The organism is Asticcacaulis machinosus (assembly GCF_028550435.1).
In the GTDB taxonomy this organism is placed as follows: Bacteria; Pseudomonadota; Alphaproteobacteria; order Caulobacterales; family Caulobacteraceae; genus Asticcacaulis; species Asticcacaulis machinosus.
On record NZ_JAQQKV010000001.1, the window covers coordinates 1,092,472 to 1,323,157 of the forward strand.

The window sequence follows — 230,686 nt, forward strand, 5'->3', positions numbered from 1 at the left end:
AAGCCGTTGCCGCGCGCCACGCTAAAACTTTTCTCCGACAGATGATCCTCTGATTACGATCTTCAAACCATGTGCTGATTCCAGGATTACCACCGCGGAACCGTCCTAAGCTGGAAACGCTATGAATTCTCATAGCCCACTGGAAAGGACAGAATGATGAACACCCATACCGATATGGCCGATACCTTCGAAGATCCCCTGACCGACCTTGGCCGGGCCAGCCACGAGACCCGCGGCAGCCAGCCCGGGCGCCCGGATGATGTGGGGGGCGGCCAGCAGCCCATCGAGGGCCTGGTAACAGACTGAGACCATGGGCGGCGAAGAGATACGCCGCCCATTCTGTGTTCTCCTTCACGTAAGGCGCCGCCATGTACGCCCTCGCTCCGGATGTCAGCTTCTGCCTTGACGGCGAACAGGTGATCTTCCTTGATCTGCGCCGCGACCGCTATATCGGCACCTCGCCGGACATGGGTCATAGTTTTTACCGCTACCTCAAGGGTGATAACCCCGATGATAACGTGTCGAGGCTCGTCTCGAACGGTTTGCTCGTAGAGGCCGCCCGCCCTGAGCGACCGGGCCCGGTGTTTTATGAGGCCCCTGACATCAGTTTGAGTGACCAGGGATTAAAAAATCGTCGCCTATCACCCGCCGATGTCGGCCAGATCGGCTTATCGCTCGTCGTCCAAAGTCAGACGTCCTGGCGTCTGCGCCATGCCTCGCTGCATCAGGCGATCAGCTACCTGCAACAGAAAAAACGATCCCGTCAAGGCGGATTGTCTGCCACCGGGGGCGAGCGACTGATCAGGCTAGTTCGGGCCTACAACCTTACCCGCCGCCTGCGCGCGACGCAGGATCGCTGCCTTTGGTGGTCGTTCGCCCTCGCCGACCTGCTGCTCACGCACCGCCTGGACTGCCACCTTATTCTCGCGGTTCAGACCAAACCGTTTGCGGCCCATGCCTGGGTCCAACACCGCCACCTCGTCCTCAATGACAGCCTCGACAATGTGAAGCCCTATACACCGATTCTGGTGATCTGAGATGCCGGTCCGCTTCATGCTCATTCAACCGAATACCCAAGACTTTGCCGCGCGAACCCTGGCTCTGGCCGATACCGACATAGTGCCCTGGCAGCACCGCTCGCTTGGCACCGCGACAGTGCTGACGGCCCCCGACACGCCGGTCATTGCCCTGCCCGATGGGCATGGGGCCATCATTGGACGCCTGTTCAGCCCGCCACCGTCCGCCACCGAAATCCAAAGCCCACCACCGACACTGATCTCATCCCTTCGACGTGACGGCGTTGTCGCCTTGGCGACAGCGGCCTGGGGCAGCTATATCGCCATCCTTAGCCAGGGCGACAGGCTCGACGTCGCACGGGATCCGTCAGGCGCATTGCCTTGCCTTTATGGCGGAGGGCCAGACGGATTGGTCGTCGCCAGCGACGTTCGCGATCTGTTGAGGTTTGCGGGCATCGCCCCTTCCATTGACTATGATTATTTGGCAACCCAGCTATACCATCAGGATCTGCGCTCAGAACATACCGGCCTCTGCGGCATCAAGGAATTGCTGCCGGGGGTTTGCCTTCAATCCAGAGGCATGTCGCGTACCCACATGCCCTTCTGGAGCCCCTATCCGTTTATGGTGAGAGGGCATACTACCACCTTTCTGGATCAGGCAGAGCGGTTAAAAGTCGCCATCCAGTCATCCGTTGGAGCGCTCGCTTCAGGTTATGACAAGTTCCTGCTCAGCCTGTCCGGCGGCCTTGATTCCTCGGTGATCGCCGCCGCCCTACATGACCAAGGCCTCAAGCCACGCGCGGTGACCTTTGCCACACGTGATAGTGAGGGCGATGAACGGCCCTATGCCCGCGAAGTCGCCCATCACCTCAGCCTGGAACTTGATGAGATCATTTATGACTATAAGGCCGTCGATATCCGGCAGTCAGTCTCAAAACATCTGCCACGCCCTATCGGCTACGCCTTCAGTCAGCCCAACAGCAGCCACAAACGCCAGCTCGCCGCCGTGCACGGGATTAAGGCCCTGATCGGCGGCATCGGCGGTGACAATGTGTTCGGCTATTCACCCTCCGCGACACCGCTCGTCGACCGCTTCAGGTGCCAGGGCCTGACACCTGGGTTGTGGCATACGCTGGAGGACATTTGCCAGTTAACCCGGGCAAGTTATGGTGACGTCATTGCCGCAGCCGTGAGGCGCCATTTCCGTACCGATCAGGGGTATCAATGGCCCGTCAGTGACCGCTTTCTCGCGCCAAACTTCAGGCCTGTGCCACCGAAGCAATGGCATCCGTGGCTGGAAGCACCAGAGGGCACTCTACCCGGAAAGGCCGTTCATGTCGGCTTGATCGTGCGCGCCCAGCTGCTGCTTGACGGCTTTGAGCACCAGACCCTCGACCAATTGAACCCTCTGCTCGCCCAGCCGGTTATGGAGGTCAGCCTCGCTATTCCATCCTGGTTCGGGTGCGCGGGTGGACTCAATCGCGCCCCGGTCAGAGCCGCCTTTGCTGGCGCCCTACCGGACGCCATTATCAAGCGCCGCTCGAAAGGCGGCCCCCGTAGCCTTGCCAATGAGGTTCTCATGGCTGGGCGTCGGGAGGCTTCTGATATCCTGTCCCGCGGATATCTGGCCGGAAACGGCGTGATTGATGGCGGTTTGGTGCGCGCAATCCTCGAAGGTCGACAGCCCATAGCCGCAGCCGATCAGTTGCGGTGTCTCAGTTTGCTGGAAGCCGAGGCCTGGGCAGCGCACTGGAGCTAGACAAGCCCTTTCTTTCTAAATCAATGACTTAGCCGCTTAAGACCATCTCATATGCGTTCACGACACGCCAATGAGAGCCGCTCCCTCACGCCGACGATGCCATTGGAGGATCGCGCGTACAGCCTCAAACGACGTCTTACTCATGACTATTGGCGGAAATAGAGTTGACACCTTGCCCTCCTAGACCATACCATATTGTATGGTATTTTTAACTATAGAAACGATCAACATTTCCTATGCCGTGGCGTCAGCCTGGATGATCTTCATGTGCCTTCTGCACATTCTGAAGGGCGGCGCTGTTTATGTACGACCGTTGTTTGTCCAAACGGAATTACGCCTGCCAGTAAGGGTGGGACTTTACTTTTGCTGGCATCTTGTGAGCCTGATGTTGGGATTTATGGCGGCTTTATTCGCTCTGGCCGCCTACGCGGACGGCAATTTGGGGCTACTGATTAGCCTTTTTGCCTTCGCGTGCGGCGGGCTGAACCTGCTGCTTGCTTTACGGTTTGGGTTATTTCCTTGGCGACTACCGCAGTGGGTATTGTTCTTTGTCGCAGCGGCACTTGGTTTTACTGGCCATGCCATTTAGGAGTGAGACAACTTCAGCCCTCAATATTTGGTGGCTGTCCGCGGGTGTGTTTACCCGGGGCTGGTGTCATTGTGAGTTTGTGCGTCCCGTACGGCTCGGACAGATCTGAGAATTCCTAGGCGACCGTTTTTTGCCTGGGCAGCTATGGCGCTCCTGTCCATTGCCGTCCTATATCAGCGCTTTAAATATATCCCGGACCCAAGTTTAGCGGAAGTGGACACAACGGCAATGATGTATGGTGCAGTGGTTTCAAGCTCGAAGATAAGCTTGTCTTTTACCCGCTCCCGCTCGTTTCCGCGTTGGTCTTCCTGTCATAATCTGCTGCGTTTACCCCACGAAAGGTGACGTCCATTTTGAAACGACTGAGTAAAGAAGATTGGATCACTTTTGCTCGTGCCCTAATCGTGCGCGAAGGCCAGATTACGCTTGAAACGCTTTGCAGGGATGCCAAGCGCACGCGGGGTTCATTTTATCATCACTTTGAAGACGTTAAGGCCTTGCGGCAGGCATTGCTTGAGACGTGGCGCACTGAGGCTACGGATGCCATTATCACGCAGGTCGACAAAACGGCAGGATCAAGGGCCCTGGCCCTGAGGGCTTTGGCGCAAACGGTCGATCATCGGTTCGAACGGGCTTTGCGTGCGGCCAGTCTGAAGGAGGCCGAGATCGCGCAAGCCGTTGAGGACATCGACCGCTTGCGCGAAGCCTATATTGCCGAACTTATAGATGATGAATTTCAAATAGGTAGCAATGAAGCTGGCGTTTCGGCACGGTTGATCTATAGCGTTTTTTTAAGCGGGCAAATGCGTGCGCCAGACGACATGCGCCTCTTCACACGGGGCGCCTATGACTGGTTACTGAAATCGCTCGCTTCCGAAAAAAACCATTGAGACCAATAGTTTCGATCCTGATGGGCTTGTTTTTCAATGATCATCCAGTTGCTGCCCCATACATTGGGCGAGTGCAGACCGGCATAGCGCCGGTCTACACCAACTTTCTTTTTTGTTAAGCGGCGCGAACCGTGGCCAGGAAGGTTTGCAATTCGGTCCGAAGGTTCGCCGCTTGCTGCGCCAATTCCCCGGAAGCCGAAAGGACCTGGGTCGCACCAGATCCCGTCTCGTCAGCCGCCCGGGCGACGCCGACTATGTTGGAGGTGACTTCGGTCGTACCGCTTGAGGCCTGATAGACCGAGGAAACGATTTCGTGGGTGGCAGCACTTTGCTGATCGACCGCCGCAGCAATAATGCTTGCCGTTTCATCGATTTCGGAAATCGACGTCGTTATGTCGCTGATGGCCTTGACGGCCCTGGCTGTGGTGGACTGAATGGCCGCAATCTGATGCGTAATCTCCTCGGTCGCCTTACCCGTCTGAGAGGCCAGTTGCTTAACTTCGGAAGCTACGACGGCGAAACCCTTGCCCGCCTCACCCGCTCGTGCCGATTCGATGGTGGCATTGAGCGCCAACAGATTGGTCTGACTCGCAATACCGGAAATCATTGACACTATATCATTAATGCGCGTCGCGGCTTCGCTCAGTTCTGCCACGATGACCGCTGTCGACTCAGCTTCGCTTACAGCCGCCTTGGATTTGGCGGCCGAGCGCTCCACCTGACGGCTGATCTCAGCCACTGAGGCTCCTAATTCTTCGGCTGATGACGCTACGGATGACACATTGGTGCTGGCTTCTTCCGCCGCGGCCGATACAGTCTGGGCCTGGGCCGAGGTTTCCTGAGCCGTGGCCGTAAGCTGGCTCGCGGTGGCCTGCATTTCGGTGGCGGCAGATGAGACCAGTTCGACGATGCCGCCGACATTGCGCTCAAACTGATCGGCCAGATCGAGCATGCCTTGGCGACGCTCAAGGACCTGACGCGCCTCGCCCTCGGTCTGTTCGACAGCCAAGCGGGCTATACGATCCGCATTGGCCTCAAAAGCCCGTGACATATCGCCCAGTTCATCCTTGCGCTGCGTACCGGGCACGGTGATATTGGCGACGCCGCGCGAGATGTCCTGCATCGCTCTGGTTAGGTCAGCCAAAGGTTTGACGAGCACACCGTTTAATATCATCAGAGAGATTGCCGAAATGGCCACGATGATTATCCCGCCGACGACAGTTACCAGGCGTATAAAGTTTCGGTCATTCTGAGCGACCTCTGTGCGGGCAACCAGTAGGCTTGACTCCGCCTCTGCCATCTGAGTGATTTTTGCCCGCAGGCCATCCATGGAGGCTTTGCCGGCACCGGAGGCTTCAAGCGCGCGTGCCTGTTCATACGTGGCGGGATCGCTCATCAAGGCCAGTTCCTTAGCCGCCACATCATTTTCCCAAGTCTTCACCAGCGCTTCAACTTCGTTCAGGCGTTCCTGTTGGGCGGCGTTGTCGGCGGTGAGTTCACGGACGGCAGCTATGGCGGTGAGGACATCTTTTTCACCGGCAAGTTTAGGCTCAAGGAAGGCTGTGTCCGCAGATACTAGGTAGCCGCGGACACCGGTTTCCTGATTGACCATGGCCTCCTGAATATCAGCAAGCCTGCCCATGACCTCGTAGGTATGTGTTGTCATCGCGGCCGACTTTTCAAGCTTCCCCTGTACGACCCAGACCGTCACACTGACGGCCAAACTTGTGATGATAATGGCGGCCAAGACCAGCCCGATTTTTTTGAGGACTTTCAGGTCCGTCAGGAAAGTAGTCATCGTGTTTACGCCCCGCAAACTTTTATGGAATCGATTGTAACCTATGCTGAAAGTGGGCGTGATAAGTTAAAACCCTATTACCATCGTGGTTTTTAACCCTTCGGGGAATCACCTGTTCTGGGGCATAGAAAGCAACGAACGAATATACTACTGCGCCTGATGAAAAGAGGGCATTGCCGGGCGCGGTAACGCCTCACCTTGGACGCACTGTTGTAGTTTATTTTATTAGTTTCCCCGATTTTTTCGGGAAAACCTGTTGTTCAGTGGACGACCGATCCGGCTCGGCCGAAGGCCTGATCATTCTCGCTTTCAACTGCTGCCAATGCGCAATCTGCGGATCGCCCTCGACCGTCGGCGCCTCCAGACCCCTTAGCCAAAAATCAAACCAGGCCAGGCTGCGCCGGTATATAGCCAGACGATGGGATGGCTGCCATTTGAAATGAAATTCATTCGGAAAAACATATAGATCTACCGGTTTTTTCAACTCATTCAATGATGCATAGCTCTCCAACGCCCCCAAATACTCCCGATCTGAAATCTGCATAAGCAGAGGGGTATCTATGCGGCGAGCATTGCGCGCCAGCGATAGTCGGCGCCAATAGGTCTGATCCTCGGCGGTCAGCTCGGGGTAGCCCATGTCATTGAGCCATTGCTTGACCCGCGCCTGGTTCAACGCATTGACGGTCACTGCCTCTTCACAGCAGGTGCTGATGGCCGCGACCGAGAACAAACCTGAATTTATCAAAGCATATCTGGCTGTTGATGCGCCATCGCTCAGGCCAGTGATGCCGATCCGCGTCGGGTCGACTATACCCTGATCAATTAGGTCCCGGATAACCTTTGCCAGGGCGTCATCGATACTCTCGCGGTCCCGCCACTGCGCTTTGTCGAGAGCGTTCAATTCAGTAAGATTGCGTGCGCCTTTGAACCTGGCATAGCTGCCCGGCTTGTTAAAGCTGAGGACGGCATAGCCCTGCTCGGCAAACGCATGAACCGGATATTCGTCGCCCGTCCCACCCCTCAAGAAGCCTCGTGAGTCATACTGCACGACAATCAAAGGCAGCGGCCCTCGCCCAACATCGCCCGGCGGCAGGACAAGATCAGCAAAGGCCTCAAGGCCAAACCGGTTTTGCCAGTGAAGCCGCCGGACCGTCCCAAACCGCGTTTTTCGGAATTCGGGATTGGGGTCAAACAGCTGCCTCACTGCGCCGTCGTTAACATCGACAGATACAATCTCGCGCGGCTGGGTTGCGGCCTCATGGGCACAGATTAGGGCCGACACGGCGGCCACACACCCCATTAAAGCATCTTCGGTGCGCAGTATTCGCTCGATATGGCCGGTACATGGCCGCCAGCGATAGAGCGAAGTCTGGCTTTGCGCCGGCCCTTCGTAGCGGAGAAAGTATAACGCCGCACCGTCCGGGCTCCATATCAACCGTCTGGCATTGTGGCATATTTCTGACTGACACCTGACCTCAGTCCCATCGCCAAACTGAACGGTCAGGTGCGTGGGTGAAAACAGATGACCGGACGACGCCTGACGGCTCACAGCCACGGCCCCACCCTCATGTCGGCTCACAAGTATGGCCCCTTCAGGTATTCTGACCATAATCTCACCTGAGGGCACCGGTTCAACTTTTCCAGCCGCCTCCCGCCCCACTTCCACCCGAAAAGACCTAGCCTCGACGGGTAAATTGGGTTGAGGTGTCGGCCCCACAAGGGGCCAAGCCCGCTCATCGAACCGGTAGCCGGCCTCGCCCTCGGCTTTGATCCGCGCGCGCTGAACTGTCAGATCTGGCCGCCCCTGATACACAAGAGCTCGCCCGTCAGCCGCCCATGTAAACGCCTCGATGTCGAACGCCGATTGCGTCACCATTTCGGAAGCCCCGCCGTCAACCCGAGCCCGCCAGACCTGGACCGGCCCGTCATCCTGACGGAGATAGGCGATCCATTTTCCGTCTGGTGACCATTGGGGCGTGATAAGGTCCGGAAAGCCGGTTTCCTGAGCGGCCAAGCCAAAGACATCGTCCCGCCGACGGATCAGGGTACCGCCCATATCAACTACGACCGTGTCTCCGGTATGGAGATCAAGCACAATCATGCCCAGACAATAGCCCTGTATCGCCGCATCGACTCGCCGGATCTGGAAGGCGACCTTGCGGCGGTCAGGTGACAGCGACAAAACATCCAGATCAGGACTATGGCTCCAGTTCGGCCCTATATCTCGCAGCCTGACCAGCATCTGAGGCGAGACCGTATTAGCCACGGAAAGCTCAGGCCCGCGCTCGGGCATAAGATCGGCGCACCGATTGGCCTCGGCCGTGGCCCCGCTCATAGCGAGCAGCACCCCGGCCAATGGTGCAACAAGCGCCATCTTACCAGCGCTTAGTCAGGGACAGCCTGACCGCCCGACCGATAATCGAGCTGTTGGTGCTGTCGAAATGTATCGGAAAATAGGTCGGGCTAAGCGTTTTGGGGGGATCGCGGTCAAACAAATTGGTAACTGACAGAGACACCCTAACCCCGTCCAAGTCGCCATAGCCCGGCACCTCATAAGTTACCGTGCTATCCAATGTTGCCCAATGGTCGATCTTCACCGCCGGGCTTACGCCCGTATCAAGCTGTTCAGACACATAATTGAGCAACCCTGTCACATTGAGTCGCCGTCCTTGCCAGGTGAGCCCCGTCCTCACCTTGTAGTCGGGTGTGTTGAAGATCGTGCCAGACAATATGATATTCGGGGCGGTCGGAATGCTTTTTTGCTCAAGACGCACAAACGTCCCGTTGAAAAAGGCCTGCAAGTCGCCGCCGTTGACGCTGAAACGCTGGCGGTACGACAGGTCAAGGCCGCGTACCGTCTGAGCCGTGGCGTTGATATAGCGGTTTTCAAGCGCGGCGATCACGTTAGCCGGGTCAAACGGCGCGCCGGAATAGTTGTAGATTTGATCGGCCTGAGCCACTAAGTCGGCCATTAACACTTCGCTCGGACTATTGACGACAAAGGGCGCATAGATCGGATCGCTCAGACCTGCGGAGTAGTTGGTCAGTGGCTGCACGACCCGGTCTTCGTAATCAATATTAAAATAGGTTAGCGACCATTTTGAACCGGAGATGAAGTCCGGCATGACGTCGGCGCCCAGCGTCCACGATTTAGATGTTTCGGGCTTGAGCCCAGGATTACCACCCCAGGTCATCAGCGCCGTACCCGGCCCCGTCCCGCCTATGGCGGCAGCGGACCAGACATAGAGAAGGGAATCTGAGTACATCTGATTGAAGGAAGGCGCTTTGAACGATTCACCCCAGGTGCCGCGAAGGGTCAGTTGGGGTACCGGCACATATCGTAGACCGACCTTGGGTTTGGTGGCCTGCCCAAAAACATCATAGTCTTCAGTGCGGGCCGATACACTCAACTCAAGCGCGTTCAGGCCGACCCGCCTATCCGAGGGCTCGATTAACGGGACTATGAGCTCCGCAAAACCATAGGACAAGCTGCGCGACACGCTCATGCGGTTGGCGGCCCCGGACAATCCGCGACGGAATCCTTCGTCACGATAGCCCGCCCCTATCGCCAGTTTCACCGCCCCCGCCGGTGTGCTGAGCAAGGTGCCATTGGCACTGGCCTCGATATATTGCAGATCGTTCCTGTATAGTGACCGAGACAGAGATGTGGGGGTCCGTGTCCACGAACTGTTACGGCTGGCCGAACTCACCGCCGTCACCCGCGCTTCCCAATCCGACCAGAGAACAACGTCGAGGGTCAGCGCACCATTATAGGCCGGCGTATAGGTATCATACCGGTAAAGGGCACTGGTGGGGGTGATCTTGGAGACATTGCGTACGTCGCGTGCGCTATAAAGCCCATCGAAAGATACGCTGATGCGATCCGTGAGTTGATGGCCAAGACTAACAAACAGGCTTGACCGCTCCTGCGGCTGGATCAGGTAGTTTTCGCCGGGAACTTGCGATGTGAACTGTCGGTCTGCGGTTGTTATCTCATCCTGACGGGCATATTCGATATTGATCAGGCCATACCCCCGCGCACCCGACCGTCCGGCCAAAAAGCTGTACCCCTGCTCTGAGCCGCCGCCTTGGGTGGTGGTGCCTAAGGTCGCCTGCAGTTCGACACCATCGAAATTGCGCCGGGTAATGATATTGGCGACACCGGCAACCGCGTCCGCGCCATATAGCGCCGAACCTCCATCAGTCATCACCTCAATCCGCTGAACCGCCGACAGCGGTATGCCCGATATGTCCGCCGCCTGAAAATAGCTGTCGGCATTGAGGCGGTGGCCATTGAGCAGCACCAGGGTGGCATCGCTGCCGACGCCTCTCAGATTGAAACTCGAGGCATTGGTGACGTTGCCATTGCCGATCCCCCCACCCGTGGCCGCAATCACGCCAGGATTGATCCCGCCCGAGAAGTTTTCGGGCAGGGCGCGGACAATATCACCGATCTGGGAATAGCCAGAAGCCTCGATGTCAGTTCGGGAGACGCTGCGCACCGGAGCCGCCGGTATAGCATTGCGCACATAGGTTCCGGTAACAATAACCTCAGTAAGAGGATCAGCCGCACCCGAAGCCTGCGCGACGGCCGAGGAGGCAATCCCAAGTGTAATCGAGGTCGGTGTCCGCTCAACAACCTCCAGACGGGTGCGGGCAATCAACCGATTCAATGCCTCGTCTGCCGAAAAGGCCCCTTGAAGTCCCTGAACCTCGACCTCGGCGACGGCTGCGTAGGGGTAAAAGATTTGCAAATTTGCCTGGGCCGCATACTGGTTTAAGGCCTGAGCCAGGTTGGACTTGGGGATGTCAAAGGTCTGAAGCTCTGACTGCGCCCACGCCGGGGCCGTTAGGTAAAGACTAAAACCCGCGATGAGCGCGAGCACAGACGCCCGCCGGCGCCACATCTGTCGATGAATGGTGGTCATAAATATCCCCTTGCCTATGTGTCACTTGTGTGACGTGCGAGAGGTAAGGCGAACGGCCGGGGAAAAACCCTCGAAACTATTTTTGGAAATTGGGAAAGAACGCATTTGGGATTGAACCGGATCAATTCTTACATCGATTTACCAACCGGGCGGCCACCTTTAGTCTGGAGCCGGCCTCAATTAGCTGGTGTCCCTTTTACCAGCCGGAGGGTTCCGTCAGGGTCCCGCTGGTGCCGGATGCCATGGGTGAGTTCTAACGAGCGGAAAAGCTGAGACGGGTCCGCGGCCTGAAACCGGCCACCTATCCGGAGCGTACCAAGCTCTGGAGCCGTGATGAGGATAGGCTTATCCAGATAGCGGTTATATTCTTTGACAACCTGATCGAGGGTTGCGCCTTCAAAAACCAGTTCCCCCTTTTGCCAGCCATCAATGACCGCGGCGTCATGATCGCTGAGGGCGTGCGGTTGCAGTCCTCCGGGAACCAGGTCAACGCCCTGCCCGCCTGAAAGCTTGACCCGGCCCTCACCATTCGTAGCCATCTCGCCTCGCCCCCGAACCATTTGAATCGACACGACCTCCCCCTCATCCATGCGCGCATTTAAAGTCCCCTCCGTCACAGTGACCCGGCTTTCAGAGACCAATAGACGTGCGGACGGGCTTCCTCTTGGTACGACCACAGAAATTTCACCCCGCTTTAGGGTCAGATGAGGTTCGCCGCCCGATACCTGCCAACTTACGCTTGTCCGGGTATTGAGATGCAGACTGGTGCCACCCTGCAGCCTGATTAACCGGCGCTCGCCGGCCGCAGTCTCGGCAGTCGCCGTGTTCGATCTCAACCATCCGTAACCACCAGCCACAGCCAAGGCCGCAACGCCCCCGCCGCCTGCGGCGACCATCACTTGACGCCGATTGAGGCTAATCGCCTGCCCCTCTGAGGGCGTATGTTTCAATCGCGCCCACGACTGACTAAGGGCATGGATCCGGGCAAAGGCCGCCGCATGACGCGGATCGGCTTGACGCCACGCTTCAAACGCCTCGCGTGTGGCGGCACCCGACTCCAGACGGGCATGCCAGTCTGCGGCGACCTCAAGTAATTCATCCACATTGGGTTTCTCAGTGGGCATGTTCGCAACAATCCCGGGCGATGCGGACCCTAGGTCCCGCCTCTCTCTTACAGCAACGGTAGGGTCAGGTCTATTTGGCCCCCAAAAAGGGGCGCCGCTTTTTCTTTGGACGCGACCCGGGATCGTCCAATTGCTGACGAACCCTTGCCAAATGAAGGTTAGCCCGGGTCAAATGCCCTTCCACGGTCTTGAGACTGATCCCGAGTTGGCGGGCGATCTGCTGAGGGCTCTTATCCTCCAACCGCCGCAGCCTTACCACCTCACGGCACTTGTGGGGTAGACTGTTGAGGGCGTCCAAAGTAATGGCATACTCCTCCTTGCCCGCGAGGATGGTTAAAGCATCCGGCGACATGTCCCTCAGGGCTGCGTCATTTGCCTTAGACCAGGCAATGAACGGCACAATCCTGGCCCGCCGCAAACGATCGACACTCAGACTGACCAATACCGTCATCATGTAAGCACGTGCGCTGACGATAGATCGCCACTTCTCGCCGGATAAAATCTGAGCGTAGGCGTCGTGAACCAGTTCCTGAGCCGCCTCGGCATCCCGGGTCATCCGCCGGGCGACGGCTACAAACTGGCGCTCGTAAGGATAAAGACTGTTTGCAAACCATTGGTCCACTGGCCGCACCCAAAGGGCCTGGCCTAGCCCGCCGTCCGAATTCAAAGGCTCAGAGAAATACCCATCGGGAACATCCAGAAGTTCCGCCAGCCGCGCAAGGATCGAGTCATCAAGATGGGTTTTGCCATTTTCCCAATCTTCAATGACGCTCAACGGCTGCTCGAACATGCTAGCCAGCCATTCCTCCGACATCTGTAGTTCGAGGCGGCGTGCCCGCAATTTCATGCCGACATGAATGTCAAGGGATTGGGGTTCGGTGAGCATCGGTGTTCCCTTGGGGCTTCCAAGAGCGGTACGTCCCCGCCTGAAGAAGCCTCCTTCGATCCTGGAGATCGGGGAGTTCGAAAACCGCACATAGCACAGTCCCTATGGCCTTTAGCCGGGGCCTATTGCATACGCCATAGGCTCCCCGACCATGAGTCAAGGAGGCTTGCACCGGAATGACCGGCGCCGATCAGCTATGTGTGGGGTTTCGACGCCCCGGGGCCGCACGTACGGCCTTGTCAAAATCATACCGGTAACGGATGGTTTTTTCCAGTGAGCAGAATTAGTTTTTCTACGCCCCAGTGCGCAAGTGACTAATTGGAGGTGTAGTTCGAGGGCAATTAGCCTAGTTGCGGGTAACACTGGTAGCCGGGTCCGCAATCTTTGGCGATGGCTGCCAAATCTAGCAAACAGGTTACCCGTCACCGTTTTGTCCGGCATCACCCAGAAGCGATCCCGGCGCGTCAAGATCGATGGATGATAGTCCGACAAGTCGCTCAAGACTGGCTTCAAGGTTGGACAGCGCCTCGTGCCCAAGCTTATCGACCCACCGGGCGCGCAAATCGTCCATATTCACAAAGATGGCAAATTGAACGAGTCCCCTTGCCAGACGGGAAAGCACATGAAATATACATGGTATGTATATATTTCATAAAGGAATGGCACATGGGTATAGTGAATATAGACGACGAGCTACATGAAGAGGTGCGCAAGGCTGGTAGGATTATGTGCCGGTCAATTAATGCACAGGCGGAATTTTGGATGAAAATCGGCATGATAGCGGAATCGAACCCGAGCTTGTCATTTAATCAAATAATGCGGCAACAGTTTGCAGAAGCTGGCCTCGATGCAAAAAACTATATGGGGACTCTATGATTAAGTCAGAAGATGAGCTGAAAAAAATGGCTCATGCTGGTCGTCTTCTGGCCTCAGTATTCCATATGCTGGACAAAGTTCAATTGATGGGCATGTCCACGATGGCTGTAAATGATCTTGTAGATCGGTTTATCACGGAGGACCTTAAATCGCGACCAGCTAGCAAAGGGCAATATGGGTACGCTTTTGCTCTCAACAGCTCGGTCAATGAGGTCATTTGTCATGGAGTTCCATCGGAAAGTAAGATCCTCAGGGACGGTGATATAGTCAATCTGGACATCACACTTGAGAATGATGGCTTTATATCGGATTCAAGCAAAACCTATCTGATCGGCAATGTATCGGTCGCCGCCAGACGACTTGTGCGCGTAACGTATGACGCTATGTGGAAAGGTATACGACAGGTTCGGCCAGGTGCGTATCTAGGAGATATTGGTCACGCTATAGAAAAACATGCCAAGGCACATGGCTACGCAGTAGTTCGTGATTTTTGTGGACACGGAATCGGCCGCGAGATGCATGAAGCCCCTCAGATCATGCATTTTGGACAAAAGGCTCGCGGTGAAACGCTCATAGAAGGGATGACGTTTACGATTGAACCGATGTTAAACCAAGGTACGGCGAAAGGCGTTACGCTCGATGACGAATGGACCGTCGTCACAAAAGACGGAAAGCTCTCAGCGCAGTGGGAACATACAATCGCCGTGACAAAGCACGGCTTTGATGTCCTTACGCTACGGGATGATGAGAAAGTGAAGGGTTAATTTGCGCTGAGAACTAACCTGGGATTTGCACCGAGAATGGAGCCAAGAGCGCGAACATCTCTTGAGGGCTATAATTTGCCCTTGCGCGCATTCCGGTCATTCTGGTAGCGGCAGGAGTCCATGCCCGAAGGGCGGAGTTGTATAGGCTACCCTGAACCGCGTCGGAGGTGCGGTAGCCGATTTGTGACAAATTCGCGCTCATGTCTATGTGGCAACTCGCTGCGGTCCGAAATCGATTGATCACGGCATATGGAATTCGAAGGATCGATGTCCCCCAAATTTATGACTGACTGTGAATCAGTTAAGTGCGTAATGTCACTTCAGACGCATTGACATCGGCCTGTGCGTTTCTCACGGCTCCCTCCCACCCCAGAAACGCCATGCGGACGACGCCCTCAAGGTCCTCGCGGCTGGCACCGTCACGGGCCAGTATCGACATACCCGCCACTATGGTTTGAATAAAGCGTGCCAGGGGCCTAGCGTCGGTCTTCAACGGCAAGTCGCCGTCTGCGATGCCTTTCTCCAAGCGGTCTTTCAAACGATTGTAGGCGACTGACCTCTCTTCCCGCACCCTCTCGCCCAGTTCTGGGTAGCCTTCGCTGCCCACCGCCGACAGGGTCACCATACAACCGCGGGGCATATCCGAAAGTTCTCCAGTAAGTGCACTGGCCAGCAGTGTCAGATACGCTTCAACAGCCTCCCTAGCTGTGGGCGCCGCGCGAAACGCTCCCCAGGCAAAGGCATCATTGCTGTCCACATAATAACGCAACGCTTCGGCATAGAGCGCTTCTTTCGATCCGAAGGCGGCGTAGAGACTGGGTGAACCTATCCCCATATCCTCGGTAAGATCAGAAATAGAGGTTGCCGCAAAACCCTTACACCAGAACAGCCGCATAGCTTTCGAGAGAGCCGCCTCGCGGTCGAACGCGCGGGGGCGTCCACGCACGCGAGGTGAGGCGGCCTTATCGTTCGGCTGATCGTTGGGGGGCGGAGTTTCGGCTTTTTGCATCGATTAATACATAACACTGAGACGGTTCATTCTCAATGCAGCACTATTTTTGTATCGATCGGCATATAAATTGTTGACTGCCGCCCACACGCACCCCAATTAATTATGTGTCGTTCGATATAGAAAGGTATGAAAATGAGTGAACTGATTGGTAAACGCGCCTTGGTAACCGGCGCCTCACGTGGCATAGGGGCCGCAATCGCCCTGGCATTGGCCGAAAAAGGGGCAGACGTCGCCCTCACCTATGCGGGCTCGGCCGATCGCGCCGCCGAAGTCGTTAAGGCGATTGAGGCAAAAGGCCGAAAGGCCGTAGCTATTCAGGCCGATAGCCGCGACCCGGCGGCCGTCAAACGCTCTATTGAGGCCACCGTACGCGCGCTGGGCGGTCTCGATATTCTGGTAAACAATGCCGCTGTTGTGCACTACAATCTGATTGCCGATATATCGGTTGAGGAAATCGACTCGATGTTCGAAACCAATGTCCGCGGCCCGATACTTGCGGCCCAGGCGGCCATCCCTCACCTGCCCGAAGGCGGCCGCATCATCTCGATTGGCTCGGCCGGAGCCGATCGGATCGTCGGAGAACCGGGCTCTGTCTACTATATGACCAAATCTGCGCTGCAATCCTTCAACCGCGGCCTTGCTCGCGAACTTGGCCCCCGTGGCATCACTGTGAATCTTGTCCAACCAGGATCTACCAATACTGATATGAACCCCGACAATGGAGAGTTCGCAGACTGGCAACGCTCCCTGATACCGCTGGGGCGCTTCGGTGAGCCGGCAGATGTGGCCGCAGCCGTCGCCTTTCTGGCAAGTCCTGCCGCTAAGCAAATCACAGGAGCCATACTCAACGTTGATGGTGGTGCGCTCACTTAATCGCTGCCCTTTTGAACAGGCAGGGAGGCTATAAGTGGCCTTCCTGCCCATTCCGCGCCCTACTAAGCCCATTTCGGAAAAAAACTGAGATAATAGTCGTTCTGTAATATCCGCCCGAGAGCAGAGGTGGCTGAACTTACTGTGCCCGGACGGGGTTGTTATCAACTACGGTCTGATAGGCGATCAGATCAAGGAACGCTTCGGCTTCCACAACCTGACCATCATCCATTTTGAATATCCAGACAAATTGATTGGTGTACGTTGCACCTGAAGTCGTCATTGCCGATCCGTCAAAGCGGATGATGACCCGATCATCGACCGCCCAGATGTGATGCACCTTAGGCTTGAGCGGGCCAGCTAGCCTTTGCACCAATGGCACAGAGGCGCGGGCCATAAAATCGTCGATGCCATGATAAGTGCCCGCCACCGGCCCTGAACCCGGTATGGTCCATTTGACATCGGGTGCCAGAATTTTGAACACGTTCCCACCCTCGGTTGCCCATGTCTCAAAGGCATCGCGCACGACTTTTTCGTTACGCTGTTCCATTGGGCTGCCTCCAGCCTGGGCAGACATCGGTGCGCCAGCCACCACAAAAGCCATAACCGCCAACCGGAAAATTGTAATCGTCAGTTTCATGTAATCATTCCTTTTTGTGAGGCGGGATTGTCAATTTTCGCGGTAAAACACCATGCCGCCATGTTCGAGCGTGTTGGTGTCCACAAATATACCATCAGCCGTGAAGCCGGTATCGTCCCAGTAGTTGATGCGATTGCCGCTGACTTCATAGCGGCCCTGATAGGCGCTTTTGCGGGCTCCGCGCGCCTCGTCGTAACGGCCATTAGGCAGGAGTTCCTGGCGGATGCGTCCATCGCCTGTGACCCACATGCCGATATAAGGGTGCGGCTGCATCTTATCCTCTTTCTGTTTCGTGTCGTTTGGGGTAGGCGGCTGTGGCGGCAGAGTCATGCTAACGGCACCGGTGACCATCAGAAGCCCCATAATAAGGCCTGCGATTTTGATGAATTTACTCATGATAATTCTCATCCCCGTACGCTCAGGATTTACCGTCGACCGTCGACCGTCGTGCCGCCGAACATGAGTTGCTGAGCCATGGGCCGCAATATAAAACGGGCGGGGAATATGGGTGCAGGCGCACTGGCCGCATTCAGGCGTTCAATCTGCTCATCGGTTAAGACAATGCCTAAAGCGCCGAAATTGTCCTCGGCCTGACTAAGTGTGCGCGCGCCAATAACCGGAGAGATGACAGCGGGATTGAGAAGGGTCCAAGCAAGGGATACCTGAGACCGCGAAGCTCCGATCTCCGCGGCGACCTCCCCCACCACATCGGCGATATCGAGAGCGCGCCCGTTCAGATGGCCGATCGAGGCGATGACGCCTTTGCGGTCTGAAGATACCTCCGACGCATTGTCGTCCGTCAGGTCTGAGCGGCTGTATTTTCCGGTCAGTATCCCGCCGCCCAGAGGCGACCACGGCAAAACGCCAAGGCCCATCGCCTGCGCCATCGGCATCAGTTCATGCTCGACCGTGCGCTCAACGAGGCTGTACTCAATCTGAAGCGCCACAAAAGGCGACCAGCCGCGCAAGTCCGCCAGGGTCTGCATCTGCGCGATCCGCCACGCCGGTGTATTGCAAATCCCTACATAGAGAACCTTTCCGGCCCGAATGAGATCATCAAGCCCGCGCATCACCTCGTCGGGTGTAGTCGTGAAATCCCATGCGTGGACATACAAAAGGTCAATGCGATCAGTCTCAAGCTGGCGCAGACTCGCCTCGACCGAGCGGACTAGGTTAAGGCGGTGATTGCCGCCGGAATTTGGATTACCTGGATCACGCGCCATAGTGAACTTGGTGGCTAGGACAATGCGCTCACGCTTGTCCCGGATAAGACCGCCAAGAATACGCTCCGACGTACCATTGGTGTAGTTTACTGCGGTATCTATAATATTGCCGCCGCGCTCGACATAAGCATCAAATATACGCCTGGCTTCATTTTCGTCGGCACCCCACCCCCAGTCAGAACCGAAGGTCATGGTGCCAAGCGTCAATGGGGATACGCGCAGACCCGATCGTCCGAGCAAGCGATAGTGATCAAGGGCAGTGGATGACATTTATGGGTAACTCCAGCCAAATGTTTGTCAGGCCTTCAATTGATCCCAGACGCAGCATCAGCGGTAGACGATTTGTCCGAATAGCTTGCACGATTGTCCGAAAGCGACAGCATTATCCTTTCTGATGGTCTACAGGCATGGCATAGGACCGCATGGATAAGCTTACCACCCTGACAGACCTCTTAAGCCGCCATATCCCGCAGGACGGCATACATGCCTGCCCTTTGCCGGGGGTGAAGCTTATCCGGTCATCCGCTCCGACTATGCCTATGCCTGTGGTCTACGAGCCCACACTTTGCCTGATTGCCCAGGGGCGCAAACAGGCTGTATTGGGGACGACAGCCTTTGTTTACGATCCTGCCAATTACCTGGTGGCCTCAGTCGATCTGCCGGTTATGGGGTCAGTCATTGAAGCTACGACAGAGCGGCCTTATCTGTGCGTGCAAATAGACCTAAACATGGCGGTCTTAAGTGATTTGGTGATCCAGAACCCTGCAATACCCACCGCCCAGAATGTTTCCGGCGGGTTGGTGCTAAACCGGACAACGCCCGAATTGCTGGATGCCATGGTAAGGCTGATCGGACTATTGGACTCGCATCAGGATATCGCCGTGCTGGCCCCTTTGGCTATACGTGAAATCCTTTATCGCCTGCTGACCGGTGGCAGCGGGAGCCTCATCCGTAAGATGGCTCAGGCTGATAGCCGAATGAACCAGATTGCCCGTGCGATTGTGTGGATACGAACTCGCTTCCGGGAAAGTTGCCCGATCGATCAGGCGGCTGATATCGCAGGCATGAGCCGTTCCACCTTTCATGCCCATTTCAAGTCGGTCACACTGATGAGCCCGCTTGAGTTCCGCACGCTTTTACGGGTGCAGGAAGCACAGAGACTCATGGTCAGCGATGCTAAGGATGCCGCCAGCGCGGGTTTTATCGTAGGCTACGCAAGTCCCTCTCACTTCAGCCGCGACTATGCCCGCATTTTTGGTATGCCCCCCGCCACCCATGCTGATCAATTGCGTAGTGTTTTGACATCTTAGAACCGTATTCAGCTGCGCGCCCCACAGCGGACATTCGCGATTAACGGCAAAATCCCTTTACCGGACATTCGGCAGCCCCCGAAATACGACTAGCGGACATATTGCTCTGGCGAGAAAATCCGATTCTAAGTAGTCCTGTAGCAACAGCGAAATCGCGGATCCTGAACAGGTTGCGCCCCTCCAGCCAGGTCACCTGGCTATCCATTTACCTAGACAGCATTGTGGCGACATTTACCAACAATGATGGCATTGTGTAGATGGGCTACGATTAATCCCGATCCACCCATCAAAGTTCTTCAACTCTTCCCTCAATTTCCATGTGATAAGCCCTCGGCCCTTAATATGTGAAGGATATAGGGTGGCAACACCCTCATTCGTTCCCATCTTTGACATAATGGGCAAATACTCATCAGAAAATTTTCGAAGGAACAAAGTATAATCTAAGTTATTTTTATCTTTAATAGGCAATCTATTGATTATAAATAATTTATCCTCTATAAACATTTCATCAAGGGAAAAATCCGCCATAAACTCATCATCAGCAGTTCTATGTAAATGAATCATTATTCTATGCACAAGCCTAGACGGTAAAATATCCATCGCCAGTTTAATTATGTAATGTACGTCCGATTTAACGAACTGCTTGCCGGTTTTTCTGAAGCCATATAGCTCCAGGACATCCTTGAGATCATTTAATGTCATATGCGTTCACTTCGATGGAGGTGTGTAATAATCTACCCGACCTGTCCAGCGATGGCCTGTTTGAGCCTCTAATTGACGGACGTAAGCGTTAATTTGGCGTCTTCCTGCGCGAATACCGGATGGTGTGTAGGGCTTTAGTTCGCGGACTATATTATTAACCCAATCTATTGCGTCCGGCCGCATACCATTCCTTAGTGGGCGATTGAAGCTATAACTTGAGCCTAGCGCGGCTTCATAGTTTTGAGGTGCCCCTAGATTGCTAGACACCTTGCGCCTTCAAAATGCGTTGTCTGTCTTCGAAGTCAATGGGTGACAACATGCCATTGTTGGTGTGCTTTCGCTTGGGGTTGTAGAACATCTCGATATATTCGAAGACGTCCTGCCTTGCCGCTTCACGGGTGGCGTAGGTTTTGCGCCTGATCCATTCGCGTTTCAGAAGTTGGAAAAAGCTCTCGGCCACGGCGTTGTCATGACAGTTGCCACGGCGGCTCATGCTGGCTTCCAGATTGTGCTGACGCAGGAAAGTCTGCCACTCGCGGCTGGTATATTGCGAACCTTGATCGGAATGGATGGTGACCGAGAATGTGCCGCCACTTACAGCGTTTAGAATACCAGTATGGCCCCGTTTGGGCACCATAGTTTGCACCTGGCCCTCCATAAACTTGATGCTGCTTTGCACACGCAGCCTGGGGGTCGCCAAAGCATGCGGAATTTGCGGGAGCTCCCCCAGCAACGGTGCACCAGCCCTTGGTTCCAAAAGGTGCATCTGCCCACGGAGTGACGGTTTGTGCGCGCCCCTCATTCGGCGAAAATATTGCGGCAAGCAATAGAACAATTGCAGCTAGTTTTATCGCTATCGTGAATTTTGAAATCGCACCAAAAACATTCATGAATACCCCCCCGATTTGTCACACCTGTTCGTCCGTCGTGATTGTAATCACGGCGTTGAAAGTGGAGAATAGAAATTTAGCGTTAAGCAGCCCTGAGATAACAGTTGCATCAAGCGGTAATTTTATGCAACCCTATGAAGAAAATTTTCTCAAAAATACAGTTAATGCGCGAGTTTACCATGACGCAATTTACGGAATGGCGGCGCGGCCTTTTCCGGATGGTGAGCGAAAGAAATCCTCGTCATCTCCAATTGCTAAGGCCTAGAATGTATTTGGGCGGCCTTGTTTCACTGGCTATTCATTTAATCATTTTTCTTTTCATTTTTGCGTCAAGGCCTGACAATCTTTCCGGCATCGCCTCAAATTCATTCACAGGAAGCGGTAATGACACTGCTACCTTCCAATCAGTCAGGTTAGTGAGCGCCCCGCTTAACTCCGAGGAAAAACCAGCTCAGTCCGAGAACAGTCCCCTTGAAACTGAAGCCGAAAAATTGCCTAGAGAGCAAGACACGGCTGACACTGCTAAGCCTTTTGAAGAGATACCGTCACCAGAGCCCCTTGCTACTAATGCATCACCTTTGCAGGCAGCGGCTGACGTGTCTAAGCCTTCTGACGCGGCCGCAAATGGCTCGCCGGATGGGACACAAAATATCCTTTCTCAAATCGCTAGATGTTTGCCGCCCGGTAGCAGACCCACGCTTGTCGGTGCCCAGTTGCACCTTGAACTGGACGAAATAGGTGCCCTGTTAGCGGTCCCGAAGGTGAGTATGGATTTGGCTACAAGCTCAAAAGCGGATGTGAAGTCTGCAAATCAAATCATTCAGGCGGCCTTGCAGTGCGGTCCATACGTCACTGCACAGAACGAAGAGCGCTCATTCGTGTTTAGTCCAAATTTTTCAGGCATTCCGTAACCGCCGCTTGGCAAACTAGCGCCCAGAGCGGTCATTCGCAAATTCCGAAAAATTCAATTGACGGTCATTCACGAGCTTGGACGACTATAAAGAAGGCAGGCGAGAGCAGAACTTAAAATCCGATCAATCTTAAAAGTGACGCACAAGTTATCGTTACAGTTTCCTCCCAAAACGAACACTACAACTCGATAAGCCCTTTCCCTCACTCCCTCATTATTTTCATGGAAAAAAATGAGGGAAATTCATACCCGTGTCATGATCGGGCCTTAGACTGAGCCTTTTAAGGCGGCAGTCAACAGTAAGGTCACGATATGCACATGCTCCGGTCAGGTCTGGTGTCTCTTGTTCTGGCGATGCTGGCCGCGCTTACGGTGTCAGGGCCTGCGATGGCCGCTAAGCCGCTGAGGGTCATATTGATACCGGCGGACGGTGGCACTGAGGACGGCACGCGCGCCGACTATAGGCCTTTGTTCAATGCCATAAGCCGCCAGACCGGCCTGACCTTCGACATCCGGGTGGGGCAGTCTTACGGCGCGGTGGTTGAGGCCATGTGCAATGGTTCCGCCGACATCGCCTTTGTCGGTGCTGTCACCTTTGTGCAGGCCCATCAGCGTAAGTGCGCTGAACTGCTGGCGGTCGCGGTCGAAAAGGGTCAGTCATCCTATTATGCCGGACTATTTACCCGCAGCACCTCCCCCATCAAGACGGTCGCCCAGATCAAGGGCAAACGCGTGGCGTTTGGTGACATCAATTCGGCCTCGGCCTTTGTGTTTCCGGTCAGCATGATTATGGATGCGGGCCTTGACCCGGTCAAAGATCTGTCGGCACTACGCCTGACCGGCAGCCATGCCTCAAGTCTGGCAGCCCTCACCCAAAATCAGGTCGATGTCGCCGCCCTGTCGTTCGACAGCTTCGATAAGGCCATCCGTCAGGGTGCGGTCGATCCTAAAAGCATCCGCGTCATCGCCAAAAGCATCGCCATCCCCTATCCGCCGATTGTGATGAATACCCGTCTGCCCGCGTCACTTAAAGTCAATCTCAAATCAGCGTTTGAAACGGTCCACACCGCCCCCGGTGTGACGCCTGACATGATCCGCGGCTATGGTGGCGCCAAAGTTGACCGATATGACACCAAATTCTCCGCCGCCAAATTCAGCGTCGCGGCTCGCACCATGGCGCGAATCGACGACCGGCTTAAGGGCGAAATCCTGAAAAAGGCCTCAGCGCGGTGATCCGGTTCGAAGCGGTCAGCCAGACCCACAGTTGCGGCACTCAGGCCCTGAAAAACATCTCCCTGACCATTCCTGCGGGTCAGGTCTGTGTCCTGCTGGGGCCATCGGGGGCTGGCAAGTCCAGCCTGCTGCGCTGTGTCAACGGGCTAAACCAGCCGACAGCGGGCAAGGTGTTTGTGGGTGACATAGAGATCACCCCCCGCAATTTGAAAACCATCCGCCCGAACATCGGCATGATCCATCAGGCGTTCAACCTGACCACGCGCGCTACCGTCGCGGCCAATGTCATTGCAGGCGCCCTGCCCGCTGTGCCGACCCTGCCTGCCCTGTTTAATCTGTTTCCGCGAGAGCATCAGGCCAAGGTCTGCGAATTGCTGGATAGGGTGGGTTTAAGCGAAGCCCACCTGACGCGCCGGGTCAGCGAACTGTCCGGCGGCCAGCAGCAACGGGTAGGTATTGCCCGCGCCTTTATGCTCGATCCCGCCATTATTCTGGCCGATGAGCCGGTCGCCAGCCTCGATCCGGCAGTGAGCGAAGACATTCTGGCTTTACTGGTGCGCGAAGCCCGCGCCCGTGGGGCAACCGTCCTGTGCAGCCTGCATCAGCTTGATCTGGCCCGCCAGTTTGCCGACCGCATTGTGGCGCTGAAAAGTGGTGAACTGGTCTTTGATGGCCCGCCCGCCGACCTGACACCGGATGCCTGCGCCCGCATTTACCAGACGCCGGGGATACCCGCCTTGCAGCCTGAGCCCGCCTGACCATGAAACCGCTGATACCCCCGCCCGTCGCCGCCGAGACGTGGCGATACCCCAAACCTTACGGCCTTAAAACCTTAATCCTGTCGCTAATGGCGATGTTTGTCCTGTGGCAGACAGCGGTGCGGGTCGAACTGCCCAAGGCCGTGGCCCTGACCGCCGAAGCGGTCGGATCTGTATTCGGGTCAGGTGCCGAAAGTCAGGTCGCCAAGGGTTTTGCGACCGTGGCCGGACAGTTGTTTCCGCTGGAGATGTCCGAGCGGGTTGAGGTCAGCCGGATCGAAAACTTCGACCGCGAAAATCTGCCTGCGTTCTCATATATCGAGCATGAAACCACTGAGGTTGAAACCCTGAACCCCGACACGCTTGAGGTCGAAGCCGCGACCGAAACCACTGAGATTCTGGTCAAGCCCTACGGCTATCTGATGACGGTCGGGGTCAAAATGCTGGAGACCCTTGAGATCGCCCTGTGGGGGACGATCCTTGCGGTCATTCTGGGCCTGCCGCTGGCACTGCTGGGCGCGTCTAACCTAGCGCCGAACCGCTGGGTTCAGGGGTTAAGCCGCAGTGTGGTCAGCCTTTTGCGCGCTGTGCCGGAACTGATCAGCGCCCTGTTTCTGGTGCTGGCCTATGGTTTTGGGCCGATGGCGGGGATACTGGCGCTGGCGCTTCATGCCGCCGGATTTTTTGGTAAGTTCTATGCCGACGATATCGAAGCGGCTGATCCGAAGCCGCAGGAAGCCCTGCGCGCTATTGGGGCGGGCTGCCTTAAGGTTTTCCGCCATGCGATCTTGCCGATGGTCTGGCCGAACTACATCGCCTCGACCCTCTATATCCTCGACCGCAATGTGCGCATGGCGACCGTCATTGGTCTGGTTGGCGCGGGCGGCATCGGGCAGGAACTCAAGGGCCGTTATGACATGTATGACTACGGCCATGTCGGCACAATACTGGTGGCGATTTTTGTGCTGGTGCTGATCCTAGAGCAGATATCGGTGCGGTTGCGGAAACATTATCTTTAAAAATATCCGGGCCTTAGGGATAAGGCCCGGATATTTCGGCTTACATCTCCGAAGTGCGGAACTCGGCATCGGTTACGACACCTGAACCCACAACGCCTGCATCCGTGACTACGCGGTACTCCGTGTGCCAGTCTTTGGCGGTGACCGTGCTCCTGACATAGCCGCGTTTCTGACCGTTGAGATAGGTGACGTGCGGATTGGCATCGCGCACAGCCATCATGTCACCCGCCCACGGACAATGGGACGCAATCGACGTGCCGGCAAACTCATAGCCGATCTTGCGCGACTTCGGATCGGTCGGGGTTTCATGCAGGGTCATCGCCCCGGAGATATGCCAGTCGCCAGATAGCACCACCGGTGTGCCGTCAGCCTTAGCCAATGCCTTGGCGATCTTCTCACGTTGCAGCGGATAGCCATCCCACTGATCAAGGTTACGCACGTCGTCGTCCGGCCCTTCATTATACCGGAACGGCGAGAACCAGGTTTGGGACGCCAGAACATTAAATGCCGCGTCCGATGCCGATAGTTCTTTCAACAACCACTGTTCCTGAGCCGCGCCGGTCAGGGTGCGTTTCGGATCATCGAGCGCCGCGCAGGGCGCTTTACGATTATCGCCACAGGCCTGATCTGAGCGGAACTGACGGGTATCAAGTAGATGCACCTGCGCCGGGCCGAAACGATATTTTCCATAGAGCTGAATCTTAGATTTAAGCTGCTCGATTACCGGTGGCTTTTCGATAGGCATATGTTCCCAATAAGCCTGAAACGCCGCCAGCTTACGCACCTGAAACTCTAAGGGCGTCTGGGCTTCGGGGTCTTGAGGGATATCACTGGCCCAGTTGTTATCAACTTCATGGTCGTCCATCGCCACGATCCACGGGGCGGCAGCATGGGCGGCCTGTAAATCCTTATCGCTCTTATAAAGCGCATAGCGATTGCGGTAGTCCCACAGAGTGACGATCTCAGCGGAATTGTGCAGGCGCACCGTCTCAAACGCCTGTCGTTGACCGTTGCCCAAATCACGCATCCGTACCCCCAGGGTGCCGATCCCGCCTTCGTAAATATAGTCACCAACATGGATCACGCAGTCGGGCAGCCATTTGGCCATATCACCATAGGCCGTGAAATAGCCGCTCTCATAGCTCTGGCAACTGGCCAGAGCCAGCTTGGCGGACGGATCATTGCGGCTGGAGGTGCGGGTGCGGCCAATCGGGCTTTCGTCCTGTCCGTAATTGAACTGATACCAGTATTCGCGGCCCGGCGCCAATCCGTCGACGCGCACATGCACCGAATGACCTTCGCGCCCGGAGGTGGTAAATACCCCTTCGCGTACCGTCGTTTTCATCTGGTCGTCCGCGCACAGACGCCAGCGCACATTGACCGGTTCAGGCGTCATGCCGCCACCCTTAAGCGGATCGGGTGCCAGCCGCGTCCACAGGATCATGCCGTCATCGCGCGGACTGCCCGATGCAACGCCCAGCGTAAAATGATAGGCCCCAGAGGCCGCGCGCGCCATCGCCGGTATCCACAGGCTTGCGGCCGATCCGGCCAGAAACAATCGTCTGGAAAACATGAAGCACCTTTTGAATGATAATAAAAAAGGCCATGCCTGAGACGCTGAATACGCTTCAAACATGGCCTTCTGAGATGAGGCTTTTTAGGGCGCGGATCACGCGACCGGACGACGCTTATGACCGTATAACCGGCCCGCCCGGCCTTTGTGACCCTGCGCCTTTAGATTGGGACACACACAAAGTTAGGATTAAGATTTAGAACTTGGTGGCAAAGGTGGCGTAGAAGCTGCGCGGCTTGCCTTCAAACGGATAGCCGTAGAAATAGCGGTCATCCGTATTGGAATATTCGCCGCGGTTGAAGGCTGCGCCGTAGAAATTGTTCCCGTAGCCATAGCGTTCGGCGTAATATTCGTCGAACAGGTTGACGACGCGGAACTGGAAGCGGTGCTGCATGTTTTCACCGGCCAGATAGGTGACCGACGCATTGACAACCGTGTAGTTGCCAAAGTTCTTGCTGTATCTTGGCACGCCGGTGTCCTGTCCCTTGCCGCCGACCGCAGGCTTGGTCGTCCCCGGCAGAGCCGGACCGCCACGGGCCCATTCCGCGCCCTGGAAGCGTGGCAGCATCTGGAACTTCAGGCGGCCATCTTTTGAACTCCAGTCAATCGCACCGGTCGCAAACCATGACGGGGTTTCACCGATTTGCAGGCCTTTGCGTGAGCCGGCGGTTTCTGACGCATCCGTGCTGGTGTAAGCCAGACCGAAGTGCCACTGATCACCGACATAAAGATCAGCCTCAGCCGTCAGGCCCTTGATCTTGGTGATGGCCGATGAGTTGAAATAGGTGTTTACCGTCAGGCCCGAAGTGGTCGAAATCCGGTTGGTGATTTCAGTATCAAACCCGCCGATTTCACCGCTGACCGTGAACGCGCCAAAGGTATTGCGATAGCCGATACCGGCGTTAAAGGTTGTCGTTTCTTCCGGCAGCAGGTCAGGATTGCCGAGCGTGAAGACAGGGCTGGTCGCCTGCGGCGGACGCGGGTTGTTGATGTAAAGCTCATTGGTCTGCGGCAGGGAATAAGAGGTGCCACCATTGGCGCGGATATAGGCGTTGCCGATCGGCTGACGAACGCCAAACTTATAGATGGTCTTAGAGTCAAAGGCGTCTGAGAAGTCGGTACGCACCGCCAGCGAGATATTAGTCGACGGGCTGAACGGCAGCTTGGGGTGGAAATCAAAGAACACGCCGGTCGTGGCCGAGTCATTGTCCGGGGTGGCGAAGGCTTCGGACGAGTCATCTTTGTAAGAGACGTACTGAACGCCGCTGACCAGTTCCAGATACTTATGCGCCTGCCACAGGGCACGCACGGTCAGGCCGGTTTCCTTGTAGCCCGACTTATACTGGTTGGTGGTGCCAAAGCCGTGAGCAAAGGCCGGCTCGACAGCCCCCGTCCAGGCCCCGCGCGGGATAGTGACGGTCGGGTTGTTCGGGTCGATACAGCCCGCCGCGATACGGCAGACTTCCGGATAAAGTTCGGCGTTCCACAGCTTGGGATTAGAGTAATAGGCGGAGGCTTCAACCGAGAAGTTGTCGCTAAATCGCTTTTTAAACGACGCATCAAAGATCGGATAGCGCAGGGTATTGGGCGAATAGGATTCACCCGACGGGAACGGATCCTGGAACCAGCTTTCGACATAGATAACATTGCCGCGCAGTTCAGTATTGTCGTCGATTTGCCAGAGATATTTCGCGCCGATATTGTTGCGGTTGTAGGGATAATCCTGAATACCACCGGACAGCGCCACGTTATCCGTAAACTTGGTCGGGTCGAAAATTCGCGGTGAGTCGGTCGCCAGCATGGTGCCATACACCATCAGGCTGTGCTTACCTGCCTTATCGAGCGGGAAAGAATAGTTGCCCCAGATTTCGCGCGTCTCGAACGAGCCGTAGGAGATGCCGAACTCGCCTTTACGGGTGCCGTCCGGCTTTTTGGTGATGATATTGACGACACCGATGCCGCCGTTTGAACCGTAATAAAGGCTATTGCCGCCACGGTAAACTTCGATGGTCTCGATCATGTGCGGGTCCATCGCGGTGGCACCCCAAATGTTCTCCAGCGCCGGGCCGCGGTCATAGGTCGGCACGCCATCAAGCGCCACCAGCGTATCGCGATCCCCGCCGCCATCAAGGCGAATGGTGAATTCACCTTCGTCAGGCGAATAGCCGATGTTGACGCCCTTCACCAGAAACTGCATGGCTTCGGCCAGGTTAATCGCGCCCGAATCTTCGATCTGCTGGGCGGTGACGATCTGAACCTCCGTTCCGTAGGCTTCGGATTGTTGCGCGGCCAGGGTCTGACGCGCCATTTTCTTGGCCTCAACCGTGACGGTCTGAACCGGCTCAGCGGCATCGGCGGCCACGTCGTCAGCCGCATGGGCCAAAGTGCTCAGGCTGCAACCGAGAGCCAGCAGGCCCATCAGCGAACCATAAGGTGCTTTCAAAAACATGATATATCCCCAAAATGTGGAACCGGTTACGCCACCGGCAGCAGCTCCCCCGGTAATTGCGCAAACACACTCAGCGCCCAGGGTTCGATGTGAAATTTACCAACGGCTCATGACACTAAAAAAAGCGAATGATGACAGTTGGATGAATTTTACTCATTTTTACCATTATTATAAACTGAGCTTTATTTACTTCACTATTGGCCCAACAGTTCGGCAAAGCGAAAACCGTCTGCGGAATTGATCAGCAGACTGTTGGCCCCAAAGGCGTCAGCGCCCGCCACATCGGTCAGCGGATTATCGCCCAGCATGACCGCCTGCGACGGCGAAACCCCCAAGGCCGCGCAGGCGCGCGCGAACAGATGAGGTGACGGTTTACCGATGATATCGACACTCACACCACAGCCTTCGACGCAGGCCATAATGGCAGCCATCAACGCGCCGGTTTCCGGCACGATCCGTCCGTCCGCGCCCGGATGGGTTTTATCCGGATTCGCCACAATCAAACGTGCCCCGGTCTTGAGGCGGTTCACAATCCTCTCAAGACGATCGTAGGAAAACCCGGTGTCGCGCATCAGGACAATCACGTCCGCCGTGTCGTCATTGAGGATCAGACCCAGGCTGCGGGCATGGTTTTTCATGACCTCATTGCCGATGACCATGACGGTATCGGCAGTCTGAATACCCTGTGTGACATTTAAGGCTTCGGCGCCGGCCAGAAAAATACGGGCCGGATCGAAATCAACACCTTCGCGCGCCATTACCCTGGCAAAAACCTGCGGCAGATGGGTTGAATTGTTGGAGACAACCGCCGCCCGGTCGCCCCACACTTTAAGAAAGCGCACAGCGTCCGGCAGCAGCCGCTCCCCCAGCGCCAGACAGCCATCCCAGTCAAGCAATACCGCCTTTGACGCGGCCAGAAGGTCTTGCGCCGCATCCAGCCGCCGCGTTTGTGAAGTCATCAGATAATTCAACTTAGTCACCGAAAATATGAACCAAACTCAGTTTGATTGTGGTCAGAGATATAGATATGTTCAGCTAAAGCCCGCGTCGCATGATCAGGTGTCACAGAATCATGCCTTGAAAGCTTTGGGGGGTGATCTGCGATAGGGCGGCGGCCCGAATGGAAACCGATATGAACGACACGCCTCAAAACCAGACCCCAAATCAGCCGTCTGAAAATGCCCCGGTTGAAAACGCTCTGGTGCGGATCAACATCGCCTATCCGACCCTGGCCAAGGGGGCCCAGCGCATTGCCGACTATGTTCTGGCTCAGCCCGACCGCATTGTGCGTATGTCGGTCACGGAACTGTCCGAAGCCACGGGCGCGTCCGAAGGCAGCGTCATCAATTTTTGCCGCAAGCTGGGCCTGAGCGGGTTTCAGCATTTGAAACTCAGTCTGGCACAGGAAACCGTACAGCCGGTTCAGTTCATTCACGAAGACCTGAACCGCGACGACGATTTGCCCTCCGTATGCCGCAAGATTTTTCATTCGGGCATTCAGGCGTTGCGCGATACCTTGTCGGTCATAGATCCGAAGTCTCTGGCCAGTGCCGTTGAGATTTTTCGCAGCGCCAAGCGCATTGAAATCTATGGCATTGGCTCCTCGGCCCCCATTGCTGAAGACGCCCACTACCGGATGCTGCGTATCGGCCTTGAGGCCAAGGTCGTGATCGATAGCCATATTCAGGCCATCAGCGCGTCGCGCACTACGCCCGATGTGGCGGTTCTGACGATTTCCCATTCCGGCGCTACCCATGAGACGGTCGCGTCAACCAAACTGGCCAAGACCAATGGTGCGAAAACCGTAGTGATTACCAATTTTGCCCGCTCGCCCATTCAGGCCCATGCCGATGTGGTGTTGTTCACGATGGCGCGGGAGACGTTGTTCCGAACCGAGGCGATGACCAGCCGGATCGCCCAGTTGTGCGTGGTCGATGCCCTGATCGCCGCCCTGGCATTAGCGGATTATGATCAGGCCACCGACACCTTGAAGCGGACGTTCGATACCCTGTCGATCAAGCGGTTTTAAATTCAACTATTCCGCCCATAAGCGGATCGCTGACCGAGGCCTTTCCGGTTTCAAGCCGTCCGGCAAAGCGGCGCTCGAAACCTTGAGCGGTTATGGACAGATCGTACCAGTGACCGCTTTGGGTGGCATCGAAACTACGTTTTACGGTCTGACCGGGTTTCAGGGTAATATCAGCCGCCGCCCCACCATAGGCCGAGCCATCCAGCCGAAGCGTCAGAGGTGCCGTATGGCGGTTACGCAGCGACAGGCTGACCTGCCCGGTTTTGGGATCGCCTTTGAAGATCACTTCGGGTTCACTGACCGACATTTGCCCTTTGAGGGTGCGGTTGAAACCATTTGGCCCCAGTATCCAGAAATCATAGCTTTTGCCGCGCGCGGTAGTGGGCCAGACATCTTTGAGCGACTTTCCGGCTTCTACCGTATAGCGGCGCGGAATGGCCTCCAGGTCCAGCCGGTCATAAACCTGAAAGACCGCACCCTTATGGCCGGAATTGACAAACTCCATGCCGACCTGCGCGTCGCGGACCAAGGCGCGCACCTCAAGGTCATAGGGCAGAGGCCGTGACGGACGCGAACCCTCTTCCTGCACTAAGGCCTGCATCGCAACCGGCGGCTCGATGCGCTTACGGTGGATCTGGGCCAGCACGGCCTTTTGTGAGCCGGACGCATCCGGCAGTTTGGGGAAGGCCGGTTCATTAGGCGTGGCAAAATCAAAGGCTGAGGTCAGGTCGCCGCAGACGCTGCGGTGCCAGGGGCTGATGGCCGGAATAGTGACGTCAAAGCGCTTTTCCAGAAACTGCCCGACCGAGGTATGGTCGAACACTTCCGAGGTCACCCAGCCGCCGCGGCTCCACGGTGAGACGACATACATCGGCACACGCGGCCCCAGACCCCACGGTCTTACCGGCCCGCTGATGGTATCGTCCTTGACGCGGTACTTGTTGTCTTTGTCATTGAAATAAAAGCCCTTGAGGTCAAGGGTCGACTTGCCCGCCATGTCACCGGCGGCTGTATAGGATGGCGGCGCGGGCGGTGGCATATGGTCAAACAGGCCATCGTTTTCATCGAAGGTCTGGAAGAACACCGTCCGGCTCCAGACCTCCGGATTGGCGGTCAGGGCCTCAAGAATACCGGCGGTAAATTCCGCCCCCTGTAGTGGGGTCGAGGCCGACGGATGCTCAGACCAGTCCTTGGGCGGCAGTATCCACGACACTTCGGGCAGGGTGCCATCCTTTACATCCTGCGCAAATCGCTCCAGCGACCAGTTCGACATGCCCTTTTCATAAAGCCCTGAGCCCGGCTTGGCGTTTCGGAAACTTTCAAACGCCAGGCCGCCGTGCATGGCCCCGGTCCAGTTGTCATTCGGGTCTTGGTAAATACGCCATGACACGCCCGCGCCTTCGAGCACATCCGGGATGGTCGGCCAGGTGAAGGCCGAACCCTGATAGGTGTAACCCGGCGTCGGCAGCGCGCCCTTGATCCAGCAGCGCAGGTTATTGGGCTCAGAGTCGGCATCCGTACCGTTGATGCCCTTGGCGCGCAATTGCGGATCGTGGTTGGCGCCGGACCAGAAGACGATACGGTTCGGATCGGTGCCGGTGGTGATCGAGCAGTGATAGGCGTCGCAAATGGTAAATGCTTCGGCCAGAGCGAACTGGAACGGGATGTCGTCGCGTTTATAATAGCCCATCGAATAGGGATTTTTATACTTGGGCCAGTAACCGAACTTGCCCTGATTCCAGGCGGCCTGAGAATCGCTGAACGAATGGGGTGTGCCCGGTACGGCAATGGCGTTGGTGGTTTTGGTGTCGAGGTGATAGGGCGGGATTTCGCGCGCGCCGTCCGACTGCTTCCAAACCGGCCCGTTCGTCATCGGCACCGGATGACGATCACCAAAGCCGCGCACGCCTTTCAGAGTTCCGAAATAATGATCGAATGAACGGTTTTCCTGCATCAGGATGACGACGTGTTTGACGTCCTTAATGGTGCCCGTCACCCGGCTGGCGGGAATCGACAATGCGCTGGCGATGGCCTGCGGAAACACTCCACCCGAAGCGCTTACGGCAGCGCCGGCCCCCAGCATCCGTAAAAATCCGCGCCGATCGGCACCTGACATGATACTGCTCCCTGACTAAACTGAGTTCAGGGCGTCGTACCTCAGCTACATGACACAATAATGAAATAAACTCATTATTGTTAATTATTATAATAAATTTCACTCACCATATGTTGGTAGGTTAGGTTGTAACAATGTAACAACATTGATTGAGCCGAAATCGCGAGATTGTAGACTTCATTCCTTCCGGCTTAGCTGAAAAACCCACCAGTGGGTTCATGGATCGCGTAAACTAGGGGTGAGTTGGCAATGAAATGGGCCAAGCATGTATGATTCACCGACCCGCTTTGGCCGTAATCGTTCAATCCAAATGAGTCCGCAATGGGCCACTCGGCACACTTGCGCCCAAAGCAGCCATCTCGGTTTCCAACATGCGCACTTCCCGGTAGCAGACATTGGCAGAGCGAGCCATTTCACCTCCAATATAAAGGTTGCTTGGTTAGGAGATGGCAACGTTAGCATTGGCGGTTGGAAATTAAGGTTCGTGAACACTACACAGGCAATAAACCATAGTATTAATGTGCTAGCGAGAGATTGTTGCGGCTGCTCGCGTTCATGCTGGCGTCGAGCAGTAATGTAACTGGCCAGCTCGCGCCCGATATTTGCACGCGAGATAAGGATTGGCAAACCCTGCAACCGGACTTTACTCAGATGTAGAACGCAACGGCCCCCATTAGTTGAGCCTAGTGCACGGGCATTGCAATCTTCGAGCGAATTGAGATACTTGACGTGCGACGCTAAGTTGCCGGAGGCTTTTTCGGATGTTCGTGAGATGGGCGGAGACAGCTCGGCATAGATTGCCAGTGTGAATAACGCTAGAGTAGCAAGGTGAGAATAAGTTGGCGAAGCGAGTCGCCGACCAGCATTAACAAACAGGTCAGCCTTGGACGACACGACATCGGATACTGCGTCATCACATCCTCGACTCTACTACGCGTTTGGGCGGGAGCAGCACGCGTTCGCCAAGACCTTCGCGAAGTGCATGAACAATCTTCATCAGGAGATCGCCAGCGAAGTCATCGGTCAGGATAACCTACAGAACTATCAACACGGAGGCTCCTCCTTCCACCCCGCCTCGCCGAACCTGCCGCGATCAGAGCTGAAAGAGTCCTCCGCGATCATGGAAACGAAGTTCGAGGACATCATTGGGCAGAACCTCGCACTCCTGCCGCAGGCGCTGCAGCATCTCCACGACGCCATGACGCGCAACTTCTATGAAATGCTATTTTCGGGGGTGACCGCGTCCTGTGATCGCGTGGGAAACACGGTGTCCGCCCTTGACTACGCCAACAACGCCGAAGCCATGCTCGATGCCTTGCGGAAAGTGGAGTTCAGTGTGGATCGTAACGGCAAAGTCACCCTGCCGGAGATCCTTGTCGGACCCGGCAGCGCCGAACCCATGAGGCGTGACCTCGACAATCAACCCCAATCGTTCCGAGACGAATGGGACGCCGTCATAAAGGAAAAGAGCGGGTCCGCGCTGGCGCGCGAAGTTGAACGCCGACAACGCTTCAAAGGTCTGCAACAATGAGTCGGCGCGTTGTGCTCGCGATCGGCTGCGACCGTTATGCTCATTTGACGCCGCTAAACGGCGCAGAAGTCGATGCCCGCCGAATGTTCGAGGTCCTCACTGACCCGGACAAAGGCGGTTACGATGCGGCCGGAAGTCGGCTTTTGCTCTCTCCTCAACTGTCCGAGGTAATGAAAGCACTCGCCGATATTTTTGCCGACCTGACGCCAATTGATAGCTTTACGTTCGTTTTCGCCGGCCACGGCGCCGTTAAGAACGGTAGTTTCTATATGGCTGTGTCAAATTCGCAGTATGGGCTTCTGTCCGGAAGCGCCCTACCGCTGGGTCAGCTCTTTACGATGCTAGGCGAACAGGCACCGGCACAGTCCAATATCATCATCGACGCATGCGAAAGCGGTGGCCTGATCGCCGACCTCAACGCGCTGCTAAAGCCTGAGAACCTTGGGGCAGTCGGAACGCCCGGCATTACCCTGCTCGCTACGTCGGCGCGCAATCAAAGCGCAGGCGATACACCGAGCGGCGGCATTGGAACCAACGCTGTTCTCGACTGCATTAATGGTGCAACCTTTATTGACGACACATCCCCCTTCCTTGATCTGATTGACATTGGACGCGCGGTGTCAGTTGCGCTCTACGATACCCCCGAACAAAGCCCAGTAGTCTGGGGGTTAAACCTGTTTGGACCAAAGCGTTTCTGCCGAAATCCACGTACGGATGCCGACGCCGTTGCCCGCGCAAGCCTAGCAAGCTGGCCGCATTCCGTAGCATCTGACAGTATGCGCCTCCAGATGCCTGCACTTTGGCGTCTCTACGCAGGTCTGGAGCACGACTGGGACTCGCGCGCCTTCCTCGACGCCATGGCGCCATTACTGGACACCCTGCAGGGAGAGCCGGATCAACAACGCGCGTTGATCGAACGGTTTCTTGATCCTGCCGTCCTCAAGGCGAGCGCCTTAGCAGATGGTTTCATACCCGTCGAGGTGGCCGCCACCGGCGTGGTCGCCACTCTACCTTTCGCGGAAGCCATAGGGTCGCTAGAGGGGGGCGACGTTCTTCTCGAGCGCGTGGTTACCCAGGTCGAAAATACCCTCGATGCAATATGGGCCGATGTCGAAGCTGATCGCTTCGCCCTGATGCGATCGCGGGACGGCTTAGCGGGCTTATTCTACCTGCCATTACGCATCAGCAGAATCCTCGGATGGGCCGGACTAGCGCACCTCTATCGGTCCGGATTCGAAGAAGATAGCGCCTCTCGCTTGCGTTTGGAGCGCATCTCGCATGCGATCCTGGAGCATTATGCATTATCAGTTGTTTTTATGAGCGAGACGCAAGCGCCATTTATTGCAGTGTGGCTCTCCGCAATAAAGAAATCGTGTCTTGAACCAATCGGAGAGCGCGTCCTCCGAACCCTATCGGTGAGCATGTTGCAAACGGGTGCGAAATCAGCGAGCGCCAGTATAGAACCTGAACAAGTCTTTGATTACCTTCTGGCGCGGTCGGCTGGCGATTTCTCGGAAGCGTCGCAGCTGTGCGCCAGACCATCGGAATTCGCGCTCATGCTGATTCGTGCGAGTACGTGGTTCGGGCTGGAGGGAGAAGTAGACCAGGCGATGCACCTAATGGATCGCGAGTCGCTCATCGCCTTCCTGCCGAGACGGCTCGATCAGTTCGCCGAAGACCTGATGCAAGACGGATCGAGTATTGTCTTCAGAGTCGGGTTCGACGTCTGGACGGTAGCGGAGATCGAGAGCGCTTGGCCACAGGAAGCCGTGGTCCAACCGGCCGGAAACGCCGAACATTTCCGTTGCCTGTTAGCTGCCCTTCTTTTTCCCAATCGCGTTCCGTGGTTTCTCTTTTCGCCCCCAACACCCTAAGAGATTCTTTATTGGGAATCGGGTTCACCAATTAGTTTTTCGCTTCATTAAGTCTCGGAACCAACAGGAAAAACACGAATTTTAATGATAGCGTCCTAATCAAGGCAGAACGTCGTTTTCCCGACATCACCATTCATTGTATGGCTCGCCCGGCATTACACTAGTCATTTTTTAACTGGGAAAACGACCTCTAGGGGCACACAACGAACATGAATGTGTCGAACACCGGCCGAGTTGCGCGTTACACGGAACGCATACGCAGACTTCCGCATTCCAAATGCTGCTTACCGTTGCGAGTTCTGCTAAGGGCCAACGGTTGCAACTCGGTCTGCACGCCCCAAGCGGTTATTCTTATCGGAAACTCGAACCGCTCCCTAAAGCGGACGGACGGCTGACACTGGGTGCGCCAGGCAACGGCTCGCCACGAAATGATGACGCTGCAGCTTTGATGATTAGAGGTCTATTTGAAACCAAGATTGCATTTATAGGCCGGAGAGCGACGCGTACTCACTCTCCACGTACCGAAGTACAATGCAATTTGTGCGGCCCAGGATACACGCTATTGCCGCTGGGCGCCGATCTTCGTCGACGCTGGGCACAATTCCGCATCATCTTTCACCTTCGTTCACCCCACCCTTCGGTGCCGTAGTTCAGAAAATCGCCCATCGTCCCGCACCGCTGGATCTTCCTCTAAGATGGCAAAAACATCATCGATATCGTAGGGCCATTCTGCAGAGTCTTCGCCCAAGGTCGCCCACAGTAGATCCAACATCGCGCTTGGATAACGACGAGCGGGGTACTTCGAATCACTTTTTTCCTGGGCGATCCCGTATATTCGGGCACGGCTTGCAGGCACTACGGTACGGCAGACCAGTGAAACGATCGAGGGAAACAGGTCTCCACTATCCATGGCCAATTCGATCAGATCATTAGCCACTCGTTGCGTTTTGACACTTCGTTGCTTAGGCCACACCTCAGTCAGGAAGGAAATCAGGCGGTGATGCCAGGATGATCCAGGGTCTTTTGACCAGTGCCGTAGATTCCAGAGCACCTGAGACCTCAGGTCATCTCCGCAAACTATGAGAAACTCACGCATTTCCTCGTTGGTAACGAGACGCTCGGGTTCAATCTCATCCGGCGCCCCGCCCCATCCGGCCAAAACCATACCAGCATAATTTTGACTAAAGCTCGATCGTTCATCGTACCGTGCGCTGCGTTCGAGCAGCCCAGCCTTGAGCATGAGGTAAAGGTCTTTACTCGGAACCACGGCCGCCCAAAGCAGCCCTTCCCAAAATGCGTCCCCGTCATTGCCACTATCAGACGCGAGCGGCGCAATGGTTGACCGCGTCCATACCGGGTCTACGTAATCCAGCCATTTGATCTGACGCGATATCATGACGATAGCTTGGCTACGCATTACACCCGGCAAAGACAGCAAGTCATCAAACCGCTGCTTCATTCCCAACGTTAGACCGTCGCCTTGGCCGATTTCCCCAAGTCCTCGTTCCGCCTGACAAACTTTTGCAAGTTCCCCGACCGCCGCATTTATAGCGGAGTCAGCCCAACTCCTGTCGACCTTATGATCGTCTTGGGGTTCCATGCTCCATAGGGCCGCTATGAGCTGTTCCCAGAGTTGCGGCAAAAACTCTTGCCCCTCGTTGAAAAAGTAACCCGCATTGTTAGCGAACCACGTCGCTGCAGGATGCGATATTTCGGCAAGAGCAAGTGCGGGAAGCCTGATCAACCGGCCAGCCACCACAGACTTCATACGCGGGCTGTCCTGAACACGGGCATTATTATAGAGGAAATCAGCCCACTCACGAGGCGCGCCCCGACCCGACTTGGCTTCGATAGATAGCGCCTTCAGCGCTCTTTTCGGCTTCGACTCGACGAGTCCGTGAAACGGCGCCCTACGGACCTGGCTCCAAAAATCGAAATGCCCGGCACGCCGTGCCTCTTCAACAATTTCTTTGATGCGGACCGTCAGGAGTGAGCCCGGATCATTATCCTCCCCTATAGACACCACCCGCATCACGTTGGTTTCCGCTACATCGCGCGCATCATCCTTCCAGTCGGGCGCCAACTGCCTAAGTCCATTGACCACTTCTTCGTAGTCGAAACTGAGATCGACACCGTTCTTCGATAGCCAGTTTAGTCGTTGCAAGCGATAGTATGCTTCGGCACTTTCCACCCCGCCGGACACCGACTCTGGCCACATCTGCGAGCTATGCAGGATCTTGTTCTCAATTGCCTCCCTAGCTACGGCATCTAGGTCCTGCCATCTCTGCCGAAGAGCAAACAAAAGTTCTCTCGTGTGGCTCTCTGACCAAAATGCTTCATCGGACAGGGCAAGAATGATGTCTGCGGCCTCCGTTGAAGTGGTCGCCTTTACCTGTCCCGCAGCCCAAATCCTCAGGCGCGCGTAGATTTGATTATCCTGCACCGGCCATAGAGCGATCTCTCTTTTGGCGGAGGCCGCATCGGCATCAAACCACTCATCCACAATGTGGAGATAGTTTGTGACCAAGCCCGTCAGGTCCCCTAGATCCTGGCCGAATCCGACCTCACCTTGGTCGCCCACGAGAGTTCGAAAATACAGACGCTCGTTCCCTCGAACCTCGGCTTCCATGGAAATCGCCAGATCGATATTCGATCGGAATTGGGCTGTTGCGTATGGCAACATTTCGGGGGGGAAGGAGGTGCGGCGATGAGAATGGGGGTAATCGACATCTAACTTCAACAACTGATCAGTCGGGCCGCCACCCTCCCACTCAAGCGGGTGAACAAGGCCGTAAGATTTCTGGACCGTGAACTTGGGCCGATGTGTCAGGGCAATCGATCGGACGGCCGAAGGCGACCACCCCTCTGCCTTCACCTGTGACAGTACAAGGTGCTGCAGACTATCCGGATCCTTTCGTTCGTCAGCCCACGCTGTTAGCAACCAGCGCCAGGCCCGACGAATTTCCGTAGGAAAGAGGTCATTTGCCTGCCTCATCCGCCATTCGAGCTGATCTCTGATCTTGGGATGCAGCGCGGTCTGTTGTACCGCCCACCAGACAGCCACCGGATCGTGCGCTACCTGAACAAACCACTGACCCAGCTGAAAAAGACGTATTGGCAGTTCGCTGAGGATCGGTTTCTCGCTGCGCAAAGCGCCGAACGGGGCTCCGCCGACGTCAGCACTGCTGGGGATAAGAACGTCGACCGCTTGCCCCGGAACCTTTCGCCTGTCGTAAGGATTGGCGACATCATTGATCATGGGCGATGGATCGGTATCGACAGAGAGGTGGTGGAACGGATCGAACCACGTCGCTTGGTCTTTCACGTAACTTCGATCCGAGGGGTCCAGATACCGCTGGTGAGAATCCAAAACCAATAGCCACCGGGCATCCAGTTGTGGGCCGGCCCTCGCAATCCGGGTCGCCCCTTCGGTAGTCGCTGCCAAACTTAGTATTTGACCTCGGACATGCGCACCCGCAGCGGACGGCCCAACCGAGGCCATTTCAAATAACTTCGCATACCACGCGTCGAGGTCACGGGCGCGAACAGACCATGCGGCGAGAGTGCTCCACAACGAGGCAAAATCACCTTCCGGAAAGGGAATTGCTGTGACGCCCTTGCGCTCCCACAGCGCACTCGCTTCTGTATGATCTCCCTCCTGAAACGCGAACATGCGTCTCGGGCTCTTTGCATCGAGATTGAGGGCCTCCAACAAGTATTGCACTGGCGGGTCATCGGCCGTGTAGCCCACGAAAACAATGTAATAGCGTTGGAGGAGAGACTGGATAAATTTTGTTGCCCAGCCGTCGGCCAAGTAGGCTCGACCGAAGTCGGCGCTTGAGACGACAAACTCTTCGTCATCCGGCGATGCATAGTCCAGCGTCACCTTTCCATGAAGGTGGATAATTCCCTGAAATTCTTTGTCGTTTCTCGGATCGGGAAGGTGCGGTGGTCCCTTCGCGACCAACGTCGCGTCGCACGCTTCAAACAGCAGGTCAAAGTTTGTGGTTACAAGCCTTGTAACGCCACTCCGGTTTCGCGCCAGATTAAGAATTACCTTGTGAGCGGTCAGGTCACAGCCTTCCGCCGGTCTAATCGCGGCAGCTACGGCTTCACGTACGTCACAAACTTCAAACTCACGCTCGAGAAGTCCGAATACGCGGTCTGCCGCAATCAACCCACCGACTCCCGTCAGCCGACCGGTCTCTCTGGCTTTCTGAAGCAACTGCCGGGCGGGGCTCCGTCTGCCGGCACCTAGAATGTCTATGACTTGCTCTGCCAGCTTGAAGAAGTCAGGCAGACCCGCATTGGCTCGGGAGACGCCTGCACCGCAAAAGAATATCACTTCTCCCTTGTCACGCGCCGTCAGAAGCTCTTCGGGTATATCTGGTCCGTCCGGGATAAATCTCATGGTTCTGTCCCCCCCCCTAATTTCAACGTTTCCGCAAAATCTTCGACGTCGCACTGCAGGTTCGAATTGACCCGGTTGAAATAGCTCGCCACGACTCGTGGCATACCCTCGATATGCATTTGCATGTCTGCGCGTTAATCACGCTTTTTCAAGCCAGTATCCGTCTCCAGTTACAAAACCCTCGTCGACACACCAACGACGCGTGTATCCTGCAAATGTGCCATTTGTCGCCACTTGACCTCCGATTCGCCGTTTGAGGAAACTCGGCCATCCTGATGGGATAGGATGTTGTGTACTAACATGAACTAACGCTTCCTCGCCTTGCTTGATTTCGTCTTTTAGAACGACGTCATATCGTTTACCCTTGTCGTCTTGATGTCGAAGAACAGAGTGAACGATTTTCATCGGTTCTAGCAGACGTCGGTGACCAACCCTTTCGAACAAGTCCGCGATCTCCTCCCCCGTATGGCTCCCCCTGAAGTAAATGTTGGAAGCGCAATGCAGAACTTGATGCTCATTCAATTTTCGGACGTCGTCGCTTTTTTCCACATCTACCCAGCCGCCAGAGTTTGCAATCGAGTAAACGTCACCGTCGTACAAGACACAATAAATCTGGGGCGATAGAGGGAGCATCAATTTGGTCCCTGCACGGCCGACGCCGAGAGATCGATTTCTCGTCCGTACATCGTTTTGATGCCAGCGATTGGCTAGAATCGCCGGATTATCAGAGGTCACAAACTCGAGTTTACTTTGGTTGCGCAAGAGACAGACTTTGAGGTCATCTACGATCTTCATTCGGTCGCCGAACTCCAGCATTGCGGACTGGATACACTCATCGAGAACCTCCCTGAAGGCCGGCACCTCGATGTCAAACGCTGGAACATTTGTCATGGCTAGTACGTTCTTTGCGAACGCTTTTGCTCTGGCCTCAGTCCTCAGATACTGTAACAGCATGAACCGCCGCAGCACCAAAGACTGGGCGCCCGTGATTGGCCCGTTTGGGTGTAATAACGTAGGGAGAATTTTGGCGTACCCATTCTCTACTGTATTTATAGCGCTTTCCAAATGGGGCGTTTTTCCGTAGAAATAGTCACTTGAACACTGACTTTTCACAGGCGCGTCGATTACAACCCGACGGCGCGCCAGATTGAATAAGTTAATCGCTAAGCCATCTCCATCCTTTGAAAATGGTTTTAGATGGCACCGCGGCACGAAGTGCTGGTTTTTATTAAACGGCATTTGCTCGATCCCTACCCGCCAAAAGGTCACCGAAAACCCCGCAGTTCCCACGACGTTTGTTCACGATTTTGAATTTCAACGCCAAGTATATAGTAAATAATCAGATTCGGGGCACCGCAAAGGTGTCGCCCAGTGCAACCAGACGTACTGTAGGGGAATCCGTGACTTCGCCTTTGATATCAGAATGCCTAGTGGAATATGACAACTCTTATGACCGCTTAGCTCGACTTGTCCAGAAGCTGGAAGCTGAGCTTAAGGCTAACTCCATTCCAGCACGGGTTACCCCGCAGGACGACATCGGGGTTATCCTCATGGCCAACTTTAGAGCAACATGGCAATGTCCGCTTTTTCGTTCGCATCAAAGGAGCAGATGTCTCTTTAGGGCCAAGTCCGGCCGCAACATCTATCATTTTAGAGTCTAAACCGGCATTCTCCCCCGGTAGCCACATATATTGCGCTCCGGTCCGCTCCCATCTTGAGCGGTCCAGCTAGCATGCCAAACTGAGAGTAAACTATGGAGTTACGCTCATGGCATCAACGCGCATTCTGTGGGGGCAGATCATGCTGTGCCTGTCTGTAACGCTCGCGGCGGTTTGGGGCTCGAGCCAGTGGACAGCTTGGCAATTGGGCTTTCAGGACGGACTTGGGGCGCCCTGGTTCAGGATTGATGGGTGGCCGGTCTACTATCCATTCCATTTTTTCTTGTGGTGGTTCGCCTTTGACGCCTACGCCCCTGATGTGTTTCACAGGGGTGGCCTGATGGCCGCGTCAGGCGGTCTGCTTTCATTTCTTTGTGCGGTCATGTTGTCAGTTTGGCGGGCGCGTGAGGCACGGATTGCCGAAACCTACGGATCTGCACGGTGGGCGCTGATGCCAGCGATACGAGCCGGAGGCCTTTTGAGTGACGAGGGTGTCGTTTTGGGTAGGGTCGGACAAAGTTACCTTCGTCATAATGGACCTGAACACCTCCTATGTTTTGCCCCCACCCGATCAGGTAAAGGGGTTGGCCTCGTAGTCCCAACACTGCTGACCTGGCCAGGCAGCGCCATAATTCACGATATCAAAGGCGAAAACTGGCAGCTGACCGCCGGGTTTCGGGCAAGGTTCGGCCGTGTCATCCTTTTTGATCCGACGAATGCCGCCTCACTCCCCTACAATCCCCTGCTTGAAGTGCGCCGCGGCATATTCGAAGTAAGGGATGTCCAGAACATCGCCGATGTCCTCGTAGACCCGGAAGGCTCACTCGAGAAGCGCAACCATTGGGAAAAGACCAGCCACGGACTACTCGTCGGTGCCATACTCCATGTCCTTTACGCAGAGAAGGACAAGACCCTGGCCGGTGTCGCACGGTTCCTATCAGACCCAGAGAGAAACCTCGCATCTACGCTTCAGGCTATGATGACGACGCCTCATCTCGGCGCAGACGGCGTGCATCCCGTCGTCGCCTCGGCCGCCCGTGAGTTGCTGAATAAATCAGCCAATGAAAGATCTGGCGTCCTATCGACCGCCATGTCATTCCTTGGGCTGTACAGAGATCCCATCATCGCGGAGGTCACCTCTAAGAGCTGCTGGCGTATTCATGACCTGATTGCCAACCGCCACCCAACCAGTCTTTACCTTGTGGTGCCCCCGTCGGATATTTCACGTACAAAACCCCTGATACGCCTGATCCTCAATCAGGTCGGACGACGCCTGACCGAGGACATGCAAAAGTCCAAACGTCATAAGCTGCTACTCATGCTGGATGAGTTTCCGGCCCTGGGACGTCTGGATTTTTTTGAATCAGCGCTGGCGTTCATGGCCGGCTATCCAAAACGATGATTGGAGCTGGTTGCCACTTCCCGATATGAGCCAGGCTCCCGCAAGTGGCGATCAGGCAGGGGATGCCCCCAATAGCTTGGATATCCACCCGACATTGGACATCGAGGTGCAAGAAGCCCGCACTGGCGCGGCGTCGGCACCCTTTGACGTGCAGAAGGTTCTCGACGAGTTAGATGCCCAAATGCAGCGCGTGCGGGCACTGCAAGGCGTTCAAGCGCGGGTGGCAAGACAGGCTAGCATGGATCCTGATGACGGCGTGGAGATGTAATCCATGAGAAAACAACAGCTCACAATCTATCTTGATCAGGAAACCGCAAAAGCCTTAAGCCCCTGTCTGAAGCTCGCGGCGAAATCGCCTACTCAGCGTCATTTTTTTCATGGTTTGCTGAAGAGGGCAAACGTGCATATGGAGAGATCATTCCGGCGACAAGTCCTGATAAACGAATAATGGTGAGCAAGCGGCCCGTCGGTGTCGCCGCCGCGATTACGCCCTGGAACTTCCCATCGGCGATGATTGCTCGAAAGGTCGCCCCAGCATTGGCCGCGGGCTGTTCCATCGTCGTAAAACCGTCTGAACTTACGCCCTTTTCGGCACTGGCACTGGCTAAGCTCGCCTTGGAGGTCGGCATTCCAGGCGGCATTTTCAATGTGGTCACCGGCCATGCCAAAACTATCGGTCCGATCCTGACCGGACACCCGGATATTGGGAAGTTTAGTTTCACGGGGTCTACCGCCATTGGAAAGCTGCTCACGGCCCAATGCGCGTCAACTATGAAACGGGTCTCAATGGAATTGGGTGGGAATGCGCCACTGTTAGTATTTGACGACGCAGATCTAGACGCGGCCGTTGAAGGCACTATCGTCTCAAAATTTAGGAACAGTGGTCAAACATGTGTCTGTGCAAATCGTATCCTCGTGCAGGATGGAATTTACGATAGATTTGCTGAAGCGCTCGCTCTTCGAGTTTCAGAACTTTTGGTTGGCAATGGGCTAGATGGCGAAACCCACCAAGGACCGTTGATTAATCAGACATCAAAAGCGAAAGTACTCGAGCATATTCAGGACGCGGTCGACAAGGGCGGCGTGATTTTAACAGGTGGCAGTCCTCATCCAACCGGCGAGTTATTTGTAACACCTACGATTATTACGGGTGCAAATGATACAATGCGCATCGCGCACGAAGAGACTTTCGGCCCCGTGGCCGCCCTATTCAGGTTTAAGTCCGAGCGTGAAGCGTTGGCAATGGCGAATGCCACGCGTTCAGGGTTAGCAGCCTATGCATTTACGCGGGATCTTGACCGGTTTTGGCGCGTATCAGAAGGGCTGCATGCGGGCATGATAGGTATCAATACCGGCCTCATATCAAGCGAAGTGGCCCCATTCGGCGGCGTAAAGGAGTCGGGGTTAGGTCGCGAAGGCTCTCATTTTGGGCTCGATGAATACATGGAGTTAAAAATGGTGTGCGTCGGAACATCAATGAGCTCATAGTTGAAGTTACTTCGGCCGGGTTAGAGACCATCGCTTTGTAACACCAACGGTAGCTTTTTAGTTCATCAGCGGAAGTCCCTACTTTTCACCAAAGCCGTCCCCGGAGGCGACTCGGTGAAAAGCGCATCAATAAGCACGCTACTATGTTGTGCTTCATCACCGGGGTGACGGGGCATCGACAAGGGCAAGTCACGTCCGCCTATGTCAGCAAGCATCGGCGACAGGTCGGCGACTGAGCGGGCAATTAGGTGGACGATTTCCCCTTCCCTCTGGATCTGACCTGTAATCAGGATAAGGCTTGAGCCAAAGACTTCGCGTTTATAGAGTTCTGCGGTCTTTTCCCAAATAACGACGTTAGAAATACCGGTCTCGTCTTCCATAGTCAGAAAGATGACGCCATTGGCCGATCCCGGCCTTTGCCGGACCGTGACCATGCCGGCGACCTGAACGTAACGCATATCTTTGGAAGCCATGGCCTCGTCACAGGTCACATAGCCCTTCGCCTGAAGGTCCGATCGCAAAAAGGTCATTGGGTGTGCCCCGCGACTGAACCCAACCTGATTATAATCCTCAACCACATTGGCACCATCCGTCATTCGGCGGAACGTGATCTCAGCCGGGTTAATCTCGGATTCACTGCGGCCGGTGTCATCAAGAAGACCGTCAAAAAGCGGCAGGACATCGCTGCCCAATGACCGAATGGCATGGAGCGCATCCGGTCGGGATAGTTTGAACGCCGCCTCAAAGGCATCCGCACGCGCCAGTTTACGCAAGGTCGGCACAGACGTTTTCGCCCGCCGCCATAGGTCCGGGATAGATTTATAAGCCTGCTCACCACGTGCCAGGATAAGGTCAGCCACATCCTTGCTTTTGATACCGTTGATTAGTCGAAAGCCTAAACGAACCGCCATACGTCCAAGGCGCCCCGTCGGCTCCAGCGTACAGTCCCAGCGCGAGGCATTCGGGCAGAACCAGCGCACCTCAACGCCGTGAGCCTTGGCGTCGCGGATAAGCTGTGCCGGTGCATAAAACCCCATCGGCTGGCTATTAAGGATAGCCGCCAGAAACACATCGGGATGATGGCATTTCAGCCAACAGGACGCTTCGGTGATAATCGCAAAGCTGAAGGCATGGCTTTCCGGAAATCCGTAGCTGCCAAACCCTTCAAGTTGTTTGACAAGGCTTAAGGCAAACTCTTGCGTATAGCCGTTTTTTGTCATGCCATCGATAATGTCCTGCGACAGAGCCCCGATCCCTCCGGTTTTTTTGAAGGTAGCCTGGGCCCTGCGCATCAGGTCAGCCTGTCCGGGTGTGAAACCGGCGCAAACGATGACCACCCGCATCGCCTGTTCCTGAAACAACGGTACGCCCAGCGTTTTCCCTAAAATGGCCTCCAGTTCCTGGGTCGGGTAGGTCACCGCTTCAAGCCCCTCCTTTCGCCGTAAAAACGGGTGCACCATATCCCCCTGAATGGGCCCCGGCCTGACGATTGCCACCTGTACGACCAGATCATAAAATGTCCGGGGTTTCGTCCGAGGCAGCATGGCCATCTGCGCACGGGATTCGATCTGGAATACGCCAACCGTATCGGCGCGGCGGATCATGGCGTAGGTTTTAGGGTCTTCAGGCGGGATAGAGGCCATATCTACATACCGGTCTTTGGCCTCAGCCAGCAGATCGAAACCACGCTTGAGCGCCGACAGCATCCCTAACGCCAGACAATCGACCTTCATGATTTTCAAAACATCGATATCGTCCTTATCCCATTCAACCACTTGCCGATCTTTCATGGCGGCCGGCTCGATCGGCACCAGCTCATCAAGGCGGTCATGAGTCAGGACGAACCCGCCCGGATGCTGGCTGAGTTGGCGCGGCATATCGAGCAGCAATAGATGTAGCTCAAACGCCAGTCGCAGGCGACGATCCGCCATATTGAGATTAAGCTCCCTGGCCATGGCGGGGTCGAAGCCAGACGAATGCCAATGGCGGATCTGCGAGGCCAGGGTCTTAATGGTGTCTTCAGGAAACCCAAGGACCTTGAGCGTATCGCGCAAAGCCCTGCGGGTGCGAAACCGGGTGACGACGGCCGTAAGCGCCGCATGGTTGCGTCCATAGGTATTAAACACCCATTGCAGTACCTCCTCGCGTCGGTCGTGTTCAAAGTCGACATCAATATCCGGCGGTTCTTTGCGCTCCGCCGAAATAAACCGTTCAAACAGGAGTTCATTCCGACTGGGGTCGACGGAGGTAATACCGAGGACGTAACAAACACAGGAATTGGCGGCACTGCCTCGGCCCTGACACAAAATATCGCGGCTACGAGCAAACTGGACAATGGCATTCACCGTCAGAAAGTAAGGGGCATAATCCAGGCTATCGATCAGTGCCAGTTCGTGCTTGAGCAGCGCTATGACGGTGTTAGGCACCCCTTCCGGATATCGCCATTTAGCGCCTTCCCAACTCAGGCGCTTCAAGGCCTCAATGGCTGATAGTCCTGGCAGAAGACGCTCCTCAGGATATTGGTATTCCAGCTCAGTCAATGAAAACCGGCACCGGTCCGCGATATCGGCTGTCCGGCACAGGGCTTCAGGGTAATCGGCAAACAGCCGCTGCATTTCCTCGGGTGATTTGAGAAAGCGGTCGGCATATCGGTTTCGCAGGTCGCCCATGGCGTCAATCGTGCAGCGATGACGGATGCAGGTGACGACGTCATGAAGTTGGGCGCGCTCGTGAATGTGATAAAGCACGTCATTGGTGACAACCGTTGGCACACGGCAGGTTTGGGCCAGGTTTGACAGATCGTGCAGGCGTAAGTGATCATTCTGACGCCGACGCAAGGTCAGGGCCATGTAGGCACGATCCGCAAACAGTGTTTTGAACTTGCGCAGACGCTCGCCTAGGATCTCACAGGCCTGATCGGGAATATAGATGGCCAGCAAACTTTCATGAAAGTCCTCCAAATCGGCCCAGTCGAGATCGCATTTGCCCTTACCGGCTCTGGTCTTGCCCAGAGTTAGCAGCCGACACAGGTTTGCCCAGCCTGCGCGGTCCATAGGATAGACCAGGAGTGACTGGCCATCCCTCAGATCAAGCCTGCACCCGGCAATAAGCCGCACCCCCGTCTCGCGGGCCGCCACATGGGCGCGCACCATACCGGCGACGCTATTGCGGTCGGCTATGGCCAACGCCTCCATGCCCAACGCCTTGGCGCGAGCAAACAGATCATCCGGCGCGCTGCATCCCTGCAAAAAAGAAAAATAGGAGGCACATTCAAACTCGACATAGGCCATCAGTCGAACTTCCCATGCAGGAACCAGTTTAATCCCCCCGTTTCCGGATGCTGGCCATCCCCGGATCTGAACACCCAGAACCGTTGTCCGCCCTCGACCTCAAGAATGAAGTAGTCGCGCACCTTGCCCAGTTCCGTATCGCTGCGCCACCATTCGCCTAATACCCGTTCCGGCCCATCTGCGCAGGCCACCCGGTAGCGCTGACCACGCCAGGAAAACGCTTTGGGCGGATGATCAGGTAAGGCCGCCAGGGTCTGAATAGCTTCGGGCTTTCGGTAAAGCCGCTGCGGCCGACGGTAACCGGCATTGCGGCGCGACCCCATTTCGCTTGCGCTCGGCGGCACGCGCTTGACCGCGCGTTCAGGGATATCCGTGGCCACGGAGACCGCGCGATATAGGCAGTCGGGTCCATAGCGATTGGCAAGGATATCCCACAGGTCGTCGACATCAGGCTTAGCCGGCTGCGACCACGACGCCTCCACCTGTTTGGCATCTAGTCGTTCTGTTAGGGCTGCAACCAACCTCATCCGGTCAACCCCGAAACCCGGATTAACGGTTTCGATCTTATCGCACAACAGTCGGCCTAGACGCTTAGGATCGCGCACCGGCTTGGCCGTAGCGGCCATGATCGTCTCAATGTGATTGTCGACCCGGACAAAATGCAGATCGAGGCGGCGAACCCCCAGGCCTTTCTCGTCCAGGCGATTACAGATCATATCGGTCAGGCGGCGTGTGTATTTCTCAAGTGTCTCGGGTGCGCCAATCGGTTCGGCAAAGACCCGCTCAACCTGGATCAGTTCGGGCGATGCCACGGGTTCAATCGGCTCGCTCAAACGCCCAAATGCCTGATCGATGCGTTTGAATAACTTTGGCCCGAAGCTTTTGGTCAGAGGCGGTCGCGGCTTCCCGGCCAGTTCGCCTATGGTATCCAGTCCCAGCAGGTGCAGATCGGGCAGCATGTCAGGTGGCAAACGCAAGGCTTCAACGGGTAGCCGTAGCAGGGCTTCAGCTGAATGTCCGGCCTCGACAATCAAACGCGCCTGACGCCCAAACCGAGCTAGGGCATGGGCGGCACCCCAGCTATCGCTAAGCGCCACATGGGCCGTAATCCCCAGATCAGCCAAGCGTGTAATGAGATCGGCGACCAGGCCGGCCTCCCCGCCATAGAGGTGCGCCGCGCCGGTTATGTCGAGCACAAGTCCATCCGGCGGATCTACCGCCACAATGGGCGAATAAAGCCGCAAAGCCCAGATGGCGAGCTTTTCGAGGGCGTCCGCATCACGGACGGGATCGGCATCAAGGATGGTGAGGTTGCCAAACAAGCTTTCGGCCTTGGCCACGGGCATGCCGATGCGGACGCCGATCTTCACACCCAAATCATCGACAGCCATGACGATGCGACGTGACCCGATCGCCCCTTTCAACACGAGGGGCGTATCAGCCGACGGCGCGGTATTGCCCATCGCCCGTCGCATCCGATCCGTGGCCCAGAACGGCAGGTATACCGATATGACCCGTTTCATCGCACGCCTCTACTTCAAAATCTGCGGTTTCTCCGCCGCGGCACCGCATAAGTTCCAATTGCCACCGGGCACGCCCGACACCGCGCACGGGCATCGGCGCTGAGTTGATTTCTGTCACACGCCATCTTGTGAACGCTGCGGTAGGTTGACCAAAATCGCGGGCATCGACCGGACGTCGCCAGCGCCGAACGGCAAGAGCAAGCGTGCCTGTCAATTCGGCGGCCATTTGCAGTCGCTGAGATGCCACGCGCGACAGACCGGCCAACTCCCCCACAACGACAGACAGACCGCCGTGCCTGAGCGCCTCTTCAAAACACCCTAGGATCGAAGCTTCGTCACGGGCTTCAAAAAACACAACCCGATCTTCAGTCAGTCCCGACGTTGCCAAGGCTGGCGCGAACAGATCCGCCTGAGTATAGCACCACAGAACCCTTCCCCCGGCTCTTGCGGCAATCCCGGCGCAAAATGACGCGGCGGCGGCTCCATCTATCGCTCCATCGGCGCCACCGGCCACTTCATGAAGCGCCCCAAGGGCCAGACCGCCTTTTGGAAGCCGGCGATCGATTTCGGGCACACCGAAGGGCAAGATCGTGCGGGTTCTGGCACCAAGATTTTCGATCCCCTCGATCCGCTCACGTAGTTCTGTAATGACGGTAGGGTTGACGGCGGGCATGACATAAAAGCTCCCTTCTGGCACTGTTATGGATAAAAATGCGGCCGATAACCGGCCATTTCGTTCTACATTTGTTCCACAATGAAATCAGAGTCAACTCCCCCCCACCTGCCAGAATCCTGACTGTGCGGTGTCGGTTTGCCGCTAAAGGAATTTTTTCCTCAAAGTCTCCAAGACCTTGAGGTCGAATTATTGATGAACTTTTTTGAGAAGGTGTTTAGGGCTGAGGGTGCACCCGATCACAACCGGACCACGCCATGTAACCTAAGTTGACACGCGCCTGACATTCACCTCTTGAACTGTGATGCAGCGCACCCTAGATTAAAAGCGTTCGGCGCTTCGGCGCTGATTGCCCTTCCTGGGCGTTTCCTCCCTGTAGACTTTAGCCGCGCCGCAATGCGCGGCTTTTTTTTGGCTTACAACCAGACCGTATTGATGGCTTCCTCCAACTCAGGCGGTGGCGGCGCCACCCCCTTGCGCCTTCTGGATTTGGGGTTTCCAGTCGCACCCCCTACCGTCACCGCGCCCGCGAATCCTGGCGGCGACAATTGGTCAAACCCAGCCATGTCGTCCGGTGTGTTTGGTTCTGATAGCATCAAAGCATCCTTCTTTTGCACATGCTAAGAAGGCCGAGATAAAACAGCCATTCGGTTGTTATGGTAAAATAACATCCCCTACTCGCGGATGGCTTTGGATTTCGTTGTAGTTGCAACGTCCGCTTTGGAGTTTACGTTCAATGAACTATAGCCACGGCCTCTGAGCGCGGCGGCAAGGTCTGATTTCTCATGCACGGACATGACAAGGCCAGAGAAACGCTTGGCAAAACCTATATTATAGGATTGCGTGTCCTGATCACGTCAGGAGCTGACTATGTGCAATCTCTATGCAATGACGAGCAATCAGAAAGCCATTATGGCTCTGACCAAGGCGATGCAAAGCCAGATTGGTAACTTGCCCGTATTTGAGGCAATATTTGCCAATGGTTTTGGACCTATTGTCCGCAACACCGTGCGCGGCCGGGAGCTGGCCATGGCGCGTTGGGGCATGCCCTCACCCGCCTTTGCCCTCCAAGGCAAAAACTACGACCGCGGCATTACCAATGTTCGCACTACGACGTCCCCTCATTGGCGCAAATGGTTAGGCGTTGAACACAGATGCCTGGTGCCCTTCACCTCTTTCTGCGAACCCAATCAAGCGGATGGATCCAAGGTCAATACCTGGTTTGCGTTTGATGACAGTCGCCCACTAGCATTTTTTGCGGGCATATGGGTGCCAGCCTGGTCGTCTGTGCGCAAGGTCACGGACGGTCCCACGACCGATGATCTGTACGCCTTTTTGACGACCGAACCAAATGCCGAGGTTGGGGCGGTCCATTCAAAAGCGATGCCCGTTATCCTCACCCGTGACGATGATATCGAAGCCTGGATGACGCAGCCCGTGGCCGACGCTCTCACCCTGCAGCGCCCCCTACCGGATGCCGCGCTCAAAATTGTCCTAACCGGCCCGAAAAAGGACGATCCAGATGCGGTTCTGATGACAGAGGCCTTGCCTCCCCAGATTGAACTATTCTAAAGACACGCATGCAATTAACGCCGGAACAGATCACCCTCATCAAAGACTATACCCAACTCGCGGTTTACGGCCATGGGCAGTCGGAGGCCCTAACCTCAGATACCCTTGAGACCCTTCCCGCCATTATGATGATGCTGGCGCGTGGTAACATGACGGCTTTTGACGTCATGAAGGATCGCCTGGACAGTTACGCCGGCAAAGCCCATGCCGCGCTCAATCCGGACACTGAAGACCGGGACCCGACCTTTCTTTGATATTGAAGGTGATTTGGCTCAGCGAAATCGAATTTCGCGGTCTTCGATCCCCATAATGCAGCACACTTGACGATATCTTGTGAAGTTTAGCTATTCATCTCAATCTTTCACCATTCCACTGACCATAAGGCCCCTCATGAACACGTCAGATCTGATCGATAAAGTCGCCGCCGACCATGGGCTGACGAAAGCCGCCGCTAAATCGATTGTCGATGGTATCTTAAAAGCCATCACGGAAGCCGCCGTCCTGGGTGAAGACATTAATCTACCAGGGTTTGGTAAGTTCAAAGTTCAGGAACGTGGCGCCCGCGCAGGCCGCAACCCGTCGACCGGCGCAACCGTTCAAATCGCGGCGTCAAAAAAACTGGCCTTCCTGCCCAGTAAAACCGTGAAGGACCGCCTAAACGCCTAATCTTTTTGCAGTTTTAAAGACATATATTTCGAGGGCATAATATGGACGAAGAGAAAACAGTCACAGGCATGGTCGTCGATATCGTGTCGGCTTTTGTCGTTAAGAATTCACTGCCGGCTGCCGAACTTCCAGCGCTGATCCTCAGTGTCCATGGGACACTTGAGCAATTAGGGAAAGTTGACGTTGCCGTTCCGGATATTAAAACTCCGACGGTATCGATTAAAAAGTCCATCGGTACAGATTACCTAATTTGTCTGGAAGATGGTCGTCAGTTCAAGTCCCTTAAACGCCACCTGTCGACCAAATACGGCCTGACCCCAGATGCATATCGCGCCAAATGGGGACTGCCCAAAGACTATCCCATGGTCGCCCCCACCTATGCGGCGTCTCGCTCAGCGCTTGCCAAGCAAATGGGCCTGGGCGCCGCTGGCCGTAAACCTGCGACGCCAAAAGGTAGGAAAGCGTAGCATCAGCGCAAAGCACAGGTTAGGCCGGTACAGGTGTCATTGCGCCGATACCGTGAGCATCTAGACTAGTTTAGCGCACACCATCCGAAGTGTGAGGCGCTCCCCAATCACGATGGTTCTATTACCGCTTACAGGTGTGACACTCTCACCCTCAAACGGCATTGTCCCCTTATGGCTATAGTCTCAATCTGATGGCCATGCCAAACTCAGGGAGACGGACATGTCAGTATTGAAGGACGGCGACCGGATTGAGCACGCAGACAAAGGATTGGGCACTGTGACATCTAACCCAGGCTCGGACGACGTGGTCGTCATCTCAAAACACGATGAGGCGGAAACATTTGATGTCGCCGACGTATATGTCATCTGGGATGACGACCGCTTCCCCGTTTACAAAGTGCCTGTTTCAGAATTGACGCCTGTACCCGACGCTGCGGCGGCAACAACTATGGGCATCTAAAGCCTTATCGCCACGACAGTTACCAAAAATGGTATGCAAATAAGTACCCAATGATTGAGACACTTGCCCACGCCTTCAAGCTTAGGTTCTTTGCGGAAATCCTGGATGAGTGTGCGCGCCTTAAAGAACGAGATGGCGCTCGTCCCGATGAGGTGGCCGAAGATAAACAGCGTGCAGCCAAGCTACGGCGGCAAGCTTTTAAAATTGAGGAAACCGGCCACATGTAAATCGTGCGAGAGGTTTGCGTCATACGGCTTATCGACGTTTTGGCAATCACCCTCGGCGTCTCGCCAGATCCTTATGACGAAATCGCATCGCCTAAAGACGACTTCAGCCCCTCCATGGCCTCGACGAACGAAAGCTTGCTACCCAAATCAGGCACATCGAAATATATGCCCTCGAATTCAGGCGAAGTGTCGTCAAGGAGCCAGTTCAATGTCGAAGCATCAAGCGCCAGCTGACGGCGATCCGCATCCGTCATCGCGCGCGTGTCCCAAGCGACCAGAAGAGTGTCAACCCGCCTGCGAACAGCTGTGAGTGTCCCCAGCACGCACGCCCTTCCCTTTAGGATCGGCGTCGGCAATGCCTCCATGACCGCGACAATAGCGGTCAGGCGCCGCAAATACAGTTGCGTCCCTTCAGGGTTCAGGCTCATATCTCAACTCCATATTTCGTCTGACTTCGCCTAAGCCGACTCGCTTCTGTCGTACAGAATTGGACATCAGACATATTGGCAAGCCACATACATAGAGCGCAGACCTCCCAAACGGTCTCAATTCAGTCACAGATGACGAAGCGCCGCACCATGCTTGCCATCGGCTCCCAATGCCAATGCCACCTTTTCATAAGGCGCCTGCCCCTTACCCCGCACGAAACGGCGGCTAAGCTTGAAAGCCGATCCTCACATATAGATGCGGCACGATCATCCAACCATCTGGCGACAAGAACTCTTCCCGATGATCTTTTTGCGCGGCTCGATCTATGAAGCTCGACGAAGTCGTCGCGTATCGCCCAACGGTTACAGAAATGAGTCGCTGCCATCATGCAGAGGCAATGACCTTAGCGTGCGCCTCGTCCTGCAATTTGATCTCGTTCAGAACGAAAAGATGAGACGACCGCTGTAGCTGCCCTTCGCAATGGACGGCTGCCCCTGCGGCCCAGTCAGGTCGGCGGCCTGGAACTTGGCCCCCATGGCCGGGATAGCGTTCATGAAACCGATATCAGTGTTGGGGAACTCCACCGTCGTCGTCGGGAAATCCTCCGGCCTTTTGCCGATCTGCACGTAGGGCACGCCCGAACTGGTGATCTTCAGACTATCTTTGCCTCTGGTCAGCTTGATCCAGCGCGGATCGGCGAAATATCCTGCCGTTTCCGGGCGCAAACCCTTGCCGGTGTGCGCGGCGATGTCCCACACGCCCAGCACCGGCCCACGCAGGCGGTTCTGCCAAACCGGCGTTGGACCGCGCAGGAGGCCGCGCACCGTCGTGATCTCCCCCAGCGGCTTATCGAAACCGACGCCGTGATAGAGCATCGGCCCGCTGAGGCTATACCCGTATTCGAGGGCCAGCGTCCCATCTTCGCGCAGCGTCCAGCGCACCTTGTCGAGGCCGCCCGCATTCAGGGCTTCCAGCCAGGCGACAGGCTTGCCGGTCTGGGCATCTTTACCCGTACCGGTGGTGATCGTCACACTTTTACTTTGCGGCAAGGCATATCGAGGCGCCTCATAGCCGAGCTTGACCGAGACCACCTTCGGCGTCTGGCGCACCCCGGCGAGATTGGAAATGCGGATGGCTTTCACCGGTTGCGGCGCGAAACTGTAGGTCAGGCCGTCACGCGGCAAAACGCGTCCGCCTTCATAGACCAGTTTCCAGTTGTTGCCGTCCGGCGAGACTTCCAGTCTGAAGCTGGCCCAGCCATCGGCTTCAACCGTACCCAAATCGATGGTCGCCGTATTGGCCATGGCGGGCATATCAAAGCTATAGACGCCGTTACCGGCGTCGGTGGGCACGGTCCAGACCGGTTCGGACTTATCCTTCGGCCGCGCCAGCACCAGACGCGGGCCGTTCGACAGAGATTGCGTCTTACCTTTCTGGCTGAAGCTGGTCAGCAAACCCGTCGCCGGATCGAACGACGTCCACACCTTGCCCGCCACCAGCCGGATCGCGCCATCTTCTCGCTCGACCTTGGGTGTGCCCGCGCGACTGCCGGCCACATCGGCGTCTTTCGTCATTGTCGGCCAGACCCAGGTTAGGAGCGTCTCGTCACCCTTGACCGCCGTCAGGCGCAAAGCGTCCGCGGTTTGCCAGTTATTGACCCGCGGCACCAACAGATCGCCCGCGTGATGCGGCGCGACGGCGGGACCGGCCAGCGTACCACTCGCCAACACCTTTGCCTGCGTTGTTTTGGCGTTCGACCCGGCGAAGCGTACCCACGCCCATTTAAATTTGACATCTGACAACGACGTGAAATCGTAGCCGTTGCGCACCTTCAGCGCGCCGGTAAAACCGGAATCAAGCACGGGCGCTTCGATCTGAACCGGAGACCAGATGTCGCGGATGGTGTCGACGCTCGGCTCCTTTTCGTGGTGAGGCCCGACAATGCCGTCCGGCCCGTAGGCGGCGTAAGAGTCGATGCGGCCGTTCCGATCCGTGCGCACCAGACCTTCGTCGGCCAGCACCCACAGGAAGCCGCCCGCGCCGTTTGTCGACGCCGTCATGGCCTTCCAGTAATCGTCGAGGCTTGACCCGTGGCCGCCATCATAAAGACCGTGTAAAAATTCGGTAGGCAGGACCAGCATCTTGCCCGATAGGCGCGTCATGAGGTCGGGATAGCGCGGATAGTGCTTGGTATCGATGCCACCGAATTGCGCCCAAGGGTGGATAACGGGCCGCGCTTGAGGATCGTAGAGCGCGAAATCGCCGTCGAGTTCGCTATTCCAGCCCCCTTCATTGCCATTGGCCCAGATCAGGATTGAAGGATGATTGACATCGCGCTCGACCAGTGAGCGCACCAGCTTGCGGCCGTTTTCCGTATCATGCGCCTTCTGCCAGCCCGAGAGTTCATTGATGATGTATAGCCCAAGCTCGTCGGCGGCCTCAAGGATCGCCTTGTCCGGCGCGTAGTGGGCTACGCGCAGGGCGTTCATGTTCATCGACTTGATAAGACGCGCATCGTCATAGGCCTGTTCGCGGGTGATCGCCCGACCGGTTTCGGGACGGAATGTATGGCGGACGACCCCCTTCATCATGACGCGCTGACCGTTTACGTAGAGGCCGTCGCCTTCGCGGATCTCAAAGGTCCGAAAGCCAAAGCGTTCGCGCACCGTATGGATGGCCGTTTCGCCTGAATAGAGCGTTACATCGAGGTAATAGAGGTTGGGTGTCTCAGCCGACCACAGGGCGGGGTTATCAATGTGCCCGCTCAGACGGACTTTGCCCGCGCCGCCCGCCGGAAGGGCGACCTCAAACGGGGCGCCAAAGGGCTTGCCGTCACGAGACACGACTTGACCGACCACTCTCGTTACGGTCTTGGGTGCACGTAGAGCCACATCAGCGACGATATCTCCGTCAGCCTGACCGTCCAGCGCCACATGCGCAATGGCTTCCGCCGGCGTCGCCTCCAGCCACACCGGGCGATAAATCCCCCCAAAGGCCCAATAGTCGCCGTGGCGCTCGGCGATGTCGGTCGCAAGGTTGGCTGAGGCCTCGTTGACCTCGACTTCAAGCGTATTAGCCTCACCGACCGTGACGAATTTGGTGATATCGTAGCTAAAGCGGTTGAAGCCGCCCTTATGCACCGCCCCGATCACCGTGCCATTGACCATAACCAGCGTGTCGGTCATCACGCCGTCGAACACGATGCGGACGTTTTTATCTTTCCAGTCAGCTGGCAGGGTAAAGCTGCGCTTATAGGTGCCCGTGTCAGCAGCGCGCGGCCCCTTGTCATAGCCGTATTGATAATGACCAAATCCCTGTGTCTGCCAGTTGGACGGCACGGCGATCTTCGCCGCCTCGCCCGCCCTCATCCCGCCATTGACCGTAAAATCCCATGGTACGGCGTCATCAGGCCCGGTGCCTGATAGCATCAGCGTCTGCGTCTTGGCAGGTTCGGCCTGTGTGGCTGCCGCAATGGGCAAAGGGGCGAAGGTCAGAGCCGCGCATACGAAAACCAGGCTTACGCCCCGTGCTTGTTTCACTTCGCCGCTCCGCTGTCAGATTTATGTTTATACCGCGACCCTATTGACACCGGTTGCCTTTCGTCAAGGCCGCGCAAACAATTTCAAGCACAAACGACTGAGATCAATCACCTACTTCGACGCTGAGTCAGCAGTTATACGATAGATAAAGCCGCCCTTGTCATCGGTGACGAGCAGGCTGCCATCCTTGGCCACTGCCAGACTGCGCGGGCGGCCATAGACCGTGTCCGTGTCGGCGGTAAAGCCTGATAGAAACAGTTCCATCGGGCCGGACGGCTTGCCGTCGGTAAACGGTATGAAGACAACATCATATCCTATTAGGCTCTGCCGGTTCCATGACCCATGACGGCCGACGAACACACCTTCACGGAAACGGGCCGGAAAGGCGGTCTTTGCGCCGAAGACAATACCGAGAGCCGAAACATGCGGGCCAACGGCATAGTCAGGTTTTATGGCCTTGGCGACCAGATCAGGACGCTGCCCCTTCAGGCGTGGGTCTTCGTTCTGGCCGTAATAGCTATAGGGCCAGCCATAGAAACCGCCCTCCTTCACACTGGTGATGTAGTCTGGCACGAGGTCATCACCCAGTTCATCACGCTCATTAACAGAGGTCCACAAGACACCGGATTTCGGTTCCAGCGCCATGCCGACCGGGTTACGTATCCCACTGGCGAAAAGGGTTTCTTTGCCCGTCTTGAGGTCAATCTTCAGGATCGAGGCGCGACGGACCTCTTCGTCCTCGCCGTACTCACCCGCGTTAGAAGCCGAACCGATCGCGACGTAGAGAACCTTGCCGTCCTTCGACAGTTGCAGATTACGGGTCCAGTGATTGTTGTACCCGCCCGGTTTGAACTCGGCGATGCGCGTTTTCTTGACCTTTTCAGAGACTTCGGTCGTTCCGAGCTTAAAAGGTATCCAGAATATGCCGTCAGTATCAGCAACATAGAGGCGCTGGTTGGTATAGACCATGCCGTAAGGTTGACGAAGGCTCGACATCAATATCGTTTTCGTTTCCGCCTTTCCGTCCCCATCCTTGTCTCTGAGCAAACGAATACGATTGGCGCCTTTGTCCTTAAAAGTCGGATCGTTTGGCTTTTTCTCGGTTGTCGCTTCGGCGACCAGTACATCGCCGTTGGGTAGCACGACGACCTGACGCGCCGATTCCAAGCCTTCGGCAAAGGGTTCAACCTTAAATCCTGAGTGGACCTTGGGCCCCTCGTTCTGCGGAAACGGTATGGTTTTAACGATTATGCGCGCGGAGGGCGTGCTATAGGGGGCCACCAGATCGGGAGATGGCCCTGTTGTGCGCGGATCGTTCAGATCGGCCTGAGCCATCGCTCCGGAAGCCAACAGCCCCGCCGCGAGCAACAATATTTTGAATGTAATTTGATTATGTTTCATACCGTTACTTCCACTCGTCCTATGGCCCTGCGCGCACGGGTCGTCTCAAGTCTCGAAATTTAATCCGACATTAGACAGATCCTGTTGGCGACGCCAGCACAGTTTGCCAGGTGTGGCAGCCGCTTATTTTAACTCTGCGATCACTGGAAGACTGAAGGCTACAAAATCGACAGACCTGCCCCATCTACTAGGTTGAGTTCATTAATCGCGCATATGATGTGATAAAGGGTCGATGCGGGGGCGGCTTCCTGTACGAAACTGCCGTCAGAATTCATTTTATCGCGGTAAAGCCCGTTGACCGGCACCTCCAAAAAGAGCTTTAGCCCTTCGACACTTTCAATGAGTTTCACGACATAACCACTCTTCTCGTCCGCCGTGGCCGCCAGAGAGCACATTGCAACATAGGCCTTGATTCGCTCCGTCTGCGCCCACAGGCGTGCCTTGTCATCCTTTACTGAAAAGTCATCCCACAACTCAAAAATAGTGGCGTTTCGAGCGTGGTCAGTTCCAAAGTCTTCAGCGATCTCCACAAGGCGCCTGGCCGGTGCGATGAATTTGTCGTCGCCGCTGATCTCAGCCCAGCGCACCAGAAGCCACGCCCATTCAAATTGATGGCCGGGCTCAATAATCCGGCCCCTCTCCCCCTCTATCGGGTTCCACTCGCCATCGAAATATTCGCGCAGACTGCCGTTGTGCGGATGAATGAACTTGTCCAGGCAGAGTTGCGATATCTCCGTTGCCATCTCCGTCCATTGGCTGTCGCCGCCGGCCCCGATCCAAGCCAATGCCGCCTCGAACAAATGCATATGTGGATTGGTTTTAAGCGGCAAGGTTCGTGGATTGGCCTCTTCAAAGCCTCGAACAGGGTGTTTGTAGGTCGCCAGAAGTTTATCACGAACGAGTATGGCCTGTGCCTCCAGACGTCTGTCATCGGGACGCACCCGATAGGCTGAGGCGTAAGCCAGTAACGCAAAGGCGTGGTCGTAAAAATCGAACTCATCCTTGACCACCTGGCCGTAAGGGGACAGCACAGCATAAACAAGACCGTCTGGCGCTGCGGCCGGGCCAGCCAGCCAGTTTAAGCCGGCATCGATCACCGTATCCACATCGCCCTGATAGCCCATAAGACGGGCCTGAGCGTAAGCATAAACCTGCCGGGCCGCGACACGAGTCCGCCGATTGAGGTCGACGGGCGTCGCGTCAAGTGCAAGGGCCTCATAAACACCCCCCTTGACCGTGTCGACACCAACATCTCGCCATATCGGCAAAGCCGCGGTGAATAGCCATTGAGTCAGATCGCGCTGAACGTCAGTCAGCCTTACAGAGAGTGAGGACATAGGTATACCAAAATATGGATGAGTGAAAGTTTGGGTGAGTGACCTGGACCTAACAGCCGTTTTGAACGATTGTCGTCAGGCCAGATGAGCCGGTTTGCGCGGGCGGCCCGATAACATAGACTTAAGGCCCACGCGACTTCGACGCGACCCCCAGCCAATGCCCTATACCCTCGGCGTGATCCGCACCATTATGACGCCGTGCGCAGCCACCGTGCCGCCGAACTGGCCTTTAACGCCTTTGGTCACCGCCTTAGACCACAGGTCTTTGACCTCGGCCCGCAAACCGGCAGGCAGATCAATCTGATCCCAGGTCACGCTGATGGTCTTGGCCTCAGCCCCGCGGTTGAATAACACCACCGCGCGGTCACCGCCTTTGAGTGGCCGGGCCCAGATTTCCAGATCGCCCTCTTTCCAGATGCGCCGTGCCTGCTGGCCGAGCGGATCCTGATCGACCGCGATGACATCTTTGTTGGTCAGGATTTTGAGCGTTTCCTCACTCATGGTCGACAGGTCATTGCCGGCGATTAAAGGGGCCGCCAGCATGGCCCACAGTGAAAAATGCGCCTCATACTCCGTTTTGGTCATGCCGCCATTGCCGACCTCGAGCATGTCAGGATCGTTCCATTGGTTCGGCCCGGAATGGCTCCATAGATTAACCTGCTTATCCAGAATATTGGTCATGCCGATCGAATAGCCCGACTTACCTTCCCAGGCATCGAAGATATCCCCGGTCGTGCGCCACATATGGCCGGGCGCTTGCGCCCACTTCGAGGGCTCATTATCGCCCCACTCGCAGATCGACAGCAGGATATCCCGCCCTGAGGCCCGTAGCGCCTTGGCCATGATCGTATAGGCGGCTTCGGCGTCCATAGTGCCCGTATAGCACCAGTCGTATTTCAGATAATCGACGCCCCATTCGGCATACTGACGGGCATCCTGAAACTCATAGCCGCGGCTGCCCGGACGCCCGCCACAGGTCAAAACCCCCGCATCGGAATAGAGCCCGAACTTCAACCCCTTGGAATGGACATAATCGGCCAGAGCCTTGATGCCCGACGGGAAGCGCTCAGGATCGGCCTGAATATTGCCGTTGGCGTCACGGCTTTTCTGCCAGCAGTCGTCGATGACAATGTATTTGTAGCCCGCATCCTTCATGCCCGACGCGGCCATGGCATCGGCCTGACGGCGCACCATCGCCTCATTAATATCGCACTTGTATTTATTCCACGAATTCCAGCCCATAGGCGGCGTCGCCGCCAGATCGGGCTTAGGCGCTTCAAGCTTTAGAGTTTCATGGGCTCTGGTTGCAATGGGCGCGCAAATTAACGAGAGCGCCAGACCTAAGGTAGTTAACCGTCCTAAAAAGTGCATATTTTCGATCCCTGGATTTAATAAACTTAATTTATTTATTTTATTTTTCTGCGTCTGTCGCTACAAGTCAAGGCAAATCAAGAATGATAAATAACTCGGAGGCATAATGTATTATATTGGTATTGATTTTGGCGGCACTAAGATCGAAGCCGCCGCGTTGACGGCGAACGGTACCTATCTGGCGCGGCGGCGCCAAACCAATCCCGGCGAGTATGACGCGGCTTTGGAGACGATACGCCAGCTTGTCGCCTCAGTGGAAGAAAAGGCCCGATCGCAGTTGCCAGCTGATCAATGGAGCGTTCCGGGCATAGGTATCGGCGCACCCGGGTCCGTTTCACCGAAAACCGGCGTGGTCCGCAACTCAAATGCCACCTGGTTGAACGGTCGCGATTTCAAAAGCGACCTCACCTCGGCCTTGGGACGGTCTGTGAAATTGTCCAATGACGCTAATTGCCTTGCGCTTTCGGAAGCCACTGACGGCGCAGGCGTCGGCTTTCGCAGCGTCGCCGCCATTATCTTGGGCACAGGTTGCGGCGGCGGACTGGTTATCCGAAACCAGCTCATTGAAGGCGCGCACGGATTGGCCGGCGAAATCGGCCATATAGGATTGCCGTTCCCGACGACTGACGAAGTGCCCGGCCCGCCCTGCTGGTGTGGCCAACGAGGCTGCGTCGAAACGTGGGTGTCCGGCACCGGTCTCGCCCGCGATTTTCGCGCGCACTCAGGGCGCACGCTGAGTTGCGAAGATATTATCCTGGAGATGAGACAAGAGGGTCCACAGGCAGTTGAAGCCTTTGATCGGTTTATCTCAAGACTTGGCCGCACCGTGGCCTCGGTCGTCAATCTTTACGATCCGGACGCTTTTGTATTTGGCGGCGGCCTGTCCAATGTACCGGAGCTCTACGATCGCCTGGCGCCCGCGGTTCGCCCTTATGTTTTCTCAGATGCCTGGGATGGTGCCCTGCTTCCCGCCAAATGGGGTGATGCCTCCGGTGTGCGCGGTGCTGCCTATTTGTGGCGATAGGCTATGCACGTGAGACAGCACGGCCACGCCGTACTGTCTCACGAAACCTTTACACGGTTTTCAAAGCGTCGGCATGTCGTCGTATGAGGGCCTGCGTTGAGGTATCGGTATTAAACACGCTGTACCAACCTTGCGGCTCGTGAGGTGGATCACCAACATAGGCCGTCTCACCTTTTTGAAGCCAGTAGTCGGCATGCTGAGCGCGCCCGGCCCCGCCCCAGGCCCAGAAATTGGAGCCCATAACCGGACTTCCAGATTTTATGGCATCTTCGACCGCCGCGTATATCATACCGTAGAATTTGTCTTTCCAGACCGTGGGGGTCCCGGGTAGAAAGGCGCCCTCATCACGTGGAAATCCGAATTCCTCAAAGACTAATGGCTTGCCGATTTTTTTAGCAATCTCAATATGATCGGCGATGTACTTAGCGACCGTCTTCTCGCCACTGTCAAAGGTTGTCGCCAGATTTTTACCATCCACCCAACCCCAGTTTTGCGGCCAGATGTGGGCGGTGAGGTAATCGACATCCTTGTGCGCATCAATGACGAACTGCTCATTGCCCACAGCCCCCATCAACCCCTCATGCCCGAGTGAAACCAAGTGGTTTGGGTCGAGCGACCGGATCAGCGCCGCCGTATCCGAAATCCATTTGAGATAGACCGGCATGTTCTGAACAGAGATCTCAACCCCGCCGCCTGCGCGAGGCTCATTGCTAAGTTGCCAGGCCATAATGGTTGGATCGTCAACATGTCGCCGGCCCGTCACCGTGTTGGTTCGTGATAACAACGTGCGGATATAATGGTGATAAAGCTGTACCGCCGTACCATTTGAATAGAATTTCGAGGTATAATCGGCGAAAGCGGGCCACGGGTGCGCGGGATCACCATTGTTGATATAGGCCCCCGTCGTGTATTCAAGATAGGCCATCATGCCCCCGGACCATTCCCAAAAATTGGTCAGGTAAAGCACCGCTTTCATATCGCGTTTGGCCATCTCCGCGAGCAGGAAATCGAGCCCTACCAAAAGATCTTCATTATAGTCTCCCGGTGTGCGGTTGCTGAATGCCGGATCCAAAGAGTTGGTTAGTGGCGAAAGCTCCGACGACGCCAGAACCCTGAGATTGGTAATCCCGAGCGCCTTCATGTCATCGAGTTCTGTCATCAGTCGAGCACGATTCCCAGTGGGTCCCGGTGATCCGAGATATGCGCCGTACCAGATGTTCGCACCCACGAATCGGTAGGTCTCCTCGGCGAGGCGAAATTGCGAGTCTGCGGTCGTAACGAAGCTTGCGGCTACTGGCGGCATAGTCGCACAGCCTGCCCCGGTCGCGATAAGCCCGGTTCCAAGTCCCAGCACATGGCGCCGGTTCATCCCGCGCCGTTCATTGTTACACTTTGTCAAAAGTCATCTCCTGTAGATTTTATAAATTAATTTAATTATTTTAATCTAATTAATAGTGCAAGCGGTGTTAAACCCTATCACATAAAATCAATGTGACTTGATGGCTTGCGGTCAGGTAACTGCCTTACTTCGTACGGTCCGTGCCCACTCAAACCTGAGACCGCACCACCGTCTGCGTAACCAAAACGCGCGGCAAATGGCCCACGCCATGACCTCCCCGGCCCCATCCTGGCGGTAACAAACTCAGATAGTTATGCCCAACGGTTGCATAAGATCAAGCACGTCAGAACTTAACCAGTACTCGACAATCTTTGCGTCCCTAATGCGCAAAAAATCAGCGCCTGCAAACTGAATGATCGTACCCGGTTCGGCCCTAGCCCCTGGAAATCCGCCAACATACTGCCCCTTGGCAACCCAACGTCCAGCGATCATATCGCGATCAAACAAGGGCTCCACCTGAACGGTGAATTGGAGCGGACGCAGGGCGGCGTGCAACATACCGACCCACGACGCCAGGCCTTCGGGCCCGGCAAACGCCTCAAGGCCGCCGCCCCCAATCGGGGACATATGCAATATGTAGTCCTCAGCGACAATCTCTGAGGCGACCTTAAGATCGCCATTCCACAGCGCGAGCCATTGTGTCCAGATGTGGGTATGAGCGTGGGTCAATGTCTTACGCCTCGGCTTCGTTGAGTGATCGCAAATCTTCCGGTATCAAGTCAGATGCCAGTTCCGTGCGCGTTTCGGTTTCGCCGCGTTACAGTGGCGGCGCCAGACATACACGGTGGGCGATATCGCTGCGCATCTGTCGCCCAATTGATAAAATTTGCGCCTCGTCATAGCGATCCGCCAGAGGATCACGCCCGTAGGCGGCAATGTCAAACCCCGCATACATGGACAGCCAGCTCGGATCCTGGAAGCTTTCCCATTCGTAGCGGACGAGATGACCCGATGCGCGAAACACCTCGATTTTGTGGCTGAGCGTATCCGGTAAGGTCATTCCTTTGAACTTTTTCCAGAAAGCTTCAGGCCGCTGTGACGCCCAATAGTGCAGGATGATAAAGTCTCTGATGCGTTCATACTCAAGGGTGCTCGATCGATTGTATTCATCTATCACCGCGGGCTTGAATCCCGTTTCCGGGAACAATCGGATGAGTTTCTCAATGCCGTTTTGCACCAATACCAGACTGGTCGACTCTAACGGCTCAAGAAAACCCGCCGACAGCCCGATGGCGATGCAGTTGCCATTCCATATGCGTTTGGCATGGCCGGTCGTAAAGCGAATATGGTTGGCGTCAGCCAGAGCCTGGCCCTCCAGCTGCGCCCTGAGCGCCCCTTCAGCCGCTTCGGCCGATAGATACTCGCTGGAATAGACATAGCCGTTTCCAACTCGGTGCTGGAGCGGAATGCGCCAGGTCCAGCCGGCCGATTGCGCACGTGCCCGAGTATAGGGCACCAGATCCTCCGATGCCTCACATGGAATGGCCACGGCGCGGTCACAGGGCAGCCAATGGGTCCAATCTTCAAAGCCCGTCCCCAATGCCTTTTGTATAACGATCGCCCGAAAACCCGAGCAGTCGATAAACAGGTCGCCCTCAAGCTTACGGCCATCCGAAAGATACAGGTGATCTACGTGACCATTGCCCCCCACCGACACAGTCTCGATAAGCGCGTCAAGGCGACTCACACCATTAGCCTCGGCTTTTTTGCGCAGGAGCTTAGCAAACAATCCTGCGTCGAAATGTATGGCCCAGTCATAGGCTTCAAACGCTACGCGCGGCTGAACCGGCGGCTTCGCAAACCGACGATTTAGCGCCATCTGAGTGCAGAGGTTATACTCCGACAGGTCAGCCTTATCGCCCAGTTGCCGTAACCTGTGCCAGATATGATGAAATCCGACATCACCCGCCGGCACACCGTACATCCCGAACGGGTGAAAAAAGCTGTGGCCCGCCGCTTTCCAGTCCGTGAACTCAATCCCAAGCTTAATCGTGCCCTTAGCTTCCTGAAGCACTTCGCCAATATCGAGATCAATGGACCTGAAATAGTCCCGTATTGCCGGAACCGTCGCTTCCCCAACCCCGACGGTTCCGATATCGGAGGATTCGACCAAGGTAATGTCGAGCGACAAATGACGAAGCTGATGAGACAGACTGGCGGCGGTCATCCACCCCGCCGTCCCGCCCCCTACAATAATGACACGCCTTACCATATCACACCCGCTTTCCAGTACGTCAGGTTCGACGGCGTAACTCATGCCTCGTCCGGTGAATCCCGCAGACGGTCCCACCAGTTAAATTTCAGGATCAGGGTACATACGGCCACGACCGCAAGCGTGATCCACATTTTCTGTGTTTCATGGATAATCATGAAGATCGCGGCTGCCGTTATGGCGGTCTGCCAGACAATACCCACCCCGACATTAGCCATGTCGCGCCCAAAGTCTTTGTTCTTTTGCAGATTGGGCTCATCGATCAGGCAGGCCTGATGCACGGGCCCCCAAAACCCCCACGGACGGGTCTTAATGTAAAAGGCCTTCAACACATCCATATCGGTCGGCTTGGTCAGGTATGAGCCAACGACGGCCGCCACCGCACATATCATAAAGACAATCGGAAAACCTGACAGTTCATCAAGGCCAAACCGCGCTTTCAGTTCGACCTTGTACGCCGCCATCAGCAGGGCCAATCCGATGCCCAGCGCCATAGAAATAGCATAGCCCGTGCCATTCAAACGCCACCAGTACCATTTGATGAAATTAGCCGTGGTGTAGCCACCATATAGTCCCACCGCGATGAACATAATCAAATCGCCGACGCGCGTCAGTTGCCAGCCGATAAACACGCCGATCACCGCGAAAGCGGCCGATGCGAGAATGGACAGGCTGACATAGGTTTTCTCCGAGGCATCCGGCTTGATATATTTGCGATAGATATCGTTGACCAGATAGGCGGGCGCGGCATTGAGTGAGGCCGAAAAACTGGACATAAACGCTGCCAGCAATCCGGCAACCACCAGCCCGATCAGACCGGTTGGCAGGAAATTCGACAGAACGAACGGCAGTATTGAATCGAAGTCAGGGGTGAACGGTTTGCCCGCTGCCACGGCGTCAGCCTGCATCTGCGTCCAGACCGGACCAATATGCACCAGCGCCAAAACCCCGAGTCCCGCAATCATCATATAACGCGGAAACAATAGCACCACATTGACAAAGCCGGAGACCTTGGCCGCCTCGACGGGCGAGCGAGCTGACAGAAGGCGCTGCATATCGTAATTCGGCGCAGGCCCGGCCATCGATTGAAACACGCCCTTGAACAGCATCAGGCCAACAATGATGCCGAACAACGAATAGCCGTCATGATCGATCTGCCATAGGGCCGAGGTCGCAATCACGGCATTTTCTGGTGCGGCGGTGGCGGCGACACCTTTCCAGTCAAGGCCAAGATTAAGTCCGACGGCTAGGCTATTCCAGCCATTAGGCACCGCGGCTTTGAGCATTTCAGGCGAGACGGCATTCATGGCTAAGACGCCAATAGCTACGCAGACGACCAACATCAGGGCAAACTGGAGCACTTCAGTGACCACGACCGAATACATGCCCCCCTTGACGACATAAAGAGTGGTCAACGCCACGATGATCAGACCATAAATACGCTCGTTTGTGACGGCATCGGCCGCAAACTCGTACGGAAAAAACCCAGCGGCAAGCTTGCCAATCCCCAGGAACGAGAAGGCGATATAACCCGCGACAGTAATGAGCGCGAAAGCGACATTGATGATGTGCGACGCACGCGCACCAGCATCTTCACCAAAGCGGAAACTGATCCATTCTGCGCCAGTCAACTTGCCGGATCGCCTCAGCCATATCGCCAGAAACACCATCAGGAAGATCTGGTTAAAGACTGGCCATAGCCAGGGAATAAAGGCGCTCTTAACACCGTAGATCACCAGAAGACCGACCATCCACATGGTGCCAGAGACGTCAAACATCCCTGACGCATTGGACAGGCCCAGCGCATACCAGGGCAGTTTGTTGCCCGCCAGAAAGTAGTTGGCCATGCTGCCCGAAGACAGCTTAGCCACCCAAAACCCCAGACCTACGGTCAGGGCGATGTAAGTCAATATAATCGCAATATCGATTGCCGCCAGCGTCATGTTTCCACCCAAGTATTTCGTTTTTTTATGCTGAACTTGCCCGATGACGTCCCGGTCGGGCCCCGTCTGTACCTATCCGGCCGCCGCCTGTCCCGCCGCCTCCGGCTTCATGCGATCAAGCCTGTGCAAGGCTTCCATCATGGCGCGGCCATTATGATAGGGACACTTCCAGGCCCCCGCCAGATAAGGGTCCCTGCGCCCGCCGCCTGCAGGATACCAGGTCCATTCACCCAAACCTTTAGGCTTATGATGGGTGGCGACAAATCGCCAGGCGGCCAGTGCGTGGCCAAGGTAGCGATCCTCTCCGGTCAGTTCAAAGGCATTGAGGAATCCAACCAGCCCTTCGGCCTGCCCCCACCACTCGCCAACCATATCTAAGGAGGAGCCATCCTTTGCCGCTTCATAGTAGATGCCCCCGTCGCGGCTGATACCGTCACAACTGACCAGTTCCGCAAGCCGTACGGCGGCGTCTTTGACCCGCAGCAGGCGCCCATCATCGCCTAAGACATCAGCAGCCTCAAACAAGAGCCAACTGGCTTCGATGTCGTGGCCAAACGAGACATGATGGCTGAGGTCCGTCCAATCCGCCTTGAAAAACAGGCGCAAATGTCCGCTCTGGTCATCAATGATGTGGCGCAGGAACATGTCAATGTTGTGAGCCAAAGCTTCAGCGGTTTCAGGGCGGGGGGCGATCTGATGCAGGCGCGTATAGGCTTCAAGCACGTGAAGATGCGTGTTCATGCTCTTGGGCGCATTCAAATCTTTATCGGACAGTCTTTGATCGTCAATGCGCTCAAAACGTGCCGACAAGGCTTCCGTATATCCGCCGAATTCCGCGTCCCGATAGTGGCGCTCAATCAAGTTAAATAAGTGGTTTGCCAGCGACAAAGCCTCTGCATCCCGCGTCAGAGCATAATATTCCGCGAAGGCATAGGCCCCAAATGCCTGTGCATAGGCCTGCTTGTGGGTCGTTTTTGGGCTGAGATCGGGGTTGAGCGCCCAGATCAGGCCACCATGCTCCTTATCCCAAAATCGGCTGCGTATAATGGCGGCCGCCTTGTGCGCCAGTCGAGTACTGGCTTGTGATTCGAACAAGCGCCCATGAGCCGAAAAATACCATAGCAGCCGGGTTGCCAGAATGATGCTGTGGTCGGCGCTCGGGTTTATTCGACCTTGCAAATCCACCTCAGCGGCAAACGATTCGCCCGGTCCATCCAGTTTTGACCACCACGCAAACAGTCGCTCCGCCTCGGCTTCGAGTTCAGCGCTCAGGATGTGCAACAAACCATCCAAAGGGGTCATTTCGCCCCCGAACGGGTGCGGTTACGCTCAATGAGTTGGACGCGCTGGGCGACACACGCCGCCGACGTCAACGGATCTTCCGGCGTGTTCAGACAATAATCGACAAGACGCTCAATCGTCGACACCGCGACATGCAACCGCGTATCTGACGAGGCGTAGTAGATAAAAACTTCCGACGATTCGTTGACAATCCAGCCATTTGAAAAGACGACATTGGAAACGTCCCCTACCCGCTCAGCCCCTTGGGGGGCAATGAAATGGCCGCCCGGCGCATGGGTTACCCGCCAAGGTTCATTCAGGTCGGTCATGAACATATAAAGCACATACCTTAGGCCCGCTGCAGTATTACGGACACCGTGCGCCAGATGCAGCCACCCTTCAGGGGTTTTGATCGGTGCCGGGCCCTGACCGTTTTTCAGTTCCTTGATAGTGTGATAGGCTTTATTATCAACGATGACTTCATGTTCGATGACGGCGCGCGTCATATCCGTAGACAGTCCCCAGCCTATACCGCCGCCAGCCCCGACCGAAATAAACCCGTCCTGCGGACGGGTGTAGAGGCCGTACTTTCCGTCGATAAATTCGGGGTGCAGTACCACATTGCGCTGCTGCCCTGACCGCGTCACCAGATCGGGCAGGCGCTCCCACGTCTTCATATCATGGGTTCGAACGATCCCGCATTGCGCCACCGCAGCCGATAAGTCATGGGGCTGGCTCATATCCTTGCGTTCGGTGCAGAACAGGCCGTAGATATAACCATCTTCGTGCAGCGTCAGACGCATATCATAGACGTTGGTGTCAGGTTCGTCGGTCTGCGGCAAAACTACCGGATAGTCCCAGAATTCAAACCCATCGACGCCGGTGGCGCTTTCAGCCACAGCAAAGAAAGATTTGCGGTCGTGACCTTCGACCCGCACCACCACGCGATAGCCGCCGTCGATATAAATCGCGCCCGCATTGAACGTCGCATTGATCCCCAAACGCTCAAGCCCGAGTGGGTTTGACTGCGGACTTAGGTCGTATCGCCAATCCACAGGGACATGATCCGGCGTGATCACCGGATTGAGGCATCGCCTGTATATGCCATTATGGTTTTCCTCAACAATATTGGGCTTAGCCAGAAGATCACGTTGCTGACCGATAAGATCATTAAAACGATCATCTGCGGCTACAGAAGGAAAAAATACCATAAGAGCGTTCCCGAATTTTTTAATTTCCGCGCACAGCATAACCGTCGCGCTTCTATTAAATAAATTTATTTAATTTAAACGTCAAGCGATGGTTGCATCCGACATATTGCATCCTGCGATCGGATTAATCGGTCTGAATAAGACCCCCTTCCCGTCAGAATGGCGGGTGAGAATGCCCGATCTCTACGGAACTTCGACGAAAGGATAAAAGGTAGAGGCTTTTTTGCCACACCCCAAATCTCAAACGGGTAACGCTATCATGCGTTTGAAATCAAAAGGATACCACTAATCCTGACCAGGATATTTGATTAAAGTAATTTGCTTAATTTAATTTGATTGTTAGATCGATTTGCGGCAAGTTGGCGCTCAGGGATTGGCCAACTCAAGGACCAGCCCATTTCAGAGAAGGAAATGTCCACATGAAGAGCACACGCAGCACACTGGCGCTGCTGTCCGCCACGTCGATTCTGGCCTTGGCCGCGGCAACGACATCGTTCGCGCAAGACGGCGCCGCCGCCCCTGCCGCAGAAGATGATACCGAAACGGTCGTCGTCACCGGCATTCGCGCGTCGCAGAAGCGCGCCGTATCTATTAAACGCGATGCCATCCAGGTCGTCGATGCCATCTCCTCAGAAGATATCGGCAAATTCCCGGACGCAACTATTTCCGATTCGCTCCAACGAATCCCTGGCGTTCAGGTCCGCCGTGAAGCCGGTGAAGCTGGCGCGATCAATATTCGCGGGCTGCCGCAAGTCGCCACCTTCCTGAACGGCGAAGCGTTTTTGGGTGCAAACTCAATTACCAACGTCCAGCCAAACTTTGGCGATATCCCTTCGCAACTGATGATGGGCGCTGAAGTCTATAAGTCAGCGACCGCCACTCAACTGGGGGCTGGCATCACCGGCACGGTAAACCTCAAGACCTGGAAGCCATTCGATTTTCAGGATGGTCTGACCGTCGCCGCTGCAGTTGAAGGCGCTTACGGCAGCATGACCGAAGAGTGGGAGCCGTCGGCTAACGGACTGATCAGCTGGCGCAACGACACATTCGGCGTCCTGCTGTCGGTCGCCAAATCCGACACGACTGCCGCCAACTCGTACAACGGCATGAACGGCAACTTCGGCTGGGCCGGTAAAGCCGGCGAAAGCTGGGCGTTCACTCAGGCCGTCTTTGACCCGGTAACCGGCCGCGTCAATAATGGGCTGGCGTTCTCCACCGGCGATCAGAACGGCGATGGCGATACCAATGACAGCTTTATTTCCTATCAGGGCTGGAAGGCCATGGATAAGGTCACCAAACGTGACCGGACCGGTGTCAATCTGGCAGCTGAATGGCGCATTGCCGACGGTGTAAAACTAAACGGTGAATATTTCTACACCGAGCAAACCCAACTGAATAACGAAGTCGGCCTCGTCGCCGAAAGCAAATGGTCGGCCTGGGGCTGGTTCACGCCGCTCAAGACTACCGACCTCGGCTACCAGGACCTGTTTTCGGTGCAGTCCGCACTCTATAATGTGCAGCGCATCTCCTCCTATACGGAAGTCGCCCGGTTTGACTCGGAGTCACAAAACCTGAGCCTGACCCTGACCTACGATAAGGGCGGCAAGCTACGCTACAAGGCCCGCTACCTCACCGCCAAGGCCGAACAAGCAAACACCAATGCCTATATTGATGCCACTCTGGCTGATCAACGTCAGTGGGGGGCAGGCTTTGGCTATTATCCCGGCAGCGCCACACCGATAGCCACCGCGCCTAACGGCTATTCGGGGCTGGTACCGATCACCGTCAACAATCCGGGTAATGGGGCCGCCATCAGCTTTTCAGGGTTTGACGCTGCGCGCTTTGGCGACCTCGATAATTATGCGATCGATGCGATTTCCTCAGAAAATAACTATGACCGCAGTGCGGACATGAATATTTTCCGCTTCGACGGCAATTACGCTTTTGCCGACGATGTGACTTTTGACTTCGGCTACCGCCGCTCTGAGCGCTCAGTTGATAATCTGGCCTACGACTATCTGTCGCCGCTCTACAAAGACCAGTCGACTGCTGGGCCGCAAAATCCGGGTGGCAATGGCTGTCTGGTCAAGTGGAAAGCCTCTGACGTCGTGCTCAATCAGTCTTCAGCCTGTACCGCAGGTGATGGCACCAACTTCTACACGGCCCTGGCACCGACCACCCTCGCCTCGCTCGGCTCCGGCGTCTATATGCCGATTTCAAGCTTCGGCGATGCGTCGGGTATCCCCAGCGGCTATGGCATCAATCCAGAAGCCCTGGAAAACCCATTCGCCTATGTCAACGGCAAGTTCCCTGGCACCGTCCGCTGGAGCAACCCGGGCGGCAGCTACGGCGTCGATCTGACCCAAAGCATGACCTACCTGCAGATGAACCTCAACGGCGAACTGGTCCTGCCGTTCAAGGCGAACTTCGGGGTGCAGATTGTTGATACGGACCTTTCGGTTCAGCAGAACCTCATCAGTCCGGTAAGTGGTCAGTATGGCGCGGCCGCGGCGGATGCTGGCGATGTCATTACCAATCGCTCGTTCACGGATGTCTTGCCGTCATTCAACGCGGTCGCCGATATCAACGACAGCATGAAAGTCCGCGTCGGCTATTCCAAGAACATGACTCTGCTGGACCTCGAGCAGTGGGGTGGTGCCAAGTCGCTCAGCTATGCCCTCGACACCAACCTCAACTTCATCGTCATCGGTGGATCTGAGAGCGGCAACCCAACTCTGGATCCATGGCGTTCAACCAATTACGATATCTCGTTTGAATGGTACAATGCTCCCGGATCAATGCTCAGTGTCGGTGCCTTCTATGTTGAGGTCGAAAGCTTCGTGGTTAGCGGCAGCCGTCAGTCCCTTGAACAGGATCAAACCGGTGGCGGATCTCGCATTGTAACCCTGTCCACTCCTAGTCAGGGTGAAGGCGGCGTACTTAAAGGTCTGGAATTCAACGCTAAGCAAGCCTTTACCTACCTGCCGGGCTTCTGGTCGAACTTCGGTATTGACGCCAACTACACCTACTCGCCGTCGACGCGTCCGGGCAAGGATCTGTCGGGTGATGACCTTGAGTTCCCAGACAACTCCAAGCACCAGACGAACCTGGCCATCTGGTATCAAAATGGTCCGCTTCAGGCCCGTATTGCCCATAACTACCGCTCACGCCGACTGGCGTCGCAGAACCTGCTGTGGGGAACGCAAGGCCTCAACCTCTATCAGGCACCAACCGAATATGTTGATGCGTCAGTGTCTTACGAGTTCACACCGGGCATGACCGCCTACCTGCAAGCCTCTAATATTACAGAGGAAAAAGAAACCTACTACATGCAGTGGGAAAACCAGCAGGCCTATCAAAACATCTATGAGCGTCGCGTCATGATTGGGTTGCGCGCTAAGTTCTAGTTCCCACCCTGTAGACAGTATTCCTTCCCTCGACTGTCTGCCTTTGGCCCTGAAGCTCTCCCGCTTCAGGGCCCTTTTTTCAATGGAGCCGACATGCGACCTGTCGACACGCTGACTTTGAAAGAGCTCGATCAGTTTCAAATTCTAATAAAAACCCGCCGCCTGCCATTCGTAATCCGCGGTTTTGCCAAGGACTGGCCAGCCGTAAACGCCGCGCGCGCGTCTGATGAGGCCTTCTGTAAGCACCTGCTAAGCTTCGATAGCGGCCAGCCGTTTGAGACGGTCATTGCACCGCCCGAGGCGAAAGGACGGTACTTCTATGACGACAAATTGACGGCGTTCAATTTCAATCGCCAGTCAGTGCCCTTGAACGTGTTCCTTGAGCACCTGCTGCACTTACGCAACGCGCCAAACCCACACACCCTGTTTATTCAATCGACCCTTGCCGATGACAGGTTCCCGGGGTTTTCAGACGTAAATATCAATACGGTTCTCCCCCATGCGGCCGGACGGCTGTGGATAGGCAACCGGACACGGGTCGCGACCCATTTTGACGTCGCCGATAATCTGGCCGTTGTCCTTGCCGGACGTCGCCAGTTCACGCTTTTCCCGCCGGATCAGGTGGCCAACCTCTATGTGGGGCCCCTCGATTTCACGCCAGCCGGGCAACCGGTCAGCCTCGCCGATCCCACGCAACCAGATTATGACACCTTTCCACGCTTTAAAAATGCCATGAACGCCGCCATGAGCTGCAAACTTGAGCCGGGAGACGCCATCTATATCCCGAGCCCCTGGTGGCATCATGTCGAGGCTATGACGGGAGTGAATACGCTCATCAACTATTGGTGGCGCGATTATCCCGCCGAATGCGGCAATCCTTTCAATTGGCTGGTCCATGGCTTGCTTAGCGTGCGCCACCTCCCACGAGCTGAGCGGGAAGCTTGGAGATCGCTGATATCTCACTACATTTTTGAGGATAACGGCGATCCGGCGGCCCATATTCCGCAGGCGTCGCGATCGGCGCTAAAACCGATGGATAATGACTTGGCTGAGCGATTACGAGCATGGCTTATAACAACCCTTGACGCCGCGAAGCCCTGACGCGGGCGCCCTTTGCCCTTGCACATTCGGCGCGAATGCGCCTTACATGACCACAACACCCTGATTGAACGCGCTCTAGCAAGATATGGGACTGGATTTGTCGTTGTTTTTCCTCGATTCATTGCAAAATTTTGACGACGCTTCAACCGACGGGAGTGAGTCGACTGAGAAATATGGGGGCACGAATATTGCGCGCGCTGCCGATCGCAACCTCTGGCTGACATTGCAGGCCATCCGTGCCCATGGTCTAATCACCCGTGTCGAATTGGCGCGCATGATGGGCCTGACGGGGCCGGCTATTTCCAACATCACCAATCAGCTGATACGCACCAAGCTGGTGAAAAAGGCGGGTCGGATCGAAGGGATGCGCGGCCAACCGGCGCAAAAACTGTGTATCAACCCCGATGGGGCATTTTCCCTCGGCCTCAATATTGACCGCGACCATTTGACGTTCGTCGTACTCGACTTCAGTGGCAACGTCCGTTTCCGGATAAGTGAAGAGATCGCGTTCTCCTTACCTGAAGACGTCCTTGCCTTCCTCAAGACGCAAATAGACCACATCACCAAGAAACGCATTGTTGATGTCAAACGCATCATCGGATTAGGCATAGGTATGCCCGACGACCTGGGTGAAGTTAGACTGCCGGGCCAGCCTGACAGCTATCACCTGTGGTCCGAGACCGATATTCAGCGCCTTCTTTCCGAAACCTTTCACCTGCCGGTCTACATTGAAAACGATGCGGCCGCGGCCTCGATCGGTGAAATGCACTTTGGCAAAGGCCTGAAGCTCAATAGCTTTTTCTACCTGTTGTTCTCGTCGGGCCTGGGGGGCGGCCTGGTCATCAATCAGCGATATCATCGCGGTGCCCACGGACGCAGTGGCGAACTCAGCTTCCTTCCGCTTATACATCCAACGGATCCCACGCGCACAGATCTTGGCAAGACCGTTGGCGACGCGTTCGTCTTTTCTGACCTGCGGGCGCAGTTTCGAAACGCCGGATACGACGTTGAACATCCTGACGACATCAAGCCTTACCTCTTGTCGGAAAGCGACATTATCGATGCGTGGATAGATAATGGTGTTGATTTCCTGACCCTGCCTCTGCTGGCCATGATTTATAGCGTCGATCCGGAGATGATTTTGATCGGTGGCAGATTGCCGCCGGCCTTGATCGATCGCTTGTGTGAAAAATTGGGCGATCGCCTCCGAGTCTTTGGCAGCCGGCTGACCTTGCCCCCGATCCTTCAGGCCGATCTGGCCGAAGATGCGCCAGCACTGGGGGCCGCAGCGCTCGCTTTCAACGACCGCTTTATCGCTCACGTCAGAAATGCCATGCGCGTTGAAGCGTAATGGGTCTTCAGACATCCGTGTCATATTCGAACTCATAAGTGCCGGACCCAACCCGAACATGGGACTGCCCGTTAACCAAAGCGATATCTGTAATACCATTGCCCTTTGTTAAACGGCGGCTACCTTCGTAAAGTGGCTTCACGGTAGGCACCTTTATGAGCGCCTCAACCCCTTCCGGTACCGTGGCGGATAACCTGGTCCGCCGCCCCTGTACTGAAAGGCCTGACTTGATGGTCCCCACCACTGACCGGTAGGTCACGCGTGTACTTGCGACCTTGTCTACAGGCTGCGGCGCTATTACCAGCGGCGCATCCGCGCTGAAGTCAAGATTGATTCCGCCCAGTCCCTGCCAGAACCAGATCTCAGCATGTCCCAACATGAAGTGGTTTTGCGAGGCGTGAGGGGCACCGTCCCAGGCTTCTGTCAGTGCCGTGGCACCCTTTTGGATCTGCTCAAGATATGACGGCTTATCGGGCTGGGTCAGCATCTGGTAGAGGACATCGCTTCGACCCCTGTCGCTCAACGCCCGCACCACGTAGTGAAAGCCGATATCGCCGGCCGTCAAATGATTTTGGTGGGTACGGATATCGTCAATCAACCTTGACATTACCCTGGCGACCTCGTCTGGCGGTACCAGGTTTAAAACGATCGCCATGGCCTGTGCGGTTTGAGAGCCCGTATCAAAACGACCCGTTGCCGGGTCATACAAAGCACGCCTCAGGTCGGCTCTGGCTTGGCTCGCCAGGTCAGCATAGGGCGCTGCGGATCGCCCCAGACAGTTAGCGATCTTGGCCAGAGTATCGAGTTCCAGAATATAGGTGGCCGTCCCCGTCATTTTCAGGGATGTCAACTGGGCCACGCCCGGTGTCGCCGGACCGACATCAAACCAGTCCCCCAGACCGAACTCGATAAGCCCGTCGCCCCCCCGCCGTGTGTGCATATACTGCGCGTGTGCCTGCATCGCCTCGTAGGTAGACGACAGAATGTCAAGGTCTCCATAGAGCTGGTAGACAAACCATGGCGCCATGATGATGGCGGCCCCCCACTCGGGTGAATCTCTGAACGGCGTATCTTTGCCTTTTTTATCAATGAATTTGACGTACTCAGGGACGATGGAGGGCACCATACCGGTCGGCAACTGCGCATCGCGCATATCCAACGCCATTTTCTCATAGAGCCGAACGGTGTCGAGATTCATCATCGTAGTCGCGGCATTGAGATAAATCTGTTCCAGCCATCCCAGCTTTTCGCGATGCGGACAATCGGTAAGTACGCTGGCTGTATTGCTCACCAAGGCCTGACGAATGAGGCTATGAATCGCCTCAAGATTGCTGTCAGATGATGAAAAGGTGCCGGTATCATCCAGTGCCGCGCTGATAAAGTCGCTCTCAATAGATATCTGAGCCCGCAGGGACCCTTCGACCTGAAGATAGCGGTAGCCCGTATAGGTGAACTGTGGTGCCCATGTCTCGAGCCCGCCGCCCCTGCAGATATAGGTGAAACCTATACCCTTATAGCCCCGCTTCTGCCCACCAATCTGGCTTTGCTGGTCGATTGTGCCATTCTCAAGCAAAAGCTCAGACGGCAGAATCCGTACGACCTGCCCCGGTTGCGTGTCTGTCAAGGTTATGACCGGTCGCCCCGAATGGTTGAGACCAAAATCAAAGACAAGTACGTCCCCCACTCGCGCGACGGTCACCTTAGGTTTCAAGCGTTCCCGCACGCTGAGGGGGGCAAAACTTGATGCCTTCAGCGCACCGCCGGTCCCTTTTATCTCTACCGCTGGCACAAAGGCCGGAACCGTTCGGGCGTCATAGTCTTCGCCAGCGTATATTGACGACAGAAATGTTCCACTGTTGGCGGTCATCCATTGCCCATTGCTGGTGACATAGACCTCTCGTCCGTCGGGATAGACCAGGCGCATTTGGAGCCACAGTTGCGGCGCTCCAAATCGGCCTGACAGCTTGGCATAGCGCCCCTCAACACTTTCCACATTGAAGAAGCCATTGCCGAGCGCCACGTCGATGTCATTGGAGCCCGCCAGAACAAGTCCGGTAACGTCATAAGCATCATAAAGGATCGTCTTGGTGTAGTCCGTCCAGTGCCCGTTTAGTCCGACCGCCCCCACCGGTTTGCCATTGAGGGACAATTGATATTGCCCCAGACCGGCCACACACAGATGCGCCAGCACCGGTGATGATTGGACTACAAAACTAGACCTGAATAACGGCATAACCGCGCCCTGGCGTATCGTTTCCGTCCGCCGCTCTATCGCGGGCGACGGAATAACGTCGGGGCCATTCGAAATCCAGACCGCTCGGCGATCTGAAGACGACATAAGGCCTGTCAGGAAGTGGCCCGTATCGCGGGCATGGCGGCCCGAGTTGTCCCAGATATCAAGGGTGTAGCCATATCGGTTTTGAGATTTCAGCATCAACGGGCGCGTCGGTTGGAACCTTAGCTTTGCCGATTTCACGCGCCCACTGTCGAAAATCACCGAGGTTCCGTCGTCGACGCGCAATCGGAACGCCCGCTGCAAAATGCCACGTGCGGGCGCCTCAGCCCGGCCCAACCGCCAGTTAAATCGCGGCCGCAAGGTATCTATCCCTGCGGGATTGACCTGCCACTCAATGCGGACATCATCAATCTCCGGAGTGGATGCGCGCGCCGCTCCGCTGGCGGGCCAGGTTGATGCGGCCGTCAACGCCATGATACCGGCCATATCCCGGCGCGTGACAGGTCTCATGGACATCTCCTTTTCAGCTTCAAGCCCTGACAAGCGTCCCATTTCGCCCTACAACACGCACGGACTGCCCAGCCTTGAGGGATACCGCCAGCGATGACGCGCCCCACACTATGCGGGTTTTTCCGGCTTTTTTAGCGGTAATGGTCACCTCAGTTACCGCCCGGTCGCGCCATGACAGGGCAACCTCAAAACCGCCTCTGGCTTTGAGGCCCTCAAAACGTCCCTGCGGCCACGCTGACGGCAGGGCGGGCAACAGCTCGATCCGCTTGCCGTGTGTTTGCAAAAGCATTTCCGCGATCCCCGCTGCCCCGCCAAAATTGCCGTCGATCTGGAACGGCGGATGGGCGTCAAACAGGTTCGGGTATGAGCGGCGCGGATGCAGCAGGCGCTCAACCACACTATAGGCGCGGTCGCCGTCTTTCAGGCGCGCCCACAGATTGATGCGCCAGCCAATCCCCCAGCCGGTGGCGTCATCCCCTCTGATTTCCAGCGACTTGCGCGCCGCGGCGGCCAGTGCGGGGGTGCCTTCCACCGTGATCTGATCGGACGGATGCAAGGCGTACAGATGCGAGACATGGCGGTGATGAATATCGGGGGCGTCCATATCCCAGTCGGCCTGCCATTCCTGCAACTGACCGGCCTTACCGATCTTTTCCGGTGGCAGTTTGGCGCGCATGGTAAGGCACGCCTTGGCAAAGGCCGCATCGGTTTTCAGCACTTTGGCCGACTCTGCCACATGGGCGAACAGGTCGCGCAGCAACTGATTGTCCATCGCCGGGCCGGCACTGAGCGATGAGCTCATCGGATGGCGGTTTTCCGGAGAATTGGACGGATTGGTGACCATGTAGCCGGTGTTGGGGTCTTTGAGCAGGGTCGCCAGATAGAACTCGGCTGAGCCTTTCATCAGCGGATAGATGCGCTTCAGATAGGCCGTATCGCCATTATAAAGCCACGTCTCCCAAAGGTTCTGCAGCAGCCACGGCCCGCCCATCGGCCACAGGGCCCAGACCGCACCGTCCGGCGGTGTCGCCACCCGCCAGACATCAGTGTTGTTGAAAATGACCCACCCCGGCGCGCCGTACATGTCTTTGGCCAGTTGCGCGCCGGTTTCGGCCAGGTCTTCGACCATGCACACCAGCGGGTCCATCATCTCGCTCAGGTTACAGACCTCGGCGGGCCAGTAGTTCATCTGGGCATTGATGTTGAGCGTCCATTTGGACTGCCAGGATGGGTTGAGCTTGTCGTTCCAGATGCCTTGCAGGTTTGCCGGTTGCCGCGACCCGCGCGACGATGACATCAACAGATAGCGCCCGTACTGGAGATAAAGCGCCGATAATCCGGGGTCCTTGCCATCGCCAAAGCGGGCAATGCGCTGATCGGTCGGCAATTTGCCGTTTTCCCCCTGCCCCAGATCGAGGCTGACCCGCTCAAACAGCGTTTTGTAATCCTTGAGGTAATCGTCTCTGATGGCGGCATAGCCCTTGCGTGCAGCCTTAGCCAGAATATCCGTGTTAAACGCGGCAGGATCGCCCGAAATGTCATTATAGCGGCGATAGCCCGTGGCCGCCGCAATCAGGATGACCACATCCTCAGCCCCCGTGACATAGACGCCACCTTCACGTGCCGTCAGTGTGCCGGTGGGCGAGATGACCTGCGCGCGCACCTCAAAAGGCAATTTGCCTTCGATGCCCTGCTGGGTCGGACTGACGCCGCGGATGATGATTGTGTTATCGACCGTTTCGATTTCGGATTTTTGCGGGCTGGACAGGCCGATATCGACAGTGACAGGTTTGCCCTTGTCCCCCGACAGGCGCACGACCATGACCTGATCAACGGCAGAGACGAACACTTCGCGGCGATGGCGGGTCGATCCGGCATTAAACTCCGTCGCGACCATGCCCGCCTCAAGATCAAGGCTGCGCTCATAGCGTGAGGTGTTGTCCAGCCCCGGAAACAACAGGATAAGGTCTCCGATCGGCTGATAGGCCATCTGCTTATTGGGCGTGCTGATCAGGGTGTCATTGGCCAGCTTTTCAGCCTCGGCGTACTTACCCTCAAAAACCAGTTTCTGAACCTGCGGCAGACCTTCTTTTGACCTTGGATTGGTAGGGTTATACGGCCCGCCCGCAAAGAAGGTATCCTCATTGAGTTGAATGCGCTCAAAGGCCACGCCGCCAAACACCATGCCGCCCAGACGGCCATTACCGACCGGCAGTGCCTTCACCCACTCATCGGCCGGACGATCATACCACAGCTTGAGATCGTTCTGGACGTCGGGTTTCAGATCGGAAGGTACAGGGGTTTGCGCGGTTACGGTTGCCGGCAGAAATGCGACCCCACCCACCACGGCCACGCTGGTCATCAGATTGCGTCTGCTAAGTTCGGACATAAACACTCCCGTCTGCGAAAATTAAAAAAACAGCCCTCCGACACCAGGAGCCGGAGGGCCAGTCAGGGTCACGGCCAGGGATGAGTTGACCGATCGGAAGATCAATATTTGTAATTGAAGCCCACAGTGATGGTTCGGCCAGAGTGGACATAAAGACGCGTGTCGTTGCGCTCTTTGTCCTGCCCGAAGCGAACCCCCTGATCGGTTATGTTTTGGCCTTCAAGCGTGAGGTTAAGGCGAGGCGTAACCTTGTAGGTTGTGCTAAAGTCAACATAGGTGGCCGGATCGGTGAAAATGAAATCGTGACCCGCGACATTGCCCAGAACGTTGTTGATAGCCCGCCCTTTGTGGTTGCCGGAAATCCGAGCCGAAAACTTCGCATCTTCATAGTAAAGGGTGAGGTTGTAGGCATTGCGCGACAGGCCGGTAAAATCGCCCGTTACCTTCAACTCTTCATTCGCCGGCGTCGTCGGGTTGTCGATACGGGTGATATATTCGATTTCAGACTCAACATGGGTCCAGTTGGCGATCAAACCTGTGTTCTTTAAAATGCCAGGCAGGAACGTAAACGGCTGTTGATAGCTGACTTCGAGGCCGGACAGATCGCCACCATCGGTGTTTACCGACCGCGACACGTTAAACAGAGTAGTGGGCGACGACGGACACACCGGAGTACCACCCGTAATGGAACAGGTGCCACCGCTGGTCAGAAGATCATCTGGCAGACCCAGAGTGTTCCAAGGCAGAAGTGCGGAAAAGCCTTGGATGAAGGTATCAATCTTCTTGTGGAACAGACCCGCCGAGAGTAGCGCGCCTTCGGCAAAATACCATTCCGCCTGAAGATCGAAGGTATCGGCGCGGATCGGATCGAGCTCGGGATTCCCGATAGACACAGTCTGAACCGTTGTATTTACAGTCGATGTCGGTGCCAGGTTAACATATTCTGGGCGTGACAAGACCTTGGCCGCCGAGAACCGCAGATATAGATCGTTTGGCAGAATTGCGGTCAGATTAAATGACGGTAAGGTGTCCATATATTCATTGGGCACAGTCACATATGATCGCGTAGTGCCAGCCGTAACAATACCCGATGACTGAACCTCAGTCTTGACCTGACGTATACCGAAGTCACCGCGAAGATCGACAGATCCGACACTGTAGTTGAATTTGCCCATCGCGTAGATGGCCGTGACCTCTTCGGCGATATCGCGCACCCCCGGAGGTACAGCGGGCGCAGCGCCCGGTACGCTTGAGCAATAACAATGGACATTATAGATATCCAGGAATTTATCGAGGTCGATGGCGGTCCAGCTACTCAGAACGCCAGACGGGCCATCGAGGTTCTTCCCAAAACCACTGATCTGACGGGTCAAGGACGCGAGCGACGTCCCGGCGGGCAAGGACGGGAACGGCTGCGCCGAAGGACCACCCTCGACATTGTGCCAGTCATTCTGCCGGAAAGATGCACCGGCATGGAAGCTGAAGTTGTCGTTGACGTCGTAAATTGAGTTCAACTCATAGGTCTTGAGATTGGATTCAGTGGTCAGGAAGCGACCGTTCCAGGCACCATGAACCGTACCATCAGGCTCCGTGCCTGAGTTGAACAGGTATAGGTTGGGATTGGCAACGTCCGTTCCAAACGTCAACAACGGAATATCTTCATTCTCGCGGAAATCCCATGAGAAGCCGTTGACGTTTGGAATATCGATCTGAATGGTCGTACGGATAGGCTCATCCAGCAACGAGTTATTTAGCCCAATCAAGCCATTGATGCGGAATTTTTCGTTGAAGACATGGCTGCCGGTGAGCGTGATCTGCTTGTAGGTCGTCGTATAGACATCGCGCAGGCCTTCTGAGCGGATATCAACGCCGTTGAGCTTACCATATACCCATGAACCATCATCGGCGAACTCGGCCTCAACAATCGACGAATAAGGCTTACCACCCGCCCCCGCATTCCGACCGTTTGACAGGGCTAAAATGTAGTTGTCGTGACGGGTGTTCTCAAACTTTCCATACATCAGATCAAGGTCAAGACGTGTGGCATCTGACGGGCGCCATTGCAGCGCCAAGGTCGCTCCCATACGTTCATAATCGGTGAGTGAACGACGGTAGCGCGGCAGGCGCGGATGGAAAGCGCCAGACCCCGCCACATTGGTGCCCGCCCAGCTATCGGTGCGCCCCATAACATCCGTGTAGTCGGCCAGAGACGAGGTTCTGGGGATGCCTGTAGCGCAATTGGCGGCATCGGTGCCTTTGGTGGCATTATTCGCGGGGTTTTGAGGCGCATAGCCTACCGGTGAACAGAAGCCGCCATCCTGGCTCGCCGCCAGAATGTCAACAGCCTCATACCCTTCTTCTAACAGCGAACGCTTGGACCAGGCCACAGACCCCAGAACGCCAAACTGCCCCCAGGTATTCGAAATGATGCCCGCGACGCGCGGATGGTTACCGCCCTCAAGTTCGTTGTTCAAAGACTGGGCGGATATTGCGTAATGAAAGCCAGGATTATCAAAGGCCTTTCCGGTTTTCAGATCGACGGTCGCCCCGAGCGAGCCCTCTTCGACATCAGCTGAGGAGGTTTTGCGAACCTCAATGGCGTTAAACAGGTCAGAGGCAAATACCGAAAAATCGAACGCACGTGAGCGGTTTGTAGATCCCAGAATATCCGAGGCGCCGGTCGCCGTCGTGCCTTCGATCCCGTTAATCCGAACCCGCGTAAAGCCCGCGTTGAGGCCGCGCACGGTAATATTGCGCCCCTCGCCCCCATCGGATCGCGTCAGGGTCACGCCAGGTATCCGTTGAATCGATTCAGCCAGGTTGGCATCCGGGAATTTGGCCATGTCTTCGGCAACGATAGCGTCGACGATCCCGTCGTTGCGCTTCTTTATGTTCATGGCGCTTTGAAGCGAGGCCCTGAAGCCTTGCACGACCACGGTTTCAATCTCTTCGGAACTGCCGGCATCACTCTCCTGCGCCTGCACAGAACCGCAGACCATTGCCAATCCCATCACCGCAGATGTGGCTAACAGACGTGATTTACGGCGAATTACCACCTTTTTGAGTGTCGACATGTGTTCCTCATTTCCTGTTTTTGTGACGCATTTTTGTTGCGCGCTTTTGGAAACAGCTTAAGACGCGCAACGGCGATTCCATTTCCTATATGAAACCTTATACCATCCCCGCTAGTTTGCAACATCTTGATCCAACATGCGCAGAAAAGATTTTTCGTTGATGCAAAAGTAATACAATTTGGGATGCAGCGAGGACATCTTGCCAACGGTTCGACAACCGAATAGTCATGGATTTATGCAAAAGCCCGAGCCCACCTCCCGAACCTTGACGTCGGTAAATACCTACGCCGCCCCGGCCCTTGAAAAGGGTTTCAACGTCATTGAATTGTTGGCGACCGAGCCGCAGGGACTTACGATTTCCGAGATCGCGACCCGGCTCAAGCTGAGATCCATTAGCGAAATCTTCCGCGTCATCATCGTCATGCAACGCCGGGGCTGGGTGTTCCGTGATCCTAAGTCAGATAAGGTGACCGTGACCTACAAGGTTCTTGAACTGGCGTTCAGGGCAACGCCGGCGCAGGAACTAACCACGGTGGCCTCCCCGCTCATGCATGAACTCGCTCAGGACATTGATCAATCCTGCCACCTCGTGATCAATACCGGCATACGGGGGCTCGTTGTACTCCGACAAGAAACACCGGGCCCTACCGGCCTGGTCGTTCGTCTCGGGTCGGAAATTCCCCTGCTTCAGAGCTGTTCCGGACATGTGCTTTTGGCATTTGCCGACGATGCAAAACGCCATGAGGCCTTTGCCGGGGTCGACACAGAAACGGAGGCACATGGAGCGCTTCTTGACCGGCTCAATAAGGTCAGGCGTCAGGGGTACGAGCAAATGCCCAGCGCCCGGACGCGCGGGGTCACGGACATGAGTTACCCTATTTTCGGCTTCGATGGCACCATCGTCGCGGCCCTGACGGTGCCATTTCTTGACGTCATCGACGGCACGCAAACGGTCAAGCGCGATGACGCTCGCGTACGCCTGGCCGCCTGTGCACGGGCTATTTCCAGCAAGCTTGGTGACCGTCTTCCGGCCAACAATAATTGATGTGTGGCAGACCTGCGACGAGCAGTCCTAAAGAAATCGGCCTTAGTCAAACAATCCGAGATTAATGATCTGTCCCATGGCGCGCTGCCCCGCGGGATTGGGATGCAGATTGTCACCGGTTTGCAGGCCAGTCGCCAGAACGGCCCGATTGGCGGGATCAGCCACCGCCGCCGAAAAATCAATCAGGGCGTCAAAAGCGTTTGAAGTGCGTATCCATTCGTTGACACAAAGTCTGACAGCGTCTTTGTCCGGTGAAAAATAACCCGCGCCCGCAAACGGCAGAATTTCAGCGCCATATACTTTTATGCCATGCACGTGCGCGCGCACGATCATCTGCCTATAGCCGGCAACCATGTCCTCGCATGAGGCGAGTGGTGTATCGGCAGCCCCGTTTCGGCCGGGTCCGGACGCACCTATATCGTTGATGCCCACAAGAACAATCAGGTGGGTAGCCTGAGGTACACTTAGAACATCGCGCTCAAACCGCGCCAGAACAGAGGGCCCGGTGCCGTCTGTCAGAATACGATTTCCGGAGATACCCGCATTGGCAACCGCATACGGCTTGCCACCTTTAATCAGGCGCTCTGCCAGAACGTCACTCCATCGGCACAGTCGATCATCAAATGTGCAATCCGGATCTGTGATTGAGTCACCGAGCGCGACGATGGTGCCTTTGGCGGTCGGCGTGTGCACATCAATGCCCGTCACGAATGGGCTGTAAGCGGACGAGGACACGACGGGCATGTCAGCGATCTGGACGTAATTGCCGGACGACGAAAACTGCGCCAGATTTTTGGGATCACGCCGCATCGTCGTAGCGGCGGTCGCCTCGGGCAAGTATAGGCTGACTTCGGCCACACTTAATGGCGCAATTTCGACCGCAACCGGGTCACTGACCGCAATCGCGCCTGGTGGCACCGAATATCTGGCCTGCCCCGAAAACCGCACCGGTCGAATCTGGCCTCCACCAACCCGCACGCTAGCCTCCCCGATGACAAGAGGCTTTGATCCATATTGATTAGACACCCGAACCTGCACGGCATCGCCGCCGAGCGTAAGACGCAGCGACTGACGCACCGTGATATTTTCCAGTTTGTCAGCGCGGGTATCGGTGACATTGCGGGCTCCGGCACTGCCGGAACGCACCCACACGCCCGCCGGCTGAACCGTCCTGGCCTCGCCGCTCGCCGTCTCTGCCTTAGCACTCAGGCCCATGAGAAGACTCAATAGCACAGCGCCGACGAGCTGGGTTTCATGACGAAGCGGATGATTAAACATGGAGGCTCTCTGAGACCGAACGACGAGATTAAAGTGAATTGGGACGATCTTTAGATGCGCTTGCCATATGGATCGGGGCTGGAACATCGTCCCGCATAAGTCCCTCTGAGATCAGATCGGCCCAAAAACCTGCCGGAATAGAAGTCTCCAACAAGCGCACCGTTGCCAAAACCTGGGAACGCCCCGACATCCCGCTCACGACCGAGGCCACAACCGGATGTCCTAATGGAAATTGCAAGGCGGCAGCGGCCAGCGGCACATCATGAGCGCGGGCAATAGCCTCTATGCGGCGTACCCGCTCAATGATGCCTGGGGGCGGCGCATCATAATTATAATGGCCAATCTTGGGCCCGGAGGCGCCTGTTGCCAGTATCCCCGAATTAAACGGAGCCGCGGCAATAACCGAGACACCACGCCGTTTGCATTCCGGCAGGAAGTGATCTAGCGGGGCCTGTTCCAGCAAGGTGTAGCGTCCAGCCAGCATGACTACATCCAGGTCGGCATCACGCATCACATCCGCACAAATCTCCCATTCGTTGACGCCCAACCCTATAGCGCCGACTCGACCATCTGACCTCAACTCACACATGGCGCGGTATCCGCCGCTCAGGAACGCGCTGAGGTGACGCTGATGATCGGTGCCATGGGTCATACGACCGAGGTCATGGGCGAACAGAATATCAATAGACTCTCGCTGGAGCCTGCGCAGGCTGTCCTCAAATGAGCGCATAACGCCGTCATAACTATAATCGAAGTGCTCCTCAAACGGATCGGCATCGACAAAGCCATGCCGGCTGGTACCCGGTGGCGGCGGTAAAATCGGCGTCAAACGGCGGCCAACCTTGGTCGACAGCGTGACATCCTGTTTAGGCACCGTGTTGCAGACCGTTCCAAGGCGACGCTCCGACAACCCATGGCCATAGCGCGGCGCGGTATCAACATAGCGAATGCCCGCGCCAATTGCCGCATTGATAACCGCCTCGCCTGCCTCATCGCTCATAGCGCGATATAAATTACCAATGCCTGAGGCACCAAACCCCAGAAGGCTGACGGTGACGGTCGTCCTACCGATTGTGCGCAGTTGCACGACACGCCCTCCGATTAATGGCCATGACTACCGGTCAGCGCGATCTCGGCCTTCGGTGCACGCAGGGCATATAAGGCGATGACCGCAAAACAGATCGTCGTGACGACAAAACCTGCACGCATATGGCTCTGATCCGAGATCAGGCCCATGACAGCCGGTAGGGCGGCCCCGCCCACAATACTCATGACTAGCAGCGATGACCCGGTCTTGGTCAGATTGCCCAGGCCCTGCACCGAGGTGGCAAAAATGGTTGGGAACATGATCGACATGAAAAAGCTAGACGCGGTCAGGGCATACAAACCATTAATGCCCCCGGATAGGACCGCATAAAGTGTCAAGGCCACATTGATCAGGGCAAATACGCCAAGGATCAGTCCAGGCCGCACGCGCGTCATCAGAGCTGTACCAGCGAAGCGCCCTATGGCAAAGGCGATCAGGGCGTAGTAGAGATAGTTGGCGGCCTCTTTTTCGGCCATGCCCAGTTCGACTTGCGCATAGCGAATGGTAAAGCTCCAAATTCCGACCTGGGCACCAACGTAGAAAAACTGAGCCACGACACCGAACAGAAAATGCGGTTTTGAAAACAGGCGCGCCACCGATTGCCCAAACGTAATCTCGTCGCTGGAATCGTTCTGCGCGTCAACGTTGGCGGCGACCGGAAACTTCGATACCAGCACGAGAACAGCCCACAGCAACACCACGCAGCCAATTATTAGGTAAGGTCCCTGCACGGCCTTGACCTCAGAGACGTAAAAAGCCTGTCGCGCGGCCTCTGACATGGCGCTGAGTGCCACCTCGTCATGCTCGATACCCGACAGAATGAAATGCTGGCCGATGAAGATCCCGCTGAGTGCGCCCAAGGGATTGAAACTTTGCGCGAGATTTAATCGAAAAGCGGCCTTGTCCGGGTCACCAAGCACAGTGATCAGCGGATTGGCCGAGGTTTCTAGGAACGCCAGACCAGATGCAATCACGAACAAGGCCCCCAGGAACCAGCCATACTGATGATTGTCGGCGGCCGGATAGAACAAAAAGGCACCGGTGGCGTATAAGACTAGCCCCAAGACGACGGCGGCCTTGTAACCAAATCGGCGCATTACAAACGCGGCTGGCAGGGCCAACAGGAAATAACCCATGTAAAAAGCAGACTGAACCAGACCCGACTGGAGATCGGTAAGGATGAAAGCTTTTTTGAACTGCGGGATCAGCACATCATTCAGGTTGTTGGCGATTCCCCAAAAAAAGAACAAACTCGTGATAAGGATGAGTGGCCAAAGAGCTGCAGCTCCCCTGCGTGTAGTCTGAGTGTTGTCCATTATTTCCGCCTGTATTGAGCGTCGCTTTGCACGACATCTGTGTGACCCGCACCTTAATGCGGCTTGCCAACTTTCACAAGCGGTAGTAACTGTCCGTTATGATTTTTAGAGGTTGATATGAAAGCAGTCATTTGCGAGGCCCCTCAGTCCCTGGGTGTCGATATCCGCTCAAAACCCGAACGCCGACCGGACGACCTGTTGATCCGTATTCGCCGGGTCGGATTATGTGGCACGGACTACCATATCTTTGCCGGAAATCAGCCATTTCTCGCTTACCCGCGAGTTATGGGTCACGAGTTGGCGGGAACTGTGGCTGAGACAGACGCGCGATCTGCCTTTCGCGAAGGTGATCTTGTGACCGTCAACCCATACCTGTCGTGCGGACAATGCATCGCCTGCCGAAAGGGCAAACCAAATTGCTGCGTCGATATCCGGGTACTCGGGGTGCACATCGACGGTGGCATGACCGAATATCTTTCGGTCCCGGAAAGTGCGGTTCTTGCCGTCGATGGCCTAACCTATGACCAGGCGGCTATGGTTGAATTTCTGTCGGTTGGAGCCCACGCGGTGCGTCGCGGCCAAACGCAATTTGGTGACCGGGCGCTGATCGTCGGCGCGGGCCCTATCGGCGTCGGTGCCGCATTGTTTGCTGCCATGTCGGGCGCCGAGGTCACCCTAATCGATACCAGCCCGCAGCGGCTAAGATACGCGCGCGAACGCGTCGGAATATCGAACACCGCGGTTGTAGATGAGGGCCTTGAGGCCTATTTGGTAGAACGCACCGATGCAGAATTTTTCGACATCGTCTTTGATTGCACCGGTAGCGCCAAAGCTATCGAAAAGGGCTTTGGGTATGTCGCTCATGGTGGCCGCTATGTTCTGGTCAGCGTGGTAAAAGACACAATCAGCTTCGCCGATCCCGAGTTCCATAAACGTGAAATGCAACTCATCGGCAGCCGCAACGCGACGTCTGAAGATTTCGCGCGCGTCATCAGCGCCATCCGTGATGGCTTGATACCAACAGACGCCTTGAAGACGCACAGCTTCCCCCTGTTTGACCTGCCATCCGTCATTCCAGATCTCATCGCCAATCAGGGGTCGGTTCTCAAAGCCATCGCCGAATTGTGACACTCGAAAACCGCGTCAATGGGCGGCGGGGTCAGACAGTTTCATCCCTTCAATCTTAAGGACATAGGCGTGACGGCCAGTCCTGGAACCGGGCAATGTCACGTTCATACCGGCATCATTTTGCGTGAACTTGACCGGCTGATCCGATCCGATCAGGGTTACTTGTTTGGCGCGACCAATATTCTGAGGCAAGGCCATCAGGTTGAGCGTATCCTCCGGCCAGGCCAGCAATATAGCGTAAAGGGTGTCACCTTTGCGGGTATAGCGAACAATGGAATCGTTATCCTGTTTCCAGGTCCGCGTGCCATAAATCGCCTCCCCGTTCACCTTCAGCCACCCCCCAACGTCACGCAAAACCGCTGCCTGATCATCAGGAATGGTCCCATCTGCCTTGGGTGAAATATTGAGCAATAGGTTGCCGCCGCGTGACACGTTTTCAATCAGACGATAAAGCACCGCCTGCGCACTGAGATGGCCCATGCCTTCGACATAGCCCCACTTGTCGCCCAATGCGTCGTCAACCTGATACGGGGCCGTCTGCAAAGAAAACGGTGCCTGCCACTGACGCTCATAGTCCTTGACCGTGCCCTCAAGATAGGCATCCTTTTTGGTCGTCAGTGTGACCGGCCTCCCCCACGTTTCGGCGCTGTTATAATAATAGGCGGCCAGACGCAGCTTCACCGGATCAAGAGATCTCGGGTTTATGCCATTATCAAACCATAGGAGATCAGGCTGGAACTTATCGATCTGCTCCTGCGTGCGCAGAAGCCACTCTTCCTGAAAGGCTTCGGACTGCGGCGCTTCGGCATTGTCAATAATCTCGCCCATGCCCGACGGCATACCCGTCTTCTGGGGTTGGGGTGGTCCGTAGAAATCGGCATATTTCGGGTCAAACAAATCCGTTTTCAACCCCTCTGTCGGGTACATGAAACCCCAGTGCTCGATACGGTGATTGGACACGCCAAACTTAAGGCCGCGCTTGCGAACCGACACCATCAGGTCGCCCAGGAGATCGCGTTTTGGGCCCATATCCTTGGCATCCCATTTCGTCAGCTTTGAGTCGTACATGGCAAAGCCATCATGATGCTCTGCGACCGGAATCACATATCTGGCGCCAGAGGCGACGAACAGATCAGCCCAGAGGTCAGGGTCAAACCTTTCGGCCTTGAACTGTGGAATGAAGTCCTTGTAGCCGAATTTATCCTGAGCTCCAAAGCGCGTCTCGTGCAACTTGATCACGCCCGCGGTGCGGTACATATGCCGTGGATACCACTCACTTTGTGCGGCGGGCACAGAATATACCCCCCAATGAATGAATAGCCCAAACTTTGCGTCTTTGAACCATTCCGGCACCTGATAATAGGCTTTCAAAGATGACCAGTTGGGTTGCACAGGCCCATCAGGAATCGGCTTAGCCGGCTGCTTTAGCACTTTTCGCGGCGGGGTCGGCGCCTGGCCTTGAGCCGGTATAGCCGACATCGCGAACCAACATGCGGTCAGCATAAGGGGAAGTGTTTTCATAGAGCGCCTCCGGCGTTAGATAGTGTATCGTTCAAGGCTGTTCGAAAAGGGCATAAATCGTTTGCATGGCGACCCACTTCTCCCCGGGCTGGGCAAAGGGCAACGGCTTTTGAAACTCCCACATCAGCCGCTCCCACGCCTGCACGTCCTCTGACGCCATGTCCGCCGCAGCTTTGGCGGCCGGCGAAAAATCCGGCCCGACCTCCATGATCATAAACAAGCGATCACCAGCCTGCCAGATTTCCAATTCACGAATATCAGCGTCACGAATAGAGCGCGTTACCGCTAAAGGCACCTGCCCCGGCGCATGCCATGCCCGGTAGCGCGCAATCAAATCGGCCTCAGCCACGAGGTCCAAGGCCAGACAATGGCGTCTTATCGTCATTTGACACTCCCTGTGTCCCCGAGACTTGGTGACGCGGCTATGCGGGCTGATCAACACATACCTACAAGCCATTGCCAAAGCTTACGCGACACGCTAGACTTTTATATAAGGCAGTTAATAGCGCAAATAAACGACGCTTATCAAATTTAAAATGCTTTGGGGCGGTGATATGAACCTGACGAAAAGAATGCTCTTGCACGGCGTGACGGGTCTTGCGCTAGCGTCAACAACTGCCCGCGCCCGGTCAGCCGAGGCGGCCGAACCCAAGCTGGGGCCGGCCCAAACCGCCAAAGGCCCCTTCGAACCCACTTGGTCGTCTCTCATCGAAGATTACAAGGCCCCGGACTGGTTTCGCGATGCCAAATTCGGATTATGGGCACATTGGGGCGCGCAATGTGTGCCCGAAGCGGGGGACTGGTATGCCCGCCACATGTATATTCAAGGTTCGGATCAGTATGATTTTCACGCCAAAACCTATGGCCACCCTGCCGACAATGGTTTCATGGAGATGTACCCGCGCTGGACCGCCGAGCACTTTAATCCGGACGAATTGCTGGATCTCTACACAGCGGCCGGTGCGAAGTACTTCGTGGCCATGGCCAACCATCATGACAATTTCGACGCGTACCACTCAAAGTTTCATGACTGGAACTCTGTCAGGGTTGGCCCCAAGAAAGATCTGATTGGCATGTGGGCCAAAGCGGCGCGTGCGCGCGGCTTAAAGTTCGGCGTCTCGAACCATTCGGCACATGCCTGGCATTGGTTTCAAACCGCTTACGGATATGATCCAGAAGGCGCGCGCCACGGCGAGCGATATGACGCCTTCCGCCTGACAAAGCGCGACGGCAAGGGCAAGTGGTGGGACGGACTTGACCCGCAAGCCCTTTACGGCGGCGCGGTGATGCCGCTGCCCAGTGGAATATCGACTATTGAAGACGCCAATGCCTGGCATGAAAAACACGACCGGGTATGGGATGAGAATCCACCCAAAGAAAACCCGGCCTTTGTGCGGCAATGGTACCTGCGCTGCAAGGATCTGATAGACACCTATCAGCCGGACCTCGTGTACTTCGACAATTTTGACCTGCCGCTTGGTCAGGCGGGACTGGATATCGCCGCTCACTATTACAATGCGTCGATGCAGTGGCATAATGGAAAACTTGAAGCCGTTATCAATACCAAGCACCTTCCCGCCGAGCGCCGAATGGCCGTGATTGAGGATGTCGAACGCGGCTTGCGCCGGGATATTGAACCGCACCCATGGCAGACGGACACCTGTATTGGCGATTGGCACTACAACCGCGACCGCTTCACCCGTAAAGATTACCTTCCTGCCGAGACCGTCATTCACCGGTTATGCGATATTGTCTCGAAGAATGGTAACTTGCTCCTGTCGATACCGGTTCGCGGTGACGGCACAATCGATAGCGAAGAACGACGCATCGTGCAGGACATCGGGAGTTGGATGAGCCGGTTTGGTGAGGCCATCTACGGAACACGTCCCTGGAAAATATATGGCGAAGGTCCAACCGCCGTGGAATCAGGCATGTTTAGTGAGGGTAAGCAAAAACCTTTCACGCCTGCCGATATACGTTTCACGACCAAGGGATCGATCCTTTATGCGATCATACTGGGTCGCCCACTCACTGATGTGGTCACCATAAGGGCACTCGCCGGAGCCAATATTCAGCGGGTGGCGATCGTAGGCTCAGACACCCCCCTCCCATTCGCATGTGACGCACAGGGTTTGCAGGTGACAGTCCCCAGCGAGGACAGTCATGACTTTGGGATAGCCTTCCAAATTCGCGGGCAAAACCTTGTGTGAGCCCCTGTTTATTCGCCGCACTCAATAGGTCCAGACGCGCGCAAATTGAGTAAAAAAGCGTGGCGACCTTTATGAAAAGATCGCCAGCACGACCGACAACACAAATATACCCACAACATCGCAAAAAAAGACCCGCCAGGAGTGTGCATCCCGGCGGGCAATTTGGGTTACGCATCAAATATTAGAGAGGAAGGAGAGTTACGAATATTTGACGATTATTTATATGACATAAATTTATACTCCATACAAGCAAATTGTATGACATATTGAAATTTACAAACCCACAATCACGGCATGAAGGCACAGTTTTGCTCTATAAAGCGCCTATGAAGACTCAAGCTACTTGCGGCTGACTGAAAGCCGACCTTTATCTTGGTCATGAAAGATTGGACGTCATTAAAATCCATTATGTTCACCAAGGGGTCGTATCCCTGCGGCACCGTGCCTTGCCCCAAGAACACCGAGACCCAGCTATCCAACGTAAACAGGTCAGCCTCATTGCGAAAAATCCGGCCATTCGCTTTGAAAAGTTCGATCTTGTTACGAAGGCTCTCTGGAATCTCCATGGCCCGGCACGCGGCCCAAAACGGCGATGTCGCCTCGGTCATAGTTTTATAGTGCAGAATGATGAAATCACGCACGAGCTCATATTCCTGCGATGTCAGGCGGTTGTATTCGGCAATATCCTCCGCATGAAACCGTCGATCGGGAAACAGGCTGAGCAAACGGGATATTCCACTGGCAATCATATGGATGCTGGTCGACTCAAGCGGCTCCAAAAATCCGCCTGCCAGGCCCAGGGCAACACAGTTTTTGGTCCAGGCTTGCGTGCGTCGCCCTGTAGTAAAGGACAAGATCCTCGGCTCAGCCAAAGGTGCGCCATCAAGATGGCGTAAGAGTGCGCGTTTGGCATCATCGTCGCTGAGGTAGTCCCGACAATATACATAGCCATTGCCAACGCGGTGCTGCAACGGAATGCGCCAACGCCATCCCGCAAGGTCCTTCGTCGACCGGGTATAAGGCGTATCCACATCCGGCAAGGCGCTGGGCACAGCCGCCGCTCGGTTGCAGGGTAGCCAGTGGCTCCAGTCCTCATATCCGGTGCCAAGCGCCCCCGAGATGAGAAGCCCCTGAAATCCGGAACAATCTATGAAAAAATCCCCGTCGAGACACTCACCATTGCTGAGCGTGACGGCCTCTATAAATCCGCTCACACTATCAAGTTTGACGTCGGCTATCGTCCCTTCGACCCGTGTCACCCCTCTCGCTTCAGCGTATCGCCGCAAGTACTGGGCATATAGGCCCGCATCAAAATGAAACGCATATTTCAGCGTCGACAGAGGCAACTTTGCGTCAGGGGCAGGTCTGTGAAACCTGCCCATCTTCGCCGCAATAGCGCTCAGGCAATAGTCTTCGATAGGTCCGGGATCTACACCTGAAAGCAAAGCCTTCAGCCAGAATTGATGAAACTTTATACCTTCAATATCCAGGCCGTGAAACCCAAACGGATGGATGTAACGGTCTCCATTTCGGTTCCAATCGACAAATTCGATACCCAGTTTGAATGTACCTTGGGTCGCACGGACAAACTCATCTTCATCAATCCCCAGAGCCCGGTTGAAATCAATTATGGACGGGATGGTCGCTTCGCCGACGCCTACCGTGGAGATACTGTCAGATTCAACCAGGATGATTTCAGTCTGGCCCGAGCGCGCCAGTCTCGACAGGCCCGCCGCGGCCATCCATCCCGCCGTTCCACCGCCCACAATAAGTATCCGGCGGATATGTTGATCGGTAGTTGTCACCGTGATGTGCCCTCGACTTAAGTTGCGAAATCAATTGGGCCGAATAGGTTGGAAGCCACTTAGACGCACCTGCTCAATCAACGCGCGATGATCGGGCAGCCGCCTCAAGGCATTCTCACCCTGCCGGCGAATATCCGTGAAATGCACCTTCGCTTCATCATAGTACTTAAAGCTGTTGGCCTGAGCGCGCAGATCTGATTTAAAACCCATGCCATAAAGGACATATTGCCAGTTTGCGTCGGTGAATATGTCGTGGTTCAGATCCACATCCATAAAATCAGGGGGGCGATGCCGCCATCGGTCGAGCCGCTCCCGAAGACTGTCAGGGACGCTTTCTTCCCGAACATTATCCGCCCAGAACGCTGTGTCGCGCCGCTCCGTTAGGCTATAGTGCAGTTTGATAAAGTCACGGACATGCTCGTAGCGTTTGACCATAATCTCATTGAATTGGCGCGCGCAGGTCTCGAAGTCTCCGGCAAATGGAAAGCGATTGCTTAGAATAAGCGCCGCGATCTCAATAAACCCGATGCCTGTCGCCTCCAAAGGCTCAAAGAAGCCACTTGATAAGCCGATCGCGACACAGTTTTTATGCCAGCTTTCCGCCCGGTACCCGGGCTCGAAGCTGAATTGACGCGGCGAAAGACTTTCGGCCTTGGCTCCAATATAGGCGCGCAGGACGTTTTCGGCCTCCGCGTCACTGGTGTGCGCTGACGAATAGACGTATCCGATCCCCCGCCTGTTATCGAGACCAATATCCCACGTCCACCCCGCCGCCTGAGCGGTCGATATGGTGTAACTCGGCACCGCCATGGCGGGCTTATCGTAAGGCACCTGAAGCGCAACCGCACGATCGGCAAACAAAATATCGCGACAGGAGGTAAACGGTCGCTTGAGCGCCTCGCCGATCAGCTGAGCCTTAAAGCCTGTACAATCGATATAAAAATCAGCCTCGAGTTCACCATGTTCATGGGTGTTTAGCGATTTGATATTGCCGTCATCTGAAAGACTAACCGCAGTCACTGTACCCTGCAGGTGATGAACCCGCAGTTCGATGGCACGCCGGCGCAGGACGGCGGCGAATTTGACAGCGTCGAAATGATAGGCATAGTTCAGCGGCGCTGCATAATTTTCGTGCGTATGAAGCTTCGGCGCGCGGGCATTGTCAGCCACGATCTTCTGCACGGTGCTGACCTCATCCCACCCCGCATCGCCTGCGGCGCCCAATAGCCAGTACGGTAAAAGATCAAGTCCATCCGACGTCTTCGCCGTCTGGAAGGGATGAAAATAATGATCAGGCCCTGAGCCCTTGTTGCCGGGCGCACGTCGCCAGCCGGCAAACCTTATACCCTGCTTAAAGGTGGCGCTGGCTTCTTTCACCAGGTCGGCCTCGTCAATGCCGATGCGGCGCAAAGTTTTTCGGATACTGGGAAACGTCCCCTCTCCCACCCCCAAAATCCCTATGTCAGGAGATTCAATCAGGGTAATTTTGAGGCCATCTAAATTTTCGTTATTAAGCACGGCCGCCAAATATGCCGCCGTAATCCAGCCCGCGGTTCCCCCGCCGACTATAATGACGCTTTTAATCACAACGGCACTCCAATCCTCGCAAAATGGCTGACACAGTCATGGTCCTCTCCGGCGACAGCCGGAGAGGACCATGCAACTGCATTGGCTAGAAGGCCAGGTTGAAGCCCAGATTAATCCGCCGATCCGTAACGAACCAACTGCGCGTGTACACTTGCCCACCCGGATACCCGCCCATCAGGGTTCGGGTTGTCTCATTGGTCAGGTTGTTGGCCTGAACCCAAAAACGGATCTTCTCACTGATTTTATAATTTACGCCGAGATCAAACTGACCATAGGCGTCGGCATACACCGGAAGAGAGATATCGGTGAAGGTTCCAATCGGTGCCCCTCCGGCCGCGGGCGTCTGGTAGTAGGTATAGTCGCCGTTGGTGCCATTGGAGTTTGTCGACTGGAGGTACTCTGAGCGCCAGGAATAGGCAAGACGTACGGACAGGGCATCCTTTTCATACATCAGTTGAACGTTATAATTATCTTTCGACATACCGACGATGGGCACATCGTCCATGAGCTGGCCGTTGATATCCAGCGCCTTGGCGCTAGGATTCGAGGAGTCGATATATGTATAGTTTGCTTCAATACCCAGTCCATTCCACGGCGCTGGCAACTCATCAAAGAATTTGCGACCGCCAATCTCAAGTCCCTTAATTTTGGCCGTCTCTTTCGCATTGTAAACCTCGGACGTTGTCTGCGTCGTGTTTACAGTCGTGACCGTCCCATCGAGACGTGTAAACGTAGCCGAGAACGGTTTCGTTGTATCGCCATAGACGATAAGATCGTCGAGTTTCTTATAGAACAGGGCGAAGTGCACATTCAGGCTGTTCGACGGGTACCACTCTGCCGAAAAGTCCACATTCTTCGACATTGTAGGTTTAAGGGTAGGGTTGCCGGTGTTCGCTGTCATATTGTTAAAGATGTCCGGGAAGTCCACCGCCGGCACAGGGCCCGCCGCTTCCCGGTCATTTGTATTTTTGGTCAAAGACACACCCGCAGACCCCACTGACCGGATGTCTCCATATCCTGGCGGTGACATGGTCTGGTTTGCGGCGAAGCGCAGATAGAACTGATCGGTTGGTTTAAAATTGATATTGAACGATGGCAAAACCTTGATGTAATCGTTCTCACCGGTGCGGTTCTCGCCGGTATTCAAGGTCTCATAGTAGTTGTTAGCAAGGCCATCATCGGCCAAGTCGGCGTTGGCTTCAGCCTGGCTCAGATAGAACTGATTGTCGCCAAAACTAAAGAAACCCGAACTTTCCACTTCGTTTTTGACAACACGAACACCTATATTGCCCGTGTAAGGAATGCCGAACAGACCTGAATCGCTGCGGAACTTACCTTGCACATAGAAGGCCGTGGTCGTGACCTGAGTACGAGACGCCCCGTACGGATCGTGATAGACGTTTGCCAACGGCTCACGATCAGGATTGTCAATCGTACAGGTACCATCAGGTTTGAATTGCGGCGACCCGTCGGTCGTTGCGAGACATTCTTGGTCATACCCGTAAGTCGATTGCGCATAGATCGCATCATTCGACTGCATGAGTTGGGCGCTCGGCAGCCAGAAAAGTGCCGGCAGATTGGCCTCTCCGCGGAAAAAATCGCCGAAATCGTAGAGTTCAGTATCTTCCGCGGCGCCGTTGTTCAGGGTTCTTTGGCTAGAGCCATTCCAACCGCGGCCAAGGGCTGCCCAGTAAGTGCCATCAAAATTATCCCGCTCGACCCGGTCGGCATAGCGCACCCCGGCTTCAAGAGTGGTAAAGAAACCCTCATCGAACGCATAGTCGACATCAAGGTTCACAGCGCCCATGGTGCCGTGATTGTTGGTCGTCCGATACGCGATGTTATCCCAACCGTAATTGGCCTTGTTCTCCAATCGATCAGAGCTCTCGATGACGAACTGCGGGAGATCTCCCCTCAAGTCAACACTGTAGGCAAACACCGTCGAGTTGAGACCGAGACCAAAGTTTGTGGATTTCGCTGACGAGTCCACAAATTGAAGGGCACCTTGAACACGCAATTGATCGGTTGGATTCCAGGTAAAGCCTTGTGAAAAGTCTCGCGTGACCGTTTCCGAGGTCGCAAAATTACGGCTCGAACCCACGCCTATAGAGTCGGGGGAACAGGTGGTCGGGGGCCATGAACTCCAGTTGACCCCCTGGGCCTGACCGTTGAACGGCGTGTTGCAATCGAGAAGGAATGGATTGCCGCTGCCATCCGTGCCGCTCGCACTGCGCCAGCCTTCGTAGCCGTTTGAACCCAGGTACATCCGATCGGCACTGATCAAACCACCATTGGCGTCAAAGGTGACGTTTCCGGACATATCCGGTACCAGTGTTTTCCCCGTAACGAATACACCTGCGGCGGTATCGTCATTTTTGTACTCAGATACGAACGCGGTCTGGAAGAATGTCCACTGATCGTTCGGCTTCCACTGAAAAGCCTCATAAAAACCGGTGCGCTCGCGATTGAATTGATTATCGCCGTACGTAAAGCCACCCGGGAGATACCGGGCCTGGCCGTCGACGTCTCTTTTGTAATAGGGCTCGGCGCGCAGGAAATTGGCCTCGGAGGAAAATTCCGAAAATGCCAGGTCGACAAGCAATCCAATTTCACCGGCACTGGTGTCCCAACGGTCCGTGAAGAGAATAGACGCGCTGCCCGTGGTCTTCTTTATTTTATCACCGTAGCTGGCGCCGATGGCACCCTCAACGGATGGGTTTTTATAGTCAAACGGCATCTTGGTGCGCAGATCAACCGTGCCGCCCGTGCCGCCTTCAATCATGTCCGCGCGCGACGCCTTGTAAACGTCAACGGCGGCCATCAATTCGGGGGTTACATCCCCCCAGGACAGGCCGCCGCCACCGTTGGCGCTAAAAACCTCGCGGCCATTGAGCGTCGCCGTAACACCCGACAAACCCCGCACCTGAATACCCGATCCTTCGACCGAGAACGCATCCGGATTGTTGAGCGCGGCGAACCGCACCATCGTCACGCCGGAAACGCGCTGAAGCACCTCGGTAATTGAGTTATCCGGCAATTTACCGGCATCGTCAGCCACGACGGAATCTATAAGGGTGTCTGAGTTTTTCTTCCGCTCAGTCGCACTTTGCAAAGCCTTACGGCGTGCAGTTACCACCACCGTAACACCGTCGTCGGCAGGTGCCGTCGCCTCGACATCCCCCGTTACGGCCTGAGCCTGTGAGAACGCGGGAGATGTGAGCGCTACCATAGCGAGCGCAGCCACAGATACCCCGTCACGCATCAATGATGCGCGCGATTTCTTCCTAACCATAATTTCCTCCCGATAGGCCCGCTTTATGACTATTTCACAGCATGGCCAGTTGTTAATCCCGCGCTCAGGGGACCGGACGTTACCGGTACCATTTCAGCCTAAATGCTCGGGCATTTCCGCTCTATCATGTGAAAGTTATGTCCTACAAAACAAACTTTGACAGCGCTGGCAATTGTCTGAACATTGTTGCATTAATAATACAATTTTTAAAGTCAAATTTGACGTTTTTGTCAATTAGCGACGAGAATCACCTTTTAACAAATTGTATTTATTTATTATTTTTGCTGAGCACTACAGCATACGATAGAATCTTTCATGTACGCAAGTCAAAAAATCGACCCAACACGCAAATTCCACCCAGGAGCCATTGTCTTTTGCCAGACTATTGCACCGTAAATTTTAAGGTCGCGGCAGCTTGCCCCTGAGCCTTCGCCACTACAGTTGCGGGCCCTGCGCCGCCGGTAGATTGAACGATGATCTGGGCATAGCCATTGAATACACGCCGCGCCCAAATCGGCGCGGGCGTCGTCACCCGCAGAGACGCCCACCGTCCCCCCTCTTGCGCGGATTGCGCGAGTAGACCAAACCCGCCCGCCGGTGACCTGATGAGGTAGTTCAGGCTGTTGGTGTCCTTGATCTTGGCGGGATCGAGCTTAATGACGAGAAGCCCATCGAGCTGAACCGGCGCGACGGCTTCACCGTTAACATACACGACCTGATCACGCGTCACGTCGGCCACGAACAACTCAACAGTGTCATCATCAGTCAGTTTTGGCCGTGCAAATTCCGCGCGAACCAGATAATAGGGGCTTTCCGGTGGCCTTTGGTCCTCTGGGACCCATTGAAACGGTCGGCGCCACGTCGACGCATCGTCATCCGCGAGGTGCGCCAGAAGCGCCTCTTTCGCCTCGCCCCCCTTAACGCGCCAGTTCTTTACCGTTAGAAAGTGGTGGCGCTCGGTGGGTTTATCGGGCTCATGGGAACCTGGATCACCGTTGCCCATGCCAATGATCTGAATTGGGCCGGTCGTCTCGAACTGCACCAGACTATCGGACGTAGGCACAACCCGCCCCTGCTTGTCGGCGACACTCACAGTTATCACAGAGATATCGGAACCATCCGCCTTGATCCGCGTACGGTCCGCCGCAAGTTGAACCGACACGCCAGGTCCGGTCGTTTCGACCGTTTGCGTTGCGACGAGCTTGCCGTTCCTAAAGCCTTTTGCCACTAGTTTTCCCGATTGATAGGGCACCGACCATTGCAGATGCCCCCCTACCGTCATGGCCTTTCGCCCAAGCGATTTTTTATTCAGGAATAGTTCGACCTCATCCGTGTTCGCATAGGCGCGCACATCGATATCTTCACCTTCGCGTCCGCTCCAATTCCAATGCGGCAGAAGGTGAACCATAGGCTCATGGGTCCAGACTGATTTAAGGTAATAGCCACTGTCTTTGATGACACCGGTCGTATCCAACATACCAAATTGCGACGATACCGCAGGCCATCCGAACGGCGTTGTTTCCCCTCGATAATCGAATCCGGTCCAGACAAACATGCCTGACAAAAATGGTCGCGCGGCATTGAAACGCCAGCCTTCCTCTATGGACGCTGTGCGTGCGCCGCCGGACCGCTTATCGTACGCGGCAATATGGACGCGCTCAGGATCATCGACATAGACACCGCGCGTCGCAAAGGTTAGGCCCTCCTCCGTCACGAGCATCGGACGATCGGGGTAGCGTTTATGCATGGCATCAATGTCATGCTGAGCTTTGTAGTTAAAGCCTATGACCTCAGACCCGGCAGCCGTTCCCTGCGTTCCGCCCGACCCGGATGCCGCAACCGTGGTGAGCCGAGTCGGATCCATCCTTCTCACTATGGCCTGCATCTCCTGAGTAAGGCGTGTGCCGACCTCGGTGTTTTCAATGGCCCACTCTTCATTGCCCACTGACCACAGGATGACCGACGGATGATTTCGATCCCGTCGAACCATGCGCTCCAGCTCATTTCGTATTTGCGGGGTGGTCCCCATCATACGGTGCTCGTCGATTACAAGTATGCCCAGCCGGTCGGCAGCCTCGAGCAGTTCTTTGGTCGGCGGGTGGTGAGAAGCGCGGTATGCGTTGACTCCGATCTCTTTGAGGCGCTTGAAGCGATATTCGTGCAAGGCATCGGGCAGCGCGACACCCACCCCGGCATGATCCTGGTGGTTATTCGTACCGTGCAACTTGATGGACTTGCCGTTCAGGAAGAAGCCGTCATTGGCATCAAATCGAAGCGTTCTTATTCCAAACACCGTATCATAACTGTCTACAACCTCGCCCTTGCGCTTAACTTGCGTGATTGCCTTGTAAAGATAGGGGTCTTCCAATGACCACAGCCTTACTCTATCCATCTTGAACTGTGCGGCAACCCGCGATGACGACGCCCCGTTCAGGGTTTGGGGCGACGTTTCAAAACGGGCTACAGACGTTCCATCGGCGTCTACGATTAGGTGTTCGATGGTGAACCCCTCGACACCTTTACCGTCGTTACTTATCTCAACATCGATCGAGATTTCCGCGGAGCCGTCGGCCACCTCGGTACGGACAAAGGTTCCCCACGGCGCGACATGCAAAGGGTCAGTCTTTGTCAGCCAAACGTGGCGGTAGATTCCGGCCCCCTCATACCACCACCCCTCCTCCATAGTCGCGTCTACCCGGACGGCAATGACATTTTCACCGCCATAGTTGAGGTAATCCGTGATGTCGTACTGGAAACTGGAATAGCCGCTGCGCTCATTGCCGATATAGTGGCCGTTTACCCACACCACGCTATCACGGAAGACGCCGTCAAACTCGACGGCAATGCGACGCCCCTTATCCTGCGCGCTGATAGGTAGTGCACGCCTGTACCAACCAACACTGTTTTCGGGAAACGTGGCCCCCAGAGCCTTTGAGCCATGGTTGGCACTCGCTCGTGAACTAAATGGCAGCTCAACCGCCCAGTCATGAGGCAGGTTTAAGCGGCGCCATGCCGTGTCGTTAAATTTGAGGTCAGCCGGCCCGTCACCGTACCCCGCCTTGGCAAAGAAGAACCCTCGGGTACCATGACTGAAGTCCTGGGATGCATCATAAGGGTGACCAAAGGCGAAACGCCAATCTCGATCTATGTTGAAACGTTCTCGCGCCGCTGACTGCGCCTTAACTCGGACGCCCGGTGTCCTGTCACCGTCTACGGGGGCCCCCTGGGCCGCCCCGGAGGTCACAGCCAGTGCAAGTGATAACGCTGTCATCACGGCGCGTGATTTAATTCCGGATAGAATTTTCATTGTTGGGATTCCCTGATTACCTGCTTGTGTCGTTCTTTTTTCGTCTAACCTATCGTCCAAACGGGCACAAGATTGTCCTACAATTTAAGGGTTGCCATATTCGAAGGGTTCCATCCGCGAAGCCGCCAATCGAATATTTTACGCCGAAAATGAACTACAAAAGCATAAATATACCAATGATAGCGCTCTCATTTTGAGTTTGACATCATCCGCGAGGTCATTAATATTACATATAGCAGTAAATTCCACCACCGGCAGTTAGGGTGGGGATTATACTCAGACAATTAAAACCACAGAAGTGGTGTTTCGGGAACAGGGGCTAATTTAGTGAACAGACGTGACCTTCTTAAGGGAACTACCGGCGTGGTGATGGGATCGGCTTGGGGCCCTGTCGCGGCCTCATCCGCCGCCGCGACGCAGCCAGCCACACGTCCCTTGGGTCAGTCGGTTTCTAAGATGCGGCAGGTCTTATCATTAAATAGAGGCTGGCGTTTTCTCGAAGGTGACGTGCCTTTTCCTAAAGTTATGGGGCATGGTTGGTCATATGCGAACGCAAAGGCAGGGTCGGCCTGGGGCGCGGCGTCTCCGATCTTTGACGATTCAGAATGGTCAACCGTTACGCTGCCCCACGATTTTGCGAGCTTTCAACTTCCAGACAAAAACGAGAACCTTGCGCAAGGCTACAGAAAACGTGGCATCGCCTGGTACCGCAATCTCTTGAGGTTTGAGCCCTCCGACCGTGGCAAGCACATTGAACTTCACCTGGATGGGATTTCCACACACGCCACCGTTTGGCTGAACGGCACGCTCGTGAACCGAAATTGGTCGGGCTACAATTCAATCTACATCGACATCACACCTTACATTACCTACGGCGAGTCGTTGAACTCATTGGTGGTTCGCGTCGATGCCGATCAAATGCAAGGGTGGTGGTATGAGGGTGCCGGCATTTACCGGAACACCTGGATTGTCAAAAGAGACCCGGTCCATATCGTTACGGACGGCGTCTTTGCTCACCCGGTCAAATACGGCGACCAGTGGACCATTCCTCTAGAGGTTACTCTCTACAATGCCGGGAAAACGGCCCGCACGGTTCAAGTCACGTCAACCGTGCGAGACCCAAAAGGCAAGGCGATTGCAACGACCCGAATGTCCGCCACCGTGACGGCGCTTAGTCGCGCGGTCTCCACGGGCAGTATGACCGTAAGCCAACCAAGCCTTTGGAATATCGAAACGCCGTTTCTCTATAGTATCACCACTCAGGTAATCAGCCATGATCGGGTTCTCGACGAAGTGGTAACGCCTGCCGGGTTCCGCACCCAACACTTTGATCCAAACCGTGGCTTCTTTCTCAATGACCAACCCGTTAAGTTAAAAGGGGTGTGCATACATCAGGACCACGCGGGCGTTGGCGTGGCCGTGCCGCACGGAATTCTTCACTATCGTTTGCAGCGCTTGAAGGACCTTGGATGCAACGCCATACGCTGCTCTCACAACGCGCAAGACAAGTACTTCTATGAGCTCTGCGATCAGATGGGCTTCCTCGTCATGGACGAGAACCGGGTCTTCAACCCCTCCCCTATTCACATGAATGAACTGGAGTGGCTGGTACGCCGTGACCGCAACCATCCTAGCGTTATCCTTTGGTCAGTGTTTAATGAGGAGCCGATGCAAGGTAGTGAGCAAGGGTTCGAAATGGTGCGCCGGATGAGCGCCCTAGTGAAAACGCTGGACACCTCACGCCCCGTAACGGCCGCGATGAATGATGGTCTTTTCACGCCCATCAATGTTTCCCAAGCCGTCGACGTTGTCGGCTTTAATTACCAATATCAATCATATGACGCTTTTCACAAAGCAAATCCGAATATCCCTCTCACCTCTTCGGAAGACACCTCAGCCTATCAAACGCGCGGCGAGTACACGACCGACGATGCCCGTCACATCAAGGCAACCTACGACGATGATGCCGCAGAATGGGGAACCACCCATCGGACGGGATGGAAAGCCATTGCTGAGCGCGACTTTATAGCCGGGGCTTTTGTATGGACTGGTTTTGACTATCATGGCGAGCCGACCCCTTATGACTGGCCAAGTAACTCGTCCCAGTTCGGCATAATGGACCTGTGCGGCTTCGAAAAGAATGCGTTTTGGCTTCACAAAGCGCAATGGGATCAAAGCCCGGTCCTTCGAATAGCGCCTCACTGGACCTGGTCCGGCAAGCAAGGACAGCCAATTCGCGTCATGGCCTTTCATAATATGGACGAGGTCGAGTTGTTTTTGAACGGAAAATCCCTCGGTAAACAAAAGGGCGACATTTTCGAGATGAACCGATGGGAGGTACCCTACGCCCCAGGTACGTTACACGCCGTCGGTTATAGGCAAGGCAAGGCTGCCGCAAAGCACGTCGTTGAGACAACGGGCGCACCGGTTTCTTTGAAACTCACGCCACACCGCAAGTCTATGTGGGGCGATGGACTGGATGCACAACCCATTAAGGTTGAGGCGGTCGACGCCAGGGGACGCCATGTCCCCATCGCACAAAATCAGATCACGTTCGACATCACCGGTGGAGACATCATCGGACTGGGCAATGGCAACCCCAACGATGTCTCCAGTGAAAAGGGCAACACACGTGCCCTGTTCAACGGGCTGGCCCAGATAATTGTCCAAACGAAGGAAAATAGCGCGGGGACACTACAGATTACCGCTACCGCTGCGGGATTGACCGCCGCAAAAATCGAGATTGAGGTCGAAAAAGCCGCAGCGTGGCCTTATCAGGACGTCTCGACCCCCGTTCAAATCACGGAAGGTTGGCGTCGCGCGCCCGCGCAAAGTGCGCCAATAGACCCCAATCTACGCCCGAAGGACAACGACATGAACTCATGGGGCTGGTTTCGTCCCGGTGTGCCGTTCTCCCCTCTCGCCACGGATAGCTACGTGCTGTGCGCAACCGTCGTCGAACCATTCAAGCGGATTCGCAAAGCTGGCGGCCAGGTGGAATGCCTGAACCTCATGGGTGCGTGCACGGTCTTCGTCGATGGTATTGAAGCTGCCAACAAATCGGATCCCGGCGCTGGAGATTTAAAATTCAACCTGCCCGCTGGGGATGGCGCCCGCCGTCTAACCATCATTTTTAGGGCCAAAGCGGGCCAGCCTTTCGGGTTTGGCGACGTCTTACGAATTCGAACGGTTTAATGCCCTTCGCGCCGCCGTGCCTCCAACATCCTCGTCAATTTGGCGATCAGGGCCTAAGTTGACGATTTGGACAGACCTAAGCGCCTGTCGAAACCGACACGGCCACATTCCAAACCGCTATTTCAGCGATATGAAAGTTAGCAAAATGAGATATTTTAACGTGCTGTTTCCCTCGTCGATGGCGCTCCTACTCGCCCTGTCGGCACCCCACGCGCTTGCCGAGCGGATAAATCTGTCTCAGGACTGGCGATTTACGGCAGTGGAATCCCTGGGGTCCGAGCCGCCGGCATATAGCGAAGCGACATGGAAAAAGGTCAGCGTGCCACATGACTTTTCAGTCATGGACAAACCTGATGGCTCCCCCCCATTCGACAAAACGGCCATTTCAGGACAGGATTCCGGCTATCTGCCGGGCGGTATAGGCTGGTATCGTCGCGACCTGACCTTAAGCGCCAAGGATTCTGAGGGCGTCGTACTTTTGCATTTTGAAGCCATATATATGGATGCCGATATTTGGGTAAACGGCCAGCACGTCTCAAAACACCATTATGGCTACACCGCGTTCACGCTTGACCTTACCGGCAAGGTCAAGACCGGAAACAACACCGTTGTCGTTCGGGTCAACCACACCGACCCGTCATCCCGCTGGTATGCCGGATCTGGTATCATTCGCCCTGTCCACCTGGAAACCCTGCACCGCATCCATATTGATTCCGACGGGCCGGCGATCACGACGCCCATCGCCACCGAGACGCGCGGCGAGGTTGTCATTAAAACCCCAGTCATCAATCGCTCCGAAAACGCGGCGAGCTTGACTCTCGAGTCACAAATTGTCGATGTATCGGGCAGGATCGTCAGTCAGACCGAGAGGAGCGTGACCACCAAAGCGGCAAGTTCTATATCGCTGGATCAAACCTTAAGCGTGGAAAACCCGGCCCTGTGGTCAACAGACGCTCCAAACCTGTATTATCTGAAGCAAACCATCAGACTGGGCGACAGGGTCTTGGATGAGCGTAAAACCCGGTTCGGTATCCGCACAATAACGGTTGATGCTCAAAACGGTCTGCGCCTGAACGGCAAATCGATCGAACTCCGTGGCGGCAATATCCACCATGACAACTACATGCTGGGGGCTGCGGGTCTGCCTGATGCTGACGCCCGTAAGGTCTGGTTGATGAAATCGGCGGGCTACAATGCCATCCGCAGCGCTCATAATCCCGCCAGTCAGGCGACGCTCGATGCCGCCGATGAACTGGGCCTTCTGGTCATCGATGAGGCCTTTGACATGTGGAATAAGTCAAAGAAGCCAATGGACTACTCCCGGTTTTTTAAGACCGATTGGAAGGCCGATGTGACCAGTATGGTCGTCAGCGGACGAAATCATCCCAGTGTGGTTTTCTGGAGCATCGGCAACGAAATTCCAGAGCAGACCTCACCAGAGGGCATTCAAACGGCTCGGATGCTGGCCGAAACTGTCCGCAAGCTTGATCCGTCCCGACCCGTTACCCAAGGCGTTAATGTCGACAGCCCCCATAATGCGGCGCTTTTGGCCGAATTGGACGTCGCTGGCCTGAACTATCGCGCCAATCAATTCGCACAGGATCACATCGATCACCCTGAGAGGGTCATGTACACGTCTGAATCGACACCGAAAGATGCGTTTAGGTACTGGCGTGTTGCCGAAACCATGCCGTCCGTAATTGGCGACTTTGTCTGGACCGCCGTGGACTACCTCGGCGAAACGGGGATCGGCTGGATGGGGTATAGTCAGGATTGGCAGAAACTTGGCCCGTACCCCTGGCACCTCGCCTATTGTGGGGAAATTGACGCCACCGGGCGCAAGCGCCCCGCAGCTTTTTACCGGCAAGTTTTGTGGAAAACCGGCATAGATCCGGTATCGATATTCGTGGCCCAGCCGAAAGGCACCGCGGATCTGCCCGATCGCGATTACTTCCCCATAACCGGCGAACATCTCGACTGGTCTTTGGACGATGTCCATCCAAGCTGGACCTGGCGCGGACAAGAGGGCAAACCGCTTGATGTGGTGGTCTATTCCGAATTCCCAGAAGTTGAATTGTTCCTGAATGGCAAAAGCTTGGGCAAAAAGGCAGTGGGCGTCGATAGCGAATACAAGGCAAACTTTGCGGTGCCGTATAAAGCAGGGACGCTCAAAGCGATTGGGTATCTCGATGGCAAACCCGCGGGTCAATGGGAGCTTAAAACAGCCGGTGATCCGGCCTCCGTACGCGTCACCGTCGATAAACAGGAACTTAGCGCAGATGGCCAGAGCTTGGCATATGTGACCGCTGAACTGCTCGACGGGAACGGGGTGCCTATTTACGCGCGTGATAGCGACCTGAAGCTGAGCTTTAAAGTTAGCGGAGCCGGGCAACTGGCGGGCGCGGGAAGCGGCAACCCGATGGAGGCGCAAAGCCTGCAGTCAGGACACGTAAAGACATTCCACGGTCGCGCCGTCGGCGTGGTAAAATCACATGTGACGGCGGGAGCCATCCAAATTGAGGCTAGCGCCGAGGGCCTGCCCTCACAAATCCTTCATCTCAATACCGTATCGACGCAATAAGTGATGAGCAATTGAAAAGGTATGATTGTGACGGCAAGGGCAGCTTCACAATCAAACCTTGGTTGGGGAAACGGCAGACGCGTGATAGCCCCGAAAATTGACGCGAGGTTGATTGGCTATCCCTGCCATCGCCTTGATCTCTATTGCTTCGACAAATTACGATAATGCCCCCTGCACCTCGAAACGGGGTTTTGCAAAGGCGCGTGAGCGGGCATGCTGATGGTCCATACACCCAAGAGGGGGTTAGATATGCAACCGACCGCAATAGATGTCCATGAACGCAAAATCTCATCAACTTCGGTTTCAGGGTCAGCTTTAGACCATGATCAACTCTGGAGTCTTTCTAAAGTCTGCGATGTCCTAGGGGGTGTGAGCGACGACACATTTCATCGCCTGGTGAAGCGCAAAGAGTTTAGGCGGATAAAGCAGGGTAGATGCACATATGTTCTGGCAAGAGAAGTTCGGGCCTACATCGACCGCCTATCGCAATCAGCGACGTAGCGGATCACGTCCGGACCAAAGCCTGCCTGACCAGTCCTGCCTGACGAACAACTGCGATCATCTCAACATAAGAATGCTATGCGCCTGTGACGGTCACATCAAATTAGCCAGATTGCCTCATAGCGGTTTGACCACCTGCACAGCATTGTGATTTTACAGTCGGCAGGCCCACTACAGATAAGGTCGTGTTTTCGGCCGAACCTGGAGACGAATATGGTAGATATTGCAGACATCAAAGAGCATGCCGAGATTATTGGCGCAGACGGCGTACACGTCGGCACGGTTGACCGCGTTGTAGACGGCCGCATCAAACTCACAAAACTGGAAGTGGAAAGCAATGCCCACAAAGGCCACCATCACTTTATCGATCTGGGCCTCGTCGCGGGCATAGACGGTGATCGGGTGCGGCTATCTGCAAACGCTGATGTCGCTGTTATGCTGGAAGAAGAGGAAGACGGCGAGGATGTTAAATAAGGTGTTTTTGGCCTAGCCTCATCGGCTGGCCAAAACCTTGATAGAATACCCAATTTATCTTAGGTCATTCATCATCAGGTACGATGCAGTGAATGGCAATGCGTCAATCTTCATCAGGAGAATGGCTGTGATACCTTACAACCGACAGCGGCTCTACCGTAAATCCGTTCTTGTCTTTCTCCTGATGCCCTGGATGCTCCTAGCCTGCAGCCCTGCGCCCGTTAGCGAAACGCCTACGGAAACGGCCTCCCCCGCTGCGGAAGAGCCTGCCCAGTCTACTGTAGCATCGTCCGCATCTTCTGAGACAACCGGAGGGGATGGCTCTTCAATCCAACTTACAGCTTTGACCGCCGCGGATATGGAGGCTGCCAGTTTGCCGGGTGAGCTTAGCTGTCATTTTTCAAACGACACTTACGATCCCCTTCTGATCGCCAAAGGCAATGTCGCCAATGAATCCTCGCAAGGGGTTATAAAGGTTGGCCAATATGTCGAACGGCTCGGGGCGCCTGGCGGTTTCAATGCGATGGTGAATGGCCCCGTCTTTACCGGACGGGGACACACGGTTCGTATCAACCTGACCGGTCCCGCCACCGGCGGTGGGGAGTCACCACCACGCCCAGCCACCCTCACCTATCAACGGGCGGACGGCGCAAAAATGGTGCTTGAAGGTGACTGGACCTGTGGCCCATAGGCGCTAACCCAAGAGGCTTGGCTTAACGCAGGAACGTCAGAAACCACCGAGTGGTTTAGCACGTCGGTCTGCATGTCCTTGCCTTGCCACGTATACCAGCTACCCCCCAAATCTATCATTCTATAAGGGCAGGCATCATCCGTGCGGCGGCACGCCCAGACGATGAGTTTTGGGACAGCAAACCGTTCAGACGACGACACAAGTAGCGGAATGCCGCCACCGCGCATCATGATTGCCCTGACAGGATGATGAATTAGAAAGTCCAGGCGATGTGGTGGTTGCGCCGACGCTCCACCCAAAGCTGGCATCAAGGTCGGACAGTCAGTTATGTGGCCGACGTGTTCGCAGCCTGAGAACTGCCGTCGAGATATCTCGCCCAATCATCCATCAACATGCGGCGTCTCTGCAAAGCATCTCCCCTTCGATAGGCTTGTTCGGACTTGTCTCCGACAACGTGAGCTAGCGCCGCTTCAGCAACCTCTCGGGCGTAGTCGGTTTCATCACCCACCCAATCACGAAACGCGGACCTCATCCCGTGGACAGTTGGTCCTCGTCCCATCAGCCTCCGTAAGCACATCGTCATAGCCATATTTGAGAGATGACCGTCGCCGGCCCGACCAATAAACACGTAGCGGTCGGGGTCATTCGCTAGCGGCCACAACTGGCGAAGTATTGCAATTGCCCCGTCCTGAAGGGGAACGCGATGGACCCGCCCGGATTTCATTCTTTCGCCTGGTACGATCCATAGTTTCTGGTCCAGATCAAATTCGGATCGACGAGCCAGAAGCACTTCGCTGGTTCTTGCGGCGGTCAATATGGTGAATTCCAATGCTAGTGCTGACATCGATGGTAGGGCGAGGTCGAACTGTACCAACTTCCCTTTAGTCGACCCTGTCAGTGTCACAGCAGCAGTTGCCCTCAATTTCTGCATGAACGCTGGTAACTCTTGATGGGACAGAGCGGCGAAATGTCGGCTAACCCGGTTTTTGGGTCTCCCCAACAAGACCTCGAGATGGCCATCCCATCTCGCCGGATTATCCCCCGATCTCAGTCCCATCGCTCTAGCGGCATCCAGAACGCGCTCAATGCGAGCGCGCACCCGCCGCTGCGTTTCTGGGCGATCGGCAAGGATCTGCAGAACCTCTACCACCTCCGGCGTTGAGACCTCCTCTATCGGAATGTCGAGAATTGCCTGCGTGTATGGGGATTTCGGCGGGCGAACACCATCCTCCGGATCTGATCCAAACGTCGCATACCAGGATCGACTATGCGCCTTGTTCTTAAAGTCTTTCACCCATGTCCGGGTTAGGCTTCGGGCGTAAACACCAAATGTCATTCGCATTGCTTTAGCTTGTTCAGCCCTGCGCTGTTCCTCCTTCGCAGCAAGCTCAGCGGCTCTTTTTTCCTCAAGCGGATCGACGCCTGCGGCGATCTTTTGGCGCACGGCACTTGCGGCTATTCTCGCCTCCCGGACACCGATATCACGATACGAACCCAACCCCATCTCTCGCGTGGCCCGTCCGCATCGATATCTAAATATCCACGATTTGCCCCCACGTTTCGCGACCTGAAGCCAAAGCCCGTTGCCGTCCGCGTAGAGGCCAGGTTCTTTTTTCGCGTCAGCCGATTTCGTCGTTAAACGATTTTCAATCCGTTCCGCCATTTCCAGCACCATAATACCGCACAATTACCCACGCATTTACCCACGCATTTGGTGGTTTACCCACGCGTTTACCCACGCATTTGGCGCCAAAGGGTAGGCTATTCCCAGCGCGAGTTGGCGGCAAGATTTCGAACAAACATTTAAAATAACTATTTATTTCTGCGGCAATAGGCGGTATCTAGCGCCAATGGTTAGATAGACTCTCTGTCCGCCATTACTTAGAGACGCCGGTTCTTATAAAATCGGTTATTACGTCTTTGGGGGCGAGTAGCTCAATGGTTAGAGCCGACCGCTCATAACGGTCTGGTTGGGGGTTCGAGTCCCTCCTCGCCTACCACCTTTCATTTAATAAACGGCCTGAAGCTGATCGCATAAATATCACAGATGTGGACGGTCTTTATACCGTCATGCCCCAGACTTAATCGCGCCGTAATTGTGGTTTGTGATCACGTCGGGATTTAAGGGACTTTTTCAGGATTATACGACAATGACCAAACCCATCATAACCACACTTTCCGCCGTCGCGGTGCTTATGGCTGGCACGGCCGCCCTGCCCGCTCTGGCTCAGGACACGCAACCCTCACACGCCGCCCACATGATGCAAAAACCGACCACGCTCAATCTCAGCGCCCAAGGCGAAGTCAAGGCCACGCCGGATACCGCGTCGATCAACTTCGGCGTCATGACCGAGGCCAAGACCGCCGAAGAAGCCATGAAGCTCAACCGCGACCGCATGAGCGCCGTCTTTGCCGCGCTCAAAAAACTCGGCATTGCGGATAAAAACATCCAGACCTCGAACCTCAACCTCAATGCCCAGTACGACTATCCGCAAAATGCTCCGGCGATCTTACGCGGCTATCAGGCGTCGAACCGCGTGACGGTCAAGGTTGATGACCTTAACCGCCTGGGCACCAGCATCGATGCAGTGGTCAAGGCCGGCATCAACCAGATCGACGGCATCAATTTCGGCCTGAAAGATTCAAAAACCGCCGAAGACAATGCCCGTAAAGCCGCCGTCGCCGCCCTCACCCAGCGCGCCGATCTCTATGCAACGGCTATGGGTTATAAGGTCAAGCGCATCATCACCCTATCGGAATCCGGCGGCTACGCGCCTCAGCCGGTCTACAAAAGCTTTGCGCGCGCTGAGATGATGGATGCCACCCCGATCGCAGCGGGCGAGTTAAATGTTACCATCTCCGTCAGTGCTGAGTTCGAACTGGAGAAATAATCTCCTGACGCGCGAATAAAATCATCAGGGTGCGGCCTTTCGATCACAGGCCGCACCCTTTTGGTTTAAGGACTTAGGCGCGGCATGACAGACTTATCCACATCTGTTAACAAGTCTTAACGCGGTAAAACACCTGCGTGGGGGTTCTAAACAGATGACAGGGAAACGTACGCGAATCCGTCGCCGGATCATCAGAAAAATGGCCCATCCCTATGTGATGGTAACTGTTGGTATGGGGATAGTTATCCTGACTCCGATCGCAGGCCTTGGCCTGTCGCAACTGGCGGTGGCCCAAAGCGCTACCGTTACGAATGTACCCGTAACCGCCGCCCGCGTGCCTGCCCCCCAGACCGCTCCGACACCACAACGCCCGCGTATCGACTGGCAGGCCGCTGCCGCCCGCCACCAGCGTGGCATAGTCGCTAAAACCACGGCGGTTATCACGGCACGCCTGCCCCGCCCGGAATTGGACAAAACCCGCCTGCCGATCCTTTTGCCCCGCAGCGGCGGCGCCCTTAAAACCGCTCAGGCGCGCCTGATCTCGTTCGGGGACGCCTATTCCATGAACCTGCCGCAGGGCGACGGCGTGCAGATTACCTTGTCCGGCAATGCCGCCGCCGAGGTTGCGCCCAAAGGCGCCATCAGCCGTCTGGAAAAGCGCGCCGCCCGTATTCAGGGCGTGGCCGAGCCCGTGCAAATCGACCGTACCGAAGACGGCTGGACCGCGACCTTTACACGCTTCAACGTGACCTATACCGCCGATCTGACCTGCGATGACTCAGAGGCCGCGGCGTGCAAGACCGATAGTTATCTGCGCACTGTCGTGGCCGACCTGACCGATGTGGTGCTGGGGGCTGCGGCATTGGCCGAGGCCCGTGCTGCAGGAGCGAACTTATGATCCGGGTTCTGTTTGCCGTCGCCATTATCGGCTTTGCCGCCATCAGCCTGATGGCCTGCGACCAGACGCCCGCCCCGGAAACGCCGACGCCCGAAGTCGGCACGGAAACCGAGGTCGCGTCTGAAGCGGCCTCTGAGACCGCCTCCCAGACGTCATCGGAGGTGGCCTCCTCAGGTGCCGCCACCTTTCCCTACGACCCGCCCACCCAACTGATCGCCGGATCCGGCCCCAGCTATACCAATACCAAAAACTGGGCGCCAGGCATCTGTTTCCCGCTGGCCGACACCCCGTCCTATGCCAATTCTCAGGTGTGGAAACCGGGCGGCTATGAGCGCCCCGATAACCCCAGTCAGTGCGCGCCGGAAAACTATGCCTATCCGTGGCAGGACAATTTCTGCGAGACCCGCACCGGCAGCAATGTCATGTGCAAGACCGGCACCAAGGGCCATCAGGGGCAGGATATCCGCCCCAAGACCTGTAAGACCAACACCTATTGGGCCGTAGCCGCCGAAGACGGCGTCGTTACTCAGGTCGCGTCCATGACGGTGGCGATTACCGGTAAATCTCCGCCGTATCGCATTTACCGTTATCTGCACATGCAGTCATCCAGCCTCAAAGTGGCTTATGGCGATCATGTGGTGCGCGGGCAGAAACTGGGGCTGGTGTCCAACAACCTCGGCCTCAAGAACGGCGTACAGCAGTACACCACCATCCACATGCACTTTGAAGTGCGGGTGGCTCAAACTGAGGCCCTGCCGGATGGCACGGTTCTGTCGGCCAACACCTTTGTGCCGCCATATGTGGCGCTGGTTGATGCCTATGAGCGCAAGCTGGGCGGCGACTGCCAGACGGTAGAGTAAAAAGGGGCGGCAGGCTAATTCCGTCAAGGACTGTGGCCGCCATACCATTGCGCAGTTGCAAAACAGTGGCATACTCGTCTTATCCGAGGGGATACGGGGATTGATCATGGGGTTTTTGTTTTCATTGAGTGGGCGGGTAGCGCGACTGCCGTTTCTGCTGTTTGTCATTGGTGCCAAGCTTATGATCGAAGCCATAGGCTACGCTCAGCGCCGCTATATGCCCGCCCTGACATATGATGATATTATGCTGACCGCCATTCCGGGGATCATTACACTGATCCTGATGTGGCCTTTGTTTGCGGTGACGGTAAAGCGGCTGCATGACATTGAATGGCCGGCAGTGCTGGCGCTGGTTCAGTTTATTCCGCTGATCGGGATTGCGATCTTTTTCACCCGCTCACAGTTTTATACCGCCGATGCCGAACATCTGGCGCGCATGTTTGAACTGGCCGGGATCGGGTTAAACATCATGGCGTTGATTAGTCTGGGGCTGTTTGTGCTGCTGGCGATCATTCCGGGGGTTAACCGTACCAACCGCTTTGGCCCGCCGCCCGGCACCGCGCGTATGGCCGAGGAAGCGTATTAGAACTCCCCCTGATGCAGGGGGAGCTTATGTTTAAGCCCGCTTAAACATAAGAGGGGGTTACTGTAACGGCATCCGTTGCGTTATTTACCCCACCTTCCGGCCTGACGGCCTCCCTCCTCCCCTCCAAGAGGGGAGGTTTTGATTTCACCAACCGGTATTTACAGACCCTACTCCCCGCTCTAAGCTTATGACAAGCAGGGGGGTAATCCATTGTCAGCGCTCAAATTTCTGTTCTCGACCCAAGGTCGCGTCACGCGCCTGCCGTTTATTCTGTTTGTGGTAGGGCTGCGTGTGATTACCGAAGGCCTCGCCTTTCTAATCCGCAACTATTACCCTATGGATGATATCGGGCGATACGGTTTAATGCTTACCATTCCAGGCTTAATTGGAATGATTACATTATGGCCCGTGTTTGCGGTTACCGTAAAACGGCTTCACGATATCAATTGGTCTTTTGCGCCTGCAATAGGACATTTACTCGTCCCCATCATCGGCTTCACAGCGACCTTTCTTGTTGCTTCTCTTAATGAACCCGGCACAGAGCCTTTCTATAAAGCACAGCAGGTTGTGGATTGGATCATGATGGCGTTCACTTACTACCTCTACGCCCTCCTACTCATCCTCTCCATCGTCAAAGGCACCAGAGGCCCCAACCGCTACGGCCCAGCCCCAAAGGGCAAGGATGATACCGCCGAAGCCGTTTTCTAAACGCCACTTGCCCGGGCGTTCAAATCGGCGCTAAACAGGGCCATGAAAACACCCTCGCCCGCCACCATTACCCCTCTGTTTGTTACCGAAATCTACCGCGCCGACCTGTCCGGCAGCGCTGGTTTCGAGACCTTTATCGAAGAGATTGACGACACCTGCCGGGCCTTTGCCGATGACGATGAGGCGGGCCATGACTGGTGCGAAAAAAACGCCTATCCGGGTTATACCTCCTATGGGTCGATGAGCAACCTCACCCAATATGCGCCGGTGTTTGCCGATCTGAAAAAGCAACTGGACACCCACGTCCACGCCTTTGCTGAGGTTCTGGAATATGATCTGGGCGGCAAAAAGCTGAAACTTGACAACATCTGGATCAATATACTGGAACCCGGCGGCTTTCATTCCGGCCACATCCACCCGCACAGCGTCATTTCCGGCACATTCTATGTCGCCGTGCCGGATAAGGCGTCGGCGCTAAAGTTCGAAGACCCGCGCCTGATGGGCTTTATGAACGCCCCGCCGCGTAAAACCCCGCACCGCCGCGATCACGAAATCTTTGCTTACGAGGCCCCCGCCGCAGGTACTATACTGATGTGGGAAAGCTGGCTGCGTCACGAAGTGACGATGAACCAGAGCGATGATGTCCGCATAAGTGTGAGTTTTAACTATGGTTTCTAATGTGAATGCCGCCATCGTCGGCTTTGGCAATGCCGGGCGCATCTTCCACACCCCCCTGATCCGGGCGACCAAGGGGTTGAGGCTGCACACCATCGTCTCTTCCCGCCCCGCCGATGTGACCGCCGCCGTACCCGGCGTGCGCGTGGCGCCCGATCTTGAGATCGTTCTCAACGATCCTGAGATCGATCTGGTCGTTATCGCCACCCCCAACGCCCTGCACGCCCCGCAGGCGCTGGCGGCGCTGCGGGCAGGCAAGCATGTGGTGGTTGATAAACCCTTTGCTATCAATCTTGACGAAGCCGAGGCCCTGATGGTCGAAGCCAAGGCGGCGGGCCGGTTACTGTCGGTGTTTCATAACCGCCGCTGGGACGCCGATTTCCTGACCGTGCAACGATTGATCGCCGACGATAAGCTGGGCGACATCACCCGCCTGATTTCGCGCTTTGACCGCTTCCGGCCCAAGCTGCGTGACCGCTGGCGTGAGCAGGATGTACCGGGGGCAGGCCTGTGGTTCGATCTGGGGCCGCATCTGGTGGATCAGGTATTGTGCCTGTTCGGCAAGCCAGTGTCGCTGATGGCCGATATGGCTCGTCAGCGTGACGGTAGCGTGGTCGATGACTATTTCAACGTGACCCTTAAATATGAGCGCCTGCGGGTGACGGTCAGCGCCAGTGTGCTCACGCCTGCCGCCGGTCCGCGCTTTGAGGTTCATGGCACCAGAGGCACCTTTGTCAAATATGGCCTCGACCCGCAGGAGGACGCCCTCAAGGCCGGAGGCGATCCGACCGATCCGAGCTTTGGGATTGATGCCCATGAAGGCAGCTACTGGCCGGTCATTATCGATGACCATGTCGGTATGTCGGAAAGCGTGATGTCTGAACGCGGCCGCCACTTAAGCTTTTACGAAGCCATTGCCGCCGCCATCATGGACGATGCGCCCAACCCCGTACCCGCCGAAGAGGCCTATCAGGTTATGCGCATACTGGAACTGGGCCAGCTCAGCGCCCTTGAGGGGACAGAGGTGCATTTATAAAAAAGAACTCCCCCTGATGCAGGGGGAGCTTTTATTTGGTGTGCCAAATGAAAGAGGGGGTGAGTTTACCCCACCACCGCTACGCTGACGCTTGCGGTCCCCCTCCCCTCTCAAGTCCTTGGCAAGAGGGGAGGTTCTAAAGGTCTTAAAACCGCTTCTTGACCGTGATGAAGGCCATGCGCGGGGCGGCCGGCAGGATGGTCATAGCCTCACCCGTCAGGTCAGCATTTTTAAAGCCACCCGAACCGATGGTCGAGATATAGTCTTCGTCCAGCAGGTTGGTGACGTTGACCTGCACATCCAGATCATTGGCAAAGCGATAGCCCGCCGTGAAGTCGGCCACCTTGGCGCTGTCAACCTTGCCGCCGCGGTTCTCATAGGTGTAGTAGCGCTCACCCGTAAACTTCATGCCGAGCGTACCGAACAGCTTACCATTGTCATAAGCCACTTCGGCATTGAACATGTGCTTAGGCGTATCGACAACGGTCTTGCCCTTGGTATTGGCCAAAATCGCGCCCGCGGCATTAACGACATTATCCTGATACTGGGAGTCGTTATAGCTGTAGGACGAATAGAGCTTCCATTCCGGCGTGATGCGCCACGTTCCGGCCACTTCAACCCCGTTGGTTTCGACACCGCCCACGTTCGACAGAACCGTGGCATTACCCACGATCGACGCGCCCTGAGCCACACCCAGAAGGCGGTTGTCAAATTCAACATGATAGAGCGCCACAACGCCCTGGAAGGCCGAACCGGCGTTCAGACGCAGGCCACCCTCTAAGGTTTTGGATGTTTCCGGATCGAGCGACGATTTTACGAAGTCGACATTGGCTTGCGACTGTGAGCTGAACGGGCCGGACGTGGCCGCCGACACATAGGCCGCCATGTTTTCGGTATAGCCGCCGAACAGTTCGATATTGTTGTCAAGCTTATAGACCACGCCGACCTGCGGCAGGAAGCTGTCGTCGGACTCGATCTTGCCGTTCATGACATTGCCAGCAATCCTGCGCACCTTGTTGCTGACCTTGACGGCTTTGAAGCCGAAATTGACCTTAAAGGCCTCGGTGACGGTCCACACGTCCTGCACATAACCGGTATAGGTCTGGGTGGTGAAGGCATACTGCCATTGCGTAAGCAACGGGTTTGACTGGAAATCGAGCGGATCGCGCGACGGTGCCGACAAGGTTTCGCCATAGAAGCGGCGGGCCTGATTGAAGTCATTGGTTTCAATCCACAGACCGGCGCTGACCTGATGGGCGCCCAGATCGAACATCACCGAACCGAAGGCACCGGTACGATCGACATCATATTCAGTCGTACGGATCGTAATATTGGCGGCATTAGCAATCGTTGCCGGTGTGCGCACATAAGGCGTGTACCACAGGCCCTGACCTTCGTTGGTGTGCTTATAGAGGCTGGCCTTGACGCTGATGGTGTCGGTCAGCGGATAGCTAATGCTCAATGCACCCAGATTATCGTCGCGGATACCCGCACCGGCGTAATAGGCATCGTCGATGCACTTCACGCCGCCCTGATACGGGTTCGCACCATTGCCGGTCCAGCAACCGTTACCATCGAGAATCGGGTTGACCGGCGCGTAGTTGGCCGGGTTCTGATAGGCAGCAGCCACCTGATTAGCCAGAGCCCAGTTCGGCTGGAAGTTATCCCAGTCGCGACTCAGACGGCTGATCATGTCAAACGACATGTCCTGATAGTCCTGCTCACGGCGCTCAGAGCGGTTGAAGAAGCCGGTGATTTCACCTTCGCCGATCGGCATGACGGCCTTGGCGCTGAACTGACGCTGCTTTTGCTCGGAGCCGCCCTTCCACTTGTCGGTCTTCTGATCGGCGACCGACACATAGGCGCGCAGGTTGTTCAGTTGCGCGATTTCACCGGTTTCAAAGCGGCCATAGAGACGGTGCATGGCTTCGGAACCGACGGTACCGGCGACTTCGCCGCCCATAACACTGGACGGATCGCGTGAGAAAAACTGCAACGTGCCGCCGAGGTTCGAAGTCGAAGCTGTCGACAGTGAACCCGCCCCTTGCGTCAGCTCAACACGGGCGACATCTTCGTTGGTGATGGCGCGTGAAATATGCAGGCCGTTGTGGTTGCCATAGGACATGTCGCCCAGCGGCACGCCGTCCAGCGTAAAGCCCATCTGGTTCTGGTTAAAGCCGCGCACGCCAATGCGGGTCGACCACTCATAGCTGCCGAACGGGTCCGAAGACTGGAAGGTCACGCCCGGCAGTTTATCAATGGCTTTCAGCGGGCTGGTGCCCGGCGCTTCCAGCGCCAGTTCGCTCGCCTTAACCGCCTGAACCTGACGGCTCTGGCCCTGACCGTAGACGATAACTTCGGTAATGGCTTCATCAGCGGCCGGTGCGGCCACGGTATCGGCAAAAGCGGACGGTGCGATGGCGGCACTTAAGATGGCGGCCACGGCCGCGTTGGTAAATAAGGCTGTTTTCATTGTCGTATCCCCAAAGCCCACATGGCTTTGACGGCGCTCATAGGCTCAGCCGACGACAGATCCGCGACGGATAAATTACACGCTCACGTCAGTTGTGCGACGGTAAGATTACATGGATTATCAAATTTCTGATTTTACAGAATAATGTCTGTAAAAAATATACAGTTACCGGATTATTGCTCACGCGTGATGCTTCAACCCTGTGCCCGTTATGCCACGGCCAGACACCGTGCGCCCAAAGAAAAACCCGGCACAGAGGTGTAAAACCTGCGTACCGGGCTGATTCTGCAAGGCGTGATAACAGCCTAGAACGGCAGGATATTGCGCTTTTTAGAATAGGACAGCCAGCCGACATTGGCCCCCAGACGGAAGCCGACACCGGCCCGGATCGGGGCCAGCACGATACCTTCGGCGCGCTGATAGTTCACGCCTAAGCCCCCGATGAAATAGGCAGAGCCTTCGACGCCCGGAAAGCGGCGAAACACCTGCTCAGGGTTATCGAGGAAGTAGGCCAGCGTAAACACACGCGACGCATTGGCGCCGGTGTCAAAGCCAATAGACGGCCCTTGCCAGTACACCGTCGTCGGGCGCTGAGCCGATTTCATGTGGACAAGGCCCTTACCATAACGCAGACCGACCCCGATGGCGCCGGAGCCCTCTTCGCCCGCAATATAGGCAGTCGGACGGTCACCATAGTCACCAAAGATGCGTTCGATCGCGCCGCCTAAGGCCTCAACGGTTACGCCCAAGAAATTGGAACCGGCATTCAGCACTTCGTCACGCGAATAGGTACTGTCTTCGGACGCAGGATTGTTCTGATAGGTCGGCGAAGATACAGGTTGGGAGGTCGCGGGCGGGGCGGCATTGGCCAAACCCGGAACAAGGCCACCGATCAGAGGTACTGCCCCCAGGGCCAGACCTGAGGTGACAAATTGGCGGCGTTCTAACTGACGACGTTCCATGAGGACTGCGGCTCCTGAAAAAGGCGGAATATTGATAACCTGATATTAACTACACAGCTATGACTAAAGTCTTACCTGATTGTTAATACTCAGTTCATCGCCAGCCTAAAGAGCGGTTGCGGCGTGATTATGGCAGGTTACAGGCCAGCATATCGAACTAACCCGCGCGGGTGCACCAGCTATCCTTGACATCAAGCTTGGCGCACAACACCTGCGCCTCCGCATCGGTATAGACCGGCCCGACCTTGAGGCGGACCAGAACCTTGCCGCCATTGGTGCGGACATTCTGCATCTGCGGGTTAAAGCGCGCCATTTCCGGATGGCTGCTGGTTAGCTTATCCCAGGCCGCCTGCGCGCCATGACGGGTCGAAAATGACCCTATCTGGATGGTGCGGCCTTTATTGACGGTCTGAGAGGCTGGCTTGACCTCGGATTCAGTCAGGGCCGACGACAGACCACTATCGGCAAAGGTCATGGGCGGGGCTATGACTTTGGTCTCAGACGCTTCATCCTGTGACAAGACCACGCCTTTGGGCGGCTGATTGCGATCCAGCTCCAGCGGATCAACCACCTGAACCTTAAGGTTATTATACTGGGTAAACAACCCGCCCTGCCCTACCGCCATGTCGCGGGCCGTGTCGACGATGACATTGATCGCCTTGTCGTCACGCGGGCCTGAGATTTCCGCTTGCGCCAGTACAGGGGCCGTAGCCGGATCGGTTTTCGCAGGCAGAGCCGGTGAGGTCTCATCAACCTGAATGGATTGGATATGGGCCGCCAGACGCTGGAAATCCTGACCGTCGCGCTTAGGGCCCTCACAGGCGCTCATACCGAGGCTCAAGGTCGCCACACCTGCGACCCACGCCTTATGCACCAGACCTTTACTCAGAGGGGCCAGATCTTTACTGAGAGGGAGAAGATACGCCATAACGCCACTCTACTTCATAGCCCTTTAAAACGGGGTTAGAAAATGTACTTAACAGAGATGGTTAATACCCACGCTGCTTTAAAGGTTTAACGTACGCCTATGTCTGCCACCGTCGTTCAAGATCCTGTGTTTCCGCAAAACCCGAAAACTGCCCGCACCATAGCCGATTTGCGTGCGTTGGTGACGGCCTGGAAGCGCGACGGTTTGCGGGTCGGGTTCGTGCCGACCATGGGCGCGCTGCACGACGGGCATCTGGCGTTGGTCAGACACGCCCAAAGCTTAAGCGATAAGGTAGTGGTGTCGATCTTTGTCAATCCTATGCAATTTGCCCCGACCGAAGACCTTGACCGCTATCCGCGCCGCGAGGCTGAAGACATCGCAAAGCTGGCCGAGGTCGGCTGCGATCTGGTCTATCTGCCGACGCCGGACATCATGTATCCGGCCAATTTCGTGACCCGCGTCCATGTCGATGGCCCCGCGCAGGGTCTGGAGACCGATTTCCGGCCGCAGTTCTTTGACGGTGTAGCCACGGTCGTCTGCAAACTGTTCAATCAGGTCATGCCCGATGTCGCTGTCTTTGGCGAAAAGGACTATCAGCAGCTAAAGGTGGTGCAGGCCTTTGTGCGTGATCTTGATCTGCCGGTTGAGGTCGTGGGGTTGCCGACCGTGCGGGAAATGGATGGACTGGCCCTGTCGTCGCGCAATGCCTATCTTAAGCCCGAAGACCGCGCTCAGGCCATTGCGCTCTATAACGCCCTGCGCCATGTGCGCGCCGCCATCGTTGACGGCACAGATGTGGCCGTCGCCGTGACTGAGGCCACCGACAACCTGACCGCCGCCGGTTTCAATAAGGTCGATTACATCGCCGTGCGCCATGCCGACACGCTTGGCGATCCGGTCGATGGCGAGCCTCAGCGCATACTGGCCGCCGCCTGGCTTGGGACGACGCGCCTGATCGATAATATCGGGGTTTAGCCCAAGAGCTCCCCCTGTTGCAGGGGGAGCTTCAGTTTAAGCACGCTTAAACTGAAGAGGGGGTAATTCCGTGGGGTTTTACCCCACCTTCCGGCCTGATACATCAGGCCTCCCTCCTCCCCTGCAACAGGGGAGGTTCTATAGGCACTACCCCGCGTACAACACCGTTTCCCAGATCATCGACGAATAGTGGCGCAGTTCAAATTTGTAATCGAACCGCAGGTCGAGCAGCTTTTGCGCCAATACCGGAATATCATCGGCCTTGTGATAGGCGCTTAAGGCCATTTTCGGTTTATAGGCCGCAATCGTTCGGGTCATGCCGTCAAGAGCCGGGCCTTCGGCCCCTTCGATGTCGAACTTGACAAAGGTGATCTCACCCAGATTCATATTATCGAGCGCGTCAACCGGTAAGCGCACTTCGGACGCCTGATTGATGGCACTGCCCATAGCGCCTGTGGTTTCAAACCCGATACTGTCGGCATGGCTCCATAGACCGGCGGCGTGGATGCTGAGGTCGCGCACATCCGCCGTTTTCGTCCGCAACGTATCAACATTGATAGGATCGAGTTCAAAGGCATGGATATGGCGATACTGCGCCTTAGTGCACGCGATGAACTGACGCACCGTATCGCCGTCAAAGGCCCCGCCATCGACAAAGATTTCGCGATTATTGGGGGCACACAGAGTGTTGTCGAAATAGACGCCTTCGATCGGCCTGCGCACCGGTTCCAGCGCCGCCTCATCCCATGTCAGGCGGTAAATCATCAGTGCATCCAGCACCTTACGGCTTTCGGGATCGGTCAGGATTTTTCGCCCAAATGCCTGCACCTGCGCCAGCATCTCAGGGGCCCCAAAGGCCCGTAAATCATTGACGCGCGCCCCGCCGTCGAAGTTTTTTGGGAATGTCGTCATGACCTCAAAATAGAACAGCAGCGGATTGTCCCGCGCGCCCCAAACCTTCTGAAAATGGCGCATGGGGGCTTCAGACCCGCAACACAATATGCCAATGGCATCAGGCGACCGCGCCAGAATATCCGCCAGTCCCGCATCACCGATCACCGGTTGGCCGCACAGTTCTCCGCCGCTCAACCCGTTATCAATGATCGCCACGACCTTAAACTGATCGACGCAGTATTGCACAAAGGCCCGCGCCATCATCGAACCCGCCCCCAGCAGGATCAGTGGCCTGCGGGCATAATCCAGATCCACACGCGACCGGCGCAAGTCATCAACAGCTTTGAGATCACGGGCGTTGGTGACATCGAACCCGTCATGGATCAGGTCACGATAGGATGCGGATTTCAGGGCGTTAAGCGACATATCATCGCCTCCATACTCAAGGTAACTAGCCCCCACTACACCGGATTCGCCTTAAGGCTTTCCTACCACGCACCCGCTTCTTTCAGCGCGGCCACCATGTCCGGCGGCAGATCACCCGCGTCACGGGGATCACGAATATCACGCGGCGCATCCTTAAGGTTCAGATAGCGCCAGCCCTGAAACGGACGGCGCGGCATGGCCTCAGTAAAGATCGGCTTTGACGACACATGGATATGGCACAGAGGCAGCCCCGTTGGACTGTCGGCGGCCTCAAAGCTTTCGATATCGACAATCTCACGTCGGCACAGGATCACGCCCTTGATCACCCAATAGAGCGATCCACCGTCCAGTAGCTCCGCCGCTCGTTTTGGCGTCTGGCGGGTATGAACCGGATAGGTCGGCCCGCGATGGGCTTCATAGTCCATAAGTTCTTCGACACTGTCGACCCCGACACACAGCTTGATCAGATGAACCTGGCCCATAAACGCTCCTTTTCGCCTCATATGAGCCTTGCGCGTGTCAGAGGCAACCCACCTATGCTCTGTTAACCAAAACAACTCATAATCCGTGTTTATATGATCCGCGTTCAGGATATGAAGTCTGATGAGTAAAAAAAAGACACCCGATGCGGCGCCCAATGCCTTTCCGTCCTTAGAAGACGCTCTGGCTAAACTGTTCGCGACGACCGCGTTAGAGGCCGCAAGCTGGATCACGCTGACCGGCGGATCGCGCCTGTTTAGCGCGGGCGATGATTCCGATCATCTCTATCTGGTGCGCACGGGCCGTTTGGGGGTGTTCCGCCAAAACGAGGACGACGGTGAACTTAACCTGATCGGGGTAATCAAACCGGGTGAGCCGGCCGGTGAGATGTCGCTGCTTGCGGGCACCGAGCACACCTCCACCGTCATCGCCCTGCGCGACACTGACCTTCTGGCCCTGCCGCGCGATGCCTTTATGGCGGCGGCGGCCAAATCCCCAGAAGTCATGCTGGCCCTGGCGCAAAAGATGATCCTGCGCGCCCGTGAAGTTCAGGGGCGCGGCCACCAGCAGCTTCACAACCCCAATGTTTTTGCCTTTTTTGCTGTCTGCGACCGCCCCGCCCGCCCCTATGTCGAAAACCTTGCCGAAGCGGTTCGGGGCATGGGCTATTCGGTCTGTGTGCTCGATTCCCGCTATCATGGCTCAACCTCCGAAGAGTTCTCCGACCTTGAGGCTGCCCACGACTATGTGCTCTATGTCGCCGAAAAGCCTGAGGCCAACTGGCGCCTGCTGGCGGCCCGTCAGGTCGACCACAGCTTCCTGATCGTGCCGGGTTTAAGCCATGTCGACGCGCCCGATCTGTCCGCCGTCGGCGCCGATCTGGGTTTGAGCCTCAGCGCCGGGTTGCAGCACCCGCCCGACCTGATTATTCAGCACGATCAGGCCACCCGCGCCAAAGGCATCCGCCATACCAAACTGTGGCTGGACGCACTCAAACCCGCCCGCTGGTTCCATGTCTGCGACAGCTCTCAGGCTGACACCGCCCGCATAGCCCGCCTTGTGACCGGCCATAGCACAGGCCTTGTGCTGTCTGGCGGCGGGGCACGCGCCTTTGCCCATCTGGGGGCGATCTGGGCCCTGCGCGATGCCCATGTGCCGATTGATTTTGTCGGCGGCTCATCTATGGGGGCGATCCTGGCCGCCACCGCCGGTCTTGAATGGCCGCAGGAAGAAATGGACCGACGCATTCGGGCGGCCTTTGTGGACTCGTCGCCGCTGGATGATATTTCCTTTCCGTTCATCGCCCTGACCGCCGGTAAAAAGGTCGATGCCCGCCTTGAGGAGCATTTTGGCGATGTCCTGATCGAAGACATGCCAATCCCGTTCTTCTGCCTGTCATCCAACCTGACGTCAGGCACTATCAAGCTGCATAAGACCGGGTCATTGCGCAAAGCCCTGCGGGCCTCGATCTCACTGCCCGGTATTATGCCGCCGGTGATCGAGGATGATCAGGTGCTGGTCGACGGGGCCGTCATGCGCTCATTTCCGGCGCGCCTGATGGCCAATACCCACTTGGGCACAGTCATCGGCGTTGATGTCACCCGCGCCAAGGGCATTGACCCGCGCAACATCAAGGTGCCCAAAAGCCTGCCGACCTGGTTTGGGCGCGGCGACTGGCGCAAAGGCCCGCCGATCGTCTCGATCATGATGCGCTCGGCCACCATAACGACCGCCGCCGATCTGGCCCAGAGCCGCGCCGCGACCGATTTGCTGATTATTCCTGAACCCGGCGGGGTCGAAATCCGCGACTGGAAAGCCTATGATCTGGCGGTCGAAAGCGGCTATCAGACCACGGTCGATACTCTGGCCAAGCTGGACGGGCCGGTCACGACCATGCGCAAGCGCGGCGCCAGTATCCACCCGGACATCCCCGCCTTTACGCCTGACGACGACCACCTGATCCCGCCGTTTGTCCCGCCCAAGATAAAGCCTGTGCCGAAGAAGCTGTTTTAACCCATACCCTCCCTCCTCCCTATCGAGCTAAAGCGAAGATGGGGAGGTGGATTTTTGGCGAAAAGCCAAAAAGACGGAGGGGTATCTACTTCCGACACGCGACCAGAAAGACATGCTCCAGCGCCGCGCAGCCGTGGCCATCGGCGGTGGCGGACACGTTGTTATCCCCTGACAGGCGCGCATAGGTATCCTCGATCGTCGGGGCCAGCAGCGCCACATTGACCCGTGCCGCCTGCGCCATCAAAAACTCAGCCAGATCGGTCAGGTCGTCGAAAACCTGAAGATAGCGGCTCGACCAGAACTTCAGATCAAACTCAGTTTCCGGAAATATTTCCGTCAGTTCCGAGAAGGTTTTAAGATCATCAGCCTGTGTATCCGCCATGCCCGACAGGATCGCCATCCAGCCATTGAGCGTTACCGGCACCTGAACGATCAGGCGCCCCCCCTTTTTGATATGCGGCCGAAATCTTTGGGCAATATCCGTCAGATCATCGCCCGCCGGCGCGCCACCGTGACTGATCAAGAGGTCAAAGCCACCCGGTGCAATCTGGCGCAGTTCATCGGCCCAGCCCGCGGGCGGCATTTCCACCCACGACACATCACGGCTCAAGGAGCGGGCGCGGTCCATGCCCTGACGGCTCTGACCAAAGCCATAGACCTTGGATTTGGGAAAAGTGGCGGCCAGAATATCGCTCATCACTCCGTCATGGCACCCCAGATCGGCGATGCGCCCGCCGTCGATTTCTGTGGGCAGATGCGGCCACAGATCGGTCAGGGCGCGCTCATAAAGGTCATGATACAGGCGGGACATGGTATACTCAATCACACGAAAGCTCAGCTTTTCATAAGCTGATTTGGCCCACTGGACACAAGTATTTATTGCATGCTCACTGAAAACTGCGATCATTTAGAATGTAAATTTTAGCTATTTATACTCTTACCAGAGGATCACAAAAGTGAGTAAAAGAGCAAATTTCGCTAACTATATATTCTTCTTGGTAGCGACAACATTCATCGCGATAATTCTCGCTTTGACATGGTACCTATCCCCTTTTGGGTTAGGCTTTGCAGAGTGGCCAAAAAATTCCATCGTCCGAAATATAACCGAAAAGATATATTATATTTCCTATTTTCTGGGCATTCCATGCCTAATAATAACACAAATAATATCACCAATATTATACAAAACAGGGAAAATAAAAACAGCTTACACACTACCTATAGTTATAATAGGAGCGTTCTTGACATTAATTTCGATAGTATTCTTACTTATAAACATCTAGTCAAAGTCACGTTTAAAAAATATTCAATTGAAAAACTAATCCTTCAGCCCGCCCAATCGCTTCAGGATCAGATAGACCGAAATACAGACCAGAACCATGCCCGCGATCGCCAAAATGATCGACAGGCTGTTGAAATCGGTTGTGCCGTCGCGCAGTTCAACATCGCTGGTCGATTTGTAATAGGCCGCCGTAGCCCCGCCGATTGCCGCCAGCCCCAGCACCGACGTGCCGATCCATTGCAGGGTCGAGGCAAACATCTTCCAGATCGATTTTTCACCCTCGCCGTCGGCATCAACGCTCATGGCGATCCGGCCACCGTCGCTCAGCCATTCATCGTCGTCGGACGCAGCCTCCTCAGCCACCTCATGGGTGCGATAGACGGGTGCCGGGACTTCCTCAAAGGTTTCGACAACCGTCACGGGGGCCGCTTCGGCGGACGCCACGACCGGACGGTTCAGTTGCTCACGCCAGTGCAGGCCCGCTGACGCGGCGGCGGCAGGTGCCACCGGAGACACGACTGGAGATACTGGCGGTTGAGCGATTAAGACCGGTGGGGCGACGCTGGAGGGATTGCGGCGGGCGACCAGTTCAGCTTCATCCTGAAAGGTCAGGTCAGGTGCTGACCTGACCGCCTCCTCCGGCTGAGTGACTTCGGATGGCGCAGGCTCGGACAGCACAGGTGAAGGCACAACGGGCGCGCTCAGGTCAATGCGCGGCGAATAGGGCGTTGGCAGCGGTTGCGCCATTTGCGGCCCAACCTGAACTGGCCCAGATTGAACTGGCGACGGCTGAACTGGCGGCTGCTGAACTGGCGGTTGCGGCGCAGACGGCGTCGGCATAACCACCGATTTGGGCAGGGCTTTGGACGCCAGCGGCTGCCCCAGACCGGACGCATAGGGCGAATAAAGCCGCATCAGAGCGGCCGCGGCTTCGGCCTTGCGCTGCTGGTCTTCGGCGGAGGGCACCGCGAGGGGCACAGAAAGCGCCGCCGCCTGAGCGGCTGCCGCACTGGCTTCCGCGGCGGCCTGTTCGCGGGCTTTGGTCTCGGCTTCGGTTCTCAGACGTGCAGCTTCGGCGTCGCGCTCACGCTGTTCGGTCTCAAGGCGGGCCCGTTCTAATCGAGCCTGTTCGGCAATGGCAGCCTGTGCCTCACGTTCCAAGCGTTCTTGTTCAAGATGGGCTTGTTCAAGACGGGCTTGTTCAACGCGCTCCAGTTCTAATCTGGCCTGTTCTAATCTGGCCTGTTCCTGGCGGAAAGCCTCAAGACGTTCGGCTTCCAGGCGGGCGACTTCCTGCGCGCGGGCTTCAGTTGCCAGACGCTCTTGCTCGATGCGGGCAGCCTCCCGGCGCTCGGCTTCCTGACGGGTGATTTCGGCGCGCAGGGCCTCGGCACGAGCGGCCTCGACGCGCGCCGTTTCACGGGCGGCTTCCTGACGGATGGCTTCAAGGCGCTCGGCTTCCAGACGCTGGGCCTCAAGGCGGCGCGCCGCTTCAAAGCGCTGCGCTTCGAGGCGTTCACTCTCCAGACGCTGACGCTCCTGTTCGATCAGGCGGTCACGTTCAATCCGTTCGGCTTCGACTTTGGCCGCTTCCAGACGCGCCACTTCCTGACGGGCGGCGTCAAGACGGGCCGCTTCCTGACGGATCAGTTCCTGACGGGCCAGTTCTTTGGCAGCTTCCTTAGCCGCTTCCTGAGCCTGTCTTTCTTGTTCAAGGCGTTTTTCCTGTTCAAGACGGGCCTGCTCGGCCACACGGGCGGCGGCCAGAGCCTGCGCCTGACGCATCGCTTCTTCCCGCAGACGGTCTTCGTTAGCGCGGCGGGCATTCTCTGCCTGACGTTGTGCGTCTTCGGCGCGACGCGCCTCATCAGCGGCGCGCACAGCCTCAAGACGCTCAAAATCGTCACGCATTTTGGCTTCGGCCTGCGCCTTCATCAAGGCGGCCTGAACGGATTCGCTCATCATCGGCACGTCGTCTTCACCGCCGGTCGCCATCGTCGACGCCGGCGCATAGCGCGCAATATCGACCACACTGGCACCGTAGGGTGTGTCCATAACCGGCACAGGGGTTGAGACCGGCGCAATGGGTGGCACCACCGGATGCGGTGCGGAGGCTGACGGCGGAACGTGCTGCGTCCTGTCTTCAACCGGACGCACGACCATACCCGGCGTGATTTGCGGCGCCGTCGCCTCATCTTCAGACGGGGTCAGAAACAGGCTTTTTTCAGCCGCACGGCGGCGGATTAACGGGGCCAGCACATAGGTCTGCCCGTTGAACTCGGCCGAACTCCAGCTATCCATCGCCAGAGCCGCTTCGGTCAGGCGGCCTTCGTTGATACGCTTAAGCACCACCGACTGGGCGAAATTCTCGATTCCGATATTGAAGCAAAATGACACCAGCGCATCGAACTGGTTCTGATTGAGCGGATGATGGACAAGGCTGTTAATGCCATCGACAATCGGCAAAAGGTCAAAGCGCAGCAGGGCATCGGCGTCTTCGGGGCCGACACGTGCCCCTTCGCGCGCCGAAAACGTATGGCCATAGCCCAGCGTCCAGCGACCATCCGGCAGCTTCGCAGCCACTTGCCGCAAGCCCTCGAAACTCTTGATCAGTTCGACCCCGGCGCGGGAAATTTTCAGGCGCCCACTCATCTCAAATCCTGACCCAAAACGGTACATAATTCTATCGCTACTCCCCTGTAGCAAAAGCCAGGCCGACATCAGGACTTCGGGGCATCATAGCTACGGCCCCCACCTTAGCGCAGCTTGGTTAATTCCTCACTACAACAGCCATAACGGCTGAATTTTACAATAGAATAATGCCCGCGAGGCCCAGGAAACTAAAAAATCCGATGCAATCGGTCACCATGGTCACGAAAATCGGCGATGCCACCGCCGGATCACGATCCAGACGCGACAGGGTCAGCGGCACCAGCGTACCCGCCAGCGACGCCGCCGTGATGTTGATCATAATCGCCAGAGCAATCGTCACCCCCAACAATAGGTTCTGTTGCCAGATACCGGCCACCACCCCCAGCAACAGCGCAATGACCGCCGCATTGATCCACCCCACCCGCACCTCACGCCAGACGGTGCGCATGGCGTTGGCGGTCGTAAGCTCACGCGACGACAGGGCCCGTACCGACACAGTTAGCGCCTGAGTGCCGGAATTACCGCCGATCGACGCCACAATCGGCATCAGCACCGCCAGCGCCACCAGCTTTTGGATCTCATCCTGAAACACCGAAATCAGGCTGGAGGCCAGAAACGCCGTGAACAGGTTGATGCACAGCCACGGCAGGCGTGATTGAACCACCTCGAACACGGTCGAGCCACGGCCTTCTTCGTCGGACACACCGGCCAGAGCCAGAATATCCTCGCGGCTTTCTTCCTGAATGATGTTAACAATATCATCGACCGTGATTTGGCCGACCAGCCGTCCGCCATCATCGACCACGGGGGCGGAAATGAGGTGATATTTGCCGAAGATATAGGCGACCTCTTCCTGATCCAGATCAACCTGAATTTCAGTGACCGGCTCCATCAGGTCTTCAAGCCTGACCTCACGGCGTGACCGCATCAGCAGCGATACCGGCACGGCCCCCACCGGCTTATGGGTCGGGCCAATCACATAGATATCAAAGAACAGTTCCGGCAGATCGTCGCCGTGATCGCGCATGTGCTCGATGGTATCGCCGACGTTCCAGAATATGGGTGCGGCCACCACTTCGCGCTGCATCAAGCGGCCGGCGGTTTCCTCTTCGTAGCTTAAGGTCGTGACCATCGCCTCACGATCGGAGGCGGTCATGGCGGCCAGAACTTCGCGCTGCTGGGCCTCCCCCATGTCTTCAAGCACGGCGGCGGCATCATCAGAGTCCAGTTCCTGAAGCACCTCGGCCAGATCACCGGGACGCAAGGTATCCATGACCTCTTCGCGGATGTCCTCATCCAGTTCCGGCAGAACCTCAGCCAGAGCCGATGCCGGAATCCACGGGATGACCTGCTCGCGGTAGTCTTCGGACAAAAAGCCCATCAGGTCGGCCACGTCCGCCGGATGGAGCGCATCCAGCAGTTCCCGCAGCCGCATACCGTCGCCGCGGTCGGCGGCATCGACCACCAGCTCGATATATTCCGGGTTCAGGGCATAGTCGTCCTGAAGCGCGAAATCTTCGATCTCTTCGGGGGTGTTCAGTTGCGGGCGGTTATCATCATCACGCTCAAGGATTTCGGCCTCGGCGGCGATCATGCGGGCACGGATGATTTCGATATCTTCGCCCGTATCAACGGCAGGGACATTCGGGGCTTCGGGTTTTTGAGACATCGAAACACCCCTTCTCTTTCACGTCAAATCAGACCGCACGATTGTTGATAGATGGCGGGCAATGTGCCTGAAAAGCTAATAAATGCAACCGCAAAAGGTGACATCTTAAGGCATAAAAAAAGCACCCGTCAGGGGCGCTTTTTTTAATCCGGTTGGTGCGGTCAAGAAGACTCGAACTTCCACATCTTGCGATACAGCGACCTCAACGCTGCGCGTCTACCAATTCCGCCATGACCGCGCACAAACTGGAGGCGCGGGGAATAGCAATCCTTGGCACATTTGTGAAGCGCTGAATTGCAATTAATGTGAATAATTTAAGGTCACGGCCCAAAAGACCTGCGCTCAGCTTAGCTCCCGATGGCCATAAAGTCGTAAACATCAGCCGGGCGGGTGACGACGATCGAGATTTTTTCCTCGAAAATCTGAATTTCGCCGCGTGCCACCGGATGGTTGTTGGCCAAAATCCACACTTCGTCATGCTCACGCGCATCGAGCGGAATCACCGCCCCGCGCCCCATGCGCAGGAGTTGCTGCATCGGAAGCACGCTGCGGCCCAAAAGAACCGAGATTTCGACGGGTACCGATTCAACCTGAGACACAAACTTCCCCAAAATACGCTCACGCCAAAGCCCTTGCTTTTAAGGCGCTGATATCACATTTACAGACTATGCCACACTCTCAGACTAAAATTGATGACAGGTTAACCCCTTCTTTTTTATTAACGGACGCTAACCATAATTTGCCCGAATGGGTAGTGGCCCCGGCCCCCGTCCCCTACCCTGAGGCTGTGGCGTTTATGGACGCGCGCGTCGCCGCCATTCAGCGCGGTGAGGCGCCGGAAATGATCTGGCTACTGGAGCATCCGCCGCTCTATACAGCGGGCGTATCGGCCAAACTTGATGATCTGATCGAACCGGAAAGGTTTGAGGTGTTCAAATCCGAACGCGGCGGTCAGTTCACCTATCACGGCCCTGGCCAGCGCGTGATCTATGTCATGCTCGATCTCAACCGGCGCACCAAGGATATCCGGGCGTTCGTCAAGGCGCTGGAGACCTGGGTGATCGATGCCCTGTGGCGGTTCAATGTCGAAGGTCATATCCGCGATGGTCGCGTCGGCGTGTGGGTTGAACGGCGGGATAAGGGGGTGATGCCCGCCCCTCCGGGTTCACCAGAACCCGGCAAGGCCGCCAATACTACTGAAATATGGCCGCCCGAAGCCCCGGCGGCGCCTGAGCCGCGCTACAATGAAGATAAAATCGCCGCGATTGGGATTAAACTGCGCCGGTGGGTCAGCTTTCACGGCATCAGTATCAATGTCGAACCGGATCTGACGCATTTCAGCGGCATAGTCCCGTGCGGGATTACCGAACACGGCGTGACCAGTCTGGTCGATCTGGGTCTGCCGGTGACGATGGATGAGGTTGATTACGCCCTGCGTCAGAGCTTCGAGGCGATCTTTGGGCCGACCGCTTAAGAACCCCCCCTATAGCAGGGGGAGCTGATATTTATTGATCTCAATAAATATCAGAGGGGTATCTTGTTTTCAGGCGGGGTAATTTACCCCCTCTTTATTCCCGCTATCGCGAAAACAAAGCTCCTCCTCCCAAGTTCTTGGCAAGAGGGGGAGTTCTAAGTGGCCGCTTCTTCAACCACCCTGACCGGCGGGCCATAGCGGTTCATGCCGCGCTCACCGGGCATAAGTGTCAGATCGACAAACGCCCACACCAGAACCGCCACGCCGATAAAGTCGAAAAAGCCTTCCGGTTGCGGCCAGACCATCACAAATGCCACCAGTATTACTGCCGACCACCAGCCCGACCGGCCCCGGTCATGCAGCCGCTTGGACAGCACGCAGGCGCCGCTGAAGAACAGCAACGGATAGACCAGCAGGCCCAGTAAAAACCTGAGTCCCTCCGGCACCACCGACTCGTAAAAGGCAAGCCCGATCAGCAGGATCACACCGGCAATGACAAAGGGCATCTGCCGCCCGCGTCCAGTCGATGAGAAAAACAGCTCGCTCCAGTCGATTTTCGCGTTCATGCAGGGCCTCAGTTCGTAACAGATTGAAGGCCTTACACGATATTGCTTAAAGGCAAAAGTGCTACTGCGTCAGCCGCGTCTTTTTGATCGCTTCAAACACGCTGGACAGGGCCGTATTCAACTGCGACGCCGAGGTCAGGTCGTAATAATATTCGTCCTTGGTGGCACAATCTTTCAAGAGCTGGGAATTGCCTTCCATCACCCGCACTACAAACACGGTAATCCCCTGAGCATTGGCGGCCTCACAGGCCAGCTTGGTGCGTTTGTCGATGTCTTCGCTCTTGGTGCTCCAGCGGTTTTTGGTGTTTTCGCCATCGGTGATGACGATCATGTATTTCAGTGTGGTATCGTCCTTGAACGCCACGGTGCTGGCAAAGGGCTCGGCTGGAGACAAGACCTCCATACCCCATTGAATGCCGATCGTGACATTGGTGCTATCGCCCGTCTTCAGGGCCTGCACATAGGTGTTGGTCGTCGTAATGTCGGTCGTCAGCCCCTTGATAACGCCCAGATTATTGGTCGCGCACGACACGGCCTTATAGAGCGCCTTGGTGTTGACCGTATAGGCGTCTGCCGACACATCATAGCTTTGTTCGCGGTCAGTAATACAGCCCGTCCAGGTCGATTTGCTATCGGGTACCACCGGATAGTGGACGATCTTTTTCGGCTGCTTGTTGTCATCTGAGCTTTTCAGCCCGCTTTCTTCCTTAACCTGAGCCTCACGGCTACCATAGCCACTGCCGTAGCTGTTGGTATATTTGATCAGGCTCTTGTCACCGGCATAGGTGAAGCCCGACGTAGACGGCGTGCCTGATGTGGTGCCGTTCTGCTTTTTCAGAGTATAGGTCGTCGACGTCGTGGTCTTGCCGCCCTGGGTGCAGGTTTCAACCCCGGTTTCCGAATTGGTCGAGCAGCCGCCGGTGCTGGTTGAGGTCTTGCTGCCTAATTGAATCTGGTCAGTATAGCTGAAATTCTTGCCGCCGCCACTGGCGGTAACCATGACATCAAACCAGTCATTCCCGCCCGACTTATAGGACTTGTAATAGAACTTGGCTGTCGCCTTACACGCCGCAGTATCAGACGGCGTATTGCTGCTTTGGTAGCAGACCTTGCCATAGATATCGCGATAATAGCTGCACAGATTGCTGTCGCCGGGGCTTGACGAACATCCCTCCGAATTGCTGCCGACACCGTAATCAATATAGCTGTAGCTGGTGCCTTTATCGACGCGCACCTGCGGGTTGAACGGCACAATGGCGACCTTGGTTTCCGAGGCATTGACCCCATTCGTCAGCAGGCTCAGAAGTACGCTGTTCATCGAGCTTTTAAGGTTGGCGATGCGGGTCGCATCCGTGCTCATCGATCCCGTGACATCAAGCACAAACGCGATTTCGGACTTGCGCATCTGAGACTGGGCCTTGGCCACCACGGTGACGGTGGTGGTCTCTATGCCTATGATCTGGAGGAACAGGTTCTCAATGGTCGCGTCAACCGTATAGGTCACATGGGTCGTATTGCCGATGACCTCTTTGCCGATGGTACCTTCGGCGTCATACTTCTCAACATTCTCAACGCCAAAATTGTTCTCAAAGGCCTGATCGGCGGCGATTTCGCGCTGCTCATCGGTCATTTTTGATGACATCACCGCCCGCAGCACGGCGGCATCCGCAGCATCCTGCATCTTGGCGCGCACATCCATCTGGCGCACCACATCCGTGCCGCCGCCCGCCGCCACCACCAGCGTCATGGCTGACAGCCCGAAGATCACCGCGACATTGCCGGCCTGATGACCGCAAAAAGGCTTAAGGCTATATATGGTTTTACGCGCATTTGTTTCCAAAAACCGCTTCACACTTTTTGGAATGCGCTGCCACAGACCGGAGAAGATACGCTTCTGCATAGATGTCCCGCTACGAATTTTATCGTTCAGGCCGTTACTTTACAGGGGAAAGCTTAATATTTGTCCTAGATGGGAAAACGCTCTGGCGCGGTTATTCTGTCAGGCGGATCTTCTTGATCGACCGGACTATGCTGCCCAAGGCCCCGCTCAACTCACTGGCGTTTGACAGATTGTAGTAGTAGTCCGACCGTGAGGCACATTGCTCCAGCAGGGATGAGTTCCCTTCCATAACCCGCACGGTAAAGATGGTGATGCCCTTGGCCTTGGCGGCCTTACAGGCCTCCAGCGTGCGCGCATCAATATCCGCCGTCTTGGTGGTCCACCGGTTCTGGGTATTCTGACCATCGGTGACAACGATCATGTATTTATTGATATTTTCCGTGCCAAACGCCACACCGGTATTGAACGGCAAGCCCGGCGACAGCACTTCCATGCCCCATTGCACGCCGATCGTGACATTGGTATTGCCGGCGGGCGCCATCTTTTGCACATGGGCGCGGGCGGCGGTAATGTCAGTCGTCAGACCCATAACCGGCAGCAAGGTATTGGTGGCGCATTTCGAGGCCGGATAGTTCTTGGCCGCCGTCGTGCCATCCGGCGATTCGGCCGAGATATCATAGGGCTGGGTGCGATCAATGACGCAGCCATTCCAGTTGGTCGTGCCGACCCCCAACAGGTCCGAGTTGGCCGAAATGGTGTCATTATTTTTGATATCGGTCGTTGAGCCTGACCCGTAACCGCCGGTGTTGGCATAGGTCGACGTCACCGTGCCGGAGTAGAGGCTATAGTTATTATTGGGTTTGTTGTAATAGGCTGACTGCGGATACTTGGTCGAATTGGTATCGACGTTGGACGCAGACCCCGTCGTGCTCGATGTGACCTGATAGGTCGCTTCGCGCGATACGACCATGTAATTACAGCTATTATAATAGTTATAGCCAACATAGCAGCCGCCATTACCGGATTTATAATAGTAGGACGTGGCAAACACTTTGATATAGGATTTGCCGTTACTGTTGTAGGCATAGGTGTAGGTTTTCATGTTCGACGTACAGGCCGACACATCCGACGTACTGGCGCACAAGGCGGTCTGGGTGGTGACCAGCGCGCCGCAGCGGCCATCGGACAGGCTGGAACACGAGACGATCTTTTCGGCCTCACCATATTCGATGCTGGAAGTCGGCACGCCCTTAATGTTGACCTGAGTATCAAACGGCACAATGGCCACCTTGCTGCCGCCCGAAGTGCCATCAGACCCCACCAGTCCCGCCAGCGTCGTATCGACGCTCGACTTCAGGTTCGTCATCCGGTTGTCTTTGGACATGGAACCCGTGTTATCGAGCACGAAAACGATTTCCGAATCCGATATGGTCACGCCGGCATTGGCCGAGGCCGTGATGTGTATCGCCCCTGTTTTCTCACCACTCAACATACCCAGGAAGAAGGTATTGACATCCGCCTGCGCCAGATAGGTTTTGACGGTCATATTGTTCTGGGTCGCGGTCGACAGGTCGCCCGACGCATTCAACAAAATACGGGATTCGCTGATATTGTTATTAAACGCCTGATCGGCGGCGTCTTCCTGCGCCGTATCGGACACCGACGCCACCAGAGCCCCGGCAATGGCGGCTGTATCCGCCGCATCCTGAAGCTTGGCCTTGGCGCGCATGATACCGACCAGATCCGTCCCGGTACCGACAGCCGCCACGATAGGCAGGGCTGAAAACGCCATGATAACCGCCACATTGCCACGGTTGTTCGCGCGAAAACGCTGCCACAGATTTGCCAAAGCCATCACACCACACTGATCCCAGCCACAGAGATCAAAATACGGCGTCAGGCTTTAACAAAGTCAAAATTTATAAGGTAAACAAAATTGACTATACGGTTAAGGATAAGCGCGCTTAACTATTAAATTATGTCAACCATGTAATTTTTACCAACAAACCCTTAATTTTCAATAAAATGAATATCTTCGTTATGTATAAACACCCATATCAAGTTCCAGATCAGCACAAAGCTTTGTAATTTCCTCGTGAACCGGCGCTGAAAGCATCTTTTTACCACCTGCGGGGTGCGGAAACTCAAGCTGAAACGCGTGCAGCATAAGGCGCTTCACCGATCGCCCGCCCAGGCTCAAGGCTCCGCCATAGCGCGGGTCACCGGCAATCGGACACCCCAGATGCGCCATATGAACGCGGATCTGGTGCATACGTCCGGTAAAGGGTTTAGCCACCACCAGAGCCGCCTCTGAGTTACGCGAAACCACCTCATAATGAGTGCGCGATTCCAGCGCGTCGGGGTGATTAGCTTCGCACACCCGCGAATAGGCTTCGCGGCCAATGTCTTCGCGCCGTAGCGGCACATCGATCACCCCGCGATCTTTCAGGTTATGCGGATTGGACACCACCAGCAAATAGGTCTTGTGAAACTGGCGCGCGATCATCGCCTTACCCAGAAACGACGCTGCGGGCTTGGTCTTGGCCACCAGAATAATGCCCGATGTGTCGCGATCCAGCCGGTGGATCAGGCGTGGTTTCTTACCGTTCGACTTGGCAAAGGCCCACAACAGGTCATCAAGGTTGTGAAAATCCGGCCCACGCCCGCCCTGGGACGACAGGTTATAGATCTTGTTGAAGCCCATGATCTCGGCGTCTTCATAGACCAGCATCGATTTGATCAGCGCCACAGCCTCTTCACTGAGCGCGATCGGCCGGTCGATGGCCTTGAGGTTTTTAGGCGTCTGAGGTTTGCGTCCGCCATTGGCGTCACGCCGCGCAATAGCGGCCTGATGCTGGGGCGAATGGCGCGAAGCCTTTTTACGGCTGATCTTGTCCTGCTTTTTCGGGGTCATGCCCGCGAAGTATCAGGGTTGGGCGTTAAGGTCAAAGTCTCACGAATTAGCACTTGCATAATGTATGCAAAAAGTGTACATTATTTTTGCACAGGAGAACAGAATGACCCAAATCAAAGTTAAACTAGGAATTCTCCCATGCGCTTCCAATGGAATGAAGACAAGCGACAGGCCGTAATCAAGGAGCGGCAAGTCGATATCTTATATGCGGCGCTAATTTTCGAAGGCGACGTTTTAACCCGCGTCGATGACCGCAAAGACTACGGCGAAGAACGCCTCATTTCGATGGGCATGGTGGGTGACGAAGTTTTTGTTATCGTCTACACCCTGAGAGATGACGAAATACGTTTAATCACAGCATGGAAAGGAGGTCGCCTTGAACAAGAGCACTATCAAACAGGCATCCTTAAGCGATCTCAGGAAGATGCAGGAAAAGGGTGAGCTTTTTCATACCCCTGACGCCTCCGAAGGCGAAGCGTTAGGTGCCGAATTCTGGGCAAAGGCCGAACTGAAATCGCCCACAAAGAAATCCGTACACCTAAAAATCGATTCAGAGGTTTTCGATTATTTCGTCTCCGAAACCGGTGGCAAGGGTCACCTCACGCGCATGCAGCAGGTCTTAAAGGCTTACGTGGCCGCACACCACCGGACTTAGACAAAAACTTCGCCTACAGCAACCTCGTCAGTTTGCGGCGGCTGCAAAAACCAGTAGAGCAGAATGAAGTAACCAAACACCAGCAATAAGAGCAGCCACCAGCCGCTTTGGTTGACATCGTGCAATCTGCGTACAGCGACCGAAAGACTTGGGATGGCCAGCAGCGGGATCGTCAACAGCGGCGCCGCCGACCACCATGTCGGGTTTTCCCGCGCCATATAGGCCAGAATTACCGCCGCCAACAGGCTAAGACCGCACAATATGCCCACGACAATCGCAAACGTGAAGAAATCCAGCCGGTTCGCTCGGCCTTTAAAATCAAATGCCCGCGTAAAGCCTGCCGTTCCCGCCTGAACAATCGTGGCCGTTGGAGACTGAGCACCAAAACGATTGGAGGTTTTCTGCAATTTACGCAGAAACGGCAGGGCGCATAGAAAGATGATGACGGCCGCGCCACCAACGGGAAGCCCCACAAGCACAATCAAAAATACCGCCAGCATTCCCCCTTCTCCCCAGCAAAAGCCTAATCAAACACGGCGGCCTTGTCCTCAAGGTCGTTTTGCGACGGTTGTGCCCATAGATAAATCAGCACGAAAATCCCGAAACCGAAGCTAAGTAACTGCCACCAGCCGGAGCGGTTAATATCGTGCAAACGACGCGCCCCCACGGCTAAACTTGGGACAAAAAAAGCGTATGAAGCAGCCCCAAATGCCTCAATTCCTGTTATAGCCGTCAGCACAACCGCTACAATATTGACCAGCACATTAAAGAGATAGAACCACCAGAACTCTGATCGCGTAGCGCGGCCTTTGAAATCAAGATACTTTTTCAGACACACCACGATCGCGTCACCCATGCCCATACTGACAGGCTGTGGGCCGAAGCGATTACCTGGCTGACGTTTTACAACTAGCAACAAAAGAGCCGGCAAACCGCCAACTATGATGATAATCAGCAAATGCCAGATCGAGAAACTGCCCATATAAAACCCCTAAAAAATTACCGCTTCTGCTTATATGCCCGCAACTGGGCCCAATAGTCGAGGCGCTCTTTGACCTTGCCTTCGTGGCCATCGCCCTTGGGGTCGTAGAATTTCGGGCGGGGCATACCATTCGGGAAATAGTTCTGGCCTGAAAAGCCATCGGGGTCATCAGGGTCGTAGATATAGCCCTCACCGTAGCCCAGATCTTTCATCAGCTTGGTCGGCGCGTTGCGGATGACTTCGGGCGGGTCGAGATCGCCGGTGTCGCGCGCGGCCTTCATGGCGGCCTTAAAGGCCACATAGACCGCGTTCGATTTGGGCGCTGAGGCCATGTGCACCAGCGCCTGCGCGATCGCCAGTTCACCTTCGGGGGAGCCTAAGACTTCGTAAGTTTCGCGCGCCGCATTGGTCATGATCAGCGACATAGGATCGGCGGCGCCGATGTCTTCGGACGCCATGCGCTGCATCCGGCGGGCGATATAGAGCGGGTCTTCGCCACCCTGTAACATGCGCGCAAACCAGTACAGCGCCGCATCGGGGTCTGAGCCGCGCACCGACTTATGCAGGGCCGAGATCAGGTTATAGTGGCCTTCGCGGTCTTTGTCGTAGTTGGGCCGGCGCTTTTGCAGGTGCTGAAGTAAGGCTTCGGAATTGATCGGCGCCTCAAAGCCCATACGGTCGATGGTCTCAATGAGGGTCAGCAGATAGCGCCCGTCTCCGTCCGATAGCCCTTTCAGGGTTTCGCGCGCCTCCGGTTCCAGCGGCAGGGCGCGCCCCAGATGGGCTTCGGCGCGGGCAATGAGCGTTTCCATCGCCTCATCATCCAGCCGTTTGAGCACAAACACCTGACAGCGCGACAGCAGAGCGCCGTTCAGCTCAAACGACGGATTTTCGGTCGTGGCCCCAATCAGGGTCACCACGCCAGACTCGACATAGGGTAAGAAACTGTCCTGCTGGGCGCGGTTAAAACGATGGATTTCGTCGACAAATAGCACGACGCGCTTGCCCATATTGCGTTGCATCTGGGCGGCCTCAAAGGCTTTTTTCAGATCGGCCACGCCGGAAAAGACAGCGGAAATCTGCTGAAATTCATAACCGGCGGACGACGCCAGCAACCGTGCCAGGGTCGTCTTACCCACCCCCGGCGGGCCCCACAGGATGATGGACGGCAAAAAGCCGCGATCGACGCTGCGCCGGATCGGCCCATCAGGCCCGACCAGATGCCCTTGCCCCACCACCTCAGCAATCGACTGCGGCCGCAGCCGGTCAGCCAGCGGTTTATAACCGCTGTCGTTCGGCGTCAGGTCAGGTGTTTTCGGGGTGAGACCCGCGGCCTCAAACAAATCGGACATGCGAACATATATAGAACGATTTTTTTAACCACGAAAGGGCCTTAGTTAAGAAAAAGCCCCTCACCCTAGCCCTCTCCCCGCAAGCAGGGAGAGGGGATTCCCCCTCCGCCTCGCAAGCTCGGCACCTCCCCATGCAAAGCATAGGGAGGAGAAAAACTATACAACCCACCGGCTGTGGAATCGTAAGATTTGAGACGAGTAGCAGGAGCCTAGCGACGGAGGTACACTTAAGTACCTCCTAGCAACGGCGACGCCCTAATCGGCCAAAGATTGCGATTCCACCTCGTCCTTGCCTTCGGCGGTAAAGTACTTTTTCGTGTGGCGGCCAAAGAACTGGCTGATGTCGTCGATGAAAGTATAGGCCACCGGCACAAACAACAGGCTGAGCAGGGTCGAGGTAATCAACCCGCCAATGACCGCAATGGCCATCGGCTGGCGGAAGGCCACATCGGCGCCCCAGCCAATCGCAATCGGCAACATGCCTGCGCCCATCGCCACCGTCGTCATCAGGATGGGCCGAGCACGTTTGTGGGCCGCGTCCATCAGGCCGTCATGACGGGTCATGCCGTGCTTGATGGCCTCAATGGCATATTCGACCAGCAGGATCGAGTTCTTGGCGGCAATCCCCGTCAGCATGATCAGACCGATCAAAGCCGGCATGGACATGGATTTGCCTGTCACCAGCAGCAGGAAGAACGCGCCGCCGAACGACAGCGGCAATGCGGTCAAAATCGTCACCGGGTGGGTGAAGCTTTTGAACAGCAGCACCAGCACCACATACATCAACATAATGCCGGTCGAGATGGCGATCATGAAGCCCATGCCCATTTCGGCCTGATCTTCCTGTTCGCCGGTGACGATTTCCTTAACCTGAGGCGGCAGGTTTTTCATGGCCGGAAGGGCGCGCACGGCGTCCTGAGCGATACCGGCCGCAATGCCGTTTGCGATATTGCCTTTGATGGTGGCCGAACGGGAGCGTTCCGTGCGGTTGATCTGCACAGGGCCAGCGGCAAACTGGATGTCGGCCACGGCGGCCAGCGGAACCGAGGTGCCAAATTTCGTCGGCACCTTAAGGTCATTCAGATTGGCGACATCAGTGCGCGCATCGGTTTTCAGCAGGACGCGGATCGGGATCTGACGGTCACCGACATTATATTTGGCGAGAATCTGATCGAAATCCCCCACCGTCGCCACGCGTGCTGCCTGTGAGATCGCCGCCGCCGACACGCCCATCAATGCCGCCTGATCGGGTTTTGGAACCACGATGATTTCCGGCCGCGTCAGGTTATCGGCGGAGGATACGTTGGTCAGTTCCGGCAAGCCGCGCATCTGACGCTCAAGCTCACGCGACGCTTCGGCCAGCGCCACCGGATCATCGGACACCAGAGTAAAGCTGGTGATTCCGCCCCCGCCGCCTTCCTGCCCAAAGGTCGAGCGGATGCCGGGATATTGCAGTACGAACTGGTTGAAGTCGGCCTCGAAATCCTGCTGCGAGAAGTTCCGGTCGTGACGCGGCACCAGATTGATGGTGAAGTTGGCTTTATTGACATCGACTGACGCATAGACGGATTTCACACCGTCGCGCTTGCTGATTTCGGCCATCAGGTCATTCACGACCTTATCGGTTTCATCCAGACGCGAACCGGGCGGCAAATCGACCTTAAGGAAGGACCGGCCATTATCGCCAACGGGGATAAATTCACCCGGTAGCAGACCTGCGACCGCCATCGAGCCGATAAAGAAGCCGATGCCGATGGCCAGCACGGCCCAGCGGGTGCGTAGTTTCTCACCACGGGGCAGTTTTCCGGCTTTTTTGAAACAGGCAAAGGCAATCAGACCACCGACGATCAGCGTAAGGGCAGGCCCGATCAGTGACATGGGGTCGAAACCTGCCGGAGCCTTGAGCGCGCCGCTGACGCCGCCAAAGACCATCAGCGCGGTCAGAGCCAGCACAATGACGCCAAAGATCGTAAGCGCCACACGGGTGCTCATAAAGCGCAGATGCCCACTTAAGCCCCAGTTCAGGGTCTTGAGATAGCCCTTCATCCAGAACGGATCGGGGTGCTCCTTACCCGGATCGGAGCGCATCAGATAGGCGCCCATCAGCGGGGTAATGGTCCGCGCCACGACCAGCGAGAAGAACACCGACACACAGGCCGCCACCGCAAAGGACTTAAAGAACTGACCCACAATGCCCGGCATGAAGCCCACCGGCGCGAACACGGCGATGATGGTCGCGGTTGTCGCCACAACGGCGAGGCCAATTTCGTCGGCAGCTTCAATCGCGGCCTGATAGGGTTTTTTGCCGTCACGGATATGGCGGACGATGTTTTCAATTTCTACAATCGCGTCATCGACCAGAATCCCGATGGTCAGGGACAGAGCCAGCAGCGAGACGATATTGAAGCTTTCGTTCATCACCCACATGATGAAAAAGGTCGGCAGCAGCGACAGCGGCATGGCCGTGGCCGAAATTAGGGTCGCGCGCCAATCGCGCAGGAACAGCCACACCACCAGCACCGCCAGAAGCGCGCCGATCGCCAGCGTCTCCATCGACGCCAGATAGCTCTCGTTCACCCAGTCGACCGAGGCCGTGACTTCTTCGAGGGTGATATTGGGGTTAGCCTTTTTGAGTTCTTCGATAGCCTCACGCACGCCCACGGCGACATCGACTTCGGAGGAGCCAATGGTGCGGTAGACAGCAAAACCGACCACTTCCTGACCATTGAAGCGGGCACGGCTGCGCGGCTCAGACCAGGTATCGCTGACCTGCCCCAGATCGCCCAGACGGACCGACTGACCATTATTCAGGTTGATGCGGGTGTCGCGTAAGATGTCGACCGAACCGGCGTTTCCGAGGGTGCGGATCGACTGCTCAGAGCCGCCGACCTCAAGCCGCCCGCCCGGCAGGTTGATATTGATATTGCGTAACTGCTGGCTGACTTCGGAGGCAGTGATCCCCTGCCCTGCCAGAAGCGCCGGATCGAGGTCGATGCGGATTTCGCGGTCAACACCACCGTCGCGGGTGACCTTTGAGACACCGTTTTTGGCCAGCACTTTTTTCGAGATGTCGTTGTCGACAAACCACGATAATTGCTCAGGATTCATGCCCTCGCCGCGGATGATATAGGTAATCAGCGGCTCACCCGACGCCTCTTCGCGCCGGACGATGGGGTCGAGCACATCGGACGGCAGATTGGCGCGGACGCCAGCCACAGCATTGCGCACATCATTGGTCGATTTTTCAAGATCGACGCCAAGCTGGAACTGCACGACTGTGGTTGAGACGCCGTCATTGACGTAGGAGTTGATATGCTTGACCGAGCCCAGCCCCGCTACCGAATCCTCGACGATGCGGGTAACCTGCGTCTCCAGTTCGGCGGGTGCCGCGCCCGATTGCAGCACGGTGACCGACACCACCGGCAGGTCGACATCGGGGAAGTTATTGATGCGAAGCGCATTGAATGCGCCCCAGCCGGCAATGATCATCACCAGAAAGAAGACAATCGTCGGGATCGGGTTGCGGATAGACGCGGAGGATATCCCGCCCCGATCCTTAATCTGACGCGGTTCAGACATTACTTTGCCCCCGATTTAGCGGCAGCGGCCTTTTGCTCGCTCGCCACTTGCGGCCCTTTGATGCGGACGGTGTCGCCATCAACGAGGAAGCCTGCCCCTGAGGTGACCACACGATCGCCCTCAGTCACACCTTCGGTTACGACCACGCGGTCGCCCAGACGCTCACCGGTTTTCAACTTACGCAGGGTGACTTTATTCTTATCGCCCACCACAAAGGTTGCGGGCACATTGGCCTGATAGATCACAGCTTTCTGCGGGATGGTCACCACCGGCTGATTGCCGACATTGACTTCACCGCGTGCGAACATGCCGGGCTTCAAACCCGCATCGGCGGGGATCGATACGCGCGCATAGCCAAGGCGCGTATCCTGAGACACCATCGGCGTCACAATGCGCACAGACCCGGCGATCGGGCCGGTGGTTTCGCCGGTGACGGTGGCGGCCTGACCAGCTTTGAGCATGGCAAGCTCGGATTCAACCACTTCCATATTCAGCTCAATCCGGTTATCGCGGGCGATACGGAACAGTTCCTCACCTGCGCCTACGATCTGGCCCTGCACGGCGGTGCGCGAAGTGATCAGCCCCGATACCGGCGCCCGTACCGTCGCCTGATTGAGACGGGTGGTGACTTCCTGCACACTGGCCTGAGCGGTCGCAACCGCCGCCGCCGCCGTCTGCTGCTGGGCCAGTTTGGCATCAAGGCCGGACGCGGAAATAAAGCCCTTATCGGCCAGTTCCTTATAGCGGCGATAGTCGTTTTCGGCCTGGGCCTGCTGAGCCTTGGCGCTCATCAATTGAGCCTGCGCCTGCTTCAGTTGGGCCTGAAGAACCGCGTCGTTCATCCTCAGCAACGGCTGCCCCTGTTTGACGTACTGGCCTTCGTCGGCCAGCAGGGCCACCGCCGTCAGCCCGCCGGTTTCGGCACCGACCGGCGCTTCCTGCCAGGCCGAGACGGTGCCTGAGCCGGTGATCACGACCGGCACGGTCGCGCCGCCAGCGGTCGCGACCTCAACCAGCGCCAGATGAGTATCCTTGGCTTCGGCCTTTTCAGGCTTTTCGTGGCAGGCCGACAGACTAAGCGCGGCCAGCAAGGCTACCGCTCCCAACCTTAATCTTAAATCCGGGCGCGAAGAATTATAAGTGTGCCGCAACCATTGCCCTGAGCGCATGAAAAGCCCCAAATAACTTGTTTTATCCGAGACGAGATATATATTCATTGACTAACAAGTCAACGAAACTCGCATTACAAATTGTCAAGAAAACCTGTCCCCTCAGATCATACCGCCCAAACCACCGCCGTGGATCAGTGCGTCTGCCCGTTTGAAGCCGTTACCCAGTCTTTAGGCAAGCATTTCAACCTGAAACCCGCCGGTGTGCGTCAGGCCAACAAGGAAAAGCGCCCGGCTCAGATCATGGCGGCGGCCTTTGAAGAGTTTACTCAAAAAGGCTATGCCGCCGCCCGATTAGAAGACATCGCCAAGCGCGCCCGCATCAGTAAGGCACTAATATACGTCTATTATCCGGCCAAGATCGACCTGTTCTATGCCGTCGCCAACGCCTTTATAGAGCCGATGCTTAAAAAACGGCAGGCGTTTGCCGTTGATCCCGACCGTTCTGCCGAGGATCAGCTACGCGAACAGCACAACTTTTTTTATGAGCGATTGGTCAGTGACCCGCAGTCGATTGAGTTTTTCCGGCTGATCGTTGCCGAATGCGGCCGTGTGCCGGAAATCGCTGAGTTTTATACCCAAAATTTTGTCGGCGTGAAAAAGACCTATGTTTACGAACTGATCCGTCATGGCATCGCGCGCGGGGAGTTCCACCCCCACGCCCATCGCCATCTTGAAGGGGTCGAAGATATCTTAAGCGCGCCCGCCATCATGATGTTTGTGACGCGCATGGTGACCGGCAACCCCGATATCTATGATCTGGCCAAATGGCGCCAGACGCATATGACGATGGTGCTGGCCCTGCTTAAGTCGGAGCCGGTGGATTAGTCGTTTTTCTCCTCCCCATCTACGCCAAAGGCTTGATAGGGAGGAGAATTCACGTCGCAAACGGAAAGGCCGTGACGCCCTTGATCCACTCATCGATCTGGAGCGGACGGGTCACCGGCGGGGCCGCACGCTCCCGGCAATAGGGCCTCTCACACAGCCGGCACATTGGTCCGACCTCAATCGCGGCGGGATGGGTCAGATCAAGCCCCTTGGCATAGATCAGCTTTTCGGCATATTTCAGTTCGCAGCCAAGGCCGATGGCCTGATCGCCCGACACCCCGCCTTCCCAGCCGCGCAAAGACCGGTCAATCGTGCGCGACAGGGTGAAGTAGCGGGTCTTATCCGGCGTCTCAATGACCTGGGTGATGATCCGCCCCGGCGTCTGGAACGCCTGATGGATATTCCAGCGCGGGCAGGCCCCGCCAAAGCGCGAAAACGGAAACTTGCCTGCGGCGAATCTTTTAGAGACATTGCCCGCCTGATCGATGCGCATCAGAAAGAACGGCACACCCCGGCTTCCGGGACGGGAGAGCGTCGTCAGGCGCTGGGCGGCCTGTTCGAAACTGACACCGAACGGGCTGCGCAGAAGTTCTAAATCATAACCGCAGCCTTCCGCCTGCGCTTGGAATCGCCCGTAAGGCATAAGGGTCGCCGCCGTCAGGTAATTGAGCAACGACACCTTATAAAGCCTGCCCGATACCGCATCCGGTGTGCGCGCCCGCTCGACCAGATCATTAATCATCAGCCCATGCCGTTGCAGGATAAGCTGATACAGAACCGCAAATGCCCGCGACGACGCCCCTAAGCTTTCCGACAGCATCAGCCGTTTACGGTGCGGATCATAGCGGCGCTGATAGACCAGCATGATATCGGTCGGCATAAAACGCACCTCGATGCCATATTCGGTGCGCAAGACCTGTTCGGCACGAGCCTCTAAGGTATGGCTGTCGCTGCCCAGTTCGGTAAACAGCGCCTCACCCAGATCATCCAGCTCCGGGAAAAAGTTAAAGCGCGACTGAATCTGGTCACGCACCCAATCGGACGGCGACTGATCGTTCAGACTGGCGACCGATCCGGGCTCCAGTCCGTCCAGACGCTTACGCTCGCCATAGGCGCGGTAGAGTTTCAGCAGAGCCTCGGCCACCGACGGCGCATTGGCGACAAGGTCCGCGATTTCGCGGCGCGGCACCTTCAGGTCAGCAAACATCGGATCAGCCAAAACTTCCGTCAGGTGCGCTTCGCCTGCCGGATCGGCCTCACTGGTAAAGGTGCGCATATCGAGGTCATAGGTCGAGGCCAGCTTCAGCAGCACCTGCGCCGTTACCGGCCGCTGGTTGCGCTCGATGTGGTTGAGGTAGGACGCCGAGACGCCCAGATCAGCCGCCATCTGGGTCTGGGTCAGGCCCAGCTCACTTCGCAGCCGCTTAAAGCGCCCGCCTAAGAACAGTTTTCGATCAAGCTCGGACATTCATGTCTCCCCCTCTCCCCGCAGCGCTCAGACAGCGCAGCGATAGCGCAACTGAACAGCGGGGAGAGGGTTGGGGTGAGGGGCTAAACGCATAAGAGACGAACCGCACCATACCGCAGCAAGGCCCGCCCCTCATCCGGCTTGCGATAAATCGCGCGCCACCTTCTCCCCGCAAGCGGGGAGAAGGAAATAGACTTGTCATATTGTCACAATTTTACAAAAATTGCAAGGTCACAATTCTCCCAATGACCGTTTAAACAGGGCGCAAAATATCGACTTTCCTTTTTGCAACAGGCTTAATCAGCTTACCGCCACGGCAAAATGCTTAGGCTAGATCGGAGACAGATTATGACAAATTCGCACGATATGACACTGATGACGATTTCGCCTGCGGATTTTGTCAATCTTTACCTGTCGTCGTTCGGCCTGTGCCTGACCGGCTTTCAGCGTCAATCGCAGTTGTTGTCCTTACGCGACCGCATCGCTCAAGGGCGCCAAGCGGTCGATGACGCCACTGAAATCGAGGCCGACGTCCCACCGCACAGCTTCGCCTGACACCCCCGCAACAAAATACAAAAGCCCTTAATCACCCTCACCTCCCCAAAAACGGATCACCAACATGACCACTTTTCAGGATTTAGTCCCCAGCGCCCCTAAAGGCCGTTTCGACGGCATCGCGCGCCCCTATAGCCCCGAAGAGGCCCTGCGCCTGCGTGGCTCGGTCGCGGTCGAGCACACTCTGGCTGAGCGCGGTGCCAACCGCCTGTGGGAACTGCTGCATGATGAGCCCTATATCAATGCCCTGGGTGCCGTCACCGGCAATCAGGCCATGCAGATGGTTCGCGCCGGGTTGAAGGCTATTTATCTCAGCGGCTGGCAAGTCGCGGCCGATGCCAATACGGCGTCCGCCATGTACCCCGATCAGTCGCTGTACCCGGCCAATGCCGCGCCGGAACTGTGCCGCCGCATCAATCGCACGCTTCAGCGCGCTGATCAGATTGAGCACGCTGAAGGGGGCGCCAAACGTGACTGGTTCGCGCCGATCGTCGCCGATGCCGAAGCCGGCTTCGGCGGGCCTTTGAACAGCTTTGAGATCATGAAGGCCTTTATCGAAGCTGGCGCCTCCGGTGTGCATTTCGAGGACCAACTGGCGTCAGAAAAGAAGTGCGGCCACTTGGGTGGCAAGGTTCTGATCCCGACACAAGCCCATGAGCGCAACCTGATTGCCGCGCGTCTGGCCGCCGATGTCATGGGGGTTCCCACCCTGACAGTTGCCCGTACCGATGCCGAGTCAGCGCAATTGATCACGTCTGATGTCGATGAGCGCGACCATCCGTTTATCGACCGCGATAACCGCACACCGGAAGGCTTTTTCCGCCTGAAGGAAGGCACTGGTCTTGATCACTGCATCGCCCGTGGTCTGTCTTACGCGAAATATGCCGACCTGCTGTGGTGGGAAACGTCGCACCCTGATCTTGAAGACGCCAAGCGTTTTGCCGAGGCGGTGCATAAGCATCATCCGGGCAAGCTTCTGGCCTATAACTGCTCGCCGTCCTTTAACTGGAAGGCCAAGCTGGATGAGGCAACCATTGCCAAATTCCAGCGCGAACTGGGCGCTATGGGCTACAAGTTCCAGTTTGTGACTCTAGCCGGTTTCCACAGCCTGAACCACGGCATGTTTGAGCTGGCGTCCGGTTACCGCGACCGCGGCATGGCGGCCTATAGTGAGCTTCAGCAGCGTGAATTCGCCAATGAAGCCACCGGCTACACCGCTACCCGCCACCAGCGCGAGGTCGGCACCGGTTATTTCGATGCCGTCGCCATGACCATCTCAAACGGCCAGTCATCGACCACGGCTTTGAAAGATTCCACCGAGACGGCTCAGTTCATCACTGAGGCGGCTGAGTAAAAACCTCCGGATTGAATGTTCAATCCGGCAAGGCCGACCGGCCGCCCGAGCTTATGCGAGGTAGCCATGCGGCGCTTGAGCTACAGAAAAGGAAAAGACCATGAACACCTATACCCGCCCCGACGCCATCATCGATTTTTGTCTGGCACCGTTGCAGCTTAATCCGATGTCGGATGCCACCCACGAAGTCCGCCGCCGCATGGAACATGTCATCCGCACGTTCCAGCTTAAGGCCGGCCCGGCCCACAACGGTCAGCCCGTGGCCGTTGACTTCTCACAGATGCCAACCCTGGTCATCAACGAAGCCGCTCACGGATACGAATAAAGGCGCACCCAAATAAACCATAAGCGCCCATATGCCGCCTGCGCCCTACCCCCAAAAGCCCCGCGCAGGCGGCAAACTTTTGATACCCCCACCACCCCGCCCGTAAACGGGCGCAGTCCCCCTCCCCGGCATGCCGGGGAGGTATAAGATAATCATACCTCCCTAACTTGTTGGGGAGGAGGGAGGCCCGGCTCTTAAGTAGCGAAGCGATAAAGCGCTAAGAAAGGGCCGGAAGGTGGGGTTTCTTGCTTGCCTTCATCCTGCTACAGCGAATGGATCTTTTCCGATGGCTCTCGATACACATATGACGTCAGATATCACAATCACTGCCCCCATCACCGGGCGTATGGCTGAAATACTGACGCCGGATGCGCTTGCCTTTACAGCCGAACTGCATCGCCGGTTTGAGCCAAGGCGGCGGATGCTGCTGGCGGCCCGCCTTGAGAGGCAAAAGGCCTTTGACGCCGGTGCCCTGCCCGATTTTCTGATCGAAACCCAAATCATCCGTGATGGCGACTGGCGCGTAGGGCCGATCCCCGCGGACCTGACCGATCGACGCGTTGAAATCACCGGCCCGGTTGACCGCAAGATGATCATCAATGCGCTCAATTCGGGCGCAAAGGTCTTTATGGCCGATTTCGAGGACGCCAATTCCCCGACCTTTTCAAACTGCATCGACGGCCAGATCAATCTGAAAGACCGTTGGGCGGGCACCCTGTCCTATGATGACCCGCACTCGGGCAAGGCGTACCGGCTCAGTGATACGCCCGCCACTTTGATCGTGCGGCCGCGCGGCTGGCGGCTGGAGGAGCGGCACATCTGTGTCGACGGCGCCCCTGTCTCCGGTGCCCTGTTCGATTTCGGGCTTTATATGTTCCACAGCGCCAAAGCCGCCATCGCCGCCGGTTCAGGGCCGTACTTTTACCTGCCAAAGATGGAAAGCCACCTGGAGGCCCGCCTGTGGAACGAGGTCTTTGAGTTCGCCCAAAGCGCGCTTGGCATCCCCCACGGCACCATCAAGGCCACCGTGCTGATCGAGACCCTGCCTGCCGCCTTTGAGATGGATGAGATACTCTATGAACTGCGCGATCATATGGCCGGGCTCAACTGCGGGCGCTGGGACTATATCTTCAGCTTCATCAAAACCTTAGCGGAACATTCGGCCTTTGTGACACCCGACCGTTCCAAAATGGTCATGGGCCATGCGTTCTTGCGGGCCTATTCACGCCAACTGATCAAGACCTGCCACCGGCGCGGGGCCTTTGCCATGGGCGGTATGGCCGCGCAGATACCGGTGAAAGGCGACCCTGCGGCCAATGACGCCGCCTTTGCCCGCGTCCGTGCCGATAAGGAACGCGAAGCCGGTGATGGTCACGATGGCACCTGGGTCGCCCACCCCGATCTGGTGCCGGTCGCGATGGAGGTCTTTGACCGCCTGATGCCGACGCCGAACCAGCTTCATGTGTTGCGTGAGGACGTGACGACCACCCAAGTTGACCTTTTGCAGATGCACGAAGGTGCGCGCACGGAGGCGGGCCTGCGCGAAAATATCCGCGTTGGTATCCAGTACATTGAGGCGTGGCTGCGCGGTAAGGGGGCTGTGCCGCTCTATAACCTTATGGAAGATGCCGCCACCGCTGAGATTTCGCGCACGCAAGTCTGGCAATGGATCCGGCATCATGCCGCCCTTGATGACGGCAGTATCGTCACCCGCGAACGGGTGCTGGGCCTGATCGAGGATGAGATGAACGCGCTTGGGGCGTGGGGTAAGGGCCGTTTTGATGAGGCGGTGCGGCTGTTTACCGAACTGGCACTGGCCGATACCTGCCGGGATTTCCTGACGGTTCCGGCTTACGGCCTGCTGGATTAATCTGCAAAAACTCTTGTTTCATAAGGGGCGCTTCCGCCAACGGAGGCGCCCTTTTTGTATTGGAAAGTCTCAAATCAAAATCGATCACATGTGAAATTGACAGATCACAAAACACATGTTACCGCTAACAAAACGCCGACATCGATCATCGTATCATGACACCGGTGTCGATAAAAACATAAGATCCAGTCAGGATCACTTCGGGAAGACACCAGTTCAGCCACCTAACGGCGGACTTTGACGGGAAGATGAAATTTATGACGCAGGTTTGTGTTTCAATCGATTGGTTCGGGTGAGCCCCGGCCATGCGGGTCTCTACCGAGCGTGCTCTGTGGTTATCACGACATGTTTTGCCACATGAACCGGCGCTGCGCGGCTGGCTGAGCGGGCGCAAAGTTGCCGGGCTGGAAATCGACGACATCGTGCAGGAAACCTATGCCCGTCTGATCACGGTCGAATCGGTAACGTCAATCACTAATGTACGCAATTACATGTTCCAGACCGCCTATTCGGTCATGGTCAGCCACATTCGCCGTGCCAAGGTCGTGCCCTTTCAGGCCGTCAGCGATCTCGATTATTTCGAAGCCGCCGCCCTTGAGTTTTCGCCCGAAGATCAGGTCGCCGATCGTGACGAACTGCGCCGTCTGGCGGGCGTCATCGCCACCCTGCCCGGCAAGATCCGTGAGGTCTTTATTCTGCGCCGCGTGCATGGATTATCGCAGCGCGATGTCGCTAAAACGCTGGGCTTATCGGAGAGTACAGTTGAGAAACACATGAGCCGCAGCATTTACATGCTCATGAAAATGATTTCACATGGCGGAAATGACAGTGCCCGTGCGTCAAAGGCATGGGGAGTTAAGTTGAACAAAGATCAGGCCCGGCGTGAGCGCAGACGAGACAGCTAAGGATATCAACAAAACGGCGGCTGATTGGGTCGCGCGGCTGGATCGGGGTGCCTTATCACCGCAGGACGATCATGCTCTTGAGGCGTGGTTGGCGGGCGATCCCCGCCGCGCCGGTGCATTTGCGCGCGCGCAGGCCGTCTCGATGGTGTCTGAGCGCGCTCAGGCGCTGGGAACCCGCTTTGATGTCACCAAGTTTGCCCCGCAACCCATCATTTCACGCCGTCAGATGATGTGGGGTGGCGGGCTGGCCGCCGGTTTGGCCGCCGCCGGTATCGGGGCCCTTGCCCTAAACCACGGTCAGATTTTTGAAACCCGTCGCGGGGAAATGAAGGTTATTCCCTTATCGGATGGCTCCGTCATCAGTCTGAATACCGCGTCAAAGGTCAAGATCAGTTTCAGTTCGGCTCAGCGTCTGGTGCACCTGATCGATGGCGAGGCCCTGTTCGATGTCGCCAAAGACGCCGCCCGACCGTTTATCGTCAAGGCCGCAGATGCCACCGTCCGCGCCATCGGTACCAGCTTTACCGTGCAAAAGCTTGCGACCGCCCCGCTGTTGGTCATGGTGCGCGAAGGCGTGGTCGAGCTTAGCGACCGCCAGTCCGGCACTTTACGGCTGACCGCCAATACGCTGGCCCGCGCTGATGACAAGACCCTGACCAAAGCCCCCCTGCCCGCCGATAAGGTCGAGCGGGCGCTGGCATGGCGCGAAGGGCGGATCGCGTTTGAGGGCCAGAGTTTGAGCGAAGCCATTTCGACCTTTGCCCGCTACAGCGATACCCGTATTGTGATTGACGATCCGGCGATCGCGCGCGAAGAAATCACCGGCCTGTTTCAATCGACCGACCCGGTGGGCTTTGCGCAAGCCGTGGCGCTCAGTTTCGACCTGAGTGCAGAGGTCAGCGAAAATCAGGTGCGTCTACGCCGCAAATCCTGACCTGATAAGGATCCGCGCAATAAGGTTAAAAAAGTTTTGCCACCCCATAGCGGAAATAACCGGCACCCAGCGTCTAGGTTTCAGAAGTTCGCGAGCCTTTCATAAAGCGAACTGAAAAAGAGGAAACCAAGGATGAGACATTCGAGAAAGTCGCTGCTGCTGGTCGGCGCGACCGCCATAGGGCTGGTGTTTGGAACAGGCGCCTATGCGGGGGCCAAAACCTTCAACGTGCCGGCCGAAGAGGCGGTCAAGACCATTCCGGAATTTGCCCGTCAGGCCGGTGTGCAGATCATCGCCCCCGCCGGTCGCCTGAAGGGCATCCAGACCCGCGCCGTGTCCGGCAATCTGGAACCGCGCGCCGCCCTTAATCAACTGATCGCCAATACCGGCCTCGAAGTCGCCTCAGACAATGGCAAGGTAATTTCGCTGCGGGCGCGGGACGCGGCAAGCGTCACGACCGCCGCCACCCCCGCCCTGGCCCAAAGTGCAGGCGATGCCGCCGAACCGGAGCCGGAAACAGAACCGCAAACGGTTGTGGTCACCGGCTCGCGTCTGGCCAATCGCGGCTTCAAGGCCCCAACACCCGTCACTGTTGTCGATGCCGAAGAGGTCAAGCTGACCGGCACCCAGAACGTTGAAACCCTGCTCAATTCCACACCGCAGTTTATCGGCTCCCAAAACAACGGCCCGACCGCCAATACGGTTCCGGGCGGTACGGCCACACTCAATATGCGCGGTTTTGGCGCCCAGCGTAATCTGGTGCTGGTCAATGGCCGCCGCTTTGCGATTTCCGGCACCGATCAGGTCACCGACATCAACACCATCCCCGCCGCCCTGATTAAGCGCACCGAAGTCGTCACCGGCGGCTCTTCGGCGGTCTATGGCTCCGATGCCATCACCGGCGTCGTCAACTTCATCATGCGTGACGATTTCGATGGCGCGGAAATCAGCGTCCAGCGTCGCTGGGATCAGCCAACCAGCACCCCCACCCATACGGTTGACCTGACACTTGGTGGTAATTTTGCCGACGACAAAGGCAATGCCGTCGTGTCGCTCAACTATCTGGATCGCGGCTCGATCACCCGCGGCGAGCGCGGCGATTTTGCGTACCTGTCGCTGTCAGACGGCTGCGTTACCTCCGCGAGCTGGAGCGAGACCCAGCCCGGAACCCCGCTCAGTGTGCCGTCCGGCCAGACCTGCCTGAGCGCGGGCGGCCGTCCGGGTCTGATCGCGGGCGGGTCGGGTGACATCCCCAATGGCCGTTTCTTTGGCATACCGACCTATGGTTCGGCCCAGTCCAATGCCGGTCTTGATGCGGCCTTGCTGGCGGCGGGCCTGCAAAGTGCAGGAGCACGCGGTTTTACCTTTGGCGACACCGGCACTCAGGCCCGTCCGGCCCTGACACCGCAGGATGATTTCAACCTTGGTCCCGCCAACTACCTGATCATCCCCCAGCGCCGCTGGATGATCAACAGCTTCATTGACTATGAGTTCAACGAAAAAGTCACCGGCTATGTCGAGGCCCATTTCTCGAACAATGTCGTCAACATGCAGCTCGCGCCGACCAACATTAACGGCAACTTCCTGATCAATATTAACAATCCGTATCTGTCGACCCAGATGCAGGAAGTCGCCCGCCAGCTCGATCTGCGTGAAACCGGCACCACCAATATCACTCAGGGCACCGCGACCTTTTCGACCACGCCGGGCGATGGTCTGGCCGTGCTTGGGATCGGGCGGCGTCTGGCCGAGGTCGGCAACCGCTTCAACTCATCCGAACGCAATGTGTTCCGCACCGCCTTTGGTCTGCGCGGCAATCTGGGCAGCGTGTCCGAAGGGTTCTTACGCAACCTCAGCTACGACACCTATTATTCCTATGCCCGCACCCAGAACACCGACAGCCAGAAAGGCAGCGTCTCACGCAGCCGCTTTGCGCAATCATTGCTGTCGGTCGGTGGGGCAGCCCCCGTGCTGAACGTCTTTGGCCCCAATATCTCTGAGGCCGGGGCCGCCGCCATTGCCATCAACTCAACCAACGTCCAGGTCGCCGAACAGCAGGTTCTGGCCGCCAATATCGCCGGTGAAGCCTTTGACCTTCCGGCAGGGCCGGTCGATTTCAACGCCGGTTTTGAGTGGCGCTATAATTACGCCAAATATACCCCGGACACCTTCCTGTCGTCAGGTGACGTGTCCGGCTTCAATGCCGCCAAACCGACCGCGGGCAGCACGATTGTGCGTGAAATCTTTGGTGAAGTGCGCGCCCCCATTCTGGCCGATGCGCCCTTTGCCAAGCGCCTGAACATCAACGGGGCCTTCCGCTATTCGGATTACAACCTCGAAGGGGTTGGCGGTGTATGGACTTACTCCGTCGGGGCCGAATGGCAGCCGATTGATGATGTTGCCGTAAGGAGCCAGTTCCAGCACGCCATCCGCGCGCCAAACGTGGGTGAACTGTACGGCGGTCAATCGCTGAACTTTGCCTCTGCCACCGATCCGTGCTCCAGCCGCGCCCCCGTAGCCCAGCAAACCCAGGCCGTACGCGATGTCTGCGTTGCCACGGGTGTGCCCGTCTCAGCCGTGTTCGGCACCGGCGTCCAGCCCAACACCATCATCGGCAACACCATTGGCGGCAATCCGATGGTCGGGGAAGAAGAGTCAGACACCTATACGTTTGGTCTGATCTTCACACCGCGCGCCGTGCCCGGTCTGGCGGTCAGCGTCGACTGGTTCAGCATCGAGCTTGAAGGTGCCATCGCGCCGCTCGGCGGCGGCCTGCAAAACACGCTTGATCTGTGTTACCGCATCATCGGCAGCGCATCGAGCGAGTTCTGTCAGGGCATTACCCGCAACCCGGTCACCGGTGAAATCACCGGCCCGAACTATGTGGCGACCACCAATGCCAATACCGGCGGCCTTAAAACCTCCGGTATCGACCTCAATGGCCGGTACGGCTTTGGTATCGACTGGGGCCTGTTCGACGGCGGCAGCCGGATTGAGCTGAGCGCCAACTGGACCTATACCGAAGAGTTCACCGGCACCCCGCTGCAGGCCCGGCCGAACCTGACCAACGAATGTGTCGGCGCCTATGGCCCGACCTGCGGCCAGCCGATCCCGGAATGGAAAGGCGTGTCGCGCGTCACCTGGCGCAACGGCCCGCTGACCCTAAGTTTACGCGACCGCTACATCGGTGAGGTTACCCGCGACAACTACCTGCTACCGCTGCGTTCAGGCGGCACGCCGCCCGCGCTTAACACCATCACCAATCCGGTGCTGGACGGGCAGCATTATCTGGATATGTCGTTTGCCTATAAGCTACCCCAAAACGTCGAAGTCTACGGCGGTATCAACAACCTGAGCGACGAAGCCCCGCCTGTGGTCGGCAGCGCTCAGGCCAATGCCAATACCTGGACGGCGACCTATGATGTCGAAGGCCGGGTCTACTATCTCGGGATGAATCTCAGATTCTGATCCGATATGCGGAAGGCGGGATACCCTTTTACTCCCTGTACCCGTCTTCCGTGTCTTACTTTTGTCGCGCATCTTGATCCCAAAACCGCCAACACTTTTGGGGATGCGCTCAGTTTTTTTGAACCCGCCAGAGCCGGGTCCTCCCGCGGTTCTGCGTAAACTCATATATCCGGCGGGCGGTGCCTGCCGGATTTTTTTCATATGGTTTAAGTGTGAATTGTGCGGGATAGTCACAGCATAAAAAAAGAGGAAACCCCAGTGACACAAGTTTCAAGACGCCGCTTTGGTGCCGGTGCCACAGCTTTTGCAGGCACCCTTTCGCTGCCCGGTTTAAGTCATGCCGCCACCTGCCAGATGCCGGACTGGGCGGTGAAACTGCGTGCCGACCTTGAGCGGATGGCCAAGGATTTGACCGCCCGACTTAAGCCGTGGAAGGGGCCGGATCTGGTCGTCACGCCTGAAGATCATGGCTATACCGGCGGCTTGGCCACAAAGGCCATTCAGGCGGCGATTGACGATGTGGCGGCACGCGGTGGCGGCACGGTCAGGCTCACTAAGGGCGATTATGTTTCCGGCACAATCGACCTGAAATCCAATATCCGCTTTGAAGTGGCTAAGGGGGCGCGCCTGCTGGGCAGTCTTGATCTCAATGACTACCCTGAGCGGATCGCTAAACGGCTGACGGTGCAGGACACCAATATGGGCATGAACCAGTCCCTGATCTTTGGTGAGGGCCTGACCAATATCTCGATCTGCGGCGACGGCGAAATCGATGGGCGCGGCTCAAAAGAAAACTTTCCGGGCCTTGAGACCATTCACGGCACACCGGGGCGGCCGTTTGTCATCCGTATCATCGACTGCCAGAAGGTGCATATCCGCGACATTACCCTAAAAGACTCGCCGTGCTGGATGCAGAACTATCTTAACTGCGACGATTTGTTGATTGAGCATATCAAGGTCGAAAATCAGGCTAATTTCAACAATGACGGCCTTGATATCGACGGCTGCCGTCATGTCATCGTGCGCCACTGCTACATAAGCTCCGGCGATGATGCCATGTGCTTTAAAGGTGCGGCCCAAAGTCCGGGTGAGAACATTCTGGTTGAGCACTCCACGTTCTTTACGTCCTGCAACGCGGTGAAACTGGGTACGGACAGCCAGAGCACCTTCCGCAACGTCTTTGTCCGGCATTGCCTTATCGGCGGGGTCAGTGAAGACATGCGCCGCGTCAAGGTGGTGGGGGCGGATTCCGGCGTGGCCTGGAAAATGGTCGACGGCGGCACGGCGGAAAATTTGCTGGTCAGCGATGTCAAAATCATCCGCGCCCGCAGTCCGATCTTTATGCGGCTGGAAAAGCGCGGACGGGTCAAGCCCGGCGATCCGCCCGCCCCGATCGGGACTTTGCGGCGCGTGGTGTTTGAGCGTATCACTGGTGAGAATTGCGGCCCGCGCGGGTCGTACTTTATCGGCATCCCTGAAAAGAGCATCGAAGATGTCGTCATCCGCGATTTTAAGGTCGCTCAGAACCCAAGCACCAAAACTGTACTGGTGGAGACGGCGATTGGTGAGATGTATGGCGCATACCCTGATCCGCATATGATTGACGGTATCGGTGATGCGCCCGCCTACGGCCTTTGGGCGCGGCATATAACGGGCCTGACCTTGATCGACTATAAGGTCACCCCGGCCGGCGCTGATCCACGCCCCGAATATGTCATTAAAACTAATGCCAGAAAGACTAAAATAAGCGGAGTGTGCCTGTGAACCGCATCGCCCCTGCCCTGATCGCTGCTCTGATGCTCACTGGATGTGCCACCGTCAAACCTGCGACGGCGACCTATTCAAATCCCGTCCTCTATGCCGACTATTCGGACCCGGACGTGATCCGCGTGGGTGCCGACTATTACCACGTCTCCTCCAGCTTTCACCTGTCACCGGGGATACCGGTGCTCAAATCGCGCGACCTGATCAACTGGACGATCATCGGCCATGTGCTGCCAAAATTACCGTTCGCGCCCGAATATGACCTGCCGGGGCCGTTTGAGATCGACGACACCAAATCGAAGCCCGTCATCGGCACCCGTTATGCCAGCGGGGTATGGGCGCCGTCAATTCGCCATCACAACGGCCGGTTCTATGTTTATTGGGCAACGCCGGATGAGGGCATCTATGTCTCGACCGCCACCGATCCTAAGGGGCCCTGGTCGGCACCGGTACATATCGTCAAGGAGGCCCGCCTCGAAGACCCCTGCCCGATCTGGGATGATGACGGTCAGGCTTACCTCGTCCACAGCCACGTCGGCGCCGGACCGCTGATCCTGCGCAAAATGGCCCCCGACGGCCTGAGTGTGCTGGATGACGGGGTGGTGATTGCTGAGGACAAGGTCAATCTGCCGATCCTTGAGGGGCCGAAATTCATCAAACGCAATGGATTCTACTACATCTTCGCGCCCATCGGCGGGGTCGACAAAGGCCCGCAGGCCGTGGGCCGCGCCAGGGATATCTACGGCCCCTATGAGTGGCGGGTGGTGCTGGAACCCGGCACGACCAAGGTGCAAGGCCCGCATCAGGGCGGCTATGTCGAAACCTCTTCGGGTCAGGGGTGGTTCCTGCATTTCAACTCGACCGGCGCATTCGGGCGGATCAACCATCTGCAACCCGTGCACTGGGCCGATGACTGGCCGGTCATGGGCGAGCCGATTGCGGGCAAGGTTTCTGGTCAGCCGGTCATGACCTATCTGCGTCCTGATACCGGCACGATTGGCCGTGAGCGGATGCAGGCGTCCGATGAGTTCAATGCGGCGCAACTCGGCTTACAATGGCAGTGGAACCATAACCCGGATAATACGCGCTGGTCGTTGTCGGAGCACTCAGGCTACCTGCGCCTTAAGGCCGGTCAGGCACAGCACCTGACGACCGCGCGCAATACCCTGACCCAAATGCTGACCGGGCCATTTATGCGCTCGACCGCGCGACTGGATGTCTCCGGCATGGCGGACGGTCAGCGGGCGGGCCTTACCCTGTTTGGGGTCAAGCCGGTCTGGATCGGCGTGATACGCGACGGCGGCGTTAACCGGATCACCTTTGCGTCGGCGGGTGTTGAAACCGCAGGCCCGGTGTTGATGGGTAATACTGTCACCCTACGCGCCGAAGTCGGTGAGGATCAGATCGCCCATTTCGCCTACAGCCTTGATGGCAAGTCGTTTACCGCCTTGGGCGAACCCACGGCCCTTGCCAAATTCTCATGGTGGAAAGGCTCACGGCCGGGGGTATTTACGTTCAATAAACGCGATACGAACGGCCATGTCGATATCGATTGGTTCCGCGTCGACCATGAGGTGGCCAAATGAGACGGCGCACCTTTATCCAGTCCAGCGCTGCCGCCCTGATAGCGGGCCCCGCTATAGCGCAAAGCCCCTCGCAACCCGAATATACAACGACCAATGCGGCATGGCAGGCAGCCTATGATAAGGCCCTGTCGATTCTCGTCAAAAACACGCAGGTTATGCCGCGCTATTCCAAGCCCATTCTGATCGAAGGCTCGGTTTATCAGGGCATCTGGATGGAATGCGGCCCGCATGAGGCGTTGGTTTACCGCAAATTCCGGCCTGATGTCGCCCGTAACAGCCATATGTGCTTCTTTGAGCTGCAACGCGCGGACGGCCAGTTGCCGTGCAACAATAAGGTTACTGAGACCGGCTTTGGACAGATCCAGATGGTCGTGCCGATTGCCGCCACGGCGTGGGAACTGGCGCGCGCCACCGGCGATCAGGAGTTACTGGAGACGGCCTATCGCGGCGCATCAATGTGGGACGGGTGGCTGTTGAAATACCGCAATACCCGTGGCACAGGCCTTACCGAAGGCTTTTGCACCTACGATACCGGCCACGACAACAGCCCCAGATGGCAGGGCATTCCGCCGCAGTGTCCTAACAAAGACGCCAAATACTACCCGGAAGGTTTCAAACTGCCGCGCCTGTGTCCTGACCTGTCGGCCACAACCTATGGCGCACGCAAGGCCCTGTCCGACATGGCCCGCGCCTTGGGCAAAACCTCAGAGGCCGATATGTGGGCAGAACGGGCGGCCGCAATCCGTGATCTGATTTTGAAACGGTTATATGTCGCCGAAGACGCCGCCTTTTATGACGAAGACGCAGGCAGCCAGTTCATCCGCATCCGCAGCGACATCCTAAGTCGTGTGTGCGGTGAACATGTGCCGGATCAGGCCCTGTTTGACGATCTGTGGACGCGGCAAATCCACAATCCTGCGGCGTTCTGGGCGCCCTATCCCCTGCCCTCGATCGCGCTGGATGACCCAACTTTTGTGCGCCCCATCACCGCCAACACCTGGGGCGGGCCGTCACAGGCGCTAACGGCCCTTCGCGCCCCACGCTGGTTCGAGCATTATGGCCGCACGGCCGAGTTCACGGTCATGATGGATCGCTGGTGCGAGGGGCTGATCAAAGATATGACCTTCCGTCAGCAGATGAACCCCATAACCGCCGAATTTACCCGCGACGGCGATGAGCCGGACTATTCCCCGGCGGCGCTGGTGATGATGGATTACACCTGGCGGTTGGCAGGAGTGGTCGAAGAATCTGACCGGCTGGAATGGAATATCCGCCCCAACCATGCGGCCTCAAAAGGGGCGCAGTTTCGCCTGCCGACCGATGCCCGATCGACCGCCAAGCTCCGTTACAACGCGCGCGGGGCTGATCTTGATCTGGGGGGCAAAACCCTTGGCCGGATTGAGGGCGTAGCGCGTCTGATTACCAACACCGCCGGTAACCCTGTGGCTCTGCTCGGCATTTCTGAAACCCCGCAAAAGGTCACTTTGCGTCTCATCGGGCGCCCAGCCCGCAACTTGACCATCACAGCCAATGAAAAGATCGCTTTATGAACCGGCGCAAGGGTGAGCACGCCCGACCATGATTACTTCGATTTCTTTTTCTTAGACAAGCTGGCCTTGATAGCCTTGGCCTCTTCAAGGCTGACCGGCTTTAGCTCATCGACAAAGCAGGCCGATTTGAAGCCCGGCGCGTAAATCACCGACATCTGAACATCAATGGGGTTACAAATCTGGGTCGTACCGCGATATTCAAACAACAGGGGATCGAAATGGTTCAGGCGGCAGCCGGACACCTTCATGACCATAGCCCCACGTCCGCGTTCTTCGACCAGCAGAGTGTCTTCGTCGACCACGGTCGTGTCCAGATTGCCGCCGCTGACGCATTGGCGCACCGGTTTTTCAGTTTGCGGCGCACCCTCGGTCTGAGCCAGCGCGGCATGGCCCGCAATCAGAGCCGATCCGGCCAGCAAACCGGCCACAACAGGAATAAGGCGGGACATGAAATTTCTCCGTTATTTCTCTTTAGGTTTGGGCGTCATATAGACCTTGGCCTCATCCTTGGTGAGAGGCGTCATAGTGTCGATCAGGCACCGCAAAGGCGCTTCGGTATTGCGCGAATGCAGGATCTTAACATCGGTTTTGCGGCACAGTTGCGTTGAGCCGTTGAACTCAAAGCCAATCTTGTCCAGTTCATCGATATGACGGCACGGCGCGGTCAGTTTCAGCAAAACATATTTGCCAAACGCATCCTCAATCAACAGGCTGTCAGGCTCGATCACCATTCGGCTGCGCATATTGCCGAGGTCATAACATTGTTTGGGTTCATCGGGTTTAACGCTTTGCGCGACCGGCGTTGCCGCAAAAACCGGGGCGGACAACATACCGCACGTCACGGCCGCGAGAGCTATTTTCGATGCGATTCTGGTCATCATATCCTCCGGTTATTTGGGTTCAGCCGCCGCCGCTTCCTTGGCCAGTTTCTTGTCAGCCTTGCGTTTTTTGGCCTTATCCGCGCCGGTCAGCACATCAGACTCGGCCTGAGTGACCGCGCGGACATCGGTAATATTGCAGCGCCTCAAGCGATTGTCACCAAACTCGGCATAAAGCACTTCGGCATCGAACGGCCCGCACACCCGGCTAAGGCCGCCGCGCGATCTCAGGCCGATCCGGCCGGCATTATCAAGGCCGATACAGGCTGGCGCGATGGTCAGGGCGTAGTTCTGCTTGCGGTAGGTTTCAACCACCATCACATCGTCATTGGGGGTGAAGTAACTGCGCACATCGTCGACATAGAAACATTGCGCGGCCTTACCCGCAGATCCGGGCCCCGAAGGGTCGGGCGCTTGCGCCACAGTTTCAGGATTGGCCGCACAACCGGCCAGAACCAGCCCCAGACCTGATGCCATGACTGCTGTAATTATACCGTTCCGGTGACGCATTATGATCTCCCTCATCCAGAAACGAACAGTTAGCCCGGATTCCGGCGAAATCATGTCACGGGAGGGTGTATCAGGTCAAAACACGTTCAATTTGAACAAGCTGTCGCGCCGATGCCATAAGCGGTGATGGTAAATCAAACACCTGCGCCACCAGATCGTGCGCCAGTATGGGCGCCAGACAAAAGGCCCGCCCGCCCAGTCCGGTCAATACATGGCCGCCAGGTGACAAAGTACCGGCTGCCGGTAAATGATCGCGCGTCGTCACCCGCACCGATGCCCGCGAGGTCAATTGCGCAGCTTCCATTTGTGCCGCGAGTTCCGGCAAGGCTTTCGACAGGGTGTCTATGTTTTTCATCCGGTCAGCATCGCGAACATCCGCCCCGCGATCTTCGCGATCATGAGTGGCCCCGAACAGCACACCCTCCGGCAGCGGAATGGCATAACCGCCCCAAGCTTGAGGTAAAAATTGGGCTTGAGGCGGAATATCAGCCGGGGTAGCAGCCACCTCGACCTGACCGCGCACGGGCCGCAGATCAAGGTGAGATGCAAAGGCCTGATCCCATACACCTGCGCCCGCCGCCCAAAACACATGGTCATAGTCGGCCATATCGCGGGGCGGTACGGCATGGATCGTGCGCCCGGCAGTCAGGGCGTTAAGTACCGCCAGAGGCTCAACCGCCAGCGCCTCAGCCATGAAAAGACCATCGTCATGGGGGTGCAGAGCATCACTGGCAAAGCACGGTTGCGTCGCGACCTTTTCAAACCGCGCCCGGTCGCGTTCGGTTTGGGCGCGCTGCAAGACCCCTTCGTGCAGGATCGCCTGCGGACTCAAGCGCCGGTAAAGGCCTGTGGCATAGGCATGGGCATCGGCATAAAGCTGGGCCACCGCCCCGCCCCCGGCATCAAGCCGCGGCGTTACCAGCGCTGCCCGATTGCCTGAGGCCTGAGCCCCCAGACCACCCGGATCGCACAGATCATGATCAAACCCAAGCTGTGTCAGGGCATGGGACAGCGAACAGCCGGCAATCCCCGCCCCCATGACCAGTATGCGCGGTGTTTGAGCGGGATCGGGCAGGGCTTCCCCCGCAAATACCGCCTCCAGCCGCTCACGCTTCTTGCCAAAGCCCGGCTGTTTGGAGACCTCAAAACCGGCGTTAATCAGACCACGCCGCACCGCGCCCGCCACCGTAAAGGTCGCCAGCCGCGCCCCTGCCCGTGAGTGTTGCCCGATCAGGGTCAACACGTCCTCGGCCCACATATCGGGGTTCAGGGCCGGCGAAAACCCGTCCAGAAACCACGCATCAGCCTTACCGTTCCATTGCGTCAACGCCGCACGCACATCGTTTAGGGCCAGTGTTAAACGCGCGCCCCACTGCGGGAAGTCCATAACGTGAAAACCCTGACGTGACTTCGGCCACTGGTTCAGGATCGCCTCAGAAAACGGCGCCAGTTCCGGCCAGGAATTCAAGGCACGCGCGGCGTCTTCGCGGCTCATCAAAAAGGCTTCGATACTGAAAATATGAAGGTAGCTGTTTTCTGAGCGATTATCCGCCCACATCTGCAACAGGGCCGCAATATTCAGCCCCGTGCCGAAGCCCAGTTCCGCTACGGTAAACTGGCGCTTATCCGCCCAGATATCCGGCATGTGACAGCCGTTCAGGAACACCGCGCGGGTTTCGCTCAGGCCATCCTGCAACGAATAATAGATATCGCCGAACCGCTCCGAGCGCGGATTGCCGTCTTCCGCAAAATAAAGCTGCGGGTCGTGCGTCTCAGGATCGCGGGCATCAGGCATGGTTACGGTTTACCAATAGAAAAAGGGCCGCCCCTATAGTAGGCGACCCTTCGTATTCTTGTCTAATCAATGGCCCTCAGGGCCGATTAATTAGTGAGCAGCCGGAGCTTCAGCAGCCGGAGCAGCAGCAGCGGCATCGGCAGCAGCCGAGGCAGCTTCAGCAGCGTCCGAAGCAGCTTCGGTAGCAACTTCAGCAGCTTCCGAAGCTTCAGCAGCAGCTTCTTCAACAGGAGCTTCAGCAGGCTTCGAGCAAGCAGCGATCGACAGAGCAGCAACAGCAGCAGCGGCAACCAGGGCCGAGCGAACGATTTTGGAGGTCATGGATCCAGATCCTTATCTTAACGTTAAGAGGCGCCAGAGACGTAACTTAGAGTCACTACCTAGGCCCTGATTCAAGACATACCGAAAATGACTGAGTCTCGCAAGAGGGTATTTCACAAATTTGTGATCGCATTCCATAAAGCCGCCATTATTTTCTCAAATCAGGCGAATATGATGAAAGGTTAATGGCGCATATAAGCCAGACGGCATACACCGTAAACGACGATACCGCCTAAAATAAAGCGGCATCGTGTCAAATAATGCGGATTTGAGTATGCCCCCAGGGCAGCCCCGCCGTCAAGGTTCACATCAACCGGCGCAGTTAGCCCTCGGCCGGGATTGAGTTAAGCGCCTCTTCCATTTCAAGGAAGCTCGGCTGCATGGTCGATGGCACGTTGCCGCGGCCGATTTCAACCGAGATTTGCGCCGCATTGCCATGCAGGTGCGCGACCAGCACCGACTGGATGATCTTATAGAACGCGCCCTCTTCCTCGACGATTCCGCTCAGGCGCGACGCAAACGGCCCGACCAGACCGTAGGACAGCATAACACCCAGGAACGTACCGACCAGCGCGCCGCCGATCATGCCGCCCAGAACTTCCGGCGGCTCGGTGATCGAGCCCATGGTCTTGATAACCCCCAGAACCGCAACCACGATCCCCAGCGCCGGCAGGGCGTCAGACATGTTTTGCAGAGCATGGGCCGGATGCAGCGCTTCGTGATGGTGTTTCTCAAGCTGCTTTTCCATAGCATCTTCGACCTGATGCGGGTCTTCGAGGTTCATGGTCATCATGCGCAGGGTGTCGCAGATAAAATCGGTGGCAAAGTGGTCCTTCATGATCTTCGGGAAGCGGTTGAAGATCGTGGAATCATGCGGTTTTTCGATATGGCTTTCCAGCGCGATCACGCCCTTTGACTTCATGGTCTTGGTCAGCAGAAACAACAAAGACAACAGGTCGCGATAATCAGATGACTTCCACTTAGGCCCGCTGAATACCTTGCCCATGCCGCCCCCCATACCTTTGAGGGTATGCAGGTCATTGGCGATCAGGGTCGCGCCGATCGCCGCCCCCAGAATCCCGGTCAGTTCGTAGGCCAGAGAGTGCAGGATCGGCGCCATAGACCCGCCCGACCAGATGTAACTGCCGAACACCGTGGCGAACAGAACAACAATACCAATAATCTGAAACATGAGACCCTAAGCCAAGCCGAAACACAACGATTCGGCTCAGGTTAAGAGCTAATCCTTAAGGGGCGGTTTCGATTAACCGTGTTTTTTTACCATTATTGAGGTGAGGTCGGGCCCAGAATGGTATAGCCGGTCACTTTGGCCGACAGTTCATCGGCCAGCGTCGCCGACAGGTAACCATCGGCGGGGCGGCCATTGGCCCTTTGCCATTCGCGCAGAGCCTTACGCGTACCGACACCTATTACCCCGTCGGCAATACCGGGATCAAAGCCCTCTTTCAGCAGCGCTTTTTGGGTATTAACCCGTTGTGCGGTCGACAGGGGCTGCTCCTCCGGCCACGGGGTTTTCAGAGTGGGCTTACCGGCTATGCCGTCACCCAGTAACCCCACCGCCAGTGCATAGGCCGTGGAGTTATTATATTTGCGGATCACAAAATGGTTGGGCAGGGCCAGAAAGGCCGGACCGCCCGCCCCTGACGGCAGGATCAGCGTGGCATTTTCCAGCTTTTCACCCGCAGTCCAGGTGCCACCATCCGCCCGCACAACGCCCTTTGCGGCCCACCACTCCGGCGTCTGGCTTTCGGTTTCCGACAGATAATAGTCAAAACCCGCGGGTAAAATCACCTCAACCGCCCACGCCTGACCGGCCTTCCAGCCCGCCTTGGCCAGCAGATTGGCGGCAGAGCCCAGCGCATCCGGATCGGATTTCCAGATATCGACCTTGCCGTCTTTGTCGGCATCGACGCCCAGCTTGACATAGTTTTCCGGCAGGAACTGGGTCTGGCCCATCGCCCCGGCCCATGAACCTTTAAGCGTAGTGCGATCAACCTTACCGGCTTTGAGAATATCGAGCGCCATCAAAAGCTGCGTCTCGGCCCACGCCCGTCTGCGGCCATCAAAGGCCAGGGTCGCATAGGCGTTGATGACATCAAAATCACCCTGAATGCGGCCCAGATCGCTTTCCATCGTCCAGATACCGCCCAAAAGGGCGGCGGGCACACCATAGGTCGCCTCAATTTCCGGCACATGGGGCGTGGCAGCCAGCTTAGCGCGCGCGGCCTCAAAGCGCGGCGCGGTCACCGCCCCTTTGACATAGGCGCTGATCGGCTTGGAAAATTCCGGCTGCTTGGTGTCCAGCGCCACCACCCGCTCGGACGGCGCGGTCGTGCTTAAGGCTTCCGTCACAAAGGCACGGTCGTAGCCCTTGGCCACCGCCCGATTTATAAAGTCGTCGCGCCAGTGATAGAATGACGGGTAATCGACCTTACCCACAGTCGGTGATGGGGTTGAAGTCACCGGAGTTGTCACCAGCGGATCAGGCTTTGATGGCGTAGACGCGGGTATTGGCGGATCAATCGGCGTCGGAATGGAGGTCGCCGAGGAACAGGCCGTCAAAAATAACGCCAGTGTCAGATAGCGGCCCACCATGAAAACTCCCGTCAGATTATTGATGTCATTGCTGAATCTATCTCAGATCATTATGACATTCCAACCCCGGATTGTGGCACAGATAGGGTTTGTCACTCACAAATTTGGGATCGGGCGCGATTATTTTGACGCCTGTGGTGCGAAATCATCGTGAATCACGTTGACTTGATCAGACACTTCGCCTAATTACCCGCCCTCATTCATCGCTGTCGGCGATCTTTGCGCGCCCTTTAAGGGTGCCGGATGTCTGGCAGATTACGTTCACGCTTTTATAGAAATCAGGTTGGGACCAATGAAAGTCCGTAGCTCGCTCAAGTCTCTGAAAACCCGCCACCGGGACTGCAAGATTGTGCGCCGCAAGGGCGTCGTCTATGTCATCAACAAGACCGATCCGCGTTTCAAGGCCAAGCAAGGCTAATTACGCGTCAGATCGGCTCTGGCTGATTTGCAAATTTTAAAAGCGCTTAAAGCCGGGCTTTAAGCGCTTTTTGCATAATATTTTAGTCCCTCGCCGGGCGGTGACGGCACCACCTTGGTTATCCACAGCAAAAGCCGATCACAAATTCCCCTGCGCATTGAGGCCCGCGAATCGCTCCGGTATGTTTAACGCGAATTTCAGGATCAAAAGGAACCTTAGTCATGGCCGATGATGTCGCCAATTCCATCACGTCGGACGACGTTATCAATGCCGCTGCCCAAGGGCGCCTGCGCACGATCATCGAGCGCATCGAGCGCCTTGAAGAAGACAAGGCCGTGATCGCCGGCGACCTTAAGGAAGTCTATGCCGAAGCCAAGGGCGAAGGCTTTGACGTCAAAATCCTGCGCAAGGTTGTATCCCTGCGCAAAAAGGACAAGGTCAAGCGTCAGGAAGAAGAAGCCCTGCTCGATCTCTACCTGTCGGCGATCGGCGAAATCTGATCTGGCTTGATTTTTAGATCAAAAGCCCGTCATCTTTAAGCGATGCGGGCTTTTTTCATGACGATTGAGCGATAGCATGGCGTTTAAATCTAAGACGCCACCCAAAGGCCTGCGTCAAAAATCACCGCTGAAGGCCAAAGCCGGATTTAAACCCAACGCGCCTATGCCGGCAAAGACTGGCTTACAGGCCAAACCGCCCTCCCCCGCCGACTCGAAAAAAGCGCTGCAAAAAGCGACCGTCCGCCTGCTTGAAAAAGCGCGCCGGGAAGCGGCTGAGCAGGGCGTGGACTTATCTGAATGGGAAGCCGAATTTATCGACAGCGTGGCCATGCGCGTCAAAACCTATGGCCGCGCCTTTGCCGATCCGGATAAGGGCGCGATGGATGGCACCCTGTCGCTTATGCAGGGACTGAAGCTTCGGGAAATCCGCAAAAAGGTCAAAACCAAAGCCGCTAAAAATCAGCCCGCCCCGCCTGACCCCGCCACGCCTAACGAAGAGTAATGACAGCGCTAACATTGCCTGTTATCAAATCTTTAAACATATAAAAACGTCAGGGAAGCGGTACATGAACACTATGGGGAACGCGGGCCCGCCCGCAAAAGTCGGACTGTTTGAAAAAATCAGCTACGGCGCCGGCGATGTCGGGTTCAATTTCTACTGGACGACCATTTCTGCCTTCGTAATGATTTTCTATACCGACGTATTCGGTATTCCGGCCGCGACCGCCGGCACCATGCTGCTGGTGACCAAAATCATCGCCGCCATGACCGATCCGGTCATCGGGGCCTTTGCCGACCGCACCAAAACCAAATGGGGTAAGTTCCGGCCCTATATCCTGTGGGCCGCCCTGCCGCTGGCCGCCGCAGGGGTTCTGACCTTTACCACGCCCGACCTCGATCAGGGCGGAAAGGTCATCTACGCCTATGCGACCTACATGATCCTGATGCTGATCTATACGGTCATCAATATCCCTTATAATGCGCTGTCAGGGGTGATGACGGCGGACGGTCAGGATCGTTCGACCCTGATCAGTTTCCGGTTTATCGGAGGCTTTCTGGGCGGCACGATCGTCACCTATTGCACGCCCAAGATGGTCGCATTTTTCGGTCAGGGCAACGAAGCCCACGGCTGGCAGATCGCCATGATCGTTTACGGCGCGGTCGCAACGCTTTTGTTCCTGAACATGTTCTGGCAAACCCGTGAGCGGGTTGAACCGATCAGTCAGACGGTCAACAGCCCCCTGCGCGATGTCAAAGACCTGACCCAGAACGGGCCGTGGGTGGTGCTGTTCTTTCTGGCCCTGATCATCATGATCACCATCACGCTGCGTATGTCGACCTCGGCCTATTACATGAAATATTACGTGGAACGGCCTGATCTGATCGGCAGTTTCCTGACAGTTTACGGCATTGCTTTGGCCGTGGGTTCGGCCTGCACGCCGATTCTGACCCGGTTTTTCGATAAGAAACATATCCTGATGGTGCTGATGGCGATCGTAGGCGTCCTGTGCATCCTGTTCTATTTCGTACCGAAAGATCAGATTGAGATTATGTTTGCCCTGCAAATCCTGATCGGCCTTGTGCTGGGACCCAAATCACCGCTGGCCTATTCGATGTATGCCGACACCGCCGACTATAACGAGTGGAAGACCGGCAGGCGGGCCACAGCCATGACCTTTGCAGCGGCCACGTTCTCTCAAAAGCTGGGCGGCGCATTGGCATCGTTTGTTATTGGCCTTGTGTTTTCGGCGCTGGGCTACGTCGCCAATCAGGCCCAGACCGGCGCGTCGCAGTCAGGCATTATTATTCTTATGACCCTGGTGCCGGGGGCCATCGCGCTGTTTGCCGCCATTGTCACCGGCTTTTACGGCCTGACGAAAACTCAACTCGAAACCATTCAAATAGATTTAGCCGAGCGTAAACTGGCCGCACATGACTGACCTGATAATCAATGATGGACACACCTGCACCCTGACCTCACCTACCGCCCTGCCGCGGGCGTCCGGGTTTTTGTGGAACCGCAAGATGATGCTGCATATGAATGCGCGCGGCTTTGCCACGTCGCAGTTCATGCAGCCGGAGCCGGCCAAGTACGCCTATGCCCCGAACCTTGAAGCCAAGACCTTCATGCAGCCGGAGCAGCCCTATTACGCCCACCATCCGGGACGCTTTTTCTACCTGAAGGACGAAGAGACGGGTGAGATTTTCTCCGCCCCTTATGAGCCAGTGCGCGTGGTGCCGGACAAGTTCGCATTTACCCTGTCGACCCATGATATCACATGGCAGATCGAGCATCTGGGGGTCAGGGTCGATATCACCCTTAACCTGCCCGTCGATGATGTGGTTGAACTGTGGGAAGTGACGGTCACCAACCTCACAAACCGGATGAGGACAATCGGATTTTATCCTTTTTTCACCATCGGTTACATGAGCTGGATGAATCAGTCCGCGACCTTTGATGCGGGGCTGAATGGCATCATCGCCACCTGCGTCACGCCCTACCAAAAGGTCGCGGATTATTTCAAAAACAAGGACTTCAAGGACAAGACTTTTTTCCTGAGCGAACACGCGCCGTCCGCCTGGGAATGTCGGCGCGAAGCCTTTGAAGGCGAAGGTGGCCTGCATAATCCGGACGCCCTGCGCGAGGAATTGGCCTGTGAGGACGCCATCTATGAGACGCCGACCGCCGTTATGACATTCGATCTGGCGCTGGAAGCAGGCGCGTCAGCCACCCACCGTTTTCTGTTCGGCCCGGCTTTTGATGAGGCCGAAATCGCCACAATAAAGTCCCGCTATCTGTCGGCGGAGGGCTTTGCGACCGCCCGCCGTGACTATCAGGCCTATATTGCGGCAGGTGCCGGGGTCGTTAAGATCAAAACGCCGGATGCGCACTTTGATCAGTTCGTCAATCATTGGTTGGCGCGGCAGGTCTATTACCACGGCGATGTCAACCGCCTGACCACCGATCCGCAGACGCGCAACTACCTTCAGGACGCACTCGGCATGGTCTATATCCGGCCCGATGCGGCGCGGATTGCGCTAATCACCGCCCTGTCGCAGCAGCATGATACAGGTGCCATGCCCGACGGCGTGCTGCTGGTCGAAGGGGCGGAGCTGAAATATATCAATCAGGTGCCGCACACCGATCACTGCGTCTGGCTGCCGATCCTGCTGGATGCCTATGTGCGCGAAACCGGCGATTATGCCCTGCTCGATCAGGTCGTGACCAATGCCGTGACGGGTTTGAGCCTGACGGTCCGCGACCGCATGACCGCCGCCATGAACTGGCTGCTCAAAGAACGCGATCATCGCGGTTTGAGCTACATCGCCCAAGGCGACTGGTGCGATCCGATGAACATGGTCGGCTATAAGGGCAAGGGCGTGTCCGGCTGGCTGACTTTGGCCAGCGGTTATGCGTTGAGGTTATGGGCGCAAATCTGCGCCGATGCGGGCGATCGCACGACGGCTGCAACCATGCGCGCCGGTGTAGATAATCTGAACACAGCCGCCAACACCCACCTGTGGGACGGACAGTGGTATGCGCGCGGCATAACCGACGATGATGTGGTGTTCGGCGTAGCTTCTGACCCGGAAGGCCGGATATATCTCAACCCGCAGACATGGTCGTTTCTGAGTGGCGCCGCCACACCCGAAAATCAATCATTGATGATGCGTGCGGTTACGGAACAACTTGAAACCCCTTACGGCGTTGAGATGCTCGGCCCGCCCTATTCGGCCATGCGCGATGATGTCGGGCGGGTGACCCAGAAATGGATGGGCTCGGCCGAAAACGGCGCGGTCTATAACCATGCCGCCATCTTCTATATCTATAGCCTGTTTCAGATCGGTCAGGCCGATAAGGGCTTTGAACTCTTGCGCAAAATGGTCACCGGGCCGGATGAGTCCGACTATCTTCAGCGCGGGCAAATGCCGGTGTTTATCCCGAACTATTATCGCGGCGCCTACCGTCAGCATCCGCGCACCGCAGGCCGTTCCAGCCAGTTGTTCAACACCGGCACGGTGGCCTGGGTTTATCATAGCCTGATTGATGGCCTGCTGGGCCTGAGCGGGACTAAGGATGGTTTGCGGCTCAACCCGCAACTGCCCGCACATTGGGATGAGGTGACGGTGACACGCCTGTTCCGCGGGGCAACCTTTGAGGTCATCATCCGGCGCGGTGAGGCTAAGGGCGTGGTGTGCGATGGCGCGGCATTAGAGGTGCCTGTGATTACCGGCATTACTTCGGGCCATACCTACCAGATCTTGGTAACGCTTTAATTGGCTCCCGCCAGAAACGCCGCCAGATTGTGTGGCAGGGCGTCGCAGATATAGCCGCCTTCCTGAATAATCGCCATCGGAAGCGCGGCAGAAGCAATCAGCGCGCCTGCCCGTCTAAACCCATCGGTCGTGACCTTAAGCACCCCGATCGGGTCATGCTCTGAGGCATCAAGCCCCAGCGATACCACGAGGGCCGTGGCCCCGTAGGCTTGGATCGCGTCAAGCCCGCGCGCCATCGCGGCCAGCCAAGGGTCATCACCCAGACCATGCTCAAGCGCCAGATTGAGATTAAAGCCCTCCCCCGTACCGGCACCGGTTTCATTGGCATAGCCGGAATAGAACGGGAAATAGGCTGAGGTTTCGGCGTGCACGGAAACCGTCAGCACATCATCGCGGCCATAAAATATGCCTTGGGTGCCGTTGCCGTGGTGGACATCGATATCGAGCACGGCGACCTTAGCACCCGCATCGCGCAGTCTCTGGGCGGCGATGGCGGCATTATTCAGGTAACAAAACCCGCTGCCGTATCCTGCATAGGCATGGTGGCCCGGCGGGCGGCACAGGGCGTAGGCCTTACCGGCTTTAAGCGCATAATCGGCCGCATCAATCGCCGCATGGGCTGAACCCGCAATGGCTGACCAGGTATCGTCACGGATCGAGGTCGAGGTATCGCCCAGATAAAACCCCAACTGTCCCTGCAATCCGGTGGGGCGGGCATTCATGCCAACCCTCGGAAACTGGGTCGCCACAAGCTGATCGGTAATACCCGCCAACTCAGACCGGCGGCCCCACGCCGTCATCAGGAACTCTATATAGTCGGGGCTATGCACCGCCTTGATCGGGTCTGTGCCGTGATCGCGGGCCTCAACGATCTCATGCCCCTTTACAGCCCCAAGCAGGATGCGGTAGCGCTCTGACGTTTCAGGATGGTCACGCAGATTGCCATGCCGGAAAAAGCTTTGCGGGTTCTGACCTTTACTTGCTGGCGAATGAATGCAGATCATGAAAGAACCCCTGAAATTAAAGTGCCACATTCGTGGCTTTATCCTTTTCAGCTCAAACGCCGCATGGCTCCTCGCATAAGCTCGGGCGGTCAGTCGACCTTGCCAGGTAGCATGAGTTAAAACTCATGCTACCTGTATTAACGCGCCTTTTTGCCACAGAAAACCACGACCTTTGGCCGTGGCCCGTTTGCGTTAATAATTGGCCCCACATGCTGTGTCAGGTTCACAGGGCCGTCATACAGTCGTCACACACGCTCTTAAGACGCGGTCGCACCGCATAGGGGTTTAAAGGCGTTACAGACCGGCGGGGCTGTCCCCCGTGGGCTTCATGTAGGGGATACATCATGAAAAAACTGAGTGACTTAAAAACATATCTGTTGGCCGGTGCTTCACTGGCTACCGCCGCTTTCATCATGCCCGTCGCCGCGATGGCGCAAGAGACCACCACCGCTGAAGAGACCGTCGAAGTGATCGTCACCGCCTCTAAACGCTCTGAGCGCGTGCGGGCTGTGTCGGGCTCGGTCAGCGCGGTTGGTTCCGATGAACTTAAAGCCCTCGGTGCCCAGAGCCTTGAGGACTATATCGGCCGCGTGCCGGGTGTGACCTTTAACAAATATCTGCCGGGCGTCTCCCACGTCACCTTGCGCGGTATTGCCACCACCTCCGGCAACGCCCAGGGGCAAGGCACCACCGGCTATTTCCTGAATGACGTGCCGCTGACTGAGCCCGGCTGGACCATCGCTGTGCCTGACATCGACACCTTTGACGTCAACCGCGTCGAAGTGCTGCGCGGCCCGCAAGGCTCCCTGTTTGGCGCGGCGTCTCTGGGTGGTGCGGTCAACTATATTGTCAATACCGCCAATACCAGCGGCTATGATGCCGCTATCGAGGCCACCCTGTCGCAGACCGAAAATGCCGACTTAAGCCCCGGCCTTAAGGCCATGACCAATATCCCGATCATCGACGATAAGCTGGCGATCCGCATCGTCGGCAATTACGATAAGCAGTCGGGCTATCTTGACAATATCGGTCTGGGCAAGGACGGCTCCAACGACATCACCACCTCCGGCGGGCGGGTCTCCGTGACCTTTACGCCGACGACGGATACCACCGTAACCTGGCTGAGCCTGTTCCAGACCATTGATGCCGAGGATTCGTCCTATCAGATTCCGGCCCTGGGCGATCTTAAGCGCTCGACCGCCATTGATGAGCCGGTCAATACCGACATTCAGATCCACAGTCTTCGCGTCGATCATGATCTCGGCTGGGCGACCTTTACGGGTCTGGCCTCCTACCAGAAAAAGGCACAGGACTGGCAGTTCGATTTCGACGGCCTGCGCGCGATTTACAATGCCGATCTGGGTCTGAACCTGACCAATCCGCTCTATATCCAGAGCGGTGGCCGCTCAGAGGGCCGCTCGATTGAGACCCGTCTGGCCTCCGCGCCCAGCGATAAATTTGAATGGCTGATCGGGGCCAGCTACTTCCGCTCGGACAAGGATCTTTATGAACAACTGGGCTCAGTCGGAGCCGCCGCGCAGTTTAACGCCTCGCCGCTGTTTGGGCCGGGGTCCGGGGCGGTGATCGCGCCCAATGATGACATTTTCAACGCTTTCTACAGCGTCGTAAAGGGGTCTGAAACCGCCCTGTTCGGGGAAGCCAACTACTACTTCGCGCCAAAATGGAAACTGACCTTTGGTGGTCGTCTGTTTAAAACGACCGTATCCGACACGCCGACCTCCGCAGGCTTTGGGGTTTACGGCGCGCCCGCGTCCACGCCCGCGACATCGAAAACTACCGAGGAAGGCTTCTCGCCCAAGGCGTCGCTGACCTATAAGGCCTCTGACGACCTGATGATGTACGGTCTGGTCTCCAAGGGTTTCCGGTTTGGCACGCCCAATACACCGGGCCTGAGCGCCTTCCCGATCCCGTCCGGGTCATCGTCGGACGAACTGGTCAATTATGAACTGGGCATGCGCTCCAACTGGCTGGGCAATAAGCTGCTGGTTGATGCAACCCTGTTCTATGTCGATTGGCAGGACATTCAGCTTCGCCTGCAAACGCCGGACTTCTTCAACTATGCGGCCAATGGCGGCTCGGCCAAATCGCAGGGGATTGAGACCTCGATCTCCTTCCGGCCGACCGACAACCTCGATCTGTCGACCGCCATCACCTATACGGATGCTGTCCTGACCGAAGACCTGTTCATCCTGTGGGCCGGTACGGCGCCAAAGGGTTCACGTCTGGCCGGGTCGTCGGAATGGACGGTCGCCAATACGGCAACCTACCGCTTTGGCGGCAGCTATAGTCCGGTGCTGATGCTGACCCATCAGTATGTCTCAGAGGGTTACAGCGACATGAACTCCTCCATTCCGGGGGCGACACCGAACCTTCAGGGCGACTATAACCTGATCAATGCCCGCCTGCGCGCCACTTTGGGCAAGACCACGGTTTCGGTCTTTGCCAACAATATCTCGGATGAGCGCGGCGTTACCCGTACGGTCGCCGAAATCAACGGCATCGGCGAAGGTATCGTGCGCCCGCGCACGGTTGGCGTCTCGCTGTCGTGGGCGTATTGATTTAGTTAGATTTCGTAAGGATACCCGACATGAACCGGCGACAGTTTTTAGTATCAGCGTCTGCCGCGGCGTTCATGTCGGCTCCTTTGGGGGCTTGGGCTCAAGTGGGGGCATTGCCACCGCCCATGCCCGCGATACGACCCAAACGAATTGAGCAGCTTGGGCGGGTGCGTATCGACAACTATGCCTGGCTGCGCGACCCGAATTACAGCGCCTTTCTGAAAGGCGAGCGCCCGCTCGACCCTGAGATTGAAGCCCATCTGAACGCTGAAAACGCCTATGCCAATCAGGTCATGATCCCGACCCAGGCGTGGCAGGGCACCTTTGCCGTCAACATGATGGCTATGGCGGCGGCCTCAGACCCGATCCCGTCACCCCCCAAAGGCGGATATATCTACTACACCTATGTTCGCCCCGGCGAAGATCATCTGGTGCACGCCCGCAAACTCGCAGGCGGCGGCGATGAGCAGGTGCTGCTCGATGAACAGGCGCGGTCACGCGGTCAGAGCTATTACCGCGTCATCGAAGCGCAAATCTCCCCCGACCATAGCCTGTTTGTCTGGGCCGAAGACCTGAAAGGTTCCGACCGGCACCGCATCTGCGTTCATGACCTTAAAACCGGCGATATCCGGTCTTGGGAAGACGGCTATGGCTGGTCGGGCCTAACCATATCCGCTGACTCGCAGTGGGTGTTCTGGATCTGGCGCGATCCATATGGTCGTCCGGCCAAGGTTTACCGCGCCAATACTCGTGGGCCACTTGAGCAGACCTTAGTGTACGAAGAAAACGACCCGGCCCTGTTTGTCTCGATCGGGCGGATGGCGTCAGATGCCTATAACTTCATTCATATTTCCGGCCCCGATGTCGACGAATGGCGGCTGATCCCCGCAGGCGCGCCGACCACACCGCCGCAACTGATGCAGGCGCGCAATCCCGGCCTGCACTACGAAGTCTGCGACTGGAACGGCAAGCTGGTTGTCACAACGGATGCGGACGGTGCGATTGATGGCAAGCTGATGACCGCCCGGCCCGGTCAAGCCGCCTCTGACTGGCAACCGTTCCGGCCTTATGCCGCAGGAACCCACATCCTCAGCGTCACCCCGTTTAAGGATCATCTGGTCATCCGCCAGCGCCGTGAGGGGCAGATTGAGATCATGATTTTGAGTAAGGACGGGGAGCCGGCATATGCAGGCTTCGAGGAACCGGCCTATGATGTTACCCTGGCTGATTATCAGGTCTTTGACAGCGCAACCCTACACCTGATCTATCAGTCCCCGCGCACCCCGCCGCACCATATCGATTACGATATGACCACCGGCACCCTAACCATCATTGCCCGCCAGACGGTCGCCAATTTCGACCCGGAAAACTATGAGGTGCGCCGCCTGATAGCCCCGGCTCCTGATGGCGAAACCGTGCCCGTAACGGTACTGATGCGGGCAGGCACCAAGCTGAACGGTCAGTCACCGCTGCTGCTCTATGGCTACGGCGCCTACGGCCTGTCATCGGAGGCCGAGTTTTCCATCCCCGCTCTGGCTCTGGTCGAACAGGGCTTTATCTATGCCATCGCCCATGTGCGCGGCGGCTCGGAAAAAGGCCGCAACTGGTTCCTCAATGGACGGCGTTTCAAAAAGGCCAACAGTTTTACCGATTTCAACGCCTGCGCCGAGTATCTGATCAAACAGAAATATACCCGAAAACGTAAGATCGTCGCCTACGGCCTGTCAGCGGGCGGGCTGCTGGTCGGCGGCGCCATGAACCTGCGCCCTGATCTCTATGCCGGGGTGATCGCGCAGGTGCCGTTTGTCGATATGCTCAACACCATGTCCGATGACACCCACCCGCTGGTGCCCGCCTTCCGGCCGGACTGGGGTGATCCTCTGGCTGATCCGGTCGCCTATGACTATATCGCCTCGATCTCGCCCTATGAGAATGTCCGCAACGCCGCCTATCCGATGGTACTGGCCACCGCCGGTGTGCGCGATGACCGGGTCAGTTATTGGGAAGCCGCCAAGTGGGTTGCCAACCTGCGCGCCCACACGACCTCAGATAAGCCCATCCTGTTCCGCGTCAATATGACTGCGGGCCACCAAAGCGCGTCGGGCCTGCTGGATGTCTATGCCCAGATGGCGACCTTGTGGGCCTTTGCTCAACTGAGTGTGTACGACGCATGATGGATCCGAAACCGCCTAAATATGCGCCGCACAGCGATGCGGATATCATGCGCCTGATCGAAGCTCACCCCTTTGCCTGGATCGTCTCAACAGGTGCCGGTTTCGGGGCGACGCCCCTGCCCTTGCGCCCACGCTTAAATGCAGACGGCCAACTTATCGCCTTTGCCGGACACTTTGCCCGATCAAACCCGCAGGTCGAACGGATCAAGGCCCACCCGCGGGCCCTGATCCTGTTTATGGGCCCGCACGCCTATGTGTCGCCGTCATGGATGACCGACCGCACTCAGGCCCCGACCTGGAACTACATGTCGGCAGCGTTTGAATGTGACCTGAGCTTTATCGAGGATGCCGCCGGCATCGAAGCTGATCTCAATGACCTGATTGCCGCGATGGAGAACGGCCGTCCCAATTCATGGTCGATGGCTGAGATGGGTGAGCGCGCTCACCGACTGGCGCGCGGCATCATCGGGTTTCGCGCCGACATCGTCTCATCAAATGCCGCCTTCAAGCTGGGGCAGGATGAGCGCGACGACGTTTTCACCGATATTCTGAACGGCCTGACACAGGAAGGAGAGGATGATCTGACGCAACAGATGCGCACCTACAATCCCGACCGCGTCTAACTTCTGGCCTAGCTTCTGGGCTGCCCTTTCGGGTCAAAATACTGGCTGGGCGAAGCGCCAAACGCGCGCTGAAACATGGCGGTAAAGGCCGACGGGCTGTTGTAACCGACATCATAGGCGACTGAGGTGACCGACTTGCCTTGCGACAGCATGGAGATGGCTTCGGCCAGCCTGACCTGCTGGCGCCACTCGGAAAAGCTGACGCCAGTTTCACGGCGAAAGGCACGGGTAAAGGTGCGCCGCCCCATGCAGGCAACATCGGCCCAGTGGTCAAGGTCATCTTCGCTTGAGGGGTCATCCATGATCGCCCGGCAGATGCGCACCAGACGCGGATCGGACGGCATCGGCACATTGAGCGCCGACACCGGATGCTCAACCGCTTCGGCAATCTCATCCAGGATCAGCTCCATGATCCGCGCGTCGCGTCCGGTCAGGGCATACTCGATCGGCAGGTGGCTGGCTTCGATAATCAGTTCCCGCAGAAGCGGGGAAATCTTCAGGCTCTGGCACCGGCTCGGCAAGCGCGGATCGGTTTCAGAGGCGACATAAAGGGTTTTTAAGGACACATGACCACGACAATGGGCTTCGTGACGGACACCAGCCGGCATCCACACCCCACGTTGGGGCGGGATGGTGAAGCTGACCGCATCGGTGATCACCGTCATCACGCCTTCGGTCGCGTACAAGAGCTGGGCGCGTTCGTGGGCATGGGGCGGATCGACAAAACCCGTCGGATATTCGTCGATCAGCACCGCAATCGGGCGATTGACGTGCTGATAATCTTCGCCGTGGGTGCTGCGGATCGCCTTAACTACCATATGGCCCAAATTAGACGATTTTCGATCCATCACCTATAGCAAGCCAGACACAGTTGATTAAAAAGATACCACCAGAGCACGGAAAGTATGACGACATGACGGCGCAGATTTTAACCTTGGCAGGGGCCGATTTAGACGCCGATATTGCGCGCTTTATCGCCATTACGTCTGAGGCCTATCGCAGCCATCCGCCGTTTGAGACCCTGTCGCCCACAGAGATCCGCGCCGTGGCCGAAGCGGTGCGCAAACCGTGGGTGAAGGGCGGCCCGGTCATGGCCCGCACCGAGGAACACAGGGTGCCGACACCTTATGGTGCGGTTCGCGTGCGTCTGCATGATCCCCGGCCTTCACCTGAACCAAAACCGGTTCTGATCTATGTCCACGGCGGCGGCTGGATGCTGTTTTCCATCGACACCCATGACCGGTTGATGCGTGAATATGCCGCCCGCAGTGGGTTTATGGTCATCGGCGTAGACTACAGCCACGCCCCCGCCGCCCGCTTTCCAGTCGCGCTGAATGAGGTTTTAGCGACCATTCATTGGGTACACGACCATGCGCACGTCTTAGGTGTCGATGCGGACCGCATAGCTATTGGCGGGGATTCGGTCGGCGGCAATATGTCGGTGGCCGCCGCTTTAAGCCTGCGCGATAGCGGCCAGGGCGATCTGCTCAAAGGTCTGTTGCTCAATTACGGTGCCTTCGATGACGTGTGCGCACCGGAGGACATCGAGCGCTACGGCGGTGACGGCTATATGCTGACCGCCGAAGAAATGGTCGTGTTCTGGGACAATTATCTCAACAGCGACGATGAGCGCCAGAACCCGCTGGTCGTGCCGATGCGTGGCGACATGACCGGCCTGCCACCGGCCTTTTTCGCGGTGGCGCAGTGCGATGTCCTGCGCGGCCAGAGCCTGAAACTGGCCGATAAAATGCACGCCGCCGGTGGGGACGCGCACACCATAGTCTATCCCGGCGCATCCCACAGTTTCCTTGAGGCCGTGTCCATCGCGCCTTTGGCCGCACAGGCGCTGGAGGACGGCGCGCAGTGGTTGAAACAACGCCTTTTCGCCTAAGGTAAACCACACCAAACTGCAAATGCCTCGCATTTTACTTTACACTACAAAGCCAATTTGATATCGCCAGCCAATGACATTGCTACTTACTCTCATTGCTATCGCTCTGATCGCCGCCGCTATTGGTTTACTATATGCCAAATGGCGCGGCGAAGGTTTGCCCGCTTTTGCACTTGGGCTTGCTGTGCCGCTGGCCTGGGCGTTTCTGTTCGTATCGGCGGCTTTGTGGATGCGGGCCTATACACCGGATTTTGGCCTGTCGGTCGGGTTTCTGTTTTTCATGAGCCTGCCGCTGATCATTATTGGCTGGCAGGGCTATAGAGGCTGGAAATCCGCCGCACCGGCCCGTGAGCGCCGCGAACGTGACGCCGCAGAGCCCACAGCCTCCCCCGGTAAAGGCCTGCGCATCACCGCGCGGCTGCTGTCCTGCCTGATTGCCGCCCCCCTTACCGGCATGGCTATGGGGCTTCTGGCATGGGCCTATATGCCGGGACATGGCTCCACCCGTTATGCCTGGGCAGTGTTTTTCTTCACAATGTCATTTGCCGTCGCCCTGATTGTGGCTGTGGCAGCCCAGCGTCCGTGGCGGGCCACCGGCCTGATCGTCGCCACAGGCGCCGCCGCCTCTGCCCTCGTCAGCCTGCCGATCCTCAACGGAAGCGTTTAAATATGTCCGTCTGGCCCAAAGTCCCCGCCCCGTTTGTTCGCCGTTTGCTGAGCGGTCATAAAATTCTGGGCCTTGCCCTGTGCGGCATCCTGTACCTGATCTGCATGACCGGCTGGGCCGGGGTCTATTATGTTGAGGTTGAGCGCTGGGAACGGCCCAATGTGCCCGAATTCTCCGTCGCCAGCCCCGAAGCCATTGCCCGCGCCACCGCCGATATGCGCGCCGTTATGCTGGCGGATGATCACCGCGGGCCGCTGGACACGGATCTTTATATCACCACCCCGTCGCAGGCCATGCCGCGCCTGACGGTGGGCTATGGTCACGAATCCCGCGCCTATGATCAGGACGGGCGCTATGTCGGCGAAGCCAGCCACGACCTGACCCACTTCCTGACCGAACTGCACTACTATCTGCACCTGCCGGAAACCTTTGGGATGATCGTGGTCTGCCTGTTCGGGGTCGGCATGATGGCCCTGCTGATCGGCGGGGCCTTGTCTCACCCCAAGATGTTCCGCGACGCCTTTGCCATCCGGGTGCGTCGTCAGGGCCATCTGACCCGCGCCGACATCCATAACCGCATCGGGGCGTGGACCCTGCCGTTCGGGCTGATCATTACCCTGACCGGTACCGCGATTGGCCTTGGCCAACTGGTAGCCCTCGTGATGGGCGCGCTCTATTACGATGGCAACAGCCTCAAAGCCTATGAGCCAATCTTTGGCACCCCCGAAGAAGTGACCGCCGCCACCGGAGGCTTACCGCTTCAGGACGGCGCCATGATCAACGCCGTCAATAACCTCAAGGCTGCCCAGCCGGATCAGCCGATAACCTTTATCGCCATACGCATGGTCGGCACCCCGACCGAGTTTATCGAAATCACCACCAAGCCCAATCAGCGTCTGGTCTACGGTGAGGCGTGGCGGTTTGATTCTCAGGGTAACCTCAAGGGCAGCTACCACCTGTCAGATGGCCCGGCTGGCCGTCAGGTCGCCGCCAGCCTTTATGACCTGCATTTCGGATCGTTTGGCGGCTGGCCGGTTAAGCTGATCTACGTCATTCTGGGCTTTGGCCTGACAGTCATGATCGCGGCTGGCCTCGATATCTGGCTGATCAAATCGGCGGAAAAAGGAAAGCCCCACCCGCTCATCCACCGCCTGTGGACCGTGCTGATCTATGGCTCACCCGCCCTGATTGCGGCGACCTTTGCGTTGGGCATGGGACTTAATGTCCCGCCCGTTCCGGTGTTCTGGGGCGGCATGGCGTTGATGGCTGTGGCCACATTGGCCACAGCACGCCTAACCACACCCATTGCCGACGTGTCACGCCTGATGCGGCTGGCTCTGGGTCTGAGCCTGCTGGCGATGGCCGGTGTCCATCAGGCGACCCACATGTCGTTCACCGCCGCAGCACTTCAGGTCAATATCGTGCTGATCCTGTTAGGCGTCGGGCTGACCCTGACCGCGGCGCGAGGCTGGCTCACGGCCCGTAAGGCGATGCTGTTGCAAATAGGTCAATAGCCTCATCAATTTGCAATTAATTCTCAATCGAAGTTGACTTCCGCGCCCGCAAGAGTCATTGCGACGCATTATTGAAAATAAACTGGCGACTTTGTGTGTGACCAGTTCAAACAAAGGCCTTAATCCTATGCTCAAATCCTCCCTGCGGGCGACCGCCTCAGTCCTCATCCTGTCCAGCCTGACCTTCTCCCTGCCCGCCGCCGCCGATGATGCAGCCGACGCGGGCGAAGTCCGCGAAGTCATCGTGCTGGGTAAGCGCATCATCCGCGAATCCGCCGGCGCCACCGGCCTTGACCTGTCCTTGCGCGAAACACCGCAGTCGGTGACCATCGTCTCCGCCCAGCAGATGAAGGAATTCGCTCTGACCGAAGCCAATCAGCTTCTGGCCACCCTGCCGGGCATCAATGTCGAAGCCTCAGAAACCGACCGTACCTATTATAATTCACGGGGCTTTGATGTTGTGAATTTTCAGGTCGACGGCGTGGGGCAACCGCTCGACTGGGGCCTGCAAACCGGGGCGCTGGACGTGGCCATCTATGACCGGATCGAAGCGGTGCGCGGCGCCAACGGCATGATGACCGGCACCGGCAACCCGTCGGCGACGATCAACTATATCCGTAAGCGCCCCACTGAGGATTTCCGCGCCAACCTGTCGGCCAGCTACGGCACATGGGATAATATGCGCCTGACCGGTGATGTCTCAGGCCCGCTCAATGCCGACGGTACCGTCCGTGGCCGCTTTGTCTATGCCAATACCGATACCGAATCCTATCTCGATTATTACGGTGTTAACCGGAATGTCTTTTACGGCGTTCTGACCTGGGACATTACCGAAAAGCTCAATGCCACGGTTGGCCATTCCAAGCAGGATAACCTGGCCACCGGCAACAACTGGGGCGCCCTGCCTCTGGTCTATACGGACGGCACGCCCATCAATTACGACGTATCGGCCAACTCCTCAGCATCGTGGACCTACTGGGATACGCATAATGCCGTCACGTTCGGCGAACTGTCCTACGCTTTTGATAACGGCTGGACGGTCAAGGGCGTCTATACCTACAAGGACCTGAGCGACGAAGCCAAGCTGGTCTATGCCTATAACTATCCGGACAAAACAACGGGCCTCGGCGTCGCGGCGGCGGCCGGTTATTATCCGTCGAACTGGGAGCAGCACCTGTTTGACGTGGTGGCCAACGGTTCGGTTTCCCTGTTCGGCCGTGAGCATGAGGTCGTTCTGGGCTTCAATACCGTCAAGAGCGACACCGACCGCTGGGCCGGTGCATCGGCCGCCTTTGCCTATCCGGCCTATCAGGGCAACCGCATCGTCGCCCCGGCAGAGCCCGCCTTCGCCACGCCATATCAAGCGGCCGAAGTCACGGACGAACTGTTCCGCGCCTATGCCGCCATCCATCTGAACTTCACCGATCGCCTCAAAGGCATCGTTGGCTTGAACAGTATTGATCTTAAGACTGACGGCGTTTCTTACGGCGTCACGCAGGACCGCGATGAAAAGAAGGTCAGCCCCTATGCCGGCGTGGTCTACGACCTCAACACCAATGTATCGCTCTATGCCAGCTACAGCGACATCTTCAACCCTCAGGCCGAAGTCGATATCAACCGCAATCGCCTGCCGTCGGCCCAAGGCAAAAGCTATGAAGCCGGTGTCAAGTCTGAATGGTTTGAACGCCGCCTGTACGCCACCGCATCGGTCTTCAAATCGGAACAGAGCGATCTGGCTGAATTCATAGGCTATATCCCAAACACCTGGGATTCCTATTACGAAGGCATTGACACCATCGTCAAAGGCTATGAGTTCGAAGTCTCCGGCAAGATCACGCCAAACTGGAGCGTCAATGGCGGCTGGACCGACCTGTCGATCGAAGACAGCGCCGGCAACGATGCCCGTCTTTACCTGCCACGCCAGTCGCTGAAGATCGCCACGACCTACAGCCTGCCTGAATACCGTGATCTGAAGCTGGGCGGCTCGCTTCGCTGGCAAAGCGACACGGAAACCACCGCGCTTACCACCGTCATTAAGCAGGAAGCCTACAGCGTGGTTGACCTGTTCGGCAGCGTGAAAGTCACCGACAAGGTTCGTGCCTCACTGAACATCAAAAACGCCTTTGATGAGAAATACTGGGGCGGTCTGCGTTGGGGTCAGTCCTTCTACGCCGCGCCTCGCAGCGCGATGGTCACCCTCGATTACACGTTCTGAGTGAAATACCGGCCTGAAGCAAATGGCTGAATGAAGCACCGGCGCAGGTTCAGGCCTGCGCCGGTTTTTATTCACAAATTAGCGCGCGCCTTTTGCGCCGCGTGGTACAGATGCTCACTTAAGGTATGATGACCAACCTGTTGCGCCATTTGCGCCAACGATTGGGCCATATCGCCGATGTAGACCAGCACATCGGCCTGTTCATCAGCCGGGACACTACCGCACTCGGCTCCATGTTCTAAATCCTGCATAATGCCTCCTGATGCGTTGATGCCCGCAGGCAAGGAATATTATGAGCGCCAAATCCCCATTGAGTTGAAACAGTAAATAAAATTACCATAAGTTGCAAATCTTTATTATAAACCCTGTGCCCTTTTCAATTAAAACCGTACTCAAAAGTTACATTCACAGCCCGATGAACCTTATCTCCGCTTCTCAGTGCCGAAAAAGCCGCTTCACAGTTTGGCGAAAGCGCTTTAAGGCTGGCATATTTGAAGCCTGCTCCCATTTCAGGCTCATCGTTATTTTTTAAACGGATACATCAAAGCCTTATGAAGCTGGTAATTGTCGAAAGTCCTGCCAAGGCCAAAACCATCAACAAATATCTGGGCAAGGACTATAAGGTTCTGGCGTCCTACGGCCATGTGCGTGACCTGCCGTCCAAGGATGGATCGGTTAAGCCCGACGACGACTTTGCCATGATCTGGGAAGCCGATCCCAAGGCCAGCAAGCGCCTCAGCGAAATCGCCGACGCCGCCAAAGCGTCTGATGGCGTTATCCTCGCGACCGACCCCGACCGCGAAGGAGAAGCCATTTCCTGGCATGTGCTTGAGGTGTTGAATAAGAAAAAGGTGCTCAAGGAAAAGACGGTTGAGCGCGTGACCTTCAACGCCATCACCAAATCCGCGGTCGAGCAGGCTATGGCCAGCCCGCGCCAGTTGGATATGGAACTGGTTGAGGCTTACCTGGCTCGCCGGGCTCTCGATTACCTCGTAGGGTTCACCCTGTCGCCGGTTCTGTGGCGCAAGCTGCCGGGGGCGCGCTCCGCTGGACGGGTGCAGTCGGTGGCGCTCAAAATCGTCGTTGACCGCGAAGTCGAGATCGAAAAATTCAAAACCGAAGAATACTGGACCGTCGATACCGAGGTGTCGGCCAATTCGCCGCCGTTTTCGGCCAAGCTGATCCAGCTAAATGGTAAAAAACTGGGCAAGTTCGACCTGCCCAACGAAGCCGCGGCTAAGGGGGCTGAAGCCGCCATTGCCGCGTCGAACTTCACCATCACCGAGGTCGATCAGAAACCCGGCAAGCGCACCCCGCCCCCGCCGTTCACCACCTCAACCCTGCAACAGGAAGCGTCGCGTAAACTCGGCTTCTCGGCCTCGCGCACCATGCAAACCGCGCAGAAACTGTACGAAGGCGTTGATATTGGCGGCGAAACCACCGGTCTGATCACTTACATGCGGACCGACGGCGTTTACGTCGAACCTGATGCCATTGCCGAGATGCGTAAGCTGATCGGCGAACGCTATGGCCCCGCCTATGTGCCGGAAACCCCGCGTTTCTATAAGGCCAAGGCCAAGAACGCGCAGGAAGCCCACGAAGCCGTGCGCCCAACCTCGCTCTATCGCCGCCCGGAAACCCTGCGCCTCGAAGGCGATCAGGCGCGGCTTTATGAGTTGATATGGAAGCGGACCATGGCCTCGCAAATGGAAGCGGCCAAGGTTGAAAAAACCGCCATTGACCTGTTGAGCCCCGACAAACAAATCGCCCTGCGTGCCACCGGTCAGGTCATCACCTTTGATGGCTATCTGGCGGTCTATGAAGAAGGCAAGGATGATGATGGTGATGAGGACGGTGGCCGTTTGCCCGCCGTGCGTGTCGGCACCACCGCCAGCGTTCACGCTATCAAGCCCGCCCAGCACTTTACGGAACCGCCCCCGCGCTATTCCGAAGCCACGCTCGTCAAGAAGATGGAAGAGCTGGGCATCGGGCGCCCATCGACCTATGCGTCGGTTCTGACGGTCTTACGCGACCGTGCCTATGTGCGCATGGATAAGAACCGCTTTATCCCCGAGGATAAGGGCCGGCTGGTCACGGCCTTCCTTGAAGAGTTTTTCAAGCGCTATGTCGAATATGATTTCACTGCCGACCTTGAAGAAAAGCTCGATCTGGTCTCCGCCGGGGAATTGAACTGGAAGGCGCTGCTTCGCGAATTCTGGCAGGATTTCCACGCTGCCGCCGGTGGGGTGCAGGAATTCCGTGTCTCTGAGGTGCTGGATCGCCTCAATGATGCGCTGGGGCCGCACATCTTCCCCGACAAGGGCGACGGCACCAATCCGCGCGCCTGTCCGTCATGCTCCAATGGCCTTTTGAGCCTGAAAACCTCACGGTTCGGGGCGTTTATCGGCTGTTCCAATTACCCGGAATGTAAGTTTACGCGCCCCGTTGGCAACCCTGAAAGCGCATCCGAAGACGGTGGCGCATCGGGCGACCGCGAACTGGGCGTGGATCCGGCCACCGATAAGGTCGTTTCCCTCAAAATCGGACGCTTTGGCCCCTATGTGCAGTTGGGCGAAGCCGAATCGAAAGAGGATAAGCCCAAACGCTCCTCCCTGCCCAAGGCCTGGCCACCGGCGTCGATCGACCTTGAACGCGCGCTGAAGCTGTTGAGCCTGCCGCGCGAAATCGGCATCAATCCGGAAAACAATAAGCCGATAACGGCGGGTCTGGGGCGTTTCGGGCCGTTTATCGCTAATGACGGCACCTATGCCAACCTAGCCAATTTCGATGAGATTTTCGAGGTCGGCATCAACCGCGCCGTGGTCATGCTGGCTGAGAAAAAGGCCAATGCCAAGGGCAAGGGCTCTGCCGCTACGCCACTCAAAGAACTCGGCAAACATCCTGACAATGACGAGCCGATTCAGGTCATGTCCGGTCGCTACGGCCCCTATGTCAAATGCGGCAAGGTCAATGCCACCCTGCCCAAGGACGTGACGCCGGAAACGGTGACACTGGAGCAGGCGCTGGAACTGATCGCGGCCAAGGGTGGGGTGAAAAAAGCGGCGGCGAAGAAGGCTCCGGCCAAAAAGGCGGCCGCTAAAAAACCCGCTGCCAAGAAAGCCCCGGCTAAAAAAGCGCCCGCAAAGAAAAAGGCCGAGGCGTAAAGCATCTACGGCGCTATCCCCCTCCGTCATCCCGCCTTTGGCGGTCTGCCACCTCCCCATCTTCGCCAAGAGGCTTAATAGGGAGGAGATTACGCTCCCTCCTCCCTGTGCCAAAGGCATGGGGAGGTGGATGCGAATGAAATGAGCAGACGGAGGGGGATGGCGTCGCCATTGTGAACACTCCGGCGCTTAAGAATCCCCCTCCGTCGCGGACTTCGCCGCGCCACCTCCCCACTACGTAGGGAGGAGAAGAACCAAGAACCGCTTGCCGCGCAGGCCGGTTAATTCTACTAAAGGGGGATGATAAAAATCCCCAAGCCGCCCCGCGCACCCCAACCTCCACGTAACTCTGCGGGTCTGCCCGACGATGACACCCTGCTTGAGGCGCTGAGCGCCGCCCGTGAGGTCGATGTCAATGATCTGGCCCGTAAGTTTGGCCTGAAAGGCGATGACCGGCGCGCGCTCAGGCAGCGCCTGAAAGCCCTGTCCGAAGCCGGAAAACTCGATAAACGCGGCCGCAAAACCTTCGGCGCGCAAGGGGTGCTGCCCGATACCGGCGCCGGCACGGTCGTATCTCAGGATGTCGACGGCGAATTATGGGTCAAGTGGGGAAAAGACGAGCGTGACTCAGCCCCGCTCGCCCGCCTCGCCCCGCTTAAAAAGTCCGCAGCGCAAACTCCGCCGAGTCTGGGCGACCGCGTCTATGTGCGCTTTGAAAAAACGCCGGAGGAGTGGATCGCCCACCTGATCAAGGTTCTGGATCAGGGCGCGCCCAAGGTCATCGGTGTGATCCGCAAAACCAAACGTGCAAAAGGCCAGCCCGAAATCCGGCTGGAAAGCGTCAATCGCAAATCCAAAGAAAACTATGTCCTGACTGGCGCCGACCTTGATAAGCTGAAAGACGGCGATGTCGTCATGGCGCGCCCGCAAGGGGGGCTGACCCGCTATGGCCCGCAACCGGCGACCCTGATCGAGATTGTCGGCCATGAAACCGACCCCAAGGTCGGCTCAGTCATGGCGGTCCATGCCCACGGTCTGCCGATCGGGTTTAAGACTTCGACCGAAGACGAAGCGAAATCAGCCACTGCCCCCGACCTCAAAGGCCGCACCGACCTGCGTGACCTGCCCTTTGTGACCATCGACCCGATGGACGCCAAGGACCATGACGACGCCGTCTATGCCCACCCTGACGATGATGAGGCCAACGCTGGCGGTTATGTGGTCTGGGTCGCCATTGCCGATGTCGCCCATTACGTAAAACCCGGTTCATCGCTGGATCGCGACGCCCGCGAAAAAGGCAACTCGACCTACCTGCCCGACCGGGTTGAGCCGATGCTGCCCCATGTGCTGTCGTCCGGTCTGTGTTCGCTGCAAGAAAATGAGAACCGCGCGACCTTGGCCGTGCGCATGGTGTTTGACGCGTCCGGCACCAAGATCGCCCATAAGTTCGTGCGCGGCCTGATGCGGTCTGCCGCCAAGCTCAGCTATGAGCAGGCCCAGTCGGCCATAGACGGTGAGCCGGACGATAAGACCGCGCCTCTGCTGGAGAGCTTGCTCAAACCCCTTTGGGCCGCCCATGCCTGCCTGACCAAAGGCCGCAATGTGCGCGGGCCGCTGCATATCCATTCACCAGAGCGCAAGGTGCACCTCGACAAAGAAGGCAACGTAATTGCGATTGAGCCGCGGGTGTCGCTGGAAGCCCACGGCTTGATCGAAGAGATGATGATTCAGGCCAATGTCAGCGCCGCGGAAACCCTGGAGAAGCACAAATCGCCGCTGATCTACCGCGTCCACGAAGCGCCCTCATTGGAAAAGATCACCAATCTGGCCGATTTCCTGTCGACGATTGGATTACCTTGGAACAAGGGAGAGGCGCCCAACACCTTGCGGTTTAACAAGCTGCTCGATTCGCAGCGCGAAGGCCCGCACTCTGAGATAATCAACGAAGTCGTTCTGCGCACCCAGATGCAGGCCCACTATTCGGCAGAAAACTTTGGCCACTTCGGGCTTAATCTGGATCGCTATGCGCACTTTACCTCCCCGATCCGGCGCTATGCCGACCTGATCGTGCACCGGGCCCTGATCCGGGCGCTCAAGCTGGGCGATGACGGCCTGACCGATTATGAGGTCAAGACCCTTAGCGATACTGCCGACCACATCACGGCCACGGAACGCCGCTCTATGGCGGCTGAGCGTGAAGCCATTGAGCGCTATATCGCGGCCTATTTGGAAGAACACGTCGGGGCCAATTTCGCCGGCCGGATCGTCGGGGTGACCCGCTTTGGCCTGTTCGTGCGCCTGCTGGATACCGGCGCGGACGGCATTGTGCCAGTCTCATCCCTGCGCGATGATTACTACATCCATGACGATAAGGCCCATGCGCTTGTGGGTGAACGCACCCATCAGCGCTGGCGCCTCGGTGGCTCAATCGTCGTCAAGCTGATGGAGGCCATGCCGCTGACTGGCGGGCTGGTGTTTGAGGCGATCAGCGAGCCTGAACCGCATGACCCGAACATGCCCCGCCCGCGCCTGGGGGCACGGGTCCGGGCTGATTCCCGCAACCCGTCGCGCAGGCCCACCGGAGGCCCGCCTAAGGGCCCATCCAAAGGCCGCACCAAAGGTGTGACTGAGAAGAAGGCCGGTAAGGGCGGCAAGGGTGGCAAAAAGCGGAGATAGGTTCATGAATCTCCGCCAAGGCAGTTGACTTATGGTCGCGTCTTTGTCATATCCCCCGCTCTTAAGAATTTCTGCGACGGATAGTGTCCGGTGCGCACCCGTTTATAAGGATTTTTATCATGGCTAAACCAGCCTCCATTAAGATCCGCCTGAACTCGACGGCGGATACCGGCTTCTTCTACGTCACCAAGAAGAACGCCCGCACCAAGACCGAAAAGATGGTACTGAAGAAGTATGATCCGGTGGTGCGTAAGCACGTCGAATTCCGCGAAGGCAAGATTAAGTAATCAGCCCTCCGGCAACCGAACATTTAAAAACCGCGTCAGGGCAACCGGCGCGGTTTTTATTTTGCGCGACCGGTTCACAACCTTAACTTATCATATATGGTATAATTATGCGGGAGTCGGGGGATTTGAAACGTGATGCGCGAGTGGATATTAGCGACTGTGCTAGCTTTGGCAGTCACGCCTGTGCACGCTCAGGAAGCGTCGAACACAGAAGAAACACCTAAAACGGACACCGCCCCCACAGTTACCGTAAAGGGCAAAAAGCCGCTCAACCGCACCGACCGTCAGGTCTATGACGTCACCAAAGACCCGGACCACGAAACGGCAACGGCCGAAGACACGCTAAAGAAAATACCCGGCGTCAATGTAGATGCTGATGGCAATGTGACGATCCGCGGCAATCAGGCCAAGGTTCTGGTCAATGGCCGCCCCTGGCTGATGTATGTCGGTGACAACCGCGCCGCAGCCTTACGTGCCATGCCTTCCAGCATGATCGCTTCGATCGAGGTCATTTCAACTCCCGGCGCACAATATGGCTCAGACGGCACTGGCGGTATTATCAATATCGTCACCAAAAGGTCTCTGCCACCGGGCTGGTTCGCCAGCACAACCGCGCAGGTTTCATCCAACGGCGCAGGCATGGTCAACGGCGCCTTCCAGTACAATAAGGACAAGCTGACGGTCTCAGCCTTTGCCAACCTTGCCGATTTCAGGAGCGAATCCCGCTCCGATTTTCGTCTGGCGCAACTGGCCCCCGATGGTCGCCCGTTCATGGCCACAGATACGTCGAACCTGTCGGACTTCGAAAGCCGTTTGGGTATGGTCAACGGGTCGGCCGACTACCAACTGGATGACAACGATTCGCTCAGTGGTCAGTTCAGCTACCTATCCTCCTCCGGCACAGGCGGCGGCGAAGGCCGGACCGCCCGATCCGATGCAACAGGTGCCCCCATTGACCTTTACGACAGCGCCTCTGCCTTTCGGTTTGACAACGAAACCCAGACCCTTGGGCTGGGCTGGACGCGGACGGGGCAAACGGCCGGAGACGCGCTCAAGGTCGATCTGAAGGTCAATCGCAACACATCGACCAACCGCAGCGATAATCTGTCCGACTACAGCCTGTCCTCTGTACCGGAAAATCAGGGCCTGCGGGCGCAGAACTCCCGCAACACATCCGAAACCACCAACGCCGCCTTCAGCATCGATTACAACAAGGGCCTTAAGTCCGGCGAAGTTACCACCGGCCTTCAGATCACCCATGACGATGCCGACAACACTAATGAGAGCAGCTTTCTTTATACGCCGGGCGTTGAGACGCCTGCGCTTAATCCGGCCTTCAGCAATCCTTTTGCCTACAAACAGACCATCAGCGCGGCCTATGCGACGTACCAGACCATGCTGGGCGATCACTGGGTGGTGCTGGGTGGCCTACGGGCTGAGGCGCTTGAGTTTGAAAGCCGCGATGCCGCCACGGGCGCGCCGGTTAAGATCGACTACACCAATCTGAACCCCAGCGCCTTTGCCACCTATGTGATCTCCGAGCAAAAGAAGCTGCGCTTCAACTATTCACGCCGCCTGCAACGGCCGACGGCCTGGGATCTTAACCCCACACTCAGATATGGTGGGGCGCAGCAGGTCAGCCTCGGCACCCCTGACCTGAAGCCCCAGGAAACCGACTCTTTTGAGGGATCTTACGAGTACGCCAAAGACATGATCAGCCTGTCGGTGCGAGGATACCGCCTGCAAAACCGCAAGATCATCAGCAATGTCCGCACCTTTATCGACGACCCGCAAAATGCTGGCAATCAGGTCGTGCAGATCTCACGCCGCAATGCCGGCCAAAGTGATCAAACCGGCGTGCAGTTCGACTATAGAGGCCAGTTAAAGCCGAACCTGTCGATTAATGTGACGCTCAATGTTTTTGAGATCGACATGACCCTCCCCGATATGCCCGACCGGTCTCAGGTCACGGTGGGCAGCCAGATCGGCCTGAATTACTTTTCAAAAAAAGGCCACAGCGTTTCCGTGAACCTCAACTCTCAAGGCAAGCAGATTAACGATTACGGCTATATGGTCGGCAACACCGGCGTGTTTGCAACCTATAACCACGCGCTATCGCCCACCCTGACCCTGACCGTCATGGCTCAGGATGTGTTCAGAACCACCAAAACCAAGTTCGTGACAGAAACCCGCGATTCCCGCGGCCTGAGCTATACTACCCGTCAGGCCCCCACGATTTCGATCAGCCTCAGCCGCCGGTTTGGGTCGGGATATGGGCCGCCGAAACCGAAAAATAAGCGGCATTGATAGGGCCTCCCGCTAAGGCTATAAATATTAAGCTTGGCATCGGGGGACAGCCTTATGATAATTGTCTATTTTATTACCGCCCTGACCTTCACTCTAATTTTCACCCATGAGGTTATTGCCCCGGCCTCAGGCGCTACCTGTGACAAACGCTGGCAATTGATTGCAGGTGGGCTTAATGCGCTAAATTTCACAGTAATCGTCGGCGCAGGCTTCGTCTTTGAAACCCTGATTTCAAAAACATCCCTGTTGCATATGCAGCAACATATCGATCCGGTCACCGGAGGCGTTATGGCGTTTCTACTGTCCAGTTTCGTAGCCTATTGGTGGCACCGTGCTACGCATCAATCCGATACGCTGTGGCGTCTCACCCATCAGTTACACCATGCCCCGCAACGGATCGAAGCCCTGACAGCCTTTTATCTTCATCCATTAGACTCACTGATGGCGGTGCTTTTGAACGTGGGCGTCGCCTACGGCATTTTAGGGGTAAACGGCCTGTCTCTGGCGCTGGCGCTCATTTTGGCGGCGCTGTTTGATCTGGTAGCCCATGCCGACAAGCGCACCCCCAGATGGCTGGGCTACATTACCCAAAGGCCGGAGATGCACCGCATTCATCACCGGCGCGATCACCACGCCCAAAACTACGGCCTGCCCATCTGGGACATGCTGTTTGGCACCTACGCTAATCCGCAGGAAGGGCCGGAAAACTGCGGCTTCGATGCTGAGAAATCAAGCCGTGTCAAAGATATGCTGCTTTTTCGCGACGTCCACAAATCCTGAATTAAGCGGCCGCCTTGACGATTACCCTGTTGCGACCCGACTGCTTGGCTTCGTAAACGGCCTGATCGGCGCGTTTCATCAGAGTATCCGGCGTATCGCCCGCCCCCTTGGATGTTGATACCCCTACCGATATGGTCACATCGAGCGCGCGCCCATCAGTCAGGACAAACGGCTTGGCGGCCACCTGCGCCCTCACCCGCTCAGCGATCATGGCGGCGTCTCTGGCTTCGGTTTCGGGCATGATCACCACGAATTCTTCTCCGCCCATCCGGCACGGCAGATCGATGGCGCGGACATTGTGCGAAAGCCTGCGCGCAAATTCTTTCAACACCTCATCGCCGCCGTCATGGCCATAGGTGTCATTGACCTTTTTGAAGTGGTCGATATCGACCAGCAGCAGCGACACCTTGGGCCCGCCCTTATTGGCTTTCGCTATTAGCCGCAGCAACTGATGATCCATAAACCGGCGGTTATTCAAACCCGTCAGGGTATCGGTTACCGCCAACTCCATCGTCCGGTCGAGCGACACCCGCAAATGATCGGCATAGCGTTTACGGTGAATAAGGGTTTTGACGCGGGCCGACAGTTCCTGACCATCGACCGGCCGCACGATAATATCATTGGCGCCCAGTTCCAGCGCCTTTAGCAGACCTTCGCGATCCTCGGCGCTGGCAATGCCAAGGATCGGCTTATGGCGCGTGGCCTCATGGGAGCGTAACTGCGCAATAAGCCTTAAAGGATCAAAGGCTTTGGCCGACAGGTTGATGATCACCAGATCAACCCGCTTGGCCGCAATCTCCAGCGCACGGGCGGTATCGGTCTCATAGGCGCAGCGGTGGTTGGCGCCCAATAGCCCCATCAACCGCTCGGCCTGACGCTCATTGTCATCGATGATAAAGACATTGCCTGGCGCTGCCATCTGACGCTGACGGTCGGCCTCATCGATCATGCCCAGGCGCCGGCTGGAGGCTTCGCGCTGGCGCAGTTCATCGATCATGACCTTAAGCCGCACCAGTGACCGCAGGCGCGCCGTCAACAGGGCAATATCGACCGGCTTGGTCAGGAAATCGTCGGCCCCGGCCTCAAGCCCTGACAGGCGGTCGTTATGGCCGTCAAGGGCGGTGACCAGAATGATCGGGATATGGCTGGTAGCGGCGTGCTCTTTCAGCCAGCGGCAGGTCGCGTAACCATCCATGCCCGGCATCATGACATCCAGCAGGATGATATCAGGCTGTTCCGTCACGGCTTTGGATATGGCCTCATCGCCGGTTTCAGCCACAATCACGTCGTAATAGTCCGCCTCAAGCTTAGCCTGAAGCAGCTTCACATTGGCGGGGGTATCGTCGACAACGAGGACTTTGGCAGTCATGTTTTTTCCTGCGCTAACACTACGCTTCTTGAGCGCGGTGGCTACCCCAAATAACGCCGCACGGTATCCAGAAAGTGCGCGACCGAAATCGGCTTTGAGATATAAGCCTCGCAGCCGCCTTCGCGAATGCGTTCCTCGTCGCCCTTCATGGCAAAGGCCGTCACCGCCACCACGGGAATGTGCGACAACTCATCGTCTTCTTTCAGCCATTTGGTGACTTCAAGGCCGGAAATCTCCGGCAACTGAATGTCCATCAGGATCAGGTCGGGCAAGTGTTTACGCGCCAGAGACAGAGCCTGAAGCCCTTCGTGGGTTTGCAGGGTCTCATAGCCCTGCGCATCAAGCAGATCATGAAACAGCTTCATGTTCAGCTCGTTATCCTCAACGATCAGGACTTTTTTAGGGGTCATCACCAATTCCATATAGAACCCGCACGATCCTGTCGGATCGGCGCCTTCTAATTTTATGTTTGACGCGCATCTTATTCCGAAAACCGCTTGGCACTTTTCGGGATGCGCTTGCTAAGCCCGCCTCAAAGAGACGATTCGCTCACCTTTAGTCTAAATCTCTACACCAACTGTCTTAAGGCGAGGTGAAAAGGAAGGTAACAAAAGGTAAACGCAAGCGGTAACATAAGCACACGCGGCACTAAGCCGGCTGAAAATTACCGCTTCTAAAAGCCTTGCAGATTAGCTTATAAGGCGCCAACCACCCTGCCCTACTCAAAGGTAACCCCCATGTCTCAAGTTAAGGCCCGCCTGGAATCCTTAGGCATTACTTTGCCCGCTGCCGCAACCCCGGTGGCCAACTATGTCTCCTACACCCGCTCCGGTAATATCGTGAATATTTCGGGTCAGATCTCGGTCGATGCCAATGGCGGCATCAAGGGCACGGTCGGTGTTGACGTATCACTGGAAGACGGCGTTGCGGCTGCGCGTATCTGCGGGCTCAACCTGCTGGCCCAGATGCAGGCGGCCTGCGACGGCGACCTCGATAATGTCGTGCGCGTGCTAAAACTGAATGCGTTCGTGCAGGCTGGCCCTGACTTTTACGATATCCCCAAGGTCATCAATGGCTGCTCCGACCTGATGGTCGAGGTGCTGGGCGAAGCCGGTAAGCATGCTCGCTCGGCCGTTGGCATGTATAAGATTCCGCTGGGGTTTGCGGTCGAAATCGACGCCCAGATTGAGGTCAAGGATCGGCGCTAACTAAACCTCTTCTCCCCGTAATACGGGGAGAAGGTGGGCTGACATCGAAGATGACAGGCCGGATGAGGGGCAAATCCTGAATGTGGTGCTGTTGCGAATGTCGTCGGCCCCTCACCCCACCCTCTCCCCGCAAGCAGGGAGAGGGGATTAAGCGACCACACCTCATGCCCGACACCGATCAGCCGCTTTTGAACATAACCCTGTGCAACCGCCTGCGCGAGGTTGACGCGGTACAGTGGGATGCGCTTACTACCGACGGCAACCCCTTCACCAGCCACGCCTACCTCGAAGCGCTGGAGGCCACCGGGTGCGTCGGCGAAGACGCGGGCTGGCAGCCCGTTCACCTCCTGGCCCGCGATGAGGCGGGGAGTTTACGCGGCGCCATGCCGCTCTACGTCAAAACCCATTCGTTCGGGGAATATGTCTTCGATCAGTCATGGGCGCAGGCGTATGAGAATGCCGGCGGACGCTATTACCCGAAACTGCAAGCCTCGGTGCCATTCACCCCCGTGACCGGATCGCGCCTGCTGGCAACGGACATCGCGACGAAACAGGCGCTGGTGCACGCCGCCACCAATCTGTGCGACCACAACCGGCTGTCGTCGCTGCACGTCACCTTCCCCACCCACGATGAATGGCAGATGATGGGCGATATGGGGTTGTTATTGCGTCAGGATCAGCAATTCTGGTGGGAAAATCGCAGCTATGGCACCTTTGATGATTTTTTGGCTGACCTGTCCTCCAACCGGCGCAAGGTCATCCGTCGCGAACGGCGCGACTTAAGCCATCTCGATATGCGCGTGATAAAGGGTGCGGACATTTCTGAGGCCCACCTTGATCATCTTTATGAATTTATTGAAGATACATCTGATCGCAAATGGGGTCGCCCCTATCTCAATCGCGACTTTTTCAGCCTGATCACGGAGCGGATGCGAGATAAGATCGTGCTGATCTTTGCCTATGACGGCTCAAATCCGATTGCGGGGGCGATCAATTATCTGGGGGGCGATACGCTGTACGGCCGGCAATGGGGCTGCAACCGCCAGATACCGTTTCTGCATTTCGAGGTCTGCTATTACCAGGCCATCGACTATGCCATCGCACATGGCCTCAAACGGGTCGAAGCCGGGGCGCAGGGCGAACATAAGCTGGCGCGGGGCTATCTGCCGCAGGCGGTGTATTCCGCCCATTATATTCGCGATAAGGCGTTACGCACGCCGATCGAGCATTACCTCAACCGCGAGCGCGACGCTGTTGCTGCTTATATTGAAAGTAGTAATAAAGAAGGCTCACCATTTAAAAACTCCTCTTAAAATGGGGCTTAGTTCGATGCCGAACCGGGTGCAAAGCCCATAGCGATCAGGGCGCTGATGAAGTTTTCGAACAACTTTTCCATGAATTTTTCTCCAGATAACACACAAAAACATCTATGACAGCGCTGTCAATATTGCATGTGCGAGATAAAGTCCAGCCCTCAGGCAGTCACATTTGAAATTATGTTTTGTAACCATCCGTGAGCGATATCGTGGTTATATGTTCGGATCGTCGCACTGAGAGGCCCTGATGACCGAGATGAAATCCGACACCCCTGTATTACTGTCCGGCGGAAATCCGCAAATCCCAAAGGGCTATGGCAACGCACCGGTTCAGGCCTACATCAACGCCATGCCGGACTGGAAGCAGGACATCGGCCGCCGTCTGGATGCGCTCATCGAACAGACCGTCCCCGGTGTGCGCAAAGCTGTTAAATGGAATACACCGTTCTACGGCCTCAAAGACGACTATTGGTTTGTATCGTTCCATTGCTTCACCAAATATGTGAAGGTCACCTACTTCCGCGGCACCTCACTCGATCCGGTACCGCCCGGCAAATCCAAGCAGGCTGAGGTGCGCTATCTCGATATCTATCAGGATAAACCTTTTGATGAGGCTCAGTTTATCGACTGGATCAAACAAGCCAGTCAGTTGCCGGGCGAGAAGCTGTGAGCTATAGGCTCTAAGATATGACCTATCCTCGCACAGTGCTTTGCCCTTGTTGTAAGTTTCCGACGTTGAAGGCCACCGAAATATGGGGAATATGTGTCATCTGTTGGTGGGAAGATGACGGTCAGAACGATTACGACGCCCATGATGTTCGTGGCGGACCAAACAGTCGCTACTCTTTGACCGCCGCCCGCGCAAATTTTGCAGATCACGGGCATATGTATGATCGCGGCAAAGGCATTAAAATTGTTGAGCAACCTTCCGCAGCACGCTCAAATTTAATTGATTACCTACGCAGCATTCAGTTTTCACCATTACATGCTGACGCCGCACACTTAACCAGGCTATTAACGGCGGCTGATGCGCATATTAACCAGAACAGAACACAGTTTTAAAAAACAATAACGGTCACAAAACACCGCACACAAAGGTGTGAAGGCTGTTAACCGCCAATCCTCTGCCGTCTGAATACATAGCGTGGTATTATCCTGTTTAAGTCCACGCCAGATATGGCCATCGCGACGTCTTATACCAATGCGCCCGTGAACTTTCATAAACGTGGACCAATACTGATCCGACAAAAGTATCCGCATTTCAAATAAGGACTAAGGACAGATGGAAACCCCGCACCTGCAAGCTGAAGCCGAGCCCCAGTTCAAAAGATATATCCACTTTTTCGACCATTACTTAAGTCATCCGCGCCAGCCCTTATCGCGGCTTATGCACTATGCCGCCATAGCCATAAGTGCCACGACGCTTCTGGTGGCTATATGGGATGGTAATCCACTGCTGTTTCTGGCCGGGCTGATTGTCAGCTACGCTCTGGCCTGGCTGGCGCATACCGTGGTTGAAAAGCATGATGGCTCTAAGCTTATCTATCCGCTGTGGGCGCTAATTGCCGACTTCCATATCGTGCTTCTGACCATGATCGGCCAGATTGATGTGCGCCGCCGCGTCGCCCGCCATGATCATGACTATCGGGCCTGATTAAGGCTCAGACTTTCAACCCCTTAAACCAGCCCTCAAGGCTTACGGCCTGTGCGCGATGAATATCGGCACGGGCCGTAGCCTCGGCATCCGCGCCCCAGGTCTCGGCCTGAAACGCCTCGCCGATACGTGATAACCGGTGTGCCTCTTCGCCCGTAACCCGCCCTTTAAACAATGCCAGCGCCAGTATAACCGACCCAAGCAGCGGAGTCGCCGCCATGAGTCCGGCCCGTTCATAAATAGTGGCCGATGCCACCAATGCCTTTAACCCCGCCACGGTGGCTTCGGGCTGAGGCTTATGGACGATCGACAGATTTTGCTCGAACCGCAGGCCCAGTTCCTTTTCAGCCCAGTTCAGGATCGGATCCCAGCCTGCGGATTCGCGCGCGTTTAACTCCGCCGGATAGTCGGACGGATAGCACAACAGGTCGGTTTCGGCATAACGCCCGATCTCGGCCAGAGCCTCCGGCAGCGTGCCTTCCATCCGGTCAAGGGCGGCGTAAGCAAGCCGCGTCAGGGGCATGTCGTTAAATTCAACCACGTCTGCGACCGCGTTCCATTCTGCGGCGACCTTGGCGGCCAGCGCGAAATTAGGCAGGGCCAGAGTCTTACCCGCCGGGGTCTTGGCGGGGCGCCCGTCCAGCGTTACCGCAAAGCCATCGGGCGTCTGCGCAAACGCCGCCTCTTTCCAGAAGCGTTTGGGACGGAAACCGATTTTATCGGCATTTTTGGCGGGTTTATCTTCGGGTATGCTCATGCGCCTCAAATAGGCCGCCTCAGCGTATTACGCAACCGCGCGGGCTTCAAAAGCGTTAAGCGCCCCATCCAGTTCCGTAAAGTCATGCACGATCTGATGGGCACCGGCGGCATCCAGTTCCTCAACCGTGTGGAAACCCCACGACACACCGATGGCATGGGCACGGGCCTCACGCGCCATGCGCATATCGAATGACGCATCACCAATCATCAGGGTCTGTGAGGCATCAACCCCCAGCACGCGCATGTTTTCCGTGACCATAAACGGGTGCGGCTTTGAGGGGCCGTCATCGCCGCAATAGCTGGCGTCAAAAATATCGTGCCAGCCAAACACATCCAGCACACGATTGACCCCGCGGCGCGATTTACCCGTCGCCATTCCGATCAGCCAGCCCTCGGCCTTAAGACGCAGTAAGGTCGCTTCGGCACCGGGATAGAGAATTTCGCGAAAATCCGGATCGGCATGAAAGCGCAGGAACGCCTGTTTGTACTCATGGGCATAGGCCTCGATCAGGGCTGCATCGGCCTCAGGACGCAAATGTTGCAGCGCCTCAACCAGCGATAAACCCACGATATGGCGCGCCTCTTCGTAAGACGGCGTATCCAGCCCCACGGCGCGTGCACCTTCGATCAGGGCCTGTAAAATCGGACCACGGCTGTCCACAAGGGTGCCGTCCACATCAAAAACCGCCAGCTTTAAACTCATCAGGGCTTACTTTTTATAGCTATATTATTTTAAGCGCGCATCTTTTCCCAAAACCACTGCACACTTTAAGGGATGCGCTTTAACAATCAATTTAGATCAAATTTGACAAATTGACACTAAAAATAACGCAAAAATTGCACAATATTGATCGTACAAATTACAGCGGTAATACTACGCCTTATGCCTTACCGCGACCGCTTCTTGCCTGACTTGGCGAACGGGTCGGTTTCGGCTTCATCGGGCGTAAACCCAAAGCGCGCAAAACCCGCCTCAATCACCGGATCGAGCGGCGCCTCAACAATCAGCGTTCCGTGAGTCGGGTGCGGCAGTTCAATCCGGCGGTGATGCAGTTGCAGACCTAAGCCGACACTGAGTTCGCCTGATTTTTCATCAGCATATTTCGGATCGCCCAGGATCGAATGACCAATCGCCTTCATGTGGGCCCGAAGCTGATGGGTGCGGCCGGTATGAGGGCGCAACGCCATCCACGATACGCGCGGACCAGCGCGGGAGATGGTGACATATTCGGTCTCGGCCGCTTCGGCGCCCTGTTCCTTGATGTCGGCAGGCATAACGATTTCGCGATCATGAAAGCCCTTTTTAATCAAAGGCGTATCGATATAGCCCTCTTCAGGCTTAGGATTACCCGCCACCAGCGCCCAATAGGTCTTATGGGCTTTGCGCCGCGCAAAGGCCCCGGCCAGACGGGCGGCGGCATTGGGGGTCTTGCCCAGCAACAGAACCCCCGACGTATCGCGGTCGAGCCGGTGCACCAGACGCGGGCGCTCCAGCCCCTCGCCCCACGCCGACAGCAGCCGGTCGATGTGGTTCTTGGTCTTGGTGCCACCCTGAACCGCCAGTCCCGCGGGCTTGTTGATGGCGATGACGTCTTCGTCCTCATAGAGCACTAACGACTTGGCGTACTTAATCTCATGGGGGCTTAAGGTCGCCCGTTCGCGCTTTTGCTGATCCTCAGAGGGAGCCGCCGGCAGTGGCGGCACACGCACGGTCGATCCGGTGCTCAGCCGGGTATCGGCCTTGACCCGGCCGCCATCGACGCGCACCTGACCTGACCGCAGCAGCTTATTGAGCTGGATGTGGTTGATGTGCGGCCAGCGGCGCTTGAAAAACTTATCGACGCGCACGCCGTCTTCGCCGTCGGTAACATAAAGGGTTTTGACTTCGTTCGACATCTTAAAACACAAACTTTCGGGTCAGATAAAGACCAACAATGACGGCCCCCACCGCCAGTAAAACTGATAATAACGCATAGCTGCTGGCAAGAACATAGTCGCGCCGCTCCAGCATCTGCACGACCTCCAGCGAAAAGGTCGAAAAGGTGGTAAACCCGCCTAAAATACCTACGCCCACAAACAGCCGCAGGCGCTCAAGTTCAAGCGGGGCCGGTGAGCGCATGACCACCGCCATCAGCATACCCATCAGCAACCCGCCCAGAACATTGGCGGCAAAGGTCGCAAAGGGCCAGCCGCCCATTGGCAGATAAACCGCACTTAGGCGCGTCAGGCCATACCGCCCCAGCGATCCGATTGCGCCGCCCACAGCAATAAGCACCCAATTTAACATGCGCTCTCATTACCTGTCTTGGCGGGCAAGGCATAGTCCTTTAGAGAGATTATATAACTCATTGCGCTATGGACGAGCCGATTTCATGAGCCTTTACGGTGATTACGACCCGAAAAACATCTTCGCCAAGATCCTAAGCGGCGATATCCCCTGCGCCAAGGTCTATGAGGACGCACGCATTTTGAGCTTTATGGATGCGTTTCCGCAGGCCAAAGGCCATACGCTGGTGATCCCCAAGGTGTCTGCCCGTAACCTGTTTGATATCCGCTGCGAGGACTTACAAAACCTCATAGCCCATACCCAAAAAATTGGCCGTGCGGTCAGGTCAGTGCTGGAACCCGATGGTATTCGCATTGCTCAGTTCAATGGCGAAGCGGCGGGCCAGACCGTGTTTCATATCCATTTCCATATTATCCCCGCCTGGGATGACGCCGCCCCGCGCGCCCATGCGTCCGGTCAGATGGCCGATCTCAACGAACTCAAAGACCTCGCGTCCCGCATCAAAGCCAAGCTATAGCCCATGTTCTATGTTCTCCGCCACGGCCAGACCGACTGGAATGCCGCGCTCCGGCTGCAAGGCTCAACCGACATCGCGCTCAATGAGATTGGCCGTGAGCAGGCCAGAGTCGCCGCGCAGTTGCTGACCGGGCAAGGCCTGACCAAGATTGTCGCCTCCCCCCTGTCGCGGGCGCGTGAGACGGCGGAGATCGTCGGCCATGCTGTCGGATTGGAGGTCGAGACTGATCCGCGTCTGATCGAGCGTAATTTCGGCGCCTTTGAGGGCCTGACCCTGCCCGAAGTCGAGGTCTTGCGCCGTGACATGGGCGCTATCATGAACCCTGAGGCTGATCTGGATGGCCGCCACTACCCGCTTGATGCCGAACCGTTGAGTGCGGTATTCAAGCGCGTGTCGTCGTCACTAATTGATCACCGCAAGAACAACGCGGTCAGCCTGTTTGTCTTTCACGGCATTCCGTTCCGTGTGGTCAGCAAGCTTTATCTGGGTGAGATGCACACCAGCCCCAATGCCTCACCGGTGCGCTTTGAGCCGGTGGGTGATGGCTGGCATATGTCGCCGCTTGACCCCGGTAACACGCCTCTGTCGCAACATCAAAACCTTCAGACCAGCATGGGCCGCTTCTGACACAAAATCTTCCGAACCCATCACAAAACGGGCGCGAAAAATTTATTTAAATATGAAAATATTCATCAGAACACTGCATATATCTGAAAAATAACATTATTTTTTGCAAAATTAAACAGAGATTCACTCGTATCGTTTAGTGTGCACTGCAACAGTAAGATTGTTGCGTAAGGTATCATTGCACATGCCAGGGCGTTACGAGATGCAAAAAGCTCTCTTTATCTCCGATATTACCGATCAGATCGCGCCGATTGCGCCCGATTGTCCCAACGCGGTGATATACGACCTGTTCCGCGATACGCCCGATCTGATGGTGGTGGCGGTTGCTGACACCGATGGTACGGTTTTAGGCCTCATTGAACGTCACACCTTCAATCTGAGGATGGCCGCGGAATTTGGCCGCGCCCTGTTCAGCCGCAAGCCGGTTACGGCCATGATGGATGCCGACCCGCTTAGGGTCGATATAGGTACCCCTTTGCGCGATTTTACCCGTGCAACTCTGGCCGAGCGCCCGTCAGAACTGATGCGCGGCTTTATCGCCACGCATGAGGGCAAATATGTGGGTGTCGGCACCGGCCTTTCCGTGCTTAAGGCCATTAGTGCCGATCTGCAAAATGCCTTTGACCTTCAACAGGTTATGACCCAGGATCTGTTGCGCCTGAGCGCCGAAGCCCAGCGCAGTCAGGTGTTCCTCAACACCGTCATCAACAATATCCCGGCGATGGTGCTGGTCAAAAACGCCGATGACCAGCGCATACGCCTGATCAACCACGCCGGCGAGCGATTGTTTAACGTCAGGGCGTCTGATGTGGTTGGCAAGACCAGTCAGGAATTGTTCCCTGCCGATGTCACCGCCCGCATTCTGGCCAGCGACCGTAAGGCGCTTGAGGGCTCGGAGGCGGTCGTCATGGACGATGAAATCTTTACCGACGCCCAGCAGCGTAAGCGCGTTCTGCAACTCAAAAAAACGGTTCTGCGCAGCGATGACGGTACCGCCGACAGCATCATCACGCTCGGCATGGATCTGACCGAACAAAAAGAGGCTGAGGCCCGTATTGCGCAACTGGCTCACTATGATCCGCTCACGGGGCTGGCCAACCGGGCTTTGTTTGCCACGGATCTGGAAAAATCCTTAAGCCGCGCCCAAAGATCGGGCCGGTCGTTCGCGCTAATGTGTCTTGATCTCGATCGCTTTAAGGCGGTCAACGATTCCTACGGCCACCTGATGGGGGATCAATTACTGATTCAGGTTGCCGAACGGTTGCGAGCGTGTGTGCGCAAGGGTGATCTGATCGCACGCATGGGTGGGGATGAATTTGCCGTTATTCAGGATATCACCCGCCCTGATGACGCCCAGCATCTGGCCGGACGCATTGTTGAGGCCATGAAGGCACCGTTCAAGGTGGGGGACATGCGTTTCCAGATCGGCATCTCGATCGGCATCGTCATCGCCCCTCAGGACGGGCTTGATCCCCACAACCTGCTGTCGCGGGCAGACCTGGCCATGTACCGCGTCAAGGCCGAAGGTCGCAACGGCTGGTGCTTTTTCAAGCCGGAAATGGATGAGCAGTTGCAGCGCCGGCTTGAGATGGAGCAGGATTTAAAGCGCGCGCTGGCCGACAACCAGTTCCAGCTTTATTTCCAGCCCCTGCTCAATCTCGACACCCAAGAAATTACGTCGTTTGAAGCCTTGCTGCGCTGGCACCATCCGGTGCGTGGCATGGTCTCACCGGCCGAGTTTATCCCCGTCGCCGAAGAGTCGGGCCTGATCGGGCCTCTGGGTGAATGGGTGCTGAAAACTGCTTGTAATGCCGCCGCAACATGGTCGCAGCCGTGGCGCATTGCTGTCAATATCTCACCGCTCCAGTTCCGCCATAAGTCCCTGCCCGTGCTGGTCAAAAAGGCGCTGAAGGCCGCTGGCCTGCCCGCCAGCCGTCTTGAGCTTGAAATCACCGAAAGCGTGCTGCTGGAAAACGAAAAGCAGAACCTGAGCATCCTCACGCAAATCCGCGATATGGGCGTGCGTATTGCGATGGATGATTTTGGCACCGGCTATTCGTCGCTCAGCTATCTGCGCGCCTTCCCGTTCGACAAGATCAAGATAGATCAGTCGTTCGTGCGCGACCTGCCTCACGACCGCGATGCCCTGTCGATCATCCGCGCCATCACGGACATGGCCCAGTCTTTGGGCGTACGCATCACCGCCGAAGGGGTTGAAACTCAGGCCCAGATGGACGCCCTGAAAGAGCTGGGCTGCCACGAAGCGCAGGGCTACCTGATCGGCCGCCCGGCACCGGGGATCGAGGCCTATTGCCCAGAGGTCATGACAGTGACAAAGACGGTGGCAGCGTAAAGAATACCCCTCCGTCTGCTCATTTCATTCGCAGCCACCTTCCGCCACCGCTCCTTCCGCGCTATAGTCCGGCAAAATGTCACGGGGGGACGCTATGCTGGATGCCGCAAAACAACCGTTTTCAGAACGGCACGCGCTGATATTCCGCGCCGTCATCGGGGTACTGTTCGGACTGGTTCTGGCCTATCTCCAAACCTACACGGACGCCCATCGGCCCGAATATCCGATTGATCCGGCAAAGATCACCCAAACCTATATCTGGCACCAGATCGCCTTTCTGACCGTGGCATTGAGCGCCTTTATTTACTGGGCCGGGGCGGCGGCCATGCGGCGAGGGACGCTTGCGATCTGGGGCCTGATCAGCATGGCGTTGATCGCCGTCATCGCCTGGACGCAATATCAACAAAACCCGACGCCTTATTTCTCACCGTTCTGGGGCACAGCGACGTTTCTGCTGTATCCGCTACTGTTCATCAGCCACGAACTGATCTCCAGCGCAGATCAGGCCCGCAAAGCGATCGCCCCCTACAGCCTTTATTTCGACGAAGCGTGGAAGCGCGGGGTGCAGCTATGCCTGTGCATCCTGTTCACCCTGTTGCTGTGGGGGATTTTATGGCTGGGGGCGTCTCTGCTCGGTTTCATCGGGTTTGACTGGTTCAAAAAGCTGCTGGAGCAGGAATATTTCAGCTTCCCCATCACCGGTCTGGCGTTGGGAGTATCGGTGCACCTATCGGATGTGCAGACCAAGCTTCTGGCCAATGTCCGTGCGTTGATACTTGGCGTGCTGTCGTGGCTGCTGCCGGTGATCGTGCTGGTGGGGCTGATCTTTACGGTCAGCCTGTGTTTCAGCGGCCTTGAGCCGTTGTGGAAGACCAAGGCGGCGACGGCGACCCTACTAGGGGCGTGTTTGGGGCTGGTACTGCTGATCAACGCCGCCTATCAGCAGGGCGACGAAGAGCGTCCGGTGAACGTCGCACTCAAAATTGCCGCCCGGATCGGTTGTGGCCTGATCCTGATTTTCTCAGTACTGGCCGCCTATGCGCTCAGTTTGCGGATCGGCCAGTACGGCCTGACGCCGGCGCGGATCATGGCGCTGACAGGCGTCATCGTGGCCCTGCTGTACGGGATCGGTTACGCCGTGGCTGCCGTCATGCCGGGCCGGTGGCTGCGCCTGATTGAGCCGCTCAATATCGCCTTTGCCATCGCCAAGTGCGTGATTTTTATATGCGTACTGACGCCGATCGCCACGCCTGCCCGCCTGAGCGTGGGCGATCAGGTTGCCCGCCTACAATCGGGCAAGGTGGCACCGGATCAGTTCGACTGGAACCTGCTGCGGTTTGAAACCGGTATTTACGGCACCCGCGCCCTTGATATACTTGAAGCGAGCGGCACCACCGACACCATTCGTAAAAAGGCGACCGAGGCTAAGACCATGAAAGAACGCTATCAGCTCACGCCGCCCTCCACATCCGTAAAACCGTCGGCGGGGCAGTTCAAAATCATCGCGCCTGCCGATGGCGTGATGCCAGAAACCTTTATGGCGCAGGATTTCAACCTTGAGGGATATGACACGCCCCAGTGCATGAAAACGGCCTCGAAACTGTGTCAGGTATCGCTGATTGATCTTAACCGCGACAACGTGCCGGAAATCGTTATTCTGGATGACAACGCCCTGCGGATCTATATCCACGGCGTCGGCAAATGGCAGCAGCAGACAGCGGATTTTACGCTCACCGACGCGCAGAAAGCGGCCTTCCTCAAAGGCGAAGCACGGGCGACTGAGCCTCAATGGGATGATCTTATGGTCGACGATAAGCGCCTTTCGATAGACACCCCGCAATAGCCATTTCTTTATTTTTCGAAGGGTTAGCCGCAATTTAAACCTGAGGCCCCGGGGCATAGGCTCATGGTTACCCATGAACCGTAAGGAATATGTCTATGCCCCTGATTAACCTTGTTGTCGTGCTGATTGTGGTCGGCGTCCTGCTGTGGCTGGTCAACACCTATATCCCGATGGATGGCAAGATCAAAAACATCCTCAATGCCGTGGTCGTTATCGGTGTTGTGCTGTGGCTGCTTCAGGTCTTTGGCCTGTTCAGCAGCCTGTCCGGCATTACCGTATAAGCGCTGCGCCTGAACCTAATTCGACGCTTCCATAAGGCCCGTTTGCGCAAACAGTTCGACTGAACGCAGGCGGGCCTTTATGTCGTGGATAGGCATAGAGATAATCAGCTCATCGGCTTCGGTCTGCGCCAGAAAGGCCCGCAGTTTGGCCGTTATGGTCTCAAGCGACCCGACCACCGCATATTTCAGCATATGATCAACCATCGCCGCCTCATCAGGGCTCAACTGTAAGCCGCGGTTAGGCTTGGGGAAAGGTTTGCGGTCATTACGGCGCAGATTGGCGAACGACTGCTGCATCGAGGTATAAAGATACTTCGCCTCTTCATCCGTATCCGCCGCCACGCCCATAACGCCGACCATCGCATAGGGTTTGTCCAGAACCGCCGACGGTTTGAACTGGCTGCGGTAGATATGAAGCGCCTGAAACAGATGCTCCGGTGCAAAATGTGACGCGAACGCATAAGGTAAGCCCAGCATGGCGGCCAGTTGCGCACTGTAAAGGCTTGATCCCAAAAGCCAGATCGGCACATTACTATTCATCCCCGGCACCGCGATGACCGGACGGCTGGCGGCGTCATCACCTTCCCCCAGATAGGCCTGAAGCTCCAGCACATCATTGGGGAAGCTATCGACACCGTTATCAAGGTTTCGGCGCAAAGCCCGCGCGGTCTTCATATCGGTGCCCGGTGCGCGCCCCAGCCCCAGATCAACCCGGCCCGGATAAAGCGCTTCCAGCGTGCCGAACTGCTCAGCGATCACCAGCGGCGAATGGTTGGGTAGCATGATCCCACCGGAACCTATGCGGATAGTTTTCGTCGCCTGCCCCACATGGGCAATCACGATCGAGGTCGCCGCCGAGGCGATCCCCGGCATGCCGTGATGCTCCGCCAGCCAATAGCGCGTATATCCCAGTGCTTCGGCAGCTTTCGCCATCAGGGCCGAATTATTCAGCGCCTCACGCACCGTCCCGCCCTCACCGATCTGCGACAAATCAAGAATGGAAAACGGGATCATAAATTACCTCCGATGTGAGCCAGCTCACATCGGGTAAGCGGCACATGTACAGATGCCTTATGTAGGAGTTTCGGTTACGATTTGAAGGTTTAGGCGTAATTAAAGTCGCAGGGGCACAGCCCCTGCACCCGAAATTGAACATCGACGAAAACACAGTCCGATATGTTAATAATCACATAGAGATTCTAGTGGGGCCAGACTTGAATGACCGAAAATGTAGAAAAAACAGTATCTGATGTGTACCCAAGTCTGTTCCATTACACGACCTACAGCGGATTGATCGGCATACTCCAAAGCCAGTCACTTTGGGCGACAAACTATCAATTTCTCAACGATAGCACTGAGTTCAAGCTTGCCGCGGAAAGGCTGGTTCATGAGATCAAACCTCATTACGAGCGTGCGATTATTGAGCAAATATCCATAAACGATATGTTCAAAGGCTACATTCAGGCTAAAGGGGGCTTACATAACTTTATCAATGAGCCAGTGACCATTGCTGAAAGCATGTATAAGGCCACGGGCGACAATATTTTCATAACCTCGTTTTCAGCCCATTTGGATCAGTACGTGGCTCAAAATGGTCAACTTAGCCAGTGGCGCGCCTATGGTATTGATGGTGGTTATTCGATTGAATTTAACTCAAAAGAAATCGAAAATTTATTCAAAGAAGAGTCTGAGGCTTATGATTGCACAGGGTATTTAGCCGATACAATTTATAGTGATGATGAGGAAAAATTTCGCTTAGAACTGCAACCCAAAACTGAATCCCTAATTTACACAGCGATTGAAACATTTCGTTCAATAATCGAGAGACGCGCGGCTACAATACCACCCTCAGCCTACAGTGATTTCATATCCTTTTCTGGTAGATATAAACATCATGCCTTTAAAGAGGAAAACGAGGTGCGTATCTTCGTTGATGTAAAAAACACCACTAAAGACAAGGCTCCCCATGCAATTCGTTACCGTGGGGGTACATTGAAAACACCGTACATCTCCCTTTTTGAACGGGGAGAAACCTTAAAGTTAGAGGAGTTGTCGCGCGACAATATTACTGTGCCAATTAAACGCATCATCGTTGGCCCTCATAAAGACAAACACTTGCGGGCAGCATCACTCAAAGCGATCCTGAGACATACGGATATCGAGGTCACTATGTCCGACATTCCGTTTGTAGGCGTTCACGTATAGAGTGACCCCTCCGTCGCGGACTTCGTCGCGCCACCTCCCCACTTTGTAGGGAGGAGGAATGCCCCCACCACACCTCACGGCCTTTGTCCGCTCGCCCCCTCCGTCTGTTCGCTGCGCTCACAGCCACCTCCCCATCGCTCACACGATAGGGAGGAGAAAATAGAAAAAGCCGCCGGAGGGTTCCGGCGGCTTTTATGTTTAGTGCGGACAGAGCCATCTGCGCCCCGTAACGGGTGCAGGGGCTGAGCCCCTGCCCACCTTACTCATATCAATCGACGGTTTCGGCGCGGGACGCGTTCTTGTCCTTGGCCGGGGTGATGTCGAAGCCGATCTTGCCCTCGTCGGTGAGTTTGACAAGGATATGACCGCCGCGCACCAGCTTGCCGAACAGTATCTCGTCGGCCAGCGGCTTTTTGATGTAGTCCTGAATGACCCGCGCCAGAGGCCGCGCGCCGTACAGTTCGTCGTAGCCATTTTCCGACAGCCACTTGGCGGCATCGTCGGTCAGGGTGATCGAGATGTTGCGGTCAGCCAGTTGCATCTCAAGCTGGAGAATGAACTTCTGGACGACCTGGGCGATCACGTCCTGCTTCAGTTGCTTGAAGGTGACGATGGCATCCAGACGGTTGCGGAATTCCGGCGTAAACAGACGCTTGATCGCCGCATCGTCTTCGCCTTCGACCTTTGAGCGGCCAAAGCCGATCGAGTTCTTCTGATTGTCCGACGCGCCAGCGTTTGTGGTCATGATCAGGATCACATTGCGGAAATCGACCTTTTTGCCAACGGCATCCGTCAGCATGCCATGATCCATGACCTGCAACAGGATGTTGTAGATATCCGAGTGGGCCTTTTCGATTTCATCGAGCAGGACAACCGCATGCGGTTGCTGATCGACGGCATCGGTAAGCAACCCGCCCTGATCATGGCCGACATAGCCCGGAGGGGCCCCGATCAGGCGCGACACGGTGTGACGCTCCATATATTCGGACATGTCAAAGCGCAGCAGATCGATCCCCAGCGTCGCCGCCAGTTGCTTGGCCACCTCGGTTTTTCCCACACCGGTCGGGCCGGAGAACAGGTAGCAACCGATCGGCTTTTGCGGATCGCGCAGGCCCGCGCGGGCCAGTTTCATGGCTGACGACAGTTGCTCGATGGCATCGTCCTGACCAAAGACCACCCGTTGCAGATCCTTTTCCAGATCGCGCAGGGCTTCGGTATCAGACCGCGAGACCGACTTTGACGGAATACGGGCGATCTTGGCGATGACCGTTTCGATTTCCTTCGGGCCGATGACCTTCTTGCGCTTGGATTCCGGCAGTATGACCTGCAAGGCTCCGGCTTCGTCGATCACGTCAATGGCCTTATCCGGCAGCTTACGGTCGGTGATGTAACGCGCCGACAGCTCGACCGCGGTCTTGATGGCCGCATCGGTGTATTTCAGCTTATGGAAGGTCTCATAGTACGGCTTGAGACCGCGCAGGATCTTAATGGTGTCGTCCGGCGACGGTTCATTGACGTCGATCTTCTGGAAACGACGCACCAGGGCGCGATCCTTCTCAAAGTGCTGACGGTACTCCTTATAGGTCGTGGAGCCCATGCAGCGCAGAGCGCCCGACGCCAAAGCCGGTTTCAGCAGGTTGGACGCATCCATCGCTCCGCCTGATGTCGCGCCCGCACCAATGACGGTGTGGATTTCGTCGATGAACAGGACGGCGTTCGGATGGGCCTCAAGTTCTTTGACGACCTGCTTGACGCGTTCTTCAAAGTCACCGCGGTAACGGGTACCGGCCAAAAGCGTACCCATGTCGAGGCTATAGATCGTGGCCCCAGCCAGAACTTCGGGCACTTCGCCGTCGACGATCTTTTTGGCCAGACCTTCGGCAATGGCCGTCTTACCCACGCCCGGATCACCCACCAGCAGCGGGTTGTTCTTGGTGCGGCGGCACAGGATCTGAATGGCGCGCTCAACCTCGGCATGGCGGCCGATCAGCGGATCAACCTTGCCGTGGCGGGACTTTTCATTCAGGTCGACACAGTAGGCCGCCAAAGCGTCGCCAGTGGACTTTTCGCCCTTGGATTTTTCATCCGATGGCGCACCATCTTCGGAGGCACTGCGCACGGTACGCGGTTCGGACGCACCCGGCTTCTTGGCGATGCCGTGGGCGATGAAATTGACCGCGTCATAGCGCGTCATTTCCTGTTCCTGCAGGAAGAACGCCGCGTGGCTTTCGCGCTCCGAGAAGATGGCCACCAGCACATTGGCACCTGTGACTTCATCCCGACCGGATGACTGGACGTGGATAACCGCGCGCTGAATGACGCGCTGGAAACCGGCCGTGGGCTTGGCTTCTTCGGACTGCGGCACCACCAGCGATTTGAGGTCGGTTTCGATATAGGCGTTCAGCGCCACCCGCAGTTTTGATAAATCCACATTACACGCGGTCATGACGGCGGCGGAATCCACATCGTCAATGAGGGCGAGGAGGAGGTGCTCTAAGGTCGCATACTCATGATGATGAGCATTGGCGTGCCCGACGGCCCGATGAAGAGTGTCTTCAAGCGCGCTGGAAAATGATGGCATGTTCAGCCTCCTTAAAGCTGTGATCCAAACTCTGTACTCTCTAGTCCTTTATTCTTGCCCCATCGGTAGTTCGCGAAACACATAAGATCTTTTGGGTCTCGGATCGTTCGCTTGCCAAAAACGCGGCCGGAATTCTAAAAACTGTATCTTCGTCTATTACATAGGAAGCGGATTAATCCTTTTCCATAGTGCATTGCAGAGGATGCTGATGGCTTGCTTAGGTTTTGTCATCAGCCTTGTCAGTCCTTCTCCATCGTACATTGCAGCGGATGCTGATGACGCCATGTATTTTAAGTCTTGCCGTCATCAGCCTTTATCAGTCCTTCTCCATTGTACATTGCAGCGGATGCTGATGACGGCGGGCCATATCAACCACCTGCGCCACCTTGGTTTCCGCCACTTCGTAGGTATAGACCCCGCATACGCCCACGCCCGTCTGATGGACATGCAGCATGACGCGGGTGGCGTCCTCACGCGACTTGTTAAAGAACCGCTCAAGGACATAGACCACGAATTCCATCGGGGTGTAGTCGTCATTGAGGATCAGCACGCGGTACAGCGACGGCTTCTGCGGCTTGGGTTTGGCATCGACAACGGCAAACGGGGCCTGGTCAGGCTTAATGTCGGGCGTCTTCGTCCCGCCCTTACCCGCTGCTGTCACTGCAATCGTCATCGACTGTGCCATGATGTTAGCGCCCTCAACCTCCTCAAGCGCGAAATCAAACCCGTTACCCGACAAGACTAAACCTCTTTGTTTTAACCATACCCTAACGGCGTTCTCTCAACCTACATTCATTGACCTGAAGGCCGGATGAACGAAGCGATTTTAACGCCGGTCGGGGACGTAGCCTAATGAAGATAGTACAAACTTTGAACCTGTTAAGGGGCAATCGCCAATACTATCCCCTGTTACGATCACAGTTTACGCCTAAGTCTTACAAAAGGTATGCAAAAAAGATTTGCCTCCACATCAGATAACCAAAGACTAAACGTGCTTCGTCGCCGTTGAATATGTGGATTCTGTCCGATCACTTAAACTTGATCGCAGGTGCAGCATACCCCAATGCCGGGCGGGCGGGCGGGCTAACGCTCCGCTTCTTGAGCGCAGGACAAAAAAATCCCCGGACGGTTGTTGAGACCATCCGGGGCTACAGCAATTTGGCGAATTGCAGCTTTAAATTTTAAGTGCCGGTCTGATACGCGACCGGCCAATGACCGGCGAATTACCGAAGACTTAGGAAACTACTTGTAAGACTGGAACTTCTCAACAGCCGCCGTCATACGGGCGTTGATCGGCTTGAAGGTGTCCTTGAACGAGGCCGACAGGGTTTCAGAAATGGTGTTCATTTCCGACACATAGGCTTCGATCGAAGACTTGGCCCAGGACGATTGCAGCTCAATCACTTCCTGTACGCTCTTGGCGGTCGACAGGCTCTTGCCGGCAGCGACAGCGTCTTCCCAGTTCTTCTTGGCAAAAGCGGCGGTTTGGGCGCCAACGGTTTCAACACCCTTGGTGGCAGCGGTCATGCTCTCGATGACGGCTTCGATGTTGCCCTTGGACAGGCTGTTGACTTCGTTGAGCATGCCCAACGACTTCTCAACGCCGTCTTTGAAGGCTTGATTACCGGCAACCGAGGCGCGCTCGACGGTTGATTTGAAAGCTTCTGTACCCGTATCCATGTCAAATATCTCCCTATTTGATGCTAAAGGACTCTTGGTCAAGTCTCAGTCTTTTTGACGAAAAAATATCGCCATAAGTGTAAAGTAACTCAGAAACACAACCATTAAAAGTATTTATAACGCAAGCGCACACTGATGTCAAACATTATTGTGCAGTGCACAAAATTCTACGTACGCGAATACCGCCGGTTACCTTCATCAGGATTCCCCCGTTGCGGGAGCCCCCTTTATAACCAGCCAAAGGCGCGGCTTAATGCACCGGTAAAAGTTTGTAAAAATTAGATTGTAAGCGTTTACGGCACCAGGCGGCTTAAACTAGGGCGCGGCCTAACTTAATTAGGCGACTCGCGCCGAATAAGCCAGATGCGGCGCGTTAAGAGTTTGTAAGCCATAACGGCGTTTTATAGTAAGCTTATTTTAGCGACTAAGCGCACCACGGCTACATTTTAGGCTCAATTGCGCGTTATCGTGACCATATAGTTACAGGTCGTAAGGTTGACTAATCCGCCCCAGCCTGTTGAATTAAGCTTAACAGGCGTTCGGATCTGATCGGGAATCGTAACACGCCTTATCGCAGACACGATCTCCCGATGCGGACTTGAGTTATAAGTGCCCGATTTTTTATAAAAAAGGCACAAGGTTGTGGCGTAAATCTAGTAAATAAGGAGCTTGGCCCGTTGCGTAACCTCCCCTCTGCCAAGACGCGCCCGTCGCGTGAAACTATCACACCGGCCTCAAAAGCCCGTGTGATTGCTGCGGCACGGCCCCCGCGCTTAGCGCTATCCGCGCTGCTCGCGACTCTTATTTGCATGATCATCGTGATCGGTTTTGCCACCAGTGCACGGGCTCAGGACTTATCCGAACAAAGCGCACGCTATGCCGCCATTGTCGTCGATGCCCAGTCCGGCGAAGTGTTTTATGCCAGCCGTGCCGATAGTCAGCGCTACCCCGCTTCGCTCACCAAGATCATGACCCTTTATATGGCGTTCGAAGCCATTTCGACGGGCGAGCTGAAACCGACCGATCTGATCACCATGTCGCCCCACGCCGCCTCCATGCAGCCGGTAAAGGTCTGGCTGAAAGCTGGCGACACCATTGATGTCGATTCCGCCATGAAGCTGGTGGCCCTTTATTCAGCCAACGATCTGGCCGCCGCTTTGGGCGAAAAGATCGGTGGCACCGAAGCCCGCTTTGGGGCCCTGATGACCATGCGCGCCAAGGAACTGGGCATGACCCAGACCAATTTCGTCAACGCGTCGGGCCTGCCCGATAACCGTCAGGTGTCCTCGGCTCGCGACTTCGCCATTCTGGCCCGCGCCGTCATGCGTGACTACCCGCAATATTATGAATATTTCCACATCAAGAACTACACCTGGCGCGGCAAGACCTACTACAATCACAATCCACTGCTGGCCATGTCCGGTGTGGACGGCATGAAGACGGGCGTGACCAATGCCGCCGGCTATAATCTGGTCGCCTCTCAGGTCAAGGGTAACCGTCGCCTGATCGCCGTCATGCTGGGCGGCGACAACAAATCCCAGCGCCGTGAACACGTTACGGCTTTGCTGAATACCGGTTTTGACGTCATTGCCCGCCGTAACAAAGGCGAGGAAATCCTGGTTGCCCAAACCGCCTTTACCGAGTCCTTCGGCGGTGGGCCAAAGCCCTACACCATCCTAGCCAGCAACGACAAACTGATGAGCGATGCTCAGCTTCGCGACGCCCTGCAGGGCTCGGAAATGGCCAATATGTCTGAGGACGTGCAGCGCCTGAGTTCCACCGCCAACGCCCCGGCGGTCGCAAAGGCACTGGCAGACGCCAAAGCTGTCTCGGATGCCAAGGCTAAACCTGCCGCCGCCAAAAAGACGGCAACCAAGGCCAAGAAAAAAGACCCCGACGCCATCTGGGCCATTCAGGTCGGTGCCTTCAAGCAAAAATCGCTGGCTCAGGACTGGACCAAGGATTTGAAAAAACGCTTCAAATCCAATCTGGCAGAGGCTGTGGCTGACGTCAGCCGTAACTCCAACGGCTGGTATCGCACCCGCTTTACGGAGATGACCAAGGCGCAGGCCCAAAAAGCCTGTAAGGCGATCGAAGCGAAGCGCCTCGACTGTATGGTTGTTAAATCCTGATAAAAAAGCGCTCCAATTGGAGCGCTTTTTTTATGCAGCCTGATCGTTGGCCGCGCGGCTCAAAGCACGTCTGGCCGTGCCGCCCATAGCCTTAAGCCAACCCGACGCCGACACTTCGCAGGCCTGAATGATGTTGAACCGACGGCGCAGGCTCAAGCGCACACTTTTGATCCGGCTTTTCATAACCGGCAGAGCTTCAACCAGTTGATCCAGAATCATCTCACCGACACTGGGCACAGACGATACCACCCCTTCGAGGCACGCGGTCTCCGGCGTCGTCAGCACGTGTTTATACTGCTCACCGCCACACCCGAAATCGACCCGCTTCACGCCCAGCGCCTCGACGTGCTGCATAATGCGCATCGACAGCAGAATGCCCGGACTGTAGCGGCCATAGCTTTCGGCATAGGCGGGAAACCAGAAATGCAGATTATCGCCCTTGACCAGACAGATTTCCGCCGCGACCAGATTGCCCTCATGACGGAAAACACCTACCCGCAGGCCAAAGCCCTGATCCTGATAGCCTGCCAGCGTCTTGAGCAGGGTCAGCGTCCAGCCGCAGGTAAAGACATCATGCAGGCCTGAGCGCTTATATTGCAGGCGTTTCTGCTCGATGATCCATTCGATGATGGCCGAGGTCGCCATTTCCCATGAAAACTCAAAGCCGCCAAAGTCCTTTTCGACGTTGCGGATACAGCGACCGATATTCTTGAAAAACTTGTGGTGTTCGCTCTTCTGCGTCTCAAACCAGGCGTCATAACCTTTGGACAGATCCGCGATGCGGCGGGTGTGGTGGGTGGTGCGCGCCTTTGGGTTCATTGGCCCGACCCAGCCCTGAAACACCAGATGCTGAGCCCCCAGCGACTTTAACAAGGCTTTGAAATCGACCTGCAAATCGCGACGACCGATAATACCGTGATAGTCGGTAAGCGGCGCGCCCAGCGGCTGAATAGTCCGCCCACGGCGCTGAAACGGAAAGAAACCTGCCACCCGGTCGCCCGCATAGAGCCGCGCGACGAAAGCCTTGGGCACACTCTGGCCGATGGCCATGACGTAACGCACATCGAAATAAGGCCCGATCAGGTCATCGCGCTCGGCCATAAAACCTTGCCACAGCCTGATATCTTCCGCGCTCAGGTGATCAGGTTTGATGATGTCAACACGGGAGTGTCTGACCATAGGATGTGCTTCCGCCGCTTTGATTTGGCGGCCACCCTACGCGAATATGATTAAATCCGGCCTAAGTGGCATGGTAAACAGATAGTCATCACGGATTGCCACCACAGCCAAACTGCGGCACAAAGCGTGACACAGACGGGCCTCAAGGCCTGCCTTGAGAGACTTATCTTGAACGAACCCCGCCCCTTAAATCGATATATCCTGCTTGATCATATCAATCGCGAGATTGATCTGCGCGCACCTGAAAGCTTTGGATGGGGACGGGATTATTATCTGAATGTTTTCAGGGCGTTTGAACGACGCGGCGAATTATCAGGCCTGACCGTATATATTTCGTATCATGCGCCCCAAAGCCTGCCGACCGCTGGACCAAACGTGGTCTTAGTCATCATTGGCGACGAATTTCATCAACACCGGGGTTATTTCCATCAACTAGGGGCGATCCTACGTTGTCATGGCCCTTTGCCCGAATATTGCGATGGATGGCCGACCAGCCTGTTGCAGATATCCGGCCTGTTGCAATGGCTGCACAAATATGGCGTTCATCTTAAATCTGTAGGACGGGCGTTCACATCGGCAGGGTTCAAAGCGCTGATTAATGTCAGGCCCAAAACCCTGTCCATTCCTCTGGGACTGCTCCAGACATTTGAGCCGAACGTGGTGCCGGTCGACCAACGCCGCCACGATTATGGTTTTATGGGCAGTAATAATGATGCTTGCGAAAACCGGAGGCTTCTGCACCGCATATTGATGTGGCCCAAGGTCTTATCCAGAGCGCAGATGCTGAAAGCGATGACGCGGATCGGATCGCAGCACCACGGCATTACCCGTGTCAACGAAGGTTTTGAGCAGAGCCTGAACTTCTATGACGCCTATGTTGCCGCACTGGCTGACACCAGGATCGCCATTGTACCACGCGGCACCTGTTATGGCACGTACCGGTTTTTTGAAGCCTGCAAAGCCGGATGTGTCATCGTCTGCGACCCTGTGCCTGACACCTGGTTCTACAAAGATCATCCGGGCATCGTTATCCGCAACTGGGCCGATTTGCCCGGCATTGTGGACACAGTTTTGACTGACCCTGAAAAGCTGCAGAAAGCCTCACAGGCCTCGTATAACTATTGGCACAACAGGGTCAGCGAAGACGCTGTCGCCGGTCATATACTGACCTTTTTAAAGCGAACCATGCCCGGCTTCACCGTCCCGGCGGACTGAAGGTCTGGGCCACGGCCTGAAACACCGGCAGGGCCTCGCAGGTGTTATGGTGGGCCGAAAGGGCCGGACAGGCTGTGAAATTTAGCAACCCGTCATGGGCTTCGGCGATAAACCGGAGCATACAGGCGACCGCGATATCGGCATGACCGGGCGCATCGCCGAACCAGAAAGGCGTGGTCAGTTTCACCCGTTCGGCTTCTAAAACCTTAAGCGCATCCCTGATTTGCCGGCAACAGCGATCGACCCACAGATCTGATGGCGCCGGATGAAAAGCCTGCTCGTAAAACAGGCTGACGGCCTTATCGGCAAGCCCTAACGCCAGCGCTGTGATGTAAAGCGCCTTTTGACGATCCTCACCGCTGCGGGGCATCAGAGGGATCGTGGCCCGCTCATCAAGATAATCGATCATGCTGACGCTGTCGATCAGAACCGCCCCATCCTCAAGCACCAAAGTCGGTACGCGCCGTAAAGGGTTGTACTCAGCAATGCGTTCAGCGTCCCCGAAACTCGACCACGGGCGGTGTTCAAAGGCGATCCCGTACAACGTCAGCGCTATGCCGACACGGCGTACAAACGGGCTGTCATACTGACCGATCAGAATCATGCAGGCCTCACCAGAGCTATTTCAGAGGCCGCAGTTCGTCCCCCAGCCCCGCGTCTTGCATCAAAGCGCGCGCTTCGTCAAACCCGTCGGCTTCGACAAGTATGCGCTTGGGGAACAGGCCGATGGAGCCTTCGGTCGCACTGATATTGCGGTCCGCCACGAAATAGGCCAGCCCCGCCGATTTGAGCAGGGTCTCCACATAGGAAATGAGAACCATATTATTGGTGCGGATTAGCTCTTTCACACCGGCAACCTAACCCATTGCCGCCTGATCGCCTACTGAGCCTCACCGAGATGTGACCACGCAAACAAAAAAGCCCTCTGAGTTTCCTCAGAGGGCTTTTTTATTTAGCCACCGTCATCTCAGCTTGCGCCAAGCTCCGGTTCCAGGGGCTTGCCCTAGGCGATGATTTTTGCCCCGATGCGACAATGACGTGTCGCATCATGACCAAAAACTGTTGCGAAAATTAAGCAATAATTTTCGCAACGACGCCGGCGCCGACGGTACGGCCGCCTTCACGGATAGCGAAGCGCAGCTTCTCTTCCATGGCGATCGGCGTGATCAGCTCAACGTCCAGCTCAGCATTGTCGCCCGGCATGATCATTTCCACGCCTTCTTTCAGCTTCACGATACCGGTCACGTCCGTCGTACGGAAGTAGAACTGCGGACGGTAGTTGGTGAAGAACGGCGTGTGACGACCGCCTTCTTCCTTGTTCAGGATGTAGGCTTCGGCGATGAACTTGGTGTGCGGGGTGATCGAACCCGGCTTACACAGAACCTGACCGCGCTCAACGTCTTCACGCTTGGTACCGCGCAGCAGAACGCCGACGTTGTCACCGGCCTGACCTTGGTCGAGCAGCTTGCGGAACATTTCAACGCCCGTGCAGGTCGTCTTCTGAACCGGACGGATGCCGACGATTTCGACTTCTTCACCGACCTTCACGATACCACGCTCGACGCGGCCCGTCACAACCGTACCACGGCCCGAGATCGAGAACACGTCTTCAACCGGCATCAGGAACGGCAGGTCGATCGGACGCTCAGGCTGCGGGATGTAGTCGTCAACCGTTTGCATCAGAGCCAGGATCTGGTTTTCACCGATGTCCGGGTTCACGCCGTCGGTTGCAGCCTTAGCCGAACCCTTGGTGATGGGGATATCGTCGCCAGGGAACTGGTAGGACGACAGAAGTTCACGAACTTCCATTTCAACCAGCTCAAGCAGTTCTTCGTCGTCGACCAGGTCGACCTTGTTCATGAACACGACCAGAGCCGGCACGCCGACCTGACGGGCCAGCAGGATGTGCTCGCGCGTTTGCGGCATCGGGCCGTCAGCGGCCGAAACCACCAGGATAGCGCCGTCCATCTGAGCGGCACCGGTGATCATGTTCTTCACGTAGTCGGCGTGGCCCGGGCAGTCAACGTGGGCATAGTGACGGTTGGCCGTCTCATATTCCACGTGGGCGGTGTTGATGGTGATGCCGCGTGCTTTTTCTTCAGGCGCTGCGTCGATGTCAGCATAGTTCTTGGCGACCGCGCCGCCCGACTTTGCCAGCGTCATCGTGATCGCGGCCGTCAGCGTCGTCTTGCCGTGGTCAACGTGACCAATCGTGCCAATGTTGCAGTGCGGCTTAGTACGGTTGAATTTTTCCTTGGCCATTTCAAATCCCCGCGCATTAGGCGGGCCTTCACTCGGTTAGGGGTTGAACTTTGTAAGTTGAGTTTTGGGTTGCTGGCCCGTAGCATACAAAATGCGACGGGCCAAGCGGTTTGATATTAAGCGTACTTCTTGATCACTTCGTCGGCGACGTGCTGCGGCACGGGCTCGTAGTGATCATAGACCATCGAGAACTGAGCGCGGCCTTGCGACATACCACGCAGGGTATTCACGTAACCGAACATGTTGGCCAGAGGTACGAAGGCGTCCACGACGATGGCGTTACCGCGCATGTCCTGCCCCTGGATCATACCACGACGACCGTTGAGATCGCCGATGACCGAACCGAGGTATTCTTCAGGCGTTACGACTTCGACCTTCATGATCGGCTCGAGCAGCTTAGGCCCGCCCTTCTCACGAAGTTCCTTGAACGCAGCGCGGGCCGCGATTTCAAAGGCCAGAACCGAGGAGTCGACGTCATGGTAGGCGCCGTCGATCAGGGTGACCTTGAAGTCGATCACAGGGAAGCCAGCCAGCAGACCGTTTTCCTTGGAGGATTCAAAGCCTTTTACGACGCCCGGGATGTATTCCTTAGGCACAGCACCACCGACGATGCCCGATTCGAACACGAAGCCCGTACCTGGCTCGCCCGGCTCAACCACAACCTTGATGCGGGCGAACTGGCCTGTACCACCGGTTTGCTTCTTGTGGGTGTAATCGATTTCAGCCTTGCGGGTGATCGATTCGCGGTAGGCCACCTGCGGCGCGCCGATATTGGCTTCAACCTTATAGGTACGCTTTAAGATGTCGATCTTGATGTCGAGGTGAAGTTCGCCCATGCCCTTCAGGATCGTCTGGCCCGACTCGTGGTCGGTCGAAACGGTGAAGGACGGATCTTCGGACGCCAGCTTGGCCAGAGCCACACCGAGCTTTTCCTGATCGGCCTTGGACTTCGGCTCAACAGCGATTTCGATAACCGGTGCCGGGAATTCCATGCGCTCAAGAATGACCGGGGACTTCAGCGGATCGCACAGGGTGTCGCCGGTGCGGGTGTCCTTGAGGCCAGCCAGAGCGACGATATCGCCGGCATAGGCTTCCTTGATGTCTTCACGGTTGTTGGAGTGCATGAGCAGCATACGGCCAACGCGCTCGCGCTTATCGCGGGTCGAGTTGAGCAGGCCCATGCCGGCTTCCATCTTACCTGAGTACAGGCGACAGAAGGTCAAGCTACCTACGAACGGGTCGTCCATGATCTTGAACGCCAGAACCGACAGAGGCTCTTCGTCCGAAGCCTTACGCACGACTTCTTCTTCGGTCTTGTAGTCGATGCCCTTGGTCGGCGGAATATCTACCGGCGACGGCAGGTAATCAACAACGGCGTCGAGCAGGGTCTGAACGCCCTTGTTCTTGAACGCCGAACCGCACAGGATCGGATAGAAGGCGCCGGTCAGAACGGCCTTACGGATGCACTTCTTGATGGTCGCTTCGTCAGGCTCGTTGCCTTCCAGATAGGCTTCCATCGCGTCGTCGTCGAGTTCAACGGCATTGTCGATCAGATACTGACGGGCTTCGTTGGCCTTTTCGACCAGATCGGCCGGGATCGGCACGTCCTTATAGGAAGCGCCCAGACCATCGTTGTCCCAGACCACGCCGGTCATGCGAACGATGTCGACCAGACCGCTCAGGTTCGACTCTGAGCCGATCGGGAACTGGATCGGCACAGCCTTGGCGCCCAGACGGTCACGGATCGACTGCACGGACTTGTCGAAGTCAGCGCCGATCTTGTCCATCTTGTTGACGTACACGATGCGCGGCACCTTGTACTTGTCGGCCTGACGCCAGACGGTTTCGGTTTGCGGCTCAACGCCGGCGTTTCCGTCCAGAACCGTGACAGCACCGTCGAGAACGCGAAGCGAGCGCTCAACTTCGATGGTGAAGTCCACGTGGCCTGGGGTGTCGATGATGTTCAGGCGCTTGCCTTCCCAGAAAGCGGTCGTCGCGGCGGACGTGATGGTGATGCCGCGCTCCTGCTCCTGCTCCATCCAGTCCATGGTGGCGGCGCCATCGTGAACTTCGCCAATCTTGTGGGATTTGCCGGTGTAATAGAGGATACGTTCCGTCGTCGTGGTCTTACCGGCGTCGATGTGCGCCATAATACCAAAGTTACGGTAGTCCTCAATGTTGTGACTGCGGGGCATAGGGGTAGCCTCAAACTAAGGGTCAAATTCGGGGTATTGGTCGTTTCAGGCTAAAAAAACCCGGCGACCTTGAACCATAAGGCGCGCGGGCGGTTTAAACCAAACCACCCGCGCGTTAAAGTTCTTTTTTGACAGGGTGATGACACCCTGTCCGCTTTGTTACCAGCGGTAGTGCGAGAAGGCGCGGTTAGCTTCGGCCATCTTATGGGTATCTTCGCGCTTCTTGACCGCGGTACCGCGGTTGTTGGAGGCGTCCAGCAGTTCACCGGCCAGCTTTTCCGTCATGGTGTTTTCACCACGCTTGCGCGCAGCGTTTACCAGCCAACGGATCGCCAGAGCACGACGACGGTCGGCACGGACTTCGACCGGAACCTGATAGGTCGCACCACCGACGCGGCGTGAGCGAACTTCGATCGAAGGCGCTACGTTGTCGAGGGCAGCGTGGAAGGTTTCAATGGCGGTTGCGTCTTTTTTCTTGGCAACCAGGATGTCGAAAGCACCGTAAACGATGTTTTCAGCCACAGCCTTTTTGCCTTCGTACATGACGTAGTTCATGAACTTGGTGACAACCAGATCGCCGTATACGGGATCGGGCAGAACGTCGCGCTTCTCTGCGCGGTGACGACGTGACATGTGGTGTAATCCTTACTTAGGACGCTTCGCACCGTAGTGCGAACGACGTTGCTTACGGTTCTTGACGCCTTGCGTATCGAGCACGCCGCGCAGGATGTGGTAACGGACGCCGGGAAGATCCTTCACACGGCCGCCGCGGATCAGAACCACGGAGTGTTCCTGAAGGTTGTGGCCTTCACCGGGGATGTAGCACACGGCTTCGATTTGCGAGGTCAGACGGACCTTGGCCACCTTACGAAGCGCCGAGTTCGGCTTCTTCGGGGTCGTGGTGTAAACGCGCGTACATACGCCGCGACGCTGAGGGCAACCCTTAAGGGCCGGAACCTTGTTGCGCTTTGGCTTGGGGTGGCGTGGCTTACGGATAAGCTGGTTAACTGTGGGCATTAGGGTTTCGCTTCTATGCTCTGTTGAAATCTGTGCCGTTTGGCCGGAGGACTTCGGTTGGAAATTACGCTTTTAAAGCCCCCTCACCGACATACATTTGTGACAAACACAAAAGCCGCAACCTGCGCTCTGGAGGTTACGGCGGGCACTCAGGCCCTGCATGATTTGGATTGGGAAAGAGGGTTTTATCCCTCAGCCTCAAAAATGATGGGCCGCTATAACCGAGGGATTAACGGGCGTCAAGGTGGGAATCGCTAAAGGCCGTAGAGTTTGCGGAAATCCGCTAAAGCCATACTGTCTTTGTCTACCACGACCTTGTCGCCTTGCATCGGCGTGAACTTTTCAGCACATCCATCGTCCACCGCCACATAATATGTGCCCGCCTTACGAAGATAGACAATGGCTGGCTGATTTTTATCAATAT

183 protein-coding genes, 2 tRNA genes and 2 pseudogenes (2 of these 187 running past the window's edge) are annotated in these 230,686 nt (G+C 56.5%); 91 read left to right on the forward strand and 96 right to left on the reverse strand.

Features of this window, described 5'->3' with window-relative positions:
• The 6 genes from PQU98_RS05235 to PQU98_RS05260 form a co-directional block, all read left to right on the forward strand.
• On the forward strand, positions 1-2 hold a 2-nt sliver of the coding sequence (locus tag PQU98_RS05235) for a GntR family transcriptional regulator (protein ID WP_272743837.1). 640 nt of this gene lie to the left of the window's left edge; only 2 of the gene's 642 nt are visible here; its start codon lies off the left edge, out of view; only part of the stop codon is in view: it crosses the left edge, with 2 bases visible at positions 1-2.
• Between the two features lie 151 nt (positions 3-153).
• Complete coding sequence (locus tag PQU98_RS05240; protein ID WP_272743838.1) at positions 154-306, forward strand: benenodin family lasso peptide; 153 nt, start codon at positions 154-156, stop codon at positions 304-306.
• A gap of 62 nt (positions 307-368) precedes the next feature.
• Positions 369-1,037, forward strand: coding sequence for a lasso peptide biosynthesis B2 protein (locus PQU98_RS05245; protein WP_272743839.1), 669 nt, complete (start codon positions 369-371; stop codon positions 1,035-1,037).
• A 16-nt stretch (positions 1,038-1,053) separates the two neighbouring features.
• Positions 1,054-2,775, forward strand: a complete 1,722-nt coding sequence (locus PQU98_RS05250; RefSeq protein WP_272743840.1) for an asparagine synthase-related protein — start codon at positions 1,054-1,056, stop codon at positions 2,773-2,775.
• Positions 2,776-2,974: 199 nt separating this feature from the next.
• Complete coding sequence (locus tag PQU98_RS05255) at positions 2,975-3,364, forward strand: hypothetical protein (RefSeq protein WP_272743841.1); 390 nt, start codon at positions 2,975-2,977, stop codon at positions 3,362-3,364.
• Positions 3,365-3,717: 353 nt separating this feature from the next.
• Entirely contained in the window at positions 3,718-4,254 is a 537-nt protein-coding gene (locus PQU98_RS05260) for a TetR/AcrR family transcriptional regulator (RefSeq protein WP_272743842.1), read from the forward strand.
• A gap of 115 nt (positions 4,255-4,369) precedes the next feature.
• On the opposite strand, the gene PQU98_RS05265 is transcribed toward PQU98_RS05260, so the two are convergent.
• The 6 genes from PQU98_RS05265 to PQU98_RS05290 form a co-directional block, all read right to left on the reverse strand.
• Positions 4,370-6,052, reverse strand: a complete 1,683-nt coding sequence (locus PQU98_RS05265) for a methyl-accepting chemotaxis protein (RefSeq protein WP_272743843.1) — start codon at positions 6,050-6,052, stop codon at positions 4,370-4,372.
• Between the two features lie 217 nt (positions 6,053-6,269).
• The gene (locus PQU98_RS05270; protein ID WP_272743844.1) at positions 6,270-8,426 is read right to left on the reverse strand and encodes an Atxe2 family lasso peptide isopeptidase; all 2,157 of its coding nucleotides are present in this window, start codon (positions 8,424-8,426) and stop codon (positions 6,270-6,272) included.
• A gap of 1 nt (position 8,427) precedes the next feature.
• The gene (locus tag PQU98_RS05275) at positions 8,428-10,980 is read right to left on the reverse strand and encodes a TonB-dependent receptor (RefSeq protein WP_272743845.1); all 2,553 of its coding nucleotides are present in this window, start codon (positions 10,978-10,980) and stop codon (positions 8,428-8,430) included.
• 176 nt (positions 10,981-11,156) lie between these two features.
• Positions 11,157-12,083: a FecR family protein gene (locus tag PQU98_RS05280; protein ID WP_272743846.1), complete on the reverse strand. Its 927-nt coding sequence runs from the start codon at positions 12,081-12,083 to the stop codon at positions 11,157-11,159.
• 91 nt (positions 12,084-12,174) lie between these two features.
• Positions 12,175-12,990 carry a sigma-70 family RNA polymerase sigma factor gene (locus tag PQU98_RS05285; RefSeq protein WP_272743847.1) on the reverse strand — a complete coding sequence of 272 codons (816 nt, stop codon included), beginning with the start codon at positions 12,988-12,990 and terminating at the stop codon, positions 12,175-12,177.
• A 415-nt stretch (positions 12,991-13,405) separates the two neighbouring features.
• Positions 13,406-13,561 (reverse strand): hypothetical protein, encoded by a 156-nt coding sequence (locus PQU98_RS05290; RefSeq protein WP_272743848.1) that lies wholly within the window; start codon positions 13,559-13,561, stop codon positions 13,406-13,408.
• Positions 13,562-13,656: 95 nt separating this feature from the next.
• On the opposite strand from PQU98_RS05290, the gene PQU98_RS05295 reads away from it, so the two are divergent.
• Both PQU98_RS05295 and map read left to right on the forward strand, forming a co-directional pair.
• Entirely contained in the window at positions 13,657-13,866 is a 210-nt protein-coding gene (locus tag PQU98_RS05295; protein WP_272743849.1) for a ParD-like family protein, read from the forward strand.
• Positions 13,863-14,630, forward strand: coding sequence for a type I methionyl aminopeptidase (gene map, locus PQU98_RS05300; RefSeq protein WP_272743850.1), 768 nt, complete (start codon positions 13,863-13,865; stop codon positions 14,628-14,630). Before PQU98_RS05295 ends, map begins: the two co-directional genes overlap by 4 nt.
• A 301-nt stretch (positions 14,631-14,931) precedes the next feature.
• Here the strand turns inward: map and PQU98_RS05305 are convergent, their stop codons facing one another.
• Positions 14,932-15,639 (reverse strand): TetR/AcrR family transcriptional regulator, encoded by a 708-nt coding sequence (locus PQU98_RS05305; RefSeq protein ID WP_272743851.1) that lies wholly within the window; start codon positions 15,637-15,639, stop codon positions 14,932-14,934.
• 135 nt (positions 15,640-15,774) lie between these two features.
• Between PQU98_RS05305 and PQU98_RS05310 the strand changes: the two genes are divergently transcribed.
• Positions 15,775-16,515: an SDR family NAD(P)-dependent oxidoreductase gene (locus tag PQU98_RS05310; RefSeq protein ID WP_272743852.1), complete on the forward strand. Its 741-nt coding sequence runs from the start codon at positions 15,775-15,777 to the stop codon at positions 16,513-16,515.
• 136 nt (positions 16,516-16,651) lie between these two features.
• On the opposite strand, the gene PQU98_RS05315 is transcribed toward PQU98_RS05310, so the two are convergent.
• Genes PQU98_RS05315 through PQU98_RS05325 form a run of 3 tightly spaced genes read right to left on the reverse strand, consistent with a single transcriptional unit; the run spans position 16,652 to position 18,645 of the window.
• Positions 16,652-17,152, reverse strand: coding sequence for a nuclear transport factor 2 family protein (locus PQU98_RS05315; protein ID WP_272743853.1), 501 nt, complete (start codon positions 17,150-17,152; stop codon positions 16,652-16,654).
• Positions 17,153-17,182: 30 nt separating this feature from the next.
• Positions 17,183-17,548, reverse strand: coding sequence for an Atu4866 domain-containing protein (locus PQU98_RS05320; protein ID WP_272743854.1), 366 nt, complete (start codon positions 17,546-17,548; stop codon positions 17,183-17,185).
• A gap of 29 nt (positions 17,549-17,577) precedes the next feature.
• Entirely contained in the window at positions 17,578-18,645 is a 1,068-nt protein-coding gene (locus PQU98_RS05325; RefSeq protein WP_272743855.1) for an aldo/keto reductase, read from the reverse strand.
• A gap of 152 nt (positions 18,646-18,797) precedes the next feature.
• Here PQU98_RS05325 and PQU98_RS05330 point away from each other — a divergent pair, with 152 nt between their 5' ends.
• On the forward strand, positions 18,798-19,685 hold the full coding sequence (locus PQU98_RS05330) for an AraC family transcriptional regulator (RefSeq protein ID WP_272743856.1): 888 nt from the start codon (positions 18,798-18,800) through the stop codon (positions 19,683-19,685).
• 231 nt (positions 19,686-19,916) lie between these two features.
• On the opposite strand, the gene PQU98_RS05335 is transcribed toward PQU98_RS05330, so the two are convergent.
• The 3 genes and pseudogenes from PQU98_RS05335 to PQU98_RS05340 form a co-directional block, all read right to left on the reverse strand.
• Positions 19,917-20,387 (reverse strand): hypothetical protein, encoded by a 471-nt coding sequence (locus PQU98_RS05335; protein ID WP_272743857.1) that lies wholly within the window; start codon positions 20,385-20,387, stop codon positions 19,917-19,919.
• Positions 20,388-20,393: 6 nt separating this feature from the next.
• A complete protein-coding gene (locus PQU98_RS17040; protein WP_368408139.1) occupies positions 20,394-20,654 on the reverse strand; it encodes a hypothetical protein in 261 nt (86 codons plus the stop codon).
• Positions 20,647-20,964, reverse strand: a pseudogene (locus tag PQU98_RS05340) (IS3 family transposase); the annotation flags it as partial. The pseudogene PQU98_RS05340 and the gene PQU98_RS17040, both read right to left, overlap by 8 nt.
• 447 nt (positions 20,965-21,411) lie before the next feature.
• Between PQU98_RS05340 and PQU98_RS05345 the strand changes: the two are divergent.
• The 4 genes from PQU98_RS05345 to phnE all read left to right on the forward strand — a co-directional run bounded on the left by PQU98_RS05345 (position 21,412) and on the right by phnE (position 25,197).
• Entirely contained in the window at positions 21,412-22,188 is a 777-nt protein-coding gene (locus PQU98_RS05345; protein ID WP_272743859.1) for a hypothetical protein, read from the forward strand.
• Between the two features lie 311 nt (positions 22,189-22,499).
• On the forward strand, positions 22,500-23,420 hold the full coding sequence (locus PQU98_RS05350) for a phosphate/phosphite/phosphonate ABC transporter substrate-binding protein (protein ID WP_272743860.1): 921 nt from the start codon (positions 22,500-22,502) through the stop codon (positions 23,418-23,420).
• Complete coding sequence (locus PQU98_RS05355) at positions 23,417-24,178, forward strand: phosphonate ABC transporter ATP-binding protein (RefSeq protein ID WP_272743861.1); 762 nt, start codon at positions 23,417-23,419, stop codon at positions 24,176-24,178. Before PQU98_RS05350 ends, PQU98_RS05355 begins: the two co-directional genes overlap by 4 nt.
• 2 nt (positions 24,179-24,180) lie before the next feature.
• Positions 24,181-25,197, forward strand: a complete 1,017-nt coding sequence (gene phnE / locus PQU98_RS05360; protein WP_272743862.1) for a phosphonate ABC transporter, permease protein PhnE — start codon at positions 24,181-24,183, stop codon at positions 25,195-25,197.
• 40 nt (positions 25,198-25,237) lie between these two features.
• On the opposite strand, the gene PQU98_RS05365 is transcribed toward phnE, so the two are convergent.
• From PQU98_RS05365 to PQU98_RS05375, 3 genes are all read right to left on the reverse strand, one after another.
• The gene (locus tag PQU98_RS05365; RefSeq protein WP_272743864.1) at positions 25,238-26,770 is read right to left on the reverse strand and encodes an alkaline phosphatase D family protein; all 1,533 of its coding nucleotides are present in this window, start codon (positions 26,768-26,770) and stop codon (positions 25,238-25,240) included.
• Positions 26,771-26,966: 196 nt separating this feature from the next.
• Positions 26,967-29,219: a TonB-dependent receptor plug domain-containing protein gene (locus PQU98_RS05370; protein ID WP_272743865.1), complete on the reverse strand. Its 2,253-nt coding sequence runs from the start codon at positions 29,217-29,219 to the stop codon at positions 26,967-26,969.
• Positions 29,220-29,413: 194 nt separating this feature from the next.
• On the reverse strand, positions 29,414-30,178 hold the full coding sequence (locus PQU98_RS05375; RefSeq protein WP_272743866.1) for an HAD-IIA family hydrolase: 765 nt from the start codon (positions 30,176-30,178) through the stop codon (positions 29,414-29,416).
• A 173-nt stretch (positions 30,179-30,351) separates the two neighbouring features.
• Here PQU98_RS05375 and PQU98_RS05380 point away from each other — a divergent pair, with 173 nt between their 5' ends.
• Positions 30,352-31,248: a MurR/RpiR family transcriptional regulator gene (locus PQU98_RS05380; RefSeq protein WP_272743867.1), complete on the forward strand. Its 897-nt coding sequence runs from the start codon at positions 30,352-30,354 to the stop codon at positions 31,246-31,248.
• Here the strand turns inward: PQU98_RS05380 and PQU98_RS05385 are convergent.
• Positions 31,235-33,364, reverse strand: a complete 2,130-nt coding sequence (locus PQU98_RS05385) for a phosphocholine-specific phospholipase C (protein WP_272743868.1) — start codon at positions 33,362-33,364, stop codon at positions 31,235-31,237. The genes PQU98_RS05380 and PQU98_RS05385 overlap by 14 nt on opposite strands.
• 883 nt (positions 33,365-34,247) lie before the next feature.
• Between PQU98_RS05385 and PQU98_RS05390 the strand changes: the two genes are divergently transcribed.
• A complete protein-coding gene (locus PQU98_RS05390) occupies positions 34,248-34,895 on the forward strand; it encodes a hypothetical protein (protein ID WP_272743870.1) in 648 nt (215 codons plus the stop codon).
• The gene (locus PQU98_RS05395; RefSeq protein WP_272743871.1) at positions 34,892-36,769 is read left to right on the forward strand and encodes a caspase family protein; all 1,878 of its coding nucleotides are present in this window, start codon (positions 34,892-34,894) and stop codon (positions 36,767-36,769) included. Before PQU98_RS05390 ends, PQU98_RS05395 begins: the two co-directional genes overlap by 4 nt.
• 625 nt (positions 36,770-37,394) lie before the next feature.
• On the opposite strand, the gene PQU98_RS05400 is transcribed toward PQU98_RS05395, so the two are convergent.
• Complete coding sequence (locus tag PQU98_RS05400; protein WP_272743872.1) at positions 37,395-41,180, reverse strand: SIR2 family protein; 3,786 nt, start codon at positions 41,178-41,180, stop codon at positions 37,395-37,397.
• A gap of 138 nt (positions 41,181-41,318) precedes the next feature.
• Positions 41,319-42,419: a DUF4238 domain-containing protein gene (locus PQU98_RS05405; RefSeq protein ID WP_272743873.1), complete on the reverse strand. Its 1,101-nt coding sequence runs from the start codon at positions 42,417-42,419 to the stop codon at positions 41,319-41,321.
• A gap of 528 nt (positions 42,420-42,947) precedes the next feature.
• On the opposite strand from PQU98_RS05405, the pseudogene traG reads away from it, so the two are divergent.
• The 3 genes and pseudogenes from traG to PQU98_RS05420 form a co-directional block, all read left to right on the forward strand.
• Positions 42,948-44,228, forward strand: a pseudogene (traG, locus tag PQU98_RS05410) (IncP-type conjugal transfer protein TraG); the annotation flags it as partial.
• Between the two features lie 88 nt (positions 44,229-44,316).
• Positions 44,317-44,508, forward strand: coding sequence for a hypothetical protein (locus PQU98_RS05415; RefSeq protein ID WP_272743874.1), 192 nt, complete (start codon positions 44,317-44,319; stop codon positions 44,506-44,508).
• A gap of 62 nt (positions 44,509-44,570) precedes the next feature.
• Positions 44,571-45,728, forward strand: coding sequence for an NAD-dependent succinate-semialdehyde dehydrogenase (locus PQU98_RS05420; protein ID WP_272744490.1), 1,158 nt, complete (start codon positions 44,571-44,573; stop codon positions 45,726-45,728).
• 65 nt (positions 45,729-45,793) lie between these two features.
• Here the strand turns inward: PQU98_RS05420 and PQU98_RS05425 are convergent, their stop codons facing one another.
• The 4 genes from PQU98_RS05425 to PQU98_RS05440 form a co-directional block, all read right to left on the reverse strand.
• A complete protein-coding gene (locus PQU98_RS05425; RefSeq protein WP_272743875.1) occupies positions 45,794-49,018 on the reverse strand; it encodes an error-prone DNA polymerase in 3,225 nt (1,074 codons plus the stop codon).
• Positions 49,018-50,541 carry a DUF6504 family protein gene (locus PQU98_RS05430; RefSeq protein ID WP_272743876.1) on the reverse strand — a complete coding sequence of 508 codons (1,524 nt, stop codon included), beginning with the start codon at positions 50,539-50,541 and terminating at the stop codon, positions 49,018-49,020. The genes PQU98_RS05425 and PQU98_RS05430 overlap by 1 nt, the downstream gene beginning before the upstream one ends.
• Positions 50,456-51,214, reverse strand: a complete 759-nt coding sequence (locus tag PQU98_RS05435; RefSeq protein WP_272743877.1) for an ImuA family protein — start codon at positions 51,212-51,214, stop codon at positions 50,456-50,458. The genes PQU98_RS05430 and PQU98_RS05435 overlap by 86 nt, the downstream gene beginning before the upstream one ends.
• Positions 51,215-51,630: 416 nt before the next feature.
• A complete protein-coding gene (locus tag PQU98_RS05440) occupies positions 51,631-51,810 on the reverse strand; it encodes a hypothetical protein (RefSeq protein ID WP_272743878.1) in 180 nt (59 codons plus the stop codon).
• A 274-nt stretch (positions 51,811-52,084) separates the two neighbouring features.
• On the opposite strand from PQU98_RS05440, the gene PQU98_RS05445 reads away from it, so the two are divergent.
• The 6 genes from PQU98_RS05445 to PQU98_RS05470 all read left to right on the forward strand — a co-directional run bounded on the left by PQU98_RS05445 (position 52,085) and on the right by PQU98_RS05470 (position 54,606).
• On the forward strand, positions 52,085-52,786 hold the full coding sequence (locus PQU98_RS05445; protein WP_272743879.1) for an SOS response-associated peptidase: 702 nt from the start codon (positions 52,085-52,087) through the stop codon (positions 52,784-52,786).
• A gap of 8 nt (positions 52,787-52,794) precedes the next feature.
• Positions 52,795-53,040, forward strand: a complete 246-nt coding sequence (locus tag PQU98_RS05450; RefSeq protein ID WP_272743880.1) for a hypothetical protein — start codon at positions 52,795-52,797, stop codon at positions 53,038-53,040.
• Between the two features lie 136 nt (positions 53,041-53,176).
• Positions 53,177-53,452 (forward strand): HU family DNA-binding protein, encoded by a 276-nt coding sequence (locus PQU98_RS05455; RefSeq protein ID WP_272743881.1) that lies wholly within the window; start codon positions 53,177-53,179, stop codon positions 53,450-53,452.
• A gap of 41 nt (positions 53,453-53,493) precedes the next feature.
• Positions 53,494-53,919, forward strand: a complete 426-nt coding sequence (locus PQU98_RS05460; RefSeq protein ID WP_272743882.1) for a Ros/MucR family transcriptional regulator — start codon at positions 53,494-53,496, stop codon at positions 53,917-53,919.
• 220 nt (positions 53,920-54,139) lie between these two features.
• Positions 54,140-54,379, forward strand: a complete 240-nt coding sequence (locus PQU98_RS05465; RefSeq protein WP_272743883.1) for a hypothetical protein — start codon at positions 54,140-54,142, stop codon at positions 54,377-54,379.
• A 50-nt stretch (positions 54,380-54,429) separates the two neighbouring features.
• The gene (locus tag PQU98_RS05470) at positions 54,430-54,606 is read left to right on the forward strand and encodes a hypothetical protein (protein ID WP_272743884.1); all 177 of its coding nucleotides are present in this window, start codon (positions 54,430-54,432) and stop codon (positions 54,604-54,606) included.
• 71 nt (positions 54,607-54,677) lie between these two features.
• Here the strand turns inward: PQU98_RS05470 and PQU98_RS05475 are convergent, their stop codons facing one another.
• From PQU98_RS05475 to PQU98_RS05495, 5 genes are all read right to left on the reverse strand, one after another.
• Positions 54,678-55,034, reverse strand: coding sequence for a hypothetical protein (locus tag PQU98_RS05475; protein ID WP_272743885.1), 357 nt, complete (start codon positions 55,032-55,034; stop codon positions 54,678-54,680).
• A 438-nt stretch (positions 55,035-55,472) separates the two neighbouring features.
• On the reverse strand, positions 55,473-58,574 hold the full coding sequence (locus PQU98_RS05480) for a glycoside hydrolase family 2 protein (RefSeq protein ID WP_272743886.1): 3,102 nt from the start codon (positions 58,572-58,574) through the stop codon (positions 55,473-55,475).
• 111 nt (positions 58,575-58,685) lie between these two features.
• Complete coding sequence (locus PQU98_RS05485; RefSeq protein ID WP_272743888.1) at positions 58,686-59,975, reverse strand: PQQ-dependent sugar dehydrogenase; 1,290 nt, start codon at positions 59,973-59,975, stop codon at positions 58,686-58,688.
• Positions 59,976-60,133: 158 nt separating this feature from the next.
• Entirely contained in the window at positions 60,134-61,312 is a 1,179-nt protein-coding gene (locus tag PQU98_RS05490) for an AGE family epimerase/isomerase (RefSeq protein WP_272743889.1), read from the reverse strand.
• Positions 61,313-61,474: 162 nt separating this feature from the next.
• Positions 61,475-62,683 carry a glycoside hydrolase family 27 protein gene (locus PQU98_RS05495; RefSeq protein WP_272743890.1) on the reverse strand — a complete coding sequence of 403 codons (1,209 nt, stop codon included), beginning with the start codon at positions 62,681-62,683 and terminating at the stop codon, positions 61,475-61,477.
• Positions 62,684-62,789: 106 nt separating this feature from the next.
• Here PQU98_RS05495 and PQU98_RS05500 point away from each other — a divergent pair, with 106 nt between their 5' ends.
• Positions 62,790-63,707, forward strand: coding sequence for an ROK family protein (locus PQU98_RS05500; protein ID WP_272743891.1), 918 nt, complete (start codon positions 62,790-62,792; stop codon positions 63,705-63,707).
• 49 nt (positions 63,708-63,756) lie between these two features.
• On the opposite strand, the gene PQU98_RS05505 is transcribed toward PQU98_RS05500, so the two are convergent.
• The 6 genes from PQU98_RS05505 to PQU98_RS05530 form a co-directional block, all read right to left on the reverse strand.
• Positions 63,757-65,076 (reverse strand): glycoside hydrolase 5 family protein, encoded by a 1,320-nt coding sequence (locus PQU98_RS05505; protein ID WP_272743892.1) that lies wholly within the window; start codon positions 65,074-65,076, stop codon positions 63,757-63,759.
• Between the two features lie 273 nt (positions 65,077-65,349).
• The gene (locus PQU98_RS05510) at positions 65,350-65,775 is read right to left on the reverse strand and encodes an ester cyclase (RefSeq protein ID WP_272743893.1); all 426 of its coding nucleotides are present in this window, start codon (positions 65,773-65,775) and stop codon (positions 65,350-65,352) included.
• An 88-nt stretch (positions 65,776-65,863) separates the two neighbouring features.
• Entirely contained in the window at positions 65,864-67,273 is a 1,410-nt protein-coding gene (locus tag PQU98_RS05515) for a tryptophan halogenase family protein (protein WP_438263857.1), read from the reverse strand.
• 86 nt (positions 67,274-67,359) lie between these two features.
• Entirely contained in the window at positions 67,360-69,261 is a 1,902-nt protein-coding gene (locus PQU98_RS05520) for a sodium:solute symporter family protein (RefSeq protein WP_272743895.1), read from the reverse strand.
• Positions 69,262-69,333: 72 nt separating this feature from the next.
• On the reverse strand, positions 69,334-70,563 hold the full coding sequence (locus PQU98_RS05525) for an AGE family epimerase/isomerase (RefSeq protein ID WP_272743896.1): 1,230 nt from the start codon (positions 70,561-70,563) through the stop codon (positions 69,334-69,336).
• On the reverse strand, positions 70,560-71,753 hold the full coding sequence (locus tag PQU98_RS05530) for a glycoside hydrolase family 130 protein (RefSeq protein ID WP_272743897.1): 1,194 nt from the start codon (positions 71,751-71,753) through the stop codon (positions 70,560-70,562). Before PQU98_RS05530 ends, PQU98_RS05525 begins: the two co-directional genes overlap by 4 nt.
• A 419-nt stretch (positions 71,754-72,172) precedes the next feature.
• Between PQU98_RS05530 and PQU98_RS05535 the strand changes: the two genes are divergently transcribed.
• The 3 genes from PQU98_RS05535 (at position 72,173) to PQU98_RS05545 (ending at position 77,612) form a co-directional block, all read left to right on the forward strand.
• On the forward strand, positions 72,173-75,160 hold the full coding sequence (locus PQU98_RS05535; RefSeq protein ID WP_272743898.1) for a TonB-dependent receptor: 2,988 nt from the start codon (positions 72,173-72,175) through the stop codon (positions 75,158-75,160).
• 93 nt (positions 75,161-75,253) lie between these two features.
• Complete coding sequence (locus PQU98_RS05540; protein ID WP_272743899.1) at positions 75,254-76,261, forward strand: cupin-like domain-containing protein; 1,008 nt, start codon at positions 75,254-75,256, stop codon at positions 76,259-76,261.
• 97 nt (positions 76,262-76,358) lie between these two features.
• Positions 76,359-77,612: an ROK family transcriptional regulator gene (locus PQU98_RS05545; RefSeq protein ID WP_272743900.1), complete on the forward strand. Its 1,254-nt coding sequence runs from the start codon at positions 76,359-76,361 to the stop codon at positions 77,610-77,612.
• Positions 77,613-77,619: 7 nt separating this feature from the next.
• Here PQU98_RS05545 and PQU98_RS05550 read toward each other — a convergent pair whose 3' ends face one another.
• From PQU98_RS05550 to PQU98_RS05560, 3 genes are all read right to left on the reverse strand, one after another.
• On the reverse strand, positions 77,620-80,358 hold the full coding sequence (locus tag PQU98_RS05550; RefSeq protein WP_272743901.1) for a family 78 glycoside hydrolase catalytic domain: 2,739 nt from the start codon (positions 80,356-80,358) through the stop codon (positions 77,620-77,622).
• A gap of 19 nt (positions 80,359-80,377) precedes the next feature.
• Positions 80,378-82,747, reverse strand: coding sequence for a glycoside hydrolase family 95 protein (locus PQU98_RS05555; RefSeq protein ID WP_272743902.1), 2,370 nt, complete (start codon positions 82,745-82,747; stop codon positions 80,378-80,380).
• A 101-nt stretch (positions 82,748-82,848) separates the two neighbouring features.
• Positions 82,849-85,821, reverse strand: a complete 2,973-nt coding sequence (locus PQU98_RS05560) for a TonB-dependent receptor (RefSeq protein WP_272743903.1) — start codon at positions 85,819-85,821, stop codon at positions 82,849-82,851.
• 235 nt (positions 85,822-86,056) lie between these two features.
• Here PQU98_RS05560 and PQU98_RS05565 point away from each other — a divergent pair, with 235 nt between their 5' ends.
• Positions 86,057-86,866, forward strand: coding sequence for an IclR family transcriptional regulator (locus PQU98_RS05565; RefSeq protein ID WP_272743905.1), 810 nt, complete (start codon positions 86,057-86,059; stop codon positions 86,864-86,866).
• A 42-nt stretch (positions 86,867-86,908) separates the two neighbouring features.
• Here PQU98_RS05565 and PQU98_RS05570 read toward each other — a convergent pair whose 3' ends face one another.
• The 3 genes from PQU98_RS05570 to fucP are packed head-to-tail and all read right to left on the reverse strand — an operon-like array spanning position 86,909 to position 90,547.
• Positions 86,909-88,144, reverse strand: coding sequence for an SGNH/GDSL hydrolase family protein (locus tag PQU98_RS05570; RefSeq protein WP_272743906.1), 1,236 nt, complete (start codon positions 88,142-88,144; stop codon positions 86,909-86,911).
• A gap of 28 nt (positions 88,145-88,172) precedes the next feature.
• Positions 88,173-89,231 carry an aldo/keto reductase gene (locus tag PQU98_RS05575; protein WP_272743907.1) on the reverse strand — a complete coding sequence of 353 codons (1,059 nt, stop codon included), beginning with the start codon at positions 89,229-89,231 and terminating at the stop codon, positions 88,173-88,175.
• Between the two features lie 14 nt (positions 89,232-89,245).
• On the reverse strand, positions 89,246-90,547 hold the full coding sequence (gene fucP, locus PQU98_RS05580) for an L-fucose:H+ symporter permease (RefSeq protein ID WP_272743908.1): 1,302 nt from the start codon (positions 90,545-90,547) through the stop codon (positions 89,246-89,248).
• Between the two features lie 117 nt (positions 90,548-90,664).
• Between fucP and PQU98_RS05585 the strand changes: the two genes are divergently transcribed.
• Complete coding sequence (locus PQU98_RS05585) at positions 90,665-91,675, forward strand: zinc-binding alcohol dehydrogenase family protein (RefSeq protein WP_272743909.1); 1,011 nt, start codon at positions 90,665-90,667, stop codon at positions 91,673-91,675.
• A 15-nt stretch (positions 91,676-91,690) separates the two neighbouring features.
• On the opposite strand, the gene PQU98_RS05590 is transcribed toward PQU98_RS05585, so the two are convergent.
• The gene (locus PQU98_RS05590) at positions 91,691-93,196 is read right to left on the reverse strand and encodes an alpha-L-fucosidase (protein ID WP_272743910.1); all 1,506 of its coding nucleotides are present in this window, start codon (positions 93,194-93,196) and stop codon (positions 91,691-91,693) included.
• Positions 93,197-93,227: 31 nt separating this feature from the next.
• Positions 93,228-93,581, reverse strand: a complete 354-nt coding sequence (locus PQU98_RS05595) for an L-rhamnose mutarotase (protein ID WP_272743911.1) — start codon at positions 93,579-93,581, stop codon at positions 93,228-93,230.
• A gap of 169 nt (positions 93,582-93,750) precedes the next feature.
• Here PQU98_RS05595 and PQU98_RS05600 point away from each other — a divergent pair, with 169 nt between their 5' ends.
• Positions 93,751-95,406: an alpha-L-fucosidase gene (locus tag PQU98_RS05600; protein ID WP_272743912.1), complete on the forward strand. Its 1,656-nt coding sequence runs from the start codon at positions 93,751-93,753 to the stop codon at positions 95,404-95,406.
• A gap of 287 nt (positions 95,407-95,693) precedes the next feature.
• Here the strand turns inward: PQU98_RS05600 and PQU98_RS05605 are convergent, their stop codons facing one another.
• From PQU98_RS05605 to galA (PQU98_RS05620), 4 genes are all read right to left on the reverse strand, one after another.
• On the reverse strand, positions 95,694-97,211 hold the full coding sequence (locus PQU98_RS05605) for a tryptophan halogenase family protein (protein ID WP_272743914.1): 1,518 nt from the start codon (positions 97,209-97,211) through the stop codon (positions 95,694-95,696).
• A gap of 30 nt (positions 97,212-97,241) precedes the next feature.
• Positions 97,242-98,798 carry a tryptophan halogenase family protein gene (locus tag PQU98_RS05610; protein ID WP_272743915.1) on the reverse strand — a complete coding sequence of 519 codons (1,557 nt, stop codon included), beginning with the start codon at positions 98,796-98,798 and terminating at the stop codon, positions 97,242-97,244.
• A gap of 85 nt (positions 98,799-98,883) precedes the next feature.
• Entirely contained in the window at positions 98,884-102,090 is a 3,207-nt protein-coding gene (locus tag PQU98_RS05615) for a TonB-dependent receptor (protein WP_272743916.1), read from the reverse strand.
• Between the two features lie 382 nt (positions 102,091-102,472).
• A complete protein-coding gene (gene galA, locus PQU98_RS05620) occupies positions 102,473-105,397 on the reverse strand; it encodes a beta-galactosidase GalA (RefSeq protein ID WP_272743917.1) in 2,925 nt (974 codons plus the stop codon).
• Positions 105,398-105,724: 327 nt separating this feature from the next.
• Here galA (PQU98_RS05620) and galA (PQU98_RS05625) point away from each other — a divergent pair, with 327 nt between their 5' ends.
• From galA (PQU98_RS05625) to PQU98_RS05640, 4 genes are all read left to right on the forward strand, one after another.
• Positions 105,725-108,592, forward strand: a complete 2,868-nt coding sequence (gene galA / locus PQU98_RS05625; protein WP_272743919.1) for a beta-galactosidase GalA — start codon at positions 105,725-105,727, stop codon at positions 108,590-108,592.
• Positions 108,593-108,737: 145 nt separating this feature from the next.
• Positions 108,738-111,173 (forward strand): glycoside hydrolase family 2 TIM barrel-domain containing protein, encoded by a 2,436-nt coding sequence (locus PQU98_RS05630; RefSeq protein WP_272743921.1) that lies wholly within the window; start codon positions 108,738-108,740, stop codon positions 111,171-111,173.
• Positions 111,174-111,887: 714 nt separating this feature from the next.
• Entirely contained in the window at positions 111,888-112,148 is a 261-nt protein-coding gene (locus PQU98_RS05635; protein ID WP_272743923.1) for a DUF2171 domain-containing protein, read from the forward strand.
• A gap of 358 nt (positions 112,149-112,506) precedes the next feature.
• A complete protein-coding gene (locus PQU98_RS05640) occupies positions 112,507-112,839 on the forward strand; it encodes a hypothetical protein (RefSeq protein WP_272744511.1) in 333 nt (110 codons plus the stop codon).
• Here PQU98_RS05640 and PQU98_RS05645 read toward each other — a convergent pair.
• Complete coding sequence (locus PQU98_RS05645; protein WP_368408141.1) at positions 112,782-113,219, reverse strand: GSU2403 family nucleotidyltransferase fold protein; 438 nt, start codon at positions 113,217-113,219, stop codon at positions 112,782-112,784. The two genes, PQU98_RS05640 and PQU98_RS05645, sit on opposite strands and share 58 nt — an antisense overlap.
• Entirely contained in the window at positions 113,165-114,514 is a 1,350-nt protein-coding gene (locus PQU98_RS05650; protein ID WP_272743926.1) for a tyrosine-type recombinase/integrase, read from the reverse strand. The genes PQU98_RS05645 and PQU98_RS05650 overlap by 55 nt, the downstream gene beginning before the upstream one ends.
• Positions 114,515-114,763: 249 nt before the next feature.
• Between PQU98_RS05650 and PQU98_RS05655 the strand changes: the two genes are divergently transcribed.
• The 8 genes from PQU98_RS05655 to PQU98_RS05690 all read left to right on the forward strand — a co-directional run bounded on the left by PQU98_RS05655 (position 114,764) and on the right by PQU98_RS05690 (position 120,493).
• Positions 114,764-114,839 (forward strand) — tRNA-Ile (locus PQU98_RS05655).
• Positions 114,840-114,989: 150 nt separating this feature from the next.
• Positions 114,990-115,730 carry an SIMPL domain-containing protein gene (locus PQU98_RS05660; protein WP_272743928.1) on the forward strand — a complete coding sequence of 247 codons (741 nt, stop codon included), beginning with the start codon at positions 114,990-114,992 and terminating at the stop codon, positions 115,728-115,730.
• 154 nt (positions 115,731-115,884) lie between these two features.
• Positions 115,885-116,628: a hypothetical protein gene (locus PQU98_RS05665; RefSeq protein WP_272743929.1), complete on the forward strand. Its 744-nt coding sequence runs from the start codon at positions 115,885-115,887 to the stop codon at positions 116,626-116,628.
• On the forward strand, positions 116,625-117,488 hold the full coding sequence (locus PQU98_RS05670; protein ID WP_272743930.1) for a M23 family metallopeptidase: 864 nt from the start codon (positions 116,625-116,627) through the stop codon (positions 117,486-117,488). Before PQU98_RS05665 ends, PQU98_RS05670 begins: the two co-directional genes overlap by 4 nt.
• 106 nt (positions 117,489-117,594) lie before the next feature.
• Positions 117,595-118,074, forward strand: a complete 480-nt coding sequence (locus PQU98_RS05675; protein ID WP_272743931.1) for a DUF805 domain-containing protein — start codon at positions 117,595-117,597, stop codon at positions 118,072-118,074.
• 210 nt (positions 118,075-118,284) lie between these two features.
• Positions 118,285-118,782 (forward strand): DUF805 domain-containing protein, encoded by a 498-nt coding sequence (locus tag PQU98_RS05680; protein WP_272743932.1) that lies wholly within the window; start codon positions 118,285-118,287, stop codon positions 118,780-118,782.
• 42 nt (positions 118,783-118,824) lie between these two features.
• On the forward strand, positions 118,825-119,460 hold the full coding sequence (locus PQU98_RS05685; protein ID WP_272743933.1) for a TIGR02466 family protein: 636 nt from the start codon (positions 118,825-118,827) through the stop codon (positions 119,458-119,460).
• On the forward strand, positions 119,450-120,493 hold the full coding sequence (locus PQU98_RS05690; RefSeq protein ID WP_272743934.1) for an oxidoreductase: 1,044 nt from the start codon (positions 119,450-119,452) through the stop codon (positions 120,491-120,493). The genes PQU98_RS05685 and PQU98_RS05690 overlap by 11 nt, the downstream gene beginning before the upstream one ends.
• Before the next feature lie 145 nt (positions 120,494-120,638).
• Here the strand turns inward: PQU98_RS05690 and PQU98_RS05695 are convergent, their stop codons facing one another.
• The 3 genes from PQU98_RS05695 to PQU98_RS05705 form a co-directional block, all read right to left on the reverse strand.
• On the reverse strand, positions 120,639-122,966 hold the full coding sequence (locus PQU98_RS05695; RefSeq protein WP_272743935.1) for a TonB-dependent receptor: 2,328 nt from the start codon (positions 122,964-122,966) through the stop codon (positions 120,639-120,641).
• A 305-nt stretch (positions 122,967-123,271) separates the two neighbouring features.
• Positions 123,272-123,928 (reverse strand): DUF1134 domain-containing protein, encoded by a 657-nt coding sequence (locus PQU98_RS05700; protein WP_272743936.1) that lies wholly within the window; start codon positions 123,926-123,928, stop codon positions 123,272-123,274.
• 157 nt (positions 123,929-124,085) lie between these two features.
• The gene (locus PQU98_RS05705) at positions 124,086-124,856 is read right to left on the reverse strand and encodes an SPOR domain-containing protein (RefSeq protein WP_272743937.1); all 771 of its coding nucleotides are present in this window, start codon (positions 124,854-124,856) and stop codon (positions 124,086-124,088) included.
• Positions 124,857-124,955: 99 nt separating this feature from the next.
• On the opposite strand from PQU98_RS05705, the gene panC reads away from it, so the two are divergent.
• Positions 124,956-125,831 carry a pantoate--beta-alanine ligase gene (gene panC / locus PQU98_RS05710; protein ID WP_272743938.1) on the forward strand — a complete coding sequence of 292 codons (876 nt, stop codon included), beginning with the start codon at positions 124,956-124,958 and terminating at the stop codon, positions 125,829-125,831.
• Between the two features lie 147 nt (positions 125,832-125,978).
• Here panC and PQU98_RS05715 read toward each other — a convergent pair whose 3' ends face one another.
• Both PQU98_RS05715 and PQU98_RS05720 read right to left on the reverse strand, forming a co-directional pair.
• Positions 125,979-127,151, reverse strand: coding sequence for an FkbM family methyltransferase (locus PQU98_RS05715; protein ID WP_272743939.1), 1,173 nt, complete (start codon positions 127,149-127,151; stop codon positions 125,979-125,981).
• A gap of 62 nt (positions 127,152-127,213) precedes the next feature.
• Entirely contained in the window at positions 127,214-127,633 is a 420-nt protein-coding gene (locus tag PQU98_RS05720; protein ID WP_272743940.1) for a DUF1489 family protein, read from the reverse strand.
• Between the two features lie 121 nt (positions 127,634-127,754).
• Here PQU98_RS05720 and PQU98_RS05725 point away from each other — a divergent pair, with 121 nt between their 5' ends.
• On the forward strand, positions 127,755-129,644 hold the full coding sequence (locus tag PQU98_RS05725; RefSeq protein ID WP_272743941.1) for a patatin-like phospholipase family protein: 1,890 nt from the start codon (positions 127,755-127,757) through the stop codon (positions 129,642-129,644).
• Positions 129,645-129,729: 85 nt separating this feature from the next.
• Here PQU98_RS05725 and PQU98_RS05730 read toward each other — a convergent pair whose 3' ends face one another.
• From PQU98_RS05730 to PQU98_RS05750, 5 genes are all read right to left on the reverse strand, one after another.
• Positions 129,730-130,455, reverse strand: coding sequence for a methyltransferase domain-containing protein (locus PQU98_RS05730; protein WP_272743942.1), 726 nt, complete (start codon positions 130,453-130,455; stop codon positions 129,730-129,732).
• A gap of 507 nt (positions 130,456-130,962) precedes the next feature.
• Positions 130,963-133,578 (reverse strand): lysozyme, encoded by a 2,616-nt coding sequence (locus PQU98_RS05735; protein WP_272743943.1) that lies wholly within the window; start codon positions 133,576-133,578, stop codon positions 130,963-130,965.
• Positions 133,579-133,732: 154 nt separating this feature from the next.
• Positions 133,733-135,172, reverse strand: coding sequence for a magnesium transporter (gene mgtE, locus PQU98_RS05740; protein ID WP_438263869.1), 1,440 nt, complete (start codon positions 135,170-135,172; stop codon positions 133,733-133,735).
• Positions 135,173-135,400: 228 nt separating this feature from the next.
• A tRNA-Leu gene (locus PQU98_RS05745) sits at positions 135,401-135,485 on the reverse strand.
• A gap of 109 nt (positions 135,486-135,594) precedes the next feature.
• A complete protein-coding gene (locus tag PQU98_RS05750) occupies positions 135,595-135,861 on the reverse strand; it encodes a FliM/FliN family flagellar motor switch protein (protein WP_272744491.1) in 267 nt (88 codons plus the stop codon).
• A gap of 53 nt (positions 135,862-135,914) precedes the next feature.
• Between PQU98_RS05750 and lipB the strand changes: the two genes are divergently transcribed.
• A complete protein-coding gene (gene lipB / locus PQU98_RS05755) occupies positions 135,915-136,721 on the forward strand; it encodes a lipoyl(octanoyl) transferase LipB (protein WP_272743945.1) in 807 nt (268 codons plus the stop codon).
• 155 nt (positions 136,722-136,876) lie between these two features.
• On the opposite strand, the gene PQU98_RS05760 is transcribed toward lipB, so the two are convergent.
• The 4 genes from PQU98_RS05760 to PQU98_RS05775 all read right to left on the reverse strand — a co-directional run bounded on the left by PQU98_RS05760 (position 136,877) and on the right by PQU98_RS05775 (position 142,041).
• On the reverse strand, positions 136,877-137,287 hold the full coding sequence (locus tag PQU98_RS05760) for a DUF805 domain-containing protein (protein WP_272743946.1): 411 nt from the start codon (positions 137,285-137,287) through the stop codon (positions 136,877-136,879).
• Positions 137,288-137,348: 61 nt separating this feature from the next.
• A complete protein-coding gene (locus PQU98_RS05765) occupies positions 137,349-139,187 on the reverse strand; it encodes a TadE/TadG family type IV pilus assembly protein (protein WP_272743947.1) in 1,839 nt (612 codons plus the stop codon).
• Positions 139,188-139,278: 91 nt separating this feature from the next.
• Entirely contained in the window at positions 139,279-140,982 is a 1,704-nt protein-coding gene (locus PQU98_RS05770; protein ID WP_272743949.1) for a vWA domain-containing protein, read from the reverse strand.
• Positions 140,983-141,165: 183 nt separating this feature from the next.
• Complete coding sequence (locus PQU98_RS05775) at positions 141,166-142,041, reverse strand: RluA family pseudouridine synthase (RefSeq protein ID WP_272743950.1); 876 nt, start codon at positions 142,039-142,041, stop codon at positions 141,166-141,168.
• A 138-nt stretch (positions 142,042-142,179) separates the two neighbouring features.
• Here PQU98_RS05775 and PQU98_RS05780 point away from each other — a divergent pair, with 138 nt between their 5' ends.
• The gene (locus PQU98_RS05780; RefSeq protein ID WP_272743951.1) at positions 142,180-142,482 is read left to right on the forward strand and encodes a BrnT family toxin; all 303 of its coding nucleotides are present in this window, start codon (positions 142,180-142,182) and stop codon (positions 142,480-142,482) included.
• Positions 142,466-142,696 carry a BrnA antitoxin family protein gene (locus PQU98_RS05785; protein ID WP_272743952.1) on the forward strand — a complete coding sequence of 77 codons (231 nt, stop codon included), beginning with the start codon at positions 142,466-142,468 and terminating at the stop codon, positions 142,694-142,696. Before PQU98_RS05780 ends, PQU98_RS05785 begins: the two co-directional genes overlap by 17 nt.
• Here the strand turns inward: PQU98_RS05785 and PQU98_RS05790 are convergent.
• The 5 genes from PQU98_RS05790 to PQU98_RS05810 form a co-directional block, all read right to left on the reverse strand.
• Positions 142,693-143,196, reverse strand: a complete 504-nt coding sequence (locus PQU98_RS05790; protein WP_272743953.1) for a DUF805 domain-containing protein — start codon at positions 143,194-143,196, stop codon at positions 142,693-142,695. The two genes, PQU98_RS05785 and PQU98_RS05790, sit on opposite strands and share 4 nt — an antisense overlap.
• 23 nt (positions 143,197-143,219) lie before the next feature.
• Positions 143,220-143,678 (reverse strand): DUF805 domain-containing protein, encoded by a 459-nt coding sequence (locus tag PQU98_RS05795; RefSeq protein ID WP_272743954.1) that lies wholly within the window; start codon positions 143,676-143,678, stop codon positions 143,220-143,222.
• 17 nt (positions 143,679-143,695) lie between these two features.
• On the reverse strand, positions 143,696-145,030 hold the full coding sequence (locus tag PQU98_RS05800) for a replication-associated recombination protein A (protein WP_272743955.1): 1,335 nt from the start codon (positions 145,028-145,030) through the stop codon (positions 143,696-143,698).
• A 255-nt stretch (positions 145,031-145,285) separates the two neighbouring features.
• A complete protein-coding gene (locus PQU98_RS05805) occupies positions 145,286-148,609 on the reverse strand; it encodes an efflux RND transporter permease subunit (protein ID WP_272743956.1) in 3,324 nt (1,107 codons plus the stop codon).
• Positions 148,609-149,700: an efflux RND transporter periplasmic adaptor subunit gene (locus tag PQU98_RS05810; protein ID WP_272743957.1), complete on the reverse strand. Its 1,092-nt coding sequence runs from the start codon at positions 149,698-149,700 to the stop codon at positions 148,609-148,611. Before PQU98_RS05810 ends, PQU98_RS05805 begins: the two co-directional genes overlap by 1 nt.
• A gap of 159 nt (positions 149,701-149,859) precedes the next feature.
• On the opposite strand from PQU98_RS05810, the gene PQU98_RS05815 reads away from it, so the two are divergent.
• Positions 149,860-150,606, forward strand: coding sequence for a TetR/AcrR family transcriptional regulator (locus PQU98_RS05815; RefSeq protein WP_272743958.1), 747 nt, complete (start codon positions 149,860-149,862; stop codon positions 150,604-150,606).
• 49 nt (positions 150,607-150,655) lie between these two features.
• On the opposite strand, the gene PQU98_RS05820 is transcribed toward PQU98_RS05815, so the two are convergent.
• Positions 150,656-152,074, reverse strand: a complete 1,419-nt coding sequence (locus tag PQU98_RS05820) for a helix-turn-helix domain-containing protein (protein WP_272743959.1) — start codon at positions 152,072-152,074, stop codon at positions 150,656-150,658.
• A gap of 348 nt (positions 152,075-152,422) precedes the next feature.
• On the opposite strand from PQU98_RS05820, the gene PQU98_RS05825 reads away from it, so the two are divergent.
• The 10 genes from PQU98_RS05825 (at position 152,423) to PQU98_RS05870 (ending at position 166,385) form a co-directional block, all read left to right on the forward strand.
• Positions 152,423-152,629 carry a hypothetical protein gene (locus PQU98_RS05825; RefSeq protein WP_272743960.1) on the forward strand — a complete coding sequence of 69 codons (207 nt, stop codon included), beginning with the start codon at positions 152,423-152,425 and terminating at the stop codon, positions 152,627-152,629.
• 64 nt (positions 152,630-152,693) lie between these two features.
• Positions 152,694-153,983, forward strand: coding sequence for an isocitrate lyase (gene aceA, locus PQU98_RS05830; RefSeq protein ID WP_272743961.1), 1,290 nt, complete (start codon positions 152,694-152,696; stop codon positions 153,981-153,983).
• Between the two features lie 100 nt (positions 153,984-154,083).
• Positions 154,084-154,308, forward strand: coding sequence for a hypothetical protein (locus PQU98_RS05835; protein WP_272743962.1), 225 nt, complete (start codon positions 154,084-154,086; stop codon positions 154,306-154,308).
• A 286-nt stretch (positions 154,309-154,594) separates the two neighbouring features.
• On the forward strand, positions 154,595-156,178 hold the full coding sequence (aceB, locus tag PQU98_RS05840) for a malate synthase A (protein ID WP_272743963.1): 1,584 nt from the start codon (positions 154,595-154,597) through the stop codon (positions 156,176-156,178).
• Positions 156,179-156,483: 305 nt separating this feature from the next.
• Positions 156,484-157,083 carry an RNA polymerase sigma factor gene (locus PQU98_RS05845; RefSeq protein WP_272743964.1) on the forward strand — a complete coding sequence of 200 codons (600 nt, stop codon included), beginning with the start codon at positions 156,484-156,486 and terminating at the stop codon, positions 157,081-157,083.
• Complete coding sequence (locus PQU98_RS05850; RefSeq protein WP_272743965.1) at positions 157,061-158,017, forward strand: FecR family protein; 957 nt, start codon at positions 157,061-157,063, stop codon at positions 158,015-158,017. The genes PQU98_RS05845 and PQU98_RS05850 overlap by 23 nt, the downstream gene beginning before the upstream one ends.
• 132 nt (positions 158,018-158,149) lie before the next feature.
• A complete protein-coding gene (locus PQU98_RS05855) occupies positions 158,150-161,485 on the forward strand; it encodes a TonB-dependent receptor (protein WP_272743967.1) in 3,336 nt (1,111 codons plus the stop codon).
• A 258-nt stretch (positions 161,486-161,743) separates the two neighbouring features.
• Positions 161,744-163,249, forward strand: a complete 1,506-nt coding sequence (locus tag PQU98_RS05860; RefSeq protein WP_272743968.1) for a glycoside hydrolase family 28 protein — start codon at positions 161,744-161,746, stop codon at positions 163,247-163,249.
• Positions 163,246-164,835 (forward strand): glycoside hydrolase family 43 protein, encoded by a 1,590-nt coding sequence (locus PQU98_RS05865; protein WP_272743969.1) that lies wholly within the window; start codon positions 163,246-163,248, stop codon positions 164,833-164,835. The genes PQU98_RS05860 and PQU98_RS05865 overlap by 4 nt, the downstream gene beginning before the upstream one ends.
• Positions 164,832-166,385 carry an MGH1-like glycoside hydrolase domain-containing protein gene (locus tag PQU98_RS05870; protein ID WP_272743971.1) on the forward strand — a complete coding sequence of 518 codons (1,554 nt, stop codon included), beginning with the start codon at positions 164,832-164,834 and terminating at the stop codon, positions 166,383-166,385. Before PQU98_RS05865 ends, PQU98_RS05870 begins: the two co-directional genes overlap by 4 nt.
• A 32-nt stretch (positions 166,386-166,417) precedes the next feature.
• On the opposite strand, the gene PQU98_RS05875 is transcribed toward PQU98_RS05870, so the two are convergent.
• The 7 genes from PQU98_RS05875 to PQU98_RS05905 form a co-directional block, all read right to left on the reverse strand.
• Positions 166,418-166,834, reverse strand: a complete 417-nt coding sequence (locus PQU98_RS05875) for a hypothetical protein (protein ID WP_272743972.1) — start codon at positions 166,832-166,834, stop codon at positions 166,418-166,420.
• 12 nt (positions 166,835-166,846) lie between these two features.
• The gene (locus tag PQU98_RS05880) at positions 166,847-167,263 is read right to left on the reverse strand and encodes a DUF6491 family protein (protein ID WP_272743973.1); all 417 of its coding nucleotides are present in this window, start codon (positions 167,261-167,263) and stop codon (positions 166,847-166,849) included.
• A gap of 12 nt (positions 167,264-167,275) precedes the next feature.
• A complete protein-coding gene (locus PQU98_RS05885) occupies positions 167,276-167,773 on the reverse strand; it encodes a DUF6491 family protein (RefSeq protein ID WP_272743974.1) in 498 nt (165 codons plus the stop codon).
• A gap of 70 nt (positions 167,774-167,843) precedes the next feature.
• Entirely contained in the window at positions 167,844-169,568 is a 1,725-nt protein-coding gene (gene mnmC2 / locus PQU98_RS05890; RefSeq protein ID WP_272743975.1) for a tRNA (5-methylaminomethyl-2-thiouridine)(34)-methyltransferase MnmC2, read from the reverse strand.
• Between the two features lie 90 nt (positions 169,569-169,658).
• The gene (locus PQU98_RS05895) at positions 169,659-169,889 is read right to left on the reverse strand and encodes a hypothetical protein (RefSeq protein WP_189488490.1); all 231 of its coding nucleotides are present in this window, start codon (positions 169,887-169,889) and stop codon (positions 169,659-169,661) included.
• A 322-nt stretch (positions 169,890-170,211) separates the two neighbouring features.
• Positions 170,212-171,081 carry a flagellar motor stator protein MotA gene (gene motA, locus PQU98_RS05900; RefSeq protein WP_272743976.1) on the reverse strand — a complete coding sequence of 290 codons (870 nt, stop codon included), beginning with the start codon at positions 171,079-171,081 and terminating at the stop codon, positions 170,212-170,214.
• Between the two features lie 92 nt (positions 171,082-171,173).
• Positions 171,174-172,505 (reverse strand): lytic murein transglycosylase, encoded by a 1,332-nt coding sequence (locus tag PQU98_RS05905; protein WP_272743977.1) that lies wholly within the window; start codon positions 172,503-172,505, stop codon positions 171,174-171,176.
• A 292-nt stretch (positions 172,506-172,797) separates the two neighbouring features.
• Here PQU98_RS05905 and ykgO point away from each other — a divergent pair, with 292 nt between their 5' ends.
• From ykgO to PQU98_RS05930, 5 genes are all read left to right on the forward strand, one after another.
• The gene (gene ykgO, locus PQU98_RS05910) at positions 172,798-172,923 is read left to right on the forward strand and encodes a type B 50S ribosomal protein L36 (RefSeq protein ID WP_013479043.1); all 126 of its coding nucleotides are present in this window, start codon (positions 172,798-172,800) and stop codon (positions 172,921-172,923) included.
• A 221-nt stretch (positions 172,924-173,144) separates the two neighbouring features.
• Complete coding sequence (gene gapR, locus PQU98_RS05915) at positions 173,145-173,423, forward strand: nucleoid-associated protein GapR (RefSeq protein WP_272743978.1); 279 nt, start codon at positions 173,145-173,147, stop codon at positions 173,421-173,423.
• Between the two features lie 76 nt (positions 173,424-173,499).
• The gene (locus PQU98_RS05920) at positions 173,500-173,925 is read left to right on the forward strand and encodes a hypothetical protein (protein ID WP_272743979.1); all 426 of its coding nucleotides are present in this window, start codon (positions 173,500-173,502) and stop codon (positions 173,923-173,925) included.
• A gap of 64 nt (positions 173,926-173,989) precedes the next feature.
• On the forward strand, positions 173,990-175,363 hold the full coding sequence (locus tag PQU98_RS05925; protein WP_272743980.1) for an MFS transporter: 1,374 nt from the start codon (positions 173,990-173,992) through the stop codon (positions 175,361-175,363).
• Positions 175,356-177,701: a GH36-type glycosyl hydrolase domain-containing protein gene (locus PQU98_RS05930; RefSeq protein WP_272743981.1), complete on the forward strand. Its 2,346-nt coding sequence runs from the start codon at positions 175,356-175,358 to the stop codon at positions 177,699-177,701. The genes PQU98_RS05925 and PQU98_RS05930 overlap by 8 nt, the downstream gene beginning before the upstream one ends.
• Here PQU98_RS05930 and PQU98_RS05935 read toward each other — a convergent pair.
• Positions 177,698-178,705: a histone deacetylase family protein gene (locus PQU98_RS05935; RefSeq protein WP_272743982.1), complete on the reverse strand. Its 1,008-nt coding sequence runs from the start codon at positions 178,703-178,705 to the stop codon at positions 177,698-177,700. The two genes, PQU98_RS05930 and PQU98_RS05935, sit on opposite strands and share 4 nt — an antisense overlap.
• 344 nt (positions 178,706-179,049) lie before the next feature.
• Between PQU98_RS05935 and PQU98_RS05940 the strand changes: the two genes are divergently transcribed.
• From PQU98_RS05940 to PQU98_RS05950, 3 genes are all read left to right on the forward strand, one after another.
• Positions 179,050-181,284: a TonB-dependent receptor gene (locus tag PQU98_RS05940; protein ID WP_272743983.1), complete on the forward strand. Its 2,235-nt coding sequence runs from the start codon at positions 179,050-179,052 to the stop codon at positions 181,282-181,284.
• Positions 181,285-181,409: 125 nt separating this feature from the next.
• Positions 181,410-183,458, forward strand: a complete 2,049-nt coding sequence (locus PQU98_RS05945; protein WP_272743984.1) for a S9 family peptidase — start codon at positions 181,410-181,412, stop codon at positions 183,456-183,458.
• Complete coding sequence (locus PQU98_RS05950; protein WP_272743985.1) at positions 183,455-184,081, forward strand: FMN-binding negative transcriptional regulator; 627 nt, start codon at positions 183,455-183,457, stop codon at positions 184,079-184,081. The genes PQU98_RS05945 and PQU98_RS05950 overlap by 4 nt, the downstream gene beginning before the upstream one ends.
• Positions 184,082-184,089: 8 nt before the next feature.
• Here the strand turns inward: PQU98_RS05950 and PQU98_RS05955 are convergent, their stop codons facing one another.
• Positions 184,090-184,899 carry an AraC family transcriptional regulator gene (locus PQU98_RS05955; RefSeq protein ID WP_272743986.1) on the reverse strand — a complete coding sequence of 270 codons (810 nt, stop codon included), beginning with the start codon at positions 184,897-184,899 and terminating at the stop codon, positions 184,090-184,092.
• A 95-nt stretch (positions 184,900-184,994) separates the two neighbouring features.
• Here PQU98_RS05955 and PQU98_RS05960 point away from each other — a divergent pair, with 95 nt between their 5' ends.
• From PQU98_RS05960 to PQU98_RS05975, 4 genes are all read left to right on the forward strand, one after another.
• Positions 184,995-185,972, forward strand: a complete 978-nt coding sequence (locus PQU98_RS05960; protein ID WP_272743987.1) for an alpha/beta hydrolase fold domain-containing protein — start codon at positions 184,995-184,997, stop codon at positions 185,970-185,972.
• Positions 185,973-186,045: 73 nt separating this feature from the next.
• Positions 186,046-186,639, forward strand: a complete 594-nt coding sequence (locus PQU98_RS05965; RefSeq protein WP_272743989.1) for a hypothetical protein — start codon at positions 186,046-186,048, stop codon at positions 186,637-186,639.
• Between the two features lie 2 nt (positions 186,640-186,641).
• Positions 186,642-188,153 carry a PepSY-associated TM helix domain-containing protein gene (locus PQU98_RS05970; RefSeq protein ID WP_272743990.1) on the forward strand — a complete coding sequence of 504 codons (1,512 nt, stop codon included), beginning with the start codon at positions 186,642-186,644 and terminating at the stop codon, positions 188,151-188,153.
• A gap of 127 nt (positions 188,154-188,280) precedes the next feature.
• On the forward strand, positions 188,281-190,368 hold the full coding sequence (locus tag PQU98_RS05975) for a TonB-dependent siderophore receptor (RefSeq protein ID WP_272743992.1): 2,088 nt from the start codon (positions 188,281-188,283) through the stop codon (positions 190,366-190,368).
• Positions 190,369-190,439: 71 nt separating this feature from the next.
• Here PQU98_RS05975 and PQU98_RS05980 read toward each other — a convergent pair whose 3' ends face one another.
• Complete coding sequence (locus tag PQU98_RS05980; RefSeq protein WP_272743993.1) at positions 190,440-190,619, reverse strand: hypothetical protein; 180 nt, start codon at positions 190,617-190,619, stop codon at positions 190,440-190,442.
• 300 nt (positions 190,620-190,919) lie between these two features.
• Here PQU98_RS05980 and topA point away from each other — a divergent pair, with 300 nt between their 5' ends.
• The 5 genes from topA to PQU98_RS06005 all read left to right on the forward strand — a co-directional run bounded on the left by topA (position 190,920) and on the right by PQU98_RS06005 (position 199,582).
• On the forward strand, positions 190,920-193,532 hold the full coding sequence (topA, locus tag PQU98_RS05985) for a type I DNA topoisomerase (protein WP_272743994.1): 2,613 nt from the start codon (positions 190,920-190,922) through the stop codon (positions 193,530-193,532).
• Between the two features lie 300 nt (positions 193,533-193,832).
• A complete protein-coding gene (gene rnr / locus PQU98_RS05990) occupies positions 193,833-196,208 on the forward strand; it encodes a ribonuclease R (RefSeq protein ID WP_272743995.1) in 2,376 nt (791 codons plus the stop codon).
• Positions 196,209-196,327: 119 nt separating this feature from the next.
• On the forward strand, positions 196,328-196,495 hold the full coding sequence (rpmG, locus tag PQU98_RS05995) for a 50S ribosomal protein L33 (protein WP_004620056.1): 168 nt from the start codon (positions 196,328-196,330) through the stop codon (positions 196,493-196,495).
• A gap of 168 nt (positions 196,496-196,663) precedes the next feature.
• Positions 196,664-198,802: a TonB-dependent receptor gene (locus PQU98_RS06000; RefSeq protein ID WP_272743996.1), complete on the forward strand. Its 2,139-nt coding sequence runs from the start codon at positions 196,664-196,666 to the stop codon at positions 198,800-198,802.
• 54 nt (positions 198,803-198,856) lie between these two features.
• Positions 198,857-199,582: a sterol desaturase family protein gene (locus PQU98_RS06005; RefSeq protein ID WP_272743997.1), complete on the forward strand. Its 726-nt coding sequence runs from the start codon at positions 198,857-198,859 to the stop codon at positions 199,580-199,582.
• A 1-nt stretch (position 199,583) separates the two neighbouring features.
• On the opposite strand, the gene PQU98_RS06010 is transcribed toward PQU98_RS06005, so the two are convergent.
• Together PQU98_RS06010 and PQU98_RS06015 are read right to left on the reverse strand one after the other, a co-directional pair.
• Positions 199,584-200,951 carry a PleD family two-component system response regulator gene (locus PQU98_RS06010; protein ID WP_272743998.1) on the reverse strand — a complete coding sequence of 456 codons (1,368 nt, stop codon included), beginning with the start codon at positions 200,949-200,951 and terminating at the stop codon, positions 199,584-199,586.
• 41 nt (positions 200,952-200,992) lie between these two features.
• Positions 200,993-201,361 carry a response regulator gene (locus tag PQU98_RS06015; RefSeq protein ID WP_189486481.1) on the reverse strand — a complete coding sequence of 123 codons (369 nt, stop codon included), beginning with the start codon at positions 201,359-201,361 and terminating at the stop codon, positions 200,993-200,995.
• 327 nt (positions 201,362-201,688) lie between these two features.
• Here PQU98_RS06015 and PQU98_RS06020 point away from each other — a divergent pair, with 327 nt between their 5' ends.
• From PQU98_RS06020 to PQU98_RS06040, 5 genes are all read left to right on the forward strand, one after another.
• Positions 201,689-202,159 carry a RidA family protein gene (locus tag PQU98_RS06020; protein ID WP_272743999.1) on the forward strand — a complete coding sequence of 157 codons (471 nt, stop codon included), beginning with the start codon at positions 201,689-201,691 and terminating at the stop codon, positions 202,157-202,159.
• Between the two features lie 164 nt (positions 202,160-202,323).
• Positions 202,324-203,472 carry a GNAT family N-acetyltransferase gene (locus tag PQU98_RS06025; protein WP_272744001.1) on the forward strand — a complete coding sequence of 383 codons (1,149 nt, stop codon included), beginning with the start codon at positions 202,324-202,326 and terminating at the stop codon, positions 203,470-203,472.
• Positions 203,473-203,722: 250 nt separating this feature from the next.
• Positions 203,723-204,145 carry a DUF1801 domain-containing protein gene (locus PQU98_RS06030; protein WP_272744002.1) on the forward strand — a complete coding sequence of 141 codons (423 nt, stop codon included), beginning with the start codon at positions 203,723-203,725 and terminating at the stop codon, positions 204,143-204,145.
• Positions 204,146-204,162: 17 nt separating this feature from the next.
• Complete coding sequence (locus PQU98_RS06035) at positions 204,163-204,537, forward strand: CPCC family cysteine-rich protein (protein ID WP_272744003.1); 375 nt, start codon at positions 204,163-204,165, stop codon at positions 204,535-204,537.
• 220 nt (positions 204,538-204,757) lie between these two features.
• A complete protein-coding gene (locus PQU98_RS06040) occupies positions 204,758-205,129 on the forward strand; it encodes a DUF962 domain-containing protein (protein WP_272744004.1) in 372 nt (123 codons plus the stop codon).
• A 7-nt stretch (positions 205,130-205,136) separates the two neighbouring features.
• Here the strand turns inward: PQU98_RS06040 and PQU98_RS06045 are convergent, their stop codons facing one another.
• The 4 genes from PQU98_RS06045 to PQU98_RS06060 all read right to left on the reverse strand — a co-directional run bounded on the left by PQU98_RS06045 (position 205,137) and on the right by PQU98_RS06060 (position 208,175).
• Positions 205,137-205,886, reverse strand: a complete 750-nt coding sequence (locus PQU98_RS06045; protein ID WP_272744005.1) for an ATP12 family chaperone protein — start codon at positions 205,884-205,886, stop codon at positions 205,137-205,139.
• A 27-nt stretch (positions 205,887-205,913) separates the two neighbouring features.
• Positions 205,914-206,591 (reverse strand): HAD-IA family hydrolase, encoded by a 678-nt coding sequence (locus tag PQU98_RS06050; RefSeq protein ID WP_272744006.1) that lies wholly within the window; start codon positions 206,589-206,591, stop codon positions 205,914-205,916.
• Positions 206,592-206,776: 185 nt separating this feature from the next.
• Positions 206,777-207,784 (reverse strand): RluA family pseudouridine synthase, encoded by a 1,008-nt coding sequence (locus PQU98_RS06055; protein ID WP_272744007.1) that lies wholly within the window; start codon positions 207,782-207,784, stop codon positions 206,777-206,779.
• A 1-nt stretch (position 207,785) separates the two neighbouring features.
• On the reverse strand, positions 207,786-208,175 hold the full coding sequence (locus tag PQU98_RS06060; protein ID WP_272744008.1) for a fluoride efflux transporter FluC: 390 nt from the start codon (positions 208,173-208,175) through the stop codon (positions 207,786-207,788).
• Positions 208,176-208,260: 85 nt separating this feature from the next.
• On the opposite strand from PQU98_RS06060, the gene PQU98_RS06065 reads away from it, so the two are divergent.
• The 5 genes from PQU98_RS06065 (at position 208,261) to PQU98_RS06085 (ending at position 213,796) form a co-directional block, all read left to right on the forward strand.
• On the forward strand, positions 208,261-208,692 hold the full coding sequence (locus tag PQU98_RS06065; RefSeq protein ID WP_272744009.1) for an HIT family protein: 432 nt from the start codon (positions 208,261-208,263) through the stop codon (positions 208,690-208,692).
• A 3-nt stretch (positions 208,693-208,695) separates the two neighbouring features.
• Positions 208,696-209,319, forward strand: a complete 624-nt coding sequence (locus PQU98_RS06070; RefSeq protein WP_272744011.1) for a histidine phosphatase family protein — start codon at positions 208,696-208,698, stop codon at positions 209,317-209,319.
• Between the two features lie 202 nt (positions 209,320-209,521).
• Complete coding sequence (locus PQU98_RS06075; protein WP_272744013.1) at positions 209,522-211,672, forward strand: putative bifunctional diguanylate cyclase/phosphodiesterase; 2,151 nt, start codon at positions 209,522-209,524, stop codon at positions 211,670-211,672.
• Positions 211,673-211,766: 94 nt separating this feature from the next.
• Positions 211,767-213,515 carry a DUF4153 domain-containing protein gene (locus PQU98_RS06080; protein WP_272744014.1) on the forward strand — a complete coding sequence of 583 codons (1,749 nt, stop codon included), beginning with the start codon at positions 211,767-211,769 and terminating at the stop codon, positions 213,513-213,515.
• A gap of 95 nt (positions 213,516-213,610) precedes the next feature.
• On the forward strand, positions 213,611-213,796 hold the full coding sequence (locus tag PQU98_RS06085; RefSeq protein WP_272744015.1) for a Thivi_2564 family membrane protein: 186 nt from the start codon (positions 213,611-213,613) through the stop codon (positions 213,794-213,796).
• Positions 213,797-213,811: 15 nt separating this feature from the next.
• Here the strand turns inward: PQU98_RS06085 and PQU98_RS06090 are convergent, their stop codons facing one another.
• Positions 213,812-214,810, reverse strand: a complete 999-nt coding sequence (locus PQU98_RS06090; protein WP_272744016.1) for an LLM class flavin-dependent oxidoreductase — start codon at positions 214,808-214,810, stop codon at positions 213,812-213,814.
• Between the two features lie 204 nt (positions 214,811-215,014).
• On the opposite strand from PQU98_RS06090, the gene PQU98_RS06095 reads away from it, so the two are divergent.
• The gene (locus PQU98_RS06095) at positions 215,015-216,001 is read left to right on the forward strand and encodes a DUF2971 domain-containing protein (RefSeq protein WP_272744017.1); all 987 of its coding nucleotides are present in this window, start codon (positions 215,015-215,017) and stop codon (positions 215,999-216,001) included.
• A gap of 268 nt (positions 216,002-216,269) precedes the next feature.
• On the opposite strand, the gene clpA is transcribed toward PQU98_RS06095, so the two are convergent.
• The 3 genes from clpA to PQU98_RS06110 all read right to left on the reverse strand — a co-directional run bounded on the left by clpA (position 216,270) and on the right by PQU98_RS06110 (position 220,262).
• A complete protein-coding gene (gene clpA / locus PQU98_RS06100) occupies positions 216,270-218,582 on the reverse strand; it encodes an ATP-dependent Clp protease ATP-binding subunit ClpA (RefSeq protein ID WP_272744018.1) in 2,313 nt (770 codons plus the stop codon).
• 316 nt (positions 218,583-218,898) lie between these two features.
• A complete protein-coding gene (clpS, locus tag PQU98_RS06105) occupies positions 218,899-219,255 on the reverse strand; it encodes an ATP-dependent Clp protease adapter ClpS (RefSeq protein ID WP_272744492.1) in 357 nt (118 codons plus the stop codon).
• Positions 219,256-219,824: 569 nt separating this feature from the next.
• Positions 219,825-220,262: a phasin family protein gene (locus tag PQU98_RS06110; protein WP_267527155.1), complete on the reverse strand. Its 438-nt coding sequence runs from the start codon at positions 220,260-220,262 to the stop codon at positions 219,825-219,827.
• A 677-nt stretch (positions 220,263-220,939) separates the two neighbouring features.
• Here PQU98_RS06110 and PQU98_RS06115 point away from each other — a divergent pair.
• Positions 220,940-222,394 (forward strand): D-alanyl-D-alanine carboxypeptidase, encoded by a 1,455-nt coding sequence (locus tag PQU98_RS06115; protein WP_272744021.1) that lies wholly within the window; start codon positions 220,940-220,942, stop codon positions 222,392-222,394.
• 30 nt (positions 222,395-222,424) lie between these two features.
• Here the strand turns inward: PQU98_RS06115 and PQU98_RS06120 are convergent, their stop codons facing one another.
• Positions 222,425-223,573 carry a GNAT family N-acetyltransferase gene (locus tag PQU98_RS06120; RefSeq protein ID WP_272744023.1) on the reverse strand — a complete coding sequence of 383 codons (1,149 nt, stop codon included), beginning with the start codon at positions 223,571-223,573 and terminating at the stop codon, positions 222,425-222,427.
• 168 nt (positions 223,574-223,741) lie between these two features.
• Between PQU98_RS06120 and PQU98_RS06125 the strand changes: the two genes are divergently transcribed.
• Entirely contained in the window at positions 223,742-224,788 is a 1,047-nt protein-coding gene (locus tag PQU98_RS06125; protein ID WP_272744024.1) for a glycosyltransferase, read from the forward strand.
• Here the strand turns inward: PQU98_RS06125 and PQU98_RS06130 are convergent.
• The 7 genes from PQU98_RS06130 to PQU98_RS06160 all read right to left on the reverse strand — a co-directional run.
• Positions 224,769-225,392, reverse strand: a complete 624-nt coding sequence (locus tag PQU98_RS06130) for a glutathione S-transferase family protein (protein WP_272744025.1) — start codon at positions 225,390-225,392, stop codon at positions 224,769-224,771. The genes PQU98_RS06125 and PQU98_RS06130 overlap by 20 nt on opposite strands.
• Positions 225,393-225,408: 16 nt before the next feature.
• A complete protein-coding gene (locus PQU98_RS06135; RefSeq protein ID WP_272744026.1) occupies positions 225,409-225,636 on the reverse strand; it encodes a putative signal transducing protein in 228 nt (75 codons plus the stop codon).
• Positions 225,637-225,859: 223 nt separating this feature from the next.
• The gene (gene tuf, locus PQU98_RS06140) at positions 225,860-227,050 is read right to left on the reverse strand and encodes an elongation factor Tu (RefSeq protein WP_272743211.1); all 1,191 of its coding nucleotides are present in this window, start codon (positions 227,048-227,050) and stop codon (positions 225,860-225,862) included.
• Between the two features lie 116 nt (positions 227,051-227,166).
• Positions 227,167-229,245 carry an elongation factor G gene (gene fusA, locus PQU98_RS06145; RefSeq protein ID WP_272744027.1) on the reverse strand — a complete coding sequence of 693 codons (2,079 nt, stop codon included), beginning with the start codon at positions 229,243-229,245 and terminating at the stop codon, positions 227,167-227,169.
• A gap of 159 nt (positions 229,246-229,404) precedes the next feature.
• Positions 229,405-229,878, reverse strand: a complete 474-nt coding sequence (gene rpsG, locus PQU98_RS06150) for a 30S ribosomal protein S7 (protein ID WP_272744028.1) — start codon at positions 229,876-229,878, stop codon at positions 229,405-229,407.
• A 12-nt stretch (positions 229,879-229,890) separates the two neighbouring features.
• Positions 229,891-230,262, reverse strand: coding sequence for a 30S ribosomal protein S12 (gene rpsL, locus PQU98_RS06155; RefSeq protein ID WP_267527164.1), 372 nt, complete (start codon positions 230,260-230,262; stop codon positions 229,891-229,893).
• Positions 230,263-230,516: 254 nt separating this feature from the next.
• Positions 230,517-230,686, reverse strand: the final stretch of a protein-coding gene (locus PQU98_RS06160) for a hypothetical protein (RefSeq protein WP_272744029.1). The gene runs 301 nt beyond the window's last position; the window shows 170 of its 471 coding nt (coding positions 302-471); its start codon lies off the right edge, out of view; the stop codon is at positions 230,517-230,519.

What these genes read in the sequence shown, in the direction of transcription:
- PQU98_RS06005 (WP_272743997.1), top strand. Translation starts at nt 198,857, where the DNA reads ATGATAATTGTCTATTTTATTACCGCCCTGACCTTCACTCTAATTTTC.
- PQU98_RS05905 (WP_272743977.1), bottom strand. Translation starts at nt 172,505, where the DNA reads ATGGTGGGCCGCTATCTGACACTGGCGTTATTTTTGACGGCCTGTTCC.
- PQU98_RS05285 (WP_272743847.1), bottom strand. Translation starts at nt 12,990, where the DNA reads ATGCTCACCGAACCCCAATCCCTTGACATTCATGTCGGCATGAAATTG.
- PQU98_RS06010 (WP_272743998.1), bottom strand. Translation starts at nt 200,951, where the DNA reads ATGACTGCCAAAGTCCTCGTTGTCGACGATACCCCCGCCAATGTGAAG.
- PQU98_RS05585 (WP_272743909.1), top strand. Translation starts at nt 90,665, where the DNA reads ATGAAAGCAGTCATTTGCGAGGCCCCTCAGTCCCTGGGTGTCGATATC.
- PQU98_RS06120 (WP_272744023.1), bottom strand. Translation starts at nt 223,573, where the DNA reads ATGGTCAGACACTCCCGTGTTGACATCATCAAACCTGATCACCTGAGC.
- PQU98_RS05435 (WP_272743877.1), bottom strand. Translation starts at nt 51,214, where the DNA reads ATGCCCGCCGTCAACCCTACCGTCATTACAGAACTACGTGAGCGGATC.
- PQU98_RS05450 (WP_272743880.1), top strand. Translation starts at nt 52,795, where the DNA reads ATGCAATTAACGCCGGAACAGATCACCCTCATCAAAGACTATACCCAA.
- PQU98_RS05730 (WP_272743942.1), bottom strand. Translation starts at nt 130,455, where the DNA reads ATGTCCCGCCTGTATCATGACCTTTATGAGCGCGCCCTGACCGATCTG.
- clpA (WP_272744018.1), bottom strand. Translation starts at nt 218,582, where the DNA reads ATGCCATCATTTTCCAGCGCGCTTGAAGACACTCTTCATCGGGCCGTC.
- motA (WP_272743976.1), bottom strand. Translation starts at nt 171,081, where the DNA reads ATGTTTCAGATTATTGGTATTGTTGTTCTGTTCGCCACGGTGTTCGGC.
- PQU98_RS05570 (WP_272743906.1), bottom strand. Translation starts at nt 88,144, where the DNA reads ATGTTTAATCATCCGCTTCGTCATGAAACCCAGCTCGTCGGCGCTGTG.
- PQU98_RS05440 (WP_272743878.1), bottom strand. Translation starts at nt 51,810, where the DNA reads ATGCTATCAGAACCAAACACACCGGACGACATGGCTGGGTTTGACCAA.
- PQU98_RS05245 (WP_272743839.1), top strand. Translation starts at nt 369, where the DNA reads ATGTACGCCCTCGCTCCGGATGTCAGCTTCTGCCTTGACGGCGAACAG.
- PQU98_RS05590 (WP_272743910.1), bottom strand. Translation starts at nt 93,196, where the DNA reads ATGAAAACACTTCCCCTTATGCTGACCGCATGTTGGTTCGCGATGTCG.
- PQU98_RS05550 (WP_272743901.1), bottom strand. Translation starts at nt 80,358, where the DNA reads ATGAGACCTGTCACGCGCCGGGATATGGCCGGTATCATGGCGTTGACG.
- rpsL (WP_267527164.1), bottom strand. Translation starts at nt 230,262, where the DNA reads ATGCCCACAGTTAACCAGCTTATCCGTAAGCCACGCCACCCCAAGCCA.
- PQU98_RS06050 (WP_272744006.1), bottom strand. Translation starts at nt 206,591, where the DNA reads ATGAGTTTAAAGCTGGCGGTTTTTGATGTGGACGGCACCCTTGTGGAC.
- PQU98_RS06040 (WP_272744004.1), top strand. Translation starts at nt 204,758, where the DNA reads ATGGAAACCCCGCACCTGCAAGCTGAAGCCGAGCCCCAGTTCAAAAGA.
- PQU98_RS05560 (WP_272743903.1), bottom strand. Translation starts at nt 85,821, where the DNA reads ATGTCGACACTCAAAAAGGTGGTAATTCGCCGTAAATCACGTCTGTTA.
- mgtE (WP_438263869.1), bottom strand. Translation starts at nt 135,172, where the DNA reads ATGATCGCCGCCGAGGCCGAAATCCTTGAGCGTGATGATGATAACCGC.
- topA (WP_272743994.1), top strand. Translation starts at nt 190,920, where the DNA reads ATGAAGCTGGTAATTGTCGAAAGTCCTGCCAAGGCCAAAACCATCAAC.
- PQU98_RS05460 (WP_272743882.1), top strand. Translation starts at nt 53,494, where the DNA reads ATGGACGAAGAGAAAACAGTCACAGGCATGGTCGTCGATATCGTGTCG.
- PQU98_RS05275 (WP_272743845.1), bottom strand. Translation starts at nt 10,980, where the DNA reads ATGACCACCATTCATCGACAGATGTGGCGCCGGCGGGCGTCTGTGCTC.
- PQU98_RS05635 (WP_272743923.1), top strand. Translation starts at nt 111,888, where the DNA reads ATGGTAGATATTGCAGACATCAAAGAGCATGCCGAGATTATTGGCGCA.
- PQU98_RS05665 (WP_272743929.1), top strand. Translation starts at nt 115,885, where the DNA reads ATGACAGGGAAACGTACGCGAATCCGTCGCCGGATCATCAGAAAAATG.
- PQU98_RS05685 (WP_272743933.1), top strand. Translation starts at nt 118,825, where the DNA reads ATGAAAACACCCTCGCCCGCCACCATTACCCCTCTGTTTGTTACCGAA.
- PQU98_RS05350 (WP_272743860.1), top strand. Translation starts at nt 22,500, where the DNA reads ATGCACATGCTCCGGTCAGGTCTGGTGTCTCTTGTTCTGGCGATGCTG.
- PQU98_RS05345 (WP_272743859.1), top strand. Translation starts at nt 21,412, where the DNA reads ATGAAGAAAATTTTCTCAAAAATACAGTTAATGCGCGAGTTTACCATG.
- PQU98_RS05715 (WP_272743939.1), bottom strand. Translation starts at nt 127,151, where the DNA reads ATGTCGCTTAACGCCCTGAAATCCGCATCCTATCGTGACCTGATCCAT.
- PQU98_RS05670 (WP_272743930.1), top strand. Translation starts at nt 116,625, where the DNA reads ATGATCCGGGTTCTGTTTGCCGTCGCCATTATCGGCTTTGCCGCCATC.
- PQU98_RS06085 (WP_272744015.1), top strand. Translation starts at nt 213,611, where the DNA reads ATGCCCCTGATTAACCTTGTTGTCGTGCTGATTGTGGTCGGCGTCCTG.
- PQU98_RS05775 (WP_272743950.1), bottom strand. Translation starts at nt 142,041, where the DNA reads ATGACCCCGAAAAAGCAGGACAAGATCAGCCGTAAAAAGGCTTCGCGC.
- PQU98_RS05795 (WP_272743954.1), bottom strand. Translation starts at nt 143,678, where the DNA reads ATGGGCAGTTTCTCGATCTGGCATTTGCTGATTATCATCATAGTTGGC.
- lipB (WP_272743945.1), top strand. Translation starts at nt 135,915, where the DNA reads ATGCCACACTCTCAGACTAAAATTGATGACAGGTTAACCCCTTCTTTT.
- PQU98_RS05885 (WP_272743974.1), bottom strand. Translation starts at nt 167,773, where the DNA reads ATGCGTCACCGGAACGGTATAATTACAGCAGTCATGGCATCAGGTCTG.
- fusA (WP_272744027.1), bottom strand. Translation starts at nt 229,245, where the DNA reads ATGCCCCGCAGTCACAACATTGAGGACTACCGTAACTTTGGTATTATG.
- PQU98_RS05675 (WP_272743931.1), top strand. Translation starts at nt 117,595, where the DNA reads ATGGGGTTTTTGTTTTCATTGAGTGGGCGGGTAGCGCGACTGCCGTTT.
- galA (WP_272743917.1), bottom strand. Translation starts at nt 105,397, where the DNA reads ATGAAAATTCTATCCGGAATTAAATCACGCGCCGTGATGACAGCGTTA.
- mnmC2 (WP_272743975.1), bottom strand. Translation starts at nt 169,568, where the DNA reads ATGCCTGATGCCCGCGATCCTGAGACGCACGACCCGCAGCTTTATTTT.
- panC (WP_272743938.1), top strand. Translation starts at nt 124,956, where the DNA reads ATGTCTGCCACCGTCGTTCAAGATCCTGTGTTTCCGCAAAACCCGAAA.
- rnr (WP_272743995.1), top strand. Translation starts at nt 193,833, where the DNA reads ATGATAAAAATCCCCAAGCCGCCCCGCGCACCCCAACCTCCACGTAAC.
- PQU98_RS05310 (WP_272743852.1), top strand. Translation starts at nt 15,775, where the DNA reads ATGAGTGAACTGATTGGTAAACGCGCCTTGGTAACCGGCGCCTCACGT.
- PQU98_RS05270 (WP_272743844.1), bottom strand. Translation starts at nt 8,426, where the DNA reads ATGGCGCTTGTTGCACCATTGGCCGGGGTGCTGCTCGCTATGAGCGGG.
- PQU98_RS05370 (WP_272743865.1), bottom strand. Translation starts at nt 29,219, where the DNA reads ATGTTTTTGAAAGCACCTTATGGTTCGCTGATGGGCCTGCTGGCTCTC.
- PQU98_RS05465 (WP_272743883.1), top strand. Translation starts at nt 54,140, where the DNA reads ATGTCAGTATTGAAGGACGGCGACCGGATTGAGCACGCAGACAAAGGA.
- PQU98_RS05705 (WP_272743937.1), bottom strand. Translation starts at nt 124,856, where the DNA reads ATGGCGTATCTTCTCCCTCTCAGTAAAGATCTGGCCCCTCTGAGTAAA.
- PQU98_RS06075 (WP_272744013.1), top strand. Translation starts at nt 209,522, where the DNA reads ATGCAAAAAGCTCTCTTTATCTCCGATATTACCGATCAGATCGCGCCG.
- PQU98_RS05690 (WP_272743934.1), top strand. Translation starts at nt 119,450, where the DNA reads ATGGTTTCTAATGTGAATGCCGCCATCGTCGGCTTTGGCAATGCCGGG.
- PQU98_RS06065 (WP_272744009.1), top strand. Translation starts at nt 208,261, where the DNA reads ATGAGCCTTTACGGTGATTACGACCCGAAAAACATCTTCGCCAAGATC.
- PQU98_RS05320 (WP_272743854.1), bottom strand. Translation starts at nt 17,548, where the DNA reads ATGAGTAAATTCATCAAAATCGCAGGCCTTATTATGGGGCTTCTGATG.
- map (WP_272743850.1), top strand. Translation starts at nt 13,863, where the DNA reads ATGATTAAGTCAGAAGATGAGCTGAAAAAAATGGCTCATGCTGGTCGT.
- PQU98_RS05365 (WP_272743864.1), bottom strand. Translation starts at nt 26,770, where the DNA reads ATGTTTTCCAGACGATTGTTTCTGGCCGGATCGGCCGCAAGCCTGTGG.
- PQU98_RS05540 (WP_272743899.1), top strand. Translation starts at nt 75,254, where the DNA reads ATGCGACCTGTCGACACGCTGACTTTGAAAGAGCTCGATCAGTTTCAA.
- PQU98_RS06025 (WP_272744001.1), top strand. Translation starts at nt 202,324, where the DNA reads ATGCCCGACACCGATCAGCCGCTTTTGAACATAACCCTGTGCAACCGC.
- PQU98_RS05250 (WP_272743840.1), top strand. Translation starts at nt 1,054, where the DNA reads ATGCTCATTCAACCGAATACCCAAGACTTTGCCGCGCGAACCCTGGCT.
- PQU98_RS05565 (WP_272743905.1), top strand. Translation starts at nt 86,057, where the DNA reads ATGCAAAAGCCCGAGCCCACCTCCCGAACCTTGACGTCGGTAAATACC.
- PQU98_RS06080 (WP_272744014.1), top strand. Translation starts at nt 211,767, where the DNA reads ATGCTGGATGCCGCAAAACAACCGTTTTCAGAACGGCACGCGCTGATA.
- PQU98_RS06095 (WP_272744017.1), top strand. Translation starts at nt 215,015, where the DNA reads ATGACCGAAAATGTAGAAAAAACAGTATCTGATGTGTACCCAAGTCTG.
- PQU98_RS05650 (WP_272743926.1), bottom strand. Translation starts at nt 114,514, where the DNA reads ATGGTGCTGGAAATGGCGGAACGGATTGAAAATCGTTTAACGACGAAA.
- PQU98_RS05425 (WP_272743875.1), bottom strand. Translation starts at nt 49,018, where the DNA reads ATGGCCTATGTCGAGTTTGAATGTGCCTCCTATTTTTCTTTTTTGCAG.
- PQU98_RS05980 (WP_272743993.1), bottom strand. Translation starts at nt 190,619, where the DNA reads ATGCAGGATTTAGAACATGGAGCCGAGTGCGGTAGTGTCCCGGCTGAT.
- PQU98_RS05975 (WP_272743992.1), top strand. Translation starts at nt 188,281, where the DNA reads ATGCTCAAATCCTCCCTGCGGGCGACCGCCTCAGTCCTCATCCTGTCC.
- PQU98_RS05405 (WP_272743873.1), bottom strand. Translation starts at nt 42,419, where the DNA reads ATGCCGTTTAATAAAAACCAGCACTTCGTGCCGCGGTGCCATCTAAAA.
- PQU98_RS05380 (WP_272743867.1), top strand. Translation starts at nt 30,352, where the DNA reads ATGAACGACACGCCTCAAAACCAGACCCCAAATCAGCCGTCTGAAAAT.
- PQU98_RS05490 (WP_272743889.1), bottom strand. Translation starts at nt 61,312, where the DNA reads ATGTCCTCACTCTCTGTAAGGCTGACTGACGTTCAGCGCGATCTGACT.
- PQU98_RS05430 (WP_272743876.1), bottom strand. Translation starts at nt 50,541, where the DNA reads ATGAAACGGGTCATATCGGTATACCTGCCGTTCTGGGCCACGGATCGG.
- rpmG (WP_004620056.1), top strand. Translation starts at nt 196,328, where the DNA reads ATGGCTAAACCAGCCTCCATTAAGATCCGCCTGAACTCGACGGCGGAT.
- PQU98_RS05970 (WP_272743990.1), top strand. Translation starts at nt 186,642, where the DNA reads ATGTCCGTCTGGCCCAAAGTCCCCGCCCCGTTTGTTCGCCGTTTGCTG.
- PQU98_RS05805 (WP_272743956.1), bottom strand. Translation starts at nt 148,609, where the DNA reads ATGTCTGAACCGCGTCAGATTAAGGATCGGGGCGGGATATCCTCCGCG.
- PQU98_RS05375 (WP_272743866.1), bottom strand. Translation starts at nt 30,178, where the DNA reads ATGACTTCACAAACGCGGCGGCTGGATGCGGCGCAAGACCTTCTGGCC.
- PQU98_RS05955 (WP_272743986.1), bottom strand. Translation starts at nt 184,899, where the DNA reads ATGGTAGTTAAGGCGATCCGCAGCACCCACGGCGAAGATTATCAGCAC.
- PQU98_RS05315 (WP_272743853.1), bottom strand. Translation starts at nt 17,152, where the DNA reads ATGAAACTGACGATTACAATTTTCCGGTTGGCGGTTATGGCTTTTGTG.
- PQU98_RS05265 (WP_272743843.1), bottom strand. Translation starts at nt 6,052, where the DNA reads ATGACTACTTTCCTGACGGACCTGAAAGTCCTCAAAAAAATCGGGCTG.
- PQU98_RS06030 (WP_272744002.1), top strand. Translation starts at nt 203,723, where the DNA reads ATGACCGAGATGAAATCCGACACCCCTGTATTACTGTCCGGCGGAAAT.
- PQU98_RS05505 (WP_272743892.1), bottom strand. Translation starts at nt 65,076, where the DNA reads ATGAACCGGCGCCATGTGCTGGGACTTGGAACCGGGCTTATCGCGACC.
- PQU98_RS05400 (WP_272743872.1), bottom strand. Translation starts at nt 41,180, where the DNA reads ATGAGATTTATCCCGGACGGACCAGATATACCCGAAGAGCTTCTGACG.
- PQU98_RS05495 (WP_272743890.1), bottom strand. Translation starts at nt 62,683, where the DNA reads ATGCACTTTTTAGGACGGTTAACTACCTTAGGTCTGGCGCTCTCGTTA.
- PQU98_RS05725 (WP_272743941.1), top strand. Translation starts at nt 127,755, where the DNA reads ATGAGTAAAAAAAAGACACCCGATGCGGCGCCCAATGCCTTTCCGTCC.
- PQU98_RS05875 (WP_272743972.1), bottom strand. Translation starts at nt 166,834, where the DNA reads ATGTCCCGCCTTATTCCTGTTGTGGCCGGTTTGCTGGCCGGATCGGCT.
- PQU98_RS05880 (WP_272743973.1), bottom strand. Translation starts at nt 167,263, where the DNA reads ATGACCAGAATCGCATCGAAAATAGCTCTCGCGGCCGTGACGTGCGGT.
- PQU98_RS05530 (WP_272743897.1), bottom strand. Translation starts at nt 71,753, where the DNA reads ATGGTATTTTTTCCTTCTGTAGCCGCAGATGATCGTTTTAATGATCTT.
- PQU98_RS06090 (WP_272744016.1), bottom strand. Translation starts at nt 214,810, where the DNA reads ATGATCCCGTTTTCCATTCTTGATTTGTCGCAGATCGGTGAGGGCGGG.
- PQU98_RS05305 (WP_272743851.1), bottom strand. Translation starts at nt 15,639, where the DNA reads ATGCAAAAAGCCGAAACTCCGCCCCCCAACGATCAGCCGAACGATAAG.
- PQU98_RS05735 (WP_272743943.1), bottom strand. Translation starts at nt 133,578, where the DNA reads ATGAGTGGGCGCCTGAAAATTTCCCGCGCCGGGGTCGAACTGATCAAG.
- aceB (WP_272743963.1), top strand. Translation starts at nt 154,595, where the DNA reads ATGGCTCTCGATACACATATGACGTCAGATATCACAATCACTGCCCCC.
- PQU98_RS05470 (WP_272743884.1), top strand. Translation starts at nt 54,430, where the DNA reads ATGATTGAGACACTTGCCCACGCCTTCAAGCTTAGGTTCTTTGCGGAA.
- PQU98_RS05700 (WP_272743936.1), bottom strand. Translation starts at nt 123,928, where the DNA reads ATGGAACGTCGTCAGTTAGAACGCCGCCAATTTGTCACCTCAGGTCTG.
- PQU98_RS05555 (WP_272743902.1), bottom strand. Translation starts at nt 82,747, where the DNA reads ATGTCCGAACTTAGCAGACGCAATCTGATGACCAGCGTGGCCGTGGTG.
- PQU98_RS05930 (WP_272743981.1), top strand. Translation starts at nt 175,356, where the DNA reads ATGACTGACCTGATAATCAATGATGGACACACCTGCACCCTGACCTCA.
- PQU98_RS05325 (WP_272743855.1), bottom strand. Translation starts at nt 18,645, where the DNA reads ATGTCATCCACTGCCCTTGATCACTATCGCTTGCTCGGACGATCGGGT.
- PQU98_RS05870 (WP_272743971.1), top strand. Translation starts at nt 164,832, where the DNA reads ATGAGACGGCGCACCTTTATCCAGTCCAGCGCTGCCGCCCTGATAGCG.
- PQU98_RS05330 (WP_272743856.1), top strand. Translation starts at nt 18,798, where the DNA reads ATGGATAAGCTTACCACCCTGACAGACCTCTTAAGCCGCCATATCCCG.
- PQU98_RS05240 (WP_272743838.1), top strand. Translation starts at nt 154, where the DNA reads ATGATGAACACCCATACCGATATGGCCGATACCTTCGAAGATCCCCTG.
- PQU98_RS05765 (WP_272743947.1), bottom strand. Translation starts at nt 139,187, where the DNA reads ATGCAGAAGCGTATCTTCTCCGGTCTGTGGCAGCGCATTCCAAAAAGT.
- rpsG (WP_272744028.1), bottom strand. Translation starts at nt 229,878, where the DNA reads ATGTCACGTCGTCACCGCGCAGAGAAGCGCGACGTTCTGCCCGATCCC.
- PQU98_RS06020 (WP_272743999.1), top strand. Translation starts at nt 201,689, where the DNA reads ATGTCTCAAGTTAAGGCCCGCCTGGAATCCTTAGGCATTACTTTGCCC.
- PQU98_RS05785 (WP_272743952.1), top strand. Translation starts at nt 142,466, where the DNA reads ATGCAGGAAAAGGGTGAGCTTTTTCATACCCCTGACGCCTCCGAAGGC.
- PQU98_RS05695 (WP_272743935.1), bottom strand. Translation starts at nt 122,966, where the DNA reads ATGAAAACAGCCTTATTTACCAACGCGGCCGTGGCCGCCATCTTAAGT.
- PQU98_RS05640 (WP_272744511.1), top strand. Translation starts at nt 112,507, where the DNA reads ATGGAGGCTGCCAGTTTGCCGGGTGAGCTTAGCTGTCATTTTTCAAAC.
- PQU98_RS05520 (WP_272743895.1), bottom strand. Translation starts at nt 69,261, where the DNA reads ATGACGCTGGCGGCAATCGATATTGCGATTATATTGACTTACATCGCC.
- PQU98_RS05535 (WP_272743898.1), top strand. Translation starts at nt 72,173, where the DNA reads ATGAAGAGCACACGCAGCACACTGGCGCTGCTGTCCGCCACGTCGATT.
- PQU98_RS05485 (WP_272743888.1), bottom strand. Translation starts at nt 59,975, where the DNA reads ATGAAACATAATCAAATTACATTCAAAATATTGTTGCTCGCGGCGGGG.
- PQU98_RS05395 (WP_272743871.1), top strand. Translation starts at nt 34,892, where the DNA reads ATGAGTCGGCGCGTTGTGCTCGCGATCGGCTGCGACCGTTATGCTCAT.
- PQU98_RS05895 (WP_189488490.1), bottom strand. Translation starts at nt 169,889, where the DNA reads ATGACCTCCAAAATCGTTCGCTCGGCCCTGGTTGCCGCTGCTGCTGTT.
- PQU98_RS05255 (WP_272743841.1), top strand. Translation starts at nt 2,975, where the DNA reads ATGGTATTTTTAACTATAGAAACGATCAACATTTCCTATGCCGTGGCG.
- PQU98_RS05845 (WP_272743964.1), top strand. Translation starts at nt 156,484, where the DNA reads ATGCGGGTCTCTACCGAGCGTGCTCTGTGGTTATCACGACATGTTTTG.
- PQU98_RS05335 (WP_272743857.1), bottom strand. Translation starts at nt 20,387, where the DNA reads ATGACATTAAATGATCTCAAGGATGTCCTGGAGCTATATGGCTTCAGA.
- PQU98_RS05920 (WP_272743979.1), top strand. Translation starts at nt 173,500, where the DNA reads ATGGCGTTTAAATCTAAGACGCCACCCAAAGGCCTGCGTCAAAAATCA.
- clpS (WP_272744492.1), bottom strand. Translation starts at nt 219,255, where the DNA reads ATGACGATTGCAGTGACAGCAGCGGGTAAGGGCGGGACGAAGACGCCC.
- PQU98_RS05445 (WP_272743879.1), top strand. Translation starts at nt 52,085, where the DNA reads ATGTGCAATCTCTATGCAATGACGAGCAATCAGAAAGCCATTATGGCT.
- PQU98_RS06035 (WP_272744003.1), top strand. Translation starts at nt 204,163, where the DNA reads ATGACCTATCCTCGCACAGTGCTTTGCCCTTGTTGTAAGTTTCCGACG.
- PQU98_RS05960 (WP_272743987.1), top strand. Translation starts at nt 184,995, where the DNA reads ATGACGGCGCAGATTTTAACCTTGGCAGGGGCCGATTTAGACGCCGAT.
- PQU98_RS06055 (WP_272744007.1), bottom strand. Translation starts at nt 207,784, where the DNA reads ATGTCGAACGAAGTCAAAACCCTTTATGTTACCGACGGCGAAGACGGC.
- aceA (WP_272743961.1), top strand. Translation starts at nt 152,694, where the DNA reads ATGACCACTTTTCAGGATTTAGTCCCCAGCGCCCCTAAAGGCCGTTTC.
- PQU98_RS05935 (WP_272743982.1), bottom strand. Translation starts at nt 178,705, where the DNA reads ATGATCTGCATTCATTCGCCAGCAAGTAAAGGTCAGAACCCGCAAAGC.
- phnE (WP_272743862.1), top strand. Translation starts at nt 24,181, where the DNA reads ATGAAACCGCTGATACCCCCGCCCGTCGCCGCCGAGACGTGGCGATAC.
- PQU98_RS05760 (WP_272743946.1), bottom strand. Translation starts at nt 137,287, where the DNA reads ATGAACGCGAAAATCGACTGGAGCGAGCTGTTTTTCTCATCGACTGGA.
- PQU98_RS05660 (WP_272743928.1), top strand. Translation starts at nt 114,990, where the DNA reads ATGACCAAACCCATCATAACCACACTTTCCGCCGTCGCGGTGCTTATG.
- ykgO (WP_013479043.1), top strand. Translation starts at nt 172,798, where the DNA reads ATGAAAGTCCGTAGCTCGCTCAAGTCTCTGAAAACCCGCCACCGGGAC.
- PQU98_RS06110 (WP_267527155.1), bottom strand. Translation starts at nt 220,262, where the DNA reads ATGGATACGGGTACAGAAGCTTTCAAATCAACCGTCGAGCGCGCCTCG.
- PQU98_RS05770 (WP_272743949.1), bottom strand. Translation starts at nt 140,982, where the DNA reads ATGGCTTTGGCAAATCTGTGGCAGCGTTTTCGCGCGAACAACCGTGGC.
- PQU98_RS05835 (WP_272743962.1), top strand. Translation starts at nt 154,084, where the DNA reads ATGAACACCTATACCCGCCCCGACGCCATCATCGATTTTTGTCTGGCA.
- PQU98_RS06130 (WP_272744025.1), bottom strand. Translation starts at nt 225,392, where the DNA reads ATGATTCTGATCGGTCAGTATGACAGCCCGTTTGTACGCCGTGTCGGC.
- PQU98_RS06015 (WP_189486481.1), bottom strand. Translation starts at nt 201,361, where the DNA reads ATGACCCCTAAAAAAGTCCTGATCGTTGAGGATAACGAGCTGAACATG.
- PQU98_RS05825 (WP_272743960.1), top strand. Translation starts at nt 152,423, where the DNA reads ATGACAAATTCGCACGATATGACACTGATGACGATTTCGCCTGCGGAT.
- PQU98_RS05950 (WP_272743985.1), top strand. Translation starts at nt 183,455, where the DNA reads ATGATGGATCCGAAACCGCCTAAATATGCGCCGCACAGCGATGCGGAT.
- PQU98_RS05925 (WP_272743980.1), top strand. Translation starts at nt 173,990, where the DNA reads ATGAACACTATGGGGAACGCGGGCCCGCCCGCAAAAGTCGGACTGTTT.
- PQU98_RS05855 (WP_272743967.1), top strand. Translation starts at nt 158,150, where the DNA reads ATGAGACATTCGAGAAAGTCGCTGCTGCTGGTCGGCGCGACCGCCATA.
- PQU98_RS05720 (WP_272743940.1), bottom strand. Translation starts at nt 127,633, where the DNA reads ATGGGCCAGGTTCATCTGATCAAGCTGTGTGTCGGGGTCGACAGTGTC.
- PQU98_RS05500 (WP_272743891.1), top strand. Translation starts at nt 62,790, where the DNA reads ATGTATTATATTGGTATTGATTTTGGCGGCACTAAGATCGAAGCCGCC.
- PQU98_RS05820 (WP_272743959.1), bottom strand. Translation starts at nt 152,074, where the DNA reads ATGTCCGAGCTTGATCGAAAACTGTTCTTAGGCGGGCGCTTTAAGCGG.
- PQU98_RS05965 (WP_272743989.1), top strand. Translation starts at nt 186,046, where the DNA reads ATGACATTGCTACTTACTCTCATTGCTATCGCTCTGATCGCCGCCGCT.
- PQU98_RS06045 (WP_272744005.1), bottom strand. Translation starts at nt 205,886, where the DNA reads ATGAGCATACCCGAAGATAAACCCGCCAAAAATGCCGATAAAATCGGT.
- PQU98_RS05595 (WP_272743911.1), bottom strand. Translation starts at nt 93,581, where the DNA reads ATGACGATAAGACGCCATTGTCTGGCCTTGGACCTCGTGGCTGAGGCC.
- PQU98_RS05290 (WP_272743848.1), bottom strand. Translation starts at nt 13,561, where the DNA reads ATGGACGATTTGCGCGCCCGGTGGGTCGATAAGCTTGGGCACGAGGCG.
- PQU98_RS05475 (WP_272743885.1), bottom strand. Translation starts at nt 55,034, where the DNA reads ATGAGCCTGAACCCTGAAGGGACGCAACTGTATTTGCGGCGCCTGACC.
- PQU98_RS05455 (WP_272743881.1), top strand. Translation starts at nt 53,177, where the DNA reads ATGAACACGTCAGATCTGATCGATAAAGTCGCCGCCGACCATGGGCTG.
- PQU98_RS05385 (WP_272743868.1), bottom strand. Translation starts at nt 33,364, where the DNA reads ATGTCAGGTGCCGATCGGCGCGGATTTTTACGGATGCTGGGGGCCGGC.
- tuf (WP_272743211.1), bottom strand. Translation starts at nt 227,050, where the DNA reads ATGGCCAAGGAAAAATTCAACCGTACTAAGCCGCACTGCAACATTGGC.
- fucP (WP_272743908.1), bottom strand. Translation starts at nt 90,547, where the DNA reads ATGGACAACACTCAGACTACACGCAGGGGAGCTGCAGCTCTTTGGCCA.
- PQU98_RS05615 (WP_272743916.1), bottom strand. Translation starts at nt 102,090, where the DNA reads ATGGTTAGGAAGAAATCGCGCGCATCATTGATGCGTGACGGGGTATCT.
- gapR (WP_272743978.1), top strand. Translation starts at nt 173,145, where the DNA reads ATGGCCGATGATGTCGCCAATTCCATCACGTCGGACGACGTTATCAAT.
- PQU98_RS05940 (WP_272743983.1), top strand. Translation starts at nt 179,050, where the DNA reads ATGAAAAAACTGAGTGACTTAAAAACATATCTGTTGGCCGGTGCTTCA.
- PQU98_RS05780 (WP_272743951.1), top strand. Translation starts at nt 142,180, where the DNA reads ATGCGCTTCCAATGGAATGAAGACAAGCGACAGGCCGTAATCAAGGAG.
- PQU98_RS06060 (WP_272744008.1), bottom strand. Translation starts at nt 208,175, where the DNA reads ATGTTAAATTGGGTGCTTATTGCTGTGGGCGGCGCAATCGGATCGCTG.
- PQU98_RS05800 (WP_272743955.1), bottom strand. Translation starts at nt 145,030, where the DNA reads ATGTCCGATTTGTTTGAGGCCGCGGGTCTCACCCCGAAAACACCTGAC.
- PQU98_RS05790 (WP_272743953.1), bottom strand. Translation starts at nt 143,196, where the DNA reads ATGCTGGCGGTATTTTTGATTGTGCTTGTGGGGCTTCCCGTTGGTGGC.
- PQU98_RS05525 (WP_272743896.1), bottom strand. Translation starts at nt 70,563, where the DNA reads ATGACCCCTTTGGATGGTTTGTTGCACATCCTGAGCGCTGAACTCGAA.
- PQU98_RS05630 (WP_272743921.1), top strand. Translation starts at nt 108,738, where the DNA reads ATGAGATATTTTAACGTGCTGTTTCCCTCGTCGATGGCGCTCCTACTC.
- PQU98_RS06070 (WP_272744011.1), top strand. Translation starts at nt 208,696, where the DNA reads ATGTTCTATGTTCTCCGCCACGGCCAGACCGACTGGAATGCCGCGCTC.
- PQU98_RS05600 (WP_272743912.1), top strand. Translation starts at nt 93,751, where the DNA reads ATGAACCTGACGAAAAGAATGCTCTTGCACGGCGTGACGGGTCTTGCG.
- PQU98_RS05295 (WP_272743849.1), top strand. Translation starts at nt 13,657, where the DNA reads ATGGGTATAGTGAATATAGACGACGAGCTACATGAAGAGGTGCGCAAG.
- PQU98_RS05945 (WP_272743984.1), top strand. Translation starts at nt 181,410, where the DNA reads ATGCCCGCGATACGACCCAAACGAATTGAGCAGCTTGGGCGGGTGCGT.
- PQU98_RS05515 (WP_438263857.1), bottom strand. Translation starts at nt 67,273, where the DNA reads ATGACCGCCGCCAGTCTGTCTCATCAGCTTCGTCATTTGTCGCTCGAC.